Source organism: Komagataeibacter saccharivorans (assembly GCF_004348195.1).
GTDB lineage: Bacteria > Pseudomonadota > Alphaproteobacteria > Acetobacterales > Acetobacteraceae > Komagataeibacter > Komagataeibacter saccharivorans.
Genome location: NZ_CP036404.1, coordinates 122672 through 353357 on the forward strand (window position 1 = coordinate 122672; position 230686 = coordinate 353357).

Consider the following 230686-nt stretch of genomic DNA (forward strand, 5'->3'; position numbering starts at 1 on the left):
GGAATCCGCGCTGGCATTTGTCGTGATCTTGCCCGCGGAGATTTTGCCACGATGGTCCGTCTGCTTGGTTGCGGGCTGCTTCTGTGCCGCGTCGGCTGCATGGGCGTTATGGAAGAACAAAGAACTCATGCATGTTGTGAGAAGAAGAAACGTGTTCTTTTTCATGCAGCGTGATCCCTCATGACAAGGCCCCGATTGGTGGTGGTTGAATGACGCGGCACACCCTATGTTTGGGGTTTCATGGTGTCTCGTGATGTTTTTATGAAACTATGATTTCAGTATTATTAAATTTGTATATTAGGAATCTGTGAAAATAAATTAGTACTTGTTATGTTATTTTTACGTGGCCTGTTGATATTTATTGCACTGATTTTATAAATAACTATCGATAATATTTCAAATTATTCATGGTTTATGTAAAAAATAATAGTGGTTTCATTTGTTTATGAAATTTAATTACCTTGATAATACATTTGCGTATAGGGGGTCTATGTTTCTAAAAACGGGCGTTTCATGATGGATATAGACTGTCCACGTATGATGAATTCAGAATGCGGTATCATCCATATATGAAGCATATCTTCATAATTCCCTTAATATATAAGGGAATTATTGAAACGATATAGATATGAATTAACGAGATTCGTCCTGTTTTCAGATATTGATATAAGATGCGGGAACATACCGTTGTTTTTATGACACAGGGACGGATGTTATCGTAATGGCGGCACATACAGACCATATCCGCAGTGACGCTACTGCCGATAGCATCTGTGCATAGCATGCGCGCACTCAGTTTTCTGGTGGTTATGTCCTGACGTAGCACAGTGGTTCTTCCTCCCTGATGTGCTTCATCACCGATTTTGCCGATCAGGCTGATATTCTGCCGGTGGCGCTACGGTTGGCTTTGCCGCAGTTTTCAAAACCGGATTATGGCATGCCGCCGATCCAGCCTGAAACAGCACATGCCGGAGAGAACTTCGCCCCATGAAATGATATGTTCCCCACGTATCGCGCCGCTATCGTGAGACATTGGCGCAGGTCCGGTCATGGCCGCAGCTTCGGCCGCTGTCATACTGCTGAGTTCTGGCTTTTCTGCGCGAAACATGGCGACTGATACCGGGCCGATAGCAGGGATGGAACGGACAAGCCATGCTTTGGCATAGAGTTCTGCTGCCTCTGCGATGACGTCTTCAATTCGTTGTTCAAGCGCGCTGATCTGGCTTTCAGGAAACGCTTTAAGACTGTTGTCCATATCCTTCATCCGCAACCACATCATCATCGACGAGACCGGGTTTGTGGACGGTCATTGTTCCGATAACTCCCATAAGCTTTCCGGGGAAACGGCCCGGTTGGACGCCAGCCAGACGCTATTGTCGTGCAATGTAAGAGATCATTGTCTGTTCCTGTTATCAGCACACCTGCCGCCGGGGATGGTGCCTGAACGTCGTTGCAATACGATACGGTCTCGTCTATGTGGGCCATAACGGCTGCGTTCTGCCGCCGGGTTCCGGAAATGACTGAGGGTGGTCGGTATCCATGCAAACCAGACATACTGGCAGTGAGGGCGTGGGCTATGTGCAGCCGCCATCCTTCCTGACCACCATTTTTCATCCGGTCCCGCACGGTAAAGACAGCGCTCCCTCGGGCCAGCGCTCCACGCCCGCCGTAAAAAAAACAGGTAGCGCTTCGGGCCTGATCCTGCTCTGCCTGCTGCTGTTGCTCTCCGCCTGCCATAAAAAGGCAGCAGTGGAGGAAGTCCGGCCTGTCCGCTCCGTCATTGTCGAACCTGCGCCCGATGCAAATGGGGAGGTTGTAACAGGACAGGTCGCGGCCCACCGCTCCATCAATCTTGCTTTCCGTCTGCCCGGCAAGGTCGTGGAACGCACGGTGTTGGCAGGCAGCGTCGTGCATGCGGGGGATTTGCTGGCACGGCTGGATGATGCAGTGCCACAGCAGACGTTGCGCACCGCGCTGGCCGAAAATGCTACGGCACGGACGGCGCTGGAACAGGCAGCTCCCCTGAAACAGCGCGCTGCAGCCCTGCTGCCGGTGCAGGCCATTTCGCGCAATGATTATGATGATGCGGTTCGTCGATACAAAACCGCGCAGGATCAGGTGCAGGCCACGCAGGCACAGGTACGTGTGGCGCAGGAACAGCTTGGCTATACCCGCCTTGTAACTGCTGAGGACGGCATCGTGACCGACCGGCTGGTAGAAGCGGGGGAGGTGGTCGCTGCGGGCCAGCCGGTGCTGCGCATGGCGGCCAATGACGGGCTGGACGCACAGTTCGACATGCCCGAGGCCCTCGCGCAGTCCCGTCTGACCGTGGGCATGACGATGAAGGTATGTCTGGACGCGGCACCCGTGGTCTGCGCGCCCGCCGCGATCTACGAAATTGCACCCGATACCGATCCACTGACCCGCACCTATCATACAAAAGCGCTGCTGCATGCCACGCGGGACATGATGCCGTTGGGGGCGGTGGTGACGGGGCATCTGTCCGTACCATCAGCGCCAACCGTTCATCTGCCACCTGCCGCCCTGACGACACAGGATGGCAGACCTGCCGTATGGATCATTGCCCCTGACACGCTGCGCGTATCCCAGCGCCCCGTCACCATCGCACGCTACGGCACCGATGACGTGGTGATCGCATCCGGCCTGAATGCCGGGGAGCGGGTGGTGACAGCAGGCGTGCAGGCGCTGTATCCGCAAGAAAAGGTCAGCCTGCTGGATGAAGCCGATGTCCGCCCCTGAGCCACGCGCGCCGGGGGGCATAAACCTGTCTGACTGGTCCATCCGCCACCGTGCGCTGGTCCTGTTCTTCATGATCCTGATCGGTGTTGCGGGCATCCAGTCCTACTTCAGACTGGGCCGGAATGAAGACCCGCCCTTTACCGTCAAGACCATGGTGGTGGAGGCGTTCCTGCCCGGTGCGTCGGTGGAGGAAACCACCCATCAGCTAACCGAACGCATCGAAAAGAAGCTGCAGGAAACGCCCGACCTCGATTACGTCAAGAGCTATACGCTGGCGGGCAAGACCACGATTTTCGTCAACCTGCTGTCGGGCGCGCCCAAGGCCGAAGTGCCCGATATCTGGTATCAGGTGCGCAAGAAGGTGGGTGATATCAGGGCCCAGTTGCCACAGGGCACGGTCGGCCCGTTCTTCGATGACGAGTTCGGCGATACCTACGGCATCATCTACGGCTTTACCGCCGACGGGTTTTCCCATCGTGACCTGCGTGACTATGTCGAGACGGTGCGCGATGAGCTGCTGCATGTGCCTGATGTCGCCAAGATCGACACGCTGGGCGCGCAGGATGAGAAGATCTACGTCGATTTCTCCACCCACCACCTGGCCCGGCTGGGCATAAACGGGGCGACGATCGCAGCCGCCCTGCTGGCGCAGAACGCCACGGTGCCATCCGGCGTCATTGATACCGGGCGCGAGCAGATACAGGTCCAGCCGACCGGGCAGTTCGGGTCGGTGGCGGATATTGCCAACGTTACGGTCTATGCGGGCAACCGCAAGGTCCGGCTGGGCGACATTGCCACCATCACCCGCACCTATTCCGATCCGCCGCAGACCATGTTCCGTGTCGGCGGGCATGATGCGATCGGGCTGGCTCTGTCCATGCGCAGCGGTGGCAACGTGCTGGAACTGGAAAAGAACATCACGGCCAAAATGGCCGAACTGCACGCCCGCATGCCCATTGGCATCGAGGCGCATCTGGTCGCCAACCAGCCCAAGGTCGTGCATGACGCCGTAGGCGATTTTACCGAGGCGCTGTTTGAAGCCATCGTCATCGTGCTGGGCATCAGTTTCCTCAGCCTTGGCGCGCGCGCGGGCACGGTGGTGGCGTTCTGCATACCCTTCGTGCTGGCGGTGGTGTTCGTATGCATGAAGCTGTTCGGCATCGACCTGCAGCGCGTCTCGCTCGGCGCGCTGATCATTGCGCTGGGCCTGCTGGTCGATGACGCCATGATTACGGTGGAAAGCATGGTCAGCAAGCTGGAGGAAGGCTGGACCCTGACGCGGGCTGCGACCTATGCCTATGTCTCGACCGCGTTCCCCATGCTGACCGGAACCCTTGTGACGGTGGCGGGATTCATCCCGGTCGGGTTCGCGAAAAGTGTAGCGGGGGAATACACGTTCTCCCTGTTCGCCGTGGTAGGCATGGCGCTGATCGCATCATGGTTCGTGGCCGTGCTGGTGGCCCCGCTGGTGGGCGTGACCATTCTCAAACAGCGTCCGGCAGCAGCGCCCCATACCCCGCCGGAAGGGCGGCTGCTACGCGTATTCAGCCGGGCACTGCTGTTCACCATGCGCCGGCCGCGTGCGACCGTGCTGGCCAGCCTTGCGGCGCTGGTCGTGGCCATTGCGCTTTCCCCCTTGGTGCCCCGGCAGTTCTTCCCGGCATCCGACCGGCCGGAACTGCTGGTTGACCTTTCGCTGCGGCAGGGTGCATCGATCAGGGCGACTGCGGATGTGTCGCAGCGTCTGGACGCAGTCCTGCGCAATGATCCCGATATCGATCACTGGAGTTCCTATATCGGGCGCGGGGCCGTGCGCTTCTACCTGTCGCTTAATGAGCAGCTTCCCAACGACTTTTTTACCCAGACCGTCATTGTCGCAAAAAGCGCCATGGCGCGTGACCGGCTGCGCAGGCGGCTGGATGTGGCATTGAGCCGCGACATGCCCGATGTGGTGCATGGGCTGTTCCCGCTGGAACTCGGGCCGCCGGTGGGCTGGCCGGTACAGTACCGCGTCACGGGCCGCGACCCGGACCGGGTCTGGCATTACGCGCATGACGTGGCGAAGATCATGGCCGACAGCAACCAGTTGCACATGGTCAATTTCGACTGGGGTGATCCCGCGCGCAAGCTGAAGATCGACGTGCGGCAGGATGAGGCGCGTCGTCTGGGCCTGTCATCCGGCGCGATTGCGCTGGCCATCAATTCGGCAGTGACCGGGCTGACGGCGACACAGGTGCGCGACAGCATCTATCTGGTCGATGTCGTGCTGCGCGCCAACCATGCCCAGCGCCTGTCGATCGAGGACCTGCGCAACCTCGACATCCGCCTGCCCAATGACCAGACGGTGCCCTTGTCCACCGTGGCCAGCGTCTCCTACATCGAGGACTATCCCCTGATCTGGCGCCGTGACCGGCTGCCGACCCTGACCATACAGGCGCAACTCCGTGACGGGGTGCAGGCGGATACGGCCGTGGCAACGCTGGTCCCGAAAATCGCGGCCTTCAACGCGGGCCTGCCATCGGGCTACCATGTCGCGGTGGGCGGCACGGTGGAGGAAAGCGCCAGATCACAGAAATCCGTCATTGCCGTCGTGCCACTCATGGTCCTGGTCATGCTGGGCGTGCTGATGATCCAGTTGCAGGACTTCAGGCGTCTTGCGCTGGTCATCAGTGTTGCCCCCTTCGGCCTGATCGGGGTGGTGGGTGCCCTGTTCCTGACCCAGAACCCGATAGGGTTCATTGCCATGCTGGGGCTGGTGGCGCTGATTGGCATGATCATCCGTAATTCGGTCATTCTGGTGCACCAGATCCAGATCGAGAAGGATCTGGGGCAGTCCGAATGGGATGCGGTGATGAATGCCGCCAGGATACGCTTCCGCCCCATCATGCTGACTGCTGTGGCGGCCATCCTTGGCATGCTGCCCATTGCGTCCAGCGTGTTCTGGGGGCCGATGGCCGATGTCATCATGGGCGGCCTTGCCGTCGCCACGGTGCTGACGCTGATTTTCCTGCCTTCGCTGTATGTGCTGTGGTTCAGGGTAAAGGAAACGCCATCGCCGCAGGTTGAGGGAACCGCCCGATGAAATGCACCCCGATCCTTCTGCTCCCCGTGCTGCTGGCAGGCTGCGCGTGGCTGGCGCCGACCTATTACCGACCGCAGATGCCCATGCCCGATAAATGGGGGACGCAGCAGACTGCTACCGTACCTGATGGCGGCGAATGGTGGCGCAGCTATGGTGACCCGGTTCTGGACGCGCTGGTGGCGGAAGCGCTGAAGAACAATGACGACCTTGCGCTGGCGGGTGCGAAACTTCAGCAGGCGCGGGCACAGTATAAATATGCCTTCGCCAACCAGTTGCCCTCCATTTCGGTTGCAGGGTCAGATGCCTATGGCCGCCTGCACCTGCACGATGACCTGCCTGTCGCGCACAAGATGAGCAATCTTGGCTTCGTCGGCGGCATGCTGAATTATGAAGCGGATTTCTGGGGCAAAAATGCCAGCCTGAGCAAGGCGGCAAAGGCGGGGGTGAAGGCGGCAGGTTATGGTCACGCGGCGGCCCGACTGTCCATCGCCGCAGCTACCGTAAAGCTGTATTTCAGCCTGCGCGCGCTGGATCGGCAACGCGAGATCCTGCAACAGACCATCGAGACCCAGACGGCGCTCCTGGCGCTTGTGCAGCGCCAGCATGAAGTGGGCGCGGTGGATGCGCTGGTGGTGCAGAATGTAACCGAGCAGCGTGACGCCGCACAGGCCGCCCTGCCGGATGTGGAAGACCAGCGTGGCAAGGCGGAAAGCGCCCTGGCCGTCATGCTGGGCCGCTCGCCCCAGCAGATCATCGGGCAGATAATGGAGCGGGGCAGGGATATAGACGCGTTGGCAATCCCCATCCCCACACCGCCGGAAATCCCATCCACCCTGCTCGAACGCAGGCCGGACATCGCCATGCATGAACAGACGCTGATCGCCAGCAACTTCAATATCGGCTTTGCGCGCGCGGCCTATTTCCCCACCATCTCGCTGGCCAGTCTGGCGGGGGTGAACAACATCGACATCGACAACCTGTATCGCGCCACCACGCGGTCATGGACGCTGGCGGCCTCCATGGCGGCGCCTGTGATGGATTTTGGCCGCACGTCCAGTGGCGTCAAACTGGCAAAAGCCGAGAAGAATGAGCAGGTCATCCTGTATAAGCAGAGCATCCGCACCGCCTTCAGGGAGGTGCATGACGCCCTGCTGGAACAGAACAATGCCCATGAGCGCGAACAGGGCGATGGCGACAAGGAAACAGCCGCCGAAAAAACCGTTGAACTGACACAGTTGCGGCTGGAACACGGCTATTCCAGCAGGCTGGATGTGCTTTCTGCACAGGTACTCGCGCAGCAGGCGGAACTGGCGCATACGACAGCACTCCTGTCCAGCCTTGATGCGTCGGTTGACATGTACAGGGCAATAGGGGGTGGATTTGATACCAGGGCCCCGCAGGACAGGAAACAGAAATAACAGCGGGTAGGAGCCTGCCCGCCAACCTGTAATAGATCAGGCGGCCCGGCTACGGATACGTGCCGGGAAAAACCAGCCCCTTCTTTTACTGGCTCCGTCTGTCGCGCGGGCCGGAAGCGGGGGCCGCCAGTATGCCCGTCATGAATGCATGCCAGGCCAGGTTGAGATAATTATCCCGCTCCTCTGCCGTCGTCAGGATCCTGCGCCCGAACAGCATCTGCTGGTGGGGACCGCCAAGGCAGAGCGTGGCAAGCATCTGGCTGGTTTCTTCAAGGTCACAATCCGCCTTCAGAAGGCCCGCCCTGGAGACAGCGGTCAGGAGCTTGCAGGTCAGCTTTTCAAGTGGATCAAAGATATGGGCACCGGCATGGTTCACCAGATCCGGAAAACGCCATCCTTCCGCGATGAAGGTGCGGCTCAGTGAGAGCGTTTCAGGGCTGAGGACCAGGTCAAGCAGCATCCGCATGGTTTTGTACAGCGCCTGTAGCGGATCGCTGGAAACCATTTCATCTGACGGGGAGGCGGCAAGCAGAAAACTGTTTCCCAGTTCGGAAATGACTGTCTTGAAAAGATTTTCCTTAGAAGGATGTCGCCGATAGATGGTCTGCTTGCCGACCTTGGCCACGGCCGCGATCTGTTCGACCGATGTGGCCGCGTAACCCTGTTCTCCAAACAGTCGGGTGGCGGTTTTCAGGATGAGGGCATCCAGTTCTTCCGACATGCGATTGTCGGGCCGACCTGCAAATTTCCTCCTTCTGTCCTGATCCGCCATTCGACCTCCTGTCTGCGATCCCTTCCGATTATAGGGGACGAACCCCTCTCGCAAGGGCTTTTGACAGGATCGACATCCCGTTCAGAGCAGAAAGAAGGCATCATCCTTTTCGCCTGAATTCCATGAATAACGGATCCAAACGACGGTCATGGGTGTTGGTTTTCACTAAGCAGGCTGTCGGGTTGGGCTCTGCCGCAGGATCACGCGACTGAAGGCCGCATAAACGCCATCGCCTCCGTCACTCATCACTACGGCAGAGCTCAACCCGACAGCCTGATAGGTTCAGCCCCTCGCTTTCGAAGCAAGGGGGAGCATAATCACTTCCTGACCGGCACAAAACCGTTACAAGTCCAGTTGTGCCGGTGCGCTGCCTCGCGTGGTTTTTCGGGCTCTTGTACGTGGCGGCGGAGTATCTGATCCTTTACCGTCAGGTGGTGCGACCTGACAAATCGACGATGCCAGTTGCATGATGGTGTGGGTGCCTGCCTCGAAATCCTGGGTATCCAACCGGGGTTTTCCCAGCACGGCGGCCATCTGTGTCTGCATGTCGGCATAGGCCTGTGTCATCGCCCATAGACAGAACAGGAAATGAACCGGGTCGACCGTCCCGATCAATCCCTGTTTATGCCACTGTTCGAACACGGCGATGCGTGTCTCCACATGCTTGCGCAGGGTATCCACCAGGAAATCGTGTACATAGGAACCACCCGCCAGTAATTCATGCGCGAAAAGGCGCGAGCCTTCGGGCCGAAGGCGTGAGAATTCCATCTTGGCGCGAATGAAGCCCGACAGCCCTTCCTGTGGTGTCCAGTGGGTCGAAAGCCAGCAGTTTGCATCATTCAGCCAGTCTTCGAGCAACTGTTGCAGGGTTGCTCTGTACAGATCCTCTTTCGTGCGGAAATAATAATGAATATTGGCCTTGGGCAGGTTGCTGGCTTCGGCAATGTCGCTGACCCGGGTGCCAGACAGGCCGTGAGCCGCGAAAACCTTTTCCGCCGCGTCCAGAATCTGGCGGGTATTGTTCTGCCGGGGTACACTGGTGCGTTTGCCGCGTGTTGAACGGGTCGATGTGGGAAGAGACATGAGCAGGCCAGCATTACCGTAAAAAAGGGAACAGACGACGTGAACTCCAACTTCTCAAGCCGGGCATTTCACGTCAATCTATTCCATTCTCCGTGCGGTGTTTTTTATGAAGGCGAACAGGCGTCTGTCATCGGCGTGGGCAACATTGAACCGGAACCATTGCGAGGGCTGGCTATCCGGCCGGAACAGGTGGCCCGGTGCCAGCATGATGTCATGTTGGCACGCCCGCTCCGCCAGGGCGCGCACATCCATGTCATGTCCAAAGCGCGCCCATGCGAACATGCCACCCAATGGATGAAAATAAAGGCGCATGCCCGCCTGTTCCAGACGTGCACATACCTGTGTCTGCGCGCGTGTCAGGTTTTCTCGCAGGTTGGCGAGATGCGGGCGGTACAATCCGCTGCTGACAATGGTGTGTACGATTTCTTCATTCAGGGGGGCAGTGGTCAGGTTACTGGCCATTTTCTGGCGCAGGATACGCTGGGCTGTGGGTGCCGCACAGGCTACGTAACCCACCCGCAGTCCCGGCCCGATGGTTTTGGAGAAACTGCCGATATGAATGACCTGCTCCAGTCCGCCCAGTTGTGACAGGGTCTGCTGTCCCTGCGGAGCAAGGTCCAGAAAGATGTCGTCTTCAATGATGGTGAGGTCATGCTGGCGTGCGATGCGCAGGATCTGGCGCATGTTCTGGGTTGTACTGCATGTGCCGGTCGGATTGTGCAGGATGGAGGTGGTAATGAACAGGCGCGGGCGGTGCTGGCGCAGCATGCGCTCGAGTTCATGCGGGCAGGGACCATCGGGCAGGCGCGGAACGCTGGCAATCTGTAGCCCCAGCGCCTGCAGCGCCGGGTAGAGATTGCAGTATCCCGGATCTTCCACCAGTATCGTGTCACCGCGTGTGGACAGGCAGCGCACGGCCAGTTCCAGCGCCTGGCTTGCGCCATGGGTCATGATGATGTTGCTGTCCTCGCATGCAACATCCCGACGGGCCAGCATCTGTCGTATGTTGTGGCGAAGTCCGGCATGGCCGTAAGGGTTGCCATATTCCAGCATGGCGGTCAGGCGTGCGGCCGGTATGGCGGCAAGGGCGCGCCGTGTGGCGGATGCAAACAGCATGTCTGGTGGTAACCAGCCGCATCCTGCCTTTATGACCGGAGCTTCGTCCTCATAGGCGTGCTGAAGCAGCCACATCGAATCTATGGAACGCTGGATAAGGGGGGCAGTGCGTGGGGGCGTGGTTACAAAATAACCGCGCGTACCCCGGCTTTCCACCAGTCCTGCCGCCGCAAGCCGTAAGTAGGTATTGGCGATGGTCAGTGTGCTGACACCGCAGTCCTGTGCCATGCGGCGGATGGAAGGCAGGCGTTCGCCCCGTCGGATTACGCCAGTACGTATGCGCTGGGCAATGTCTTCGCCGATCTGCCCTACAAGCGGGATCGGACTGGCGCGGTCTGTCTGGACAGGAGGAAGATGGGCCATGGGCAGATACTTCAGGTCAGTACAGTTTCAGATAAAATAGGCTGGTTGTACATATACACACAACGAGACCAGTATTACGATCCTGAAATGAACCGCCCCGGCATGGGACCGACGGCGTATGCCCGTATGGACAGGATTGCATCATGGCTCTGGATTCAGGACAGACTGCCCTTCTTCGCAACGAGCGCGAGGGAACTTACTGGCAGCCTTTTACAGCCAACCGCATGTTGCGTGCCAATATGGAACCGCGCACCATGGTCAGCGCACAGGGGGCCTATTACACCAGTAGTGAGGGTGTAAGGCTGTTCGATACCCTGTCCGGTCTGTGGTGTACGCCACTGGGCCATGCCCATCCCCGTATTGTGGAGGCGGTGCGCAGGCAGGCGGAAACGCTCGACTTTGCCCCATCTTTCCAGTTGACCCACCCCGGCGCCATTTCCCTGGCCGAGCGTATTGCCGATATGGCGCCTGAGGGCATGAATCACGTTTTCTTCGCCAATTCGGGATCGGAAGCGGTTGATACGGCGCTGAAGGTGGCGCTGGGCTACCATCGCATCAAGGGCGCGGGTAACCGCTTCCGCATGATCGGGCGTGAGCGCGGTTATCATGGCGTAGGTTTTGGCGGCATGTCGGTTGGGGGCATCGTGTCTAACCGCAAGATGTTCGCAGCCGGCATGATGTCAGGTGTGGATCATCTGCGTCATACCTACGAACCCGAACACATGGCCTTTACCCGGGGGCAGCCCACATGGGGCAAACACCGGGCGGAAGACCTGGTCCGGCTGGTTACGCTGCATGACGCCTCGACCATTGCAGCCGTGATCGTGGAGCCCGTACAGGGTTCAACCGGCGTGATCGTGCCGCCTGTCGGCTATCTGCAGCGCCTGCGAGAGATCTGCACCGCCAACGGCATCCTGTTGATCTTTGATGAGGTCATTACCGGCTTTGGCCGCATGGGCGAGAATTTTGGTGCCCAGCGTTTTGGCGTCACACCCGATATCATTACCTTCGCCAAGGCCGTCACCAATGGCATCGTGCCGATGGGTGGCGTGATCGTGACTGATGAGATTTACAACACCTTCATGACCGGGCCGGAAAACGCCATCGAATTCTGTCACGGCTATACCTATTCCGGACATCCGATGGCAGCGGCGGTAGGGCATGTCGTGCTGGATGTGATGCGCGAGGAAGGGCTGGTGGCCCGGGTGCGGGAACTCGAGCCCGTTCTGGAAGAAGCCATTCACGGCCTGAAGGATATGGATGTCATTGCCGATATCCGTAATATCGGTCTGACGGCGGCCATCGACCTCAAACCCGCGGCGGACAAACCGGGAGCGCGGGGGGCGGCGTTGTTCGAGGCCGGGCTGCGCGGCGGCCTGCTGCTGCGCTGTACGGGGGATACGGTGTCCTTCGGGCCTCCGTTCATTTCCACGGCGCAGGAACTGCGTGACATGGTCAGTACGCTGCGCAGGCTGATTATCGAAGTGTGCTGCTGAGACAGAAACCGTAATCAAGGACAAGGAGACTACCATGCCGTTAATGCATTTTCATGTCATGAAGGGCGAACGTTCCCCCGCCGAACTGCGTGCGCTGCTTGATGCCGCGCATGATGCCATGCTCGAAGCCTTCAAGGTGCCTGCACGGGACCGCTACCAGCTCGTATCGGAACATGAACCGACCCATATGATTCTTGAGGATACGGGGCTGGACATTCCCCGTACGTCCAGGGTAGTGCTGCTGCAGGTTGTCTCGCGCCCACGTGGTAAGGAGCAGATCGCGGCTTTTTACAGGTTGCTGGCGGAAACCCTGCATGCCCGTGTTGGGCTGCTGCCATCCGACCTTATGGTATCGGTTGTTGAAAATCAGGATGAACACTGGAGTTTCGGCCTTGGACGCGCCCAGTTTCTGACGGGTGAGTTGCCGTTGCCGGGGGCGAAAGCCTGAATAACAGGCAGATTTTCCGGATTTCCTGCGCGAAAATCCGGAACTGTCCGGTCATGTGCGTGAAGGTGCGGACTGTTTGTACTAGTGCCTGTGCCTATCCGTGCAGGGTCAGGCGCAGGTTTTCGATCGCTTTGCCGAAAGCTGTCAGCAGGTCGGGATCGACTGCCACGTTTCCCCCTGACAGACGAATGAAGCCTTCGGTCATGGCGTTCTGAACCATGCCTTCGGAATGCACGATAAGGCCATCGGCATCTTCCATGCCGCCGCTTCCACCGCGGCCATTACGCGTGCGCAGCGTGTCGCCCCATGCGGCGGCGCGATAAGCTGCGACTTTTTGCGGATAGGAACGGCCATCCACAGTATAACCTGCCAACTTCTTGCCCTGTGCCGCCATGTAACCGATCTCGACGGCGGTACCGGGGTCCATGTCGGCGCTCCGGCGAAAGGGGTCGAGACAGAAGACACCCGCATCGCACCCATCCATCAGGTCACGGTCAAGGCGGGCGATCAGCAGGCTGGTCTGCGCACCCGGTGCCAGCGCATCTATGTCCGCCTGTCCATCAAACGGGCAGACGCCCTCAAGACCGGCATCTGCACATATCGCCTTCATCGCGCGGAACAGATCCTGCGCATCAGGGCGAAAAACCGTGTCACCCGCCAGATAGATACGATGTGAGCGCGTCATTTGCGTAGGCATGGTCATGTAAGTTCCTGTCCGTTCGTTCTAAAGAAAAAAGTACGAAATTGTCCTCTGCCCGTCCCGTATTATTGTTACGTGCCTGATCCCGTTATCGGGACGCCCCGTGTATGGGCCGGAGTTGCCTCCATGGAGTATGCATGAAGATTATTATTGATACTGATCCTGGACAGGACGATGCCCTTACCATTCTTCTCGCCCTTGCCAGTCCCGAGATTGATCTGCTGGGTATCACCACGGTAGCGGGCAATGTGCCCCTGACCCGGACGACGGAAAACGCGCTCAAGACCCTTGATCTTGCCGGACGGCCCGACATACCGGTCCACGCAGGGGCTGACCGTCCGTTGCTGCGTCCTGGCGTAACCGCGACCCATGTGCATGGCCGCACGGGTTTTGAAGGGGTAGACCTTCCGCTACCCAGTCGTCCGCCTACGCCAGGACATGCGGTGGATTTCATTATCCGGTCGGTCATGGAGAACCCGCCGGGCACCGTGACACTGTGTACCATCGGTCCCCTGACGAATATTGCCCTTGCACTGGGGCGTGAACCCCGCCTGCGTGAGCGGATCGGGCAGATCGTGATGATGGGCTGCGCCTTTTCTGAAGTGGGTAATATTACAGCTGCGGCTGAATTCAATGTCTATGTTGATCCCCACGCGGCGGAAATGGTGTTTGCGTCGGGCGTGCCGCTGGTGGTGTTTCCGCTGGATGTGACGCATCAGTTGCATACCAGCGCCGCCCGACTGGCCCGCATCGCGGCCATACCAAACCGGATCGGCCCGGTCGTTGCGGCATGGCTGCGATTTGAAAAGCGCTTCGAGGCGACGAAATACGGTACGGATGGCGGCCCCCTGCATGATCCCAACACGGTTATATGGCTGCTGAAACCGGACCTGTATCGCGGGCGGCAGGTTAACGTACAGATTGAAACGGGCAGTCCGCTGACAATGGGCATGAGTGTGGTGGACTGGTGGGGCATAAGCAGTGCGAACAGAAATGCGCTGTTCATGCGTGAGGTGGATGTGGACGGTGTCTACGACCTGCTGATCGAACGCCTTGCCCGGTTCTAGGGCATGATACGGGTGGCGGCATCCTGCCTGCCACCCGGTCGGAAGGTTAGCGGCGCGGCAGGGCAGGGCGTTCAATATAACGGCCCGCGCCGCGCGTGGCCCGGAGATCACCCTCATCCCATACAACGCGCCCCGCGCTGATGGTACGACGGGCGACGCCGGTTACGGTCATGCCCTCGTAAATATTGTAATCCACGTTCTGGTGGTGGGTGCGCGCAGAGATGGTGCGCGTACCCTGTGCATCCCATAGTACCAGGTCAGCATCCGCTCCCTCGACAATACAGCCCTTGCGCGGCAGCATATTGAAGATACGTGCCGTGTTGGTGGATGTAATGGCGACGAATTCCTGCGGGCTGAGTCGTCCAGTGGTGACACCATGATGCCAGAGAATACTCATCCGGTCTTCAATGCCGGGGGTGCCGTTGGGAATGTGGGTAAAATTGGTGCGGCCGTTTTCCTTCTGCCCCGCGCAGAAACAGCAGTGATCGGTCGCCGTGGTCTGTAGCTGTCCCGATGTCAGGCCCGCCCATAGCGCATGCTGATGGTGTCTGGGGCGAAAGGGCGGACTCATGACATAGCGCGCGGCGGTCAGCCAGTCAGGGCTGGAGTAGACGCTTTCATCAAATACCAGATGTTGCGGCAGCACTTCGCCATATACGCGCTGGCCACGCATGCGGGCATCGGCAATGGCGTGCGCAGCCTCGGCAGTGGAGACATGGACGATATAGACTGGCGCATCCAGAAGTCCCGCCAGGGCAATGACACGCTGGGCGGCTTCGCCTTCCACCGTTGGGGGGCGGGAGGCGGGATGGGCATCGGGACCGGTACGGCCTTCAGCCAGCAGCCTGGCCTGCATGTAGGCTACAGCATCGCCATTTTCCGCATGGACGGTGCATAGCGCACCCAGTTCTCCCGCACGGCGGATGGAATGCAGCAGTACATCATCATCCACCATCAGGGCATTTTTATAGGCCATGAAGTGCTTGAAGGAGTTGACCCCGCATTCATTCACCAGCGTGGCCATGTCCTGATGGACCTGATCATCCCAATGGGTGACCGCCACGTGGAATGAATAGTCGGCAGCCGCTTTTTCGGCCTTTATTCGCCATGCTTTCCATGCTTCCAGCAATGAACTGCCGGAATCGGGAATGACAAAGTCAATGATACTGGTCGTACCACCTGCCAGCCCGGCAGCCGTTCCGGTGTAGAAATCATCACTGGCGATTGATCCCATAAAGGGCATTTCCATGTGGGTGTGCGGATCAATGCCGCCCGGCATCACCAGCAGGCCATGGGCATCCACGATTTCACAACCGGTGGGCGTATCGATTTCCGGTGCGATGGTGGCGATACGCCCATTGTCGTCACACAGGATATCGGCCCTGAACGTTCGTTCGGCTGTGACAATCGTGCCGCCTTTTACATGAAGCATGATCGTCTTCCTTCTGATCTGGTATTGCGTGTTCGAAAGCGGGTTGTCATTCCATATCGGAACCGTATTGTTATTCTGACCTAATGGTCAAGATTATATCTTTGCCGCATACAGACCAAAAAGGAATTACCATGCTGGACAGCACGGATCGCATGGACAGCCATCTGGTGAACGAGGATCTCGCGCCCGTGCGGACCAGAAGCTGGGGATGGTTTGATTATGTCTCGCTATGGATGTCCAACGTGCACAGTGTGGGTGGCTATGTGACGGCAGGTAGCCTGTTTGCGGTCGGGTTGCCTGCAGGCGACGTGTTCATTGCCCTGGTGGCGGGCATCATGATCATACAGGTGGTCTGCAATATGGTCGCGCGGCCCAGTTTTGAATCCGGCACGCCCTATCCGGTCATGGCGCGCATGGCCTTTGGCGTGCGGGGGGCGGTGGTGCCTGCACTGGTGCGTGGCGTAATCGCGGTGGGGTGGTACGGTATCCAGACATGGCTGGCCTCGAACGCGGTGCTGATCCTGCTGCTACGGCAGTGGCCAGCACTCGCACCATGGGCTGACCTGCGGCAGCATGGAATGCTGGGCCTGTCCACGTTGGGGTGGGCAGCATTTCTGCTGTTATGGGGGATGCAGGCTGCGGTTTTCTGGCGCGGGATGGAAACGATCCGCCGCTTCATCGACTGGGCCGGTCCCGTGATCTATGTTGTCATGATCGCGCTGGATGGTTGGCTCCTGTGGAAAGCGGGGGGGCACATATCGCTGGATGTATTTGACGTCGTGCCGCAAAGTACCGGATGGCGAATACTGGGCATTGTCAACGCAATGGCGCTCATTGTGGCCTATTTTTCACCCATTGCGCTGAATTTTGGCGATTTCGCCCGCTACGGCATCAGCCTGCGTGATATCCGCCGTGGCAATTTCTGGGGGCTGCCGGTTAATTTTATCTGCTTTTCCGTGTTGACGCTGGTTACGATCGTACTGACGCGTCCGGTCTTTGGCCGCATCATTCTCGACCCGGTGGAAACCGTGTCCCAGATCGACAGCCCGACCGCCGTGGCCATAGGCGTATTGACCTTTGTCACCGCCACGGCGGGGATCAATATCGTGGCCAATTTCGTCTCGGCCGCATTCGATTTCTCCAATCTCGCGCCACACACCATCAACTGGCGCAGAGGCGGATTGATTGCAGCGGTCGGGGCGCTGGTGGTTACCCCGTGGAACCTGTATGCCCGGCCTGAACTGATTCATCTGACGCTGGACATTCTGGGCACGTTCATTGGCCCGCTGACGGGTGTGTTACTGGCGGATTACTACGGTGTGCGCAAAGGACGGATGGAAACCGCAGCCCTGTATATAGCCAGCCCGCAGGCCGCGTACTGGTATCGCAACGGTATCAACTTCACGGCAATGGCCAGCCTGCTGTTTTCTGTCCTGTGCGGACTGGGGCTGGTATTTGTTCCGGTTTTCGCGCCAGTACGCAACCTGTCATGGTTTGTCGGGTTTTCCTGCGCGATCGCAAGTTATCTTGCCCTGTTCCATATCAGGATTCGTGCAGTCGGTGAGAATCGGCAGACAAGATGAAAGACCTGCGGGCGGACGGGATGATCTGTCCGCCCGCAGGTCATATGGGCTCAGGGCAGGGTGGCCAGTCGCGTGGTCAGGAGTTCAAAGAAAGCGTCGGCCTTCACGTCACGTATGAACAGGGCATTGGGCTTGCGGTCTGTCACCTTCCACCAGTCCACAACCGTCATGCCTACCGACAGGCTGCTTTCCGTCTCGATACTGACATTGACGTGGCGACCGCCAAAAATGTCGGGCTTCAGTAGCCACGCAATGGTGCAGGGATCATGCAGGGGTGCACCTTTCCAGCCATATTTAGCCAGGTCGAAACGTTCGGAAAATGAAAGCATATCCACGGCCGCATCGGAACAGCGATTGCCATTTGCCCGTAGCGCTGCCAGCCGCTCAGGCAGGGTCAGGCACTGATGTGTGACATCCAGTGGTAGCACTACAAGCGGGATACCGGCGCTGAACACGATATCGGCGGCATGCGGGTCGGCATAGATATTGAATTCAGCCGCAGGCGTGATATTGCCCAGTTCCGACCATGCCCCGCCCATCAGCACCACCTCGCATATGCGTTCTGCAATATCCGGTGCAAGGGTCAGGGCAAGGGCCAGATCCGTAAGCGGCCCCAGCATGACAAGCGTCAGTTCGCCCGGTTCCGCGTTGCGGACAGCCTCGATCAGGTACACGACCCCGTTGCGCGTCTGAAGGGGCATGGCGGGTGGAACAGACAGGTCAATCCCATCCAGCCCCGTGGGGCCATGTACATGTTCAGCCGTGGTCTGGATGGTCTGTAAGGGACGTGGCGCGCCGCAGAAAACGGGAATATGGGGGAAACCAGCCATTTCCAGGATGCGGCGGGCATTTTCACCTGTCCGTGCCAGCGGCACATTTCCTGCGACGGCGATAACGGCCTGCACTTCTATTTCGGGTGAAGCCAGCGCCAGGAAAAGGGCGACCGCGTCGTCCTGGCCCGGGTCGGTATCAATGATGATTTTCCGTTTCAAAAGAATATCTCCCTCGTGATGGCGTCCAGACCGTTTCCTGCCGTGCAGGCGGGTCTGCAATGCGTAACCGGTTTTTAGGGACAGAAGCAGCGTCTGGTCTCATCTCACTTCACTGGACCATAGCGGACAGATTGGAAATCCGTTCTGCCGCACGTGGCGCTGCAATGGTTAAATCCCATGTAAGCAATTGGAAAAAACAGTTTTTTCCATGGCAGCTCATTCATGACAAAATGTGCCATTTCTGCAACGATCTTAAAAACCTGATCATATGGTTAGAATCTTATTGCGTTCTAGAAAAGATATATATTATCGTTTTTATATCCTTAGATATTCAGAAATACTTCGTCTTTTGTGTAAAATGAAAATAATAACAACGATATATAACATTAAAGACGATAAAGCCATATTTTATTTGTGTGCCGCCGCCGAGAGGTAAGAATAAATGAATCAGGTTTATTTACATTCGTTTGTCAGTGCAGTCGTGCTGACAGCGGTTTTCTCTGGTCATAATGCCCGTACCCAGACCGTGCAGCAGGCGGCGGTGCACAGACCCCCAAACCGTTCACCGACCCATGGCGTGTCCCACCACACGGCACCTGCGCATCAGATGGCTTCCAGCCAGCCGGAGACGCTGGCAGTGCATGTTTCGCGTCACGCTCGTGACGGAGGTGGCGGGATGATGAGGATTGAAACCGAACCTCATGCAGTGCAGAGCGTAGGCAAGCAGTATATCGACATGCGCAGCCCCACCTCCACCGGTCTGGACCTAATTCAGAACCTGCCCAGCGTAAGTATAGCCATGCCGGATACTTCAGGCATCAAGGGTGGTTCGATTTTTATCCGTGGCTTTACGGATGCTGATATGGGGCTGATGCTGGATGGTGCGCCTGCTTCGCTTGCGGCGTACCTGCAGCAGAATGTCGATTCAGAGAATATTGAAAGCGTTAATGTCACCCCCGGCAGTTCGCAGGTGGACATGCCGACTGCCAATGCCTCGGCCGGTGCGCTGGATGAACGCACAATCACACCTAGCGCCAAGCGTGGTGGGGCGATGGATTTTTCGTATGGCACCAATAATATGTCACGCGAATTCATTCGCCTGCAGTCAGGCTATATCGGGCATTCGGGTGTGCGCACCTATGCGTCCTTTTCCAACACACATTCACGGCAGTGGATGGGCGGCGGCATAAACCAGCGCGAACATGTGGATTTCGGGCTGCAGAAGGATTTCAATAACGGATCATACATCAAACTGTTCACCTCGTGGAACAACTCGATGTTTACCATCGATAATTACGCGACGGCGGCCCAGTTCTATAATTACAAACATACCGGCGAAGGCTTCAACCGGACAGCCAGTTGGAACCCGACGGCTGCGAATGCCGGAGATTACTGGAAAAGCAACCTGGATTCCTGGAACCAGTTTTTTGTCAGTGCTCCAGTGCATGTGGTCATAAACCGCAGGCTTGATTTGGATGTAACATCTTACCTCAGCACCGGTTTTGGCTGGGATGGATCGTCAGCGGGAACCGTTGGTACGACAGGCGCGTGCGCGAATGGGTGCAAATATGGCAATGGCACACCTGCGGCCAGCGGGCAGCAACTCAGCACCTATTACGCGCAGGGTTGGTCACCTGATGTCGGTGTCGTGGCCAAGCTGAGTTACAAGCTTGACCGCCATAACCGCCTGACCTTTGGTTACTGGTATGAAAACAACGCCGTATCCGAATTCTCGCCAACCATGGCGACCATGGCATCCGGGCGGAACCCCAAAACCGATAATGCCGAGCAGATGCTGTACAACATGCAGGGACAGAAACTGGTCAGCACGGACCATGCCGGTTATGAACTGAATTCGTTCTTCATTCAGGACAGCGCGAAATACCTGCATGACCGGCTGACGGTCAATGCCGGGTTCAAGTACGTCATGTCCAATTACTGGGATCGCTCAAGTGGTCTGCTGGGCAGCGGCACAAGGCTGGGGGAAAATACGACCGCCCCCCTGCCACATCTGGCGGTTGCTTACCGCTTCAACCAGCATCACCAGATTTACATGAACGCGGAAGGCGATTTCCGCCAGCCCCTGCCATCGGCGCTGCCCGCAGGTATGGCGACACTGCCCAAGGACCAGTATTCCATTACCGAACAGCTTGGCTATCGCTTTAACAACAAGTGGCTGATTGCTGACGTTTCGGTATTCAATTCCAACATTACCAACCGCCTGCTGTCCGTCTACCTGCCTACAACGCAGTACGCGACAGTCAATGCCGGGAATGAAACGGTGCGTGGTATTGATGCGATGATCGCCGGTCGCCAGTTCCATCATTTCAGCCCTTATGCATCGGTTGAATACCTGTATGGCCGGATGGATTCCAATATCGCCTATGGCAATTCCTACCTGCCGACCAAGGGCAAGCAGGCGATCGCCACGCCGCGCGTGATGGCGAATTTCGGGCTGACCTATGCCAATGAAGGCTTTTTTGGCAATTTCAGCCTGCACTATACCGGCCCGCAATCCGTTACCATGGTTGGTGATGAACGGATGCCGGGGTTCGTCACCGATACCCTGGCGCTCGGTTATCATTTTCACCCGATTTCGTTCATGAAAACGCCGACTTTTCGCCTGAACTTCACCAACCTGACCGGTTCCATCGTGCGTGTCGGCACGACGGGGGTGGCTTACAACATGCATGATGTCACCCTGCTTAATGGTCAGACCGCAGCAGGCGGTGGTGGGGCGAACTTCTATGTCATGCCACGTTTTTCCATGACGGGAACGATTTCGACCGATTTCTGAAAAAACGTCCTTATGATAGCCGGGATGTCCGGCAAGATGCTTCCTGATCCAGTTCTGCCGCACGATGCCTATCGTGCGGCAGGTTCCGTCTGGTTTGACCGAACCTGATACACCCGTCAGGGTAAGGCGCATCCGTCTGGTGTCGTGTTGTTCGTGCAGGAAGGCTGCCATGGCACTCTGGCTGCCTATGTCAAATCCCGGATTACATCCGCAGCACGCTACCTTCACAAGCCAGCCTGATATCAGCATGAACGGAATGACGGCTGCTTCAGTCTCCTGTTACATTCAGGGATGAAAGGCGGGATTTCATCTGCATACAAATAAATGCGTTCTTATATATCATTTCTTTGAAGATATGATCCGGGTCGATTTAGAATTGGTCAAAAAACCTGACCATATAGTCAGAAAAAACATTGCAGTCTGTTATTGAATGACCTTAAGGTAAATCCAACACACAGTTGTTGGAGCGATCATGCCGCAGGGTCCCGATATCGCGCCTGGACGTCTTTCAGATGTTGAACTGGCGCATAATTTTTCCGATGCACATCCGCCACTTACGCACGCCCAGGCCGTGGTCGAAGCCGAGCGCTGTTTCTACTGCTACGACGCCCCGTGCATAGAAGCCTGTCCTACGGGTATTGATATTCCCCGCTTCATCCGCGCCATTGCCACGGACAACATGGCGGGTTCGGCCCGGACCATCCTTGAATCCAACATTCTGGGTGGCTCCTGCGCACGGGTATGCCCGACCGAGATACTGTGCGAGCAGAAATGCGTGCATAACACGCGTGAGGAAGGCCAGCCCATCCGCATCGGCATGCTCCAGCGTCATGCTACCGACTGGCAGATGGAGCATGGCGGCCAGCCCTTTGCCCGCGCACCGGAAACCGGCCATCGTATCGCCGTTGTCGGTGCGGGACCTGCCGGCCTTGCCTGCGCGCACCGGCTGGCCATGCATGGGCATGATGTGGTGATCCATGACCGTCATGCGTTGCCTGGTGGCCTGAATGAATATGGTGTCGCCGCTTACAAACTTGCGGATGAGTTTGCCCAGCGCGAGGTGGACTTCCTGCTCTCCATTGGTGGCATCTCCTTTGAGGGTGGCAGGACGCTGGGCCGTGACATGACGGTCGCCAGCCTGCGGCGTGCCTATGACGCGGTATTTCTTGCCGTGGGCCTTGCAGGGGTAAGGTCGCTCGGGATCGAGGGGGAAGACCTTGATGGCGTGATGGATGCGGTTGACTTCATTGAAGGGCTGCGTTCAAGCAGCAAGCAGACCGTACCGGTCGGTCGCCGCGTCGTGGTGATCGGTGGGGGCAATACGGCGGTGGATGCGGCCGTGCAGGCCCGCAGGCTTGGGGCGCAGGATGTGACCCTGGTTTATCGTCGTGGCGCGGAGAATATGTCGGCTACGACTGTGGAGCGTGAATGGGCGCAGACGAATGGCGTCACCGTCAGGCTATGGGCGTCTCCCGTCCGGCTCGTGGCGCATGATGGCGCACTGGCTGGCGTCGCATTCGCACGGGGTGGCCTCGGGCCGGATGGCCGGCCCGCCTACGATCCCGACGATACGTTCGTGGTGGAGGCGGACATGGTGCTCAAGGCCGTGGGGCAGACCTTCCTGCCCGACCCGCTGGAGGGGGACAGTATCGCCATTTCTGACGGGCGCATCATGGTTGATGAGACAGGGCAGACCACCATGCAGGGTGTGTACGCAGGTGGCGACTGCACGCCGGGCGAGGACCTGACGGTTGCCGCCGTGCGCGACGGGCGCAACGCGGCGGAAGCAATTCATGCGGCCTGGATGGCGGCAGGCAAGTAAGGAAACGGGACATGGCTGATCTACGTACGAATTTTGCTGGTATCCGCTCGCCCAACCCGTTCTGGCTTGCGTCCGCGCCGCCGACGGACAAGGAGTACAATGTCCGTCGCGCGTTCGAAGCCGGATGGGGCGGGGTGGTATGGAAGACGCTGGGGGAAGATCCGCCAGTGGTCAATGTCAGTTCACGCTACGGGTCGCTGAACTACAACGGCACCCGCATGATCGGGCTGAACAATATCGAACTGATTTCCGACCGCCCGCTGGCCACGAACATTGCCGAAATCAAGTCGGTCAAGCGCGATTATCCCGACCGCGCCGTTGTGGTCAGCCTGATGGTGCCCTGCGTGGAAGAGAGCTGGAAGGCGATCCTGCCCATCGTGGAGGAAACTGGCGCGGACGGCATCGAACTCAACTTCGGCTGCCCCCATGGCATGTCCGAACGGAACATGGGGGCAGCCGTAGGGCAGGTGCCCGAATATGTGGAAATGGTCACGCGCTGGTGCAAGCAGAACACCCGCATGCCCGTTATCGTCAAACTGACCCCCAACATCACCAATATCCTCATGCCCGCGCGTGCAGCCATGGCCGGTGGTGCGGATGCGGTCTCGCTGATCAACACCATCCAGTCCGTCATTGGCGTTGACCTGGACCAGATGGCGCCCATGCCGGTCGTTGGGGGGCAGGGCACGCATGGCGGGTATTGCGGACCTGCCGTCAAGCCCATAGCACTCCGTATGATCGGTGATATCGCACGTGACCCCGAACTGGGCGCCCTGCCCATTTCAGGTATTGGTGGGATCAGTTCATGGCGGGATGCTGCTGAATTCCTTGCCATGGGTGCCAGCACACTGCAGGTCTGTACGGCGGCCATGCATTACGGCTTCCGTATCGTCGAGGACATGAAGGACGGCTTGTCCGCATGGATGGACCAGAAGGGTTACGCCACGATTGATGACGTGACCGGTCGCGCGATTGAACGCTTCGTGCCGTGGAACCGGCTGAACATGAAGTTCAAGACCATCGCGAAAATTGATCAGGACGCCTGCGTCAAATGTGGTCTGTGTCATATTGCGTGCGAGGATACTTCCCATCAGGCCATCGCCCGGACCCGGGTGGACGGGGAACGCCATTACGAAGTGATTGATGAGGAATGCGTGGGTTGCAACCTGTGTGCGCATGTCTGCCCCATTGATGATTGCATTACCATGCAGCCACAGCCGGTAGAGGGTGTGCTGACATGGCCCGAACACCCCAACAACCCGGCGCGTGTGGCCATAGATTCGTAACAGGTCCACAAGGATGCAGTCCGACGAGGAAGGGAGCTTTATGATACAGCATACAAACGCGACACATGGCAGCAATCTTGGCATCGACGCGCAGGCCCTGTGGTCTGACCTCATGCAGACCGCGCGGTTTGGCGGCACGCCCAAGGGTGGTATCCGCCGTCTGACGCTTACGGCGGAAGATAAACTGGTGCGCGACTGGTTCGTGCAGACCTGTGAGGAGTTGGGGTGCACGGTTACGCATGATTCCATGGGTAACCAGTTTGCCCGCCGGGCTGGTCAGGATAACAGCCTGCCGCCTATTACCATCGGCAGCCATCTCGATACGCAGCCCACTGGCGGTAAGTTTGACGGAATTCTGGGTGTGCTGGGCGGGCTTGCCGTACTGCGCGCGCTGCATCGCGCGGGGTATGTTACCCGGCACCCGATCGAACTGATCAACTGGACAAATGAGGAAGGTTCCCGCTTCACCCCGCCCATGATGTGTTCGGGCGTCTTTACCGGCGTGTTTACCGAACAGGAAGTGCTGGACAAGCGTGACCGGGCCGGGCTGCGTTTTGGTGACGAACTGGAGGCCATCGGCTACCGTGGCAGCGAACCGTGCGGTCAGCATCCCGTCACAGCCTATTTTGAGCTGCATATCGAACAGGGACCGATTCTGGAAGCTGAAGGCAAGACCATCGGCATCGTAACAGGCGTACAGGGCGCGCGTTGGTATGAGGTGACAGTAAGGGGCAAGGATGCCCATGCCGGTTCCACCCCCATGCCCATGCGTCATGATGCACTGCTTGCCGCCGCGCGCATGATCGAGGCAGTCAGCACGGTTGCCGTTTCCCATGCGCCCAGTGCCGTCGGTACCGTGGGGCTGATCGAAAATCGTCCTAATAGCAACAACGTGGTGCCGGGTGAGGTCTTTTTCACCATCGACATGCGCGACCCTGATGATGCAGTTGTGGCGCAGATGGAGGAGGAACTGTACAGCCTGCTCCCCGAAATCGCGCAGCGCAGTGGCGTTACACTGGAAATCGTGCGGATATGGGATGCCCCGGCAGTCCATTTCGATCCTGCCTGCGTTGATATGGTTGAGACCGCGGCTGCAGACAGCGGGTACGGGGCCCGACGCATTGTCTCTGGTCCTGGTCACGATGCTGCTTATATGGCACGGATTACGCCCACGGCGATGATTTTTGTCCCCTGCGCCGACGGTCTGAGCCATAATGAAGCCGAAAGCATTACCGAACAGGATGCGGAGGCAGGTGCCGGTATCCTGCTTAAAACCGTTCTCAAAGCGGATACGGTCTTCAACGCCAGATAGTAACCTTCACGCCAGTTGTCTTAATAACGTGCGGGACCGATGACTGTCGGTCCCCGCCTCTGGCGTCCGTTGTGTGCTGATGGGTTCGGTAATGGGATATGATGTTTGCAGGAAATCCGTGCTACTTCTGAAGTATAAGGCGAAGAACAGTCACTGGTAGCCCCCGTATCTGATCCTGTTGCGCAAGGATGCAGAACAACGGCATTATGCATTGGGCGAACGATCCTGTAAATTGCGGTACGCGACCTGCTACGGAATTGTCTGGCGTCTCATGTCCAAATGACCTTTCGGTATGGTCTGCGCTCTTGTTGCTGATGGACGCATGCTGCTTTGAAGCATTGGTGTGTAATCAGCGTAATATGTTGCGCATTGTCTCTGGGCACTGGGGGTACCCACAACAGCCATCCTCGACTGGCAGACATTTCTTGCATTACAAATGGTAACCGCAGAAGCATCGATCTATAACAGGCTACAGTCCAGATTATATTATCTGAATAATTTCTTTTAACCTGACAGCCAGTCACGGAATTACACTCCAGTTGGCGGCTGCATATGCGGTTTGTTGCCGTACGGGATCGAGCGACGCTTGACGGTATCCGATGTGATGTTACGATAACATAACTTAATGGTCAGGAAATTCCAATTTCCGGTTCTGCTGGCTGAAAGTTCGCTCATGCACGTCCGTGGCTTCATTGGCATCATATTCCTGATGTGTATTGGTCTGGTGTTTTCCACAGACCGCAAGCAGATCAGCCTGCGCATTATCGGGGCCTGTCTGCTGTTGCAGGCCGGTATCGGGGTGCTTGTATTGCGTCTACCTGCCGGGCAGGCTGTTCTGCGGGCGATATCGGACATAGTCACACAGATCCTGTCCTATGGGGGGGAGGGGGCAGGCTTCCTGTTCGGTGCGCTTGTCGGGCCGAAGATGCATGAGATCTTTCCTGATGGGTCTTATATTTTTGCGTTTCAAGTATTGCCTTCCCTTGTCTATGTCAGTGCACTGATTGCCATTCTCTATCACTTCGGTATTATGCAGGGTGTCGCTCGACTGCTTGGTCGGGGGCTGCAGTGGCTGGCGGGTACCTCGCCCGTTGAATCTTTTGGCGCTATCATCACGATCTTTGTGGGTCAGAGTGAATTACCGGTTGCCTTGGGGCCTTATCTCACTTCCATGAGCGAGAGCGAACTGGCGAGTACAATGTGCAGTGGCACGGCATCAATTTCCGGGGCGACACTGATCGGTTATTTCGGGCTGGGTATACCAGCCAGTTACCTTGTGGCCGCGTCTTTCATGGCTATTCCCGGCGGCCTGATGTTTGCCAAGATTCTGGAACCCCGTGCATCTGGCGCGCCAGTCAGTTCGATCAATGCGGGACAGGCCGCCTATCATCGCGCGTTTTTTGAAGCGCTGATGGAAGGTGCGCAGAAAGGTGCCCAGACCGCAGTGGCTGTAGCTGCCATGCTGGTTGCCTGTATCGGACTGATTGCGCTGGTCAACGGCGTATTGCAGGGTATCGGGGGGCATATCGGTTTGTCCATGCTGTCGCTGGAATATCTGATGGGCTTAATTTTTGCGCCCATTGCTTGGATGCTAGGCGTTCCCGCGGGCGAATGCGATGCTGTTGGTTCCGTACTTGGTCTGAAAGTCGTACTGAATGAATTTGTAGCCTATTTTCATCTGGGGCCGGATATACAGGCAGGCCGCCTGTCAAAACGGGCAGCGGCCATTGCCTCTTTTGCTCTATGTGGATTTGCCAATCTGAGTTCGCTCGGTCTGCTCGTCGCTGCCTTTGGTAGTCAGTGTTCTGACCGGCGTGAGGAAATCGCCCGAAAAAGCGCGCGTGCTGTGCTGGGCGGCTTGCTATCCAATCTGATGAGTGCTGCTATAGCAGGTATTATTATGCCCTGATCGTATCTAGAGGGTGTTATGTACTTTTTTGTGTAATTGTTGCAGAATATGTGGATGAATACTGCTCGCAAACCGTATCCGTCTGATATCAGTGACGAAGAGTGGTCTCTGATTGTTTCCTATCTCCTTCTGATGAAAGAGGATGCAGAGCAGCGACATCATGATCTGAGAGAGTTGTTCAACGGCCTGCGGTATGTGATCCGTTACGGTATAGCATGGCGCGCGATGCCGAACGATCTGCCACCGTGGACTGCGGTTTATCAGCAATCCCGGCGCTGGATGGACGCAGGATGTTTCGAGGTTGTCGTCCACGATCTCCGGGCCGTGCTGCGTCTGGCTGCAGGAAAGCAGGCCGAGCCGACAACGGCGATTATCGACAGCCGGACACTGCGCTCAACCCCTGAGAGTGGTTCACGCGCCGGGTATGATGGCGCGAAAAGAAAAAAGGGATCGAAGCTGCACATGGCGGTCGACACCCTAGGGCATCTTCTGGCCCTGCACGTCACCCCGGCAGACAGAGATGATCGGGCAGAAGTCGCTCCGCTCGCGCAAGCCATTCAGCAGGCAACAGACGGTAGCGTTGAACTGGCATGGGCTGATCAGGGCTATACCGGATCAAAACCGGCGAAAGCTGCCAGAGAGCAGGATATCACCCTCGAAATCGTCAGGCTGCCTCAGGCAAAGCGGGGTTTTGTGCTGCTGCCCCGACGATGGATCGTGGAGAGATCGTTCGCATGGGCGACACGGTGTAGAAGGCTCGTAAAAGACTACGAGCGCTGCGCCTCAACCCTCGCCGCAATGCACATCATCGCCTTCGCTGGCTTCATGCTCAGAAATGCCGCTCAACTGCTCGCCCAAAGTACATAACACCCTCTAGAGGGTGTTATGTACTTTCGTACCTGATTGGTGCAATAATGAGGACTGATGCCTGCACGTAAACCGTGTCCCTCTGACGTATCAGATGAAGAATGGCCTCTGGTTGTCCTGTGTCTGGTCCGGATGCGCGGGGGTGCGGAACAGCGGCGCCGTGATCTGCGCGAACTGTTCAATGGATTGCGTTATGTGATCCGCTACGGAATTGCCTAGCGCGCCATGCCGAATGACCTGCCACCGTGGTCGGCAGTCTACCAGCAGTCCCGTCGCTGGATGGAGGCAGGCTACTTCGAAGTGCTGGTGTCCGATCTGCGTGCCGTGCTGCGTATCGCCTCTGGTCGCAGGGCTGAGCCAACGACAGCCATCCTCGACAGTCGGACGTTACGTTCGACGCCGGAAAGCGGTCCCCGCGCCGGATACGATGGGGCCAAACGCAAAAAGGGATCAAGGCTGCACATGGATGGCCGTGGACACACTGGGGCACCTGCTGGCCCTGCATGTCACACCAGCCAGTCGTCGGGATGACCACGCTGAGGTGGGACGCCTTGCCGCCGCCATTCAGGATACGACGGACGAGCGCGTTGAACTGGCCTATGTCGATCAGGCCATACGCCGGCGAGAAACCTGCCGGGGCAGCACGGGCCCATGATATCGCCCTTGAGGTTATCAAATTGCCGACGGCTAAACGCGGCTTTGTCCTGCTGCCGCGTCGATGGGTCGTAGAACGATCTTTCGTATGGGCCACGCGATGCCGCAGACGCGTCAAGGAGTAAGAGCGTTAAGCTTCAAGGCCCGCAAGTCTCCATGCCATTGCGTTTTATGCTCAGAAACGCCGCTACAGTCGCTCAAGGTGCATAACACCCTCTAGCCAACTGCCTGCGTGTGAGACCCAAGAATATAATACGAACCGATTGGCATTGCTCTGCGATCAAGCCCTGCTGGCGTTGGGGCAGGCATGTCATTGGCTCGGAATTTTTATCGTTGTTTTAATTGATAGGTATCATAATATGTGATGATCAAATAGTTAAAAAATTGTGAATGATTGTGTATCATGTTTAAAATCTGGTTCGATGGTATATAAATATTAAAAACGGTAGGGAGAACTAATCATGTCGATTGCGCAGATGCATAAACAGATGTCCGAAAGTGCCGGATTCATTGCAGCCCTTGATCAGAGTGGAGGATCCACGCCGGGTGCGCTCAGGCATTATGGCATACCGGACAGCGCCTACAGCAACGACGCAGAGATGTTCACCCTTATGCATGAGATGCGTGTCAGGGTGATCACCGCACCGGCATTTACAGGAAAAAAGGTGATTGCGGCCATTCTGTTCGAGCAGACGATGAATGGACTGGTAAAAGATACGCCTGTTCCCACATTCCTGTGGCAGGACAGAGGCGTTGTTCCCTTCCTGAAGGTAGACAAAGGACTGCAGCCTGAAACCGGTGGCGTCCAGCTGATGAAACCCATCCCGAATCTTGATGCCCTGCTGGATGAAGCGGTAAGCAAAGGTGTTTACGGCACGAAGGCGCGCTCGGTCATTCGTCTGCCTGAACCGGAGGGGGTGGCAGCGATTGTAAGGCAGCAGTTTGAACTTGCACACCGTATTGCTGATCGGGGGCTTGTGCCTATTCTGGAACCGGAAGTCCTGATCAAGAGTCCGGATAAGGCCGGGGCCGAAGCCCTGCTACATGATGGGCTGAAGCGTGAGCTTGAGGAACTTCCGGGCGATTATCAGGTCATGCTTAAGGTTACAATTCCTGAAAAATCCGATCTTTATCTTGATCTGGTCCAGCACCCGCGGGTGCAACGTGTCGTGGCACTTTCCGGCGGCTATCCGCGGGATGAAGCATGTCGTCGGTTATCGACGAACCACGGCATGATTGCCAGTTTCTCCCGTGCGCTGGTGGAGGATCTGCGCTATAGCATGACTGATGTCGCGTTCGATGCGGCACTTGAGAAGTCTATTGATCAGATATACAAGGCTTCTACCCAGAAAAGCTACGGCGTGTCGTCAGTTAAGCTCTGAATATGGCATGTGAGGGTTGTACTTTGTGTCTGCGTGTGCTGACTGTTTTCCCGTTTTGAGGGAGACAGATAGATGCGGCGCTATAGTTTACGCGATGACCAGTGGGAGCGGATAAAGGATCTTCTTCCCGGTCGAGAAGGCTATGTCGGCGGCACTGCGGTGGACAACCGTCTGTTCGTGGAGGCGGTGCTGTATCGCTATCGCGCGGGTATTCCATGGCGCGACCTTCCTGCCCGTTTCGGGGACTGGAAAAACGTGCACCGGCGTCTGCGCCGCTGGTGTGAAAGCGGCGTCATCGAACGGATATTTCGTTATCTGGCCGCTGATCACGACAACGAATACATGATGATCGACAGCACAATTGTCCGGGTGCATCAGCATAGTGCCGGAGCTCTCAAAAAAGGGGCACGGATCAGGCCATCGGACGATCACGAGGCGGGTTGACTACAAAGATCCATGCCATCTGGGACGCTCTGGGTAATCCGGTGGAACTCGGCCTCACACCGGGACAGGATGCCGATATCACCCAGGCGGAACCACTTCTGGAAAACATCGACCCAGATGCTTTCCTTGCTGACAAGGCGTATGACGCGGACAGGTTGATCGATCGGCTGATACAGCGCGAGATTATCCCGGTCATCCCGCCAAAACGCAACAGAACGACACGACGGAAAACCGATTTTTCTCTCTACCGCGAACGGAACCTTGTTGAGTGGTTCTTCAATAAACTCAAGCAGTTTCGCGCTATCGCAACCCGCTACGATAAACTGAAATCGACCTTCCTCGCTGCCGTGCAGTTCGCCTCAATCATCATCCTGCTTAACTGACGACACGCCGTAGGGTTACTTCTCTTTACGGTATAATTTTAATGTGATTCCAGTCCTCTATAGAGGATTGGAATGAGCAGACTGCTTATACCCAGATGAAAATTCTGTAGCCATAAACGCCCTGTGCGCGGCGTTTATGGCAGGTGAAAGCATTAGTGAGATCGTTTATGCGATCCGCAATGGCTTATAGTGGAAAGATCCGCCAGAAGATCGGATCGTACAAAACCCGTTATAACAGGTTTATCTTCTGGCGGGGGGGGGGCGTGATGTATTCGGGAAAGTCTTCACGACTCTAACGTTACATACCGACGTTCGGATTACCTCATGATCGACAGTCCAAATCTCAAGGTGCCCCATGCTGCGGCCTGAATTCGAATTCTTGATGGATGCCTCACTATCTTAATTTCGAATGGCAGGGCGGATGCACGATTGACGTGGTGCCCGTTTCCGCGACGCTGCTGCTATGCACGAGATTTTCGCCTGCATTCTATCAATCAAAATCGAACAGACCATCTCAATAACCGCCATCTTGTGCGCAGTGCTACAGAGTCGGGAAACTTAAGGCCTATGCGGTATCGAAACGCATCATGACTGATGCGCGCCGTAAAGAATTCTGACTCCAAGGGCTATGTGGGGACGCCAATTAACTCTATGCGCAGATTATCGCTCAACAAGCTAACCTGTAACGAAAACAATTTTCACGAATGGCTCGGGCCATCTCGATAGTCGCAGGGGAGGCAGTCTGTCCGGAAAAATGGAGTGTAATGGAAAAAGACGCCAGTTCGGGAAGTCCCGCATCAGTCAGGATAATAAGATCTGACGGAACGGTCGAGACAAGCCAGGCACTGACTGCCATATCGGCCCGAACTGCTGTGAGCGTTGCTTCATTGCTTCCGGTCTCAAAACTACTGCGCCAGGGTAGACCGCTTTTTTCCAGCGCCTCAAAAACGACAGATCGGAAAACGCATACGCGCTCCACCATGGAAACCGGCAAAGGGCGTTGTCGGCAGGCGCGGCCTCCTTTTGCCCCGACCCATACCAACCTGTCTACGGCAAGCGTTTCGCCTGTCTCACTTCCCCTGCGCTCTTCTATTACGGCAAGATCGAGTTCCCCGCTTTCGATTGCAGCTTTCAGATCGGACGAGGATGCGCAAACGAGGGAAAGTTCGACCTGCGGATGATTTTCCGCGAATGCCTTGAGGGCCGGGGCTACGCTCGTACCGATCAGATCGGCAGGGACACCCAGACGCAACCGGCCACGGATGGTCGTGCCGACAATCTCGCGCCAGATCTCATCATTCAGTGCCAGCATGCTGCGCGCCCTGCCGAGCAGGCGTTCACCTAACGACGTCAGTAACAACCCGCCACGCGACCGCTCGAACAGGGCACTTCCCAACTGGTCCTCCAGTCGCCTGACATGCTGACTGACCGCGCCCTGTGTCAGGTTCAGCGCGTTTGCGGCGGCTGTCATGCTGTTACGATCCGCCACCATAACAAAAGTGCGGATCACGACCAGATCGAGCATATGCATCATGAACTGTAATGCCTTCGTAAACAAATCATCGTTTTTCTAATGGATATTCAAATCGTAACGTTAGGTCCATTAGAAAAAGGAAGGATGGGTAGGCATGTCATCATCTGTATTGCAAAGCTCGGAAGAGCCTGGCCTCCCGCTTAATACTCCAGCAGATCCCGCAAGACATGCACCCCCGCCCATATCCCCCTGGACGGGACGCCCGGCTGCAGAACTTGCACTGGCGATGATCCTCTCCGGCACGATCGGCGTGTTCGTGGTCCAGAGCGGGCTCGATCCGGTTGATGTCGTATTCTGGCGCTGTGTCTTTGGCAGCGTGTTCATGGGAGGATGGTGCCTGATCCGGGGTATGTTCCACGAACTGACCTGGCGTGGCAGCCTGTTGGGCGTCCTGTGTGGCGTATTCATCGTAATCAGTTGGATCGGCCTATTTACCGCCTATCGGCTGATCTCGATTGCCACCGCCACCGTCGTCTATCACATCCAGCCATTTTTTGTAGTCCTTAGTGGTGCTGTATTCCTGCACGAACGCATCACACGTAATCAGTGCGTCTGGATGCTGGCAGCGTTTGCCGGTGTCGCAATGGCAAGTGGTGTCTCCGCATCCCATATCTCGTTCGGTTCTTCGTGGATTCTCGGGATGCTGGTGACGCTTGGCTCCGCAATGCTCTATGCTCTGACCACCTTAATCACGAAACATATGCATGGGCAGCGACCGCAGATCACGGTCTTCTGGCAGACCTTGACTGGCATCGTGATGCTTGCGCCCTTCGCCGGTCATGCGCACCTGCCTCCGGATGCTGCATGGGGATGGCTGATCGGGATTGGCGTTATCCATACCGGCCTCTGTTTTGTACTGATGTATGCCGCGTATCCACGTCTGACGATGCCAACAATCGGGTCGTTGACGTTCATCTATCCGCTTGTGGCGATCCTGTGCGACCGACTGGTTTATGGACACAGGCTGACTCCGTTACAACTTTGCGGCGCAGTGCTGATTGCAGTCTCAACTCTGGGGGCACGATTGGGCTGGCGGATTCCTTTGCGGCGTCAGGGAGGGAAAAAGGCACCTCATGTCGTAAGATGTTCCGTCTGGCGGGATCGGTGAAGGCAAGCGGAAGATTTTGCCTCGCAAAATTGCGTACACTGCCCCAGTGGACGGATATGGCAACACGCCCCTGTAAAACCAGTGGTGGCATGATACGTGGCAGGGGTGAGCCGATCCGACCTGCTTCAATTCCATCATGCGCGATAAGGATGATTATGACACCGGCAAGACGGGCTGTTGGTGCCACCTTGCCGTAGATAAGGGTAGACACTTGTTGAGGGGCAATCCATCGGACAATGCAGACGCCCTGATAATCCTGAATGCCAGCAGCATTTGTTCGCCGATGACACCGATGATCGGCTCAAGCTCATGGACAAGGCGGCTTATCTCGCCTTCGTCCTTGAGATTATCCGTCGCCATGGAGACCAATTTCATGCGCAGAAACGCTCAACCGTATTTCCAAAACAGGTTCTCAGCCCTCACCATCACGGAGATACCCTCCGTACCGGGCGTTGACCGAACGAAACATATGATGATTTTATCAATGAATATTTATCTGTTCTGGTAAATTTTCTTTCGGGAATGATGCTGTGGACGGTCCGGTTGCTCCCACAGGGACAGCTTGAGGGAACAGACTTGCATTTCGTCAATCGATCCCGACGCCCGGTTCAGTGATTTTCTTTCGGTCACCTCAGGAAAGGGCCGGGATATCCATCTGTATTGTAATAAATTTTACGTAAATATCAAAACTGATTGTAAGTATTATTCAGCAAAACCACTCTGTCATAGAAATATAAAAAATTTCGACACGATTCCGTCACGTTTTTTATTTTATAAAATGTTATATTTTTCTCTGAACCCATGAAACCTCGCCCGTGCCCGATGGTTTGTCATGCGTCGGTCCAGTGAGAGGCCGCCGCATATCACCAAAAGGAATGGAACAATGGCAAATCAGGGCGGAAGCCATGAACAGCACGTCAAGGCTGGCGAGCAAAGCCACAAGAATGCTGGCACCTCGCAGGGCGAAAAGAATGAAGGAGGACACGGCTCTGGTACCCGTGGCGGCACGCATGAACAGCATGTCAAAGCTGGCGAGCAGAGCCACAAGAACACCGGCTCTTCGCAGGGTGGAAAAAGCGACGACGAACATGGCTCTGGTACCCGTGGTGGCACGCATGAGCAGCATGTCAAAGCAGGCCAGCAGAGCCATAAGAATACCTGATATCATACCGGATGCCAGTGGTATCGGTGCTACCGTTTCTATCCCTGAAAACTGAACAGGCCACCCAGTCTACCGCCTGTCACATGGTGGTCAGGCGGTAGGTGCGCTTTGAAAATGGAGAAAATCAATGGGCTTGTTTTCAAAACCGATAAAGACCCTTGACGATCTGTTTGTGCATACGTTGCAGGATATCTATTACGCCGAAAACCAGATCGTCAAAAACCTCCCGACCATGGCAGAAGAAGCCACGGACCCACAACTGAAGGCCGCGTTCCAGCATCACCTGACGGAAACGGAAGGGCAGGTGCGCAGGCTGGAGCAGGTATTCCAGATGCATGATCAGCCCGTCAAAGGCGTGACCTGTCAGGCCATGGATGGCATTCTGGCCGAGGCGAAGGAAATTATCAGCGACTGCGATGACCCCGAAGTACGTGACGCAGCCATGCTCTCGGCCGCACAGGCCGTCGAGCATTATGAAATAACCCGCTACGGAAGCCTTATCGCGTATGCCCGACAGCTTGGCCGACCCGACTGTGCCAGCCTTCTGCAGCAGACGCTTGAGGAAGAAAAGGCAGCCGACCAGAAGCTGACGCGTATTGCCGGGGCGGGTGTGAACCAGCATGCTGCCTGAGGCTTCGGAATTCTTCCCGACAGGTGGGACGGCATCTCATCAGGGCAGGAAAGCCCCATGATCATGACCGGGTCATACGCGGAAGGAATAGAGGCGCTGGGGCCCCACCCCAGTCGCCTCATGTGATATGCGTCCGGAAAATCAATCCCTTTAAAGTAAAGTCAATCAAGCAGGATACGGCAGACGAAACGCTGTTGATGTATAGAAAAGCAGTTCATTAACATCCTGAAGAAACAGGGATACGGATTGCACTGATTTGACTGGCGCGTAATTTGTTCAGCGATCAGGCTGCGAGATCAAGCCTGTTATGTTTGTACAAAAGTCACGTTTGGGTTAAGCTTCTGTTAGAGTCCTTTTTGGAAATTCGCTGATGAGCGTTTCGGCGTAACAGGAGGTTTCTCTTGGCGATGTGGATCATGGCCTTTGCCACGTCGATACGCTGCTCATAATCCTTCACCGGTTGGCGCCGACGGATCATCCAGCCGAATGTCCGGTCAACGACCCATCGACGCGGCAGGATTTCAAACTCCTTTGCTGTGTCGGACTGGCGGATGATCTCGACCGTGAAGTCGAGAAAGGCGGCCCTGTCCATCAACTGCAGGCGATCATAGGCCCCGTCTGCAAACAGATGCTTCAGCGTTTGCGGATGGCATCCAGGATCATCTGGCGTCCCGCGCTATCCGAAATATCGGGCGGTGCCAGCCTGACCAGAAGCAGGCGGCCATCCGTATCGACGGCAATATGCTGATTAAAACCAACGATCTTCTTGCCAGCGGCATAATCACGTTCCTTTGTATGGAATGCCTGGACGCCATGCACCCAGATGGACTGGCCTCGCGTCCCGCGGCTTCAGGCAGGCATCATGGATGGTTTGGAACAGGAAACGACGCATCAGTCTGCGGAACCGCCAATAGACGGTCTGCCACGGACCAAAATGGGCCGGCAACATTTCCCAGCTATCCCCTGAACGGACAGGATAGCGCAGCGCGTTTATGATCTCGCGAAAATCGGTCGCCAACTTCCAGCCGTGCCGGTTCGCGGGGGGCAGCAGGGGGAGCTATGTACTCCCATTCCTCATCGGTCAGATCAGAGGGATAGTGTTTTTCCTGCGCGTCATGCTGGCCATACGGCCCTGTTGTGCTGGCGTTTACATCCTGCGTATGAATCACGTTCAAACCTTCTTGAAAACCTATCACGTCAATTTTCAAAAAGGATTCTTGGGCCGAGGTTGCAAAGTGTACGTTCATCGGTAGCCCGTTACGAAAGAAGTTGCCCATGTCTATCCGCATTGGCGTCGCTGGTTGGTCGATTCCTTCTTCGATGGCGGAACAGTTCCCATCTGCCGGAACGCACCTGCAACGCTACGGTAAGCGGTTTTCCTGTGTCGAAATCAATAGCAGCTTCTACCGGCCACATCGCCGCACGACATATGAGCGCTGGGCAGCAAGCGTGCCACCTTCTTTTCACTTCGCCCTTAAGCTCCCCAGAGCAATTACGCATGATCGTCGCCTCGTCGATTGTCAGATTCTCATTGAAAAATTCGCCAAGGAAACGAGCGGCCTGGGCGACAGACGAGGCCCTATCCTGGTGCAGCTTCCTCCGAGTTTTTCCTATCGCGGTGACATCGTGGAACATTTTCTTCAAGAGTTGAAAAGCCTGATTGCCGGGCCGATTGTTCTGGAGCCCAGGCATGCGAGTTGGTTTGTCCCAGAGGTCGACCATATGCTGGAGAGGCAGCAGGTCTCACGGGTCGCTGTGGATCCAGCCAAACCAATATCTGTGGCAGCATACCCCGGAGGATGGCGGGGTCTTGCGTATTTCCGCCTTCATGGCTCGCCACGCATTTATGAATCTACCTATGGTAAAGAGACCATTGCAGCGCAGGCAAAAACGGTTGCATCTCTTGCAGCACAGGGCGTCGAAGTCTGGACAATCTATGATAATACAACCTTCGGTGCCGCTACACAGAATGCACTCGATCTGGCTGAATCTCTGGACCAAAGCAAAAGCTGAACAGTTCAACGCTCATCCGTCATTTTCATCAATCAGGCTATACACCCAAACAAAAAACGAGCCTGCTGATATCGTGGGGTTTCACAAACCGAAAGCGGGGGCGGGGACAGGATTTGTTCCCAAATTGCTACAATGGCAGAATGTGTTTTGGGCGGAGCAAAATAGATGGTTCCTGCAGTGCTGGCATTGCCCGGCGGGTTAGTCGCAGCATACGATCAGGAATGGCCTGTCGTATTGTTGGCAGCCTGGGCTGTGGAGGTAGGCCACTGGCTCTTTTCTTCCGTCCTGCCATCATGAGGCATCGGTACCAGAGAAAGACATAAGGCCATCCATGGATAACAGGGCATGCCCGTGCAGACACCCTCCAAGTAATAGAGAACCGGTTGCTCTTTGAGTTACTGATACGCCTGTTCGCAGCGGCCAGTAGCGTAGCCTGAGGGACGTGTCGGCAGGTCGATTGGAAAGGTAGTATTTCGGCTCTCCGGTTCCGCGATGTCAGTTGACCCTGCGCTATCCCGCAGTTTTCAGTATCTTATGGGTAGGAACAGATTGCTGCTCCGGTAATGGATGGGATGCGGGATGGTTTGCGTTTTCTGATTGGAAATACCATTTCCACATTAACTGGATAGACTTCCTGATTACGCGGAATCCCGTGTCCAGCGCGGGTTCTGCGCATTCTTGTGGTCACTGGAGGCGATCAAACCTGCAATGTAATCCGTAATTATCGCTCACTGCACTTTATGATCCAGTGCAACCAGAAATGATCCAGGCCATACTTCTCTATCTGATCGTCAGTCATTGTTCGTTGTCAGTTCCCGCTACAGCAGGTCATCCATGGATCACTGGTCGCATTTGTTGGGAATCTTTATCCCAAATGCCCTGCTCAAGTAGTGCGGAAAGCTCAGGCGGGTGTTCTGGAGCGCCTCATGATTGATAGTACGCATCACGAGGCTGATAGCATGGTGGTATTATTTTTGTACAGGTACGCCTGTAAAGGCAGCAGATAATGGCGGGGGTCAGTCCTCATGCTCGGCGGAAGACAGGCTGTATGGAAAGGCCTCCGGGTTGAAAAGGGCAAGCAGGATGCCGCCGAAGGCGACTGCGATGGCCAGAGGGGTTAAGACCCCAAAGCCGGCATGGGTCAGTATCTGTCCGCCTGCGGCGGAACCCAGCAGGATGCCGGCATTGCTGGCGGAATTGATGGCAGCCCCCGCCACGTCGGGGCGTGTCGCGCGGGCACGGATTGCGCCGGACATGACACAGGGAATAATGGCGGAATAGCCAGTACACCATAGTCCGACCGCACCCACGGCCATCCAGCCGGACAGGATGTGCCCATACATCAATCCCATGCCAACCAGCATGCAAAGACCACCGCCCAGCAGGCCCGCGGCCGGATGCCGGTCAATAATCTGTCCTGCCCCCCAAAGCCCAAGAATACTGACGGCACCCGTAAGCAACAGCGCAATGCTAAGCGCGCCTGTGGTCAGTCCATGGGCGAGCAGCAGGGGCGTGACATAGGTATAAAGCAGGTTATGCGCCACGAAGAATACGGCGTTGACAGCCACCACCACCAGAAAGATCCGCATGACCCGGCGGGAAGCAAGGCTGGGAATTCCGTCCCTGACCTGCACGGGGGACGAGACGGGGGGAAGGAAAAACGCGATGCACAATGTAAGCAGGACAGCAAGGCCCGTCATGATGAACATGGCAACCCGCCATCCTGCCAGATGCCCGACCGCCGCAGCCCCCGGCACGCCCAGAATTGCACCAAGAGAGGTGCCGCCAAAAACGAATGAAATGGCCCGTCCGGTCATGCGCTGTGGTACCAGTCGCGCCGCATAGGCCGAAACAATCGACATCAGCAGGGCATGCGCCAGTCCCCCGATCAGACGCCCTGTGCATAACAGGGCAAAGGTAGGGGCCATGGCGACGACAAGGTTGGACAGCACATAGCCTGACAGCGAGACGAGTACCAGCCTTTTGCGATCAATATGCGCGGTCATGATCGTAAGCGGTACGGCCCCCAATGTGACCATGAGGGCAAAGGCGCTGACGGCCAGTCCCGCCTGTCCTGCCGGGATACCGAAGGTCCGAGCCATATCGATCAGTATGCCAACGGGCGCTACTTCACTGGTCAGGGCTGTGAAGGTACACGCAAACAACGCCCAGAGACCAATAACGGCTCCAGCCGGCAGATTTTTAAAAAGCATGACGACCCGTTTCGAATACTGTCATTCGGACTGATACCGATTTTTCGAAACCCTTCTGGCACTCCCTGTGTAAAAACGGAATAGGTGGTTTTGGAATAGGAGGAAATCAGTATTATTACATAATTTTTCAGCACCATGGCAGCAAACAGGTTTTATCGGGATGTGTGGGGCTGTTTGCCAGATGGAATGGGGAAAGAGATGACAGTCCCGCCGTTTTCGCAAGGCGGACGGAGGGGGAAGGTGGAGCGTTGTAACGGTTTAAAAGCCTGTGTTGCGTCCGCTGTTCTTCATTGGATCTCCGGAAGTTCTCGATGAACGGCGGCATAGCTGCAAGTGGATAGGCGCTGTCGATACTTCATTGCTTCCGCTCACGGCTGCGACAGGGTTCGGCGGGAGACATCCCATCGCCATTCAGGTTTCGCTCCCAGATAGGCGATCAACATTCTGTTCCGATGACGACAGAAACAGAACGTTGCAACACGTTTATAGGTGTGTTGGGGCCAGAAATTGCTCAGATACAATTATTGGGTTGAAAAGTTGGAAGATATAATTCGGGTGGCAAAAGGATCGTATATCCATGGTAGCATTATACATTAAGAAACAATCCTATCGGCGATCGTCAGGATCGATTGATGTGTATAAATTTATAAAATCTTGCAATCATTGATTGATGCGAAATCTGCATAATGAAATCAGCTATTTATGATAATATTATCGCATCTAACCGTCTCGGAATGACGAATGGATAGGCATATAGAAGCATAAAGGAAAATAAACCTATCTTATGCGTATTTGTCATAAAAAATTCATGATGATGAAACGTATTGTTTCGGATGTGTTGCCTGCTTGCACTGTCATTTAAACTTCACGTGAACCGCAAAAGGGCGATCAGTAGATGGTTTCCTGCATTCGATATTGCAGGAGAATACTTGTGCCAACGAAGTTACGGCGTAATGGGCGTGTTGCTCTTGGCTTGTTCTGTTCCGCAATGGCCCTGTCCACGGCCCATGCCCAGACGGTACAGCCTTATGCAAAGGACAGAAAACCTGACCCGTCTGCCCGCAAGACGGCGGGGCCTGTGCATGGTCATAAGGAAGAAGCCTCTTCTTCTGCCAATGTCGAGCAGATCATGGCCACGGCCCGTCGCACGCGATCGGAACAGAGTATCAACCATACCCAGCTTCAGCGTATCCTGCCCGGTATAAACCCGGTCAAGGCCCTTGAGATCCTGCCCGGTGTGGTATTTGAAGATGCTGATCCGTGGGGAAATAACGAACAGAATTCATCACTGTATATCCATGGTTTCAATCAGAACCAGCTTGGCTTTACTCTGGATGGTGTCCCGCTGGGGGATCAGTCCTACGGTAACTTTAACGGCCTTTCTCCCCAGCGCGCGGCCATAAGCGAGAATATTGGTTCCGCTTCGGTTGCAACGGGGTCGGGTGCGCTGGGCACGGCATCGACCAGCAATCTTGGCGGATCGCTGCAGTTTACCACACAGGACCCGCTGCATAAGGCAGGCGGTCAACTGTCCCAGACATTTGGTAGCTGGTCCACGTTCCGCACGTTCGCGCGTGTTGATACCGGTGATTTTGGTAACGGGAATTCCGCCTATGTATCATGGGCGCGACAGGATGCGCGGGCATGGGATTTTGCGGGCCATCAGGGCGGCAATCAGGTCAATGCCAAGTTCGTTCATCAGGGATCAAAGGACAAGATCACTGCTTTCTTCGACTGGTCGGACAAGGTTGAACCCAACGAGGACGGTATTGTCGAACCACAGGGCGGCAACATGTATGTGCGCCCGTTCCTGTATCCCAGCCTGAACGAAGCGGTAAAATATTACAATTCAGCGCAATACCAGAATGCAGGACTGAATTACCGCAATTACTATTCCGATGCGCAGCGCGAGGATTTTCTTGCCTATGTAAAGTGGTCACACGATTTCAGTTCCCACCTGCACTGGGATAACCAGATCTATTATCATCATGATATGGGCGAAGGTGTGGTTGCGGGCCCGATTTCCGCTGCCGGACTGCCGACCCTGTTTGGCGCTTACTTTCCTACGGATTCCTCCAGCCAGCTTTCGGATGTGTTCGGTGGTTCTGGCATGGCGACACGTACTACGGAATACTGGGATAACCGGGGCGGCATCATGTCGACCCTGCATTATGATGTAGGGCATCATCATATTGAACTGGGTGGATGGTACGAGCGTAACAACAATACACAGGCGCGGCGTTGGTACGCTTTTGACATCAATAATCCCACCACACCTTATGACCGGCAGTCGAACCCGCTGATCCATCAATATACCAACTATTTCTATACAAATACATGGACGACCCATCTGCAGGATAACTGGCAGATTACGCAGAATTTCTCCCTTAGCGCGGGGTTCAAGTCCGAACTGGTCTATACCAACGGCACGCTGCCCGTTGCGGCGCTGCCCGGTTCGCTTTCCCCGTCCAATGCGCGGACAATTCCCGGCGGCACGATTGCGGCGGTCAAACCATTCCTGCCTGCGTTCGGGGCCTTGTGGAACTTTACGCCGCATGAGCAGTGGTTCGCCAATATTCAGGAAAACATGCGTTCGTTCCAGGATACGGGTTATGGCAGTGCCAGCCCCTGGGGCATGACCAGTCAGGCCGCGTTTGAAGATTTCAAGAAAAACGGCAAGCCGGAAACTGCCTGGACCTATGAGACGGGTCTGCGTACCAGCAGGCGTGTGCACTTTGGCCCGCTTACCAATTTCAGCGGTCAGCTTGAATATTATCACGTCCATTTCTCCAACCGCCTGCTCGCTGTTTCTTCTTCTCCCTCCCTTGGCTATATTTCAGGTAGTGCCACCATCCTGACCAATGTGGGTTCGGTTTCAACGGACGGTATGGATCTTTCGTTCACGGCGCAGTTCGGCCCGCATTTTTCATTCTATAATGCGCTTTCCTATAACAAATCCGTCTATAACGATAATTACATGAGCGGGACGACAGTGGTGCATACGGCAGGCAAGAATGTTGTCGGCCTGCCGGACTGGACCGAAAAATTCGTAGCATCCACCAACTGGGGTGATTTCTATGCACAGTTCACTGGTGATGTGATCGGCAGGCGTTACGCGACATTTACCAATGACCTGTCTGTCAAATCCTATGCCCTGTTCAGCGTCAATGCGGGATACACCATCCGGGGCATTCCCCATGTGCAGGGGCTTAAGATACAGGGTAATATCACCAACCTGACAGGGGACCGGGGCTGGTCTACCCTTAGCGCCACCAACGCGACCGCTCAGTACACGGCTTACCCGATCGCACCGCGCATGTTCTTCCTGACTGTCGGCGCGAGCTTCTAGGAACAGATGGATGCTGACACGTAGACAGGCCATGACAGGTACCCTGACGGGTCTGGGCATGTTGATGACGCGACAGGTTCTTGCGGCGCCCTCCCTGGCGCCGCAGCCTCTCCTTATGGCGCACAGGGGGGCTTCGGCCCTACGGCCTGAACATACGCTGGCTTCTTATGCCAAGGCCATAAGTGACGGGGCCGACTATATCGAGCCTGATCTGGTGCCAACAAAGGATGGCGTGCTGGTAGCACGCCATGAAAGTAACATCGCAGGCACGACCGATGTCGCACTGCGACCCGAATTCGCATCCCGCCGCCGCACGCTTACAATCGACGGCACGACGGAGACGGGGTGGTTTACGACAGATTTCACGCTGGCGGAACTCAAGACCCTGCGCGCCAAGGAGCGTCTGCCCGGCGTGCGGGCGCATAATACCCGTTATGATGGGTATTTCGATGTTCCCACATTTGAGGAAGTCATAGATTTCGTAGCTGCCGAATCAGCAGCGCGGGGACGTGTAATCGGACTGATACCTGAAATCAAGAACTCGACACATTTTCATAAACTGGGCCATACGCCAGAAGAAACATTCCTCCATGTTCTGGCCGCGCACGAATATACACGGTACTGCCCGCTGGAGGTCCAGTCGTTCGAGACAGCAAACCTGCGCCAGCTTCACGGCCGGGTACAGGCCATCAACCCGCAGGCACGGCTTATGTTCCTGATGGGCGAACGCAACCAGCATATTCCCGATACACTGGGATCAGCAAACCCTGTTACCTTTGGTGATCTCATGACGGTTGAGGGGCTGCGCAGCGTAAGGCAATACGCCGACGTGATCGGTCCATCCAATACAGATATCATTCCGCGCGATGCTTCGGGTGCATGGCTTGAGCCGACCAGCCTTATTGATGATGCCCATGGCGTCGGGCTGCTGGTGCATTCCTATACTTTCCGGCCCGAAAACTGCTTCCTGCCTGCGCAGTTACGTAATGGGGAAGGGGACAATGCGCGTAATCCCCAAGGGTCCATTGCCGAAATACGACGGTCCCTCGACCTCGGGCTGGATGGTTTCTTTACCGATGATCCTGCAATCGGTCGTATGGCATTGGGCAGCTAGAGACCGGTAGCCGCCGGGACTTTTCCGGGGAAGGCGCCGGACCGGTCAGGAAGCATGGCGCATTGCCATCAGATGCCCATGCTTCTGGCCATGATGGGCCGCCCCGCTGTAGCGGAAACCCTGCTGCCGACAAATTCATTTTGTGGGGTCGTAACGGTCCCTATAAAGACAGGCTGATGAAGCGGGGGCCGCCCCATCCGTCAGGTAACGCTCCATCGCCCGGTCAATGCGGTATTCCGTGCCGCCGTAGAGTTTCACGAGAGAAGTCAGCAGTTGGACCATACAGAAATCGTCAAGGCGCTCGGCACTTTTCTGGCGATTATGAATCCCTTCCTCAGCCTGCCGGTATTCCTGGCGATGACATCAGGATTCACGGTTGCCCAGCAGCGCGTTCTGGCGGCGAAGGTTACATTATTTTCAGCCATCATGTGTCTGGTAATACTGTTTGCCGGGCAGAAAATTATCGGTTTCTTTGGCATTACCATTGACCAGTTCCGGATTGCTGGTGGTATTGTTCTGGCCCAGATTTCCTGGTCGATGCTCAACGGCAGCAATATCGCCTCCCATCAGGGCAGCCATCAGGAGCAGGCGCAGATCCAGAACCTGTCCGGACTGGCTTTCTATCCCCTGACTTTTCCCATGCTGATTGGTCCCGGCACGATCGCGACCATCATCATCTATACGGGCCATGGCGGGTCACTGAGCGCTACGCTGGAAGTGGGCGGCATCATTGCCGGAATTCTTCTGATATTATTTGGCGTGCTGTTCTTTTCATCGGAAATTGGCCGGGTCATGAGCGAGACGATGCGGACCATCACCACCCGTCTTATGGGCATGATTCTTCTGGCCATTTCCGTGGGTATGGTTGTAGCGGGTCTTAAGGCGGTGTTTCCGGGGCTGTCATAGCAGGCCCCACGTATCGAAATGCATGCAAAGAAATGGCGCATGTGATTGCAGTCTGCCTGTTTATACGTCGGACGGGCAGGGGGCTTATGTCCGGTCCTTGCGTATTCCGGACAGGAAGACTTCCCACGCGCGTTCGAAAAACCCGTTGCGTATCTGCGGGTCGCGCATCTTGTTCTGGCCTAGCATGGTATTCTGTAATGGCCAGCCCAGCACCAGACTCATCAGAACCCTGGTCGTTTCCTCATGATCAGTGGATTCAATGTAGCCTCGGTCAGCCGCAGTTTTCAGAAGCCGGCCGAGCGTCGCCACAAAAGGGTCCACGATCGTCTCCCGCATTTCCTCCGCTACGGAGGGGATGCGATGTCCGTCGGCAATAATGATCCTGTAGGCTTCAAGGGTTTCGGGCCTGAGCATGAAATCAAGGAAGAACAGCGCTATTTCCCGTGTGGCCGCCAGTGGATCGGTGGATGAAGCCTCGACCGCGCTGGCTTCTTCCAGCAGGAGTTTTCCACGCGCGGCGACCACGGCCCTGAACAGGGCTTCCTTTGAGGGATAGCGGCGATAGAGACTGGCCTTGCTGCACCCCGCCACGCGGGCGATCCGTTCCAGCGAGGTGGCGGCATAACCCTGTTTAACAAAAAGCGCGGTCGCCACATCAAGGACATGCCGGTCAAGCTGCGCCGAACCTTCCGGGGTTGGGCGCCCACCTGTGCGGGGTGGTCTTGATGGGGTGTCAGCCATGCTTCATCCTTGAATTTATAGCCTGTCGGCCACGATATGGCATGAAACATAACATGATATGTCCGTTTTACGCCAACACGCCCCGACGTATCCGACAGACGGGACACGCATGTCAGCAGCGTTTCTTCGTGTCCAGATCGCCGGAGGTTTTTCACAGGCGGAGACCGTAACCTGCATTCAGGAGATCGGGGACGTTGCAGGGAGGGCGGGGACGATCCCGAATTACCCTTCCTTGCCGGGGGAACCCCGGACTGAATGCCGGGCCGCCTGTTTTTGGAAAAAATCCGGTCCAGATGCGCGGGAATTGCTGACCCGGAAAGATAATTGATGACTTTACATGATCCAGTCGGCACGGCCTACGTTCGGGATTGTATCATGCAGGGTTCAGGATGGGAGAAGCACGATGAACGCAACGCAACGGGGTTATCTGGCGGGGGCGGCAGCCATCGCCCTGATGTTGGGGGTGGGAGCGTGGAAAGTGACCATGCGCCCTGAACAGGCGACGCTGCAGGTGGCGCAGGGAACCGGGCCGCATCCTGTATTGCCCGCACCGAACAGGACGCTCATGCCAACGGTGAACGTAGCGACACCCAGCGTCTGGCATGATGGGGAACACCCGATTACCGCGCCCGGACTGTCTGTCAGTGCGTATGCCACGCATCTCGATCATCCCCGCTGGCTCTATACGCTTCCGAATGGAGATGTTCTGGTTGCCGAGAGCAATTCCCCCGGAACGGATAAGCAGACGCTCAAGAATCGGATCGCCCGTTTCATTATGGGGCAGGTGGGGGCAGGCGGAGAAAGCCCGAACCGCATCATCCTGCTGCGGGATACAAAAGGAAATGGCGTGGCGGATGTGCAGACTGTCCTGCTCGACCATCTCTATTCTCCCTTTGGCATGGCGCTGGTGGGTGATGATCTTTATGTGGCGGATGCGAATGCGATCCTTCGCTTCCCATATCATGAGGGCGACACGCATATTACCGGGCCGGGCGTAAAGGTCACGGATCTGCCCGCGGGTTATAACCACCACTGGACCAAGAATATTCTGGCCAGCCCTGACAACAGGACCCTGTATGTCACCATCGGTTCCAACAGTAACATTGCCGATAATGGCATGGCGGTGGAAGAAGGGCGGGCCCGGATCGACCGGCTGGATATCGCGACGGGAGAACTGACACCTTTTGCTACGGGCATGCGCAACCCGAATGGTCTGGCATGGGAACCCCATACGGGTGCGCTGTGGGCGGTTGTCAATGAGCGTGACGAGATCGGCAGTGATCTGGTGCCTGATTACATAACCGCCGTGCAGGAAGGGGCGTTCTATGGTTGGCCCTACAGTTATTATGGACAGCATGTCGATACGCGGGCGCAGCCACAGCAGCCCGACATGGTGGCGCGGGCGATTGCGCCGGATTACGCGGTCGGGCCGCATACCGCATCCCTCGGCATCGCATTTTCCGACAATGCAGCCCTTCTGCCCGATGACTGGCGGCACGGATTATTCGTCGCCCAGCACGGTTCATGGAACCGACGGCCCAAAAGTGGCTATAAGGTCGTTTATGTACCGTTTGTCGATGGCCATCCGGTGGGAACGCCCAAAGATGTGCTGACGGGATTTCTGACGCCTGACGAAGCGCATGTACACGGTCGCCCGGTGGGCATGGCGCTGGATCATGACGGTGCCCTGTTGGTGGCGGATGATGTAGGCGGTGTTATCTGGCGCGTTACCGGAAACGGGCAGGGCGCGACGGCAGCGGGACACGAATAAACAGGGAGCGCCAGATGTGGCGCTCAACCTGATTTGCCGATCCGGGCGTGGCGGTAGCATTGACCGGGGCATCGGATGGGGAATGTTGCCCATTCCGGTCGGGCCGTGTCGCCTGTGGCACAAGAGGGCCTTCTCCGGGGCCCGATGCACTACTTCGTATTTTATATACTGCCCATACAGGAGAGAAGGCCTGTTCTCTCTCCTGTATGGAGCTGATCTCCTCACTACAATGACAAGCGGAGGAGAATTTTCCACCGCCAGAAGGTCGTGAGGCCCCCGAAGCATAAGGCAGCGCTTCTGTTCAGGATTCCCGCAAAAAAGAAGGAAACTGACGTGTCTCCTGATCCTTCTCCGGAAAGCACGACGTCAGTTAAGAATGCGAAACTGTTGCATTTCTGAGACACCCTGCAATGATCTGCAATAGAGGATATTGAGAATAATTATCAAAGTGTTTATGGCAACAGTCTGCAATTAAGAGGCTGTCGCAATAATGAGAAACAAGACCATACGCCAGAAACTCAGGCCTTTTTCCCTGCTTACCGCCAGCATGGCTCTTGCCTGCGCGGCATCGGGTGCGCAGGCGGCGTCGGACCCGGCATCTCCCGCCGCGCAGGATTCCAGCTCGACCACGACGGGTTCGTCCACCAGGACTGACACCAGTGTTCAGGATGCCTACACACATGATTCGGACCATAGCCATGATCTGACCCACGTCACGGCATCCCCGATGAATGTGCTGCATGAATCCATCGGTCTGAGCCGCATGCCGCAGGACGCCATGCACACGCCGCAGAACGTGAACGTTGTGCCGCAGATACTCATGCAGCAGCAGAATGTTAAATCCCTTGATGAGGCCCTGAAAAACGTGCCGGGCATCACCGCTTCGGTGGGCGAGGGCGAAGGCGGCATGGCCGGGGACCAGTTCCTGATCCGTGGTTTCGCGGCACAGAACGATATTTATGAAAACGGCCTGCGTGACTTTGGCGTCTACACGCGCGACAGCTTCTATTATGACCACGTTTCGGTCATCAAGGGACCGTCATCGGAAGTGTTTGGCAATGGCACGACCGGGGGCGCGATCAACATCGTGACCAAGACCCCCCATCTGGGCAACAGCTATCAGGCCAGTTTTTCAGGCGGCAGCGGGTCCTATTATCGCGGCACGCTGGATGTGAACTATCAGCTTAACAGCACGACCGCCTTCCGCCTGACCGGTATGGGTAATGAGAACAACGTGGTCGGGCGTGATTACATCTATTCCCACCGTTGGGGCATTGCACCGTCGCTTGCGTTCGGTCTGGGCAAGAAAGTGTCCTTCGTTCTGGAATATTTCCACCAGAACGATAACCGCATCCCTGATTACGGCGTGCCGGTCGTCTATTCATCCGCCAACGCCATTGGGCGCCCCGTTACCGAATATGGTGTCAAGCGCACCAACTGGTATGGCACCACCTATGATCAGGATGATTCCAGCACGGACATGATCACCGGTCGCCTGACGGCCAAGGTCAATCCGATCCTGACGTTATATAACGACATGCGTGGCGGTATCTTCCATCGCTACTTCTCCGCATCGCAGGAAGCATGTTCGAACTTCAGCAGCGGCGCCACCCTGACGAACAATACCATCAATGGCGTTGCACCGTCGTCCACCTGCCAGTCCGATTTCTTTTCCTCCAACCCTGCCGCGGCACAGGTGGCGCGTAATGGTGGAGTGGGTGGTCCGGAACCCTACCGGCAGAGCGACTGGTCCATACAGGATGTGTTTTCCGGTGTCGCACACCTGAAGACCGGGCGTATCCGTCATGAAATCATCGGCGGTTTCGACATTGAATACGTGACCGACCATCGCCAGAACTACGCTTATGGCTCCAACCGTCCCGGCACCAGCCTGCTTGATCCCTCGCCTTACGTGCCGGGGCTGACGCTGGGGAACTGTAGCCAGTATCCGAACCGGCTGGTCAATATCGGCAATGGCGTAGGGCGCAAATGCTACAAGGACAGTGACGCGCTGGATGTCGGCTTCTTCCTGTCGGATCAGGTCTGGCTGACGGATTACCTGTCGGTCAAGGCCGGTTTCCGCTGGGATAACTGGAACAGCCATTACAGCGCCACCGGTGGCAGCACGGCTACGCCCGATGTGCATTACGGCCAGAACGAGACGACCATCAACCCGTCCGTCAGCATCATGTACACCCCGCGCAGCAACCTCATGGTGTATTTCAACTGGTCGGAATCCACCACGCCGCTCAGCCTGTATGTCACCAACAGCTCGGAACCCCTGAACGCCAAGAGTGCGAGTGCTGCCCCAGAACGCAGCAGGCTGTATGAAGTCGGCACGAAATACAGCGCCTTCCACGATCGCATCGGCTTTACCGCTGCCCTGTTCCGGCTGGAAAAGAACAATTCGGTCCAGACCGACCCCAGCACGGGCGATATCAGCGCGACCAGCGATCAGGAACGCAATCAGGGGCTTGAACTCAGCGCATCTGGCACGCTCCTGCCCAACTGGATGTTCTACGGCACCTATGCACTGTACGATCCCACCATTACCAAGGCCGGTTCCACGACTTCCAAGCAGGGTGGGCAGATCCAGTACGTGCCACATAATCAGGCAACGGCCTGGACCAGTTATGAGATCGCGCCCCGCAAGCCATGGAACATGACCATCGGCGGCGGTATCACATGGCGGCAGGGCGTATGGCTGGATCAGGCCAATACCGCGCGCGTGCCCGCCACGGTGGAATTCGATGCGATGGTCTCGCACCATTTCGCCGATCACTGGAAGGTGGCGATGAATGCCTATAACCTTGATAACCGGCTGAATTACGGCAGCCTGTTTTCAAACCGGGTTACCCCTTCCATCGGGCGGTCATTTCTGTTCAACATCTCCGCACAGTACTGACCCGCATGTCGCGACAGCGACATGCTAACCGAGGCAATCTTTCATGCTGCTGCATATCCCCGCCCTGCTTACCGCCGACGAACTGTCCCATTGCCGCGCCACGCTGAAAAATGCGCAATGGACCGATGGCCGCGAGACGGCGGGGATACAGTCAGCCAAAAGCAAGAACAACCTGCAACTGCCGCGGGATAGTGAAGCCTGCCGGGAACTGGGTGAAGTGGTCCTGCGGGCATTGGGGCGCAATGCCCTGTTCAACAGCGCGGTGCTGCCCTACCGGGTCAGCCCGCCGCTGTTCAACCGCTATGACAGCGGCATGAGCTTTGGCGCGCATGTGGATAATGCCATCCGGGGCATTCTGGCCGCTGGCATCCATACGCGTATCCGCACGGATGTGTCATCCACCCTGTTTCTGGCGGATCCGGATGAATATGATGGTGGTGAGCTAACCATCCATACAAACGGCAATGAACAGGCCATCAAACTGCCAGCGGGCGATATGGTGCTGTACCCCACCACCGCCCTGCATAGCGTGACGCCGGTGACACGCGGCAGCCGGGTTGCCGCTTTTTTCTGGTCCCAGTCGATGATTGCGGAAGAAAGCCGCAGGCAGATCATGTTCGATCTGGACATGCAGGTCACATTGCTGCGGGAGCGGCTGGGTGATTCCGACCCAGCCGTCCTGTCGCTGACCAACATCTATCACAACATGATGCGGCAATGGTGCATCCTGTAAGACAGGCTGGAAATACAGGCATTTGGCCCATGTTCCGGATTGTCTTTTCGTGCGTCTCATCCATGAAAACACGGCATGCGCAGGGTGATCGGTAAAGACGGGCGCGCGCCCGTGCCGGTTGCGTCATCGTTTATGCCCTGCAAGACTGTGTTTCATGGATCGCTCAGGCATGCCTGCGGGTACATGTCGTGTCCGCCATTCAAGCAACAGGTTTTTACATGAAGTCACGTGAACTCGGTCGTACAGGCATTCTGGTAAGTGAAATCTGCCTTGGTACAATGACATTTGGCCAGCAGAATACGGAAGTGGAGGGACATGCCCAGCTTGATATGGCCCTTGCGCACGGTATCAATTTTATCGACACCGCCGAACTGTATTCCATTCCCCCGCGTGCCGAGACCCAGGGCGCTACGGAAGCGATTATCGGTAGCTGGCTAAAAGCGCGTGGCGGGCGGGACAGGCTGATCATTGCCAGCAAGGCGGTGGGGCGCGGTAATTCCCCATGGTTCCGGCCCAATGGTGAAGAAACCCGCCTGTCTCCCGGCCAGATCCGTTATGCGCTGGAAGGATCGCTGCGGCGGCTGGGCACGGATTACATAGACCTGTACCAGTTGCACTGGCCAGATCGCAAGATTGGACTGTTCGGGGAGGGGGGGAACACCTTTACGACCGTTCCGGATGCAGATGAAATTCCCATTGCGGAAACGCTGGGCGTGCTGGGGGATCTGGTAAATGAAGGCAAGATTCGCCATGTCGGCCTGTCCAACGAAACGGCATGGGGGGTCTCGCAATATCTGGCCGAGGCAAAAAACGGTGCGCCACGGGTGGTTTCGATCCAGAACGCCTACAACCTGATCAATCGCACGTTTGAAATCGGTCTGGCCGAAATGGCACTGCGTGAAAGCGTGGGGCTTCTGGCCTATTCGCCGCTGGCCCAAGGATACCTGACCGGGAAATATCTTAATGGCGCACGGCCTGCGGGTGCGCGTACCACCCTGTTCAACCGTGGCCAGCGCTACCAGAAACCGGGTGTGGATGAAGCCATTACCGCCTACCTGCAACTGGCGCGGGAGGAGGGCATGGACCCTGTCCAGATGGCCGTCGCCTTCGTAACATCACGCCCCTTTGTTACATCCAACATCATCGGGGCGACCAGCACGGAACAGCTTGAAACCATTCTGGGTTCGGTGAATGTAACCATTACGCCAGAACTGGAGGACAGGATCAACGCCATCCATCAGGTGCATTCCAACCCGGCCCCCTGATCATGTCCTGACTGCCCTGTTCATATGCATGAACGGGGCAGGGAGAGAGGTTCTTATTTGTTGGAAAAGGGCTGTCCATCCCAGGTCACGACCTTTCCCGGCCCACAGACTGCCCCCTGCGTTCCCCCAAAGCCATAAAGGGTCGCCGGGATCTTGATGTTGTTGTAAGGCAGGGTGCTCTGGACGAAGCAGGGCTGTTTGGGGTGCTTGGGGTCCCATCCATCGACCGTAATGCTTGAACCCGCACTCATGTAAAGCGATCCGGCGGGCACGCCAACCAGGGCACCCAGCACGATTTCCGGTTTGCCCGTATCGGCATTTTCAATATGACCGGTGAAGGATGTGCCACCGCGCAGGATCATCTGCTGACCATTGAAATCAAAACTCGTACCTTCAAAATCAAATTCCCAGCATGATTCCTCATCTATCCCGGCAAAGGTATTGTTATAAATGGTTCCACCGGAAAAGGTGGAACGTTCCCCTGCATTATGCGTGCCGGGCTGTGTATAAATGCCAATATTTCCATTGCCGATCATGACATTGAACATATCAACGCCCCAGACATTATTGCCCAGAGAGAGACCGTGATTGAACCCCTGAATTGAAACACTGAAAAGTGCCATGGCGGCATTGACGTTATAGTTGTTATTTCCGGTATAATTCATTGTTATGCCGTCAATGGACTTGTTGCCCCGTAATGTAATGCCTTCCAGCCGGTTTGTCGTTGCCCAGTCATGATGGGGAAACCCGTCCTGCGACACATAAAGACAGGTGCCCGATGTCATGCGGCATTCCAGTATTGCGTTGCGTATCGTCACCAGTTCAGGATTGACCCGTAATGTTCTGGTCAGAACTTTTGTTGCGCCCTGCAGATCAACAATACAGCTTCGTGTGCCTGCGTAACAGCCATTCAGCATGGCCTGCAGGGCCGTACTATCATCGGCCCGGGCCAATGCTGCTGGAATGACGCCCCCCAGCAGCGCAAGAAAAACTGGATACTTCATCTGGCCTTTACTCCCCGTTTCAGGTGATGCGTATATGGCTGGCATCGGATATTTCCGTCTGACGCCCATCTTCCATCTCAGCCTTATCCCGCTGAACGGGGCCAGCGCATGCTCTGCCGCCCTGTTATCCACGCCCGGACAACCGCGTTGCGGGCATAGGCTCTTTCGCTTTCCGCAAGGCCATGCATCCACAGCACCATATAAAACCCGATCAGTCCTGCCGCGCCAATCAGGCAACTGGTCAGATGACCGGTCTGGGGAAGGGCCAGCAGCATGGTTCCCAGCCCGATTGCAGCCGTTGGCACCAGATGTCGTACGACCTGCGCCAGCCATTGATACAGACGGATGCCCAGGGCTATGCGCACCACGCAGTCCATGATGCTACGGCTTGCCCATGCAAAGGCGGCGCCATTCACCCCGAACCAGTGCAGGAACACCAGCAGCAGGGGAATATAGATCATGACCTCCATGACCGACAGGATGGCATTCAGATCCGCGCGTCCGATCCCGTCCAGAAAACCGGCGGCAACGGCGTCGATACCAAAAAAGAATACACCGATGCTCAGACATTTCATGATCAGGGTGCTGTGTCGCGCGAAATCCGACCCGACCCACAGGGATAAGATGTCATGGCTGAACAATGCACCCAGCAGGCAGAACGGGAATAGCAGCCCCACCACGGTCTGGATACTGTTGCGATAGAGTGCTGTCGTGGCCGATGTGTCGTTACGCCATGATGCCGCCATTGCGGGATAGGCGGTGCTGGTGACTGCCATGGTAATCATGGACAGGCGCGCGACAACGTCAAACGCTGTCGTATAATACCCCGTGACCGCAGCGGACAGTACGGTCGCGATCATGAAACGGTCCATATAGGACAGGATCGGGAACATAAGGTTGGACAGGGTCATCCAGCCGCCAATGCGGAACAGGGGCCGCAGCAGGCTGAAAGCGGGCCGGGCCGTAAACAGGGTGGGCATGATGCGCAGGCATACCCAGCCATATCCCACCGTCATCGCCACCCGACACAGTGCCAGCATGAGCATGACACCCACCAGACTGTTCCACACCTGCACGATAAGCAGGGGGCCGAGATAGTACATGATGGAAATGGGAATATTGATCAGATTGGCGGTGCGGAACGCCTGATAGGCGGACATGACCCCCCACATGGCAGCATTTATCATGACTAGGGGAGCCGTGGCGCAGAGAATCCACATGGCAACCACCGTCTGGTGCCGCAGGTCCGCTGCGATTTTCAGCCCATGATAAACCCATAGATGAACCCCGAACGCCGCGATACCGCCCCCGACCAGCCCGAACAGGCCCAGCGCCAGCATGCCGGTCAGGACCAGCGTTGCGGATTCCTTTTCCCGGCCTTCCGCGATGCGCTCGGCTATGGCGCGTGTCAGGGCGCGCCCCAGTCCAAAATCGAATATGCCAAACGTGCCGATCAGGCTTAGCGCTATGGTCAGTACGCCCCAACGGGCAAGCCCCAGTCGGGTGATCAGCGGGGGAGTAACCAGCAGGGCTACGGCAACCGGCCCGATGCGGCCCAGCATATTCCATCCCGCATTGAATAAAACGGTCTGCATACGGGTCAGGCGCGTCAGGTCCGGTGATGTCATGGAAGCAAGATCCTGCCCGTTTTTTCAACAGCATGCGTCGGCTGTCATGTTTTACTGCAAGGGGAAAGAAACAGGCGAATACATCCAGTAATTAAGGGGATGTAGCCGATCCATGGGAATCAGGGTGGGGTGGGCCTGTATGGTGTCTCAATGACCGGGAGAACAGGGAATGGCGAAACGGGAACGGGTGTTTCACAATCCTCCTGACTGTAAACGGGTGAATCATATCCATCCGGATGGGTCAGGCGCCAGCGATAGGCGCTCTCCACAATGTCATCAAGGGATGCGATACGGGGAACCCACCCGGTTTCCCGGCGCAGCCGTTCCGATCCGGCGATCAGGACAGCCGGATCACCCGCGCGCCGTGCATCCCAGCGCCAGTCGACATGCTGGCCGGTGACACGTTCGACAGACCGGATGACATCGAGGTTGGAAAAACCGGTTGTATTGCCAACGTTGTAGGTGACGCTACAGGTCTCGATCTGTTCCAGCGCCGCCAGATGGGCGTTGGCAAGGTCGGTGACATGGATGTAATCGCGTACGCATGTACCGTCCACTGTAGGATAATCGGACCCAAAAATGGCAAGCTGACCCCTTCGACCCAGTGCTGTATCAATCGCCAGCGGAATCAGGTGGGTTTCGGGGCGATGATCTTCTCCCGCACGCCCTGCGGGATCTGATCCGGCGGCATTGAAATAGCGCAGGCAGGCGCTGCGCATGCCGTGGATACGGTCGGCCCAGTGCAGGACGCGTTCGATCAGGAATTTGCTCTCGCCATAAGGCGAACCCGGATTGATGGTGGCACTTTCCATGATTGGCTGCTGTTCCGGCGTGCCAAACAGGGCGGCGGTGGAAGAAAATACGAACCGTCTGATCCCATGCTGCACGCATAGTTCGATAAGGTTCAGGCTGTTCAGGTAATTCTGCCGTAAATATGTAAAGGGGACACGCATGCTGTCGCCCACAAGCGAAAGGGCGGCAAAATGCAGCACGGCATCAAAGCTGTATTTTTCCAGAACGGAGGCCAGCAGGACCCGGTCCGAAAGATCGCCCACGATCAATGGTACATCATGTGGCACGGCAGCGCGATGTCCCGTGCTGAGATTGTCGAATACGACCACGCAATGACCGGCATCGCGCAGCGCGAGTACTACGTGGCTACCGACAAAGCCGGCACCTCCAGTCACCAGGTAATGCACCGTTTTTTTCCTGTCTGTTGAAAGGCGATAGGCACATGCCGCCATCATTTCGACTTGGCTGTTATTTGCGAACGGCGCAGGGTGGGTGGGGTTGCAGATTGCCGGGACGATTGGGGAATTTTAATCCGCGCTACACACTTGTTCTTTTCAGTAAAAAGCAATTTTACGAAAGTATTTTTAGTCCAGTGTAACAAAAATATTTTCCCTGCATGGAAAACCTTTCATCGCTCCGGCCTGTTTCATGCACGGCATCATGGCATACGTGATCCATAAAAGGAGCGGAAGATGGAGGGTCCACGACACCATTATGCGGCCCTGGATGGCGTGCGTGGTTTTGCGGCCCTGTCCGTCATGATCTACCATCTCGGGCACTGGCTGGGTGTGCCCGGCCTTGCTGTCAATAGTGGCCTTGCGGTCGATCTGTTTTTCTGTCTGAGCGGATATGTGCTTTCGCTTTCATACGGACAGCGGATGAAAGGTCCCAAGGCCCTTTCAACGGGACAGTTTTTCTATCGGCGGCTTGTCCGTCTCATGCCTGTGATTATCGTGGCAACAGCTATTGGCGCAATATATGTCATGGCCCGTGGGTACCTGAACGGTGCGCTCATCCCGCATGGGGCGCTGTTTCTGGCAGTCATTCTGGCATTGACAAACCTGCCATACCTTGATGCCCCGCACGCCATTGGTGGTCCGCAGGTTTTTCCGCTGAACGGACCGCAATATTCCCTTTTCCTTGAACTGTTCATCAATCTGTTCTGGTGGCTGACACGGCGCATGGATCAGCGTTACCTTGCGCCTGTCCTGATCGTTCTATGTATCCCGGCCCTTTATATGTACGGGCTTGGGGGGGATATACCCGGTACCTTCTGGATTGGCCTGCCACGGGTGGGGGCATCTTTTTTCATTGGGGTGGCCCTGTACCGTTTCGCGCCGGTGGTCCCCCCATTCCTGACGCGCCCTTATATGTTTGTACTGTGCATGGGAGGGATGGTTTTTCTGTTCTTCTGGCCAGCCGAAATCCCGCGTGGGGTGGTCATGATATGGATCGTTTTATTTTCACCCCTGCTGGTCATATCCGGCGCGCGGGTGCGTCTATCACCCGGTCTTGCGCGGCTTTCCCTGTGGGGTGGGGAAATATCCTATCCGTTATATGCCCTGCATTATCCGGTATTCTGCTGGGTAAACGGACTGTTTCAGGCCATGACGCATAAACGCATGCCGGGGGTGGAGATGCCGCTGATCGGTATTCTGGCGGTGCTGGTGTCGTTTGCCGTGCTCAAGGGGATAGATGAACCGGTACGTGCTTTCCTGTCGCGCAGGCGCGGTCATGACGGCAAACCCATGGTAGGACCGTCCTATCCTGTAACAGGGGCTGCTGTCAGCACGCCCCTACGTACCGAACGATAACCGTTGAGACGGCCCAGAAAGGTCAGGAAATAGTAGCGTGACAGCGGAAATTTTCCCTTGAGCAGATAGACAAGGCTTCCCCCGATGGAGCGGAGGAGGAAGGTGCCTACAGTCCGTATATCCAGATGGTTCCTGCGCATGACATACCCCATCCCGGCCCCGTAGCTGTAGGCACGGGCAATGTTTAGGGTAACCGGCTTATCTGGATGCATGATCTTCAGCATTGGGACATAGAGTCCTGTAAATCCCTTTTTCAGCAGCCGCAGGGCCAGATCCTGTCCTTCCGCTGATCCAAAAGGTGTTCCCGGTCCAACGCTTTCGTCAAATCCCCCTGCGGAAGTAAAAGCAGAACGGCGCATAAAAAAATTGAACTCGATCAGGCATGTCCAGACATTGTGGCTGTCGATGGTGGTTTCATACGGATGCCAGCGTCCGGCCCTGCCTGCCTGTCCTTCCAGCGTTACCACGGAACCGGTAATGAAATCAGGATTGCGGTCACCGTGGAAAAGGTCATCGACCGTTTTCAGCACATTGTCCATATAAACACAGTCATCATCGGGAAAGGTCAGAATATCCCCGATCGCCCTGCTGGCGCCAAGGTTACGGGCATGGTTGCACCGGCGCACCGGACTGCGCAGGTGGGTAATGTTCAGTCTGTCCGTGAAATCGCCCAGAACAGGTAACAGGCGGTCATCACCGTTCTGGTCGACAATGATGACTTCGAATGTGGTTACGGACTGGCGCGTGAGCGATAGAAGAAGTGCGCGTAATTCCTCAACCCGGCCTAGTGTTGGTACAATCAGGGAAAAAAACATGGCAGTGACCTTTACGGGCTACAGGGTCAGGATGTTTTCGGGGCTGATGCGTCCGCGCACGGCATCGCGCAATGCCAGCCAGTTGCCTACGATCCGCCCCCGCCGGTCGATATAGGGTTCAGACCACAGGCTGCGCACGGCGTTCATGGCGATGTTGCGCCCGATACTGCGCAGGGCATGATCGAGTGGAAAGGTTCCCTTGCGCGACAGGTAGAGGGGATTGGCGACCTGGGAATAACCCAGCCGCCTGCCGGGGGTCCGTCCCAGTTTACTGCCCAGATGGACGCCCTTGGCCCCGTTGACACGCACAATCCGGCCCAGTCGCCCCATCTGGCGGGAAAAATCGATATCTTCGTACCATGCGTAAAGCGGCAGTCGCTCATCAAAGCGTAAGCCCGCCTGCCGGATGGTCGACAGGCGATAGGCCATGTTGCACCCATATCCATTCCATGCCGGCTGCAGCGCAGGCAGGGCTGCGGTATTGTTGATGTGCGGGTCAGCCAGCATGGCGCGCGCGGCCTCCACCGTCAGCCCCGGACCTTTCGCACCGTCCGCCAGCACGCGCCCCGTGGTGACCACAATATCGGGGGCGGTGGCGAAAGCCATGGCGCACTGGGCCAGATAGTCGCGGTCCGGCAGAAAATCATCGTCAAAAAACATGACGATATCGGTCTCTGTCACAAGATCCAGAATGACATTGCGCTGATGCGCCAGCCCGCGTGGTGCCTGCATGATAAGGGTCAGGTCAGGGGCGGCCTCCAATCCGGCCACATCCTGGGGCGTAGGGGCACAGATGATGATGTGTTGGGGCGGGTGGCTCTGGGCACGGAGTTCTGCGATGGTTTCACGCAGGACTGTCGGGCGTCCGCTGGTTGCGATCCCAATGGTAATCTTCAGTTCCTGCGCTGCGCGGCTCTTATTGGCTGCAAATGTCGCGCGGATCGGCCCCTGTTGCCCCATCAGTTCGCGTGAAAACGCGACATGGCGCAGCGTATGGGCGTAGGAAGCGGGAAAAGTGCGGATGCGCGCGCGGATATGCGCAAGCATCGCGCGGCACCGTTCCACATCACTGGCCAACGCGGTAATTGCCCGTGCCAGTGCGGCAGGATCGTCAGGCGGGACATATAACACGCAGTGGTCATCAAAGTAGTGGCGAAGGCTTTCCGTATCGGTGGCGATGACAGGCACACCGTATCGGGCGGCGTCCTCAATCACGGCCATATCATCAGGATGCAGGTTTTCAGTCAGGGAGAGGACGAGGATATCCACATGCTCATGGAACGTGGAACCGGCATGGGGAGCGACAGTCCGCCCGGTTGCGGCCGTTCCCGTAATGCGCCGGATCGTACCAACCGCCGCGTTGCACGGCAGTTCGCGCGACAGATGGGCCACCGCGTCCAGCAGGCTGATCCAGTCCCGCTGCGGGTCCGTTCCCAATGACAGGACCCGTAAGGGCTGTCCCACTATGGGGCAGGTGGAGCGCTCTGGTGGCGTTTCCTCGAAAGGTGGCGGAAATCCGACCCATTCCATGCGTTGACCGGGAAAAAGGGTGCGGGCGTATTTCATGTTTTCCGCCGAGACGAACGTCAGCAGGTCCACTCGCGACAGCAGGGAGCGCATGAATAGCCTGCGCCATAGGGGTTCATGGGACCAGCGGTCCATAAGCCAGACGCTCTGGGCAATCAGGGGGGGATGTACTGTCAGGGGCGTGAGACGATAGAGCAGCAATACGGCCAGTGCCTGTGCCTCCGTCAGGGTCCAGACGACATCGGCCGACAGAATGCCACCCCGATTACGCCATGCCTGCATGAAATCAAAACCGGTCAGGGAGCGTATGCCATAGCGGAACAGGCGGGAGAGAACGTTTTCCTCCCCATATTCGGATTGTTCAATAAAAACATCCGGGCCTGCCATATGGTTATGGGGCGGGGTATGGAACCCGTCACCCGCGGGAAGGGCATCCTGTCGCCATGGGGCATGATGGTTACGGACCCCGTATCCGTGGTTGAGCTGAATAAAAATGCGCAAGGGCGTGGATATCTGCGCGGGCATGAACGCATCTCCGTAGCGGAAAATCAGAAAATACCGACTGTAACGATCTGGAAATTCCGGTCCGCCATGCGGGCGATCAGGTCCGCATGCGCTATGGCTGCCCGACGGGGGGAAGGAAAGGCGAAGCAGTAATTCCCCTCCAGCGCATAATGCACGCCGTAACGCATGTTGACGGTGCGTGCGAACCTGCCGCCGTAGGCAAACACCCTCATGCGCGATGCCTGTGGCAGGCGCATGGGATCGCTTATGAACAGCTGGCCGCTATTGCCGTCGGTAATACTGCACCACACTGACTGTGCCGCCTGCTCTTCCTGAGCGCGGGCAGGAGAGGGATGACCCATAAGGATGCCGCCGATGATGCAGGCCATCATCATGGTTACTGTCCATCGGTCGGGATGCAGGGGGATCATGGCGTCGTACCCCGTGCAATATCCAGCAGAGTCCGCGCAGCGCGATCCCATGTATGGCTGGCGGCCCGTGCCCGACCTGCTGCACGCATTTCCTGCGCGATTGCGGGGGCATCGAGTATTTCCGTCACACGGCGGGTAATGGCTTCCGGATCAAGGGGATCGGCATAAAGGGCGGCATCACCACATATTTCGTGCAGCACGGGAATATCGGCGGCAACAACCGGGCAGCCACAACTCATGGCTTCCAGCGGCGGCAGGCCGAAACCTTCATACAGGGATGGAAATACGAAACACGCGGCGGATTCATACAGCGCACGCAGTTCGGGATCGCTGACGCGCCCGACATAAATGGCCGGTTCCGGCAGGTTCCGTGCACCGCTTGCGTTAAATACCGCCGAATTCACGCTGCCGCTGATAACCAGTTCAACACCGCGCAGCGTCAGCATGCGCGCCAGCATACCCAGCCGGGCCAGATTTTTGTGCGGCGCCAGATTGCCTACCGCGAGCACGAAGCCGTTGGGGCGGAGATCATGACGGATAAGGATGGACGGATCGGCTGTAACCCGCGCGATATGGTCTGCACCTTCGCCCATGACCGCGATGCGGCGGGGGGCAATATGCAGATATCTGGATAATTCCGCGCGGGAGAATTCGGATACCGTAACCAGTCTGGCGCGGCTATGGCGCAGCAGGGTATGCAGAAACCGGTACCACAACCGGAATTTCCATGAATAGGAACCGGGCTGGCTGAAAATACCGGCATCATGAATAATCACGACCCGCGCGCCGCCCCACAGGGGGGCGGTATTGCCAAGGTTGAGCAGGATGCCGCCTCGCGCGGCCCATGGCAGTTCAAGCTGTTCCCATATCTGTCCATGCCATCTGCCTGTCGTACGCCGGGGCAGGGCGGGTGCATCGTTTTCGGCAATCGCAGCGGTGGGGGTCAGCATGACCGGGGGCGGTTCCCCATCTTCATGGCTGACGCGGGCCAGCGCGCGGCTGATTTCAATGGCGAAGCGCTGCACGCCGCTTAGTGGCTGGGTCATGAAGCGTCCGTTGATATGGATGACTGGTCTCACCAAAGCGCTCCACCTCTGCCCGACGGTTCAGCCCGGCGGCAGCAATCCGTAGTGATTGTAAATACGGAACGGATGTTTTTCCGCTTCGCCCAAACTGTTCGGCGGGGCCTGTGTCAGCACGGCCCCCAGCGTCCGGGCGTCATAGGTGCGTAACGCCCGCATCGCCTGCACCAGCGTGGATGCGGGGGTACGGCCCCATTTGACCACCATGACCACCCCATCCGTCTGCCGCGACAGGACGGCCGCATCGGGAAAGGCCAGCGCCGGTGGCGTGTCGAGCAGGATCATGTCGTATTGCGAATTGACCTGTGACAGGATCTGCCCCAGTTCCTCGGGCCGTAGCATCGCCCCCCCGCCACGGTGCATCATGCCTTCCGGGGTCAGGATATCGACCCCGGGGAGTACGTCGCGTTCCAGCCCGACCAGAAGCGGGTCCACAGGCATATGGCTGTTATGCAGCACGCTGACGCCCCCCATCACCCGCATGGCGGACGGGTTGCGCAGATCACAGTCGATGACCAGCGCCCGCTGTCCGCATCGGGCCGTATTGGCCGCGAGCGACAGGGCGAAAGTGGTCTTGCCCTCATCCTGTTCGGCGGAGGTGACGAGCACCACCTTGGCGCGGAAACGGCTATGGCCGAAGGACAGGACGCTGCGGATGGATTCCACGGTTTCCAGATAGGCCGAACGTTCCCGGCTGACATACTGGCGGCGCAGCGGACCGGCGAAGGTGGGTACCAGCCCCAGCGCGAACAGTCCGGGAATGGCATCGAGTTCCGCCGTGCTGCGTACTCCCTTGTGCATCTTGTCGATAACAAGGGCGGAGCCCGCGCCAATCAGCAGGGAAAACAGCACTGCGATGGCCATATACTGCTTGCGCGGCGGCCCATATGGGCTGAGCGGGGTCTCCGCACGTGAAATCAGGTCCGCTTCGGCAACCTGCAGCTCCGCCTGGGTGGATGTCTGGGCAAAGCGGCCAAGATAGTCCTGATAGACGGTACGGGCGGCTGTGGCCTCGCTCTGTAACTGGCGCAGGGTCACATCCGCCTCGTTTTCGGCTGTGACCTGACCTTGCAGCCTGTCGACCGTGGCGGTCAGCGCCGCGACCTGCGCTTCGGAACTGGCCAGTTCCTTCGCGGCGGAACTGGCGATGCGGTTGACTTCGGCCGCGATGTGGCGGCGGACCTGTGCAGCGGCGGCGCGTGCGGCCTGAAGGTCGGGATTGCCGTCCATGAAAGTCTGGCTCAGGCTGGCGGCGCGGCTGCTGAGCTGGGCTTCCTGTGCCTGCAACTGCTGGATCAGGGGGGAGGAGACGGCATCGGGAATGCTGTCCACACTGCCATTGCGGATGGCATTACGGACCTCGGCATAGCGGGCGCGGCGTGATTCCAGATCGGCACGCGCGGTGATGAGCTGATGGTTCATCTGCGTCAACTGCTGGTCGGTTACCGTCGTGCCGCCATTATCGTTGTTATTGGCATTGGCGCCCGGCGCACGTTCCAGTTCGGCGGCGATCAGGCCGTTTTTCTCCCGAAAGGCCTGAACGGCCTGCTCGGCCTTGCGCAGGCGCTCACGCAGGGGGACAATCTGTTCATCCAGCATGGCGTTGGCCTGCCATGTGGCGGCTATTTTCATATGCCGTTTGAAGTCGAGATAGACATCGGCATAGGCATTGGCGATCCGCGCGCTGGTCTGCGCGTTGCCCGTGCTGGCGGTAACGGTGATGACATAGGAACGGCCATCGTTCAGGATCGTAACCCAGCGGTCCAGCAGGATGCTGGTCGCCTGCACACGTTCATCATGCGTCATGGGCACCGGTGGCGGACGGGTTACGAAAAGACCCGTTACAAGATCCATGATGCGTTTGGTAATGGGCGTGGAATCTAGTGCCTCCCGCACTTCGGGGTCATTGAGCAGATCGAGCTTCTGCACCACGGCGCGCGCTATGGCCGGGCTGCGCAGGATGCTGACTTCGCTGTTGACCGCCACGGTATCGACCTCGGGCGAGGCTACGGTGGCCTGAAGGTCGCGGAATGGCGCCTGTCGCGTGCCGACAATCAGGATCGAGGCCGCGTTGTAATAAGGTTTGAGGGAAAAGATACCCACCCCTGCCGGAACGGCGACAGCCAGCGTCACGATGGCAATGGCAAGACGGTGCCGGTTCATGACGCTGAAGGCATGCAAGGGTGAAATCTGTTGTATCGCCTCCGGTTCCGGCGAGGAGCCGTTGTAGGATGACGGTATCTGGAGTGTATTCATCGCTTGCGTCCTCTCGGAAAGGGAGGGGCGGATACCGGCACCGTGCCGTGGGCTGGCAGGTGCCGCTATTCCTTTATCTGGCACCTTTTTGCGCCAGAACAGCCGGGATGGTTTTCACCAGGATCACCACATCGTGCCAAAGGCTCCAGTTGCGGACGTACCAGTTATCAAGCTGGACACGGCGGGTATAGGACGTGTCGCTACGGCCACTGACCTGCCACAGACCGGTAATGCCGGGGCGTGTGGCGGTGTAATATGCCATGTCCTTGCCGTAATGGACTTCTTCGGCCCCTACGATCGGGCGTGGTCCCACCAGGCTCATCTCCAGGCGTAATACGTTCAGGATCTGCGGAAGTTCATCCAGACTGGTCTTTCGCAGCAGTCGTCCGACAGATGTAATCCGTGGATCGTCGGTCAGCTTGCGTGTCGCCTCCCATTCCGCCGCTGCCTGCGGGTCACGGCTCAGCAGATCGGCAAGGATGGCATCGGCGTTGACCGCCATGGTACGGAATTTCAGGCACCGGAAGGAACGCCCGTTGCGCCCAATACGGGTATGTCCGAATATGGCCGGGCCACCATCCAGCCGGACCAGCATGTAAACCCCGATCAGAACCGGCAGGACGGCCAGCAGCACAAGGGAGGCCACGAACAGGTCCAGCGCCACCTTTCCCGCGCGATGCAGCGGGCTGTCCAGATTGTTGCGGAATGTCATCATCATGCCGTCATGACTGAAATAGGACCGGCAGCCGTAATCCAGCGGCAGTCCCCCCAGCGCGGGCATCAGGGAAAAGGGCAGGCGTGTGCGGGTAATATGTTCAACCACGGCCTGTCCGTTCTGATCGTGCACATCCATGACCAGAAGCAGCCGCACGGCACCATGCCGGGCCAGCAGCATGCGATGCAGATGGCCGCCGGACATGCCCAGCAGGCGCGAGGACGATACGCACCCGACAGAACGCAGGCCGGGGAACCGTTCGCTGGAAAAAATTTCTATGGCGCGGGCGCAGGCTTCGGGTTCACCCGCCACAAGAACGGGAATGCGCCATAACCCCAGCCAGTGAAGCGGCCTTTTTACGACCTGTCGCAGTATGAGGTCCGCCACAGGAAAGACAATGAAAGGCAGCGCGGCCACGAATATCGGCATGATGGACCATAACAGGGCCATGGCAGTGCATGCCGCCATAAGGGCCGCACCGACAATTTGCGCCGATTCCTGCCAGAATGGCAGCCGGTCAGTGTAGTGGCGCTGATATGCGAAGTAACCAAGCATAATGAAAAACAGGGGGCAGAAAATGAAGAATCCATCATCGACGTAATAAATGTTCTTTGAAAAAAACATTTCCTGCGCGATCAGCGATACGGCAAAGGCGGCGCAATCCGCAGCAATCAGTGTGGTCGCGCATGCAAGATGGATATGCCGCAGCCGCGTGCCGGGCAGGGCAATATCCGGGATATCGCGCGACGGATCGCCATCGAGACTGAATGCCGTAGCACCGGACCCTATCGCCGCGGGGGAAACATGAGCATCCATGATGTACTCCGCATAAATACAGAACATGTAGAGCCAGAATATTTGATGCTTTTATTTTTGGTTTTTCTGGTTCAGCCATGTCAGGTGGAGTTGGGTCACGATTGCCCGTCTGGCCGTACCACGCCCTATACGTGGCAGCGGGGATCCAAGTTTCATGGAAACGTTAAAAAAGAATATTTCTCTAATGACACAAATGTGACGACCGTCACGGCCCGGAAACATGCGAATGATACCGAGGCTGGAAGTTTTTTGTCTTCATGGGAGACTGGATGCGTAGCATGTTATCTGTGTATAAATGAAATAGTGTACCGGCGGGGATCATTTGAAGGTTGGCCGCTTTTTTCGTCTGTCCTGTAATGAAAGATCAATAGGGTATCTGGTGCGCAAAATAATGGTCCTCCGGCTGAGCCTGACTGCTACCGCCCCTTTTCTGCTGGCCGATAGCGCATTTGCTCAGGTCATCGACAACTATTTCCCCGCCATCGGAGCAGAGGCAGGCGAACTGGCGCGTGAACCCGCGCAGGTGCAGGCGCGGGCGGCCTACGCCCCGCTGGGCAAGCGCTATGGCCCCCTGCGTATCGACGCGGATGGCAGCGAATCAGAAGGTTACGACAGCAACGTTGACTGCATCGTGGGTGGCCGCAGCAGCGCGGTCGTATCGACGCAGGGGCACCTGGCGGCGGTATCGCGATGGGGACAGCACGATCAGGTCCATGGCAATATTAGCGTCAACGACATCCGCTATCCTTCCCGCACGATCCAGAACCGTACGAACTGGAATGCCGAACTGGGTGGGGTCCACAATTTCGCCCATGATTCGATCGGGCTGACCTATACGCATCTTTCCCTTGTCCAGATGCCAACGGATCTGGGTGCGCTGATCCTTGATCGCCCCGTACCGTATCATGTGGATGACGTAAGGCTGAGTTATACCGCGACCACGCGCGGACGGCTGAGCTTTATCCCGCAGGGGGAAATCCAGCGATACAGTTTTGGTTATACGCCACCGACTGAGCAGACGCCCAATCAGAATTATCGTGACCGCGTACTGATTAGCGAAGGGGTTACCGCGCAATATGAAATGCGGCAGGACAGTCATATCCTGCTGGTGTTGCAGGGAACGGAAATCCGTTACCAGAACAAGCTGGAAAACGCACCTTCCCGCGATTCCAATGGTGCTTCCGTCATGGCCGGTTATGACTTCGGGCTGCGCGGTCCCATCCGTTTCCGCGCGCTGGTCGGGTACCAGACCCGGCGTTACAAGGGGAACGGATACGGCACGATCAATTCCCCCATGGCGGAAGGGCAACTGACATGGTCGCCTACGCGCCTGACCATTGTCACCGCCAGCGTCCGGCACGGGATCGAGGACAGTGCGTTTGAAAACGTGGTCGGATATACTTTTACCGGCGCGCGTATCGGCGTAACACACACCTATCAGCGCAATATAGTTTTTTCTGCATATGCACAGATACAGAAAGCGAACTATCCGGCCGCTCCCGCTTTTCTACAGAACACAGTTCTTTATCAGGAACGTAATAACCAGACATTATACGGGGTGGGAGCCAGTGCTGAATGGCTCATCAACCGGCATATGCGCCTGACGGCCAATTATGATTTTACCAGCCAGAACACGGTAGGAACCGGACCTTTCCCGATTCATAACTTTCTGGTGGGATTTCATGTAGCACTTTAAAGCCATGCACCGTTGATGCCGGGTCTGCGTTACTGGACAGAGATTATGACAGGAGCATACGACGCATGCCGACGACCTGTTCCAGAACCCGCCGGGCAGCCAACTGGTTGCCTGCCTTTACGGGCGTGATAGGGGGGCTGCTTGCAGGCTGCTCCCCGGGTTGGGATCTCCATCATATGCCCCCTTATGATCCCGGGCAGTACCGTCTTGGCGTTGATGATGAAATTCGTGTCATGACGTATGAACAGGACCAGTTCACTTCAGATTTCCGGGTAGACAGCAGCGGCAAGGTCGCTTTCCCCGTCGCGGGCAGTCTTCAGGCGGAAGGGCTTACGACCGACGAATTCGCAGCGGAAGTGACCAAGGCCCTGCAATCGGCGCGGATGCTGCGGGACCCCAATATTTCCGTCGAGGTTACAGCCTACCGTCTTGTCGCCGTACTGGGTGAAGTGGCAAAGCCGGGACAATACCCGTACCAGCCGGGCATGACGTTACTGACGGCGATTGCCGCTGGTGGTGGCTTTACCTATCGCGCGCTGGAAACAAGGGCCTATGTCGCCCGGCAGGAGAATGGCCATACGGTCGTGGGGTATCTCAAGCCTTATGATTATGTAAAGCCGGGCGACGTTATCAAGATTTACGAACGGCATTTCTAGAACGCGTCTATCGGATCAGGAAGAACGCTGCGATAACGGCGGCCCATATCACCAGTCCGGTCAGGACGCCGATCACAACGCCCCGTGCCGGGCGCAGGCGATCGGGGGGCGTGGGACGTGACTTTGCAACAGGGGAAACTGTGGACGGTTTGTGACGGGATTCCAGAGTCAAAGATGATCTCCTGCACAGGGTTCACCGATTCAGGTGTGCGTTCTGCCACTACTGAAATGCTGATGCCTGAAGATATGGATAACGTCCAGTCCCTTGACCTGTAAATGAAACATATGGGTTCACGCGCGGTGGGGACGGGTCGCCGCACAGCGAACCAGAGGGGTCGACCATGAATGTTGTCCATCCGCCACGTCCTGCGCATCAGGCGATGCGTGTCGCCATTGTTCATGAATGGCTGGAACATTATGCTGGGTCGGAGCGTGTGATCGAGCAGCTACTCATCATGTACCCGCAGGCTGAGATTTTTGCCATTGTTGACTTCATGCCACAGGCCGAACGCAGCATGCTGGGCGGGCGGCCCGTGCATACGACTTTCATCCAGAAACTGCCCTTTGCCCGACGCTGCTTCCGCTATTATCTGGGGCTTATGCCTGTTGCGATCGAACAGCTGGATCTGTCCGGCTTCGATCTTGTGATTTCCAGTAACCATGCGGTTGCGAAAGGCATCATCACTGGTCCCGATCAGGTCCATGTGTGTTACGTACATTCCCCCATGCGGTATGCTTGGGACATGCAGGCCGCCTATCTGCGGCAGGGGGGGATTGAACGGGGCCTGCGCGGGTTATATGCGCGCTGGCTGCTGCACCGCCTGCGTAACTGGGATGTACGTTCGGCCGCCGGTGTGGATGTGTTTGTAGCCAATTCCAGTTATATCGCCCGCAGGATCAGAAAGGTCTATCGCCGGAACGCAACGGTGGTCTTTCCGCCGGTGGATGTTGACCGTTTTGAAATGTCTACAGCCCCCCGGCAGGACTACGTGGTGGTATCGCGTTTGGTGCCCTACAAGCGGATCGATCTGGTGGTGGAAGCATTTCGCCGCATGCCGGAACGGGTGCTGCATGTAGCGGGTGACGGACCGGAACGCGAACGGATTGCGGCACTGGCTGATAACGCGCCCAATATCATTCTCCATGGCCGTGTGAGTGATGTGGAAGTGCTGCGTATGATGCGTCAGGCACGGGCTTTTGTGTTCGCTGCGGAGGAGGATTTCGGCATCGCGATGGTGGAAGCGCAGGCCTGTGGCACGCCGCTGATTGTATTCGGTCGGGGCGGGGCCTGCGATATCGTGCGCGATATGGGCGATGCCGGGGGGGCAACCGGCGTGTTTTTTGATGAACAGGGCGCGGATGCCATCATCACCGCGGTAGAGCGGTTTGAAAGCATACAGGACCGCATCACGCCACAGGCCTGTCACGCCAATGCACAGCGGTTTTCACAGAGTGCTTTTCGTCAGTCCATGTCCCGCGTTGTAGAACAGGCGCTGCATGAAATGCGCCCCGGCACAATAGAGGCCACATAGCACAATACAGGGGAAAATAACCCAATCACACGGGATGACGCATAATGACAGTTCCTATGTTTGGGATCGTTCTGTTCCCCATCTGCCTCCTGTTCTGGGCACGTCCTTTCCTGATGCTTCAGCTTCTGCTGCTTGTAGGGATATTTCCGGCGGCGGCCGCCCTCGTGCTCGGTGGTCTGGGGGTGCAGCCTACCATGGTGCCCGCACTGGCGTTCATGAGCTTTGTGCTGCTGCAATGGATACTGGGCGTGCATTATCCCGGCGACAGGACTGTCATGAGCCTGTGTTTTCCATTCATTCTGGTTGTGACATGGACGTTGCTGGCATCGCTGATCATGCCGCGACTGTTCATGAATCAGGTCATGGTCTGGCCACAGAAAACCGATGCCGTGGGCGGGCGTGTATTGCTGGGGCCCAGTTTTGGCAATATTTCACAGGATATGTATCTGGTTATCAATGCCACATTCCTGGTATTGGCCGCCCGTTTCCTCACCCGCAGCGATATACGGATTGACCGGTTGTATCGGACTTTCCTTCTATCGGGATGGTGTGTGGTGGCTATCTGCATATGGCAGTTTGCCCATCGGGTTGCTGGCGTTCCGTTTGCCGATAAATTCTTTTATTCTAATCCGGGTTGGGCTGTCCTTGATACACAGATGGCGGGTCCGGTGCCGCGTATCAATGCTTCATTTTCGGAGCCGGCAGCCTGTGCTTCCTTTTTGAGCGAGATCCTGTTTTCGTGCGTATGGATTGTGTTGCAGGGGTATTCAATTGCATTCGCCAGATGGCTGATTCCTGCGTCGGCACTGGCTTTGGCCTGTACCACATCTACTACCGGATTTATTACCGTGGGAGCGGAAATATGTCTTTTACCTGTCGCAGCCATTGCAACGGGTGCGCATAAAGTACTGGGAAATATCACACGACTCATGCTGCTGGGTGCTGCTATTTCCGGTTGCGCCATTCTGGTGGTGGTCACCGTTGCTCCGCAGGTCGTTCCTGCGGCCAAATTTGTGTATCAATCCACGACAGATAAGAAAGACAGCCAGTCCTATCAGGATCGGTCACAGGTTGATCATGATTCCATGTCGCTGGTTGGGGAAACTTATGGACTTGGGGTGGGGTGGGGCAGTAACCGTGCGTCCAGCCTGTTGCCGGGCCTGCTATCAACCATCGGTCTTGTTGGCGTAATTGGCCTGCTGGTATTTGACTGGAAACTGCTGCGCGCGGCCATGCAGGCACGTCAGTCCACGCCACCGGGGCCAGAACGACTGGTAATCGAGGGAGTAATCCCTGCCATAGTCGGGCGTCTGATCGCTGCCTGTCTTTCCGCCCCTACAGTAGGTTTTCTTGATTTCTACCTGCTTGTTGCCATGCTGATTGCAGCCATCGCGCGGGTCGGACTGTTAAGGACTGCCGCAGCGCCTCAGCCACAACAGCTTATGCTATCGAATATCTATGCGACGGCATCAGAACACTATGCCATGGCGGAACGGAATAACCGACAGATCTCCGCATAAAGAGGGGTTTATTAATATTTATAATATATTTCGTTTTTTAGTAATATATTAAAAATAAAGATATATTTTTCGTATGAGGATGCGGATATTATTAATAACGGATGATCTGGTATAGGTAAACCATAGAACCTGATATGTTATATGAAAGCATACAGTAACAGAGGTTTGGTCCCGGAAACGGCTTCTGGTTCGCTCCGTTGCGGGCGTACCCGTGTGTAATGTGCCGGGGAGTGTCGGCGTCAAAGTCAATGAAAGCTGTATCGGTGGATATCGCAAGGGCAGAAGGGGCTGGGGCGCTGCAGGAAAGTCGCAGTCTGGGACTGCTCAAGCGCGGCGGTCGCATTCATGCGATGATGGTCCCTGACGCCGGAAGCGCATTCGAAAGGAAATACATTCGGGCTCAATGCTTTATTCAGATTTAAGGCAGCCTTGCAGGCGACTGGGCAACTCCGAGTTTCGCCACGTAAGGATCAACCACGCCCACCGATTCAGCGAGGGCTTAAACCATATCTATGGCATCGAAAACTTCTGGAGCCACGCCACGTGATATCTGCGGTAGTACAATGGAATTCCTCGGCCGGATTTCTGTCTCTTCCTTGCCGGATATGAATGATTCTTCCATCACTGCTCGCGTAGGGAATGCCTGCAAACCATCGCTCCATGGGCTAACATTCCCCCGTGGGCGTAATGATTGGGAATAAGCCAGTTTATTTTAAACAGCTTCTGAAAACTTTTTTGTTGGGCCTAACGGGCACGTGCCATCAAGATGACGCCAGAGACGATCACGACCAGCCCGATAATTCGCATGGGGTGTATCTGTTCGCCCAGAAAGACAATACCCGCAACAACGGTCAGGACAATCCCCAGCGCCACGCAGGGATAGGCCTGAGACACGTCGATCCGGGCCAGAACCAGTAGCCATACGACAGCACTAAGCCCGAAGGCGATAAGACCCGCGACCACTGAAGGATTAAGTGCGATTGCCCAGATGATATGCCGCACATCTTCCCGCCCACTAAGGGCATTTTGCACGCGGGGTGCGGACATACCCGTTTTGAGCAGGATCTGCGCGGATGAGGAAAGTAATACACTGACCATAACAAGTACCACTGTCCCGAACTTCATGTTTCTGTTCCTTTGAATGTCCTGAATACACACAGGCGACCAAATCGTGCTATCGCATGCTCCGGATCGGTCGAAGCACAACGGTCAACGACATAGGCTATTCCATGCTGTGCCGCATAATATGAGCGCTCGGACAGGTTCCTCAGGTGAGTGACGTCCTGCAACCTGTCATGCCATGTATGGTAATAGGAGGGCGCCCACATGACGGCTGAACCATCAGCCCGCAATATCCATGCCTGACGGTGTGAAAAGTAGTTGAATACAACTGCACCCTGAAACAGTTGTTCCTGCTCCATATCGGTTGTGAAGCCGGTCCGGGTTCCCCTTGATGTGCCGGGGGGAAGCAGAAAGATCGCCTGGGCAGGGGTCTGCGTCCGCGCCCACATGGCGAGGTCCTGCCATTCATCGCGTTGCTGGATGATCTGGCGTTCAGCGGCATAGGTGTGAACCGTATGTATTGTGATAAAAAAGACAACAGGAAGCAGTAATACTATCGTTACGAAATAACGTCGTCGGAACGCGAGATCAGGTCTTGCCCGTCGCATCAGCAATAGCAGGATAATTAAGGGCAACATCCTGTCTGTCGTGCAACTGCACAGGATCAGGGCCGGTGCCCAGACATGGCGGTCTGTTTCATTTCGTGAGAATAGCCACCGGGTAGCAAGCCCTGCGATTGCCATGGCCGTCAGAAGATGCACTGTAGTACCGGAACGCAGCAGATGCAGGTTCAGCAGCAACCGTGCATGTGTGAGATAGGGCAGCACGACACCGATAATCCACACCGTAGCCGCACCCGATAACGCGACCGCAAGCAAGGCCCCACTTGCCGATAACGCCATTGCTCCCGCCGCGCCACAGCACAGGATGACAAGAAAAGACCATGTTTCCTGTGACGGTATTGTCCATATCAGGAAATGATAGGGAAAAAACTCTTCCAGGAAAGTAATGTAGTCAAACGGCGGAATTGAAATATTATAAGGATTTGCCAGAATGTTACGCAAGACAGGAATAGCCAGCAGCGTAAAGACGGCAAGCCCGATCGCCGCATGGGCAAAAAGGGGACGTATACGCCATTTCCCTTCGCGCCATTGAAACCATAGAATGAATGCGAGAGGCACAGCCGTCCATACGGCAATGAAGGCATTGATAAAAAACGTAATCCCATTCATGGCGAAGGCGGCGGCTAAGCGCCGTCGTACCATCCACGCAAGGGAAAGTAGCGTTGTTCCGTTAGCCAGTTCCGATTGCGTGAAATAATCGATCAGCAGACCGCCGTCACCCGCTTTCGAATATCCCCGTAGTATGGACGAAAGTGACACCAGTATGACAAATACGAACTGTGCACGAATATCCGCTACCCCAACCAGTCGCGCCCAGACCACCAATCCGCTGAATAATACGATCCGCGAGACAATCTGGCACAGGAACAGAACTGTATAGACATCCTGCTCCGGCACATGGCCAGCAAGCAACATCCAGAACCCGGACGCATAAAAACGCAGGCTCTGGATAAACATGTCATTTGCGAATTGAGGTTCATCGTACAGCCGGGCCAGAACGGGCAGGTGATAGAGATTGTTTTCCTGCCCCCCCGCATAGCCCGATACGCCAATGGAAAATAAGGCGCCGAATACAACCAGTGCCGCATGCACGCACCAGTCTGGAATACGATGCACAAATGTCTGCGCCATTGCTGGCTGCGCGATGGATGATGCCATATCAGATGGCCGTCAGAACGATAAGGGCGGAAATTCCCACGGCAATCAGGCTGGTACGATCCCGCAAAGCCCATATGACCGGGTCGTCATTCATCTGTCGCCGATGCGCTACCATCAGGGATCGTGCAAGCAGGAACAGCAGGATCGGGGGCAGGAGCCATAGAACATAAGGGCGCGTATATATTTCCCGCACAGCGGAAGAGGAAATATAAAGCGAAAAAACAGTTACAGCATTGGTTCCGCATGCCGCAGCCACTGCGGCCAGAATGAAAAGATCATCCTTGCGATAGGCCCGACTGCTGGATTCCGGCAGGTTGCCGTCCAGTCGGACGAGCAGTTCGGTATACCGCTTGATGAGGGCAAGGGAGGTAAACACGAATAATGAAAACGCCAGTAGCCATTCTGACAGTACTATTCCAGTCGCGGCTGCCCCGCCCAGAAGTCTAGCGGTATATAAAAGAGCCAGCCCCACCACATCCCCCAGCATCTTGCGCTTGAGCCAGAAAGAGTATCCGGTCGTCAGGGCGACGTAGCCCGCAAGGGTGAGCGAAAACATCCATGGCAGGAACAGGCAGGCGATCAGGGCAAACAGCGCCAGAAGCGGAATAGCCATGAGTGCGGCATGGACTGACAGTGCGCCACTGGCTAACGGCCGTTTTTTCTTGGAAGGATGCTGTCTGTCATCTCCCAGATCAGCCAGATCATTCAGAAGGTAGATCGCTGATGCCGCGGCACAGAAGGCTGCAAAGGCGATGGAAGTCTGCACAAACGTATGGATACTGAAATCATGTGCGGCCAGCGCAGGCATGAAGACCAGTACGTTTTTGGCATACTGATGAACCCGAAGGGCTTTGCGCCATATTTTTATTGTTTGTCGAGGTTTTTCTATTATGTCCACATCGCTGAATGTATTGAGCGTGCGGGAGGACCGGGCATCCAGCCCGATTGCATGACAGCGGTTGGCATGTCGCCAGATGGCCAGATCGTCGCGATGGTTTCCGACATAATCGAAGCCCTTGTCGCCAAAAACTTCAAGCAGGACCTTAGCCTTGTTGGAGGCGGCCAGGTTGTGGCGCGTATTGCTGGCAAACAGTCCGTCGAACAGGCCCAGATGCGCGGAAATGGCATGGGCGAAACGCTCGTTGGAGGCCGTGGCAAGATATACTGGCCGCCCCTGCGCCCGTGCTTCGTCAATCAGGGCCAGTACGGACTGGTGGTAAGGCAGCGTGGCGGCATCGACCTGCGTGCGCGATGCCAGAACGTCTTTCAGGTAAGCGCGTCCCCGGAAAAGTGATAGCGCCAGAAAGGGAAGTCCGGCCGGGCTACGTCCCAGATAGCTGAAAAAGGACTCTATCAGAAGATCCGTTGCAATCAGCGTGCCATCCAGATCAACCACGAGCGGGTATGAGGGCTCTTTACCCGACAATGCTGTCAGTGTCATTTTAGCCTCAATACGGGTTACGTTTTAGGAGAAACGTAGAAAGATTGGGGGAGGGCGCGTGTTTTTCTACGCGCCCGCCAGTCACGTCGTAATAAAACACCTGCCGTTGAACGGGAAAACCACAGGGCGGTTGCTAGTGGGTGTTACATATTTTTAGGCAGAAATAAGGCGGTCCATCATGTGCGATCAGACCAGCCCAGTTCATGACGGAGCATGAATACCAGAACAAGAACCCCCAACACCCCGATAAACAGGTAGGATTGCAGAAAATTCAGTGCTGTATCGGCCAGAAAATTGACGGGTGCCCATGAATTGGCAATCAGGACAAAGGTGGTGCCCAGCAATGTCCATAACAGTTTTTGCCGGACGGGCTCATAACGGTTTCCCAGCACGGCCAGAAACGCCAGAGAGAAGAGCGGAAGTATGATTCCGTAATGATGTTCCCATGCAACCGGCGATGCGGCTGTAAAACACACGGCAGAGACCATAAGGGATGTTGTTGCAGCCAGATGGCTTGCCGCCATGCGGGCGATCCACAGTGCGCCGATAATAAAGGCAAGCGTGAAAAACAGCGTTATCCAGCGGATAAATTCGTTATAGGGAGCAAAGTGCCCGCCATCCCATAACAGATTGGGACCATTACCAATCATTCGGTTAAGTAAACCGTTAAACGACTGGTTGGCATAAAAACTTTCGCCATGCTGTCCAATGTAACCCAGGACCCGCAAATAGCTGACCGGCCAGTTCCAGCCGTAAAGCAGACCCGAAAAAACGTAGCCTGCGATACAGCACGCTCCCACCCCGGCAACGAAAGCCCGGTCGCGCCTTACGGCACCCCATAACAGGAACAGGGCCATCTGTGGTTTTACAAGTGCGGATAACCCGATCAGCGCGCCTGCCCATCCTGATTGACCGCGTACAAAGAAATAGCAGGCAAAAACGAATAAAACATCGAGGAAAATCTGGATCTGGCCCAGATAGACAGCCCGCATGAGTGGGTAGAAACATACAGTAGCCGTTACAGCGGTAACGCATATCCATAAACGGAAACCGCGCTGATCAGACTGATCGGACAACCCTAGTAATCGTACCAGTTGAAGATCCAGAAGCATCATTCCGCCTGCCATGAACAGCCATGCCAGAGTGGCCATGACATTCAGAAAACGAACAGCGGCAAAACCGGAAAATGGTAGCCACTGGACCGTCAGCAGGGAAGTAAGGGGATACTGAAACTTTGTCCCGAGGCCGAAAAAGAAGTGTTCATAGGCATCTGCGTCCGGATTGAGCCGGAGCCAGTCCCGAACCGAAAGCATGGGGGACCATGAATCCGTTCCGTCCAGTCGCTCCATGGCGTGTAGTGTCACAAGGTTGTTTACGAAGTAGGGGCTTTCCATAGGAATGTTGCCCCCGTCACGGGTCATGTACCAATGTATTACTGTAATGGAAGTCCCGATTATCAACATCGAGAGGAAGATGAACAGGCTGGCAACGCGCAGTTTCTGGACCATCGCTGTTGCGGGACGCATGCCCGGCGTGGCAGTCAGACGTCCCGGTGCAACCGGATTAACAAAATAGGGCATGTTTCACGCTCCTGCCTGCCAATAGTATTCGACAGGCTGAACCCGCCGGATCATCGCAAGTTTCCCTTATGAATACTGTATGATTCATTATTCGTGTTATCGCGGCGCCACTGGCTGACAGATCACCACATGACATCAGATATCGATGCAACGCCGCACGGAACCGTGCATCTTTTCCTGTGACACTGCGTTACACGGCAGTAATAAAAATTGAGTGCCAAATGCAGCGACTTACCCTCTTTGCGAAAGGCAATGTCGATATCCATGACTCGCTGCATTCATGCCGGATTGGCGGTGTATTGCGCTGGAATGGAATCAGCGATGTCATCCGTAAAAACTATTCCGGCCTGACCGCACGCGTCCGGCATGAAACCTGGACACGTTCCGATGCCCTGTTGGCTGCAACCGGTGTGGTTCCCGCATCCGTGGCGGAACGGGACCTGCCTCTGGGCAGCTATCCGGCGGCCAGCCAGTTCAGCGATACACTGTTCACTACCCCGTCCGATGCGGTCATCTTGTCGATCCAGGCTGATGTGACATGCAGCATATTACGACACCGCACCGAAGGGTACTATCTTTATGCACCCGATATTACCGACTGGCGGGAGGAAGACAGGGCCTGGCTACGGCGGGAGTTCGAGCCGCTTGGCCTGCTGACGCCGGAACAGTCCATGGCCAATCTGGCCGCCATTGTGTCCCGCCTGCAGGTCGTGCGCGATGTGCCGGTAATGATCTATAACCTGTCTTTTATTATGCCGGGCGATGGTGTTCACTGCTATCTGGGGCTGGATGAAACATATCCTACACGAATTCGTCGTTTTAATTTGGCGCTCGTGGAACTTTCACAGGAAATTGGCATCTCTATTATTGACGTGGACGCCATCGTCGCGCGCCATGGTTCCGACAGACTGAAACTGGATACCGTTCACCTCACGCCGGAAGGGTATGAGGAAGTAACGAAAGAAACCGTCCGCGTAATGGATGACATTGGCGTATTCGACAATGTGGGGAACAGGAACTCATGAAAGCAAGTGTCATTATCCGGTCACGCAACGAAGCTGATCGCCTTCGCCTGACCCTGACATCACTGGTTGCACAGAGTACGCCCGCGCAGGTGGTGGTTGTCAATGACGGTTCTACGGATCACACCGCCGATGTCATTGCGGCGGCGGCGCAGGATCTCGATCTTGTCGCCGTGCATCATACGCGTGCGACAGGTCGGTCGGCTGCTGCCAATGCGGGTGCGGCGCAGGCTACGGGTGATATCCTGATTTTTCTGGATGGTGACACCCTTGCGGGTCCCGACCTTGTGGCCGAACACCTGATATCCCATTCCGGCCCTGCGGAAGTGGTGGCGCGGGGCGAAAATTACCATCTGCGCTGCACCCGCGCGTTTCGAGACCCGGAAACCGGCACGCCCCAGCCGGGGGAAGAAAGTCGTGTGGGCCGCATGACGGCGGGTGAACTGGCGCGTGCCGTGGTGACACGCCAGCAGATCCTGACGGATTTCGCGGCAGTGGACCGGCGTGCGCAACCCGGTGTCTATCCCGGTTATGGCCCACGCAGGCTATACGAACTGGAAATGGATGCGCTGCGGCAGGACGGCGCGTGTGACGTTCTGTGGGCCGCTGCAGCGGGTGCAAACCAGTCGGTGCCGCGTCAGGCATTTGTGGAATCTGGCGGCTTCCATCCTGATATTTCAATCAACGAACATCGGGAACTTGCCCTGCGCCTGTGTCAGGCGGGGCTGAAAATGGTGGCCTGCGTCGCGCGCAGTTACCACATGATCCATCGCAGCGGCTGGCGCGACCCGCTGGATGACAGGGACTGGGAAGCTGTTTTCTATCAGGCGCACCCGCGCACGGATGTCGCCCTGCTGCCGATCCTGTGGCAGAGCCTGAGCGATACGCATAGCGTACATGAGCGCGCGCGTATCTTTTCCCTTCCGCAACTATCAGCAATTGCAGCGCGTTACCCCACGCTCGATACCCCCGACGCCGTGCGTGACGCGTATATGGCGGCGATGAATATCCCGTCATCCCCCACCCTGGATGGAGAACTGCCGCGATGACGCAGATCCATATTGCAACCTTCGTCACTGAAAACGAACAGCCGACCATTTCCCGCACGATGTCCCTGCTGCGCAAGGGGCTGGAAGCGGAGGGGGCGAGCGTGTCGCACATGGTGGCGACGGATTATGACAGCCTGCTGGCGATGCCTGCCGGTAGCCTGCGTGTCATGTCGATGGCCCATGAACTGACGAATACGCATGTACCATGGGTGCAGGTGGCCCATACGCTGGACCAGCGTTGCGCGCTGCTGTGTGAACGCGGTGATCCGGTCATGATTACAACCGTATTCCGCCATGTCGATATACCTGACGAAGATGATGGCGGATACAGCCATGCGCTACGCATCCGCATACGTCGACTTAACTTTCTGGCGGCGGAACTGTCACGACGGCACGGGGTATTCGTGGCGGATCTGGATCGCATGCTGGCTGATACCGGGGGCACGACCCTGAATACGGATTACAGGTTGCGTAGCGACACCGCCGCCATGATCGCGGCACAGGGGCTGGCGCTGGTTGTGGTCAATAACGCACTTGATGCCTTCATGCCATTCGAAGCGCAGGAACGCGCGAAGGCGATCCTCATGGCCGAATGCCCGGTGCAGCGCAACGCCGCCAGTGTCATGCCGCAGGAAGTCATCGCCATGGGGCGTGGGCGGCGCAGGCAGGTTGTCACCACCATTACCGATACGGTTGAAGAAAACCACATGGCCACGCTGATCCGGCGTGTGCTGACCGGGCAGGTCCCGCCGGGGCAGGCTTTTGAAAAACTGGTCAGCGCGGTGCGGAAACGGGGCCTGCGGGACAGTTTTGACGCGATCTCATCGGGCATGTTCCGCCTGTTGCGCCCGAGTGCCTCATGACGCCGGTTGAGATGTTGCGCACCATGATGCTGATCCGCGCGTTTGAGGATGCGCTGGCACGACGGAGGGATCATGGTTTCCAGCTCCTGTCCACGGGAGAGGAAGCGGTGGCGGTCGGTCTGGCCACGGCACTGCGCGATGGCGACCAGCTTCTGACCGGCGGGCGCTCCATTGGCCCCGCGCTGGCGCGGGGTGTGGCCCCTGAACGGCTGATGGCGGAGCTGCTGGGGCGGACGGCCGGAATGAACCGGGGGCGCGCGGGGCGTGGGCATCTGTCGGACCCGGCGGCAGGCTTTTTTGGTGCGCACGCCGTGGTGGGCGGGAATATCAGCATCGCAGCCGGGGTCGCGCTGGCGCGGCAGATGGACCATGACAGCGGCATCGTCGCCGTTCTGTTTGGGGATGGAGCATGCGGTGAAGGGGCCTTGCATGAAACCCTGAACATGGCGGCATTATGGAAACTGCCATTGGTGTTCATATGCAACAATAACCAGCTTTCGGTTTCCACCGCGCGATCGGATGCGCTGGCGGTTGGGCAACTGTCTGATCTGGGGGCTACATTCGGTATGTGGGCACGTACGGTGGACGGGCTGGATGTCTGTGCCGTGGCCGATGCCGCCACACAGGCAGTGCAGCATGCCCGTTCCGGTCAGGGGCCTGCCTTTCTGGAATGTGTCTCCATCCGGATGCGGTCGCATTCGACAACGGCCCGGGAAACGCGCAGCCGCGCCGAACTGGCGGAACTACACACACGTTGCCCCATCCGCCGTTATGCCGCGGCCCTGATGGAGCGTGGCGATCTGGACGCGCAGCAGCACGAAAGGCTGTCGCTGGAGGCTACGATACGCGCGGATGGTGCGCTTGGTATTGCCGATGCTTCACCCTATCCGGACGTGGAAGAGGTCATGCTGCATGTTGGATAAACCAGAGGTCGCTACCCAGCGCCTGTTCTTTCGTGAGGCCGTGACCCGTGCGGTGCGCGAGGAAATGACGCTTGACCGTCACGTCATGGTCATGGGACAGGACGTGGGGGCATTTGGCGGCTCTTACCGCGAATTTGACGGACTGTACAAACTGTTCGGTCCCGCGCGCGTGCGTGATACCCCGGTTGCGGAAGGGGCCAGCATAGGGATCGCGGCGGGCGTGGCGGCGGCAGGCTATCGGCCGATAATCAGCATCACCTATATGGACTTCCTGATGCTGGGCTTCGATGCGCTGATAAATTATGCCGCCAAGCTGCGGTATAAAACAGCGGGTCGCCTGAATGCGCCGATGGTCGTCAAGACCACGGCAGGTGCGCAGGGGCAGGGGGTTGCACATTCCCAATGTATTGAGTCGTGGCTGATGAGCGTGCCGGGGTTGAAAATTGTCGCCCCCTCCACGCCCGCTGACGCATACGGGCTGATGAAGTCGGCGCTGCGCGAGGATGGACCCGTGGTCTATATCGACCACAAGCGGCTTTTTCCCACACCGGGCGAAGTCTCGCTGGCGGAAGAATTCGTCCCCTTTGGCAAGGCCTGTATCCGGCGCGACGGGACGGATGTGACGTTGGTGACCCATGGCTACATGACCCGTGTGGTCATGCAGGCGGCGCAATCCCTTGAAGGCGAGGGGATATCCTGTGAAGTGATTGACCTGCGCACCCTGTCGCCGCTGGATATCGCCACCGTTGCAGGTTCGGTCAGCCGAACGGGGCGACTTGTGACCGTGGAAGAAGGCCAGAGTACCTGCGGCGTCGGAACGGAAGTCGCCTGCCAGACATTCGAGCGGATCGGTCCCCGCCCATGGAAACGCCTGGGGGCGCTTCGTGCCCCGGTTTCCTCAAATCCCGTTCTGGAAGCGGCCTGCATTCCCGATGCGGCCCGGGTGATGGCCATGGCGCGCGCCGTTCTGGACCTGTGAACATAATTGCATTTGAGTGGAGAAAGACATGATCTATCAGTTGTCGGTTCCTGCTGCCGTGCCCGGCGTTGAGGAAATCCGCATTCTGGAATGGCACGGCGAGCCGGGCACGATATTCGAAACGGGCGACCTGATCGTCGAACTGGAAACGCATAAGGCGGTTGTGGAGGTGCGGGCAGGCCAGCCCGGCATCCTGCGTGAGATCGACGCCCGGCCCGGAGACTGGCTGGGCGTGGGCCTGCGTCTGGCGGTATTCAGCGACACGGCGGATGAGGCCCTGCCCGAAAGCAAGGCCCCCGCCACCGATATCCTGGTTGACTTTTCGGTAATCTGACCGGCTTCAGCCGGCGGCCCGGGCTGGCGTCCGGGCCGTCTGCCGTAAGCCGCGCATATCCGACAGGACATGCACGATTTCCTGACGCAGTTCCATCTGCATGCGGCCGCTCTGGTGAATGCCATCAGGCAGGTGCATCCCCCCGCCCAGTTCCGCCGCCAGCGCATCAACATCAATGACGGCAAGGTTACGGGTTTCGCTGATATCGTGCAGCATCAGGTTCTGTTCCTTGGCCGCAATATTCGACAGCGTAGCACTCATCGGCGCGTCAAAGGCGGAATAGTTCGATATGTCCTCATAACCGGATGTGGACATCCGGTTGAGGATGAGGATACGTCCCCCCGTTGTCCGTGCCAGTGTGTCGATCAGCGTTTCATAATCGCGGCGGATAACGTCCAGCGATCGTTTTACAGGCTCGAACGCGCTGGTAAGCCATGCGCGGATTGCCGGGCCCGCACCGGCAAGATGGTGGCGCATGATATGGACATGGTACCCAAGCTGCCGGTGGCGCAGGATTGATTGCGGCTCCACATTCAGTGACATCAGCACCGCATTGGCCGGAGCCAGCTTACGGGTGCCGGTGTCGGAAAAAATATCCAGCCGGTCCTTCAGCGGTGTATTGCGCAGGACAGACAGCAACGTGCCTGCGAATATCCAGTCTTCCGGTGTGGGGTGAATATTGGGGCGGGAGAAAAACTGGCGCAGGTCTTCGGCAATCGCGTCGGACTGCGCCGGTGTGCGCTCAATCTGTTCGATCAGGATTGGCGCGCAGGGGGCCAGTGGATGGTCAGGCACGAATACGCATTGGGTGGGCGCGCGCGTGGCCTCGAACATATCCAGAAAGCTGCATTTTTCGCCCAGTATGACCCCGGTGGCGTCACACACGCCCATGCTAAGCAGAGTGATGGGCGGTTCATTGCCTTCACACCACCAGCCCCGGCTGCGGCTGTACCAGCCGGACAGGAGGCCGGAATGAATATCGGCCAGCCGTGTCATCCGCCGTCCCGCAACCCCCATCAGGCGCAGTCTGCCGGGATCGCCCGTGTCTGTCGGGCCGTCTGGCGTGATCTGTGCCACTACGGTATCCGGGTCCCACGCATCAATGGCGCGGGTGCTGAGATACCCGCCGCGCGCCATATCGGACCGGATGGCCAGCCGACCGCTTACGCGCGGGGCGAAAACGATCTGGATATCCTGTTCTTCCGTAAAGGTGGGTGCGGATTTCAGGCGGGCGCTGGTAGGTTCCAGACTGATGTTGCAATACCCGATCGGCTGGCCCGCACGACAGGGCTGGCCATCTTCCACCAGCCAGCGCACACCGGAACGCACGATAGTGTAGCTGTCGGCTTTCAGGGGGCCGAACCGCAGGGCAATGGTGTTCATGCCACGCACCCCCCGCTCCACATGGCTTCATGGTGAATGATGCCCGCCACGGTGCAGCGTACGGGGCGGCCTATCGGTCCGTTCAGTGTCTCGGTCGCATCGGTGCTGAACAGGGCGACCTGTTCGCCCAGTGCATAATGTTTGCCCGGTACCGCGTCGAACCGCCGCAGGAATACGGCCTCACGCAGTACCAGCCGGTAATAGGAAACGGGGGGACATTCCTGCGCGAAGGCGCTGCTCAGATCCACGCTCAGGTCCAGCAGCTTGGCGCCCATGGGGAGTCTGTCACCAATAGCGGCATAGATACATTCAATTGTCGCACCTGACATCTGTGGCACGATTTCGGAAAGGCGGAATTCGTACAGCATCGTATTTCACCTTTATTGATGAAAGGGATTTGTGAATACTGGAAACGCAAGCTGTGAACGAATGTTGCAGGCAGTAACACTATTTGCCATCATTTTGCCATAGAATAGACAGGTGTTTCTTTTTTCGCATTTTCTGTCGTTTCGACAGTGATGTGATCAGTGTGCAGCGAACATCCATCGCCTGCCACCAGATCTATCTTGACGCCGCCTTCCTCCGCCGTCTGGATGACGCGCCAGTCGGGCGGGATGGATATACCGACCGGTCCGGTACAGGATCTCGGCAGGCACTGGCTGATGATGCGGGCATCGACCCGACCAAAAAAATACTGCCGCCAGTCGTTTTCCTGCCCGCCGCATGACAGGTCCCAGCTCATGAAATCAAAGGGGCGCCAGCCGCTATCATCCATCCGGACTTCGGCCCAGTAATGCATTGTGGGTGAGTGGGGATAAAGGAAGTTGCCACTGACCAGCCGCGCCGGAATCCCCCGCGCGCGACATAGAGCGACAAGAAAGGACGATGCCAGATGACAGTCGCAGCAACCATTGTCCAGTACCCAGTCCAGCGGCGTGTCAGCAGGAATCTGGTCATAATGTACCGGGCCGGACAGGAAAGTATCGAGAATGAAATTCCAGAAGGCAAGAACGGCCAGGCGTGGGGACTGATTACCCGCCAGCCGTCGGGACAGGGATGAGATCCGGTTCGTAATCCGGATCAGTCCCTCACCGGATTTCAGGTATAATGCAGGATCGGTTACGCTATCATCCGATGCGGCTTCGGTAGGGACGAAACTGATCCGTGCGCCCAGCCACGCATGATCGGTGTCGCCTGCGCGGATATGTCGTTCCATCCGGCCGTCTGTTACGATACAGGTTCCGCCGTCATGCGTGGTAAAGGGCTGAATATCCAGATCATGACAGCGTTCAGCCAGCGGCAGGGGCATGCGCAGCCGCAACGTTCGGCCCGGCGTCACGGCGCGTAAGGAAAAACGGCGCTTCATGCTTACCGTTATCCTGCCAGGCGGGTGCGTGGGTAACTCCTGCACCAGTCGTCGACTGGTCGTGACGTAATGTCTGGACCAGAAATCATCGTGTCCAAGCCGCCCGGCATTTTTCAGGTGGAATACAACCTCAACCGGGTCGAACAGGCACTGGCCACCCTGGGTGATGCGCACGCTCAACCCCTGTTGTATCCACCTGTCTAGCGCCTGACGGGCGGCCAGCCGGATGGTGTCCGACGGTTCGGAGAAGGCCCAGCCAAGAAGCATGATGGCTTCCAGTATCCGGCCTTCGTCAATCGTACGGTAACGGTCTTCAAATTGCGGGCCAGTTGGCATTTTCATGCTCCGTCATATGCGCCTTCTTGTTTTTATGACCGATTGATTTGTAGTAATAATTCAATTCCATGAATTATTATTTTCATAAGTTTTATTAAATTCTATAAAATCGCCTTGGGAATTGATATAATACTTATATAATTTCCTTAAACACAATTAAAATAAGTTATTAATTCTGTTATTTTACAGAAATATAATTTATTTAGTAATGATATTGCGGTAATCACGAGCCTGATAACCGCATCATTTTTCATCATATACCATTGGACGCGAGCATACTGTCTGTCGATAGGCCCCTTAGGGATGCAGTCCATGCCGACGGAATAGGGGAGGTGGTGCGTATCGCATCAGGGCAACGTATAAAACAGGAGCGGGATGCGTGTTCAGGATGAAAAATGGCTTTCAGTCGTAACGCGACCGCATGGGGGAAATTACTATATCGGGCCAGTGCCTGTTATGTTCGTTGGTGGAGACCACGCGAATACGCACAAGCTCCGGCAGTTGATCCTGTACCCACGATGGATGCCATTGGCCCATGCCAAAATAACTGATTTCCAGATCTGACACCGCCGTCATCAAGATGGCGTGCTGTGGCGGTGGGAGCGGGGTCAATGCGATGGCATGCCGGTGGGGCAGCCATGTCAGGACCAGTTGATTGCCCTCCAGCGACAGGCGGAGGTCGGACAGCCGGTTCAGCGGCGATGTGGCGATGCCGGTGGGAATACGGCTGCGCAGCGCAATGCCGTGAGGTGTGCCTGTAAGCGTGCGCGGATCATCCTGACTGCCCGGCTCCGCCTCTTCAATAAGACGACGCATCAGATGATCGATTTCGGACAGGTTACCCGTGCTGGAAACCACGGCCTGCTGGCGCTGGAACAGGGTCAGGCCAAATCGGGTGCCCTGCGTAAGGCTGGCCAGCAGGATGCCGAATATTACCAGCGCCACCAGTAATTCCAGCAGGGTAAATCCGCCTTGATGCTTCCGGTCGCCAGTCGGGCGTGCGCTCATGGTGTCGGTCCGGCGGTTGGGCCAATCCGCGCGGTGCGCAGGGTGATCGCGCGACGGTTTACGGTATCATCGTTGTGCGTATCTGTTGCTGCATCGGACCAGGATTCCGTAATTTCCACGGTGTAGAGCGTCATCCGGCCGCTGGTCTGTGATGGTGTGATCCGTAACTGCCAGTAAAAGCCACTGCCGTCTTCGCCGTGTTCGGAAAGCGGCCTTACGGCAAGGCCATGGCCGACGACCGCCAGATGGGACTGCGCACGGGACAGGGCCTCCATCGATCGTTCGGTTATTCGTGCGGCGCGCCATCCGCCAATCCCGCTTTCCCACAGCACCCCAAGCGCAAGGACGCCGATGATGAATGCCACCATCACCTCAAGCAGGGTGAAGCCGGATTCAGGGTGTCGTGCGTTCATGAGGTGATCTTTCGCATGGCGACATGGCCGGTCAGGCGGTCAACGGTAATCGCAATCCTGCCAGCAGGGGAGGCGAGAACGATTGTTCCGGCAGAAGTGCTGCCATCAGGGAAAAAGACGATCCGGGCCGGAACCTGCAGGGTCATGCCCACGGGCAACGTCCGTTGTGTGTGGCCACTCAGTCCATAGTTCCCTCCGGGCGTGGCGAGGAATACCACAGCCTGCTGCGTGGCGGTTGCGATTGCCCGTCCTTCGCGCAGTTCCGCGGCCAGCGTTTCCGCCGCGACGCGCAGTTCCAGTGCTGGAGCGTGCATTGGTCCCCGCGCAAGCAGGAGCGACGCCGCCAGCCCCGCCACCACAAGGACGATGATCATTTCCAGCAGCGTGAAACCGCCGGTTCGTATCGCCTTACTGCTGTGCAAGGTCGTTCAGTCCCAGCATGGCCAGCAGAAGGGACGAGACGATCCCCGCGATCATCGCGCCCATGACGATGGTGATGAGCGGGACCAGAACCGCGACCATGCGTTGCAGGCGCACGCGCACCTGCTCCTCATGAATTGCGGCGGCCCGCAGGGCCAGGGGGCCAAGCTGGGCCGTATCTTCCCCCAGGCGCAGGAGATGGACCGCGCGTGGGGGAAAGATGCCGCTATCGGCCAGTGTGCGTGACAGCGGACCGCCGCTGCGTGCGGTGTCGGCGGCGTGGTCTACCGACTGCCGCGCCGCGCGATTGCCGATCACGTCATGCACGATGGCCAGCGCAGACAGAAGCGGCACCCCGTTCATCAGCAACGTGCCCAGCGTGCGGGTGAAATGGGCGGCCATGATCTCGCGCGCCAGCGTCCCGATCAGGGGCACCCGCAGCCACAGCCGGTCCGCCCAAAGGCGGGGTCCCGGCCGCTGTAGAACGAACCGCACCACCAGCCCCGCCATCACCACGCCAGTCAGCAGAAACGGACCGTCATGTTCCAGCCAGTCACCCATGGCGATCAGCAGGCGTGTGGATGGGGGCAGTGCTGCATTGTTTTCCGCAAACAGGGGAACGAACTGGGGCAGAACCTGTGTCAGCAGAAGAATGACGGAACCGATCGCCGCCAGCATCAGCATGGCGGGATAGATCATGGCCGACTGGATGGTCGTGACCAGTGTGCGCTCGCGTTCCATCATGCCAGCCAGATGTTCCAGTGTGGATGGCAGGCTGCCGCCCGCTTCCGCCGCTCGCACCAGTCCTGCATAAAGCGGCGGGAAACTGCCCGGATGGCGCAGTAGGGCGGCATGGAAACTGCGCCCGTCGCGTAAGGCCGCCCGCACGCTGTCCGCGACGGCTCTGACCCGGCGGTTTGGCGCGGTCTCGACCAGAAAGCGCATGGCCCGGTCCAGATCCTGCCCTGCCGCCAGCATGACGGAGAGTTCGCGCGTAAGATATGCGGCCTCCGTGCGTCGCAGTTCACGGCGGCGGAAGGGCAGGCCGCGTGTCAGCGCGGAAAAGATGGATCGCCACCGGTCATGTCCCGCACCGGATTGCGCCCGCACCGGCATGTTGCCCTGACGGCGTATCCACGCAATGGCTTCGCTCTCACTCCCGGCATTGACGGCGCCATGTATGGTCTGCCCCGTCGGGGTTATGGCCGTGAAGTAAAAGACCGAAGGGGGGGGGCTGTCCGCCATTACATGCCGTCCGATGCGATGCTGCGGGTGACTTCCTCAATCGTTGTCTGGCCTGCCAGTGCGGCTTCAAGCCCGGCATCGAACATTGTGACCATTCCGGCAGCCGTGGCCGCGCGCTCAATGGTGGCATGATCGGCATGGGCGAAGATCAGCCGGGCAATGGTTTCGTCCGGCACGAGGAATTCGGCAATGGCCAGTCGCCCGGCATAGCCTGTTGCGTGGCAATGGGCACAGCCGACCGGATGATGCAGCATGATGGGTCTTACGGCTGTTCGTTCTTCCAGCCGGAAACGGGCAATCAGTTCCGGGGGGGCAGGATGGGCCACCCGGCAGTGCAGGCACAGCCGACGTACCAGACGCTGCGCCATCACGCCACGCAGCACGGCTGTCAGCAGGTAGTCTTCCACCCCCATGTCACGCAGGCGTACAATGGCCGCGGCAGCCGAATTGGTATGTAGCGTTGACAGGACAAGATGCCCGGTCAGTGCCGCCTGCACCGCAATCTGGGTGGTTTCCAGATCGCGGATTTCGCCCACCATCACAATATCGGGGTCCTGCCGCAGGATGGCGCGCAGCAGGGTGGCGAAATTCAGACCGATCTGCGGCTTGACCTGCACCTGACTGATCCCGGCCAACTGGAATTCAATGGGGTCCTCAACCGTCACCACGTTGCGATCAACGGTATTGAGCGTCAGCAGGGCGGAATAAAGCGTGGTGGTCTTGCCCGATCCTGTCGGCCCGGTCACAAGTACGATCCCATTGGGAAGCTGGAGGGTTTTCGTCAGCAGTCCGATTACGCCGGGGGCCAGCCCCAGCGCGCCGTAGTCGAATGTCACGGCGGAGCGGTCCAGAACGCGCAGCACCACCGTTTCCCCATGCAGGGAAGGAATGGTGGAAACACGGAAATCCACTTCCTGCCCCCGCACCGGCAGGCGGATGCGGCCGTCCTGTGGCAGCCGTCGTTCGGCAATATCCAGTCGTGCCATGATCTTGATGCGGGAGATGACTGCCGCCGTCAGTTGCACCGCCGGGCTTTCCGCTTCCTGCAGGATACCATCATGACGGTAGCGGATGCGCAGCCGGTCCTCGAAGGGTTCGATATGAATATCGGATGCACGGTTTTCCACCGCCCGGAAAATGATCTGGTTAACAAGGCGGATAACCGGCGCTTCGGACGCCATATCGCGCAGGCGCTCCGCATCATCTTCCAGCGGGGCGTCATGCTCGACCTTTTCCGTCTCTCCGGTGCCGGGATAAAGGCGTTCGAACGCGGCTTCGATCTCAACCGGGACGGCGACCACCATGCTGACCGCAAGGCCCGTGGCCGCTGTAATGGCGGTATGGATAAAAGGGTCCAGCGGATCGGCAAGGGCGAGTGTGATGGTGGTATCCGTGCAGGTCAGCGGCAGGGCGTGGCTGTCGCGCAGAAACCGCATGGACAACCGATCCGCCAGAACGGGCACCATCGGAAACTGCTCAGGCGTTACGAGGGGAAGATCGAGCAATGTCGCATAGGTTTCCGCCAGCGCGCGTTCTGATACGAGACCAAGGCGGAGCAGCGCGATATCCACCCGCCCCCCCATGTCTTCCGCAGCGCGGCGTCCGCGTTCGAGCGTGCGCGCATCACACCGTCCCGTTTCCACAAGGAGATGCAACAGGCGTTCCTCGGCTGAGGGAGGGGGGGCGGCGCTTTCGGTCATGCCGCCGGAATCCCGTGGCATCATGACGTTCCCCATGGGGCGGGGCCGAACAGGAACAGAACCCATAATGCCAGCGCCAGCCCCGGCCCGAACGGGATGCGTGCGGGCCACGCATCATCCGGCATATGTGTAACGGGTCGCGTCAGTTGCAAGATGCCTATGGCCAGCAGGGTCACGATGCTTCCCCCGGCGACGACCAGCGGCAACTGTTCGTATCCGATCCATGCGCCGGCGGCGGCAAGCAGCTTCGCATCTCCCTGCCCCAGACCCTCCCGCCCCCGGATGTAACGATAGGCCCCTGCGATCAGCCGGAAAGCGGCATAACCGATACCGGCCCCTATGGCATGGTCCCCAAGTGCCGCCGGGTTTATGATATCGCATTCGACAAGGCCCGCCAGTACCAGCGGCAGTGTCAACGCATCAGGCAGGCGCAGGGTGCGCAGGTCGATCCAGCCCAGCGCCAGCAGCGCCCACCCCAGAACGCACCCGCCCCATAGCCGCGCCATGTCAGGCACCCCGGAGAGTGCGCCTGTGGCGACAAGGGCAATGGCCGCCACCGTGATGGCGGCCAGTTCCACCGCAGGATGGAAAAAGCCGATTGGCGCGCGACAGGTGCGGCACCGGCCGTGCAGGCAGGCGTAACTGAACAGGGGAAGGAGTTCATGGGCTGAAAGTCCGCTTCCGCAGCTATCGCAGGCTGAACGTGCGTAAATGACGGGGCGGCCATGGGGCAGGCGCGTTATCAGGACCCCGGCAAATGATCCCATGAAGGGGGCCGCCAGCAAGGGCAGCAGTGTCATCTCATCCATCACGTCCGCCGTCCTAGGGATTGCAGATCTGGTGTGCGGTCTCATCGTTCCGGCCCGTGGGACCTGCGGAACACAGGTCGTAATCATGTCCGGCCCTTTCCGATGGGTTGTGATAGAGATAGGGGTGGTTCCACGGGTCAAGCGGCGCGCGGCCATCTTTTACATAGGGACCATTCCAGTTTTCCGTATCCGCCGGTCTGGTTACCAGCGCCTGTAATCCGTCCTCGGTCGAGGGATAGGAGCCGACATCAAGTTTATACAGGTCCAGCACCTGTCCGATCCGCTCGATGGACTGGCGGGCAATGGATGTCCGCGCACCGCCAAGCTGGCGTAGTGCCGCAGGCGCGACCAGTCCGATCAGAAGGCCAAGGATGGCGATGACCACCAGCAGTTCGATCAGGGTGAAACCGGCATCACGTAAAGGGTGCGGGGACGGTGCCGATACACGTTTTCGACAGGATGCGGAAATAAAATATCGACTTTTACTTATTTGGTGAAGAATATGTCGCAACGGATGGCGACCTGCATTGTCGGGGGTATCATGGGCGTTCCCTATCTGGGCTGCATGGCGCTGGTCGCAGCACTGTATCATCTGCCGCCGCGTGTCCTGCCCGCCATTCAGGCTGTAGAAGGGGGATATCCCGGTCTTGAACATCCCAATGGAAATGGCAGTCGTGACCTCGGCGTAATGCAGGTCAATACCGTGTGGCTGGAACCGCTTGCCCGTTATACCCGGATGCCTGTGGCTACCGTCTACCGCCGCCTGCGGGACGAAGCCTGCTATAATATCGCCGCCGCCGGGGCGATCATGCGGACGCATCTGGACAGGACGCATGGAATACTGCTTGAGGCGATCGGCGACTATCATTCCCATACTCCAACCCTGAACCGGACATACCAGTTACAGGTTCAGCAATCCGCAGCCCGGCTGTTCGCAACCCTTGGTCCCGCACCGTAACGGATGGGGCCTGTCTTTTCCTGTGCCTTGCATGTGTTTTGTAATATTTCAGGATAATTACGGGTGGAACTGGAACTCATTCATTCCCTGCGAGTTCCCGCATCATGAACGCGCGTGACATTTTAGGCTGGTGGATGCGGCAGATGCGCGATCTTCTGCCCATCCACTTCCACCGCGCGGAACGTTTATCAGGTGCCTGTCAGGTCAGGTATTATTCTGACCAGGTTATAATTCGGAAAAATAACGAAGAAGAGATTTACCGGACTTTCATTTCACACGGCAGCCCGGCAGAGCCGGATGGAGATGATGCCTTCATGGGGGCTGTATCGGGTCTTCATGATGCCATGAAGGGCATGGTTGCCGCCCATGGCGTGAACGAGGCCATCCTATATCCGGGCGAGGGGGCATTATTGGAGCGGGACGTGGCGTTTCCTATGGTGGCCGAAAAAGCGTTGGATCGCATCCTGTCCTATGAAATGGATCGACTGACCCCTTTTGCCGCAGCTGACGTGGTGTTCGGCTGGGCGGTGCGGCGGCGGGATACGTCCGGGGGGCGTATTCATATACGTCTTTCGGTTGTGCCGCTGGCGGCCTTGCGTGGTCTGCCCGCCATCCTGCGCGCGGCAGGTGTCATTCCCGTAGCACTGGAGGTCTCCCGTCCTGACAGTACGGTTCTACGCCTGCCGCTGACCCGCGATCAGGTGGCGGGGGGACGTGTGCGAACGGGCATGCTGTCAGCCTGCATGGTAATGGCGGTAATTGCGTTGATACTTCCTTTTGTCCGGCAACAGCACGATAACGCAGGGCTGGACCGCCAGATGGCGGCGCTGGGGCCGGATGCGCGTGCCGCCGAACAGATACGCCAGAAATTTCTGGATGGTGCCGCAGGGCAGGTCATGGTCCATTCGGAACGCCAGCGGCTGGGTGATCCCCTTGCCATACTGGCGGCACTGACCAACGCCCTGCCCGATGGAACCTATCTGACCGATATGACGCTGCAGCAGGGTCAACTGCTGGTCAGCGGTCGTTCGCCCGTCAGCACGCGCGTCATTCAGGCGATGAGTGCGAACCCGGTTTTCGCCGCCCCTGCATTCGCTGCCCCGGTAACGCGCACGGAAGGCAGCGAAAGCAGCCAGTTTTCCATCCGGGCCGGAATACCCGTGCGATGATGGCCTCCGGCTCATCGGAGCAGACGGGACAGACCGTTCTGCCGGAAGGACGCAAGGGGCAGGCTCTGGCGGTCGGCATCGGACTGGTCGTGCTGCTTGTGCTGTGGAATATGGTCGCCATGCCGTTATGGGGCTGGTACCACAGCCGGGCGGAGGCGCTGGATACAAGGCGCGCGGTTGTTGCGCGCATGGCGGTGCTGGCTGCGGCGTTGCCCGCCCTGCGCAGGCAGGAAGCCAGTGTACCCGCAGGGCCCTCATTCCTGCTGGAAGGCGGGAACGATACCGTTGCAGCGGCGGCATTGCAGGAAAGGGTGCAGCAGATGGCGACGGAACAGGGCATGGCCCTGTCCAGCGTGGAGACCCTTGCCGCTGTTTCCGTGGGCCGGTACCGGCGTATCGGGGTCAGCATCGCAACGCTCACGTCATTTCCCGCCGTAATTCATTTTCTGGACGCCGTGGAACGCGCATCGCCCGTTCTGCTGGTTGATGGCCTGCAACTGCATGTCACGGGTGAGAATGTGGGCGGCGCGCCCTCCCTTCAGGCAGCAATGACGGTTCTGGCATTCCGCCGGGGTGATCCGCAGGATGGCGCGCGTCCGCAGGTGGCGCCTTGATCCCGCCTGTTTCCATACTGCGGCGCAGGATGCCGGTGGGCATCACGCCGATGATCCTGTGCGGGGTGGCCTTGGCGGGTGTTATCGGGACGGAGATTTATGGGGGTAGAGACAGGCATACTGTCCCTCCGCGCCTTGCCGCATTGTCTGTCCCGATACGAAGGGAAAATGGACGGGGGGAGCAGGCCGGTTGGGCCGACGCCATCCTCGCGCGGCCACTTTTCAACCCTTCCCGTCGCCCTGTTGCGTCCGTTACAGCCGGAGCACAGAGCCTGCGACTGGCGGGGATCATCATCAGTCCGACAGGCCGCAAGGCAATCTTTGTCGTAAGCGGCGTGCCGGAAAAAGCGGGTGCGGACAAAACGTCCCTCCGCGGCATGCCTGTAGGTGAAGGTGAACAGGCCGGGCCATGGCATGTGCGCCATATCGGCGCGCAGACAGTTGAAGTGGACGGGGCAGGGGGTGTCCAGACCCTGCGGCCTGCACGTGCCTCCGGTCACGGGCCGACACATCTGGCGGGGAAGGAAGACGATGTTCCGCCTTCCTCTGCCGAGGATGAGATCCTCATACCCGCATCCCGCTTTCCCGCCCCACCTTCCCGTCCGGACCAGCCCCATCCATGAAGCATGCCCGCATTCTGAAAACAGGACATTCCCGATCGATGGGCAATGGCGTTCATTATGTCGTATTTCTATGCTGCCTGCTGGTCGGCTGTGATTACAGCGACCATCCCAAAATCCAGCCTTTGTCCGAACCGCTCCTTCTGGGGGATGGCAGCGCCCCGCGCGTCAATGGCAAGGTTGGTTCCACGGACCAGATCACACCCGCGCAGGTCAGCTATGGCCGCGACATGACACCGCGCCTGACCCCCAATGTGCGTAGCGGGCAGGCTGGTACCATAATGCTGGATTTCGCTGAAACGGATATCCGCGATGTCGTCGCCCAGATTCTGGGCGGTGTGCTGCATGTCAATTACACGATTGATCCGGCTGTTACCGGGGCGGTCACGTTGCATACGGCAACCCCCCTTCTGCCTGCGGAAGTGCTGCCAACCCTGCAGATGCTGCTGGGGGAAGTGGGGGCAAGCCTGGGGAAGACCGGCGGCCTGTATCGCGTGCTGCCCGTGGGCGGGAAGGCGGGTAGTGGCGGCGGGGCGGGTGGAAGTGTCAGCATGGCTGAAGATGCCGGACTGGCGGGCAGCACCATGGTTGCCCTGCATTACGCCGGGGCGGAGGATCTGGCCAAGGCGCTCCAGCCTTTTGTGCAGGCGGGCAGCCGGGTTACACCGATGGCGGGCACCAACGCGCTGCTGGTTAGTGGTGATCCCGTTACGCGCGATACGATCGTCAGTCTGGTGCATGCGTTCGATATCGATCTTCTGGCCGGGCAGTCATATGCCCTTCTGCCTGTGCCTTCAGGCAGTGCGAAAGACGCCGCCACGGCATTGCAGGAAGCATTGCATGGGCGTGGGGGCGCCCTGACGCAGGAAGTGCGGGTCATCCCGATGACGCGTGTCGATGCGGTGCTGGTGGTGGCGGCGTCCAGCCATTACATCGACGATGCCCGGCGTCTGTTCGATCTGCTCGAACGGACACGCCGGACAACGATGCGGAACTGGCATGTCTATTACCTGCAGAATACCAATGCGAATGATGCAGCCTACGTCCTTCAGCAGGCTTTCACGCCGGACGACGTTACGGCCCAGCCCACCCAGCCGCCCCAGCCCAATATTCCTGGTGCAAGCAATCAGCAGATGGGGCAGGGCACGGGGGGGCTGACTGGTGGCGGTGGGCTTGGGACAGGACAGGCCATGACGGGCGGCGGCCTGATGGGGGGAGCGGGCGGGGCCGCCTCCCTTCTGGGCCAGCCTGCGCAGGCGGCGGGGACCGGGACGGGGCAGGCAGCCAATCAGAATCCGTTACTGGGGGGGCTGGATAATAGTGGCGGCGGCAATGGCGGGCGGCAGCGCGGTATGCGGATTATCCCCAGCCCGCAGCATAACGCCCTGCTGATCTATGGTACCGATCAGGAAAACGATACGGTGGAGGACATGCTGCGCAGGATCGACATCCTGCCCATGCAGGTCCGTATCGATGCCGTGATCGCCGAGGTGCAACTGAATGATGCCCTGCGTTACGGCACGCAGTTCTTCTTCAAATCAGGTGGGATCAACGGCGTACTGAGCGCCAACAGCCAGACCATCACCACCGGCAGGCTGGCTACCGCCGCGTTCAGCCATACCCTGCCGGGATTTATCATAGGGGGGGCAACGGGTGGCGGTGCGCCCTTCGCCATTGATGCGTTGCAGAACGTGACCAAGGTACATGTCCTGTCATCGCCACAGATCATGGTTCTTGATAATCAGCCTGCGCGGTTGCAGGTCGGGCAACTGGTGCCGATCCAGACCGGATCGCAGTCCAGCACGATTGGTACATCCATATACAATCAGTTTACCTACCAGCCGACCGGCGTCATCATGCAGGTTACGCCACGGGTCAATAATGGCGGGCTGGTCACGCTTGATATCTCGCAGGAAGTCAGTTCCGTCAACGATACGTCATCCAGCACCGTCAATCCTACATTCAACGATCGTTCCGTCACATCCCGCGTGGTCATACAGGATGGGCAGACAGTCGGTCTGGCGGGGCTGATTACCGATACGTCGTCACGTAACAATAGCGGTGTGCCATGGTTCAAGGATATCCCGGTTCTGGGGTTTCTCGCCGGGAACCAGAGCAATAATCACCAGCGTACGGAACTGCTGGTGCTGATCACCCCGCATGTCCTTCATGACCAGCGTGATGCGCAGGCCCTGACCGAGGATATGCGCGAAAGCCTGACCAGTGCCGCCGCCGTGCCAGACGAACTGGCGCGGATGCATTCCAGTGGCAGCGCCGACCCGCAGGCGCGCATAAGACGCGGCGTGGGCCTTGGGCCATGAAGGCGCGACGGCTGGCAGGCAAAGATAACGGTTTTGCCCTGCTGGTGGTGCTGTGGACGATGGTGATGCTGTCCTTCCTTGCCTTCGCCATTATTGCCACGGGCAGGCGGCAGGTGCGCATGGCGGCGCTGGAACGCCTGCACGCGCAGTTGCAGGCACAGGCGGATGGTGGCGTATGGGAAGCCGCGTTCCATCTTCTGGACCCCGCGCGTGGGCACTGGAGCGCGGATGGCGTGATTCATCAGGTCCGGCATGATCGCATCGTTATCCAATATCGCATTGTCAGCGAGGGCGGAAAGGTCAATCCCAATCTGGCGTCCCCCGATCTGCTGGCCGCATTGCTGCGGGTTATCGGCGCACAGGATCGTATCGCGCAGATGGTCGCTGCGAATATTCGCGCATGGCGCTTTCCGTTGCAGCAGGGGGCCACGCCCCCGGCGGGGAGTGCGGCTGCCTACGTAGCAGCCGGGCTGACCTATGGACCACCGGGCGCTCCCTTCCAGACGCCCGAGGAAACCGGTCTGGTTCTGGGTATGACACCCGGCCTGACGCGGCAGTTACTCCCCTATCTCAGCCTGTACTGGGATGCCGACCCGATCCTGTCCTTGGCATCGCCCGTTGTCCGGCAGGCTCTGGTCATGACAGGCCGTAATCCGGCACCCGACGATGAAGCGCGTGCGCAGACCATTGTGGGAATAGACGTAACCGTCACTGACACGTCTGGTGCGCGTGCCCTGCGGCATGCGGTCATCACGACGCAACCGGGGGGAAATGCCGCCTTTCCCGTGCGGATCGTGCAATGGGATATGCCGCAGAATTACTGATCTCCGCATTTTATATCGATATAATTTCGAAAATTATTTTAACAATAAAGCAACTTGCCGGACAGTCGCCTCGTTCGAGGAGCGTGCGTCACCGGATGTATAGGTTATTGTAAGGAAGGGAACTTCTTCCTGAAAAACCGCATCGGGCGCAATAAAAGCCCATATTTTATAGAGGTCTAATGAAACCACAGAAATATGGCGTGATTGGAACAGTACCGTCGAGTCCATAACCTGCTCTTCGGCGGATGGTCCGAAGGCAGGGTGTACCTGATGCCGGAGGACATAACATGCAAAATACAAATAAAACAGAAAATACAGAGCAGGAACATCCGTTCCATTACAGTATGTTTTTCCAGCGGGCGCGATGGCTCCTGCTGGGGGCGGGCATGCTGGCAGCCAGCATGTCGGGCGAGCCGATAGCGGCCGGGGCGCAGACCGTTGGCGTGTCAGGCTATGCCCTGCCCACGATACATACCCAGCAGGCCTATGATCCCTTTGATACATATACGTCCCGCTGGACGCGCGCGGATGCCCGCCAGATCAGGGCGCGATCCAGCCTTACCAATCCCACGGGGGGCAATTCCCTGCCAGCCCGCCTGACCATGCCCGATATTCCCGCCAATTTCCCGCAGACCAATCCCGATGTATGGGTATGGGATACATGGACACTGATTGACGCACAGGCTAATCAGTTCAGTTATAACGGCTGGGAAGTCATCTTCTCACTTACGGCCGATCCCAACGCCGGCTATACTTTTGATGACCGGCATGTCCATGCCAGAATTGGCTTTTTTTACCGGCGGGCGGGTATTCCCGCATCCCGTCGCCCGCGTAACGGGGGCTGGATATATGGCGGGCATCTGTTCCCCGATGGTGCCAGCGCGAAGGTATTCGGATCGACGACCCTTACGCAGAACGCGGAATGGTCGGGGTCTACCCGGCTGGTTAAAGTGGGCGATAACCGGGTAAGCGTGTTCTATACCGCGCTGGGGTTCAACCGTACGGATGCAGGTGCTAATATTGCGCCACCGATTGCGATTATTTCAAAAACAGATGGTCGAATTCATGCGGATCTTACGCATGTATGGTTTACCGGGTTCAACAATCATGAAGGACTGCTGCAGCCTGATGGCGTCTATTACCAGACCGGCCAGCAGAACGAGTTCTATTCCTTCCGCGACCCGTTTACGTTTGAAGACCCGGCCCATCCCGGCTACACCTTCATGGTGTTCGAAGGCAATACGGCGGGTGAGCGCGGGGCTGCGGACTGCACGGCAGCGGATCTGGGTTATCGTTCGGGTGATCCCTATGCGGAAAATCTCAATGATGTTCTCAATTCCGGCGCCACTTACCAGAAAGCCAACATCGGTCTGGCCGTAGCCCTGAACCGATCATTGACCAAATGGCGTTTCCTGCCGCCGATCATTTCGGCAAACTGCGTCAATGACCAGACGGAACGGCCCCAGATCTATATTAAGGACAACAAATATTACCTGTTCACCATAAGCCATCGGACAACATTTGCCGCCGGAATGGATGGTCCCGATGGGGTCTATGGATTTGTGGGGAACGGAATTCGCAGCGATTTCAAGCCTATGAACTGGGGCAGTGGTCTTGTTCTTGGCAATCCGACCGACCTGAACCAGGCGGCAGGTTCCGACTTTGATCCAAATCCCCTGCAGAATCCGCGCGCATTCCAGTCGTATTCGCATTACGTGATGCCCGGCGGACTGGTGGAATCGTTTATCGATACGGTTGAAAACCGTCGCGGTGGTGCGCTGGCGCCAACAGTCCAGATCAATATCAGTGGCCAGAATACGGCAATCAACCTGGGCTATGGACAGAATGGTCTGGGCGGATATGGTGATATTCCTGCAAACAGATATAATATTGATGTCGTGGCTTTCCTGCAGGATCTGACATCGGGCAACGGTTCAACGCCTACCAACCCACTCGTCGCCCTTGCATCGCTGGGGCAGTGATGATCTTCTAAGGGTAACGGATACGGTTCTTGATGAAGAAAAAGGTGATATTGATGACGCTTTTCTGCGCTGCGATGACAGGTTCCGATATGGCAGCGCAGAAGGCCGATGCCACACCCCCTGCGGTACAACCGGGCGAGACATCGCAGTGGCGGCCAATGTTGCATTACGCGCCCCGCCAGTACTGGATGAACGACCCAAATGGCCCCGTTTTCTACAAGGGGGTGTATCACCTTTTCTACCAATATAACCCCATGGCGGCTGAATGGGGGAATATGTCCTGGGGGCATGCCACCAGTACGGACCTGCTGCACTGGCAGGAACACAAGGTCGCCATGATATCCAATGCGGAGCGGGATGTTTTTTCCGGCTCCGTCGTGGTTGACCGGGATAATACGTCCGGACTGGGTACAGTGGAAAACCCGGCCATGGTGGCGCTTTACACCAGCGTGTTCAAGGCGGGGACCGGCCATGAACCCGGTGTGCAGGCGCAGTCACTGGCTTACAGCCGTGACGGCGGCTACACATGGCAGGCATATAAAAAGGACCCGGTCCTGACGCTTGCCCCGGCTTCCAAGAATTTCCGTGATCCTTCGGTAACGTGGTATGCGCCGGGAAAATACTGGGTCATGACAGCCGTCGTAGCGGACGCGCCGGTTATCAAGCTTTACAAATCGGATAACCTGATCGACTGGACCTTCCTCAGTGATTTCGGGCCTGCCGGTTTCGTGCGTCCGGGCATGCTGTGGGAAATGCCGTCCCTGTTTGCGCTGCCACTGGATGGCGATACGGCACGGCAGAAATGGGTCATGATGATTGGCGTGAACCCGTCGAGCATCGCAGGGGGATCGGGGACCGCCTATTTCGTCGGGTCCTTTGACGGGACAACCTTTCAGGCGGAAAACCTGCCACCGGCGGGGTCCGACCCTTCGGCCTATAACTGGGGGGATCATGGCGCGGACCGCTATGCTGTCATGCTGTTTTCAGGCCGCCCGACCGGCGTTCCGCTTACGATTGGCTGGATGAATAACTGGGACTACGCGACAGCGGTTCCAACTGCCCCATGGAAAGGTCAGATGACCCTGCCCATGACGGCCAGCCTCAAAACGGTCAGTGGTCGCCCTCAACTGTGCTTCGCACCGGATGAGCATTACACTGCACTGGTGGCAAAGCATCCTTCGCATTCCTTCAGCGCCCTGAAACTGGACGCGGAACAGCGGGTTCTGCCTGATGCCGCCCGTGGCGATGTGCTGGACATCCAACTGGAAGTTCAGGCAAAAGGTGCCAAAAAGGCCGGGGTCGTGGTGCGTGCTTCGGCGGACGGTACAACGGGCACGCGGATCGTTTATGATTTTGAACACCATACCGTGTCTCTTGACAGGTCAAGATCTGGAAAAACGGATTTCTCTCCCCATTTCAGTCCGGTGCATATCGTTAACATGCCTGCGGATCAGGCCATGTCAGCGCATATCATCGTGGACCGCAGTTCTGTGGAGGTGCTGGCTCTGGACGGATCAGTCGTTATGACGGACCTTATTTTTCCACCGGCTGGCGCGGATCATGTCATTGCATTCGCAGAAGGCGGGGGCGCTGAATTCAAGCAGTTGCGCATCACTCCTCTCAGTGACGGTATAGCGTCGGAATAACCGGGAATATCGTCTCTCTTTCTGTCCATGTTATCCATGGAATGATGATTATGCACCGACCGTTCAACATAAAAGGGAAAGCCGGTGAGCGATAATCTGCCTATCATTGAACAGCGGCGCATCGAAGCGGGCATTCTCAAGCACGTCTATAACACGCTGGTCCAGAGCCATGGGGAAGCCGTCGCCATCGAAACCATCCGTACCGCTGTAGCCCGCTCGGCCATTGAGCAGGGCGAGGCGATGCGTGCGCGGTTCGATCATATGCCCGACCTGCTGGACCTTGCGGAAATCCTGAAGTTCTGGACGGCGGAAGATGCGCTCGAGATCGAGGTTGTGGAGGCATCACCCTCCCGGCTGGATTTCAACGTCAGGCGGTGTCGTTATGCCGAACTCTATCGCGCGATGGGGCTGGGCGCGATTGGCGGCCTGCTGTCGTGCAATCGTGACGGTACGTTCTGTGAGGGATTCAATCCCGATATCGTGTTCGAGCGGGGACAGACCATTATGGAGGGCGCAACCCATTGCGATTTCCACTATACCCTGCCGCAGACTGAGACGGTGGACCCGGCCTGAATGGCCACCCGGCGCAGGGTTCTAATATGGTAGTATAGAAGATGGGAAGGCTTCAGATGGACCGTAGCTGGCCTGTTCCGTAATTTTTCGGGCAGCTTCATAGGCTGCGGACATTCATAACGTTCTGGTTGAGGTATGACCGTTATGATATCGTATCCTTTCGGTTGGGTTCAGTTCAGATGTAAGTCGGATTGGTGAGTGATGGGTGTTCTTGAAAAAATCAGCGGGTATCGCAAGGAACTGACAACCATCCGTCAGGATTTTCATGAACATCCTGAACTCGGCATGGAAGAGTACAGGACATCCGACATCGTTGCCGACCTGCTGGAAAAATGGGGTATCAGCGTTCACCGGGGCATCGGGGGGACAGGGATCGTCGGTGTGTTGAAAAACGGGACGTCCGGTAAGTCCGTGGGCCTGCGCGCGGACATGGATGCCCTGCCGATGGATGAACTGGGCAGCGTTCCCTATAAAAGCCGCAATACCGGGCGCATGCATGCCTGCGGGCATGATGGTCATACCACCATGCTGCTGGGGGCGGCGCGTTATCTGTCGGAAACGCGCCGGTTTGACGGAACGGTCAATTTCATTTTCCAGCCCGCGGAAGAAGGCAGTACTGGCGCGGTCGCCATGATCCGCGACGGACTTTTTGAGGAATTTCCCTGTGACTATATTTTCGGCATGCATAACTGGCCGGGACTTGCCGTAGGCAACTGTGCGATCAACAGCGGGCCGGTCATGGCGGGCGGTGGATTTTTCGAGATTACCGTAAAAGGTGTGGGGTCCCATGCGGCCCGGCCAGATCGCTCCATCGATCCGATGCTGACAGCCTGCCATATCGTTACGGCGCTACAATCCGTTGTTTCGCGCAATATCCCCACGGGAAAGGAAGCCGTGGTCAGCGTAACCAGAATTGAAGGTGGCCATGCCTATAACATCATACCGGAAGCCGTGACCATCGCCGGTACGTTCCGTTGCCTTGATACCGCCGTGCTGCATGAAATGCGCGCACGTATGAAAACCATCGTCACAGGTGTTGCTGCCGCTTTCGGCGCTACGGCGGAAATCCGGTATCCCGTCGAATTCCTGCCGACCGTGAATAACCCGACCTGCGCGGACATGATGGCGAATGCGGCGGCTGACATATGTGGCGATGGCCATGTCGACCGGCATATGAAACCGGTCATGGCATCGGAAGATTTCAGCTACATGCTGGATCGGGTGCCGGGGGCCTATATGTGTCTGGGTAACGGCAATTCGGAAATGCTTCATCACCCGGAGTACAATTTTAATGATGAGGCGTTGGTATATGGGGCATCCATTCTGGCAAAGGTCAGTGAGGATGCGTTGTCGGTATAATTTGATAAGAGTATTAATAGGTATAAATATTCATAATACAATGCAATTAATTTATAAATAATAATAAATTATTGAGTTGTATGAAATATATATCGTGTGTGGAAATAATACATCCACATTAAGCGATGGTATGCTTCAAGCATTTATTTTTCACAATAAGTCATTGATGAGCGTTCACCATTGAATGGGTATCTGTTGATGCGATTTCTGCACAGGGAATGACCATGCAGGCGTCTTTCGTTCATAGGGTGTCCACGATCCAGTGGACGTTGAACGTTGTGTTGGCAAGAAATGCCCTGTATCCGACTGTTCAGAAAAAGAAACAAACTCGATCGGATCGTAATACTGACCGGGGATGAGCGTGAGATGGCGCTGACCCCGGTTGACCACTCATGCTCCCCTGCGTTCTCTGTCTCTGTGATTTGCCAGAATGGCTCTCAGGGCGTGAAATCAATACAGCATGGGGCAGGAAAAAGGGACGGGAGGCAGGAAGCCGCCTGCCATTTTATGCAGAGGGCCGTACTCCCTCCTGAATAAAGGGAGAAAATACGCTCGCTCCCTCGTGGCCGGAATCCCTTCTGTATGAATTCATGGATGTCCTGCTCAAGACCTGTGTCGGTCTCGCCCATCCCGGAGGTTTCCATCCCGGACTGTCTCACTATTGCGACAGTTTGGGTATCCTTAAACAAACCTGTGTGAATACGCATGACTCTGCCATGGCGTTTTTCTGTTCATTCATGCTGAACAGATGCCATGGCCGCCAGAAGCAGATGCGCTGCGCGGTTATGAAAAATTATAGAAAGAAACGCAGCATGCGGGAAAATAATAAGAGGTTATTGTCCATCATAACCCTGATCTTGCTCGCCCTGATGGGCCTGTTCCTGTTTCTTGGTGGCGCCTGGCTGCTCTTTCTGGGTGGCTCCTGGTTTTATGTTCTTGCAGGCGGCGTCATGCTCGGCGCTGCATTCATCAGTTTGCGCAAGCCTGCGCTGGCTACCGGCCTTTATGCCGCGCTGTTGCTGGTCGCAACCGTATGGGCCCTGTTTGAAGTGGGCTTCCATATATGGGGGCTGGAAGTCCGGCTGTTTACGCTGATGGGCGTTGGCCTGTGGCTGCTGCTGCCTGCCGTATGGCGGAGTACTGATGACTGGTTTGACGACAAGCGCCCCATTCTCGCAGCCCTTGCCATTTCCTGTGTCGCACTGGTTATCAGCGGCTTCATCCCATATTCCATAAACGGTACCGTTCCTGCCGACCGGATGGCGGCACAGGGGCAGCCTGATACGGCAGGTACGGGAATACCGGATGGTGACTGGACCGCCTATGGCCGCACGGTCGGTGGTGATCGCTATTCCCCCCTTGCGCAGATTACACCCGCCAATATCGGCAAACTCCGGCGCGCATGGCTGACGCGTACGGGGGATGTGCGGCAGGGCGGCGAAGGAACGGCCGCCGGCCCCGATCAGGGGCATGAGTTCAATCTGGAGGTTACGCCCATCAAGGTTGGCGATACGCTTTATATGTGCACGCCCCATAGCTGGGTCGTGGCGATGGATGCGGCGACTGGCAAGATCAAATGGAAATTCGACCCACATCCCGATGCGGCGGATCTGGCGAAGAATGTCTATGTCGCCTGCCGTGGCGTATCCTATTATCGCATTCCTGATGAAATACAGACTTCCTGCCGCACCCGTATCTATTCCCCGGTGGCGGATGTCCGTATTGTCGCGCTGGATGCCCAGACCGGCAGGCCATGCGATGATTTCGGGGATCACGGATTCATCTCCCTGCGCGAATATCTCGGCCATGTTCCCCATGGTTTCCATTTTGTGACATCACCGCCACTGGTTGCCAAAAACCGGCTGATTACCGGGGGCTGGATATTCGATAACCAGGCCAATTTCGAACCGTCCGGCGCGGTACGCGGGTTTGACGCCACTACGGGTGAAATCGCATGGGCATGGGATGCCGGTCACCAGCCCGAGACATGGAAACCCGGCCCCAATGATGAACTGACGCGCGATACGCCCAATGCGTGGGGCGTCTATACAGCCGACCCTGATCTTGGGCTGGTCTATATTCCCACCGGCAATGCGCCGCCGGATAACTGGGGCGGCACGCGGCGACCGTTTGACGATGCCACGTCATCTGCCACGATTGCCCTTGATATCGTCACGGGGGAACGGCGGTGGACATACCAGACCGTGCATCATGACCTGTGGGATATGGATATCCCCTCCGGCCCGTCAATGGTTGACCTGCCGGGGCCTGACGGCACGGTCATTCCCGCACTGGTACAAAGCACGAAGCGTGGTGAATTCTTCGTCCTTGACCGCCGGACGGGCGAAACCGTGCCCGGCTATCCTGTAGAGGAACGCCGTGTGCCGACAGCGGGGGCCGCGCCGGATGATCACGTCTCCCCCACGCAGCCTTTCCCTGTCGCCATGCCCACCCTTACACCGCCCGACCTGAACGAACGGGATATGTGGGGGGCAACGCTGCTGGATCAGATGATCTGTCGCATCCAGTACCGCCAGTCCGCCTATGAGGGCCAGTTCACGCCCCCGCATGTGGGCCAGACGACCATCGTTTATCCCGCCTTCTACGGCATAGTGGACTGGCAGGGCATTACAATTGATCCTCAGCGCAAGATCATGCTGGCCAATGCCAGCTATCTGCCATTCCGTATTCGGCTTGAGCGACGGCAGAAGCTGGAGGAACCCGGCACCCTGCCGAAATGGAACGGGCAGGGGGAAGAACCGGCGGCCAAGGGCGATGCCCTGTCGGTCTCGCCTGATTACGGCACGCCCTATGTTGCCTTTACCGATGCCTGGCTCAACCCGCTTCAGATCCCCTGCAAGGGACCGATCTGGGGCACGCTTACTGCGATTGACCTGATAACGCACCGGATTGTCTGGCAGCATCCCGTCGGCACCACGCGCGATACGGGACCGTTCAGAACCCATAACAACCTGCCATTGCCAACTGGCATGTACAATATCGGCGGCAATATCGTAACAAAGGGCGGCGTCGTGTTCATGGCTGCGACGGCGGATGATTATCTGCGCGCCTTTGATCTGGCAACTGGCAAGGTCCTGTGGCGTGACCGGCTGCCCGCAGGTGGGCAGGCCACGCCGATGACTTACGAAATCGGCGGCAGGCAGTATGTCCTGATCGCCGCAGGCGGCCATGGCGGACTGGATACCAGAAGTGGCGACTACATAATCGCCTATACGCTTGATGGCACCCAGAACGGCGGCACGGCGCAATAAGAACAATAAACCGGAGGTATCCGGCTTCGGCTGGATACCCCCGCCTTTTCATGGAAGTATCCCATGCGTCTGTCAAAACGGTCGGTATGGCTTTGCGCCATGCCCTGTCTTACCCTTGCGTTGGTCATTACCTGCGGCACGATGGGGGCACGTGCCGCGGATATTACGCTGGGTATCATCGGTCCCCACGAATACGATCTGCCCGTCGATTTCAAACCCTTCAACGTGCTGGTGCAGTATGGTGATGGCAATGCGGCGGGAAATACCTACAACAGCCTTGGCCAGCGCAATCCCGGTGGGGGCAGCCATACATGGTCGGGGCTGACAAAATATGTGCATTTCCGCAGTTTTGACGCCATTCCGCATGTGGGATTTGCCTTCGAACTGATCCAGTCCGAAAGTTATACGCTGGCAAATGGTACGGATTTTGGTGGTCTAGGTCCGACGATCGTGGGGCCAGCCGCGTGGTTCAAACCCAACCGGCACAGTACCTTCGGTTTCCAGACCTTCATGCAGACTCCGCTGGGCACGCGTACGGCGACATCGACCAACTACTGGTCCAATATATCAAGCTTCATTTTTGATTATGAATGGAAGCATTTCAGCTTTGATGGCGATGCCGGAACGGTGGTCGGCTCTACCCTGCATGTAAAGGGGGCACACAGCTATTCTCCCGGCGTGGTATTTTACAGCAACCTGCGTTTTAGCTGGAAGGCCACCCGGCTGATTGAACCCTTTTTTGCGCTGGACTGGCAGAATGTAAAAGGCACGTATGACCGGACGGCATCCCGATATCTGGATGATTCAAGCAGCCGGGAAATAGCCCTTGGTCTGGGTATGATGTTCAATATTTCACAGCATCTGTCGTTTACGACCCGCTACACGCATTCCGTTGACGGGCGCAACATACCTGAAAGCAACGCCTATTACGTGAAATTTGTCTATCTGTGGTGACAGGGATCAAGGCAGTGAGGGGCATTGGCGGGAAGGGGCAGCAGACCCTGTCTGTAGAACATATTATGGGGCAGGTGGCCTGACAGCTAAAAAACACTCCGGGCGTATCCCCCGCAGGGAAAACGGGCCGCCCTATATTGTCATCTGCCCCGGCAGCTTCCCTCCGGGCTATCGGGAGATGATGCCGGGTATGGCCTGCGGTTGATCCCCGCGGTTCTTTATGGACTGTTATGCTGCATTCATAAGGGCCAGCCCTTCGGCGACCGATACAAATTCGCCGCCCATATCGACCCGTTCCCGGCCAAAACGCCGGATGAACAGGTCGCGTACGGCAGGCACGAAAGACGTGCCACCCGTCAGGAACACGCGATCAATAGCCGTGGCGGGCAGGCTGGCGCGCTCCAGCGCGGTTTCGACCGCATTGTCAAAACGGATCAGGTCGGGCGCGATCCAGCTTTCAAATTCGGCGCGGGTGATGTCTCGGCTGATATGGATATCGCGGTGGTCATATGTCAACGTGGTGCGGTCAGCCATGGACAGTTCCCGTTTCGCCGCCCCTACGGCGCGGTACAGCGCCTGTCCCTGCTGGTCTTCGATCAGGTTCATCAGGGCATGCAGCTTTTCAGGTTCTGCGGCAGTTCGGGCGACATCGGCAATGTTGCGCAGGGTCTGGGGGGTGCGCATCAGTGCAAGCCGGTGCCAGTGCCCGAGGCTTGCATACCATTCCGCCGGAACAGGCAGGGGCTGTCCGCCCATAACGCGATATGTGGTTGACCGGCCCAGTTCGGGTGCGATCACCCGGTCTATGATGCGATAGTCAAACTGGTCGCCCGCAATGCCTACGCCAGCATAGCCCAATGGTATGGCGCGGTGGGGGGCATCGGGGTCAAAGCGCAGGATGGAAAAATCGCTGGTGCCGCCGCCAAAATCCGCCACCAGAACCGTTGCGGGTTCTGTCAGCCTCTGGGCAAAGCGCCACCCGGCGGCTTCGGGTTCCAGTGCGATATTGACATGCTGGAAACCCGCAGCACGGAAACTGTCGCGCAGGCGCTGTTCGCCAAAATCATTATCCGCTATTTCCCCGGCGAACTGCACGGGGCGTCCCACCGTTGCGGTAACGTGGGCCGGATCAACCTGTATCGTGCGCATGAGACAGGTCAGGAAGCGGGCAATCATCATCTCCAGCGTCATGATCCGGCCAAGCAGGCGTGTCTGACGGAATGAAGCCTGCGCCAGATAGGATTTCATGGACATGATAAGTCGGCTTTCCGCCGGATCTTCCAGATAGGCGTCAATAGCCGCCGGACCGATCGCTTCGTGCAGGGCTGGCTGGCCGGGCCGCGCTTCCTCCTGCCACAGGCACAACAGGGTGCGGCAGGTTTCATCGGGCGGATGGTGGGGGAAGGTGAAGCGCGTGGGCTGCGGTTGCCCGTCGGCGTCAAGCAGGACAACAACCGTGTTGGTCGTGCCAAAATCTATGCCAAGCCGCACGTTTCGGGAAGATGTTATGGAAGACATGGCGCCTGAATAAGCATCCCTCCGGCATGTGTCCATCCATCGGCGGAAAAAATTGCATGTTCCGTCATAACATCATGATACTATGATATTTTAATGTCCTGTCCTATCGACGGCGCGGAGCAAATATCCTCCGTTACCCCATGAACGGCTACGGTCTGTCCCTGCGCAGTCCCGCAACACAGACGGCAACGATCACCCCGGCAACCGGAAATGTCATGCACCACTCCACCATTCCGATGATGGTGCCGTCCCGCAAGGTGATCACCAGCGCCATGAGGGACGTAATCAGGCGGACTGCCCACATGCCAGTCCGATATGGCGCAGAGGAAAGGGGTAACCCGTAACGCACCGGTTGCAGGCCCGCATGACAGGACAGGCACACAACCCACAATAGCAGGGATGCAAGAATGGTCATGCGGTGCGCGCCTGTAAACAGCGGGCCGCATGAAGGGCGACAAGCCCGGCCACCAGCCCCATGCCATCCACTCCCATATGGATGGCTGCGTCACGTATCAGAGCCTGCGGTGCGCTGACCATATCCAGTAGCGGCAATCCACATCCCATGATTGCCGCGGCAGCAAGTTGTTCCTGCCAGCCGGACAGGGGGCTGCCGAAAAAAGAGCGGGACAGCGCATGCAATGCGCCCAGCCCCCCGACGGCAAAGAATATGTCAATTTCCATCCCGTCCCGATCGGGCAGCGTGGAGGGCAGCAGCCGATTGCTCCATAAAAAGGCCAATATGGCCGTCAGCAGGCTGGTCATGCTGGCTACTGTCAGTCCTTCCGCCACGCGGAAGATGGCCAGATGGCCGGATTTGCGCCGCCGCTTCATAAAAAACAGCACCAGTCCGCTTGCGATGACAGCGGTGCCGAACAGGCCGGAGATAAAATAAAGCCATCGCAAGCCGGGGCCTGCAAAACGTGCATAATGCAATCCGTGCATCAGCTGCATGGTCGTGGCGATCTGACCCGTATTGAGCGTAACCCCAAGCAGATGCCCATCAGGCAGGCTGAAATCCACATGGTCGCGGGTCAGGTAGGGAGCGGCGGCATCACTGGCAAAAATGCTCATCCGGTCAGGTCCGAACAGGATGAAACCATACGGCCGCCCCCCAAGTTCCTGCTGCGCGATGGACAGAAGGGGGGATAGGGGCGGCACAGCTTGCAGGGGCGGCTTAGGTAGAGCGGACGGAGAAGATATCCTCCCTTTTTTCGTCCCATGCAGCAGGCTATGGGCGGGCATGATTGTATCGGCATGAACAAGGATGCCGGTGTAGGCAATCATGACCATGAAGGGCAGGGCCAGTACGCCCGCCAGAAGATGAACGTCCAGCCACGACCGGATGCGTGATGTGGACAGGCGCAGCAGGACCACATCAGGCACCAGTGCGTGCAGGTGGATGACGATGCCCGCCCCTACCACGACCAGCAGGCCCATCGCCAGCATATTGACCACACGGATGCCTGTCTCGTGCCCCCCGCGCAACGTATAATGGAAGTTATAGAAGAACTTCCCGCCCGCTGTCCTTCGCGTCGGAATCACCACGCCGGTAGCGGGGTCGAGAACGTCTCCCACGAATTCATGACCGTTGTAATGGAGGACTTCCAGCACGGGAGACCGGGCGGAGGGCAGGACAAGAAAGGCGGCAATACCCCGTGCCTGCTGGAGGCGTAATAGGGTCGTAGCATCCGACAGGGCCATATCGGTGGGATGAGTGGAAAAATGCCCTTCGGTTTCAGGCTGCATCCACCGGGTGATTTCAGTATCGAAAACCGCCAGTGTGCCGGTTGCAAAAACGCATAGCAGGCACAGTCCCGATACCAGACCGACCCAACCATGCAGCCAGCCCATCCGTGTCCGCAGGGTTTCGCGCATCAGGATACGACAAGACGGGAAAGGGCGGCAACGCCACCTGCCGTAATCACCACCATTGCACCCCGATAGCGGGTGTATAGCCCAAACCATGTCAGGATCAGGACCGGCAGGCATGCAAGGGCGATCATGTGACCTGCCGCCGCAGCATCGGTCGGGGTGGGGCGTGCCCGCTGGACAAGATCCATCAGCAGCATATGGGCGACCAGATATGAAAAAAGACAGCCCCCAGCCGCATTGACAAGCCTGTTGAGCATAAGCCGGGATTTCGGGGAGACCGTAACGCGGGACATGGAACTCTTCTGTTACCAAACGACATATTAATGCGAATTATTCGCATGTCATATCTATGCCACAAAGCGACGAGGTTTGCGAAGGGTGTCATTTTGGGGGGCGGGCTTCATCGCGTGAGATAGAAGATGAAGGCGTATGCTATGTGAGTGGTAGCCCTGAACATATGAGAGCCGTTGCTGTCATGGAGCCGGCCGCCTTCTGTTCGTCAGATAGGGCAGGGGAAGTCCTCTTTTTAGTGGGGGAGGCTGGTGCCCGGTGAACTTTCAGAAGCATCGTATCAATCATCAGGCGCTTCAAATGACCGGTCCGTTCAGTCAGGGCAGCGAAACATGTTACTCGCAGGCCAATCCTCGACCCGCGCCTTGATATATCTTTTGCTGTTACGGAATGTATATTTTTTACACATAGGGAAGCCCTAGGATAAATCCGAAATTTGGATTAACTGTATCGTCATGTGCTAGAAAAAGCTGCCGCAGGATAGAAAAATCTAAGAGAGTCATATGAATGTTGCAAACCGAGATATGAAAATACAGTAAAGATTGTATTAGGGATTTAAAGATGATATCAAAAAAAACTCGGATGATGCTATATTTATTATTATCTGCGGTAGCGTCCTGTGTATGCTTCATATTTGGTCAGCATCTTTATATTGATTCTGATGAGGCTAATTATGCACTCGCTGTGCAGGACATGGCGCGAGGGAACTTTTTTTTAAAAAATTGGGTATTCTCTCCCGATAATTTTTGGACAATTGATGTCGCGGGCATGTATGCCCTCAGCAGTATATTCGGTAACAAACCGTTTATACCGCACCTTATGGCGGCCCTGTGGTGGGGAGGTATAACTTTTCTTAGTTTAATATTATGCAATATATCGAAAAAAGATTACTCATGGCAGAGATGTCTGCCCGTTATATTATTTCTGGCGTTAATGCCGCTTTATGATCATGGTCCCGAAAGTTTCATCTCTTACATACCTTATCATGTAGGTACCGTTTTTTTTGGCCTATGTATTTTTGTATCCATACAGTCAGTGATTAGTGGAAAAAATGTTCCATTTGCATTGATGATGATATTTTTATTCACAACGTTAATATCAACATCAGACTTCTTTGGTGTTGTTGTCGCCATTGTCCCGGCAATCATGGCGTTAATTATGAATGCCAGGTCATATGAAGAAAAAAGTTTTGTTCCAAAAATATCAGCATCAATTATATGTGGACTTGTTGCGTCAAAAATAATTCATATCATAATTGTTAAAAATGGCGGATTTTATTCCCGCGAAATCCATGCGCGCTTTCTGCCATTTGATGAATTGCCCCAACGCGCCATTTACACCATACAGTCTGTTCTGGATTTTTTTGGTGTCGATTTCCTGGGGAAACGGGTTGGGAATTCCTTGATCTGTATGCTTCGTGCGATACCCTTCGTAGGAATGGTTTGCGGAATTTTCCTATTATCGAAAAGGTTCACCATAAAAGAAATTAATAATTACGATTATTTATCTCGAGTATTCATTTTTGGTTTTTGTATAGATTTTTCTGCTGCGTTCTTTTCTGATTTCTATCTGACGAAGGAAGATATAATAAGATACTTTCTTCCATCTTTCATATATTTTGTATTGTTCTTTTCACGTAATTTTTCCATAAAACCAATAGCGTTTTATGTTCCCATATTTGTAACTGTTATAATCTATCCTTTTTCGTACTATAACCTGTCAGATCATAAATCTGATCCTTTCCATATCGACCATCAGATTAATACAAAGTACATTATTCAGGCTTTGAATGAAAATAATGTACACCATGGATATGCCGGTTATTGGGAAGGTTCTCTGGTGACATATGAGAGTGGGGAAAAAGTTATCTCCCGGGCGATATATGATGAACATGATCCTGACCACCAGAAAGCATGCAATCTATATCCGCATCAATGGTTATCTAGGCTGGACTGGTACGCCAGAGACAATGTGGAGCAGGAAAAATATTTGTTTTTCATAACGCATGACTTTGTTTCAAAGAATAATGATGGCCTGCTCCGGCGCGATGTTTTCAATACATTTGGAAATCCGGTAAAATCCATACATATCGGTGAAAACACTAATATCGACATATATGAAAAACGGACAGTCGAGACATGCCCTAACCTGTTTATCACCTACCTGTTCGATAAGGATGCTCCCCCACAGGCAATCAGTAAGCGGTAATCTGGAACATCATGAATGCCCACCATTCATTTCCAGCGTCATTCAGGGTGCGAACAGAAACCATCGCGGGCTGGACCGGGGCTTGATCCAACCTGCTGCGACCGTAATAGGGTGATGACAGGCATAAGTAAGGATTGTCCATATCGCGGTATGACAGCATATCATTCCTTAATGTGCTCCCCGTTTTTAATGAGACATGGGCACGATAGGCTCATTAGGATGGGCGGGAGGAGCCCGGTGTTTTTCGCGTTTCAGGCTCCAGATATGCCTCAAAACGCATATGGGCGTATTCCTGATCGCATGTCGTCGTAGGGGGCATCGGAAAGGTTGCTGAGCATGATGGCAGTCAAGAGCAGGTCATCCGCCTGTCTGCGGGCGAAAGAAAAACCGGAAGTTTCCCTTGTCCGCGCGGGATTACGCAGACCCTGCTCCATAGTCGTCGCAAGGAGGGCTGCTTCGCGCCTTCGTTCTATTCTCGTGATGCCGGGATATTGCTGAATATTGTGCGTGGGAGATTTTCCATGGCAATATCTTGCCCATAGGGATGCACTGCCGTAATCAGAAGGCTCCACTCCGCCTATGGTTTCGTTCGTGGAAGTGCTGATCTCGCCTGTAGATATGCAGGTTGATTTCCGGGGGCTGGCGACTTCAATGGCGCACGGGACAGAATGCAGGTATATGCGCACCATGTCAGGAGATCAGCATTACACGCCCTGTAACATCAACTGATGTCGCAAGACAGGCCGGTGTGTCGCAATCAGCCGTGTCGCGCGCCTTTTCGCCGGGGGCGAGCATTGCACCCGCAACGAGGCGCAAGGTTCTGGAGGCTGCGGCGGCGCTGAACTACCGGCCCAACCGTATCCCCGCCATCATGCTGTCGGGGCGTTCGCGCATGGTGGGCGTTGTGGTTGGGGGGCTGTCCAATCCATTCTACGCATCCGCTCTGGAGCGTCTGGCCATATCGTTGCGTGCCGAAGGGTTGCAGATCCTGCTGGTGCATGTGGATGATGCACTGACACTGGATAGTGCGCTGGATCACCTGCTGAGCTATCGCGTCGATGCAGTCGTTACAGCCTTGGCCGTAGGCACGCGCAGTGCAGCGCGCGCGCTGTCGGATATGAAAATTCCCGTAATCTGCTTCAATTCCCGCCTGACCGGACCATGGATATCGACCGTCGTGTCCAACAACCGCGCAGCGGGGAATATGGCCGCGCGTGTGCTGCTGGAATGCGGCGTGAAACGTCCGGCCTGGCTGGCCGGTCCCGTGCGTAACACAGCATCGCGTGCGCGCGGACAGGGATTTATCGAGGGGTTACGGACGGATTCCAGCGTATCGGGCGATCTGATCGAACTGCACGGGGATGACAGCTACGAAAGTGGCTACGACGCGATCTGCAAAATGCTTGCGGGTGGTGCGCGGCCGGATGGCCTGTTCAGCAGCAATGATCTCATGGCCTGTGGGGCAATGGACGCGCTGCGGCAACGTGGTGGCCTGCGTTGCCCGGAAGATGTCGTCATGATGGGATATGACAATATTCCCCAGGCTGGCTGGTACGCCTACGATCTGACAAGTTTTGATCAGCAGGCGGAAAGGCTGGTTGCCGTGGCGACGGAACTGCTTGAAACCGCGCTGCAACCCGAAAGCGGGCCGGTATCACGTACCTGCGTGATCGAGGCAAAGCTGGTCGTCCGACGCAGCACCACGCCCCAGTTCATTTAAACGTTACCGATTTTGCGATTGTTTGGCGGCGGCATACCTGTGCATAGCTATGCAATACCTATGCAGCCGCCTGACATTGGGGAGTGAGATTATGGCAGACAGGAATTTCCGCAGCATTCTTACCGGCTCGTTCTCGACGCCCTGCGGTGACAATCCAACGGTGGCAATGATCGAGGCCGCATACCGGCATGCCGGTATCGACGCCCGCTACATCAACTGCGACGTGAAGGCCGAAAACCTGGCCGCCGCCGTGGCGGGGGCAGTGGCGATGGAATGGGTCGGTTTCAACTGTTCCCTGCCGCACAAGGTGGCGGTGATCGAGCATCTGGATGAACTGGCGCAATCCGCGCGCATCATTGGCGCAGTGAACTGTGTCTCCATCCGCGATGGTCGGCTGATCGGCAACAATACTGATGGCAAGGGTTTCCTTGCCTCGCTGCAAAGCGTGACGGACCCGGCGGGAAAGCGCGTGCTTGTGCTGGGGGCAGGCGGGGCCGCACGTGCCATCGCAGTCGAACTGGGGCTGGCCGGGGCAAAGCATCTGACCGTGACGAACCGTGATCCTGACAAGGCACGGACGATCGCAGCCCTTGTCGCTGACAACACGCCGTGCGGGGCGGAGGTCATGGCATGGGATGGAGAAATCTCAGTGCCCGAGGGCACCGATATTGTCATCAATGCAACATCAATCGGTCTGGGCGATGCACAGGCCCTGCCGCCGATCGGGCTGGAAACGCTGCGGCGCGGCATGGTCGTGGCGGATGTCATTCCCAATCCACCCATGACACACCTGCTGCGCAAGGCGCGCGCACAGGGCTGTACGGTGCTGGACGGGCTGGGAATGCTTGTCAATCAGGGTGTCATCGGGGTGGAGCTATGGCTGGGGCGCAAGCTGGATTCCGGCGTGATGCAGCGCACCTTGCAGGAAATATTCGGCGTATCGGACTGAAAGGGAAGCGTCACCTGACCACGGGGGCAGAACCGGGGCGAAAAGAAAGGAAAGGCCGCATGACAACCGTTTCCAGCGCCAGCACTGAACATCCGTCGCCCCGGCACAGGCTGCGCCAGCGCGCGCTTGATGTCCTGCCGCACTTCGCCCATCTGGGCGACAGCAGGCCGCAGGCCCGGCGTTATGTCGGCATTGCCGCCGCCGTGGCGGCAGTGGGTGGCCTGCTGTTCGGCTATGATACGGGCATCATCGCATCGGCGCTGATTTACGTCAGCCAGAGCTTTTCGCTTTCCACCGCCGGGCAGGAATGGGTTGCGGCGGCCCTTAATCTGGGGGCGGTTGTCGGTGCGGTGCTCAGCGGCCCGGTTTCAGATCGCTATGGCCGTCGCCCGGGAATCATGCTGGCTTCGGCGGTGTTCATCCTTGCCTCCTTCGGGTGTGGTCTGGCGCCGGATACGACGATCCTCATCATCGCGCGGCTGTTCCTTGGCGTGGCGATAGGGGCCACCACGCAGATCGTGCCGGTCTATGTTGCCGAACTGGCCCCGGCGGAACGACGTGGCGGTCTTGTATCCCTGTTCCAGATGGTGTTTTCGCTCGGCCTGTTACTGGCCTTTTTCGTGGGTTACGAAATGGCGGGGCCACCCGACTGCTGGCGGCCCATGTTCATGCTGGGGGCGGTGCCCGCGATATTGCTGGCGCTGGGCATGCTGTTTCTGCCGGAAAGTCCGCGCTGGCTGCTGCATCATGAACAGGAACGGCGCGCTATTGCGATTTTATACCGTCTGCGCGGGCATCATGATCCCGTCCGGATGGAACTGGACGCCGTCCTGTCCATTGACGAGGACGGGCGTGATGAGGACGCAGGCTGGGGCGCGTTGCGACAGGCATGGCTACGGCCCGCACTGATCGCCGCATTGGGTATTGCGGCACTTTCCCAGCTTTCGGGACCGAATGTGATTGTCTACTACGCGCCAATCATCCTGTCACAGACGGGGCTGGGTCATTCCACGGCGCTGCTGACATCGGTTCTGGTGGGTGTGACGTCCACTATCACAACAGGCATGGGCATTGCGCTGATCGACCGTGTGGGACGCCGCCGGATGCTCCTGCTGATGCTGCCGTTTGCAGCCCTTTCCCTGTTCGTGCTGGGGGCGGTCTTTCTCAGTCCGGCACCTATTGCGGGCATGCGCATGGTGATGATGGTTGCGTCGCTGCTGGGCTATATTTTCTTCAATTTCGGGTCGTTATCAGTGGCGGTGTGGCTGATTGCGGCGGAGGTGTTTCCCCTGCATGTCCGCAGCAAGGCCATGGGGCTGGCCAGCGCCACCGTCTGGCTTTCTGACACCCTTGTCTCTCTCGTCACGCTGTCGCTGGTCAATGGGCTGGGTACGACTGGCACGTTCTGGCTGTTTGGCCTTATCAACGTCATCTCGTTCGTTTTTGTCTGGGCTTTCGTGCCCGAAACGGCGGGAACGACGCTGGAAGGTATCGAGAAGCGGTTGCGGTCGGGAACCTTTCTCGCACGCGACTGACGGGGAGCAGGGAAACGGATGTGCGGGCTGTGAAGGACCAGCCACGTGTATCGCGGTTTTGCCGGGAGTAGGGAAGGGCCTGTCTTGATGGCTGTGTTATTATCACCCCTTAATCATAAAATACCGGCATAATGGATCAGGTCATGCCCTATGCCCGCTGACTTCCTGCCCGAGGGTGCGTGGCATGCGGATGCAGCCAAGGGCCGCCACCAGCGCGATAATGGCTGCCGCAAAGAAGGTTGCATGCAGTTCAGCCAGTCCCACGCCGTGGCTGTGGTCGATGGTCTGGAAAAGGGAGAGGCCGAACGCAGCCCCCGCGACGCCTGCGGCCGACGCAGCCTGTTGCAGGATGGACAGCAGTCCGGATGCCGCACGCCGCTCCTCGGTGGAAATATCGGCAAATGCTACGGTGGAAAGGCTGGTCAACTGCATGGATCGCGTGGCGCCCGCGAAAACCAGCATCAATACCAGCAGGCCCCTGTTCGTATCCGGCGCTGCGAAACCGCATGCAACAAGCGAAAGGGCAACCATCAATCCGTTGAACAGCAATATGTTCCGAAAACCGAACCGCCGTATAATCGTGCTGGTAAAGGGTTTCAGGCCCAGATTGCTACAGAAATAGACCAGAACCCATCCCCCCGCCGCAGCCGGACGTAACCCGAAACCAAGCTGGAACAGCAGTGGCAGCAGGAATGGCATGGCGGAGAACAGGGTGCGAAACAGCACACCTGGATACAGCACGACATAGCGCAGGCTGGGGCGGTTTAGCGGAGCAAGTGAGAGGATGGGCGTGGGGTGCCGCCTGAGGTGCCGTATGGCGGCCCATCCGGTTGCAATGCCGCCAATGATCAGGCCAAGGGCGATTTCGCGGGTACGGCCACTTTCCGCCGAACGCTGGAAACCCGCAAGCAGCGTGGTCAGCCCGATGGCGCACAGGGAAAAGCCCACGAAATCCATGGGGGGCGGTTCGGATTTTTCTTCCTGCGGGACGAAGCGCAGGATGGCGATGGCCCCTGCCAGCCCGATGGGCAGGTTGAGCCAGAAATTCCAACGCCAGTCCAGTGTCTGGGTAATGAAGCCGCCCAGAACCGGGCCAATGATGGGGGCCATGAGGCCAGGCCAGACGGTTACTGCCTGTGCGCGCATCCATTCGGATTTCGGGGTATGACGCAACACCACGGACATGCCGACGGGCATCATCATGGCCCCGGCCAGTCCCTGCGCGATACGGGCCAGCACGAACATTGTCAGGTCAGGCGCGATCCCACACCAGACGGATGCAAGGGTAAAGGCAATGACGGAGACGAGCAGCAGCGTGCGCTCACCAATTTTTTGCGACAGCCAGCCGGACAGGGGCGACAGGGCAGCTGATGCCAGCATGTAGGCCGTAATCCCCATGGACAGGTCAATGGTTGTTACGCCAAAGCTGTGCGCCATCTGCGGCAGGGATGTATTGATGATCGCGCCATCAAGGTTCTGCATGAATGACGTCGCCGCCATTATCAGGGCGATCATGGGGGAATAATTCTGGCGTGCGGCGGGCGTGCCTGTCTGTCGGGTCATGTGGATCGGGCCGGGTTGGGATCTGGACAATACGCGCGGCATTCTTCGCGGGCAGCAGGGACCGCCCGGTCGGGTTGAGATACCGCCATATCCAGTCCAGATACGCCAGATTCTGCCGCCCGACCAGTTCACGATCCTGTAGCGGCCTTCTGTGTGTGGCCGCTACAGCGCGTTTACTCCGACTGGATTATGAACAGGGGGGCATGATACCCAATGGTATCCCCGTCCTGCGCCAGAATAGTATGAACCACCCCGTTTGCGGGTGCTATGACAGGCAGGCGGACAGGCCCGACTTCAACAAAGGCAAGGATGTCGTCTGTTGCGACTGTGCTGCCGGGCCTGATCGCACCCATGCGGAAAACGCCCATTTCGGGACTGGGCACGGTGTTCTGTCGGACGGACGGGGCTATGGTCTGCGCGACCGGGGCCGCTACGGCGGGTGATAGCGTAAGGGTCAGGACCGCATCATTTTCGGCAAGGGTCAGGTGAGAGACCTCGTGGCGTCGCATTGCGGGCGCCAGCCTGTCCAGCATTTCCAGAAGGGTCATGATGCGGCTGTGCCCATTATGGTTTCCAGATAATGTACATTGATCTCGCCTGCCGCGAATGCGGGTTCGTCCATCAGGCGGCGATGCAGTGGGGCCGTTGTCGCAATGCCCGTAATCTGCATTTCATCCAGCGCGGCCTTCATGCGATTGATGGCATCCGCGCGATCAGTGCCGTGAACGATCAGTTTCGCCACAAGCGAATCATAGTGGGGTGGTACGGCATAGCCATCATATAAATGCGTATCGACCCGTACGCCGGGACCACCGGGGGCGCGCCATTTGGTAACCAGACCAGGGCTGGGGCGTAATGTCACCGCATCTTCGGCGTTGATGCGACATTCCAGCGCGTGCCCGGTGGTATGAATGTCGTGCTGGCAAATGGACAGGGGATGGCCCATGGCGATACGAAGCTGTTCGTGTACAATATCGATACCCGTGGTCATCTCCGTTACCGGATGTTCGACCTGCAGGCGGGTATTCATTTCAATAAATGCAAAATCGCCGCCTTCGTACAGGAATTCGAAGGTGCCCGCCCCTACATATCCCATCCGGATGCAGGCATGCGCGCATAATGCGCCCAGAGCCGCGATCCGTTCCGGGGCGATGCCGCAGGCGGGCGCTTCCTCCACCAGTTTCTGATGGCGACGCTGGACCGAACAGTCGCGCGCGCCCAGCCATACGGCATGGCCGTGGGTATCGGCCAGAACCTGAATTTCGATATGGCGTGGTTTCTGCAAAAAGCGTTCGGCGTAGACGACAGGATTGCCAAAGGCACGTCCCGCTTCCTCGCGCGCGGTGGCAATGGCTGTGTCCAGTTCCGTCTCATGGTGGACAATCCGCATGCCGCGTCCACCGCCCCCGCCACTTGCCTTGACAATAAGCGGGTAGCCGATCGCCGCGCATATTGTCCGGGCCATGGCGGGGTCGGCAGGCAGCGCGCCGTCCGAATCAGGCAGGCAGGGCACGCCAGCAAGCCGCATCTGCTGCTTGGCGCTGATCTTGTCGCCCATAAGTCGCATGACGGCGGCGGACGGACCAACGAGAACCAGCCCTGCCTGTTCTACGGCCTGTGCGAAATCCGGATTTTCGGACAGGAAACCATAACCGGGATGGATGGCGTCCGCTTCCGTCAGGCTGGCGGCACGCATGATGCGCGGGATGTCCAGATAGCTGCGTGCGGCGGTGGCGGGGCCGATGCATATGCTGTGGTCTACAAGGCGCAGATGAGCCAGACTGCTATCGGCCTCCGAATAAACGCCAATGGTTTCCAGCCCAAGAATGTTGCAGGCACGGACAATGCGCAGGGCAATTTCGCCCCGGTTGGCGATGAGAACCCGGCGGATCTTACGCATTTAGCCGCTCCACGCGGAAGAGCGGCGTCTCCGGTTCGACAGGCTGGCCGTTCGTCACCAGTATTTCCACGATGCGGCATGGATATTCCGCTTCCATGCGCGACAGGGTTTTCATGACTTCCAGAATATACAGCGTCTGCCCTTCCGATACGGTATCCCCCACCTGCACGAAAGGCGGCGCATCGGGTGCCGCTGCGGCGTAAAACTGGCCGTGCATTGGGGCTGCGATAATCGTCTGGGCGGAGGCAGCGGGCACTGATGGCATGGGAAGGGCGGGTGGCGCATCTGTATCCGCCGTGGGGGCTGCGGGTTGTGTCGCCGTGCGCACAAGATGGATGCGTTCGTCACCCTGCCTGTAATCCAGTTCCGCAATGCCAAGCTGCGCCATGCGGGCCATCAGAGTCTCAAGATGCGTAAGGTCGATATTCATGTCCGCTCGATCCGCTTTCAGCACAGGGGTTTTACGATAACGCCCGCATCTTCCAGTCCGGTCCGCACGGCGCGGGCGACCGCCACGGCCTGCGGGTTGTCGCCATGGACGCATATCGTATCGATCCGCGTGGGCAGGAACCTGCCCGATACCGTCTCGATCCCGCCAGCGCGCACCATGCGCACCATCCGCTCCGCCACGAAACCCGCATCATGCAGGACCGCGCCGGGCTGCGTGCGTGAGACCAGATGGCCATGTTCGTCATAGGCGCGATCGGCAAACACTTCCGAGAAGACCGGAGCATCCTGTTCATGACCAAGGCGTTCAAGATGGCTCAGCGCAATGGCGATGATCGGCAGGCCGGGTGCCGCGCGGCGGACCGCATTCAGGACGGCCTGGGCTACGGCGGGGTCTTTTTCCGTCAGGTTGCCAAGTGCGCCATGCGCCTTCACATGCGTGATCTCATGCCCCGCATAACGGGCCAGAGCGATTGCGGCACCGATCTGGTAGGCGACGATATGTTCGATTTCCGCAGGCGACAGCGGCAGCGCCCGCCGCCCGAAACCCCACAGGTCGGGAAAGCCCGGATGCGCGCCTACGCCTACCCCTTTTTCCTGCGCGATGTGGAATGTGTGGGCCATGACCTGCGGGTCGCCCGCGTGAAAACCGCAGGCAACATTGGCCGAGGTCACGATGTCCAGCATGGCGGCATCATCGCCGATTGTGTAATGGCCAAAACTTTCACCCAGATCGGCGTTCAGATCGACGGTGCTGACAGGCATGGTGTCGTGCTCCATAAGGGCAGGGGTCAGGATGTTACGGAAATGGCGGGGGCGAGATCAGGGCGCAGGGTGTCAATCCCGCATGCCAGTGCGTGCAGGTGACGGGCATCAAGGCGCATGGCCTCGACCGCTTCGTGTCGCGTGATCTGGATGAAGCGGACGGACTGGCCGATGGCTGTCTGCGCCAGTACCCGCAGGTCGGGTTCGATAACGGTTGCGATCTTGGGGTAGCCGCCGCAGGTATTGGCGTCCGCCATCTGCACGATGGGCTGTCCCGCTGGGGGAACCTGCACCGTGCCGGGCAGGATGCCGTGGGAAAACAGGTTGACCGGGCTGTCCAGTGTCAGGGTTTCTGTCCCTTCCATCCGGTAGCCCATGCGGTTGGCGCTGGGCGTCAGTTTCCATGGCTGTCCCCAGAAACGATCCTGTGAACCGGCGGTGAAAAGGGCGTATTCGGCGGCAGGCAGCGCGCGTACGACAACATCGCCGCCATCGGGAAGCGGGGTAGGGCATGTCAGTCCGTAACCCGTAGCAGGGAAGGGTAGCGGCGGGACCGGGAGTGTTTGCAGCCGGTCCCCCCTGCGCAGCGCACGGGCGGCCAGACCGCCAAAGCCACCCTTGAGGTCCGTTGAGCGTGACCCCAGAACCTGAGGAACATCTACCCCGCCCCGCAGGGTGACGTAGCAGCGCGCGCCTGCCGTGGGGGCGGGAATGGTCAGGATCTGACCGGGACGCGCCTGCATGGCCCAGTCCGGTGGAAGGGGCGTGCCATCCAGTGTGGCGGCAGTGCGTGCGCCGGTCAGGGCAAAGCTGGTGGCATGGTCAAAGCGTATGCGGAAGGGAAAAAAGACAACTTCGATGCCAGCGGCGTCCGGATCATTTCCCAGCAGGATATTGCCATACGCCAGCGCCAGACGGTCCATTGCTCCTCCACGGGAGACACCAAGCGATATGGCGTCCGGTCGCCCGAAATCCTGTATGGTGTTCAGTGTCGAACTGGTCAGGATTTCGATCATCATGCCCTCACGAAGCGGATGGTATCGCCCAGCCTGAACAGGCAGGGTTCGGCACGGAAGGGATCAAACAGCGAAAGGGACGTGTGCCCGAGGATATGCCAGCCGGAAGGCGCGGTGCAGGGCATGATGCCCGCATGCCCGCCCCCGATAATGACCGAACCCTGTTCCACCTTCAGCCGGGGGGAGGCACGGCGCGGCATGGCCAGGCGGGGATCAAGACCGGTCAGGTAGACAAATCCCGGCATCGCACCGATCGCGGCAACGCTGTAGGTGGCCTGAACGTGGGCTGCGACCGTCTCTGCTTCCGTCAGGCCGGCAAATTGCGCCACCGCCGCCAGATCTTCCCCTGCCGTGCCGCCATATGTGACGGGAACCGTGATTTCCCGTGACGGGACGGGATCATCCGGCGCCTGTGCCCATGTTTCGCGCAGCAGGTCTTCCACCGCGACGGGATCGGTAACGGTGACATCGAACATGACCAGCAGGTTGTTGACGCCGGGGACAGCGTGGGTAATGCAGGGATGTTTTGCGATATGGCGGGCCGCTGCCCATATCCGGCGCTGGGTCTGGTCGCTGAAGGCCCCGTCGGCGGCATCCAGCAGCAATCCGCCCGCTCCCGCCATGCTGATACGTGTCATGCCGGGGTCTCCTGCTGTATCAGGTGCATGGTCCCCCGGTTTTCGGTGCGGGATGCCAGGGACGGAATGGTAACGGAAAGAAACGTTATCACCACGCGATTCAGCATGAGCTGACAGTCACTGGCAACGGGTTTCTTTTTTATCCGTAACGTTTTCATGCTGGCAGCCTAATTGTTCAACAATCCCTTGACCAGAAAAAAATGTTTCGTATAGGGTTCGTTATGGGATGAATATGATCTGACCCGTTCGGTATCTGGCGGAATGTCACCGTAACTGATTATTTTTAGTAAATATTCCCTATATGACAATAATATAGGCGTTATGTTCTGTATATTTCTTTAATTCTGGCCCCGTCATGGCCATCGGTTTTGCGGATGAAACAGGGATAAAAATGCCGGACCATCTCGTTATCAAAAATCATTGTTGAACAATGTGATAATGAATTCCCGTACCGACGCTGGATTGCGCCATCCGGCGCGTGGCATGCGATTTATGTATCAGGATGACTGCCTGATTATGGGTCCGGTCAATAAAAATGGATCATGATGAAGAAAATGTATGATGTACCCTTATTCAGATGCCGGCATATTTTCAGCCTCCCGACTTCCGCAACGGGTATGGAGGCCGCAGCCTGCCCGACAGTATCCATTCGTGATCTGCCCACAGGAATATTACGGCTGAAATGGGCACGGGCCGGAAAATGATGGTACGTTCTTCCCATCAGTCCCTGCCTGCCAGTGTTGCCCAGCGTCTGCGTGAGGATATTCTGGATGGCGATCTGGTCAGCGGACAGCCTCTGGTCGAAGCGCAGATGGTGGAACGGTTCGGCGTATCCCGAAACACGGTGCGCGAAGCCATGCACTCACTCGCGCAGTCCGGGTTGGTGACCGTTATCAGCCACAAGGGCAGTTTTGTCCGGCAACTGACCGCTTCCGACATTCGGGAGATTTACGAAATCCGCCGTATTGTGGAAACGGGTTGCTGCATCCGGGTCGAAACCGGTCGGTGGACCCAGCTTGCCCCCGTATTTACCGCAGCCTTTACGCAGGCGCGTTCCGCCATGCGCGATGGTGAGTGGCGGATGGCCGGAACAGCCAGCCTGCTTTTTCACCGCCTTCTGGTTGGGGCGTGCGGCAGCGATCAACTGACCGCCTTTTTTGACAATATATGCGCCCAGATGCGGCTGGCATTTCAGATGGTGCAACCGCAGGACGCCATACAGCGGCCATGGCTGGAAAAGGATGTCGCCATTTTTGAAACCCTCAGGGAAGGAAAGACAGGACAGGCCATCACCCTGATCGAGGATTACCTGAAGTATTCGGAAGACCTTCTCTTCACCCTCATTCCCGGAATAGACGAATGAAAAACTATCCTGCCGCCTACCAGATTCCCCCCGACTTCAAATACGCGGTCGATAGGGAGTTCTATAATACCGTCTCGAAATCGGCGCTGTCCCGCCCGCCCGTCCTATCGGAAGTTGTTCCAATCCGTACCGGCTACGCATGGGAAGTAAAACAGGGGCAGGTTTTCCGTATTGTCGCCCCGGAGGGGCCGCAGGTTGGCGATCTTAACATCTGGTACCGTCACGACCCGCGTGAACGGCTGTGGGCATCGCGCACCCGCCAGCTTGAAGGGGCGCATGTCTCCACCTTCAACCGCCTGTGGTCAACGCTGCCGTTCATGCGTCCGCTCGTGACCATTACAGGGGATTCTCTGAACGATTATGGCGTGGATGCGTATGGTGGCCGTATTCACGACCTGCTGGGCACGCGGTGCGATCCCTACATCAACAAACTGCTGAGCGGGGAGGAGTTCGACCATCACTGCCATTCCAACCTGACCCGCGCCGTCCTGCCTTATGGCCTGACGGAATTTGATGTGCATGACGTGCTGAATGTGTTTCAGGTAACGGGTCTTAATCACGAAGACCGTTATTTCATGGAAGCGTCCCCCGCGCGGCCGGGTGACTATCTGGAATTCTTTGCGGAGGTGGATCTCCTCTGCGCCATTTCCACCTGTCCCGGCGGCGATCTGTCGCTGCCCATGTGGGGGGATGAGGCTGGCAGCACGCTGTCCGTATGCCGGCCGCTCAAGGTGGAAATCTACGATACCGATCCCGCCTGCCTGAAGGGATGGACGCCGCCGGTCCGTTCGGATTATCGCGGGCAGCATGGTCTGCGTGAAGACCGCTCCGGCGTTAACCGATAACCATGGCGGATAAACTCGCCCCCCGGCATCTGACGATGATCGCCTTTGGCGGCCTGATCGGGATGGGGCTGCTGGTCGGGTGTGGCAGCGCCATACATAGGGCCGGTCCCGCCATTGTGCTGAGCATCCTGTATGCGGGCATGCTGACATACTGCGCCATGCGGACCCTGTCGGATTATATGGCGCTTGACCCGGACCGGGGTTCGTTCCTTGCCTATCTGGGCACATCGCGCCGTTCGGGGGAGGAGTTTGTCTGTGGCTGGCTTTACTGTGCGTACTGGACCTGCGTCATCGCGGCGGAAGGACTGGGTGGGGGGATGCTATTGCATCAGTATCTTCCGCTGCCCGTCCTTCCGACGGCACTGGCGCTGATTGCGGCGGCATGTGCGCTGAACCTGCAGTCGGTCAGGCTTTTCGGGCAGGTCGAGTTCTATCTGACCATGGTCAAGCTGGTTGCCATCATGGCGTTCTGTGCGGTTTGCCTGGGGGCGGTCACGGTGGACCTGTATCACCATGGCCGTCAGATCCTGCATGATCTGAATGGGATTGATCTGGCCCCGTTCGGGATCGGCGCGGCGTTCTATACCGTGCCAACCATCATGTTCACCATGGCCGGGGCTGAAATCATCACCATAGCCCATCGGGAAACGGAAACATCCAGCCAGACCCTTTCCGGTCTGGCCCGTCTCGTCACGGTGCGGATGGTCGCCTTTTATCTCGTTCCCGTGCTGCTTATCCTGCTGATCCTGCCGTTATCATCTGTCCGGCCCGGATTTTCTCCCTTTGCCGATACGCTGGCTTTCCTGCATGTGCCGCATGGCAAAGCCGTATTCGATGGTGTCATTCTGGTTACGTTACTGTCCTGTATCAATTCCAGCACCTATATCGCGTCCCGCGTCATGAATGAACTGCGGACACATGACCGGGACGGAACGGGCATGGCGCCCGTGTCGTTCGCATCATGCATCATGGGGGTGTCGGCGGCGGGTGGCATGCTCTGCGTGGGGGCGACGCTGTTCAGCGCGGCTGCCTTTTCATTGCTGCTGGATGTCAGTGGCTACATCACCATTGTCGTTTACGGTGTCATCAGCCTGTCCTTCATCCGCTTTGCAACGGGCAGGGCATTATCGCCAATGACAAGGATGCGGGCCTTTATGGCACTGTTGCTCAGTGCCGGTGTGATGTCCGCCGTTATTGGCGGTGATGAGCGACGCAGCGGCCTGGAATGCTTTTTTGTCCTTGTCCTGCTTTTATCTGTCTGTCGTGTCGGGATGGGTCGTCTTGGCCGTTAGGGCTGGATATCCTGCGTGCGTGTTTTCGCCGCCGGTTCGAGTATCCATACGACTTCCGTTGCCGGACAGGTCCCTTTCAGTCCGCCCGGTACGTCATGCCGCCTGACGCAGGTGAGATGGAATGGCCCACCATAATACTGTCGGACTTCAGTTTCGTTTACGCTGAAGGGTGGTCCGGGCCTGAATGACTGATCGTATTCAAGGCAGATGAGCAGTTCCGGGGCAGCATCCGTGATTGCGATCACATGCGGAGCATAGGCAGTGCGTACGGGTTCAGGCAGGGCGATCAGGGATGCGCGATCATACACGGCATCGACAGGGCCGAGTGTCGTGCGGGTAAGATCGAAAATATTGCCAACGAAAATGCGGATATTCCCGGCTTCCAGACAGCGCAGGCCACCGAATTGCGAAATACGTGGCGTCAGTTCCAGTTCCGCAAATAACTGGTCCACCGCAATCTGGCTCAGCTCGATCCCGACGACCCTGTATCCCTGTTCAAGCAGCCAGTGGATATCAAGGCTCTTTCCGCACAAGGGAACAAACACGCAGGCCCCCGGCGGCAGGCCAAGCGCGGGGAAATGACGCAGAAGCAGCGGGTTGGGCTGTAGTTCATGAAAGCCGGTTTCATTGCGCTGCCATTTTCCGTGCCAGAATGCTTCATCCACTGTTGCGTTCATTGGTCATGGTCCTCCCCGCTGTATCGGGGCAGGTTGTATCAGGTGTCGCGCAGGCATCACAATACAGGCTGCCGGTCCGCCCGAAGTCAGGCAAACGGGTGGTTACAGTATCACGATCTTACGCAACACGTTTTCCGAAATGTTCACCAGATGGGTTCGTACATATTCAACCGCCAGAAGCGGGCTTTTCATCTCGATCATCTGGATGATGCCCCAGTGTTCGCATGATCCCGAGTGGTCTACACCTTCGTATTCATTTACGATTTTTCTGGCCCGCGCGATGTGGGACATGGCGACCGCGTGCATGTCAGCCAGCGCGGTGTTTCCGCATTCCTGCACAAGCGTGACATGGAAATCATCATTCAGGCGGTAGTATCCCGTTATGTCCTGGTTCTTTATGCACTCGTCCATCCGTTCCTGCAGACGCGACAGTTTCTCGACTGCCGTTTTAGAACCATCCTGCGCCAGCAGTTCGGCGGCAAACTGTTCAATGCTGCGCAGTACCTGAAAACGGTCCTCCAGATCGGTGCCGCGGACCGGTGTGACCGTCGCCCCCGAAAAGGGAGTGATCATGACCAGTCCCTCGCGTTCGAGTTCCTTCAGCGCATCGCGCAGGGGGGTGCGTGATACGTTATATTCGCGGCACAGTTCCTGCTCCGGCAGGCGCTTGCCCGGTTCCCACACCCCATTGATGATTTCCGCGCGAAGCTGACGCAGCAGCCCTTTCATAAGGACTTCCCGGTTGGCTGTGCCTTCGCGACTCTTTTTTTCGTCTACGGATATATTCATGGCGTCATGTCCATAGCCTGTTTCCCGGCAGGCGGACAGGGCATGGCGCGGGGTCAGAGGTCAAGTTCAAGAATGCTGGCATCGGCTGGCTCCGAACAGCATATCATCATCACGTCCCGGTCGGTTCCCGGCTGGTGCAGGGCATCGCGATGATTGACGCGCCCCTTCAGCACCCGTATTTCACACGCCCCGCAAACGCCCTGTTCGCAGGAATAGGCAACATCCAGATTATTGCGCAGGCAGGCGGCCAGTATCGTCTCGCCGGGCAGGACATGCAGGTCGTGCCCGCTTCTGGCCAGACGCACCGTATATCCATTGTCCTGAACGGACGGGACCGCCCCCAGCGGGGCGAAACGTTCGATCAGTAACTGCTGGCTGTTTCCGAGTGCCTGTTCAGCTTCGTGTATCATGCGCTCCGGGCCGCAGGCATAAAACAGGTGGGAGCCGGGATGGGCGCGGATGATATCAGATACGCGCGGCTGGTCCATGCCGTGCGCGGTCTCAATCAGGGTTACATCGTCCTGCCCGGCCAGTTCATCGTAAAAGGCCATGCGCCCGCGCTCCGGCCCCCAGTAATACAGGTGCGGCTTCAGCCCCGCGCGCCTGCGTGCCCGCCAGATCGACAGCATGGGTGTGATGCCGATTCCGCCCGCCAGCAGGATTTCGCGCATGCCGGGCGGTGGAGAAACAGGGAAAATGCAGCGCGGGGCGGAGATCGTGTAGGTCTCGCCCACAATGCTTTCCCGGTGCCACCTGTCGGACCCGCCCCGCCCGTCGGGCATGCGCCGGACGGCGATCTGGTAGGTATCGGGGGCTTCACCCTCGTTCACCAGTGAGTACTGCCGGGTTGTCGTGGCATCGACATGCAGGTCGATATGCGACCCACCCGGCGCGGGGGGTAATGCCGTGCCATCGGGTGCGCGGAACATATATACGTTCACGTCCGGGGCTGCGTAATGAATGCTGACAAGCCTGACCGTAAGCACGGCATCGTCCCCCTAAATTGTTCCGTAGGTAATGCCGAGCGAGCGCAGCCAGGTGCGGTATTTCTGCCCCATAAGGTCCGTCCGGTGGTGCAGTTCGTAGCGCAGATGGGTGGGAATGCGTTCTGGGCGCTGGGTTTCGACAATGACCCGGTCCTGATTGAATACGACATCCGCGCGTTCGCGCACGGTCTCCGCTGTGGGGGCGGGCTGGAGATCGGTGGCGGAACAGATGCGCACGATGCATTCCGTCGCGCTGAGCGGCTGAACGGTAAACAGGGTTGCGAAATATTCGCTGTTATTGTCGACCGGCGTGCCATTTTCATCGGCCTTCAGGACGCGTTTTGAAAAACGCGCCAGCAGGGGCCGGAGGCATTTATAGGTATAGAAACCGACAACCGGTATGCCGCGCGCATCGCCCCATGGCTGGAATACGCGCACTTCGGATGAAACCACGCCTTCGTCCCCGATTTCAACGGTATAGGGCGCGATCTCGTCCGGGTTTTCCATAACGCCATTCAGCCCCGCATGCACAAAGGGGAAATGCGTGGCATCGACAAAGTTTTCCACGGCGCGATAACCGTTGGCGTTGTAAGGGTAGGGGCCGCAAAGCACCTTCTGGAAGTGTTCATCATCCCATTCGGGGAAGGGGGCGATTTCCCCCGGATTATCGCCCAGACAGGTCCATACAAATCCGTACCGTTCCGCCACATGATGGGAAAAGGCACGGGCCTTGCGCATGGGCGTTTCACGCGGGGCGGCGGGGATCAGCGTGCATTCGCCACGGCTGTTGTAGCGCCAGCCGTGATAGGGGCAGACAACCTGATTGTCGCGGATACACCCCTTGGACAGTCGCGCCCCGCGATGGATGCACAGATCCTCCCACACATGGATTTCGCCTGCATCATCACGCCAGGCGATCAGGTCACGATCCAGCAGGCGGACAGGTGCGATTTTGCCTTTTTCAAAATCGGATGAATAGCCAACCGGAAACCAGTCGTTCAGCAGCACCTCGTCTTCGCAGACGGTGGGCAATGTTTCAGGGAACGCAGGCATCATTGACTCCTGACAGGAGGGGAAGGGATGCACTTATGGTATACAATAATAACGGATTCGCAATGTATTTTTCATGGGGAATCATGTCGGGGGTATGCAGGCATAAGCATCATGACGCGCGAGGCGGGATATGGTGGTGGAAGATTTTATAAAATAAAAACAATAAATAACATTGGTATAGCCTGTTTTTTCATATGGTGAGGCAGGGGTATCATGCGTGGAATTCCTGCCATCGTAACGGATAAGAAATATTTTCCTTGAATGGGTTCGTCTTTGTGCATATCCATTGATTGTATACGAACACGCGGGTCAACGACCCGTCTGTCTCAGATATGAAACGAGGAGTACCGGGCATGTCATCTGATTGTCACGTGGCCATTGTCGGTGGGGGGATTGGTGGTCTCGCCCTTGCCGCGGCGCTGGAGCAGCGGGGCGTGGACTACCGTCTGTTTGAACGTTCGGCGCAACTGGGGGAAATTGGCGCGGGCGTGCAGATGACGCCCAACGCGGTCAAGGTCATCCGGGCGCTGGGGCTTCTGGATGGGCTGAAGGATGTCGGATTCCTGCCGGAATCACTGACCGGCCGGAACTGGAAATCAGGCAAGACCCTGTTCCGCATGCCGCTGCGTGGGGAGTGTGAGCGGCTTTACGGCGCCAGCTTCTTCCACGTCCATCGCGCCGACCTGCATGAACTGCTGCTGTCGGGCGTGCGGCGTGATCGCATCGCGCTGGGCAAGGCATGTGCGCGTGTTACCTCGGAATCTGACGGGGGTGTCGTTCACTTTGCCGATGGTGACAGCTTCCGCGCGGATCTGGTCGTTGGTGCGGATGGTATCCATTCCGCCGTGCGTAAAAGCCTGTTCGGTGCGCAGCAGGCGCGGTTTACCGGGCATATGTGCTGGCGTGCCGTGGTCCCGTTTGACGCGATGCCGGATTTTGTAACGCCGGACTCCTCCTTCTGGATGGGGCCGAACGGGCATGTGGTCACGTATTACGTAAAGGGTGGCCGGGCGGTTAATATCGTCGCCGTTCTGGAAAGTCGTGACTGGGTGGAGGAATCATGGAACCTGCCCAGCACGCGTGAGGAACTTCTGACCGCATTCAGGGGATGGCACCCCAATATCCAGAAACTGTTCCAGCGCGTGGACACCACGTTCAAATGGGGGCTGTTCGACCGTGACCCGATGGAAAACTGGTCCGCAGGCCCTGTAACGCTTCTGGGCGATGCGGCGCATCCCATGCTGCCCTTTCTGTCGCAGGGGGCGGCTATGGCGATTGAAGATGGCTACGAACTGGCCCGTGCGCTGGACCAGAATGCCGATATTGCCTCTGCGCTGCGGATATATGAGGAATCGCGCAGGCCCCGTACCAGACGTGTGCAGCTTGAATCGCGTGAACGTGGGCGCACCTATCACCTTGCTTCGCCGCTGGAACAGTTCATGCGCGATTTCAGCTACAGGGTCCGCAATCTCATCAATCCCCACAAGGGCGGCATCAAGGCCAACTGGGTCTATGAATATGATGCCACGGCGACGCCCGCGGCCCTTGCGGCCTGATGGAACGTGACCGTAATGTTTCCATCAGATCCGGAACCGTAATAATTTTTTCTTGACATGGCGTCCAAACTGCCGAAACCTGCATATATCGTGTATACGCTATTAATGTGGACCGCACGGTGAATGGTGGTCCGGAATCAGGCAGGACAAGGAGTTTGAACGTGGCGAACGGAGTACGTGTAGGCATAGCAGGGGCCGGTCTGGGGGGCGTTGCCGCTGCGGGCCTGCTTCAGCGCGCGGGATTTGATGTCATCCTGTTCGATCAGGCTCCCGGTTTTGCCCGTCTGGGCGCGGGCATCCAGTTTGGTCCCAATGTTCTCAAGATTCTCAGCCATCTTGACGGGCTGGACAAGAAGCTGGAGGAAATTTCCTGTCTGCCGGATTACTGGGTCAGCCGCCAGTGGGACACGGGCGAGATCATGGCCAAGATCCCCCTGAACGCCGAACGTTCCCGCTACGGGGCACCTTACATTACCATCCATCGTGGCGACCTGCATCAGCTCATGCTGGACTGCGTGCAGCCCGAACGTGTGCGCTGGGGCCACAAGCTGGTCGATTTTCAGGATAATGGCCGTGACGTCACGCTGAATTTTGAAAATGGCGCGCGCGAGACGGTCGATATCCTTGTCGGGGCCGATGGCATAAACTCGCGTGTACGCGAAAAAATCTTCGGCAGGGAAGAGGCGGTTTATACCGGCTGGCTTGCCCACCGGGCCATCATTCCCGGTTCCGTGGCGCGTGGCCTCGGGGCGGATGTGAATGCGAAATGGTGGTCGGATGACCGGCATATCGTGTGCTACTACCTTGATCGTAACGAGGACGAATTCTACCTGGTCACAGGTGAGCCGGGTGAGTGGACAAGTGCCTCGGGCCAGCTACCGAGCACGCGCGCCGAATTCAAGGCGGCGTTCAAGGGTTTCCACCCGCTGGTTCAGGGGTATATCGACGCAACGGATGTCGTGAACAAATGGCCGCTCAAGACGCGCCAGCCGCTGCCGCAGTGGTATGAGGGGCGTGTCGTTCTGCTGGGCGATTCCTGCCATCCGATGAAGCCGCATATGGCGCAGGGTGCTGCAATGGCGGTGGAAGACGCGGCGGTGCTGACCCGGTGCATGAGCCTTCTGGGCACGCAGGATCTGGACGGCACGTTCCGGGCCTATTGTGATGCGCGCAGGGAGCGTGCGACGAAGGTCCAGACGATTTCCAACGCCAATACATGGCTGCGCCAGCCCGAAGATCCTTACTGGTGCTATGGCGACAATGTCTACGATCTGAAAATCGGTGCCTGATTGAACCAAAGGGGGACTGCATGGCGGTCAGCTTCTTTCTGACAGTCAACGGCCACCGCCACGAAGTGACGGCGGCGGCCGATACGCCACTGCTTACGGTGCTGCGTAACGATCTGGGGCTGAATGGTCCCAAATATGGTTGCGGGCTGGGGGAGTGTGGCGCCTGTACGGTCCTGCTGGATGGCAGGGCCGCAAGAAGCTGCGTCATGCGTGTCGATACGGCATCGCGTTACGCCATCACAACACTTGAGGGACTGGCGCAGGACGGGCCTGATCCCGTCCAGCAGGCCTTCGTTACCGCGCAGGCCGCCCAGTGTGGCTACTGCCTCAATGGCATGGTCATGACGCTACGCGCCTTTCTCAACACCACGCCCAATCCGGATGAACGCGCACTGAAGGAAGCGTTGCGTTACAATTTGTGCCGCTGCGGCACGCATGTCGAAATCATGCGGGCCGCCCGGATCGCCGCCGGGCTGGAAGGCGAGGGGACTGCATGACCCGCGCAACGGCACAGGATACGGGTTCCCTGCGCGTCTATCGCGCGGCCCTGCCCCCCAAAGGTCTGGCGGCGCGTGGCGAGTTTATTGCCCGCGATGAAACGCTGGTGCAGGTGGATGCCGACAACACGGTCCGGGCATTCTGTGGCCATGTCGATCTGGGGACCGGCATTGCGACCTCGCTTGCCCAGATCATTGCGGAGGAACTCGACGCCCGGCCAGCGCAGGTCCGTATGGTGCTGGGCCATACCGATGAGACCCCTGATCAGGGGGCGACCATCGCCAGTGAGACCATTCAGGTCACATCCATCCCCCTGCGCCGGGCCGCGGCACAGGCGCGACTTGTGCTATTGCAGCGCGCGGCGCAACTGACCCAGCGCCCGGTGGAGGATCTTTCGATCCGTGATGGCGTGGTGATGTGCGAGCCGTCGCTCGCCCGAGGGCCGCTCACGCTGGGGGACCTTGTGGCGGGCGTGGATATCCGCGCATTGCTGGATGAGACGGTTACGGTCAAGAAACCGTCCGAATATCGCATTGTCGGCTCTGAAATGCCGCGCGTGGATATCCCCGACAAGGTCACGGGCCGCGCGGTTTATGTACACGATGTGCGCGTGGACGGCATGCTGCATGCGCGCGTGATACGCCCACCCTATAACGGCTACGACCATGGCCCGTATGTGGCCCGCTCGCTGCTGTCGGTGGACCGGGTTTCGGTGGCGGACGTGCCGGGACTGGTGGATGTTGTCGTTATCGGGGATTTCGTGGGTGTCGTTGCCGAGCGCGAGGAACAGGCGATCGAGGCCGCCCGGCGGCTGAAAGTCGAATGGGCGCCGCTTTCGCTGCCCGACCTGTCCGACCCGGCGGAAGCCATCGGGGACAATCCCTTCACCCCCCGCGTGGTGCTGGACCGGGGGGCGGTGGACGACAGGCTTGAAAACCTCGCCCACCGTCTGGACCGCGAATATTACTGGCCGTACCAGATGCATGGCTCGATCGGGCCGTCATGCTCGGTCGCGGATTGGCAGGACGGCCAGCTGACAGTCTGGTCGGGCACGCAGAACCCCCACATGCTGCGCGCCGATCTTGCGCTGCTCATGGGCATGTCCATTGCCGATATCCGCGTCATCCGTCACGAAGCCGCAGGCTGCTACGGTCGAAACTGCGCCGATGACGTGGGTGGTGACGCAGCCCTGCTTGCCCGCGCGGTGGGGCGGCCCGTGCGCGTGCAGCTATCGCGCGAACAGGAACATGTGTGGGAACCCAAGGGGGCGGCCCAGCTTATCCGGGTGCGTGGTGGCCTTGATACGCAGGGCAGTCCGGTCGCGTATGATCTGGATACCAGCTACCCGTCCAATGTCTCGCCGCTTCTGGCGCTGGTCCTGACGGGCGTGGTCCCGGCGGAAATCCCCGCCGTGGCGCAGATGGGGGACCGGACATCCATCCCGCCATATGACTATCCGAACGCGCGTGTAACCGTAAAGGATATGCCACCCATCGCGCGGGCATCGTGGTTCCGTGGCGTATCGGCCATGCCCAACAGCTTCGCCCATGACAGCTATATAGATGAGCTGGCGGCTCAGGCCGGTGTCGATCCGGTTGAATACCGCCTGCGTCACCTGCCTGATACACGGGCGGCGGAACTGCTGAAGGCAACAGCGGACAGGGCGGGATGGACGCCGCGCACCAGCCCGGTTTCCCCCGACCTGTCGGCGCGCGTCCTGCGCGGGCGTGGCGCGGCCTATGCCCAGTACGTGCATGGCACATTCCCCGGCATGCCCGCCGCATGGTCGGCATGGATCGCGGATGTGGAAGTGGACCGCCAGACGGGCGTGGTCAGCGTCACCCGGGCCGTGGTGGGGCAGGATGCGGGGCTTATGGTCAATCCTGCCGGTGTGCGCCACCAGCTTCATGGCAATGTGATCCAGTCTACCAGCCGCACCCTGACCGAGGAAGTGCGTTTTGACGCACAGGGCGTGGAAAGTCGGGAATGGGGCGGTTACCCGCTGATAACCTTCCCCGAACTGCCGGATATCGAGCCGGTGCTGATGAAGCGTGATGACCAGCCGCCCATGGGGGCAGGTGAATCCAGCTCCGTGCCCAGTGCGGCGGCAATCGCCAACGCGCTGTATGATGCAACCGGCGTCCGCTTTCGTGATGTGCCCTTCACCCCGGAAAAGGTGAAGGCCCGGCTGGATGAGGCACTGGGACCATTCGATCCCGCGCCCGTGGCCCCGTACGTTCCATTGGCTGTTAGCGGGGCTGCGCCCCAGCCCGCCATGGCGCGCAACACATGGCGCAACCGGCTGCGCGTGGGCGGCTTCGCCCTTGCATTCGCAACCGTGGGCGGGGCGCTTGCCACGCTATCGCCGTGGCGGGCGGCCATCGCGCCGGTTGAGCCACCCGATCCCGGCCTGTTTTCCGCGTCCGCCATCGCCCGTGGTGCGCAGGTTGCGGCGGCTGGCGACTGCGCTGTATGCCATACCGCGCCGGGCGGGGTGACCAATGCAGGCGGTTTCGCGCTCGATACCCCGTTTGGTGTCATTTATACCACCAACCTGACCCCGGACCCGGAAACGGGCATCGGGCGATGGTCGTATGAAGCCTTCGCCCGCGCGATGCGCCACGGCATAAGTCGTGACGGGCGCCATCTCTACCCTGCCTTTCCCTATACCGCCTTCGCAAAGACCAGCGAGAGTGACATGCAGGCGCTGTATGCCTACCTCATGGCACAGAAGCCGGTCCGCAATGCGCCGCCGGAAACCCGGCTGAAGTTCCCGTATAACCAGCGCTTTACGCTGGCGGGGTGGAACGCCATGTTCCACGATCCGGCTCCGTTCACCCCGGACCCGGCCCGTTCCGTGCAATGGAACAGGGGCGCCTATCTGGTCGAAGGGCTGGGACACTGTTCGGCCTGCCATACTCCACGCAATGCCATGGGGGCGGAAAGCTGGCGGAAAAGCTACCTTGCAGGCGGTGAGGCGGAAGGGTGGAGCGCGCCCCCCCTGTCGGCCCTGTCATCTTCCCCCCTGCCGTGGAGCGAGGATGACCTGTACGCCTATCTGCGCACGGGCTACAGCCGCAATCATGGCCCCGCCGGTGGGCCGATGGCTCCCGTCGTACATGCGATGTCCGCCCTGCCGGACGAGGATGTGCGGGCCATGGCCCATTATGTGGCGTCGTTTGACACCCGCACGGCGGCGGAGCCTGTCAGCCAGCGGCGTGAGGATGTGATACAGGGCGCGCGCGAACGCCAGACGCTGGTGCGTGGTGAAGGCAGCCGCATATATCAGGGGGCCTGTGCCGCCTGTCATGAAGGCGAAGCGGCCCATCTGTTTGGCGCGCGCCCGCAACTGGCGCTGAACAGCAATATCTGGGCTGACAGTCCCGACAACCTGATCCGCATCCTGATGGATGGCGTATCCGCCCCGGTCCATCAGGCTGAAACCGTCATGCCCGCCTATCGCAACCTGCTGTCTGACCGGCAGATGGCGGAACTGATCACCTATCTGCGGGATACGATTGCGGCGGGCAGTCCGGCATGGGAAGGGCTGGAAGCAAAGATCGCCCATATCCGCGCCGAAACCGCCGGGGCGCGCTAATGGCGGGCTGGTTTCCTGCATGGCGTCGCGCGGCGCATCACGATCGGGTCGGACCGGACGAACATCCCGGCGCGTTCCAGACCGTCCTGCTTGGCGGGCAGCATGTGCTGGCCATGACCGGATCAACCGTTATCGGGCCGCTGCTTATGGGGTTTGACCCGAATGTGGCCGTTCTGTTTTCCGGTATTGGCACGCTGCTGTTCTTCGTGGTTACGGCAGGCCGCGTGCCTTCCTACCTTGGGTCCAGTTTTTCGTTCATCGCGCTGGTCGTGGCACTGACCGGTTATTCCGGCCACGGCCCCAACCCAGATGTGGCACTTGCCTGTGGTGGCATCTTTGCAGCCGGGGCCACCTATGCCGCCATTGGCGTGCTGGTCGGCCTGACGGGTACGGGCTGGGTCGAACGGCTTATGCCACCTTCCGTGACCGGGGCGATCGGGGCGGCGATCGGGCTTAACCTTGCCCCCGTTGCGGTGCGTGGGGTCGGCCATGGCGGGGCAGGGACGGCATGCGGCATGTTTGCGCTGCTCTGTGTCGTTCTGATGGCAGGGTATGGCACGGTCTTCGTGCGGCGTATCTCGATCCTGCTGTCCCTTGTCTGTGCCACCTTGGTCTATGCCGTCGTGGCGAACGGACTGCATCTGGCCACCCCGCTAGATTTTTCCGTGTTGCGGGATGCGCCGTTCCTTGGCCTGCCCCACGTCATCGCGCCACGCTTTTCCGCGCATGCGGCCACATTGCTGGCCCCGGTGGCGCTGGTGCTGGTTGCGGAAAACCTTGGCCACCTGAAGGCGATCGGGGCGATTACCGGCCACTCGCTGGACACCATGACGGGCCGTGCCTTTGTGGGGGACGGGCTGGCGACCATGCTGGCTGCCTCCTTCGGTGGAACAGGGGTCACCACCTATGTTGAAAATATCGGGGTGATGACGCTGTCACGGGTCTATTCCACCCTGACATTCGCCGTGGCGGGGTGTTTTGCGATCCTGCTTGGTTTTTCGCCATTTTTCGGCGCGCTGCTACGTATGATACCGGATGCGGTGCTGAGTGGTCTCGCCTTGGGTCTGCTGGGTCTGATCGCCGCGACCATGGTGCGTATCTGGATCGAAAACCGGGTCGATTTTACCGATCCCGCCACACTTTTTCCCGTTGGCGTCTGTCTGGTCGCCGGGGCGGGGGACCTGACCGTTACCGTGGGCGGCGTGACCCTTGGCGGCATTGCCACGGCAACCATTGCGGCGGTTGGTCTTAACCAGATTCTTTCATTCAGAACAGGAGCGAGGGAGGACCCCCATGCCCGTAAGTGACTTTGAACTCATCCAGTCCTGGCGACAGGTTCTTGAACTCTCCGGCCTGCAGGCGGGGCAGTCCGTCGCGCTGCTGACCGCGCAGGGCACGAATGAACAGACCCTGCGCTGCGCCATCATCGCCGTGCAGGAGAAGGGGGCCATCGCCAACCGGCTTGACCTGCAGCCGGTCAATGGCGGCACGTCGCTGTCGCGTGATCCGCTGGCCTTCGTGGGGACCACGCCGCTTACGAACAACCGCGCGGCGGTCGAAATGCTCAAGGCCAGCGATCTGGTGCTTGACCTCATGACGCTGCTGTTTTCGGCTGAACAGCATGAAATCCTTGCCGCAGGCGGTCGTATCCTTCTGGCGGTCGAGCCGCCCGAAGTGCTGGTCCGCATGACGCCAACGGCGCAGGACCGTGAACAGGTTCTGGCCGCATCGAAAAAGCTTCAGGCCGCAAAACAGATGCGCGTCACGTCGCAGGCCGGGACGGACGCCACCTTCGCGCTGGGTGATTACCCGATGCTGGAAGAATACGGCTTCGTGGACAGGCCGGGCCGGTGGGACCACTGGCCCAGCGGTTTTCTGGCCACATGGTCCAATGAAGGATCGGCGGAAGGGCGGATCGTGCTCGCGCCCGGTGACATCCTGCTGCCGCAGAAAAGCTACCTGACCGCACCGATCACCTGTCACCTTGAAAAGGGGTTTGTCCGCGCGATCGAAGGCGGGTTCGAGGCCGATCACCTGCGCGATTACATGGACAGCTTCAACGATCCCGAAGTCTACGCCGTGTCCCATATCGGCTGGGGCCTGCAGAAACGCGCACATTGGGCCGTCATGGGTTTTTATGACCGGGAGGCCAGCATTGGCATGGACCCGCGTGCCTGCGCGGGCAATTTCCTGTGGTCTACCGGGCCAAATAATGAAGCCGGCGGCACGCGCGACACCGCCTGCCATATCGACATTCCCATGCGTGGCTGCACGGTCATGCTGGATGGCGTGCCGGTCGTGAAGGACGGAAAACTTGTGGAGGACGCGCAATGACCCCTGACACCAGCCGCGACGAGGACCGTTATCGCAAGCAGGGTTTCGGAAACGAAATGGGCATGGTGGGCCGCATCGGCCTGCTGATCATCGATTTCGTCAACGGTTTTGCCGACCCGGAAGCCTTCGGCGGTGGCAACATACCTCAGGCGATCGATCGCACCCGCATCCTTCTGGCCCATGCGCGGCGTCTGGGGTGGAAGGTGGCCCATACCCGCATCGTGTTTGCTGATGACGGGTCAGATGCGAATATCTTCTCGCTCAAGGTGCCGACCATGCTGGGGCTGACGGAAACCAGCCCGGCCTCCGCCATTGTGCCGGAACTGGCGCCGGTGCAGGGGGAATATGTGGTCCGCAAGACTTCACCTTCGGCCTTTGCCGGGACACCACTTGCCGCGTGGCTGGTGTCGCACGGAATACAGACGCTGGTGGTGGCTGGGTGTGTCACGTCGGGCTGTGTACGCGCCAGCGTGCTGGATGCCATGCAGAACGGCTTCCGGCCCATCATCATTTCGGATTGCGTGGGGGATCGTGCGATTGGCCCGCATGAGGCCAACCTGTTCGACATGGCGCAGAAATGCGGGGACGTGATCGACCTCGACACGCTTCTGTCCCGCCTGCCCAACGCATAGCATTCAAAAGGGAGTTTTCATGACTGATACACGCCTGCTTTACGGTGCTAACGTCCACGCCAACGGCATCCGCCAGCACTACCTGCGTTATGGTGGCAAAGGCACGCCGCTGGTTCTGGTTCCCGGCATCACCAGCCCCGCCATTACATGGGGTTTCGTGGCTGAAAGCCTTGCGGAAAAATACGATGTCCATGTGCTGGACGTGCGCGGTCGTGGCCTTTCGGCGACCGGTCCGGACCTTGATTATGATCTGGACAGCTATGCCGCCGATGTCCGGGGACTGATTGACGCGCTTGGCCTGTCCGATGTGACCCTGCTGGGGCATTCGATGGGCGCGCGCATCGCCATTCGTGCCGCGCGGCATAATGATACGTCTCTTGCACGGCTTGTGCTGGTTGATCCGCCGGTCAGCGGGCCGGGCCGCCGTGCCTACCCCGCCAGACTGGAATGGTATACGGACTCGATCCGCCTGTCCCGGCTGGGTATGAGTGCGCAGGACATGCGCCGTTTCTGCCCGACATGGACGGATGAACAGCTTGAACTGCGCGCGGAATGGCTTCACACCTGTGATGAACTGGCCACGCGCATCACGTTCGAGAAATTCCATACCGAGGACATCCATCAGGATATTCCCCACCTGAAGGTGCCGACGCGCCTTGTTGTCGCAACCCGTGGTGGCGTCATTCAGGCCGAGGACGAGGCGGAAATCAAAACCCTTAATCCCGCCATGGAAATCGTTCACGTAGCGGATGCGGGTCACATGATCCCGTGGGATAACCTTCCGGGCTTTATCGAAGCCGTTATCTGATGCAGGCGATGCCGGGACATGCGACTGCATGTTCCGGCGTGGTCGCAGGAAGCTGTCATTCCGATAAAAGCGGAAAATGACAGGCCGCTTCATGGCCCTGTCGGACCGGTCGCAGGCGGGGTTCCTCACTCCGGCAGCGATCGCGCGCATGGGGGCAGCGGGTATGAAAGCGGCAGCCATCGGGGCGCGAGATCGGGCTTGGCACATCCCCGCGCAGGGGGATCGCCCTGTCCCCGCCCACAACGGGGCGCGGGATCGCGGCGGTCAGGGCGGCGGTATAGGGATGGGCCGGATGGTGCAGGACACTGTCGGTTTCCCCCAGTTCCACAACCGCGCCCAGATACATGACCGCCACGCGATCTGAAATCTGACGCACTACAGCCAGGTCATGCGCCACGAACACATAGGTCAGCCCCAGTTGAGCCTGCAGGTCGGCAAACAGGTTGACGATCTGCGCCTGCACCGACACATCCAGCGCCGAAACCGGTTCATCCGCCACGATCAGCCGTGGCGAAAGGGCAAGTGCGCGGGCGATATTGATGCGCTGGCGCTGGCCCCCTGAAAATTCATGGGCATACCGGTCCAGTGCCGCAGGTGGCAGCCCGACAAGATTCATGAGCTCATGCAGCCTGTCCACTATGACCGTGGCGGAGCGCCTGCGTCCATCGGCGTCCCGATGTACGCGCAGGGGTTCGGCCAGCAGATCGCCAATACGACGACGCGGGTTGAGCGATGCGTTGGAATCCTGAAATACCATCTGCATACGTGGGCGTAACGGGCGCAGGCTGCGTTCGCCCATCGTGGTTATATCGCGCCCTTCAAACAGGATCTGGCCCGATGACACGTCCGTAAGACGCAGCATGCAGCGCCCCAGCGTGGATTTTCCACATCCTGATTCCCCCACCAGACCCAGCATTTCCCCCGGCATGACCGACAGGGAAACGCCATCAACCGCCTTCAGGCTCTCACCATGCGCCAGCCGGTAGGTCTTGTGCAGGTCGCGTACCGCCAGCAGGGGGGGAACGGGCAGCGTCATGGACCTCTCCCCATCATTTCTCCGGTGGTCAGGGTGGATGGCATCCGTGGTGGCAGGGGATGACCTTCGGCGGGCAGAACGCAGGCGGCCTCCTGCCCCGGAAAAACGGCAACCAGCGGTGGCGGCGCGATCCGGCAGCTTTCATGCACATAGTTACAGCGCGGGCCAAAGGCGCAGCCCGGCGGACGGTCCTGTGGGGCAGGCGGCACACCGGCAATGGCGGGCAGGCGGTGCGGGCGGGGGCCATACAGGGGCGGGATGGAAGCCAGAAGGGCCGCTGTATAGGGGTGGCCGGGGGCACTGAATACGTCGGTAGTCGGCCCGGTTTCCGCAACGCGACCGGAATAGAGGACAAGCGTGGTGTCGCAGGTCTGGGCCACCACGCCCATGTCGTGTGTAATCAGCAATACGGACGATCCATGCGTGGCGCGCAGCGAGCGGATCAGGTCAAGGATCTGGGCCTGCACGGTCACATCCAGCGCGGTGGTCGGCTCATCGGCGATCAGCAGCGTGGGATTGCATGACAGCGCCATGGCGATCATCGCGCGCTGACGCAGGCCGCCCGAAAGCTGGTGGGGATAACGCTGGGCCGTCCGCTTCGGGTCGGGCACGCCCATGTCACCCAGCAGGCGGATGGTGCGCGCCCGTGCCTGTCGGCGGGAAACCCGTTCATGCGCACGGATCTGTTCATCAATCTGCCAGCCGATGGTGTAGACCGGTGTAAAGGCTGTCATCGGGTCCTGAAAGATCATGGCAATGTCGCGCCCACGTAACTGGCGGAGGTGTTTTTGCGGCATGCCCACCAGTTCACGTCCCCGGAAGCATGCCGACCCGCTGACCTGCACGCCGGGCATGTCGATCAGACCCATAAGCGCCATGACGGTAACCGATTTGCCCGACCCTGATTCCCCTACCAGCCCCAGTATTTCCGCTTCATGCAGGGTAAAGCTGACATGTTCCACAATCGGGATCATGCGCCCGCGTGCGGGAAAGCTTACGCACAGGTCGCGGACCACCAGCAGCGGATGGGCGTTACCGGTCATTGCGCACCTTTGGGTCCAGGAACAGGTAGAGCATGTCCACCATCATATTGGCCAGCACCACGAAAATAGCGGAATACATGACGGTGGCCATAATGACCGGCAGGTCCAGCGTGGTCAGGGCGCGATAGGTCAGCCTGCCTACGCCTGGCAGGCCGAACACCACTTCCGTCAGCAGCGCGCCGCCACCCGCAAGCTGTGCGAAATCCAGCCCGAACAGGGAAACGAAGGTAATCATTGCGGTACGCAGTCCATGGCGCAGGAATATGCGCGCAGGTGACAGGCCCTTGGCGCGGGCGGTGCGCATGAAATCCTCGCCTTCCAGCGCGACCAGATCGGAACGCAGCACGCGGCTGTAAATCCCGATGAACATGACCGCCAGTACGATCCACGGAATGACCAGCCCACGGAACCATTCCCACGGGTTTTGCGAAAAAGGCGTATAGCCAAGCCCCGGCACCCACGAAAACAGCCATGTATCATGATAGCGGGCCTGCGTTATCAGGTTGGCGACCTGTCCCAGCCAGAATACGGGTATGGAAATGCCGATCATCCCCAGCATCATAAGCCCGCGGTCCACCGCGGTATTTTTCATGGCGGCGGCCAGTGTGCCCATCACGATCGAAACCGTAACCCAGATGAAAGCCGCCCCGCAGACCAGACAGGCCGTGACCGGAGCCGCCTGCATGATTTCGGGCACCACCAGTTCACCCCGATCAGTGTAGGAAGCCAGATCACGCGTAACGAACAGCTTTTTCATCATGGTCACGTATTGTACGGGCAGCGGGCGGTCAAAGCCGTATTCCGCGCGGACTTTTTCCATGATCTGGGGCGATGCGTTGCGCCCGGCGATGCGCGCGGTGGGATCGACCCCCGGCGTTGCAAAAAAGACCATGAATACCAGAACCGATACGCCAAACAGCACAAAAGCCGTCTGTCCCGCGCGGCGCAGCAGGGCCATGGTCATCAGGCGCGCCCCGTCATGCCGACCGCCGCGCGGCGTCGCGCACGTCCAGCGCATCACGCAGTCCGTCGCCAAGGATATTGAGCGCCAGCACCACGCCTGCAATGGCCACACCGGGCGCAACGCAAACCATGGGGCGGGTATAGATCAGTCCTTCCCCATCCTGAATGATGGTGCCCCATGATGCGGCGGGCGCCTGCACCCCCAGCGACAGAAAGGACAGCGCGCTTTCCGCCAGCAGGGCCAGCGCCATGAGCAGCGGCCCCATCATGACCAGCGTGGAGGTCAGGTTGGGCAGGATGTCGCGTAGCATGATACGCCATCCCGGCACGCCCAGACAGCGCGCCGCCATCACGAATTCGGCCTGTCGCAAAGCCAGGACCCGCCCGCGTATGGGGCGCGCGGCATAAGGCACGTAAACCAGCGCTATGATGACGATGGGAACAAGCAGGTTGTCCGCCCCGATTTCAAACGGGCCGAGACGTATGTGCTGACTGACCATGACGATGGATAGCGATATGGCGAACAGATAGACCGGCACGGCCCACATGATGTCCAGCACGCGCGATATGACCATGTCGACAACGCCGCCACAGAAACCGGCGGCAATACCCGCCGTCCCCGCCAGCAGCAGACACAGCAGCGCCGCCGAGGCCGAAATCAGCAGCGAATTGCGCCCCCCGTACAGCAGTCGCGCCGCAAGGTCGCGCCCCTGACTGTCCGCCCCCAGCAGGTAGGTCGTCCGCCATGTCGGGCCGATGGGGCTGAGGCCGAGGTGAAGCGGATTGTCATTGGGCTGCATGATATCAACCGGCTGGCCGTCAAACGAAATGCTGCCCGCAACGTTGGAAGTGAACGGGTCTGTCCGGGCCACGACATGGGCGTAAAGCGGGGCCAGAAGGCAGCCCAGCGTAATGAGCACCAGCACCGCCAGCGCCATCATGGCCGACCGGTTGCGCGTCAGTATCCGTATGGCCTGCTTCCATGGGCCGGGAGACGTGGGACGGGAAGGGGAGGTCATGATCTGCTGGTACCCGGACACGTGGAAACACGGCGGAACCCGCCACGCGGGTATGCCATGGCTGGATTATATCACTGTTGGATCAAGGATAAGAGACGCCGCGACCATTTTTAACGCAGTCGCCCGATGCAACCGTCAGGGGAATGTTAACACTGTTTCCGGCAAGGTACAGGGCCCCGTCTGCCGGAATGCCCTGCAGGTCCGTAACGGTCGGTGCTTCAGGCGACAGGTGCCGCGATCATGCCTGTTGCGTGCTCAGGGTATGGTTCTGAAACAGTTATGTGACAATCCGCCATTGTTTTGTCGTGGTGTGGCATGAGACTACCTTAACATGATGAGTAGGACGATGAAGCACATGAAATCGTTGACAACAGCCCTGATGGCTCTGGCTCTCGCGGCGTCCCCCGTGACCGTCCTGTCATGCGCGCATGCGCAGGGACATGGTGGCGGCGGGGGACCGGGCGGCGGTGGCCATGGTGGTGGCGGACCCGGTGGCGGTGGACCTGGCGGCGGTGGGTTTGGCCATGGTGGCGGTCCGGGCGGCGGTGGTCCCGGTGGCGGTGGATGGCATGGCGGGGGGCGGCGACGGATACCGTGGCGGCTGGGGCGGTCGCGGCGGCGGATACTGGGGCGGCGGCTGGGGTGGTGCCTATCCTTACCCCTATTATGGTTACGGCTATCCCGGCTACGGCTACTACGGATATGGCTATCCCGGATATTACGGGTATCCGTATGGCGGGTATGTTGGCGGATGGGGCTGGGGCGGCTGGTAAACCCCTGATTTTCAGGGGCGGGAGACGGATGGCCGTCTCCCGCTACCGGCTGCTTTCGACCATCGTGGCGACAGCATGCGACAGGGGGCTATCTGCGCCCTGTCACCGCAGGCAGTTCATGCCGCAGGTCATCGTGCGTTTCCTGTATATGATCGCGCACCAGTTTCAGCAGCATCTTGTGCTCGCCTGTCAGCCATGCTTCCAGAATTTCCTCATGCTGGCAGTTCGCCCGTTCCGGGCGGCCCTGCGGACCGAGATGGAAGCGGACATACCGGTCGGCAATGACGTTCAGCCGTTCAATCATGGTATAGGTCAGGTTGCCGGCACCCGGGCGGATCAGCGCCATGTGGAAGGCGCGGTTGCATTCCCCCCAGTCCGCATTGTCCGAAACGCCGCAATCGCGCAGCGCCTCGAACGCCCTGCGTGCCGTGGCATGGTCGGCTGGCCCGGCTTCGCGGCTGCCCGCTACGGTCGCGGTGGGTTCAAGCTGACGACGCAGGTGGAAGACCTCGTCCGCTTCCTCGGCACTCAGCGTATTGACCATGAAGCCGCGATTGGCCTGTGAGCGGACAAGCCCGTCCTGCTCCAGCCGGGCAAGCGCCTCCCGCAGGGGGATCTTGCTGATTCCCAGTTCGGTCGCGATCGTATCCTGACGGATCGGTTCGCCTTCTTCCAGCACCCCTTGCAGGATACGGTCCCGGATCAGGTAATAGAGCTGATCCGCAATGGTCCGTATGTTGAGGGATGGTCTGTTATGTAAGCTGCCCATGGTGATGGGGCCTTTATAACAAGAGACAGAACGGGGCAATCACTATCACACGACCTGAAAACCGGCATGGAAGACATCTTCCCTGTCGATCCAGATTGTATTGAACCCGGTTGAAATGGCTGACCCGGTAATCAGCGGAATGATGGCGGGCTGGTCGCCTGCCATGGTCTCACGTTCGATGCGGCCCGTAAACCGGCTGTGGATGTAACTTTCGTGGATGAAGGGCTGGTCGGGCCTGACAATACCCTTGTGCCACAGATGCGCCAGCCGCGCCGATGTGCCGGTGCCGCAGGGGCTGCGGTCGATCGCCTTGTCGCCATAGAATACGGCGTTACGACCCTGTACCGCAGGATTTTCGCCCGGTTCCGCCCACAGGACGTGGCTTACCCCCGCTATGCGCGGGTCCAGCGGATGGACGGGCGTATATGCCTTGCGCACAAGATCGCGGATGATGGGGCTGAGTTCAAGGATACGTCGCGCGCCCAGATCATCAAGGCTGCGGTAATTCCCCTGCGGTTCGACAATGGCGTAGAAATTGCCACCATAGGCAACATCGACCGTAAGCGGGCCAAAACCCGGCACGTCGATGGAAATGCCGGTCTTTGCCACCCATGCCGGAACATTGCGGATGGTGACGGAGGTCACGCGGCTGCCTTCGGTGGTATAGGCGATTTCGATTATGCCAGCCGGGACTTCCAGCCGCAGCCGCCCGTCTTCACGGGGCTGGAGCAGGCCGTTTTCCAGCGCGAATGTCACCATGCCGATCGTGCCATGACCGCACATGGGCAGGCAGCCACTGGTTTCGATGAACAGGATGCCACCATCCGTATCGGGCTGGGTGGGGGGATACAGGAACCCGCCGGACATCATGTCATGCCCGCGTGGTTCAAAACACAGCCCCGTGCGTATCCAGTCAAAACGGGTCAGGAAATCCTGACGCCGTTCGCTCATGCTGGCACCACGCAGCAGGGGCGCGCCACCGGCGATAAGGCGTACGGGATTGCCCGCCGTATGACCATCGATACAGAAAAACGTATGACGCATCGTTATTCCCCTGCTGCACGGACCCAGATGGCGTGATCAGTAGGATTCAGTTCCCTATGCCACTGCGTGCCTGCGACTGACGCAAGGGGCGGGCACGCAGCAGCCGTGTCGGTACGAACGCTGTTTTCAGCGGGCGCAGGGGCGGGTTGCGGCGGCTTTTTCCACCATGGCCGTCACTTCCGCGCGGCGCGCGCCTTCCAGCGGCAGGCGGGGCATGCGTACGCGTTCATTGCCACGGCCCATGATCTGTTCGGACAGCTTGATCGACTGCACCAGATCATGTTCCGCATCCAGATGCAGCAGCGGCATGAACCAGCGATAGATTTCGCGCGCGCGCTCGATATTGCCCTTCTGCAGGGATTCGACCAGTTCGACCGATTCCTGCGGGAAGGCGCTGGTCAGGCCCGAAATCCAGCCTGCCGCACCCAGCAGAAGCCCTTCGAATGCAACGTCGTCCAGACCGGCCATCATGATGAAGCGGTCACCGAATTCATTGACCACATCCGTATAACGGCGCGTATCGGCGGAGCTTTCCTTCAGTGCGACAACGCTTTCCACGTCCGTCAGCTCACGCAGCACATCCATGCTGATGTTCACGCGATAGGCGGTGGGGTTGTTGTACAGCATGATCGGCAGGTCAGACGCGGTGGCTACGGCCTTCAGATGCGTGACCAGTTCACGTTCCTTGGGCACATATACCATGGCGGGCAGAACCATCAGGGCATCCGCCCCGATGCGGGCGGCATCGGCTGCAAATTTTACGGCGCGTGGCGTGGTCAGCTCGGACACGCCAACAATGACCGGCACGCGGCCTTTCGCCGTTTCGCATGCGGCTTCGAGTACCTTCAGCTTCTCATCGGGTTCTAGTGAGTTGTTCTCGCCACAGGTTCCCATGATCGTCAGGCCGTGAACGCCGTCCTCGATCAGGTTGTCCAGCACCTTCTGTGTCGCGGCGAAGTCGATCGACAGATCCTCGGCGAACTGTGTGGTCGCCGCAGGAAAAACACCCGTCCACTGCATGGGAAACTCTCCTATTGATTCCGCTATCGTTTCGTCTATCGTATACTAAATGATTTGAAAAGGACGAAAACGGCCCATGATCCCGAAATCCGGTCACGCTCCGTCCGCCGTGGTGGTCGGGGGTGGTGTTGTCGGCCTGGCCTGCGCCCTGCGCCTGCGCGACCGTGGATTTACGGTGCGTGTCCTGAATGACGGTACGCCTCGTGATGCGGCTTCGTGGGGCAATGCGGGACATATCGCCACGGAACAGGTCATGCCGCTGGCCACCCCCCATATGCTGCTGTCCGCGCCTCGGCGCATGTTCGCACTGACCGGCGGGACGCTGGATATCGGATGGCGCTATCCGGGAACATGGCTGCCGTGGTGCGCGCGCTACCTGCGCGCCAGCATGCCCGCAACGGCACGGCGGGGGCAGGCGGCGCTGCGGGCCGTGCTGGCGCGTTCCCTGCCGGCGTGGCGTCGGATGGTGGCCGATATTCATGCAGACGACCTGCTGCTTGAACATGGCCACCTCATGCTGTGGCGCGGCCCGGCGGACCCTGCGCCTGCCATGCGTAGTGTCCTGCGTGCGGATATGGGCAGCGCCACGGCCCGCCCGATGGATGCTGCGGAACTGGATGCGCTGGTCCCGCTGCTGGGTCATGCGCCACGCGGCGGGCTGGTTTTTTCGGGCACCGCGCAGGTCAGTTCGCCTGGTATGGTGCTGGAAACCCTGCGTCAGCGTCTGTCCGCCGATGAAGGATGCGAACTGCTGGATCGCCGCGTGGCCGAAGTCGTATCGACCCCATCTGGCCCCGTGACCCGTCTGGCGGACGGGACATGTCTTGCATCTGATGTGGTGGTGATGGCCGCAGGTGTGGGCACGCGCGGTCTGGTGCGCGGATGGACGCTGCCCCTGATCGCAGAGCGCGGGTATTCCATTGAATGGGATCACGGCGGGGCGGCCACGGTACCGCCGATGGTTTTTGCCGATCACTCCTTCATCGTTTCGCGTTTTGGCGACCGTATGCGGGCGTCCACATTCGTCGAATTCACGCGGGCCGATGCGCCGCCAGACCCACGGAAATGGCGGTATCTGGAAGAACGGGTGCGCGGGGCCGGGCTGCCGGTCCATTCCGCGTTTTCACGCTGGGTCGGCTGCAGGCCCACACTGCCCGATTATCTGCCCGCCATCGGTCCCATACCGGGCATGCCGGGGGTGATTGCCGCGTGCGGGCACCAGCATCTGGGGCTGACGCTGGCGCCCCTTACGGGGGAACTGGTGGCGGGCGTGGCGGTGGGCGCACCGGTTGCCGACCTGCTTGCCCCGTTCCGGCCCGATCGCTTCCATCCGTGGATGCGGGCGGCAATCACCAGAAACATAAACGGAGAAAACAGACCATGACATTGACAGGCACATTGCTGATTGGTGCGCGTGACGTTCCGGCGGGGACGCATTTTCTGGCGGTCAACCCCGCAACGGGCGAACAGATGGAACCGGCTTTCGCCTGCGCAACACAGGCGGACGTGGATGCCGCCTGCCGTCTGGCGCAACAGGCATTCGATCCGTATCGCGCCCTGTCCTTTGCCGACCGTGCCGCCTTTCTGGAAAAAATCGCCCTCTGCCTGATCGAGGATACGGATGCGATCGTCGCGCGCGCCGGACTGGAAACGGCGCTGCCCGAAGGGCGGCTGAAAGGGGAAATGGGGCGCACTGTCGGACAACTGCGCCTGTTTGCGACGCTGGTGCGGCAGGGTGAATGGTCGGAGCCACGTATCGACCCCGCCATGCCGCAGCGTACGCCCATGCCGCGCGCCGACCTGCGCCAGCGCCATATTGGCGTGGGGCCGGTTGCCGTATTCGGGGCCAGCAACTTCCCGCTCGCCTTCTCGGTTGCCGGGGGGGATACCGTGTCCGCGCTGGCGGCGGGATGTCCGGTCGTATGCCGTGCCCATCCCGCCCATCCGGGCACAGGGGAACTGGTGGGGCGGGCCATCCGCCGCGCGGTTGCGGCCTGTGGCCTGCCCGAAGGCGTGTTTTCGCTGCTTGGCGGGTCAGGGCACGAAGTGGGTGGATGGCTGGTGCAGCATCCGGCCATCATGGCAGTCGGGTTCACCGGGTCATATGCCGGGGGCATGGCCATTTCCGCACTGGCGGCGAAGCGGGCCGTGCCCATCCCGGTCTTTGCGGAAATGGGGAGCATCAACCCCGTTTATCTGTGCCCGCAGGCGTTTGCTGCCCGGACGGATACGCTGGCGTCCGCTTTTGTGAATTCTCTGACCATGGGGGTGGGGCAGTTCTGCACCAATCCCGGCATCGTCATTGCACCGGCAGGGGACGTGTTTGAGGAGTTCGTGCGCCTTGCCGCGATTGCCATCGCCATGCGGGATGCCGGCACCATGCTGACCGGCGGTATCTGCACCGCCTATGGGCAGGGCGTTTCGACCCTGAGTGCGTGCGACGGTGTGACGCTGGTGGGACAGGGGCAGGAAGCGGCCCGGCCCAACTGCGCCCGTGCGGCCCTGTTCCGCACCACGGCGGCGGATTTCATGCGCGATCCGGCCATGCGGCATGAAATCTTCGGTCCGGTCTCGCTTCTTGTTTCCTATTCCAGCGAAGCTGAACTGCATGCCCTGACGGAAAGCCTGGAAGGCCAGCTTACCATCACGTTGCAGATGGATGATGATGACATGGCCCACGCCCGCGCGCTGCTGCCAATATTCGAGCGCAAGGCGGGCCGTATTCTGGTCAATGCGTGGCCAACGGGGGTGGAGGTCTGTCATGCCATGGTTCATGGCGGCCCGTTCCCCGCTACAACGGATGCACGGACCACATCGGTCGGCACCGGCGCGATCAGCCGCTTCCTGCGCCCCGTCTGTTATCAGGACCTGCCTGATGCGCTGCTGCCGCCCGAACTGGCTTACGACAATCCACTGGGTCTGAGCCGTCTGGTTGATGGAACCATGCAGACCCGCTGATCTCCGCTAACCCACCGGCATGGCGCGGATGACAGGACGCGCCATGCGACGACCCTTATTCATCAAGGAGGCACGTCATGGCCCAGTCGCCACCGGCATTCAATCGTTCGCTTTCCCTCCTTGACCTCACGATGCTGGGGTTCGGGGCGGTTTTCGGTTCCGGCTGGCTGTTCGCGGCCTCGCACGTGGCGGCCATCGCGGGGCCTGCCAGCATCCTGTCATGGTTCGCGGGCGGGTTTGCGGTCCTGCTTCTGGGGCTGGTTTATTGTGAACTGGCCGCCGCCCTGCCCGAAGCGGGGGGCATGATCCGCTATCCCGCCTATGCCCACGGGCCGCTGCTGGGGGCGCTGCTGGGGTTCATTACCGTCATTGCCTATTCCAGCCTTATTTCCATCGAAATCATTGCCGCACGCCAGTATGCGGGATCATGGATTCCGGGGCTTACGGCCAATAGTGCGGGGGATGCGACCCTGCTGGGCTGGGGTGTGCAGTTCCTGGTGCTTGTGGGGATGCTGCGGCTTAATATTTCCGGCGTCAAAACCTTTGCCCTGTTCAACAATATCATTACGGTTTTCAAATTCATCGTGCCGGTGATGGTGACGGTCATGCTGCTTGTGCACATGCATCCGGGCAATTTCACTGCATGGGGGTTCGCGCCATTCGGTCGGCAGAGCGTGGAAGCCGCCGTGTCGGTTGGCGGCATCATTTTCGCCTATCTGGGCCTTACCCCCATCATCGCGGTAGCGAGCGAGGTCCGTAACCCCCAGCGCACCATTCCCATCGCCCTGACCCTGTCGATCTTTCTGGCCACGCTGGTCTATGTGCTGCTGCAGGTGGCCTTTATCGGCTGTGTTCCCGCCGACATGCTGACGGCAAAGGGATGGGCAGGCATTGATCGCGTGCTGCCGCTACCCTTTCACGACATAGCCATCGCGCTGGGGCTGGGGTGGCTGGCCACCGCCGTTGTGATCGACGCGGTTGTCTCGCCCAGCGGGACGGGAAACATCTACATGGGTTCGACGGCGCGCATCATCTATGCCTGGTCGCGTTCGGGAACGTTCCTGCCGTGGTTTGGAAAGCTCGATACCCGTCATGGCGTGCCCCGTCGCGCCACTTTCCTGACATTCGGGCTGTGCATTTTCTGGATGCTGCCCTTTCCATCGTGGGAGGCGCTGATCGGGGTGGTCTCCTCCGCCCTTATCATGAGCTACGCCTTCGCCCCGGTGGCGGCCGCCGCGCTGCGTCGCTCGGCCCCGGATCTGACACGTCCCTTCCGCGTATCGTATATGCGCGTGCTAGGCCCGGTTTCATTCATGATTGCGAGCCTGATCGTATTCTGGTCCGGATGGCATACGCTTTCATGGCTGCTGGCCGTGCAGCTTGCGTTCGGGGTCATCTTTCTGGCCGTGCAGGGCGCGCGTGATATGGACGCCATGCGTGAAAACCTGCGTAGCAGCGCATGGGTGCTGGCCTACTTCGCGGGCATGCTGGTGCTGTCGGCCTGTGGGTCGCTGGGGGGATACAGCCTGCTGGCGCACCCATTGGACGATGTGGTGGTGGCTGTTTTCTCCGGCCTGATTTTCGTATGGGGCGAACGCGCCGCGTATCGGGACATGCAGCTTCCTGCATCCAGCCTGCCGCCGGTGGGAACGGTGATGGACCCGGATGTGGTTATCGCAAACGAGCCTGTCATTTCCACCTAGCCGGGGTGGAAAAGGGCAAGATGGTTCATTCCTTGTAATGGGGCCGGGAATGACGGCATCCCGCGTATGGTACGGCGCGCAGGTGATCCGTCCTTATGTGCGTGTGTAATGAGCTATGGACATTACACCGCGGCAGACAGCGGTTCACCATGGAATGGCAGTCCAGGTCATTCCATATTGGAATGACCGCAGTTGCGATTATCGCTTGCACCTGACGCAGGCTGACTGAAAATGACAGTAACGGATGCAGAACGGGTTTTGCCCCGATGCGTCGGGACAGGTTCCGCCGCAAGGCTGTTCACCGAGTGAGAGAAGACGCGTATGAAAAATGATCCGCGTAGCCATGGCCTGTGGGAAAAGTCAGCCCCACCGGCCCCGCCCACTACCCCCCTGCGGGGGCATGTTGATGTTGATGTCGCCATTGTGGGTGCTGGTTATACCGGCCTGTCGGCGGCGCTGCATCTGGCTGAACAGGGGCGTGATGTCGCCGTGCTGGAAGCCGAGGAAATCGGTTTTGGCGGATCGGGCCGCAATGTCGGCCTGGTCAATGCGGGACTTTGGGTCATGCCCAACTACCTGCTGACCACGCTGGGCCACGAGATGGGTCATCGCGTGCTGGACCTGCTGGGCAATGGTCCCAGCCTGGTGTTCGACCTGATCGCCAGACATAATATCGAGTGCGAAGCCGAGCAGACGGGCACCCTGCACTGTGCGGTTGGCAAAAGCGGGCTGGAAGCCCTGCGTGAACGCGAATGCCAGTGGCAGGCCGTGGGCGCGCCGGTTCACCTGCTGGAACGCGACGAAGCCATCGCCCATATCGGCAGCACGGCATTCAGCGGCGCGCTGGTGGATGATCGCGCGGGTACGGTCCAGCCGCTTGCCTATGCACGCGGACTTGCCGCCGCCGCCATCAGGGCGGGTGCCGCCGTTCATACCGGCACCGCCGTCAACGCGGCGCAGCGGGCAGGGGAATGGTGGCATCTGGGCACGGCAGGTGGTGGTTCGGTCCGGGCACGCTGGGTTATCGTGGCCACCAATGCCTACACCACCACCATGTGGCCGGAACTGCGTTCGGAAATCGTCAATCTGCCCTATTTCAATTTCGCGACCCGACCGCTTTCGCCTGATCTGCTCAAAACCATCCTGCCATACAGGCAGGGAGCCTGGGATACGCAGAAGATCCTGACATCCTTCCGTCTGGATCAGGCGGGGCGCATGATTGTCGGCAGCATCGGCGCGCTGGACAAGGTGGGGGAGCCGGTCCATCACGCATGGGCACGCCGGGCGCTGGGGCGGATCTATCCGCAACTGAAGGATGCGGTTTTCGAGACCGAATGGTATGGCAATATCGGCATGACCACCGATGCGCTGCCCCGTTTTCATAAGCTTGCGCCCAACGTGCTGTCCATCAGCGGGTATAACGGGCGCGGGATTTCGCCGGGCACGGTGTTTGGCAGGACACTGGCGCAACTGATCTGTGGCCAGATCGGGATTGCGGATATGCCGCTGCCCCTGACCCGGCCCCATGCCGTGTCCGCCACCGCCGCGCGGGAGGCGTTCTACAGCTTTGGTTCAATTGCCAGCCACGCCGCTGGCGCCCGGTTCTAGAGCGTATATATCCCCTTAATAACTCGTAGATCATCCCTGGAGACAAAAGACATATGAGCATCGCATCGGACGTACACAGCCTTCTGGAAAAGATGGGCGTATCGCGCGATAAATATACCGGTGGCACGCTGAGCGTCCGCACGCCCGTTACGGGTGCGGTTCTGGCCGATGTCCCGACCGTTACCCCCGAACAGGTTGAAGCCGCCATCGCGCAGGCCGTGACCGCGTTCGGACAGTGGCGGCAGGTTCCGGCCCCGCGCCGTGGCGAACTGGTCCGCCTGCTGGGTAATGTGCTGCGGGAAAACAAGGAAGAACTGGGCCGCCTCGTGTCCTACGAAGCGGGCAAGGTCATTTCCGAAGGGCTGGGCGAAGTCCAGGAAATGATCGACATCTGCGATTTCGCCGTTGGTCTGTCCCGCCAGCTTTATGGCCTGACGATCCAGTCCGAACGCCCTGAACACCGTCTGGTCGAACAGTGGCACCCCGCTGGCGTGGTCGGCATCATTTCGGCCTTCAATTTCCCGGTGGCCGTGTGGTCGTGGAACGCGGCGCTGGCGCTGGTGTGCGGTGACCCGATCATCTGGAAACCGTCGGAAAAGACCCCGCTGACCGCCCTTGCCACGCAGGCCCTGTTTGAACAGGCAGCCGCCCGCTTTGGTGAAGTGCCTGCTGGCCTGTCCACGCTGCTGATCGGTGATGCGCGGACGGGTGAACTGCTGGTGGAAGACCGTCGCGTGCCGATCATCTCCGCTACCGGTTCCACCCGCATGGGCCGTATCGTGGGTGAGCGCGTGGCGAAGCGTTTCGGCCGTTCGATCCTTGAACTGGGTGGCAATAATGCTTCCATCGTTACGCCATCAGCCGATCTGGACCTGACACTGCGTGCGGTGGCCTTTGGTGCGATGGGAACGGCGGGGCAGCGTTGCACGTCCCTGCGCCGCCTGATCGTGCATGAAAGCGTCTATGACTCGCTGGTCGGTCGCCTGAAGCAGGTTTATGCGAACATCTCTGTCGGTTGCCCGATCGAAGGGAATGCGCTGGTCGGTCCGCTGATCGACAAGGCATCGTTCGAGGCGATGCAGGCCAGCCTGCAGGCTGCGAAGGCGGCGGGCGGCATCGTACACGGTGGGGAGCGGGTGGACGTTCATGGCCCCGAGGCTTTCTACGCCCGTCCAGCCCTGGTGGAAATGTCCGCCCAGACCGGTCCTGTGCTGGAAGAAACCTTTGCCCCGATCCTGTATGTACTGAAATACAGTGAACTGGAGGATGCGATTGCCCTGCAGAATGACGTGGCGCAGGGCCTGTCTTCCTCCATCTTCAGCACCGACCTGCGGGATGTGGAACTGTTCCTGTCGGCGGCAGGGTCGGATTGCGGTATCGCCAATGTCAATATCGGACCGTCCGGCGCTGAAATCGGTGGCGCTTTCGGTGGGGAGAAGGAAACCGGCGGTGGCCGCGAAGCCGGTTCGGACGCATGGCGTGGCTACATGCGCCGTCAGACCAACACCATCAATTATGGCCGTACGCTGCCGCTGGCGCAGGGCGTCAAGTTCGACGTGGGCTGATTGATATCATCCAGCAGGTTCATGGTCCCTAAAGGGGCCATGAACCTGCCGAACTTATAAAGAAGTTTTTGGTGAAGCTCTTTTTAAAAGCTTCAGGTGACGCCGGAACAGCTCTGGCGTTCCCCCATCATACGATCCGGTTTGTCATTTCGGTGCCGTTTTCCAGTGCCGTGATGTTCTTCATCAGGATATCGACAACATTGCGTTCATAGAACTGCGTCTCGCCCGCGGTATGTCCTGTCATGACCAGATTGGGCAGCGACCATAGGGGGGAGAAGGACGGCAATGGTTCCTCGGCATAGGTGTCCAGTGCTGCACCCGCAATCCGGTCTGTGGTCAGTGCCTCGATCAGGGCTGCTTCTTCTACAACGCGCCCACGGGCGACGTTGATCAGGCAGGCATCGGGTTTCATCGCGGCAAATGCCCTGCGGTCGATCAGGTGTTCCGTCTGCGCGGTAAGCGGGCAGGTCAGGATAACGTAATCCGCTTCATGCAGCGCATCGTGCAGATCGGCCATGTTCACCTGCGTCACACCGGGTACATCCAGCGGACGTGCGCTGTGTCGTGCGCCGCTGACCTGCATGCCCAGTGCCAGACACAGGCGCGCAATGCGATCCCCGATCGTACCCATGCCAACGATCAGCGCCTTTTTTTCCGAAAGTTCCTGCAGGCGGGGGCGTTCATCCGTGCCGGTCGTGCTCCAGCGCGCGATTTTCTGGTTATCGCGTGCTTCATACAGGCGGCGTGCCAGATTGAGCATCAGGGCAAGCGCATGCTCGGCTACGGCATTGGCGTTCACGCCGCGCGCATTGCACAGCCGGATGCCGCGTTCCTTCAGGCGGTCAAGGTCGAACTGCTCCACCCCGGAACTGATCGACTGGATCAGCCGCAGGCGGGGGGCGATATCCAGCAGTTCGTTACGCCACAACATGGAAACGACCAGTACTTCGGCCTGCGGGATGATCGCCTTCAGGCCATCGAAAGTATCAACCTGTGTGCAGGGGGGGGCGGATGGCCGTTTTTCCAGTTCCGCGCGGATGTCGTAATATACATGGGCCGCGTATATGCGCTGTAATTCATGGTGCGACATGCCGGGAACCTGTCCTTGAAGTGGAATATGTTAAGATAGCGGGAAATGGGCCTGTTCAACCGTGGTACGCAGGCGCAGGCCCAGGTGGGGTGGTTATCCGGCCCCATGCATGCGTGCGACCCGGCAGGCGGCCAGATCCCATGCGGAGCAGCCCACGGATTTGAATACGATGGGGCGACCGGATTCCCTTGCCCGGCCATCTGCTGCCGCCGCAATGGAGCGAACACGGTTCCAGTCCACATTCGCGCGATACAGGTCCCCCGCTTCGGACGGGGCGCCGATCAGGTCATCGACATACAGGTCGCTGTCATTGATGGTCCGTGCGCCAATCTCCGCCATATCGGTACGATAGGCGCCCACGCCGATGACAAGGCAGGACGGATTGGCAGGTTCATCGTAAATGACGGACACGCTGCTGGTAACCGTGATGACGACATCGAAGGGGGCTTCATCCGTGCCTTCGGGACGCAGGGTCAGCATCGGCGTCGCATGCTCCGCGCAGAACGTGGCCGCACGGTCATGTGACCGCCCGCGGATGGCCACGGTAATGCCCGGATACAGCGCAGATAGCGCCTGAACATGGGCCACGGCCTGCGTGCCGGTGCCGATAATCAGCACGCGCCCGATCTTGTGGTGGGCCAGCAGGCGGATGCCCAGCATGCTCATGGCCGATGTGCGGCGCATGGTCACGGTCGGACCATCGAGTGAAAACAGGAAGCGCCCGCTACGTGCTTCCGCGCAGACGACCTGCCCCTGAATTGTAGGCAGATGCAGCGCCGGATTGTGACCGAAGATGGTCAGCAGTTTTGTCACCATAAGGTCACTGCCGACCGACGGCATGGTCAGCAGGACACCCGTGCCATCCGTGGCCGGTACGGTCATGCGTTCGGGGCATACGATCTGCCCGGACACCGTTTCCCCAACCGCGGTGGCAAGCGCGTCAACCAGCGGAGAAAAGGGCAGGAAATCACAGGTTTCCTGTGCTGAATACTGTTTCATCTGATCTGGCGGTCCGATTGGAATGTTAGGGAATGCAGGGGCTGAAAACCGTATCCCTGTCTGCGGAAATCCATGTGGTTTGCGGATCGTAACATATAAGCCGCACCTGAAAAGCCGTAACAGGCGGTTAGGGCTGGCGTCAGGCGCGCAGGGATGTTTCGCCCGGTAGGGGGCGCGTATCAGTCACGAATTTTGACCTCCAGCAGCTTGCGGTAGCGGTTCAGGCTGCCTTCAAGGTGACGGCGCATGAGTTTCTGCGCCTGTTCGGCGTTTCCGCGCGAAATGGCTTCCAGTATGGCCTGATGTTCTTTTTTGGTATTGTCCAGATAGGCGGGGAGCGAACGCGATATCTTGGCGTATTTCAGGAACAGGTCGCGCGAAATATCGGAAACCAGATGCCCCAGGAACGCCGGAAAACGCGGATTGCCCGCAGCCCGCGCAATGGCCAGATGGAAATCCAGGTCGGCCCTTACTTCCATTTCCGGGTCGCGCGTATCCACGGCCACGAACTGCGCATGCATCTGGTACAGATGCGCAAGGCTCTGTGCGGTCTTGCGCTGGGCTGCAAGGAATGCCGCCTGTGTTTCCACCCCGATGCGCAGTTCCAGTATTTCCAGCGCCGCCCGCACATCGTCAATCGGCGTGGCGAGGAAATGGGGTACCCACCTGTCTTCCGTCGTAACGAACGTGCCCGCACCCTGTCGCGTCACGATACGTCCGCCCAGCTTCAGGGATGCAATGGCTTCCCTTATGACTGTGCGACTGACATCGAATTCCGTGCACAGCACGGCGGTTGATGGCAGTTTTTCGCCCGGCATGTAGGTTTTGGCCTGAATACGGCGCAGAAGTTCATCGGCAACGTTTTCAGACAGATTTCCACTGGCATTAATGGCGCGGTACTCCCTTCATCGGTTTCATTTTACACCGGGGCGCGTAACCTGATCCGACTGGTGCATGGTTCGTATTATCCGGTTCCGTGGCTTTAGGCGGTCGTGCCGTCCGGGTCAAAGCGGACCATGGTTCCGCCCCCACTGGCCTGATCGGTGGGCAGGACTTCCATGCGCGTGACATCGACATGCAGCGGCATGTCAATGACGGTGCGGACAAGGCCCGCTACATCTTCGGGCTGGACGGGACGGTAGCCCTCATACAGTGCTGCGCGCGCCCTGTCCGGTCCCAGCGTATCCCGATACAGCGCCGTCTCGACCCGACCGGGTACGATTTCCGTCACCCGCACGCCCGTTCCCAGCAGGTCGCAGCGCAGGGCGTCGCAGAACAGGCGGATACCCGCCTTGGACGCCCCATAGACACATGACCCCGGATAGGGGGAGTGTCCCGCAATGGACCCCACAAACAGCACATGCCCCCGCCGCCGCGCGATCATGGGCGGCAGAAGCTGGTGTGTCAGGCGTAGCGGGGCCTTCAGATTGATGTCGATCATCGCGTCGATCTGGCTGATATCCGTATTCGCAAAGGGGCCGCTGGTTGACAGGATACCGGCATTGTTGATCACGATATCAATTTCATGGCTGGCGACGGCGGCGCAGATGGCATCCGTATCGCATATATCGGCCTGAACCGTTATCGCCCCGTATTCGCGCGCCAGCGCCGCCAGGGCGTCCGGATTGCGCCCGGTTGCGATGACGTTCAGTCCCGCCGTGCGCAGCGCGGCGACGATGGCCCGGCCGATGCCGCTGGTCGCACCCGTTACCAGTGCGGTGCGCAGCGGGTGTGATACGGTGTCACGCATAGATGTAGCCCCCGCTTACGATAACTGTCTCGCCCGTGGCGTATGTGTTGCGCGGTCCGCCCATCATGACGATCCATTCGGCCATTTCCTCGGGTTCGGCGGCGCGGTCCAGCGGACTGGCCCTGGCCAGTTCGGGCAGGAAGCCCAGTTCCTTCGCCCGGTCGGTGGCGAAACCGGCCGGGGCGACGCCATTGACCAGTATGCCCCACTGCGCACATTCCTGACCGAAGGATCGGGTCAGACTGACGACCGCCGCCTTTGTCGCCGCGTAATGCGCGTTCTGCGGGTGGGCCTTGAAGGCATCGACGGAGGATATGTTCACGATCCTGCCCGTAACGGCGCCGGGCTGTGCGAATTCGCGCATGTGCCGCACGGCGGCGACCATCATGTGATAGGTGCCCTTGATGTTGATCGCGTTTTCAAGGTCCCATTCCTCATCCGTGATGTCGAGGATGGGGCGGCGCGGGTAGATCGCAGCGCTGTTGACCAGCGTATCAATGCGGCCCATTTCGCCAGCCAGCGTGGCGAAGGCGGCGTGGGCGCTGCTCTGGCGCGCAATATCGCCGGTCGCGACATGCACCGATACACCGGGGGCGGACAGTTCGGCGCTCGCGGCTTCCAGCCGTTCGGCGTTGATGTCCACCAGGCCGATACGGGTTGCGCCATCACGGATCATGAGGCGTGCTGTCGCCAGACCAAGGCCCGAAGCCCCGCCGACGATAATGGCTGTAAGATTTTTCATGACGGATCGTCCCGCTTAATGAACAGAGGGTGAAGTGAAGGCAAAGGTTTCGGCATGTTCGTGCGATGCGGGCCTGCGGCCGCTGCTGACCCCCCATGCGTAGATGCCCCACAGAAACAGCAGGAAGGCCACCAGAAGGGGGATGTTGCGCAGCGTTTCCATGGACAGGTCACGATCAAGCCATGAAAAGCCGATCATGCCGATGTAATAGGCAAATATCCAAAGGGAGCGCCCGTGGTCGCCCGCCATCGTCCGCCGCCCCGCCTGCGTGGCCAGCACATACACGATGCCAATCACGATCTGGGCGGAAAGCAGCCATGCCACCGTGGTCCATCCAGCCCACAGGATGATGAAGGATGACAGCACGAAGGTCAGTGGACCAAGCACGGCAAGGTAGCGCAGGCGGAACGGGCGCCGCAGTTCGGGAATGGTCTGGCGGAAGGACGCCAGGATGACCGGCGCGAAGGCGTAGCTCATGACAATGGTGGTGGATACGATGCCGACAAGGCTGCTCCACGAAGGAAAGGGCAGCGTCCAGAATACGCACAGCCCGAATGAAAGGCGCAGCGCCACCTTCTGGCAGGTCGTATCGCGCTTCAGCCCCGTTTCAAGCAGCCATGCCTGCATGACCCGGCATGTGGAACTGAGATAGACATTCGCCGTCCCCATGGGGGAAAGGCACGCATCGAACAGCACCAGACGCGCCAGCCATATTGCCCCGGCCAGTACCGTAATGTCGTGAAAGGGCAGGGGGAACCGCTCGCGGACCCCAAGCCAGCCATCCTGCAGCAATGTATGCGGCAGGTTCCCCATGAAGATGGCCTGAAGGGCGATATAGACCAGCGTGACGAAACCCACCGACAGGCACAGTGCCGCGGGCACGTTTTTCTGCGGATTACGCACTTCCCCCGCCGCCGACACGATGGATGTCAGCCCCAGAAAGGAAAACATGATGCCACCGGTGGAAAGGGCTGCCATGATGCCGTCCGCCATATGTCCGTTTGCAAGCGGCACATGAAACGGTGCGAGCGAAAAACTGCGTGACAGCACGATTATGACAAGTGCGGGCACCAGAAACTTCAGAACTGTAACAATATTGTTAACCCATGCGAAGGACTTCGCATTGGATGTATTGAGCCAGTAAATCGCGCACAGCACCAAAAACTGTACAAGCCACCCCACTGCGGACGGCCCCCCGCCCGGCGCCCCCAGAAAGGGGAACCATGTGCAGGCATACTGTCGCGCCGCGACCAGCTCAATCGAAACGATGCTGGAAAACGCGATGATGGTGACAGTCCCCACCATAAAGCCCAGAAAACTGCCATGCGACAGGTAGGGATAGCGCGCGACCCCGCCGGTAAGTGGAAGGGCTGCGGCCAGTTCGCTGTAGATCAGCCCCAGCAGCAGGGCGATGATACCGCCGCACAGCCATCCGATCATCGCCCCCGGCCCGGCCATGGTGGCGACGGGAGAAGCCGCGAACAGCCAGCCGGAACCGAATGTTGCCCCGCAACCGATCAGGATCAGGTCGAACAGGGAAAGCGTGCGCCCGGATATGTGTGTCGCGTTGCTGTCTGGTGAACTCAACTGCGTAACCTCACTGCTGCCTGCGTGGCGGGCGGTGGCGCCGGCCCGGTGGAATGATCCATGCCCGGAACATTACGATATGACATTGACATTTGTATTACAAGTTCCCTAAACCTGTCATGTCACTTTATGGCGCACGGGTGCGCAGTCACCGTGGCTTTCAAAAAAAGGATTGGCGTGGAATGGGCGGAGCCAGAACCTGTCAGGTCGGTGTCGATATCGGCGGTACCTTTACCGATATCGCCCTTGAGGTGGACGGGCGGTTGGAATCAACCAAGGTCCTGACGGATTACGAAGCACCGGAACGCGCCATCCTGAAGGGATTGCGCGAGGTCTGTGCCACGGCGGGTATTGGCCTGTCGGATATCGGCGTTGTCATTCATGGTACCACGCTGGCCACCAACGCGCTGATCGAACGGCGTGGCGCGCGCACGGCGTTCATCACGACCGAAGGCTTCCGCGATGTGCTGGAAATGCGGACCGAAAACCGCTTTGAACAGTATGACCTCAATATCGTCCTGCCGCCGCCGCTGATCGAACGCGCGGACAGGTTCGTGGTGCGTGAACGCCTTGATGCAGGCGGTAACGTGCTGCTGCCGCTGGACGAGGCGCAGCTTGCGGGTGTGGTCGATGCCATCGCGGCGGGCGGGTATGAAAGTGTCGCCATCGGTTTCCTGCATGCCTACGCAAACGGGGCGCATGAACGCCGGGTGCGTGAAGCGCTGCTGGAGCGTATGCCCGCGCTGTCGGTTTCCATTTCATCCGAAGTCTCGCCCCAGTTCCGGGAATTCGAGCGGTTCAACACCGTCTGCGCCAATGCGTATGTCAAACCGGCCATCAAATCCTATCTGGATCGTCTGGTGGCGTCGCTGAAGGTGCTGGGGATCGGGTGCCCGGTTTACATGATCCACTCGGGCGGGGGCATCATCTCGGTCGATCACGCGGCGGAATTTCCGGTGCGTCTGGTCGAATCCGGTCCGGCCGGTGGCGTCATCTTTGCGGAATATGTGGCCCGGCGGCATGGGCGCGACCAGGTGGTTTCCTTCGATATGGGGGGGACGACGGCGAAAATCTGTCTTGTGGAGGATTTCGCCCCCCGCACGGCCAAGACGTTCGAGGTCGCGCGGACCTGGCGCTTCCGCAAGGGCAGCGGCATGCCGATTTCCATTCCCGTGGTGGAAATGGTGGAAATCGGGGCCGGGGGCGGGTCCATCGCCAGCGTCGACAACATGCGCCAGATCCGGGTGGGTCCGCGCAGCGCCGCATCCGAACCCGGTCCCGCCTGCTATGGGCGCGGCGGGGTGGAGCCGACCGTAACCGATGCCAACCTGCTGCTGGGCAAGCTGGACCCGGACAATTTCGCCGGCGGGTCGCTGACCCTGTCACGCGAAGGGGCGATCAGCGCCGTGGATGCAAGGATCGCCAGCCTGCTCGCACTGGACACGCAGGCCAGCGCCTATGGCATCTGCGAGGTCGTGGACGAAAACATGTCCAACGCCGCCCGCGTGCATGCCGTGGAAAATGGCAAGGACATTTCCGGCTTCACCATGATTACCTTTGGCGGCGGCGGCCCGCTGCATGCGGCGCGGCTGTGCGAAAAGCTAGGCATTTCCTCTTTCATCGTGCCGCCCGGCGCGGGGGTGGGATCGGCCATCGGCTTTCTGCGCGCGCCGTTCGGTTACGAATCCGTGCGTAGCGCCGTGGTGGCGCTTGCGGATTACGACACGCAGCGCGTTGCCGCCCTGCTGGATGCCATGCGCACGGAAGCTACGGGTTTCCTCAACGCCATTGATCCCGCCATCGTGCCGGTCATCGAATGCACCGCGTTCATGCGGTATGAAGGGCAGGGGTGGGATATTCCCGTCCGCCTTCCGCTGGAAACATTCAGCACCGGCCGCACGCAGGAGATACTGGCTGCGTTCGGAAGCGAATACCGTCGCTACTTCGGCCAGACGATTGATGGCGCGCGCAGCGAGATCATAAGCTGGGCGCTGCGTGTCAGCTCACCCCCCGTCCGTGTCGATGTCGCCCGGGCGGTCAGCCACACGCAGCCCGTGCAGCCAAAAGCGCATCGCCCCCTGTTCGATGCCGCCAGCCGGGGCTTTGTCGATGCGGGCATCATCGACCGCCGCACCCTTTCGGTCGGGGATGTGGTGCGGGGCCCCGCCATCATTGTCGAACCCGAAACCACGACCATCCTGACAACCTGTTTCACGGCAACGGTGCAGAGCGACGGCTGTCTGCTCGCCACCCGCCATTGAGGAGCGATACATGAGCGACGCTCTCGCAGATATCCACATGCAGGTCATGTGGAACCGCCTGATCTCGGTTGTGGAGGAACAGGCGCAGACCCTCATCCGCACGGCGTTTTCCACCAGTGTCCGTGAAGCGGGCGACCTGTCCGCCGGTGCGTTCGATCTGGAAGGCCGCATGCTGGTGCAGGCCGTGACCGGCACGCCGGGGCATGTCAACGCCATGGCGGAATCGGTCGGGCATTTCATTACCGATATCGGGCGCGAAAATATCCGCGAAGGGGATGTCTACATCACCAACGACCCGTGGAAGGGCACCGGCCACCTGCATGACATCACCATCGTCACCCCGTCCTTCCATGGCGGGCGTCTGGTGGGGTATTTCGCATCTACCGCCCATGTGGTGGACGTAGGTGGCCGTGGCTTTGGCCCCGATGCGAACGAGGTGTATGAAGAAGGGCTCTTCATCCCCATCATGAAGCTGTTCGATGCGGGCCGGGTCAACGATACCCTGGTGCTGATGATCCGCAACAACGTGCGCGAGGCGGACAAGGTGGTGGGCGATATTTTCGCCCTGACCGCCTGTAACGCGGCAGGCCACCAGCGGCTGGTGGACATGATGCGGGAATTCGCGCTGGATGATCTGGAGCGTCTGGGTGGTTTCATTCTCAGTCATAGCGAGCGCGCGACGCGTGAAAGTCTGGCCAGCCTGCCGCACGGCACATGGACCAACAGCCTGCTGCTGGATGGATATGACGAACCTGTGGCCCTGCATGCGGCCCTGACCATCGGGCCGGAGGGTGTGCATGTCGATTTTGCCGGGACATCCGGCCCAAGCCGCTTTGGCATCAATGTGCCTCTGGTTTACGCCAAGGCTTATGCCTGTTACGGCATAAAATGTATCGTAGCCCCGGAAATCCCCAATAATTCTGCCTCCCTCGCGCCATTTTCCGTCTCGGCGCCGGATCACTGCATCCTCAATGCGCAGCGGCCCGCCCCGGTATCGGTGCGGCATGTGCTGGGGCATTTCGTGCCTGATCTGGTGCTGGGGGCGCTGCATAAGGCCCTGCCTGACCGTGTTCCGGCGGAAGGGGCGGGTTCGCTTTGGAACCTGCATATGAGCCTGCGCCCGCTGCCCGGCATGGAAGGAACGGGCAGGGGGGCGGAAATCCTCATGTTCAACAGTGGCGGCACGGGTGCGCGGCCCACGCTGGACGGGCTGAGCGCTACGGCGTTTCCCAGCGGCGTTCACACCATGCCGGTCGAGGCGACCGAAAGTGTCGGCCCGGTCATCGTCTGGCGCAAGGAACTGCGCGAAGGCTCTGGCGGCGCGGGTGAGTTCCGTGGCGGCCTTGGCCAGTCCATGGAAATCGAGGCGGCGGAAGGCTACTCCCTGCGGTTTTCGGCCATGTTCGACCGTATCAGCCACCCGGCGCGCGGTCTGGCTGGCGGGCAGGACGGCGCGCCGGGGGCTGTCACGCTTGATGATGGCACCATCATGCGCGGCAAGGGTCAGCAGCAGGTGCCACCGGGGCGCAGGCTCCGGCTCGATCTGCCCGGCGGCGGTGGTTATGGTGACCCCGCGAACCGTGCCCCCGCTGCGGTCGAACGTGACCGTCACAACGGTTATCTGGGGGCGACCCCTTCGGGCAATGTTTAACGACAGGGGCATAGGGCACGACCATGCGTTTTGAAAATCGACGGGCATCGTCGATCCAGCTTTCGGCCTCCATGGTGGTTTCCATGGCCGCGCGTGCGCTGCGGGCGCAGGGGCGGCAGATTGTTGACCTCTCGCTGGGGGAACCGGATTTCAATACCCCGGATAATGTGATCGAAGCCGCAATCCGCGCAATGCGCGACGGGGTCACGCATTATACCGGCCCCAGCGGCCTGCCGCAGTTGCGTGAGGCCATCGTGGCCAAACTGGCGCGTGAAAACGGGCTGGATTACACGCCCGAACAGATCTCCATCGGCGTGGGCGCCAAGCAGATCCTGTTCAACCTGTTCATGGGGGTGCTGGAAAGCGGGGACGAGGTCATCATTCCAGCACCCTTCTGGGTATCCTATCGGGACATGGTGGAATTTAACGGCGGCAGGGCGGTCGTGCTGCCCTGCGGGCTGGAAAGCGGGTTCAGGCTGACACCCTCGCAACTGGCGGCGGCGATCACGCCCGCCACGCGCTGGGTCATGCTCAATACCCCGTCCAACCCGTCCGGGGCGGTCTATGGTCGCGCGGAACTGCAGGCGCTGGGGCAGGTGCTGGCGGCACATCCCCAAATCGGCATCATATCGGATGAGATATATGAGCATATCCTGTTCGGGGATACGCCGTTTGTCTCCTTCGCTGCCGCCTGCCCGGAACTGAAGGACCGGACCATCCTGATCAATGGCGTATCCAAGGCCTACGCCATGACCGGCTGGCGGCTGGGCTATGCCGCCGCCCCGCCGGGTTTTGCCCGCATGCTCAACAAGATGGAATCACAGGTTTCGACCTGTCCGTCCTCCATCTCGCAGGTGGCGGCGGCTGAAGCGATGAATGGTCCGCAGGACTTCCTGCACATGGCAGGGGCCGCCTATGCGCGCCGTCTTGCCATCGTGATGGAAGGACTGGCGGGGATCGAGGGGCTGCAGGTCTGCAAGCCTGCGGGGGCTTTCTATGTCTTTCCCGAATGTTCGGCCTTCATCGGGCGCAGGACGCCCGATGGCCGCCGGATCGAAAACGATGTCATGCTGGCGGAATACCTGCTGCATGAAGGTGGGGTTGCGACCGTGCCGGGTGCCGCGTTCGGGCTTGAACCCTATATCCGCCTGTCCTTCGCCACGTCGGAAGAACAGTTGCGGATCGCCATGGCAGCCATGACGCGAACCCTTGGTTTGCTGGAACAGGAATAAGCGCATCATGTCCAAATATAATCGTGTCCTCATTACCGGGGCCGCAGGCGCCCTTGGGCGGCAGCTTCGCGTATCGGGCCTGAAACTGGCCCCCCATATCCGGCTGACGGACCGTTTTCCCTCTGCCGATCTGGCGGCGCATGAGGAAGACCGCGTGGCTGAACTGGCCGATTTTGGCGCGGTGCTGGATGCCGTACGCGGCTGTGACGCGATCGTGCATCTGGGTGGGCAGGCGATTGAGGGGACATGGGATTCCGTGCTCAATTCCTCCATCGTCGGGACCTATAACGTGTATGAGGCCGCCCGGCAGTGCGGCGTAAAGCGTATCGTCTATGCCAGTTCGATCCATGCGGTCGGGTATTACGAACGCACCCAGACAATCGACGCCAGCGCACCGACACGGCCCGACAGCCTGTATGGGGTATCAAAGGCATATGCCGAAAACCTGTCGCGCTATTATTTCGATAAATTCGGGATCGAGACGGTATGCCTGCGTATCGGGTCGTGCTTTCCCGAACCGACCGACCGGCGGCACCTGATTACGTGGCTGTCGTACCGGGATTTTCGCCATCTGGTGGAAGTCTGCCTTGACGCGCCGCGTGTGGGGCACATGATTTCCTTTGCCACATCGGCAAACAGCCAGTCGTTCTGGGATAACCGGCTGGCGTCCGTTCTGGGTTACGCCCCGCAGGACAATGCCGATACCTACCGCGATGCCGTTTTTGCCCGCACGGAACAGGGCGATCCCGATGATCCGGCAGTCCGCTTTCAGGGCGGCAGTTTCTGCGCGGCCGGTCATTTTGAAGATCCGGCATAGGGGGCATGGCCATGTCCGATCTCCGGTCTTCCTATGATGTCGTTATTGTCGGCGGCGGCGTAGTCGGAAGTGCTACGGCCTATTTTCTGGCCAGCAACCCCGACTTTACCGGCTCCGTCCTCGTTGTGGAAAAGGACTGGACGTATGCGCGCGCGGCAACGTCCCTGTCATCCAGTTCGATCCGCCATCAGTTTTCCAATCCGCTGAATGTGCGCATGTCCATGTTCGGGACGGAATTCATCCGCCAGTTTCCCGAACTGACCGCCGTTGACGGTAAGGGCGATGATCTGGCGCTGCATGAAAATGGCTACCTGTTTCTGGCGAATGACCAGCGCGGCAGCGACATCCTGTCGCGTAACCGCGCCACACAGGCCGCATGTGGCGCGCAGGGCGTGCTGCTGACGCCGCGGGAAGTGGCAGCACGTTTCCCATGGCTCAATACCGATGACCTGACCCTTGCCAGCCTTGGTCTGGCGGGCGAGGGATGGTTCGACAATACCGGCTTCCTGTACGGGCTGCGTGTAAAGGCCCGTGCGCTGGGTGTCACCTATATTGAAGACGAAGTGACAGGCGTGACGGGGCAGGGCGGCAGGGTTGCGTCCGTCACCCTGAAAAGTGGCGCGCAGGTGGGCTGTGGCACGCTGGTCAACGCCGCCGGCACGCGCGGCAGGCGCATTGCGGAAATGGCGGGGCTGTACCTGCCGGTCGAACCCCGCCGCCGCAGCCTGTTTGTGGTGGACTGTCGTACCTCGCTACCGGGCAGGGTTCCCCTTACGATTGATCCCACGGGTGTCTTTTTCCGCCCGGAGGGGCGCTATTACCTGATGGGTACCGTACCAGACCCTGACCCGGCAGTGGACCCGGATGATTTTGCCGTGGCGCACGATGAGTTCGAGGAGCAGATCTGGCCCGTTCTGGCTGAACGTATTCCCGCGTTCGAGGCCCTGAAAGTCGTGAACTCATGGGCCGGGCATTACGATTACTGCACGCTGGACCATAACGTTATTGTCGGTCCGCATCCGGAAGTTTCCAATTTCCTGTTTGCCAACGGCTTCAGCGGTCATGGCCTGCAACAGTCCCCGGCGATAGGCCGCGGCCTGTCCGAATGGATCACCTATGGCGGGTTCCGTTCCCTTGACCTGTCTCCGCTGGGTTATGCGCGTGTGGTAAGCAATACGCCGTTCCTTGAGGAAGCCATTATCTGAATACCGTGCGGGGCAGTCGTGACCGGCTGCCCCCCGGATATGCTGGCAAACCGTTATGTACCGGCAATCTGTTCCAGCAGCCATTTATGGAACATGCCCAGTGGCGCCGACATCGCGCGCGACAGGGGGCGGACGAAATAATACGCATCTTCCGTCGGGATGGCATTGGCGACCAGTTCGATCAGCGTGCCATTTTCAAGTTCGTCCTCAATAAGAAAACGCGGAATAAGCGCGCATCCCGCCCCGGCGGAGGCTGCGCTGACGATAAAGCTGAACTGGTCGAATAACGGGCCATGCAGGGTCGTTGCATCGACTTCCTGTGCGATGAACCAGCGTTCCCACGCATCGGGACGCGATACAAGGTGAAGCAGCGGCGCATTAAGCAGATCCTGCGCTTTTCTGAAATTGAGCTGCGCCAGCAATCTGGGGCTGCATACTGGCACGACCTGTTCGCGCATCAGGAAGGACAGGTCCGCCCCCGGCCACTCCGATGGCCCGAAATGGATGGCCGCATCCAGCGTGTCGCCCGCGAATTCAAAGGGTGACAGGCGCGTATACAGATTGACCGTGATACTGGGATGCCGCGTCATGAAATGACCCAGCCGGGGCGTAAGCCACTGGGTGCCGAAGGTGGGCAGCACCCCCAGATTGATGGTGCCCCCGGTTGGATTGGCGCGGAAGGCGAGTGTCGCGGTGGAAATATGCCGCAGCGCATCGCGGATTTCGCGCGCATAGACTTCCCCCGCCTGCGTCAGTCGTACCATCTGCCGGTCACGGATGAACAGTTCCGCGCCCAGATGGTCCTCCAGTGCGCGGATATGTCGGCTGACCGCGCTCTGGGTCAGGTTGAGTTCATCTGCCGCGGCGGTGAAGCTCTCATGCCGTGCGGCGGCCTCAAAGGAATAAAGCAGGGATGTGGAAGGAAGAAAACGCCGCGCAATGGCCATGGAGTCAGTTTCCGCTGGGCTGAAGGATGATCCCTGCAAGCCCCCTGTCTGGTGGCAGGGGCTTACCGGATGCCGGGACCGCCGACAGGGAACATCATCGACCCCTTCCCGAAGGGCAACCATTTTATGGATCTGTCGCACGCCGCCTGACGACCTGACATGCTTGAAATTATGGTGCCGTTACTTCACCTGTCAGGGCAGGAACCGGATATGGACTTCCATATTACAGCGCAGCAGGGTGCTGTTTCAGACACTTGAAGCAACTTTCCAAATAGTGGAAAAACTTTCCTGTTTGCGTCATCGTGTGGGGGCAGAAACTTCTTGACCATCCTGTGCGTTACCACACGATGGCCCCCAGGGCGCAGGGTCGCCATCTGCCATATGGATTGTTTTTGTACGACTATGACGTTCGTATACTTATAAACTTAGCTGATATAATAGGCGATGTTTCGTTATTACGGAACGATAACAACATGTGTCGCTTTTACAACATGATGCCCTGCATGCGTACGGACCCATAAACATTTCGGTTGGCGACCAAACAAAAACTGTTAAACAGTTTTTTAGATAAGGCGACACGTGGGGACGACCATGAAGAAAATGGGCATGAGACGGGCATTACTGCGGTCCGGTGTTGGGTTTGCAGCCGCCCTGACGGTGGGTCTGGTGTTCGATTTACCCACCGCCCATGCCCAGGTTTCGGTATTCAAAAGTATGGAAAAAAGTGATTCCGACATGGCCCGCTGGCTGTCTGGAATTACGCTGACCGGCCAGATCGAAGGGGGCATCATGGCGAACCCCGCGCGTCCCCAGCCGGGTTACAACTTTGGTGACTTCTTTGCCGATCACGCCAATCAGGTGCAGCTCAACCAGGCGGAATTCACGCTTCAGAAAGCCATCGACCCGTCAAAGGGCGGCTACCAGATCGGTTTCACGCTGGAAGGCATGTATGGCTCGGACGCGCGGTACTATCAGCTTCTGGGCGTCAGCGCGCATGAATGGAATGCCCGTTACCAGTTGATCCCGGCGCAGGCCCATGCCGATGTCCACCTGCCATGGGCAACCAAGGGCGGGCTGGACATGCATGCTGGTATCCTTCAGGCCCCGATGGGGGTGGAAACACTCGATCCCACAACGCGTCCGTTCTATACCATTGCCTATACATCGGAATATTCCGTGCCGTTCCAGCATATCGGCGCCATGTTCAACTGGCATGTAACCGATATGGTGGATGTAACGTTCGGTATCGATACCGGCAACCAGACATCCTTTGGCCGGTCCGACAATAACAACGCGCCGGCGGGCTATTTCGGCTTCAACCTGAACGGGCTTGCGCATGGCAAGCTCAACATCATCGAACTGAGCCGCGTCGGGCCGGAAAACTCCCGTTATTCATCCGCAGGCGGGCGCTATGAAGCCGATCATGCCGAACGGTTCTGGAATGACATCAATGCGACCTACGCCGTCAATGACCGCCTGACCCTGACGGGGGAGTTCAACTATATCCACGATGAAGGGCTGAACGGCATCCGCAGCAATGGCGATTTCAAGGCCGCCGATGCCGAAAGCTTCGTCAGCTTCCTGAGCTATAGGATCAACAAGGTACTGACCTTCAATTACCGTGGTGAAATCTACCGCGACAACAATAACCTGATGGTGTCCACCTTCATCGGCAACAACGCCTATATGGACGGGATTTCCGGTCGTTCCAGCCCCGGCGATGCGCTGATGCCCGGCCCGACCGGCCATGGCACGACCTATGGCGAAATGACACTGGGCGTGACCTACAAGCCGGATCTGGGCCACCATGTGCGTGTGTTCATGCTGCGGCCTGAAATCCGCTTTGACCGTTCGCTCAACGACACCACGCCCTTTAATGGCGGGCGTAATAACGGCATGTTCACCTTCGGTGGCGATGCGGTAATCGGTTTCTGAGTCCCGAAGACCGGGAAGGTCATATGCGCCTTCGGTTCACCTGCTGCCGGACGACCGCCTTTTGAGTGGGTGCGCTGCTGAAATTCATATATTTGCGCGTGGTCGTGTGGGGGGTGTTCCCGCAGGGGGGGGCATATTCCGGGCGCAACGTTTTGTGCCGGGCGATCCGTCCGGTCTTCATGTGTGTATGCGTCGTGATTCCCCCATGTCTCTGCGACACGTGCTGTTTCCACCGAATTTGAATTCGCCGCTTAAAAGCCGTTTTCAGGATACCGCGCGCCAGCCGCAACCGATGCGCGTCGTATAATGAGCGAAACCTTACTTGCCGGATAAAGGCCCGCGCGCTGACTGAGGCATGCGCGTATGAACCGCATGCTGATTTGCCGGACTGCGTGTTCCGGTTTGGTTTTTTTGTATAAATCTGCGGATTATCTCTACCGTGGTTATGAAACCCGGTGCGGATGTACCAGCAAATCTTTTCCATCATTCGGTTATGGGCCGGGCACTGTCTGTCCGGATCGCTGCCGTGATTCCAGTTGGCCCGGACAGGGAATGATGTCCGCTGGCCGGGATGCCTGTGCGATTTTGGAAAACCAGCTATTGCATATACTTGCGATTTCGTAATGATACGAATCAGGTTCAAAACCATCTGGTCCCACCCGACAGGAAGCACCGGATGGCTGCGTGGGTGCTTTTCATCATACGGCTGGAGCGCGCCGGGGCGCTTCCTGCGATTATGGAGGACGAATTGGCTTTATATGTAGCCGTCCCGCCATCATGCCGATCTCTTTCTGCCGGTTCTCGCCCGAACGGACACGGGGCAGGGTGGGGGGAGGATACGGCCTCTGCCCATTTTCCTGCATCGGGGATGATACGGATGCCACCTTTTGGGTACAACGGATGGCAGCGGCCATGATGGCGGGACGGCCTGTGCGCATCGTCGTCATCGGGGCAGGTATCGTGGGGCGTGTCTGCGCGCTGCGCCTGCGTCAGACCGGGGCGGATGTCACGTTGCTGGATTCAGGAGAACATAGGCCCGCATCATGGGGCAACGCGGGTCATATCGCAGCAGAATACGTCACGCCCTTTGCGGACGCGCGCATCCTGCCCGGCGTGCCGCGCACGCTGTTCCCGCGTGGTCCGATTGTGCTGGACTGGCGTCATCCCGTCATGCTGGGAACATGGTTCGCCCGTTACCTGTATGCGTGCCGACCCAGCCAGTTCCGTGCCGCATCGGTCGTTCTGCGCGATCTTATGGCCCGCGCCCTACCGGAATGGCAGGATCTGGCAGCGGAACTGGGGCGGCCTGACCTGCTGGATACCACCGGCACATACAAGCTGTGGGAACGACCCGGTCCGGGCATGGCGACCTGCCTGCGCGGCGATTACGGCAGCGTGGTGACACAGGCCGTGCCGGATGCCGAACGTGCCCGCTTTGCCAGCCAGCTAAGCGTGCCGGTTGCCGGTGCGGTGCATTTTCAGGGCACGGCACAGATGCGCGACCTGCGACAGGTGCTGGACACAGTGATGGAAGGCTTCGTACGCGCAGGCGGACAGGTCATGCGTGGCCGCGCCCGGTCCATCGCCCATCAGGGCGGCCGTCCCACGGTCTGGACCGATGACGGCCCGCTGGAAGCCGATCAGGTGCTGGTGGCCTGTGGCATCGGTTCCGCCGCCGTGCTGCGCAGGCAGAAACTGCGTGTCCCGCTCATGGCGGAACGCGGCTATCATCTGGAATGGGATCATGGCGGACGGTGGACCCTGCCCAATATCGTATTTGAAAATCGCAATGTTGTCGTAACCCGCTTTGGCGCAAGGCTGCGCGCCACATCCATTGCCGAATTCACCCGCGCGGATGCGCCGCTTCAGCCGCGCCGCTGGGAATGGCTGGAACGCCATGTGTCCGAACTGGGGCTGCCCGTGGCATCGCCCTTCAGCCGCTGGGCGGGATCGCGGCCATCGCTGCCCGATTACATGCCCGCGCTGGGGCCGGTGCCCGATGCGCCGGGCGTTTTCGCGGCCTACGGACACCAGCATCTGGGCCTGACGCTTGCGGCTGTAACGGCGCGCATCCTGACAGCGCAGATGGTTACACCGGCGCAGGCGGGTGAGGTGTCCCCCGCCGCCCTGCGTCCCGGTCGTTTTGGCGGTTGAGCGCAACTGTCTGTATTCCATTCCCCGCAACGGAGAACACGGCTTGACCCCTGACCCCCATTGCCCGGCTGTCCAACCTGATGACCGCGTGCGACTGGATGCCATGCCGCTGCGCCGGTTCCATTTCCTCACCCTGTTTGCGACATCGGGGGGACAGTTCTGTGATGGCTATGTGCTGGGAACGATCGGCGCGGCCCTGCCGGGCGTGGAACACGCCATGCGCTGTAGCGATGTGTGGATCGGCGCGATCGGCAGCGCGTCGCTTGCCGGGCTGTTCCTTGGCTGCCTTCTGGTCGGTCCGCTGACCGACAGGCTGGGGCGGCGCAGGCTGCTGCGGGTCAACATGCCGCTGTTCCTGATCCTGTCCATCGTGCAGGCGCTGACGACATCGCCGCTGCAACTGGTTCTGGCCCGGATATGTCTGGGGGCCTGTCTGGCGGCGGATTATGTGGCGGGGGCGGCGTATCTGTCGGAATTCGCGCCCCGGCGATTGCGGGGCCGTTTTCTTGCCTTCATGATCATCGGGTGGTCGGCGGGGTACAGCATGGCCAATATCTTTGGCATGTTTTTCACGCTGCATGGGGCGAATGGTTGGCGGCTATGCCTGTTCAGCAGCGCCATTCCTGCTTTCGTGGTCATGATCCTGCGACTGTTCCTGCCGGAATCCCCGCGCTGGCTCATGGCGTGCAATCGCCCGGACGAGGCGCAGGCCGTGCTGGATGGCTGTTTCCCCAAGGATCGCGTTTTTGTGGTGCAGGCGGTCACAAAACCGGATGAAAACTGGCGCGCCGTGTTTTCTCCGCCCTGGCGTGTAAGGCTGGGTGTGGGCATCGGGTTCTTTGTGGCTCAGGTCGTGCCCTATTTCTGTATCGGGACATTCCTGCCCGCCCTGTTCACAGCGCTGGGTGTGCGGGATATCTATACCGGCGGTATTGTCTTCAACCTGTTCCTGCTGATCGGGTCTTCCAGCGCATTGTGGCTGGTTGACCGCCTGACGCGGCGTACTTTCCTGATCGGCAGTTTCACCATTGCCGCGGCACTGCTGACGGGGGTGGCCTTTGCATCGTACCTGCCGGTGCTGATGACGCTGGTGCTGTTCGGGCTGTTCGCGCTTACCCTTTCGGCGGCGACCTCGCTGGAAATGGTGTATCTGCCGGAACTGTTTCCGGTGAACCTGCGTGGGGTAGGCGTAGGCATCGCCACGGCTTGCAGCCGTTTTGGCTCGGTGATCGGGACCTTCGTTCTGCCTGTGCTCATGCGGGTGATCGGCACGCCCCTTACGTTGGGCATATGCGTGCTGTTTCTGGTTGCGGGTGCGGGGCTCTGTGCATTATGGGCACCTGAAACGCAGCATGAAGTTCTGTAGGTAGGCTTGCCTGACAGGGTCAGGGCACATCAGGTTCCTAACGCGGGCGGCAGAATGCAGGCGGAAGTGATGCGCCCGGTCATTTTTCTGTGGGTGTGCAGATGACTGGGGGGCGACCCAAGGGGTAGCGACCAGTCAGCTACATCCCATTTCCCGATTTTTTTCTTGATGTTTATTGCGCAGAAAAACCGTTGCCGCTGTGGGATTTCTTACCCTCAGCGGCAGGTTTCTGCCTTGCCATAAACACTGAGCAAACCCGCTCCGGGCCGATCTTTTTCTACTTTGGCCCGGTGTCGAGATGCCGGATCAGTCCTTCATGAATGCACGATGGCCCCTTCGGTTTCAGACCGGTGGATCGATATGTGGTCATGGGGACCCGAGGGCAGCAAATTCATTTATCCGGCCCCGTGGTGCGCCCCTGCGAGGGCGGATCGCTTGCGGGGAAGCTTTCATCCAGCGCTTCATCACGACCTTCGTCCTCGTGCTGTTCTTCGGGTGTAGGGGGCTTTTCCCGGTCGGGCTTCGTTGTGTCGGGCATGGTCTGGATTCCTTGCTGAACATATTCACCATCCGGCTTCATGACGCTGCCGGTCCGGTAATGAAGTGGCGGCGGGGGAGGTGCTGGTGTATCAAAGGGAAACGGCTCATTCGGAATACCGGGCGGATATTCCCACGGAAAGGGCGGGCTGGGCGGTGGTAAGGGCGGCTGGCCCGATACTTGGGTGAAGGGTGTCAACATTGCGGTTCTCACTCGGGTTGTTCATGGAAAACAGGAAGCTGTAGCCTGTCTGCCCACCGATCGAGCCTGCCTGTGTCATGGGCCTTGCGGTGGTCGCCGTTGGCGGAAGCGGTCTATGCCGACCTGACGTTCCGCTCCGTCTATCCGCCCTTGCCCAGCGGCAGCGGGGCGGGTTTTACCCGGTCGGGCCGACCGTATGTCCGGGTCATGGCTTTCCCGTCTTGCCAAAGAAAACACACTGGCCCTTAAAGCCTTCAGGGGGCGAAAGGTTGCATCTGCCTGCATGGGACGGTGAACCGGGTTGTGGGGTGCGGGAGCGGTGTCAGATTCTCCGTCATGCCGTCCCTGTTACGGGGCCAACCCGGCGCGTTCTGCCACGTTGATATTCCGGGCCGGTACCGGGTGCTGGTTACGTGGCGGGTATGGTGCGCATGTCTAATGTAGAGCGTTTCGAGTTTATCCTGCTCCTCATCGTGCTGATCGTTGGGCTGGATCTGGCGGCGCGCAAGCTGCGCCTGCCGCCCGCCACGGCACTCGTTCTGGGTGGGATTGCCATCGCCCTTATGCCGGGGCTGCCTGTCATCGGGATTGATCCTGATCTGGTGCTGATCGTGTTCCTGCCGCCGCTGCTGCTGGGCGGGGCCTATTTTTCGGTATGGCATGCGTTCCGGGCCAATCTGGCGGGTATTCTGCAACTGGCGATAGGCGGGGTTGCGTTCACGACCTTCGTGGTGGGGGTGACCACGCGCTGGCTTATTCCGTCCATGCCGTGGGCAGGCTGTTTCGCGCTGGGGGCGATCGTGGCCCCGCCGGATGCGGTGGCGGCCAAGGCCGTGCTACGGCGCGTGTCCCTGCCTGAACGCATCACCACATTGCTGGAAGGTGAAAGCCTGCTGGATGATGCCTCAAGCCTTGTCCTGTACCGTTTCGCCACCATTGCGGCGCTGACGGGGGCGTTCAGCCTTGTAAATGCCGGGGTCACATTCGGGTTGCTGGCTGCGGGCGGGCTGGTTCTGGGCTGCGTGCTGGGGTGGGTATGGATCAGGCTGCTGCACAGGGTGCGTGACCGTATCCTCAGCATCACCATGACCCTGCTGCTGCCGTGGGTGGCTTATATCGGGGGGGAGCGGATCGGGGTTTCGGGTGTCATCACTACGGTGGTGGCGGGGCTGGTGCTGGGCTGGCGGCAGCATGACGTGTTCAGTGCGGATGAGCGCCTGCGCTGGGCGGCCGTGTGGGAAGTGTTGGTGTTCCTGCTGGAATCGCTTGTGTTCGTGCTGATCGGCACATCGCTGCATGCGATCGCGTTGCGGCATATGGGCACCGGCTGGGTCGTGCAGGACGTGTTCGGCCCGGTGGCGGGTATTGTTGCCGCAGTCCTGATCTCCCGCTTTCTGTGGATGTTTGTGACCGAAGGGCTGCGCGTTGTCTGGCTGCCGCGTGAAATGCGACCCGACTGGCACATGTTTTCCAGCTTTGTCGTCATCATGGGGTGGTGTGGCATGCGCGGCGTGGTCAGTCTTGCCATTGCGCTCGCCCTGCCAGAAGAAATGCCCAACCGCGACATCATGGAGATCGCAACCTTCGTGGTCATTCTTGTAACCGTGCTGGGGCAGGGCACGACCATCGGCTGGGTTATCCGCATGATGGGGGAAGAACGGGCACAGCAGCCCAAAGGGCTGTGGCATTACCTGTCCGTGTCGCAGGCGCGCGCGCTGGTCGCCCGATCACAGGAAAGCGCGATACGTGAACTGGCCTATGGCGCGGATGGGGAACTGATCCACGGACATCTGCTGGAACAGTACAGCTATCGCGCGGAACTGGCCGAGCGTTTCAGCCATGAACCCGAGGCATTGCAGGGCCATCAGGACACGCAGCACCGGGTGGTGCTGGCCATCATCACGGCGGGACGGAAGGAACTGCTACGCCTGCACCGTACCGGTGCGATCCATGATGCGGTCCTGCATCAGCTTGAACATGAACTGGACCTGCAGCAGATGATGGCGGAAGGCGGTCTGATCTGACCCTATGCCATTTCCCGTGCCAGCAATGTCTCAAGCCAGTCCGCAAAAAGCTGGAGCCTGCGCGAAAGATGCTTGCGATGCGGGTAAAGCAGCGCCATGGGCATTGGTTCCGCCTGCCATTCCGGCATGACCGTCACCAGTTCGCCCGCCGCGATATGGTGGCGGATGTCATAGGGCGGCACCTGCACAAGCCCCAGCCCGGCAAGGGCGCAGGCTACCAGGGCTTCGGCATTGTTTACGGTCACGCGGCCCGGCAGGGTCAGGCTGCGGGCCGTGCCGTTTTCCATCCATTCCCATGCTTCCACCCGTCCGGTGGTGGGGGAGGCATAGCGCACGGTTTCATGCCCGTCCGTCAGGTCCGCCGGTGTCCGGGGTATGCCATGCCGGGCGAGATAGGCGGGACTGGCCACGTTGACCAGCGCCAGTTCGCCCATCCTGCGGGCAATCAGGCCGGAATCAGATAACGGTCCGATACGCAGCACGCAGTCCACCCCATCGCCGATCAGGTTGATGGCCCGGTCGGTTACGCCCAGTTCGATATCGATTTCAGGATAACGCTGCAAAAAGGACGGCAGGTTGGGGGCAACCAGCAGGCGCCCGATCCGGCCCGGCATGTCCACGCGCAGCAGGCCCCGGACGCCTGCGCCATCACGGCGGAACAGGCCCTCCGCTTCCTCCACATCGGCTATCAGCCGCACGCAGTGGTCGTAAAAGGCGCTTCCGTCCGGCGTGGGGGCGACGGAACGGGTGGTGCGGGCCAGCAGGCGTGTGCCCAGCCGGGTCTCCAGCTCCTGTATGGCGGTGGAGACGGAGGAGCGGGGCATTTTCAGGGTCTCGGCCGCATGGGTGAAACTGGATGTTTCCACCACGCGGGTAAAGATACGGAACAGGTCGATACGATCCACGATAACCCCGGGGCAGGCTTATGGTTTGTTCGTAATTTCTGACATGTGTTGTCAGGAATGCACGCTTTATACCGTTAATCTAACTGATAACCTGCCCACCTGAAAAGCATAACGGAGGGAAGACGGACATGACGGATCATGGCATCAAGGGCAAGACGGTCCTTATTGCAGGCGGGGCGAAAAATCTGGGCGGTCTGATCGCGCGTGATCTGGCCGCGCACGGGGCGGGGGCCATCGCCATTCACTATAACAGCGAGGCGACGCGACCCGAGGCCGAAAGGACGCTCGCGGACCTGAAGGCCGCAGGCGTGCATGCCGTGGCCCTGCAGGCCGATCTTACGCGCGATGGCGCGGTCGCCCGCCTGTTTGCCGATACGGTTGCGGCAATCGGGCAGCCGGACATTGCAATCAATACCGTGGGCAAGGTGCTGAAAAAGCCGATTGTCGAAACGTCCGAAGCTGAATTCGACGCGATGTTCGCTATCAACACCCGTGTCGCCTATTTTTTCATCAAGGAAGCGGGCGTACACCTGAAGGATAACGGCAAGCTGCTGAGCATCGTCACATCGCTTCTGGGGGCCTATACGCCATTCTATTCCACCTATGCCGGGTCCAAGGCTGCGGTTGAACATTTCACGCGCGCTGCATCGAAGGAATACGGAGCACGCGGCATATCGGTCAACGCCATCGGCCCCGGCCCGATGGACACGCCCTTCTTCTACGGTCAGGAAGCGCCCGATGCGGTGGCCTACCACAAATCCGCTGCCGCCCTGTCCGCCTTCAGCAAAACGGGGCTGACGGAGATCGAGGATATCGTCCCTTATGTGCGCTTCATCGTGTCGGAGGGATGGTGGATGACCGGCCAGACCATTCTGGTCAATGGCGGCTATACCACCAAATAGGGTATTTTCATCCCACGCGCCGTGCATGCAGGCGGGACTGTCGGAGCGGTGGCGGGCAGTGGCAATATATTACGATGTTGCATTGACCGTCCGCGCGCGGGCAGGGTAGGCTGGATGCCTCCTGTCCGTTCGTAGGGGTGGTCATGCATCTGATCCTGCCTTCCCCCGGTCAATTAATGGATGCGCGCATGCGCCCCGGATATGTCCTTCTGGATGCGGGACGCGCACTGGCGCAGACCTGCCGCCTTGGGGAAAGCGCGTTCATGCGCGCCAGCGGCCTTGCATCGGAAGCGGCCTATAAACGCGCAACCGGCGCGACAGGGCGCATCATGCAGCACGCCCATATTGGCTTTCGTGATGTAGGCCGCACGGTCGAAGGCATGCGCAGCGTACGCGATACATGCGCCGCGCGGGGCGTTACGGTGGATCGTTTCGGCATTACGCTTGACTGGTCGATGGGATATCCGCTGGAAATGCGTGCCCGGGCCGGACGGGGCACGGGTATCGTGATGAATGACACCAGTGACTTCGCCCGCATCGTCAATGCCTGTTCCGCCGCTACGCATTTCGGGGATTTCATGCTCGGCCTGCCCGGTGCGCTGGACAATACGCGGGCGGCCATTGCGGCTGGCGTGACCTCAATCGGTAATCTGGGCCAGTATTTTACCTTTCGTCTGCCCCATTGGGATGATGATGTCGCCACCACGGAAGCAACGGTGACGGCGCTGGGTCTGATCGCGGCGCAGGATGCCGAAATTCTGGTGCATTCCAATCTGGATGACGGCTTTGCCGGGCTGTTTGTGGATATGGGCTGTAGCCTCGGCATGGCGATCATAGAAAAATATATTATCGAGGATCTGACCGGCGCGCCCCTGTCACACTGTTATGGCCATCATTTTTCAGATCCGGTGTCGCGCATGGCCTTTCATGCGGCGTTACGGCAGGTCAACGATACACCCGGCACGATGATTTTTGGCAATACGGTGGCGTATCGCGCGGCGGATGCCGCCAATTACGCCAGCCTTGCCAATTACCTGCTGGCCGATATCGCGGCGTTGCGGCGCTGGCCCACGGGCCATGCCATCAATCCGGTGCCGGTAACGGAAAACAGCCGCATCCCTGATGTGGACGAAATTATCGACGCCCAGTGCTTTGCCACGCGCCTTGTGCAGCATGCAGGTTTTTATCAGGATCTGTTCGACTGGCCACGGGTGGAGGCCATGGCCACCCGGCTGGTGGATGCGGGAAAACGCTTCGCGCAGGATGTGCTGGCGGGCATGGCGGCGGCAGGGGTGGATATTCGTGATCCCGCGCAGCTCATGCTGGCCATACGCCGGACGGGGCCGCGCACGCTGGAAGCGTTATACGGCCCCGGTGCGATCGCGCCGGATACCGGCAGCCGGATGCCGGTTGTGGTCGCCCAGTGGGCACGCGAACTGGATGAGATGGCGGAAGAATGGCTGACGACCCAGGGGGCGCTTATTGCCCGCATCCGCGCGGCGGGCGACACGGTTCCGTGTGTATGCGTTGGCACGTCTGATGTGCATGAGCATGGCAAGTATCTGGTCGAGCGCGCGCTATCGGGACTGGGCGTGCGGATTGTCGATGGCGGGGTATCTGTTGATCCCGAAAATCTGGTGGCGCGCGCGGTGGCGGGCAGGGCGGATATTATCGCCGTCAGCACCTATAATGGCGTCGCCCTGCGCTACTGCCGCGAAGTGCAGGCAGCTATGGACGCATGCGGCCTGAAGGCCGGATTGCTGATGGGCGGACGACTGAACGAAATTCCCTCTGATTCCAATTCCGGCCTGCCGGTGGACGTAACTGGCGAGATCACCGCTACGGGGGCCGTAGCCTGCGTGGGGCTTGATGACATGACTGCTGCCATCATGGATGTGCTGCCAGTATCCGCCTGACAGGCCCGCAAGGGCAGGGCGGCATCGCCCTGACAGGTGTCTGAATACAGCTTCAGCCCCGACATTATAAAATGTGCGGGGCCGGGATGGTCGTTTGCATGATCTGTCATGCTGATAGGCAGCAGGGAAAGTCGATGGGTGCGGGACCTGCCCGCACCCCGCCATCCGTCAGGACTGACCGAGGATTTCTGCCGTGGCGCGTTCCAGAATGGTGGCGATGCGGCGGGCTTCTTCCGGCCCGCAGCCACGTTTGCTGCGCAGGGCATTCCTGATTCCATGCCGCGCCTGATTCAGCACTTCGTTATCGGGTCCATCCGTGCCGTCGGGACCGGCGAAGGCTTCGCGCACCTCCGCCATGCGTCCGCCAATACGGGCCAGTGTTTCCAGAATGGTCGCCGCCTGTTCGCGCCGGGTATCCAGATAGGCACGGCCTGTATCGGTCAGGGTATACAGCTTACGGTTGCCGTCCTTGCTGGATGCCGTGTGGCCGATTTCATCCAGATAGGTCAGCGCGGGATAGATCATGCCCGGACTGGGAGTGTAGAAGCCGCCGGAATGTTCTTCCAGTTGACGGATCAGTTCATAGCCATGCGCCGGGCGCTCGCCCAGCAGGCTGAGCAGGACAAGCTGCAGTTCATCGGAACTGAGCTTGCGTCCGGCGGGGAAGTCGCCCCGGCCAAAACCGCGACCGAAGCCGCGCCCCATCCGGTGGCCAAAGCCATGGCGTCGTCCGCCACGTCCCTTGCCGGATTCATGAGAATGGGAGGAATGGTGTGTGTTATGCTCTTTAATCATGTTTTACGATATAGAATATCTTACGATAGGGTTCAAGCGGATTACCCATTAAAATATCGTAAGATATAATTTTCGTAACTTAAGCCTTGGCGAACGCTGTTCAGCTAACAGGATCTGCGCCCAGATGCTGCGTGCCCTTGCGGCTGGCAAGCTGCATCTGGCGCTCACGTTCCGCGTAACGCCTGCGCTGGGCTTCGGTCCGTTCCGCATGGCAGTGCGGGCAACTGATGCCGGCTTCATATTCGGGGGCTTTGCGGTCGGCCTCGCTCAACGGCGTGCGACAGGCATGGCATATGTCGAACGAACCGGGTTTCAGCCCGTGGCCCACGCTTACGCGCTGGTCGAACACAAAGCATTCCCCGTCCCACAGGCTTTCAGGCTCCGGCACGGTTTCCAGATATTTCAGGATGCCTCCCTGCAGGTGGAATACATCCTCTATCCCCTCCGCACGGACGAAGGCGGTGGCTTTTTCGCACCGGATGCCGCCGGTGCAGAACATGGCGATCCTGGGTGCCCGGCCTTCATTTTTCAGTTCCTGCTGGCGTTCGCGGAACCATTGCGGGAATTCACGGAAGCTGCGGGTGCCCGGATCAATCGCGCCGCGAAAGGTTCCGATCGCCACTTCATAATCGTTGCGCGTGTCGATCACGATGGTGTCGGGATCGGAAATCAGCGCGTTCCAGTCCTCTGGCGCAACGTAGTGGCCAACATCACGCCTTGGGTCCAGTCCCTCGACACCCATGGTTACGATCTCACGCTTGATGCGGACCTTCATGCGGTGGAAGGGCAGGGCAGGCGCACGGGAAAACTTAACTTCCAGATCCGCGCAACCGGGCAGGGCGCGTATGACCGCCAGAATATCCGCAATCGCGCTGTCGGTTCCCGCAATCGTGCCGTTTATCCCTTCCTGCGCCAGCAGCAGGATGCCCCGTATGCCCAGCTTCCGGCATGCTTCAAGCAACTGCGCACGCAGCGTCGTGCAGTCCGCAAACGACGTGAAGTGATAAAGGGCCGCGACACGGATGGGCAGCGCGCCCTCATGCTCGGTCGGGACAACGGGGGAAGTCATATCCATTACACTGCAACCATGGGCTGAAAATTGCCACGTGCAATGGCACGGCACGATGCCGCACCCTGCATGCGGGCAGGAAAGCCCGGCGTCCGGGCATAAGGCAGGGTCAGTCATAACGGAGTTTGCGCCCGATTGCACCATGGCTGACATCAGGCGGATGGATGGTACTGCACGTCCCGGCGGAACATGCTTATATCGCGCCAGTTTTCCAGCCAGACCTTACGGGACGCCATTGTCATGACTGTAACCCTCTATCACAACCCTGCCTGCGGAACCTCGCGCAATGTGCTGGCCATGCTGCGTGCGGCGGGGATCGAGCCGGTCGTGGTCAATTACCTTAAAAATCCGCCAGCCCGTGCTGAACTGGACGTGCTGGCCAGCCGGCTGGTCGTGCCGGTGCGTGAACTGCTGCGGCAGCGGGGCACGCCCTATGCGGAACTGGGGCTGGATAATCCTGCCCTGACGGATGGGCAGATACTTGACGCGATTGCCGCCCATCCGGTTCTGCTCAATCGTCCGGTGGTGATGACCGAACAGGCCGCGCGTCCGTGCAGGCCCAGGGAAGTTCTGTACGAACTCCTGCCCCAAACGCGCCCCGCCGATCCCGCGTCCTGAATTACGCTGCTTTCCGCACCCGGCAGCGTATGAGGTGAATCAGGACAAAGAATATCGATGTGCCCAGACTGGCGATGGCGATCATGCGCTGGTGTGGGTCGAAGGCCATCGCTGCGAAAATGAGAATGACCGCACCAAGCGTTGCGATATTGATGGCCGGGAAAAACGGCAGTTGGAAAGCAGCCCGCTGCCCGGCGGTGCGGGCCTGCCTGCGCGTGACCAGATAGGCTGTCACGATCAGCGAATAGACCAGCAGGATCACCCCGCCGCTACAGCTAAGCAGGAACGCAAACACCGTGCCGGGTGCGAGGATGGATGAAAACGCCACGATCCCGCCTGCGATGGAATTGGCGATGATGGCGTTGACGGGTGTGTGCTGGCGGCCATAACGCTGTAGCAGGGCCGGGGCATCGTTATGCCGCGCCAGTTCAGCCAGCACGCGCGATGTGATGTACAGGCTGGAGTTCATGCACGATACAACCGCCGTCAGCACCACGATCTGCATGAACAGGGCAGCCCCCGGAATACCCATGATCTCAAGGGCCGCGATAAAGGGCGAATGACCCGGCACCACATCGCTCCAGGGCACGATCATCAGGATCATGGCGATGGACAGGCTGTTGAACAGCGTAAGCCGCAGGCCGATGGTTCGGGTCACGCGCGCGGCGTTCCGTGCCGGATCGGCTGATTCACCTGCGGCAACCGTCGCGATTTCAGATCCGATCATGGTGAACAGGACAGAGGGGATGATGGAAACCATCGCCACCATACCGTGCGGGAATATGCCACCATGCCCCAGCACGTTGCGCGTGACCGGCACGCCGGGGCCGAACAGATGCGCGACATACAGGCCGCCTGCCGCCACAAACAGCACGATACTGATCACCTTGACCAGTGACAGCCAGAACTCGCATTCCCCGAATATATGCACGGCCGCAAGGTTGATGAGCTTCAGCGCCACGATCAGCGCCGTGGCCAGCACCCACACCGGCAGGTTGATCCAGTCATGCAGCAGGATGGCCCCGGCAATGGCTTCGCTGCCCAGTGCCACCAGCCAGAAGAACCAGTAAAGCCAGCCTGCGGTAAAGGCCGCGCCATTCCCATGCGCCAGACGGATATATTCGATAAACGATCCCTTGCCCGGATTGGCCGTGACCATTTCGCCCAGCATGCGCATGATCAGCATGACCAGCATGCCCACGGCGACGAAGGCCAGCAGGACCGCAGGCCCTGCGGCGGCAATGGCCGCGCTGCTGCCGACAAACAGTCCCGCCCCGATCCCGCCACCCAGCGCGATCATGATGATGTGGCGGTTCCGCAGCCGTGACACCGGTCGGGCGGGATGCTGGGGGGCTGTCGTATCGCTCATGCCGGATGCTCATTCCACAAAAGACAGGGACGCGAAGTGAAAGGCGCTGGCCCCGGTTCCGACATCATCGGGTGGGGACGCCGACTGTCCGTATCAGCCCGCAGGCCGGATCGGGCAGATGAGGATGCAGGACGCATTTCAGGGATGAAAACCGGCGTCGTATGCCGGAAGCCAGACAGGATCATGCCGGTTTCGGGCTGGTCACGCGCGGGCAGACGGGCCTGTGCGGTGCTTTTTGTTTCGGTTTCATGCCGAACATAGGACAGGAAGCAGGGCAGTCTGTAAAGGGGCAGGTGTGCCACATTATAACAAATTGAAGTTTTTATAATATCGTGAATGAAGGCTGCACCGGGTTGACGGGTGGACGGCAATTCGCTGCGGCAGGGGATCAGACGGCGCCGTTTTCCACCACGGGGCGGGTCGCATATACCGGGGGCAGTTCCACAAGATTGACCGGCGCGCCCTGTTCATGCAGGCGACGGGTCATGTCACGGATGCTGTCATGGTGGGTGAACAGCAGGACCTGCGTGGTGCGGGCGAAATCCACCAGTGCGCTTAGCGTGCTGCGGCTGCGGGCATCGTCAAACTGCACCAGCAGGTCATCGGCAATGAAGGGCAGAGGCTCGGCAGACCGGCAGTAGGTCTCCACACTGGCCAGCCGGAACGCAAGGAAAAGCTGGTCGCGCGTGCCCGCGCTCATCTTCTTTACCGGTACGATGCTGCCGTCATGGCGCAGGCCCTGCACCACCGGTTCGTTTGTCGTATCCAGTTCGGTGCGGATGCCCTCGAACGCGCCCCGTGTCGCAAGGGACATGAACTGGCCCGCGCGTGTGACCAGCGGGTCCTGCTCCTGTGCCCGGACACGGTCGATCGCATTGGCGATCAGGGTGCGGGCAAGGGTCAGTTCGGCATATTCTTCCACAATCCGGTGCAGGCGGCTGATTGCGGCTTCGCGCCGGGCGGCGGCCTGCGGGGCTTCGGTATTGTGCTCAAACGCACCCAGAGCCGTTATTTCATGCTGTTCGGCGCGGACGGCATCGTCACGTAACTGCTCCTGTTCCTTCAGTTGGTCCTCGATCCGGGCGGTTTCCGCCAGCAGTTCGGACAAGGTCCGTCCGTCAATCGCCTGTTTCAGATCGGCGGGGGACTGGCCATCGGTCATGCGGGACAGGGTATGCAGGGCGTGCTCAAGCTTCTGGTGTACCTGATCGCGGCGGGTCAGACGCTCCGCCAGAAGCTGAAGGCCCTCGGGAGCTTCGGTATGCGTGCGGACCTGAAGGGCCTGAATATCCGCCATGGCTGCGGACAGGGTCGTCTCGCTCTCGGTAACAGCCTGCGCGGCCCGTTTCATTTCCGCGTGCAGGGCCTCGCGCTGGACGCGGGCTTTTTCTGCGGCTTTCCAGTGGTCGCTCAGGGCCAGAGCCGCATCCATGCTATCGGATGGCAGGGCAAGCGGAATACGCGGGCGCAGATCGTCCATCACCTGCGTCAGTTCGGTCAGTGCCTGCCGTGCGTGCGCACGCGCGTCGTCCAGTTCGGCCAGTTGTTCTATATAGGCCGGGGCCGCCGCCCATTCCCCGGCAAGATCACGTGCCGTGACGGGCGCGGCATCGGCGGGCAGGCCGATCACCTGCATGGCCGTCGCCCATTTTTCCTGCCACGCCTGCCGCTCCATACGCAGGCTTTCCGCCTGCTGGGCCTGCTGCGCCAGAACGGGCCGCAGTTCATCGCATTCGCGTTTCAGCCTGTTGTATTCATCATGTTCGGCCACATGCAGGCGCATGGCGGCGGTGACAGATTCGACGCAGGCTGCAAGGCTGGTGCCGGGATCAATGCCGAAGCGTTTCGCCAGCCGTTCCAGATGATCCTGCTGGGTATCGGGCTTTATGCGTTCATGCGCCAGTATCTCCCGTTCGCGGGTGATCTGTTCGGCCCCGGTCAGGATGTCAGTGCGCTGGCGTATGAATGTAGCCAGAGCTTCCGGCGTGACGGCATGGGTGTGCAGGGCCGGGAAGGGCGCGATGAAACCCTGCCAGTGCGCGGCGATCCGTTCATCGGCATCTTTATGGCTGCGATCATAAAGGGTCACCCGGTCGGTGCAGTCCGCAATGCGGCGGCGCAGGTTCTCGATTTCCGCAATGCGGCTGGCTTCGGCCAACAACTGGGTGGACAGGGCATCAACCCTGCTTATGGCGTGATCCAGCGCGGTGGCGTTGACCTGTCGGACAGCATCGGCGGCCACGTGTTGTGGGTCCAGATAGGCAGCGCGCACCATATGCCACACGGCGTCGCGCTGGGTCCGGGCGGTAGCAAGCATTTCTGGTGTTGCGGGACTGCCAGTCTGTTCAAGCTGTGTGAGCTGCGGCTGAAGCGTGGTCAGGTGTTCGCGCTCGCCCGCCAGTTTGCTGGCCAGCCTGTCGCGTTCGGTGCGCAACATGTGCTGGTGTTCAGCGGCCATGCGTACGCCATCCGCGTCGGGGCAGGGCAGGTGACGCAGCAGGTCGATACTGCTGAACCCCATGGCGCCCAGCCGCGCATCAAGATCGGCCTGCTGTTTTTCAAGCGCCTGAGCGCGAAGGTCCAGCCGCTTCATTTCCGCAGGCAGGGCGGTGAAGGGGGCCGCATCTTCCGGCAGGGGCAGATCACGCCCGGCCGCGTGCAGGGTGGACAGGCGCTCCTGCCTGCGGGCGATCTCCAGTTCCGTCTGACCGATTTTCTGCTGCACGCTGTCGTGCTGGCCCTGCCATTGTGCCTGTGCATCGGCTAGCTGGCGGATGGTGTCCAGCACCGCACGCGGCGGCATGCATTGCCGCAGGTCAGCGTCCGGTCCGGCGTTCAGACGCCGGCGCAGGCTGGAAAGGCTTTCGTCAATACTGCGTCGCCTGCTGTCATGTTCGGCTTCAGGCCCGCGATGGGTGCTGACGGCCTGCCCAAGTGAAATGGCGCGCATTACGGGGCCGTGCAGGGCAGCGAGTATGGCGTCCACCTGTGGCACGGCGGTTTTGTGTCTGAGTTCCGTCGCGTGTTCCACTGCCCTGGCGTGGCGGGTGCGGGTGGCGTTGTATGTTTCCAGCGCGGCTGCGATGCTGGCCCCCATGCCCGCAGGCAGGGGGGCCAGATCAGCCTGCCCCGCCAGTTCGGTCTCCAGCAGGGTAATATCATGCAGTTGCGGCACTGCCTTAACCAGCCGTTCGTAATGGGTGTGCTGGCGGCGCAGTTCGGTCTGTCTGGTGCTTATGTCCGCTTTTTTCTGACGGGCTTCTTCAAGGCTGCGGCAATGCCGTTCATACGCATCATGTCCCAGCGAAGCATCGCGAAGGGTTTTCTGCGCAGCGCCAAAGGCATCAAGGGCCTGATAGAATTCCCGGTCGGCTGACCGCCGGGCGGCGAAAAGCCGTGTCCGGCGTGCGTCTATTTCATCCAGACGCACCATAAGGGCGCGCAGGCCCCCGCCCGCTTCCACAATCAGGCGGCCAATATCGCCATTGGCCCTGAGCAGGTCCATCCCGCCCGTACGGAGTGTCTCATCATTCAGGCCGAACAGCGCGGCGAAGCGTTCGCGCGTCATGCCCCCCAGTACGGCTGCCAGCCGGTCATCGCCCACGGTCTGTCCGTCGAAGGTGGACAGGGTGCGCGTGCGGCCCTTGCGGCGGCGCAGGTCCAGTTCCTGCCCGTCCGACAGCATAAGCCGGGCATCCAGCCTGATCTGGTCATTGCCGAAAACCGCGCCATAGGGGGAGCCATGCCCGATCCCGAACAGGAAGTCCGATATGGCGGACAGGCATGTGCTCTTTCCTGCCTCGTTGGGGCCGTGGATGACATGCAGGCCGCAGCCGTCGCCAAAATTCAGGTCCAGTTCGCCAATGGCCCCGTATTTGAAAATCGTGAACCGCTTAATGCGCATCGTCGCCGCCTTCCGGATTTTCAACGACGGCCAGTGCGAGGTCCAGCGCACGGGCGGGAATGTCCTTCAGGATGCTGTCGCGCATTTCCTCCGTCCGGCTGTGGGCAGGCATGCGGTCAAGCACCCCGGTCAGAAGCTGTTCCAGTTCCGCACGCAGCGCATCGGGTGTTGCCGCCGCCCGTATATCTGCCGCGATCCGGCCGCCGGTGGACGGATCAAGCACGGCGGGCCGTTCAGGCAGGTGTGTATGCACCTTCAGCCGTTCGAGCCATATTTCATCCGACAGGCTGGCAAGGACCGTCTCGACTTCCAGTTGCAGGTCATGCGGCGCGCGGATCAGGCCGGGGTGCAGCGGCGTCGTGCCGGTCAGTTCCAGACGCAGCGCCAGTGGCCGCCCCTGCGCCTGTTCCACAAGGGCGCTGACGATATCACGGATCAGGGCGGTCATGTCCGCATGCGTGGCGGCGGTGGACAGGTCCACCGTGGCGCTGGCCCAGCGCACGGCGTCCAGTACCTGATGGGCAACGCCCGCCACTTCTCCATCACGGACGGTAACGAGTGACGCACCCTTTGGCCCCGCCTCGCGTGCGTGGCGCCCCTGCAGGTTGCCTGCATAGACTACATACGGGTCTTCATGCAGGATTTCACGGTTATGGACGTGGCCCAGCGCCCAGTAATCGTAGCCGTGGTTGACCAACTGCTCCACCGTGCAGGGCGCGTAGGTTTCATGGCCTTCACGCCCTTCGCAGGCGGTGTGCAGGATGCCGATATTGAACAGGCCGGGAACCGGGGGCGGGTAGTGACGGGCTATGTTGTCCTCGACCTTGCGGTTGCCAAAGCTGCGTCCATGCACGGCAACGCCCAGATCATTCATGGTTCGCGTTTCCGCGCGGGTGGAGGAAAACAGGTACACATTATCGGTCACATGCAGGTGCCGGGCGAAACGGTTTTCCGCATCGTGATTGCCAAGGATCATGAAAACGCGGATGCCCGCCGCCTTCAACCGGGCCATTCCGTTGACGAAAAACAGGCCGCACTGCGTATCACGCAGGTCGCCATCGAACACGTCGCCCGCCAGCACCACGAAGCGGCAGTCGGTTTCAATGGCAAGGCTGATCATGTCGTCAAAGGCGCGGCGCGAGGCATCGGCCACAAGGCGCGCGTAATCGCCTGATTTTTCCGTAAGCCCCAGCAGCGGGCTGTCCAGATGCAGGTCGGCGGCATGAAGGAAGCGGAATTCATTCATGCCGCCATCGTAATCCATTGAAAGCGGAAGTAAATGCACCCTGCCCACAGGCGCACGGGCAGGGCGTCACGTAACCCGGCCGGTCTGGTCAGGTATCCGGGTCGGTTATGTCGGTGCAGATGTATTTCATCTCCATATATTCATCCATGCCGTAGCGCGAACCCTCGCGTCCCATGCCGGACTGCTTGATGCCGCCAAATGGCGCGACCTCGTTGGAAATCAGGCCCGTATTGTGGCCCACCATCCCGTATTCCAGCGCTTCGGCCACGCGATGGACGCGGGCATGGTCGCGGGTGAAAAAATAGGCGGCAAGTCCGTATTCGGTGTCATTGGCCATGGCGATCGCCTCGGCTTCCGTGCGGAAGCGGAACAGCGGGGCCACGGGACCGAATGTTTCTTCATGGGCGATCCGCATGGCGGGTGTCGTGTCCCGCAGCACGGTGGGGCGATAGAACAGGTCGCCCGCGCTATCACGCGCGCCGCCACACAGCACGGTCGCCCCGTGTTCCACCGCATCGCGCACATGGGCTTCCACCTTGTCGCGCGCCTGTGCGCTGATCAGCGGGCCGATAACGGATTCCGGGTCGCTGCCGGGACCTACGCGCAGTTCGCTTACGGCTGTGGCAAAGCGGGTGGCGAAGGCGTCGTAAATGCCGTCCTGCACCAGAAAACGGTTGGCGCAGACGCAGGTCTGGCCTGCATTGCGGTATTTGGCGGCAATGGCGCTTTTGACGGCCTGATCGATATGCGCGTCATCAAACACGATGAACGGCGCGTTCCCGCCCAGTTCCAGCGACAGGCGCTTGAGCGTGGGCGCGGACTGCGCCATCAGGATACGCCCGACCTGGGTCGAGCCGGTAAAGGACAGCTTGCGGATATCGGAACTGGCGCACAGCGCCTTGCCCAGCCTGATCCCGTCACCGGGCAGCACCTGCAGCAGCCCCGACGGCACGCCCGCCTGCACCGCCAGTTCCGCCAGCGCCAGCGCGGTCAGCGGTGTCTGTTCGGATGGCTTGACGATCATGGCGCAGCCCGCCGCCAGTGCGGGACCGGCCTTGCGGGTAATCATGGCGGCAGGGAAATTCCACGGGGTGATCGCCGCGCATACGCCCACGGGCTGGCGGATCACGCTCAGCCGCGTTGCCGGGTTGGTGGGGGGAATGACATCACCATAGGCGCGCATGGCTTCGCCCGCGAACCAAAGCAGGAAACTGGCGGCATAGCGGATTTCGCCCGCCGCTTCGGCGCGGGGCTTGCCCTGTTCGGTCACGATCAGGGTGGCGAGGTCATCCAGATTGTCCATCACCAGATCATGCCAGCGCGTCAGCACGCCGTGGCGCTGCGCGCCGGTGCGGTTGCGCCACTGGGCCTGTGCCTTCACTGCGGCGGCAATGGCGCGTTCGGCGTCGTCCGGCCCGCATTCGGCCACTTCCGCCACCAGCGCACCCGTGGCGGGATTATGGACGGGGCGGCGTGCGCCATCCGCCGCCGGGCGCCATGCGCCGTCAATCAGCGCATCCTTGCGGAACAGGGATGTATTAGCGAGATACACGGTCATATTCTCTTGGTCTCCCGGCCCGATGGGCTGGTTTGCAGGGACGGACATGGGATCATTCAGCCCCGACCTGCGCCAGGACCTGTTCGATGATGGCCATGCCTTCATCAATGATTGCATCAGGGGCGGTCAAGGGCACAAGAATGCGAACGGTGGCCCCTTCCGTTCCACAGGACAGTACGATCAGCCCTTTTTCACAGGCGCGCGCACAGATATCCGCCGCAGCCCCAGCGCGGACATCCGTGCCGCCATGGGACTGAAGGATGTCAAAGGCGATCATGGCGCCCAGCCCGCGCGCCCGGCTGATGGGCAGCAGGGCGGTATTGGCGTGCATGCGGTCGATATGGGTGCGCAGCTTCGTGCCGATGACACGGGCGCGGTCGATCAGCTTTTCGTCCTCGATGATGTCAAGTACGGCCAGCCCGGCGGCACAGGCCAGCGGCGCGCCGCCATAGGTACCCCCAAGGCCACCGGGCCCAACTTCATCCATAAGTCCGGCACGCCCGATCACGCCCGATAGCGGCAGCCCGCCGCCCATGGATTTGGCAACCGATACAAGGTCCGGCTGCACGCCGGAATGTTCGATGGCGAACATGCGGCCCGTGCGGGCGAAACCGGTCTGCACCTCATCCGCCACCAGCTTGATGCCATGTTCGTCACAGATGCGGCGCAGCGCCTGAAGCAGTTCGACCGGGGCGACACGGAAACCGCCTTCGCCTTGCACGGGTTCGATGATGATGGCGGCGATGCTGCTCGGCGGCAGGTCGGCGGCGAACAGGAAGTCCAGCATGCGCAGGGTGTCCGCCACGCTGACCGCGCCATCGGGGAAGGGCAGGTGATAGACTTCGCCCGGCAGGGTGCCGAACGGGGCCTTGTATGGCCTGACCTTGCCCGTCATGGCCGAAGCCAGCAGCGTGCGGCCATGAAACCCGCCGGTAAATGCGATGATGCCGTTGCGCCCCGTGGCCGCGCGCGCGATCTTGACCGCGTTTTCGGTGGCTTCGCCGCCGGTGGTGAAGAATATGGTCTTGGCCGGTCCATCGAACGGGGCCAGCGCGTTCAGCTTTTCCGCCAGCGCGATATATGGCTCATAAGCTGAAACCTGAAAGGCGGAGTGGGTGAAGCGGTCAAGCTGGGCCCGCACGGCCTCGACCACGCGCGGGTGACGGTGGCCGACATTCAGCACGGCGATACCGCCCGCGAAATCCACGTAGCGGCGGCCCTCCACATCCCATAATTCGGCATTTTCCGCCCGGTCGGCAAAAACGGGCGTGGCAGTGGCGACCCCACGCGGCACGGCGCGTTCACGGCGGGCGAGGAGGGCCTGGTTCGTTGCGGTCATGGCCTGCTTCATTATCCTGTCGGGTTGGCGGTATGGCCGGATTTTCAGCCTGTCATCCCGGCGTAACGGGTTCACGGCATGATGGGGAGGCGCTTTTTCGGTGGGGCATGGTGATCTTTCGTCACCAACGTTTCGGAACCGGTATGGAACTGCGCCTCAAGCCATGTGCGCAGCAGCGCGAAGGCACGCGCCTGCCACGCCTGATCCGTGCTGCGCAGGACATAGCTGCCCAGTGTCACGTCGCGCAGCGGCACATCCGTTGTCGTAACCCGGACAAGCCGCCCGGCCTTCAGGTCGTCTTCCAGCAGATAGGTATTGGCAAGGGCGATGCCTTCCCCCGCGCGGGCGGCGGCCAGCGCCAGATGGGCCTGCCACAACCGGCTGTGGCCGCTGACCTGCGCCACATTGACCGACTGCGCTGCAAACCACACGCGCCATTCCGTATCATTGTCCTCGATCAGCAGGGGGGCATGCAGCAGATCGGCGGCGGTGCGTGGGGGATGGGCCAGACGGCGCAGGCATTCGGGGCTGGCGACCGGGAACACCAGTGGCCGCGCCAGTTCAAGGGCCTGTATGCGCGGTGGATCGCGCAGCGGGTGTTGGTCATTGATGTAGCGGATATCGGCATGCAGGACCGTGTCGATCCGTTCGGGATCGAACCGGCAGTCTGAATCGACAGGCCGCAGCAGCACGTCCACACCGGGATGGAGCTGTCGGAACGCAGGCAGGCGCGGCAGCAGCCAGTGATAGGCAATGCCATGGGAACAGGTCAGCGTAAGCTGGGGCATCTGTCCGCGCATGTCAGCCGTCGCGCGGGCCAGACCATCCAGCAGCGGGGCGATGCGGGCATAGTATTCATGCCCCTGTGGGCTGAGGCCGCCTTCGGTCCGGTTGCGCAGTCCGACGCCCAGTGCGGTTTCCAGATCGCGCAGGTGACGGCTGACCACGGCATGATCCACCCCCAGCGCCACGGCGGCACGGCGGATACCCCCGGTCCGTGCATAGGCCACGAACGCATTGAGGGCAGCAAGCGGGGGGATATGGTATCGCCATTTCATGCAGGCCCGATGCTAGCATGAACGCAGCCGATCAAGAACAGGACAGGGCGCGCAAGACGGGAAATGGCGGCTTTTACCGCGCGGGGCGAACCGGGACGATGATGTAACGTTCCCACAGGGGCCGCAGGTGCAACTTTTACGTGAAAGTGATCCCATGTCCCGTATCGCGATCGTCTATTTCAGTGGCTATGGGCATACGGCCAGACTGGCCGATGCCGTGGCGCTTGGCGTGGCGGAAATACCCGGCACCGAAGCCGTATCCCTGCGCATAGACCCCGATGGCAACCTGCCCGAAGGCGGGCTGGACCAGTTGGCGGCGGCCGATGCCATCATTTACGGCAGCCCGACCTACATGGGCGGCCCCGCATGGCAATTCAAGAAATTTGCGGAATCCACCGCGCGCATCTGGCTGGCCGAAGGGTGGAAGGACAAGATCGCGGCGGGCTTCACCAATTCCGCCACGGTCAATGGCGACAAGGCCATTACCCTTATCTATTTCTGGACCCTGTCGCAGCAGCATGGCCAGATATGGGTAGGTACGGGCCTGCTGCCTGCCAACACCAAGGCCAACGGACCGGGGGACGTGAACTGGTCAGGCGGGTCGGTAGGGATCATGGCCATCTCCCCCTCCGATGCCTCGACCGAGGAAGCGCCGCGTACTGGCGATCTGGAAACGGGGCGGCTGGTGGGCCAGCGTGTCGCCCTCATCACATCACGCCTGCGGCCTGCCGGATAACCCTCTCAGCCATGCCGGGGGCGGTCTGGTGATGGGGGCGCTTGTCCGATATGAAAAGGGGATATTCATATCAGGACAGGTGTGGCGTGTTTCTGCGGCAGTTGACATATCTCATGGCGCTCGACCGTTATCGGCATTTTTCCCGCGCGGCGGAAAGCTGTGGTGTTTCGCAGCCCGCCCTGTCAGCGGCGCTGCGGCAACTGGAAACGGAACTGGGCATCACCATCATCCGCCGCACCCGTCGTTTCAATGGTCTGACGGATGAAGGCAGGCGCGTTCTGGACTGGGCGCGACAGACGCTTGCGGCCCTTGACGGATTGCGGCAGGAAGCCGCCTTCGCGCAGGAAGTAGCGGGCGGCAATCTGGCCATCGGACTGATGCCGCCTGCCATACAGGGCATCCCGCTGCTGCTGGAAAGTTTCCGTACCGCAGTGCCTGGACTGCACCTGCAGGTGCGTATGGGTTCCAGTACGGACACCATTCATGGCCTGCGCGAGCAGCAGCTTGATCTGGGGCTGGTCTATCTTGACCAGATTCCGCCGGATGGACCTTTTGAAACATTGCCTCTTTACACCGAACAGCACGTTCTGGTTGCGGTGGAACCGCTGATCCTGCCAGCGGGACGGCGGGACTGGAATACGCTGGCCGACCTGCCGCTATGCCTGCTGGGGCCGGAAATGCGTTCGCGCCAGATCGTGGACGCGGCCTTCCGGTGTGCGGGGGTCACGCCCGATGTCGTGCTGGAAACGAATTCGCTTGAAGTGCTGTACGGCGAACTGCTGGCCGGGCGCCTGGCCAGCATCCTGCCGGTTGCGGCCCTGCCGACCCATACCGGCCATGCCCGGTTGCAGGTGCGCCCGCTTGGTCCATGCACCGCGCCGGAGGTCGGGCTGGTCCGTCTTGCACCATCCCTGCCCACCGCCCTGACGGCGCGTGTATGGAATGTGGCCAGCAACATGAACATGCGCGACATTTTTACGATCGGGTAGGATCGATACGCCGCAACGCCCATCAGGCTCCGCAGGGCGCAATCCGGCAGTCCCGGCATCCCGTATTCAAGGGATCGCTATAGCGAAAGCGGCGGAACCGGATGAAGGGGGATTGGTGATCTGAATGGGCCAGCACCGAGGACGTGTGATTCGTATCGCAGAAATATGCCCGGTCCCGTCGGGAGCCGGTCTGCGGATAAGGATTCAGGTCTGTCTGGCGGAATGTTGGCTGCCGTGGCCTTGGTCTGGCCGGTATCGGACATGGCGCGCTGGCAATGGGAACAGTCAGTGCGTGCCCGATAGGGCCGCTACCATTTCAGCTAGTGGGGATGTCCTGTCCATGCCGTGAAGCTGGCGGACGGACCCTGATAAGGGCAGGAAACCGGATCGTGCCGGTCAGATATGCCAGTTATCGGTCGCAGGTAGGAATGGGGGGGTAGTAGATATAAAAACGGCAGGAACCGAAGTTCCTGCCGAAATTATCAGCCAATCTTCAGATTGACTGCAGAAGACTTGCCGTTACGGCCTCTTTCGAGATCATACGTCACGGCCTGTCCTTCGGACAGGGTCTGCTGGCCAGCCTGCTCAACGGCAGAGATGTGAACGAAAGCATCGGCGCTCCCGTCTTCCGGCTGGATAAATCCAAAGCCCTTCTGGGCGTTGAACCATTTAACTGTTCCTGCGGCCATATCTGGCCTCCTTAAGTAACCGGCACCCCACACGAACATGCGCGGGATCAAGACTTTTCGTTTTATCGGGGATGCCAGACGGCCGCGTAGCGAGCTGCTTTGAAATCTTGTCCGTAGCTGAAAAGTCCAGCCGTGCGATCCTTGTTATAGGGATTGGACGCAGATAGCACGTAAAATATTCAGGAATTGCCAAATTATTTCCGTTACGGCATCGCAAAATCTGCCACATTGGCGGGAAACGGGGACCTGTGGCACGGTAAGAAATTACGGTGCGCGTGCTGTGTTCCACCCGACAGAAGCTTGATGCGGGCCGATCAGTCGGGGGCGGACTGGATTTCGCCCGCCCCCACAGGCCGGGCAGGATTACAGGTTGGCGATCAGCTTCAGTCCCACCAGCGCGGCATTGGGTATGCGGTTCGTCTCCCCGGGGCGGATCATGTATTCAAATTCCGGCTGCACCAGTATGCCGGGGGCCGCGTCGATCGCGTAATAGGCTTCTATTATATGGGAATCCGTCTGTGGCGCGCGTACGGCGGTTCCCAGCGAATACCCGGCTTCATAACGCAGGATCTGCCCCGCCTCCTTGCGGCCGCTGACATGGTACCACGAATACATGATGCCCAGCCGGTCCGTCAGGCGGGAAGGGATCAGTCCGGCGAAGGACAGGCCGCCATAGGCTTCATCCGAAATCGAGGTCACATGCGGCGTATTATGGATGTAGCCTGCCATCAGGTAGCCGCCAGCCATCTGGTTACGCCCGCCACGGCGGTAGATCATCTGGTCCCCTTCAAACCAGAACATGTCCATCGGGGCCGAACGCTGGTGCCCCGCCGCCTGTGTCAGGGCAGCAGGCAGGCCGACCCCGATCTGGTCGGGGTAACGGGTGGTGTCGTGTGCGTAGCCCAGCACGTAATGGCCGGGCATGCGGTTGCGGGTCAGATACGGCTGCCACGTGAATTCGACCGGCAGCATGAGTCCGGTTGCATTCTCGCTACCCCATGCCCAGCCACTGGGATTGTCAGACAGCGCGCTGACCGAATACGCGCCAAGCTGGATGGCGGTATCGCGCGTGGGCCGCAGGCGGATGCGGCTGCCCCATGTCGCCTTGGGGTAGACGCTGAATCCGGGGTCCAGCTTCAGCGCCACGGGGGCCGAGCATGTCACCATGAACGAACACAGCAGCGGGGATGTGGCGAATACATGCGTCAGCGCCATGCGCCCGAACGATACGTCCAGATGGTTGTTCAGCAGCTTCTTTTCGGCATAGAAATCCACCAGATGCGCCACCACGTTGCCCGACAGGCCATAGACTTCCTGCAGGTTGACGTAATATTCGCCCACCCGGTCATGGCTGACCGCATGGCCCGCACGTTCCATCACCAGTGTATGGACAGACCAGCCCTTTATGCCCGCCATTTTTTCAAGGTCGAAGTTCACCTGCAATGTCAGTTCATGCACGTAGCTCATGCCACGTTCGACACCGCCATTGATCACGCCCATGGCTTCGCCCTTATAGGTAAAGGCAAAGCTGACGCCGTGGTTGAGCAGGGTTTTGCGCAGCGGCGCAAGCTGGGGCACCAGGTGCCCGCTACCTGCGGTGGGAACGTAGTACGGGTCCTCAAGATCCTGATCGTGCTGGGCATCAAGCCATGCGGGCAGCATGGCGGACGGTCCTTCGTGGCGCAGCAGGGCGTCGAGTTCGATCTTGTGGAACGATTTGTTATCACCGGGGCTGCTGACGGGCGCCACGCTCATGGTGGCAAGACCGGCGGATGGATAGTTGGGCACCCCGCTGGGCGGAATCGGGGTATTGGGCGGCCTGCGGATAGCCTGCGGCGTGGGGCCGAGGCTCTGGGCATCAAGCCGGGCGCTGATCTGGGCTTCCTGTGTCATGCCGTTCGATGGCATGGCCGAAACCGCGCTGCTTGAGACAAGCGAGGGCACAATAGCATTGGATACCTGCGCATGGGCTGTCGCTGCGGGCAGGGCGGTGGCCACCGTGCCCATGGCAAGCAGCCATCTGCATGCGTAGGGAAACGGATGGCGTGCGCGCCCCGTGCGGGCGCACCGTATCTGTCTTTTCATATCTGTCGATTTTCTCGTGGCCCGGTCATGACCGACCGGAGCATGAAGACGCGGCTGCAGGGCCGGAAAGCGGACGACCGTTCAGCCCGGAAGCTGACGGACGGCGGCGGCAGGGACAGCGACAGGCGCCACGGCGCGATACGGGAAAAGGATCATGATTTAACCACCATTGTTTTTATTTTATGGTTATTGTCATTTAATTTAAAATTATTGAAACGTCAAATAATTCATAATTATATTAATTTTGCACTGCACAAATAATAACTTTATTTCAGTAATGCCGGGCTTTGCGTTGCCACGCCTTCATGGTATCGCCCATGCGTGCCATGGGGCATGCCCGTGATGGGGAGTATGATGTGACGACGCTGGTCGGGTTGGTTGCTGGGTTGGTGATGGGTGCGCTGGGAACCTATGGCGTCATGCGCCGGTACCACGCGGCGGGGCGGCTGCCCTATTATGCTGCCCGCTTGCAGGCCGATCCTGCATCCGGCACGGAAACGGACACGCTGGCAGTAGATGACCTGCCCGTGGCCCTGCTGGTTCTCGCACGCAGCGGGCGGCTGCTTCATGCCGGGGCGACCGCACAGGCCGAGTTTGCGGAAGGGCTGGGCACCATGATCCGCCATCCCGTGCTGCAACGCGCCATAAGTGAACTTCAGCCCGGCACTATCAGCCGGGTGCGGATCGAGACGGACGTACCCGTACGCCGCATTGTGGAAGCCTTCATCAAGGCGGGTCAGTGGCAGGGACAGCCCGCCTGTACCGTCGCGCTGCTGGACGCCACCGCGCGGGAAGCGCTGGATCGCGCGCGCAGCGATTTCGTCGCCCATGCCAGCCATGAACTGCGCACCCCGCTGGCGGCCCTGCTCGGCTTTATCGAAACCCTGCAGGGGCCCGCGGCGAATGATACCGCGGCACGACAGAAGTTCCTTCCCATCATGGCGCGGCAGGCCGCGCGCATGCAGCGCCTGATTGACAGGCTGCTGTATCTTTCGCGCGTGCAGATGCTCGAACACCAGCGCCCGCAGGGACAGATTTCCGTGCCGGAACTGTTTGCCCGCCTTAATGATGAACTGCAGGGCAGGCCGGCGGCGGACCGGGCCGATATCGTCATCCAGCCCGCGCCGGATGGCACGGTGCGCGGGGATGCGGACCAGATCGTGCAGGTGCTGCTCAACCTGTGTGAAAATGCCTGTCGCTATGGCCGCCCGCTTCCGCCCGCCGTGGCGCGCATTGAAATCGGCGCGCGCTGGCACGAAGGGGGCGGCCTTGACCTGTATGTGCGCGATAACGGGCCGGGGATCGAACCCCAGCACCTGCCCCGCCTGACCGAACGCTTCTACCGCGTGCCACCCTCGGGCACGCGCAACGGCAACGATCAGGGCACGGGGCTGGGTCTGGCCATCGTTCGCCATATCGTGGACCGTCACGGCGGCAGGCTGGACATCTCCAGCACGCCGGGGCAGGGCACATGCTGCACGGTCTGGCTGCCGTAACCGTATTCCGCCGATGGTGTTCATTACGTTTTTGGCTTGACCATCCACGCCCATCCATGATGTTCTTGGTGGGCGAGTAGAAGCGGTCTGGACCTGATCCTGGGCATTGCTCCACACAAATCTGTTTCTGATTGGTGGACCGCTGACATGTACGACATTCCCTGAAAAACAGACTTCTGTTTCCAGGCCCTGAACCCGTCCGTGTTCAGGCTGCCGTGTCCTGTCCGCCATGCCATTCGGAAAATCTTCTGACCGGAGAACAAGCATGTCTCGCCCCGATATATCCACGCCATCCGCCTACGGGCTGGAAGAACTCAACCGTGAAGCCACGATCGGTGGGCAGGGAACCTGCGTCGATCGCGCCATTCCCCAGATCGACATGTCGGATTACGAAAACCGCAAGGCCGAGATTACCGACGCGCTGTGGGATGCGGCGACGCAGGTTGGCTTCTTTCAGGTACTGAACCACGGCATTGCCGAAGCGGATGTGGATGCAGCCTTCAGCGCCGCATGGAATTTTTTCGACCTGCCGATGGCGCAGAAGGAACACTACCTGCGCAAGGTCGGCTCCAATGCCGGGTGGGAATACCGTGCGCAGGTCCGCCCGTCCACCGGCACGCCGGATAACAAGGAATCCTACCAGATCACCATGTCTGGCATGGACAATATCTGGCCGGATGAAGCCATCCTGCCGGGATTTCAGGAACGCATGTGCCGGTTCGAGCGCCAGAACTGGGAACTGGGCATGAAAATCCTGTCCTGTTTTGCGGTCAGACTGGGGTTCGATGCGGATTTCTTTACCCACAACCATGATCCCGCTTCCGCGCATTACCAGAGTACGCTGCGGCTGATCCATTACATGAGCATGGAAAACGCCACGGACGCGGATTTCGAATTCTGGCGTGCGGGCGCGCATTCCGATTTCGACTGCCTGACCCTGCTGCACCAGCGACCGGGGCAGGGCGGCCTGCAGGTCTGTCCCGGCAAGGATGCGGACAATCCGGCATGGACCGACGTGCCCCCCGTGCGTGGCGCGGTGACATGCAATATTGGTGACATGCTGATGCGCTGGAGTGACGACCGCCTCAAATCCACCCTGCACCGCGTGCGCATGCCACGGCGGGACGAATATCTCGGCCCGCGCCTGTCGCTGCCTTTCTTCTGTCAGGCAAACCGGGATGCGATCATTCAGGGGCCGGAAAAGAAATACGAACCCATTACCGCACAGGCCTATCTGGATGAGCGGATCAGGGCCAATTACACGCCGCGTGCGTGAAAGCGGGATACAGCCTCTGGCGTAATGGATCAGGACCCAGCCAATAATGAACCAGACCAATATCGTCATCCGCAACGCATCGGGCATTCTGACGGGACAGCGTGGCGCGCTGGCCCGCCGTACGGGCGATGTGCATATACGCGACGGACTTATCGCCACAATCGGTGCGATTGCACCCCAGCCAGATGAAATTACGGTGGATGCCCGTGGCGGTGTGATTACGCCGGGGCTGGTCTGCACGCATCACCATCTGTTCCAGACCATGCTCAAGGGGATTCCCTCGGCCATTGATGCCCCGCTGGAAACATGGCTCCGGCTTGTACCGTCAACTTACTGGAGCCGTATCGACGAAACCGCGCTGGCTACGGCGGCAACAGTCGGCATGGCGGAACTGCTGCTGTCGGGCTGTACCACGGTGGCGGATCATCACTACCTGTTTGCCGATACCTACCGTTATGACCCAGCCCACGTCCTGTTTGATACTGCCACCCGGATGGGCCTGCGTTTCGTGCTGGCGCGTGGCGGCACCACCCATAGCCGCAAGCTCGATACGGACGACATCATCCCCAGCCCGAACGAGGATCTGGACACGATGCTGCGGCGTGTATCGGATCTTGCCGCCCGGTATAACGATCCAGCACCCGATGCCATGCGGCGTGTCGCGCTGGCCCCTAACACCCCCACATGGGGCATGACGCCGGATGAGCTGCGGGTATCGTCGCAGGCGGCGCGTGACATGGGGATCGGCATGCATTCCCACCTGTCGGAAACCACCAATTACGTCACCTTCTGCCGGGAACGATACGGCATGAGCCCCGTGCAGTTCGTGGCCGAACATGGCTGGACCGGCCCCGATGTGTGGTATGCGCATCTGGTCCATATGGACGAGGCGGAAATCGCCCTGCTGGCCCGGACCGGCACCGGCATGGCGCACTGTCCGCAAAGCAACTGCCGTCTGGGTTCGGGCATCGCCCCGGCCCCTGCGATGATGCGCGCCGGTGGGCGCGTATCGCTTGCGGTCGATGGCGCTGCTTCCAACGAGGCCTGTGACATGGGTGCTGAAATGCATGCGGCGTGGATGGTCCATCGCGCGGTCCATGGCCCTGCGGCCGTGACGTGCGAGGATGTGATCCACTGGGCCACGGCAGGCGGGGCGCAGGTGCTGGGGCTGGATGGAACCGGTACCGTGCGCGAAGGCATGGCGGCCGATCTGGTGGTGCATGGGCTGGACCGGCCCCGCCATGCGGGGCTGCATGATCCGCTGATTGCCCCTGTGGCATCAGGGGCTGCGGATGTGCGTCATGTCTTTACTGCCGGGCGGCATGTGGTGGTGGATGGCCACATTCCCGGTCTGGATATGCCTGCCCTCATGGCGCGGGCCGCCGATGTCGTGCGCGGGCTGGATGTGATGGGCTGAATTACGGACGTTCAGGTGCCAAAATAGCTCTGACGCAGTTCGCGCCGCACGAAGTCCAGAAAAAAGCGCGTGCGTGAGGGCAGATGCGCGCGGGATGGATAGACCGCATACAGGGTCACGTCCTCCCACGCGTAATTGCTCAGGCATTCGATCAGCCGTCCGCATTTCAGGTCATCGGCAATATCCCACAACACCTTCAGCGCGATGCCCCGGCCATTGACCGCCCAGTCATGCACCACCTCGCTGCTGGATGTGGCAAGGCGGGGGGTCACATGGATTTCCTTGCGGGCCTTGGCGTCGGAATATACCCATTCACTGAATATGCGCTGGCGGCGGATCAGGCAGATGCAGTCATGCTTGAGCAGGTCATGCGGCGTGGCGGGCAGGCCCTTGCGCGCGATGTAATCGGGTGATGCGCAGACCACGCGGCGGCTGTTGATGAGGCTGGTGGTCATGACCTCCTGATCCGATGGCATGCCGGGGCGGATGGCGATGTCCAGCCCGTCATCAATTACATCCAGTCCCGCATCCGACAGGGTCAGGTGAACGGTCACATCCGGGTACTGCCCCACGAAGGCGGCCACGATGCCCGCCAGCATCTTGCGCCCGATTTCCGATGGCACGCCCACGCGCAGAAGTCCGTGCGGGATGCCGGCGCGCGCCGTCAGTTCGGCCTCCACCTCCTCGATTTCGCCGATGATGCGTACGGCATGTTCATGCAGGCGGTGCCCTTCCGCCGTCAGCGCGAAATGGCGCGATGTGCGTGTGACCAGACGGGTGCCCAGACGGAATTCCATCGCGCTGAGGCGTCGGCTCATCGCGGCGGGTGACATGCCCATGGCGCGCGCGCATCCCGCGATGCTTCCGGCGGCGGCAAGGATGCAGAAAAACTTCAGGTCACTGATCTCATCGGGCATAAGGCGTTCCATGATTGCGTCTGACGCACGGTTGGCGTGCAGCCACGTGCTCTACACGAAGATGTGCAGATCCGTATCCTGCGCTTCCTTCAACTATTATCGCAATATCGGGTTCTTATGTCGGATACAGTACAGTCCACAGGTAACGTTTCCCTCCATACGGCGCTGTCGGGCAGGGAACTTCTGGACTGCCCTGTTCTGAACAAGGGGAATGCGTTCGACGGGCGCGAACGTGACCTGTTCGGGCTGCATGGCCTTCTGCCCGCGCGTGTCGCGACACTGGCGGAACAGGTCGATCTGGCCCGTGCGCGGCTTGCCGCCCTGCCGGACAACTTTTCGCGACATGTTGCGCTGCGCGAAATCCAGGATCGCAATGAAACGCTTTTCTACGCCATTGTAGATCAGGCGCTGGAAGCATGGCTGCCCGTCATCTACACGCCCGCCATCGGTCAGGCCTGTATCCGCTTCAGCCATATCTGGACCCGCCCGCGCGGCCTGTTCCTCAGTTTCGAGGACCGGGGCCGGATCGCGGAAATCCTGTCCGCGCCGCAATGGGACAATGTGCGCGTGATCGTTGCAAGCGACGGCGGCAGCATCCTTGGCATTGGCGATCAGGGCGCCAACGGTATGGGCATTCCCATTGGTAAGCTGTCGCTTTACACCGCATGTGGCGGGCTGGACCCGGCCTGCGCGCTGCCCATCCTGCTTGATGTCGGCACCGATAACACGACCCTGCTGGAAGACCCGGAATATATCGGCTGGCGGCACAGACGTGTGCGCGGGGCCGATTACGATGCGTTCATAGCTGAATTTGTTACCGCCGTTCACGCGCGCTGGCCCAATGTCGCCCTGCATTGGGAAGACCTGTCGGGCGCCGACGCGCTGCGCATCCTGCGCCGTTACCGTGACCGGATGTGTACCTATAACGACGATATTCAGGGCACTGCCGCCGTAACTGCGGGCGCATTGCTGGCGGCGATCCGGGCCGGGGGCGCGCCGCTGGCGCAGCAGCGGATTGTCGTTTTCGGCGCGGGCGGCGCAGGCTGTGGCATTGCCGACCTGCTGGTGCAGATGATGGTGGCCGAAGGCATGGCGGCGGATGAAGCGAACCGGCGCTTCTTCATGGTCGATATCAACGGCCTTGTGTGCGAAGGCATGGCAGACGTGACCGAAGGCCAGCAGCCTTTTGCCCAGCCTGCTGACATCGCATCGGGCTGGACGGTCGCCGATCCCGCCCATATCACCCTGGCGGAGGTGATGGAGAATGTCCGTCCCACCATGCTGATCGGCACTTCAGGGCAGGGTGGCGCCTTTACCCGCGATATCGTGGCCCCGATGGCGCAGCAATCCGCACGGCCCGTCATTTTCGCGCTTTCCAACCCCACGGCCAATATCGAAGCCATGCCCGGCGACCTGCTGGAATGGACCGAAGGCCGCGCCATTATCGGTACGGGCGGCCCATTCGCGCCGGTCAGCTATGACGGGCGCAGCCGTCCGGTGGATCAGATCAACAATTCATACGTGTTTCCCGGCGTGGGGCTGGCGGTGGTGGCAGGTGGCATCACGCGCATGACCGATGGCATGCTGCTGGCGGCGGCCCATGCGCTGGCTGGCCTGTCGCCTGCTGCGGACAGCGATGATCCGACCACGATCCCGCTGCTGCCCCCGGTTTCCGAACTGCGTACCGTCGCCATGGCCGTGGCACGCGCCGTCATCCGGCAGGGGCGGGCCGAAGGCGTCGCCCCGCCCGCATCGGACGACGCAACGGAAGCTGCACTGAAAGCAGCCGTATGGACCGCGCAGTACCGCCCCTATGAAAAGGCGGTGGGCGAAGTATCCCGCTAACCGGGCGGCGACTGGCCTGAAGGGCGGGATATTCCCGCCCGGCAGGAACGGTAACATGCCCGCCCACGCAAGACGGGCAGGAATATATGCATATTTCGCGCTTCGGCGGTGCGGCGATGGCGCGCGTGTACTGGCCCCTTAACCTGCGCGCGTTGCACTGGCTGTTCTGCCCTGCACCGCAGGCAGTGGCTTTTGCGCTGCGCAATACGATTGCATCGCTTGTCGCGCTGGCCATCGCATTGTGGATGGAACTGGACAGCCCGCAATGGTCGGTTGCGACCGTATGGTCCGTGGCCCAGCTTGGCCGTGGGGAAAGCATGTCCAAGGCGCGGTGGCGCATTGTCGGTACGCTGGTGGGGGCTGTGGCCGCCGTGGTGTTCATCGCGGCCTTTCCGCAGCAGGCATGGCTGTTTTTCCCGGCGGTGGCGATCTGGATCGGGCTGTGCAGTTTTCTGGCCACGTTCAGCCTGAATTTCCGCTCCTACGCATTCGTGCTGTCGGGTTATACGTGTTCCATTATCGCGGTGGCGGCGGCATCCCAGCCCGATAACGTCTTTTTCATCGGGATTTCGCGCGCGACCTATATCGTGCTGGGCGTGGTGTGCGAGGCGGTGATGGGTATGCTGTTCACGCTCAACCTCGCCACCCGTGCCCGCGGCATCATGGTTGCGCGGGTGGAGGACGTGCTGCACCGCCTGGGCGGGCTGCTGCGTGAAATCGTGCTGCATGAGCGCGACACGCTGCTCCATGCCGGTGAGTTTTCGGACATGCTGGTTTCGGTCCATCAGGGGCTTGAATTTCCCGCCATTGAAATGGGCCGTCACCTGCATGCGGGCGACCATGCGCGCGCGGTGCTGGCGGAAGTATCAATTCTGGTCACCCGCCTTGTCGGCCTGTCAGGCGGGGCGGAACGCGCGGTACTGGCGGGGGATGACGCCTTTGCCGATACGCGCGGGCAACTCCTGCATCTGTGCGACCGGCTTTCAACCTGTCGGCTGAAGGGTGGAATGCTGGACGAACTGCGTGAACAGGTATCCCACCTGCATGCCCTGTTCAACCGGCGTGCGACGGATGGCACGCAGGAAATGGCCCGCATCACCCATGGGGTTCTGGGGGCCAGCATGGCGGATCTGGGGATCGCGCTTGACCACTGTCACGCCATTTTCAGCCCGCCGGCCCATGACCGTTTCCGCTTCCGTCTGGCGGGGCATCGGGACGTGCGGCTGGCTTTCTACAATGGCCTGCGCGGGGCTGCGGCCATCATGCTGGCGGCACTGGTATACGAACTGACCGCATGGCCCGGCGGCATGGGGTTCATTGCCATTACCACGCTGGTCTGTGGCCTGTTCGCCACGCGTGAAAACCCGGTGGTCGGTACGACCCGTTTCCTGTCAGGTGCTGTGTGGTCCGCCGTGGCGGCGGGCTGCCTTGATCTGGGGATACTGCCGTACCTGAGTGACTATGAGGAATTTGCCTTTGTGCTGGGCATTTTCCTGTTTGTAGGCGGACTGGCGAAGTGCAACCGGGGCACGGCGGGGGCTGCCGCCGCCTACGGGCTGCTCATGCCCAACCTGCTCATGCCCGGTAACCAGAGCCGGGTGGATGAGGTCGCCTTCCTCAACAGTGCGCTGCATACGGTACTGGCGGTCGGGCTGAGCGTTCTGGTGTTCCGGCTGGTCCTGCCATTTCGTGCCCGCGACGAGCGGTTGCGTTTCGGTGCGCATATCCGTGGGGAACTGCGGCGACTGTGCCTTGTGCCGCTTTCTCCCACGCCGCAATGGTGGATCGGCACCAGTCTGGACCGGATCGGGCGCATGGTGCGGCATGCGGCGCAGGAACATGACAGGACGGCAGGGGGGGGCATACGCCTTATGCTGATGTTTTCTGCCGCGGGGCTGAATATCCTGCTGCTGCGCCAGCTCAAGCGGCAGCAGCGCGACGGCGCATCGGATGTGATAACCGTGCTGCTGCGCGCCCTTGTCCGCTACCGGCCCGTAAGCCCGCGCGGTATTGCCGTGGTGCGGGCGGCGCGCATGCGCATCGCCCGGATGGAACGTGCCGACCCCGGTAACGGAAGGCTGCTGGAAGTGCTGGCCTGTCTGGACGGGATTGGCCGGACCGCCACGGCGTGCATCGCCGCGATCGAAGCCGGGGTGGAGTAAATCGCGCCTGACCGTGTCATGAATGGCGCAACAGGGCGGGAGGGAAGGGGCCGTATTTCACGGTGCAGTCCCTCCCGCCCGGATCACGATACCGGGCAGCGGGAATTATCCGTTGATCGGGCGGGTCGATACCTTCATTTTGCGGATTGGTGAAATCCGGTTCTTTATGAATAGTCAGGCCGTTCCGGTCTGGTCCGCAAAACACAGAAGGCGCGCCGCATGAGAAAACGCTACGATCTCGATCTGTTGCGCAGCCTTCAGGTCCTGATTGAAGAAGAAGGCGTCTCCCACGCGGCACGCAGGCTGAAGATGAGTGAGGCCGCCATGAGCCGCAGCCTCGCCAAACTGCGCGTGATTTTTGGCGATCCGATCCTTGTGGCATCGGGACGGCGGATGGTGGCCACAACCTTCGCGCTGGGCATACGTGACCGGGTGCGTGCCTTGGTCGACGGGGCGGACTCGCTGCTTGAAGAACAGGAAACGCCCGACCTTGCCGGTCTGTCGCCCCACTTCACGCTGCGGGCCAATGATCTGATCGTGGGTGCGTTCGCCGCGGCTGTTCTTGCCGCCCTTAGGCAGGACTGCCCGGGCTGCACCCTGACTTTCGCGCCCGAGACCGATGATGAACCCAGCGATGACCTGCGCGAAGGCCGCGTTGACCTCTATCTGGGCGCATCGGATGACATGCGGCCCGAAATCCGCCGACAGAGCCTGTTTCCCACTAGTTTCCGCGCCCTGGTGCGTGCGGACCATCCCATCCTGTCCGAAGGGATCACACCGCAATCCATTGCACGCTACGAACATATAAGCGTATCGCGGCGGGGGCGGCTGCACGGGCCGATTGATGCGGTGCTGCGCGAGCAGTTCGGCCTGCGGCGGCGTGTGGTGATGGTGGTGCCCACTTATTACGCCATGGTCGAAACCCTGCGCATGACGGATATGATCCTGCCCCTGCCGGGTATCGCCATCGATTACCTGCCCATCCGGTCTATGCATCTGGCGGAGTTCGAATTTCCCTTCGACCTGCCTGTCGTACACTCGTTTCAGGCATGGCATCCGCGCCGGGACAGCGACCCGGTCCACCGCTGGCTACGCGGGACGGTCTATCGTGTCGTGCGCCAGCGCGGGGAAGGACTACCCGAAGGCTTTACCCCCGCCGCCGCCAGCGCGGCAGGGGAAGGGGCCGTGGTCTGGCCTTACTGACCGTAGCGCACGATCCCCAGATCCTCATGCGGGATTTCGGGCATGCGACCGGACATGATGTCGGCCAGCACGCGGCCCGAACCGCAGGCCATGGTCCAGCCCAGCGTGCCGTGACCGGTATTGAGGAACAGGTTGTCATAGCGCGTGCGGCCAATGATGGGCGTGCCGTCCGGTGTCATGGGACGCAGGCCGGTCCAGAATTTCGCGCCGCCAATGTTGCCGCCGCCGGGGAACAGGTCCGTTACGGAATGTTCCAGCGTTTCGCGCCGGGGCGCGCGCAGGCTGGTGCTGAAGCCCGCCAGTTCCGCAGTACCCCCCACGCGGATACGGTCGCCAAGGCGGGTGATGCCGATCTTGAAGGTTTCGTCCATGATGGTGGAAACCGGGGCCTGCCTCTCGTTCACGATGTCGGCGGTGATGGAATAGCCCTTGACCGGATAGATCGGCAGGTCCAGCCCCAGACGGCGCACCAGCGCGGGTGAATAGCTGCCCAGCGACACGACATAGGAATCAGCCACCATCCGGCCCCGGCTGGTCTCGATACCGGTGATGCGGCCGCCTTCCTCCGTCATGGTGCGGATGGCGGTATCATAATGGAAGGTGACGCCAGCTTCGGCCGCCATGGCGGCCAGACGCTGGGTGAACAGGAAGGCGTCGCCCGTTTCATCGCCGGGCAGGCGCAGGCCGCCAATGAATTTATGCGCGGTGGAAGCCAGACCCGGCTCGGCCCGGACGCAGCCTTCGCGCGTCAGGATCTCGTAAGGGACGTTGTACTGTTCCAGCACGCGGATATCGCCCGCGATGGCATCCATCTGCTTCTGGGTGCGGAAAAGCTGAAGCGTGCCCAACTGCCGGTCATCATACGCAATGCCCGTGCTGGCGCGCAGGTCGCGCATCATGTCGCGGCTGTATTCCGCAATACGGACCATGCGGCCCTTGTTGCGATCATAGGCCGGGGTGGTGCAGTTTTCCAGCATCTGGACCAGCCATTTCCACAGATGCGGATCAGGCATCGGCCAGAAAACGAAAGGCCGGTATTTCATCATCAGCCACTTCATGGCCTTGAACGGCACGCCCGGCCCAGCCCATGGGGAGGAATATCCCGGCGAGACCTGCCCCGCATTGGCGAAGCTGGTTTCAAGTCCGGCTTCGGGCTGGCGGTCGACTACCGTCACCTCATGGCCGGCCTGCGCAAGATACCAAGCCGATGTCACACCGACGACACCGCTACCCAGAACGATGATTTTCATTACTCAGATGCCTTTTCTGGCGTGGGAAAACACATCACGCGGCCTGTGTCAGGTAAGCGCGATGGAAACGGGAACCGAGTGCTGTCAGCACTTCGTAGCCAATGGTGCCGGCGGAATGCGCCACATCATCCACGCTGCGGCGGGGGCCGATCATGTCCACATGGGTTGCGGCATCAAGCATGGTTTCGGGCACGTCGCTTACGTCTACCGTGGTGGAATCCATGGAAATGCGGCCAAGGATGGGCAGCCGGTAATCGCCCAGCCAGGCGCAGCCACCGCCATCCGCGCCATGGCGCAGGAAGCCGTCGGCATAGCCAATGCCCAGTGTTGCAATCCGCCGTGGCCCGCTGGCCCGCCATGTCAGGCCATAGCCCACGGCGTCCCCCGCCGCGATGGTGCGGACCTGCACGATACGGGCGCACAGGCGCACGGTCGGGTGCAGCGGGTTGGGCATGTCCGCATTGGGGGCCAGTCCATACAGCGCGGCACCGGGACGCACGAGGTCAAAATGATAATCCGGCCCAAGGAAAATCCCCGATGAGGCCGAAAGGGCCAGATCGGCATCCGGCAGCCGGGCCGCCATGGCGCGCAGCCTGTCGCGCTGCATCGCATTGGCCGGGTTGGCGGGCGTATCGGCACAGGCGAGGTGGCTCATGACCAGCCGCGTATCAATACCGTCCAGCAGTGCGGGATTGCCCGATACAAGTGCCACGTCCGCTTCCGACAGGCCAAAGCGCGACATGCCGGTATCCACCTGAATGGCGGCGGGCAGGGGTGTTCCAACTGCAACTGCGTGAGCGCGCCAGCCTGCCATCTGTTCCAGACTGTTCAGCACGGGCAGCAGGTTATAGGCGGTGAATTCTCCTTCCGTCCCCGGCATGGGACCGTGCAGGACGAATATCCGGCAGGTGGGGGAGACATGGACGCGCAGCCGGATGCCTTCTTCCAGATGCGCGACAAAAAAGACTTTCGCCCCGGCCTGTTCCAGTACGGGTGCTACCCGGTCCGCGCCAAGTCCGTATGCATCGGCCTTGACCACGGCGGCGCAGGTGGCGGTTCCCGTACGGGCATTGAGCAGGCCGAAATTCGCTGCGATCGCGCCCAGACTGATTTCCAGTATCGCACCCGCGCCGGGTGCGGACCAGCCAGCCGTGGGCGTGGGGGAAGGCAGGTCAGGCATGCGGAAGATACTCCGGTAACGGTGTGGGGCAGGTTTGATCGTATGCATGTGACAACAGAATGTCCTGTCGTTTGACGCAATTTCATGCCATTGTAAGAAACGTCACGCAATTATATGCGAAAATAAGTGGAAAATTCACCATGCCATTCGATCGCCTGACCGAGGCCATCCTGCGTAACCTGCGTCATGACGGAAGGATGAGTAACGCGGATCTGGCGCAGCGGGTGGGGCTGTCGCCATCGGCGTGTCTACGGCGTGTGCGCATGCTGGAAAAAGAAGGGGTCATCCGCGGCTATCGCGCGCTGGTGGATGAACGCTCGGTCCATGGCATGACCACGGTGATCGTGCAGATCACGCTTGAACGGCAGACGGAGGAATGCCTGCGTCGCTTCGAGGCCCGCGTACGTGAATGTCCCGATGTGCGTGAATGTTACCTGATGACCGGCGATGCGGACTATCTGGTGCGCGTGGAAGCCCGCGACGCCGCCGATTACGAACGCATCCACAAGGAAGAACTGTCGCGCATGCCGGGCGTGGCCCGGATACAGAGCAATTTTGCCATTCGCACCGTAGTCCAGCGTTAGACGCGCCGCCCGATCCCGGACCGCGCGGAACTGGCGACCAGCAGGACCGGAGGGAAACTGCCCCCGGTCCGGCATTGCCCGTGACCAGTTTACGGTGTGGGTGGTGTCGGCAGGGTTGTCTGGCGCGGGATGAATGGCCGGATCAGGAACTGGTAACCCCCGGCCCCCAACACGCCGCCACATACAGGCCCCGCGATTGGCACCCACCAGAAACTGCCCGGCGCGGGCAGGGCCGAACTGCCCCAGCCCATAAGGTAGCAGAACAGGCGCGGGCCGAAATCGCGCGCGGGATTGATCGCCCACGCTTCCAGATAGCCCGAACACGCGCCGATGCTGGCGACAAGCAGCCCGATGATCAGTGCGCTGGAATTGGCCTGCGGGGCGACGGTATTGTATTCGCATGTAATCGCGAAGATGCCGAACAGAAGCAGGCCGGTCAGGATCGTTTCATCCATGAAGGCATGCAGCGGGGTGATGAAATCACCCGCATGGGTAAAGAATACCCCTGCCGCCCCGCCATCGGCACGCGCCACGCCCTGGATCTGGTTATAATGGTCGATGACCGGCTGGTACAATGCGTAGACAAGTGCCGCCCCGATAAAACCGCCCAGCACCTGCGCTGCGCAGTAGGCGGGCACCTTGCGCCACGGAAAGTCCCGGTAAAGGGCAAGGGCGATGGACACGGCGGGATTGGCATGCGTGCCCGATACGCTGCCGGTTATGTAAATGGCGATGGTGACGCCCAGTCCCCACACGATACAGACGCCCCAGTAGGAGAATTTGTACGGGCTGGGGTCATATAGCGTATACATGGCGGCCACGCTGTCGCCGACCATCACGATGATGATGACGGCAATGCATTCGGATATCAGTTCGCCAAGAAATTGTCGGTTCTTCAGCATTTCAACCCACTCTGATTATTTTTATCGTTTGATGGGAACAGCCATCCGGCCTGTGCCGGTGTTGAGCTAGTGTATGTTCTTAAACGAACATGGGCGCTCAGGGAATAGAAAGAATGGTCCCGGGCGGCCTCTATTCTACGTTTTCACCGGTTTTCTGCTAATAAAAACGATCTGACAAAATAGAGAGGTCAGGCAACCCGTCTCGGGTCAGCACGTTGTCCGAGTGTGATGATTGGCGGTTCTGTGCGTTTTCGCACATGAACAAAAATCATCCGGTCCTGTAATTTCTGTTCTGTGGCGAATTTATGGTGTGTTTCTGTAATATTAATGTAAAATTTATTTCCTGTGACAGTCCTGACCAATGTGCGGTTCCCCTATTGAAATGCCCATAATGTTCGTTTACGAACATCGGCATCAGGAGGAACATCTACATGGCGTCCATGGACGAAACATTCCGCTCCCCCCCGGCGCAGGGTGGCCCGGTCGACCTGCTGGTCGTGGGCGGGGGGATCAATGGCACCGGCATCGCGCGTGACGCCGCGGGCCGTGGCGCATCCGTGGTTCTGGTGGAACAGGATGATCTGGCCAGCCATACCTCGTCCGCCAGCACCAAGCTGATCCATGGCGGCCTGCGTTATCTGGAATATTATGAATTCCGCCTTGTGCGCGAAGCGTTGATCGAACGTGAAAAGCTGCTGCGCATCGCACCGCATATCATCTGGCCGATGCGTTTCGTCCTGCCCTACACGCCGCAGGCCCGTCCGGCATGGATGCTGCGCCTGGGCCTGTTCCTTTACGATCACCTTGCCCCCAACATGACGCTGCCCAGGTGCAAGTCACTTGATTTCCGCACCAATTCGGCGGGCAGGCCGCTTAACGGCACGCTTGCGCGCGGTTTTGCCTATTCCGATGGATGGGTGCAGGACAGTCGTCTTGTTGTCCTCAACGCCATGGACGCGCAGGCGCGTGGTGCTGACATCCGCACACGTACCCGGCTGGTGAAGGCCCGTCGCGTGGACGGCGTGTGGGAAGCCGAAATCGAGGACACGCGCGATGGCAGCCGCACGACCCTGCGGGCCAGGGCGCTGGTCAATGCCGGTGGACCGTGGGTCAGCGAAGTGCTGCGTGAGCGCGCGCAGGTCAGTTCGACCAAGCAGGTGCGTCTGGTCAAGGGCAGCCATATCGTGGTGCCGCGCCTGTTTGACGGGCCGCAGGCCTACATATTGCAGAACCCGGACAAGCGGATCGTTTTCGCCATTCCTTACGAGCAGGAATTCACCCTTATCGGCACGACCGACGTGCCGTGGACGCAGGCCCCCGGCCATGTGGAAATCTCGCCCGAGGAAATCACCTATCTGTGCGAAAGCGTCAGCCGGTATTTCACCAGATCCGTCTCGCCGGATGATGTGGTATGGAGCTACGCTGGCGTGCGCCCGCTTTATGATGATGCGGCAAAGAACGCTTCGGCAGTGACGCGCGATTACGTGCTGGATGTGGATACGCAGGGCGATCAGGCGCCGATGCTGTCCATTTTTGGCGGCAAGATCACCACGTACCGTCGTCTGGCGGAACATGCAATCGAAAAGCTCCAGCCCTTCCTGCCGGTGCTGTCCGCGCCCGGCTGGACGGCGGACCGTGTGCTGCCCGGCGGCGATCTGGGGGAGGGCGGGTTCGACGCCGCTGTTGCCCGCCTGTCGGCGCGCGCACCGTTCCTTGATGCGAAGTCATGCTGGCGGCTGGTCCGCAATTACGGTTCCCGCGCCCATGACATCGTGGGCGACGCGCGCAGTCTGGCGGATATGGGCGAACAGTTCGGCGCGGGGCTGAGCGCGCGTGAGGTGGAATACCTGATTGCCAGTGAATGGGCGCAGACGACACAGGACATCCTGTGGCGGCGGTCCCGGCTGGGGCTGCATGTAACGGACGAGGACGCAGCCCGGCTTGACGCCTATCTGCGCGCCCGCCAGCCAAGGGCGGCGACAGCGGCTTCGTAAAACACGGGTCGCGTGTGTAAAAGACGCCTGCGGCCAGAACCCAGCATCCGCCCGCAGAGGCAGGAGACGATAATGAACAAGAAGAACAGAATTCTCGCCATCGATCAGGGAACGACCTCGACCCGCAGCATCGTGTTCGATCGTGACATCACCGCCCTGTCTGTCGCCCGCAGCGAATTCGCGCAGCATTACCCCAATCAGGGCTGGGTCGAACACGACCCGGAGGAAATCTGGTCCAATGTCCTGTCCACCGCGCGTGAGGCCATGGAAAAGGCGGGTGGCCCCGGTACGATTGCGGGTATCGGGATCACCAACCAGCGCGAAACCATTGTCATGTGGGATCGCAAGACGGGCAGGCCGGTCCATCGCGCCATCGTGTGGCAGGACCGCCGGACGGCGGCGGTATGCGCGCGCATGCGTGAACAGGGGCATGAAGACCTTGTGCGCGAACGCACGGGGCTGCTGCTGGACCCCTATTTTTCCGCAACCAAGATCGCGTGGATACTTGATAACGTGGAAGGCGCCCGCGCCCGCGCGGAGAAGGGCGAACTGGCCTGCGGCACGATCGACAGCTTCCTGCTGTGGCGGCTGACGGGTGGCCGTGTCCATGCGACCGACACCACCAACGCGTCGCGCACGCTGCTGTTCAACATCCATGCCTGCCAATGGGATGACGAGATGCTGGCGCTGTTCAACGTGCCCCGCGCCATCCTGCCCGACGTGCGCACCAACAGCGAGATATTTGGCGAGACCGATCCCGACCTGTTCGGCGAACCGCTGAAGGTGGCGGGCATGGCGGGCGACCAGAACGCGGCCATGGTGGGACAGGCCTGCTTCAAGCCCGGCACGGCGAAGGCGACCTACGGCACGGGCTGCTTCGCGCTGCTCAATACCGGATCGAAGCCCGTCCGTTCGGAAAACCGCATGCTCACCACGATTGCATACCGTATCGGGGATGAGACGACCTATGCCCTGGAAGGGTCGATTTTCGTGGCGGGTGCGGCCATACGCTGGCTGCGCGACGGGCTGAACCTGATTACCCATGCCTCCCAGACCGATGACATGGCCACCCGCGTTCCCCATAGCCACGGCGTGTATATGGTGCCGGGTTTTGTAGGACTTGGCGCCCCCCACTGGGACCCCGATGCCCGCGGCCTTATCTGCGGGCTGACGCTGGATGCGACGGCGGCGCATATTGCCCGCGCCGCGCTGGAATCGGTTGCCTACCAGACGCTGGATCTGATGGACGCGATGCGGGAAGATGGGGGCGGCACGCTGAACGCACTGCGTGTTGATGGCGGAATGTCAGTCAATGACTGGTTCTGTCAGTTTCTTGCCGATATGCTGCTGACGCCGGTAGAACGCCCCCGGCAGGTTGAGACCACGGCGCTGGGCGCTGCCTTTCTGGCAGGGCTTGCAACAGGGGTATGGAGCAGCATACCCGAGCTGGAAGGGACATGGACCCGTGGGCATCTGTTCCGCCCGGCGATGGACAAGGCCCAGCGCGACACTATGGTAGCAGGGTGGCATGCGGCGGTGCGGCGTACGCTCAGTTCCACCGTAGCGGCGTAACCTTCGTATTCAGAAGACAGGAAAAGAGTGCTTCATGACTTCCTCACGGTATAATCCCTATCAGGTTACGGATCGCAATCTCGCTCTGGAACTGGTGCGCGTAACGGAAGCCGCGGCTGTTGCGGCGTCGGCATGGACGGGGCGCGGCCTCAAGAACGAAGCGGATGGCGCGGCGGTGGAAGCCATGCGGCGCGCCTTCGATACGGTCGCGATCGACGGCATGGTGGTGATTGGTGAGGGGGAAATGGACGAAGCCCCGATGCTGTTCATCGGGGAAAAGGTGGGCGCGGGCGGTCCCGGCATGGATATTGCCGTTGACCCGCTGGAAGGCACGAACCTGTGCGCCAAGAACCTGCCCAATGCACTGACTGTCGTGGCCCTGGCCGAAAGCGGCAACTTCCTGCATGCGCCTGACATCTACATGGAAAAGATCGTGGTTGGTCCCGCCCTGCCCGAAGGGGTGGTCGATCTGGACAACAGCATCGAGGCGAACCTGAAGGCACTGGCGCAGGCCAAGAAATGCGATGTGTCCGACCTGATGCTGTGTACCCTTGACCGTGAGCGTCATGCGGAACTGATCGCCCGCACGCGCGAAGCCGGCGCCCGTGTGACGCTGCTGAGCGACGGGGACGTGGCCGCCGCCATCGCAGCCTGCCTTGATGACAGCGGGATCGACATCTATGCCGGTTCCGGTGGCGCGCCGGAAGGCGTGCTGGCCGCGGCCGCCGTGCGCTGCGTGCAGGGGCAGATGCAGGGTCGCCTTCTGTTCGAGGATGACGGGCAGGTTGAACGCGCGCGCAAAATGAACCCCGGCGCCGATCCGTCCCGCAAGCTGGCGCTGGAAGACATGGCGCGGGGTGATGTGCTGTTTTCCGCTACCGGCGTAACCGGGGGCGCGCTGCTGCGTGGCATCCGCCGTTCGGGTGGTCGTACGGTCACGCATTCGCTGGTCATGCGGTCCAAGTCCGGCACGCTGCGGTTTGTCGAAGGCCATCACGACTACCATACCAAAACGTGGTAACAATCATTTCATCCGTTGCATAACAACAATAAAAGGCAATAGGGAAACGACATGACCGACAAAGCAAGCCCGGCTTCCGCCCGCCTTGGTCTCCGGCCCGGTGTCGTGACCGGGGCGGATTATCGCCGCCTGGTTGAAACCTGCCGGGACGAGGGCTATGCCCTGCCTGCCATCAACGTGGTTGGAACCGACAGCATCAACGCGGTGCTGGAAGCCGCCGCGCGCAACCGGGCGGATGTGATCATCCAGCTTTCCAACGGTGGTGCGCGTTTCTACGCGGGCGAGGGCATGAAGGACGCGCAGCAGGCCCGCGTGCTGGGGGCCGTGGCTGCGGCGCGTCATGTTCATACCGTTGCGGCGGCTTACGGCGTGTGTGTGATCCTGCATACCGATCATGCGGACCGTAAGCTGCTGCCATGGATTTCCGGCCTGATCGACGCGAGCGCTACAGCGGTGGAGGAGACGGGCAGCCCGCTGTTTTCCTCCCACATGATCGACCTGTCGGCTGAACCGCTGGACGATAATATTGCGGAATGCGCCAGCTTCCTGCGCCGCATGGCCCCGCTGGGTATCGGCCTTGAAATCGAACTGGGCGTCACCGGCGGGGAGGAGGACGGGGTCGGGCACGACCTCGACGATGGCGCGGATAACGCCCATCTCTATACCCAGCCCGAGGATGTCCTCAAAGCTTATGAGGCGCTTTCCCCGCTGGGTTTCGTGACGATTGCCGCGTCCTTTGGCAATGTGCATGGCGTCTATGCGCCCGGTAATGTCAAATTACGTCCCGAAATCCTGCGCAACTCGCAGGAAGCGGTGGCGCGGGCGACCGGTGCGGGCGAAAAACCGCTGGCGCTGGTGTTCCATGGCGGTTCGGGATCGGAGCAGGCGAAGATTACCGAAGCCGTATCTTACGGTGTGTTCAAGATGAACATTGATACCGATATCCAGTTTGCATTCGCCAGCAGCATTGGCCGCTATGTTCAGGACCATGTGGAGGCATTCAGCCACCAGATCGCCCCATCAACGGGCAAGCCGACCAAGAAGCTGTATGACCCGCGCAAATGGCTACGTGTTGGGGAAACGGGTATCGTTGCACGGCTGGAGCAGGCTTTTGCGGATCTGGGTGCCACGGGACGCAGCGTGGCGCGTGCCGTATAGGATGCGCATGGCAGGAGTGGAGTAACACGCGTCGTGTCAGCAGAAGAACGCCACCGGGAAATTACGGCACTGGTGCGTACACAGGGTTACGTATCGAATGAGGAACTGGCCCAGCGGCTTGATGTCGCGGTCCAGACCATCCGGCGCGATGTCAACATGCTGGCCCGGCGCGGGCTGGTGGCCCGGCATCACGGCGGGGCCGGTCTTGCGTCCTCGGTCGAGAATATCGCCTATTCCGAACGTCAGGTCCTCAATCGCCGTGCGAAAGAAGCCATCGGGCATCTGGCCGCGCGGCATATTCCTGATAACTCATCGCTGTTCGTCAGTATCGGCACGACAACGGAAGCCTTTGCCAAGGCATTGCGACGGCATAAGGCGCTGCGGGTCATTACCAACAACCTGCATGTGGCCAGTCCATTATCCGCCCAGACCGATTTTCAGGTGATCGTGACGGGGGGGCTGGTGCGTTTTTACGATGGCGGCATTACCGGCTCCACTGCCAGCACCTTTATCGAACAGTACCGCACCGATTTTGCCGTGATCGGCATAAGCGGCATTGAGGAGGATGGCACGCTGCTGGATTTCGATGCAGACGAAATCAGCGTAACGCAGGCCATGATGCGCAATGCCAGACGTGTCTATCTTCTGGCCGACCAGACCAAATTCGGGCGCAGGCCCATGGGGCGGCTGGGGCATCTTTCGCATGTCCATGGTTTCTTCACGGACCGTCAGCCGTCGGAAAACATTACCGCCATGCTGAGGGAACACGGCGTGGAACTGCATGTAGCGTAAAGCGCGGATGGGCAGGCGATAGAGTAATCAGGTAGAAAATAGGAAAAGTTTCTGGGTGTCGCCTTTTTGAAAAAAGCTTCACCAGAAACTTCCTTATGATCTCAAACAGGTTGATATGAAGGGCATCCGTAATGGAATACCCTTCATTCCATATCGTATTATATCCGAAATTATCGGGAAACCTGCTCAATCCAGTCAGTCAGGTTATAGTAATTGGAAATACGCGATACTTTATTGTCTGTTACGGTAAAAAACGCGCCCGCTGGCAGCACGTAGGTCTGGCCCGCAGCCTGCGGCAGGCCGTCATCCGTGCTGAGATATTCGCCATGCACCATGAATTCAGCCGCTGCCCGACTGCCATCCGGGTTCACCATGATGACGATATCCTTGATGGTTTCCTTGTAATGCGCATCCATCTTTTTCAGGAAGGTGCGGAATTTCTCCACACCAGTCTCCCGACCACCCTGATTGATGTCGTGTTCAACCTGATCACTCAGCAGGGCGAGGAACGCATCATGGTCACCGTCATTGAAAGCCTGATAGTAGGACGCGATCAGTGCGCGTGTAGCTTCAGCGGACATGGGATTCTCCAGTATCGGGAATATGTATCAGACAAAGGGAAGGGTGGTTGCGGTCGCTACGGATCGTGGCCAGTCGCGGCAGTTCCTTACCGCCCCGTTGGTACGGACTTCTTCCAGTGCATCGGGCGACAGCGTGGCAAACGCCCAGTCGTCCATGTCGGGCCTGCCTTCCGCAATGATGCCATCGGCGGGGAAACCACGGTCCATGGGGCCATAAATGCCGGCAATACCCCGGTTTTCGTCCAGCGTGGCAAGCCATGGCGCCATGCCTACGGTCGGTGATACGGCGGTAAAGCACTGGTTTTCCAGCGCACGGGCGCGGGCGGAAATCCTTACGCGATTGAACCCGTGCATCGTGTCGGTGCAGGTGGGAACCAGAAGCAGCCAGACACCCGCCTCAATCTGGCTGCGGGCCAGGGCGGGGAATTCGGAATCATAGCATATGCTGGTGCCGATCCGGCCCCATGGCGTTTCGAAAAAACCGGGCGAACGGCCACTTTTTACATCCCAGCTTTCCGTTTCAAAGCGCGTCATGACATGCTTGTCCTGAAACGCATGGCGTCCGTCCGGGGCAATCAGGGGCGCGCGGTTATGAATGTGCCCCGATGCGTCAGCACACGGCAGGGTGCCGGGCATGAGCCAGACATTGTGCCTGCGCGCGGCCTGACACATGATATGCAGGATTTCGGCGCTGTGGTCGCATACGGCGTGCAGTTCCGTTGTGGCGTCGGCCTGCGTGGTTGCAAACGCGGCGGCGACTTCCATGCAACTGTATTCGGGCAGTAAAAGCAGGTCGGCCTGTGCCGCACCCGCGGCGGTAACACGGTCCAGATGGGCCGCATAATCATCAAGGCTGCGGCACTGTTCCACCTGCCATGAATGCGTGCCCAGACGCAGGGGAGATGTCATGCGGGTATTCCAGTCAACAAAGTATCGGGGATGGCGGTATCGCGTAGCGGCCTGATCCAGAAATCCAGTTGATGCGGGCTTTCTTCCGTGGCCCCCACATCGCGCCAGTCCAGCGCACATGAAACGGCGGGCAGGGGGATGAAGCCCCGATCAGTCCAGAACTTATGCAGCGGACGGAACGATGCCGGGCGGGCAGGGTGATCTTCCGGCCTGCGGACCGCGCAGAAAACGGCAAACTCCGCCTTCATGCGGCGGGCCTGCCGTTCCCGTTCGGCAAAGAAGCGCTTGCCCAGCCCATGTCCCCGCCATTGTGGCAGCACCACGGATTCCCCAAAATAGAAAAACCGTTCCAGATCCAGTCCCCGTTGTGCAAACGGGGCGCGGATTTCTGCCACTTCATCCTTCAGCGGCAGGCAGGTCGATGCCCCCACAATCTGTGATTCATGGCGTGCGACGATAATGGCGGTGCCCGAACTGCCCACATAGGGGGCCAGATAGGCTTCCTCATACACCGGGTCATCCCCAGCGTAGAGGTAAGGCCATTCACGGAACACCGCGATACGCAGGCGGGCGAGAGCGGGAATGATCCCGGCTATCGCCGCCCCGGTTATGGTTTCAACACTCAGCGACATCGGACCCTGTGGTGCGTTTTTGCTCAGTAGATCGGGAACCGCGCACACAGCGCCTTGACGCGCGCATGGACGGCCTGTTCCGTGGCGGGGCAGCCTTCGCCGCCTTCATGGGCAAGGGCGGTGAGGACCTCGTCAATCATGAGGCCGACTTCCCGGAACTCCGCCGCTCCAAAGCCGCGCGCGGTGGCCGCCGGGCTGCCAAGGCGGATGCCAGAGGTGATGGCGGGTTTCTCGGGATCGAAGGGAATGGCGTTCTTGTTGGCGGTGATGCCCGCGCGTTCAAGGCTGCGTTCCGCCGCACGGCCCGTCACACCCTTGGGCCGCAGGTCAACGAGCAGCAGGTGGCAGTCGGTGCCCCCAGTCACGATGTCGAAGCCGCTGGCGACCAGCGTTTCCGCCAGCACGCGGGCGTTATTGGCCACGGCTTCCTGATAGGCGCGGAAGTCGGGGCGCAACGCCTCGCCGAAGGCGACGGCCTTGGCGGCGATGACATGCATGAGCGGACCGCCCTGCAGACCGGGGAACACGGCGGAATTGATCTTCTTTGCCAGATCCGCGTCATTGGTCAGGATCAGTCCGCCACGCGGCCCGCGCAGGGTCTTGTGGGTGGTGGACGTGACCACATGGGCATGCGGCAGGGGCGACGGATACAGACCGGCCGCCACCAGCCCGGCGAAATGGGCCATGTCGACCATGAGATACGCACCGACTTCATCGGCAATGGCGCGGAAGCGGGCAAAGTCGATGATGCGGGGATAGGCGGAGCCACCGGCGACGATCAGCTTCGGCTTTTCGGCGCGGGCCAGACGTTCCATTTCCTCGTAGTCCAGCAGGCCGTCCTCGCGGCGGACACCATACTGCACGGCGTTGAACCACTTGCCGGAATAGTTCGGGGCCGCGCCATGCGTCAGGTGGCCACCGGCGGCAAGGCTCATGCCCATGACGGTATCGCCCGGCCTGACCATCGCCATGAAGGCCGCCTGATTGGCGTTGGCGCCGGAATGGGGCTGCACGTTGGCGAATTCCGCGCCGAACATCTTCTTCACGCGCTCGATGGCCAGCGTCTCGACCTTGTCGACCTCGACGCAGCCACCGTAATAGCGGCGGCCGGGATAGCCTTCGGCGTATTTGTTGGTCAGCACGCTGCCCTGCGCCGCCATCACCGCGGCCGACACCATGTTCTCGCTCGCAATCAGTTCAATACCGTCGCGCTGGCGTTCCAGTTCCGCGCCAATGATCGCAGCAACATCCGGGTCCGCTTCCGTCAGCGGGGCGCGGAAGTACTGGCGCAGACCTGCCTGATCAATAGTGTCCAACATGATCGAATCTCCAGAAAATGCAGAACCGCCATAAATAGTGTAAAACAGGATGAGGGCGGACGGCTCCGCGTTATAAGGTGCTTATACAGGGGAAGGGGTATCCCCGGACAGTGCTTTTGGAAAGTGGCGTCATTTTATTTTCAGATTACGACAGATACCTGCGTAATATAAAATAAAACATGCCTTGCATTCTTTTCTTACGCTTGTACGTGCGTTCTGTCAGCCACCCATTATTTGCGTCATGCCCCGAATGATATCGCCATGGTCGCACAGGCCGACAACTTCGCCTTCCCGGTGGATCAGGACCGGCATGTTGCTGCGCTGGCGCAACAGGGCAACGGCATGCAGTGATGTTCCCGTGGGTACGCACTGCACCAGACCCGGCCCGATTTCACAGGTATGGGTATCGGGCACGGTCATGTGGCGCTGGATGGCGTGCACCCTGCCACCGATATGCCTGACCTGATCAGCGACAAAATCGAACCTGTACAGGCCCGCTTCGTCAATGGGGGTAAACCCATCATCCGTTTTGCCCGGCAGCTCAAGCCCGCGCATGACCGATGCCGCGTCCAGAACCGGCAGCGGATTCATATGGCGTACGAATTCGCCCACGTAATCATTGACCGGACGGAACAGGATGTCATGCGGCGTGCCGGTCTGGATAATGCGGCCTTCGCGCATGATCGTAATCTGGTTGCCGATCTTCAGCGCCTCGTCGATGTCGTGGCTGACGAAGATGATGGTTTTCTTCAACTGCTTCTGGATGTGAAGCAGTTCATCCTGAAGCTTGCGCCGGATGAGGGGATCAAGCGCGGAAAAAGGTTCATCCATAAGCAGGATGTCGGCATCCGTGGCGAAGGCGCGGGCCAGACCGACGCGCTGCTGCATGCCGCCCGACAGTTCGCTTATGCGCGAATTGGCCCAGCGGGAAAGCCCGACCAGTTCCAGCTTTTCGTCCACCATCTTGCGGCGCATGGACGGGGTGATGCCACGCAGTTCCAGTCCTAACCCGGCATTGTCACGCACGGTGCGCCATGGCAGCAGGCCAAAATTCTGGAATACCATGGCAATGCGGGTCTTGCGGATTTCACGCAGCGTATCGTCATCGCAGTTGGACAGATCGACATAGGCCACGCCATTACCGATCTGCACTTCCCCCCGCACCGCTTTGTTCAGACCATTCGCGGCCCGCAGCAACGTGGATTTTCCGGAGCCGGACAGCCCCATCAGTATGCTGATCTCGCCACGTTCAATGGCAAGGTTCGCATCGGCTACGCCCACGGTAACCTGTGTCGTGCGGGCGATTTCTTCGCGCGTTCCACCTTCATCCAGCATGGCCAGCGCGCGGTTGATGGCGGCCTTGCTGTTCTGGCGGTGGAAGAGGATGTCAACGTGGCTGAAGGCAAGGGCGGTAGTCATCAGGACGTTCCTTTTGCGCGACACAGGCGATCGAGCATGATGGCGAGCAGAACAATCGCAAAGCCGGATTCAAAGCCCGTATCGACCTGCACGGTATTGAGCGCGCGCACAACCGGCACCCCCAGCCCCCCGGCACCGACCAGTGCGGCGATCACGACCATGGACAGGCTGAGCATGATGCACTGCGTAAGCCCCGCGCGGATCATGGGCAGTGCGGCGGGAATCTCGATCTTCCACAGAAGCTGCCGTGGCGTGCTGCCAAAGGATTCTCCCGCTTCCAGCAGGGTGCGCGGGACCGAGGCAATGCCCATTTCCGTCATCCGGATCGGGGCGGGAATGGCGAAAACGATGGTGGAGATCATGCCCGGAACCGTACCCAGACCGAACAGGATAAGGGTGGGGATCAGATAGACGAAGGTGGGTAGCGTCTGCATGAGATCGAGCACGGGATGCAGCAGGCGGCCCAGCCAGGGGCGATGGGCTGCGGCAATACCCAGCGGAACGCCGACCAGCAGGCAGATAATGGTGGAAAAGAGCACAAGCGACAGCGTGCCCATCGTTTCCTGCCAGTAGCCCTGATTGATGATGAACAGCAGCCCCAGCCCGACCAGTGCCGTAAGCCATCCCGACCGCCGGGCGACGTACGATCCCACCGTAAAGACGACCAGCAGCAGCAGGGGCGGGAAGCCAAGCAGGAAATCCGTCAGCCCATCGGCAAGGGAACCGACCACGTCGCTTACGCCGTTAAAGAAAAACATGAAGTGCTTGCGCACGAAATCGACAAGCTGCGCCATGACGGCGCCCACCGGCAGCTTGTGCGATGTGATCCAGGTTTCCATATGTTTCATGATGACAGGTCGTCCTTAATGAATGCCCAGATAGGTGCGGGCCGCGGCCAGTCCCGGCTGTCCGTCAAAAGTGGTCACATCTGTCAGCCATGTGGCCAGAACATCCGGATTGGCGCGCAGCCACTGCCGGGCTTCCTCCCGCGGGGGGACGTGATCGTCCTGGATCGCCTTCATCATGATGTTTTCACCCGGCACCGAAAACCGGATCTGTTTCAGCAGCCGGTAGGCATTGGGGCATGCGGCCTCATAGCCGGTGCGGACAACGGTGTTGACATGGGCACCCGCGCCAAAGACCTTTTCCCCACCGGTCAGGTAGGTAATCCTGAAGTCCATGTTCATCGGGTGCGGTTCCCATGCCAGAAAGACGATGGGGCGATGGCTTTCGACCGATCGCGCAACCTGGCTGAGCATGCCCTGTTCGCTGCTTTCAACCAGCCGGAAATGCTGTAGTCCGAACATGTTTTCATTGATCATGCGCAGGACATGATCATTCGTGTCATTGCCTGATTCCAGCCCGTAGATGACATGGTGTAGCCTGGCGCCCCATGCCGCGATGTCCTTGAAGTCCCGCAACCCTTCGGCCGCGACATAATCGGGCACCGCAAGGCCCAGATGGCCATTGGGCAGGTTGACCGCGATCTGCTGCACGCTGCCGTTTTTCAGGTATGGCGCGATCACGGATACGCCCGTGGGGTCCCAGTTGCTCAGAAACCCGTCGATATGACCGTCCTGCATGCTGAGATAGGCGAGGCTGAGCGTAACCATGGGGGTGGATGCAGTGTAACCGAGCGCATCGAATACCTCCGCCCCCACGGCGGTAACGGCGGATGCATCGGTCCAGCCGACATCGGCCAGCCTGACCGCGTGGCACGAAGCGGGGTCCGCCGCATGGGCAAGGGCGGGCGCTCCCAATGCAAGGAATAGAAAAGGAGACAGGCGATGCATGACGGGCGGAATATCCTTTGTGGAAAAACCGGACGGTAATTCATTCTGCATAAGAACCGATTGCAGATGCAAGGCCGAAAAACGGACTGAAATCATATAATTCAAAATATTGAATATGTGACCTGTTTTAGAACTACATGGCTTTAACATGCATGAAAATGTCGGAAACGAACAAACGGGCGTAACGGTTTTGGTGTCAGATAGCTGGTTTCCTGAAAAAACAGTTTAATCAGCCGTCCATTGTCATGAAGAAACGACATGCGATGTTGCATGGAGGCAGTCGAGGCGGGCGGAACTTTACGCGGTTTTGACTGCGCATCTTCCTGTTGCGATGGTAACGGATACGTCTGCCGGACAGGATGCTGATTTTCCCTGGCTGACAATCTTTAGAAAACAACCCGCCGTAACGCCTGATCCATAACGCGCCGCAGGGTTTGTATGGATGCGGCGTGGCTGAAAATTTATGCACAGGATCATTTAGGTCGATACGACATGCGTGATGGTGCGCCGTGTCGTAAGGGCTACAGCCGTGCATTGCGGGTTATTTCATAACCAACTGAATTAAATAAAAATTATGCGCAGTCGTGCATGCTATGACGGGTTTTCAGATTCGTTTCGATAAAAAAACCAGCATGTCGCTATTATTCAAGTTTTCCGTCTTATCCATACCAGCGGGAAACAGGCGGCGGGTGCATGCTCGGCGTCATATCGTCTCGCAGCATGTAGGATGAACATGCAGAAATTTTCGGCACTTTCACTAGCGCGCCAGGCAATTGGCGGTCATCTTGGCTGGAAGCCCCAGTGGCGGTCGGTTGCGCCCAAACCGGCCTACGATATCGTTATCGTAGGCGGTGGCGGCCACGGTCTGGGCACGGCCTATTACCTGGCCAGGCAGCACGGACTGCGTAATATCGCCGTGATCGAACGGGGATGGCTCGCGGGGGGGAACACCGCACGTAATACGACCATCATCCGGTCGAATTACCTGTTTGATGAAAGTTCTTCCTATTACGAACATTCGCTTAAACTGTGGGAAAACCTCTCGCAGGAGCTTAATTACAACGTCATGTTCAGTCAGCGCGGCTGTCTTATGGTCGCGCATACGGTCCATGATGTGCAGAGCTTCAAGCGCCATGTTCATGCCAATCGCCTGAACGGGATCGACAATGAATGGCTGACGGCGGAAGAAGCCAAGGAATTCTGCCCGCCGCTGAATATTTCCCCCAATATCCGCTACCCTGTCCTTGGCGCGTCATTGCAGCGCCGCGCAGGTACCGCGCGTCATGACGCGGTAGCGTGGGGCTTTGCCCGCGCGGCAAGCGACCTTGGTGTCGATATCATCGAAAACTGTGAGGTGACGGGCATCATGCGCGCACCCACGGGTGAAGTGACCGGCATAAACACCACGCGCGGCGATATCCGCACGGGCAAGATCGGCGTATCGGTTGCGGGTCACAGCTCGGTCGTGCTGGGCATGGCGGGAATACGCCTGCCATTGCAGAGCAACCCGCTGCAGGCGCTGGTGTCCGAACCGGTCAAGCCCGCGTTTCCCACCATCGTAATGTCCAACACCATCCATGCCTATATCAGCCAGTCGGACAAGGGTGAGATGGTGATCGGGGCAGGGACGGATTCCTACGTATCCTATACCCAGCGCGGCGGGCTGCACATTCCCGCCCATACGCTGGAAGCCATCTGCGAACTGTTCCCCATGTTCCGCCGCCTGCGCATGCTGCGGTCATGGGGCGGCATTACCGATAATACGCCCGACCGTTCGCCCATTACGGCCAAGACGTCGATCCCGGGCCTGTATGTCAATTGCGGCTGGGGTACGGGCGGGTTCAAGGCCACGCCGGGGGCCGCCAACCTGTTTGCTTGGACAATTGCCAAGAATGAACCGCACCCGATCAATGCGCCTTTCACGATAGAGCGTTTCCGTGACGGGGTCATGATCGACGAGGCCGCGGCAGCGGCCGTCGCCCACTAAGGAGGTCAGCATGCTTCTGATCCGTTGTCCCTATTGCGGTGATCGTGCCGAAATCGAATATGCCAATGCTGGCGAAGCCCACATCGTCCGCCCTGCCGACCCGATGGCGGTCAGTGATGAGGAATGGGCCCAGTACCTCTACATGCGTGACAATCCCAAGGGACTGATTGCCGAACGGTGGCGTCATTCCCATGGATGCGGACGGTTTTTCAATGCCATCCGTGATACCCGAACGGATCGTTTTGTGATGACTTACGAAATGGGCCAGCCACGCCCCACCATCGACAGCGAAGCGGCGGCGGAGGCGGCACGATGACAAAGCAGTACCGTATTCCCGGCCGTGGCCGCGTCAATACTGCGCGGCGCGTGACCTTTACTTTCGACGGCCGTGAATTCCAGGGTTACGAAGGTGATACGCTGGCATCGGCGCTGCTGGCCAACGGGCAGCACCTGATGGGGCGTTCGTTCAAGTACCATCGCCCGCGCGGCGTGATTTCCGCCGGGTCGGATGAACCCAATGCGCTGGTCGCGGTAGGCTCCGGCCCTGCGC

Annotated in this window: 189 protein-coding genes and 3 pseudogenes (2 of these 192 cut by a window edge); 102 read left to right on the forward strand and 90 right to left on the reverse strand. The window is 59.3% G+C overall.

All coding sequences use genetic code 11. The annotated features are described in order from the left end of the window. Nucleotides 1–129 carry the beginning of a TonB-dependent receptor gene (locus KSAC_RS00530; RefSeq protein WP_408884567.1) on the reverse strand. Its footprint begins 2217 nt before the window's first position, so only the first 129 of its 2346 coding nucleotides appear in the window; it begins with the start codon at nt 127–129; its stop codon lies off the left edge, out of view. 790 nt (nt 130–919) lie between these two features. Then, nucleotides 920–1264, reverse strand: a complete 345-nt coding sequence (locus tag KSAC_RS00535) for a transposase (RefSeq protein WP_243705239.1) — start codon at nt 1262–1264, stop codon at nt 920–922. Nucleotides 1265–1539: 275 nt separating this feature from the next. On the opposite strand from KSAC_RS00535, the gene KSAC_RS00540 reads away from it, so the two are divergent. The 3 genes from KSAC_RS00540 to KSAC_RS00550 are packed head-to-tail and all read left to right on the forward strand — an operon-like array spanning nt 1540 to nt 7260. Further along, nucleotides 1540–2760 (forward strand): efflux RND transporter periplasmic adaptor subunit, encoded by a 1221-nt coding sequence (locus KSAC_RS00540; RefSeq protein WP_132303528.1) that lies wholly within the window; start codon nt 1540–1542, stop codon nt 2758–2760. Further along, nucleotides 2738–5842 (forward strand): efflux RND transporter permease subunit, encoded by a 3105-nt coding sequence (locus KSAC_RS00545; RefSeq protein WP_132303530.1) that lies wholly within the window; start codon nt 2738–2740, stop codon nt 5840–5842. Before KSAC_RS00540 ends, KSAC_RS00545 begins: the two co-directional genes overlap by 23 nt. Next, nucleotides 5839–7260 carry an efflux transporter outer membrane subunit gene (locus KSAC_RS00550; RefSeq protein WP_132303532.1) on the forward strand — a complete coding sequence of 474 codons (1422 nt, stop codon included), beginning with the start codon at nt 5839–5841 and terminating at the stop codon, nt 7258–7260. The genes KSAC_RS00545 and KSAC_RS00550 overlap by 4 nt, the downstream gene beginning before the upstream one ends. Before the next feature lie 85 nt (nt 7261–7345). Here the strand turns inward: KSAC_RS00550 and KSAC_RS00555 are convergent, their stop codons facing one another. The 3 genes from KSAC_RS00555 to KSAC_RS00565 form a co-directional block, all read right to left on the reverse strand. After that, nucleotides 7346–7981 (reverse strand): TetR/AcrR family transcriptional regulator, encoded by a 636-nt coding sequence (locus KSAC_RS00555; protein ID WP_243705240.1) that lies wholly within the window; start codon nt 7979–7981, stop codon nt 7346–7348. Nucleotides 7982–8374: 393 nt separating this feature from the next. After that, nucleotides 8375–9115, reverse strand: a complete 741-nt coding sequence (locus KSAC_RS00560) for a TetR/AcrR family transcriptional regulator (RefSeq protein WP_132303538.1) — start codon at nt 9113–9115, stop codon at nt 8375–8377. A 78-nt stretch (nt 9116–9193) separates the two neighbouring features. After that, nucleotides 9194–10594: an aminotransferase-like domain-containing protein gene (locus tag KSAC_RS00565; protein WP_132303540.1), complete on the reverse strand. Its 1401-nt coding sequence runs from the start codon at nt 10592–10594 to the stop codon at nt 9194–9196. 143 nt (nt 10595–10737) lie between these two features. On the opposite strand from KSAC_RS00565, the gene KSAC_RS00570 reads away from it, so the two are divergent. Together KSAC_RS00570 and KSAC_RS00575 are read left to right on the forward strand one after the other, a co-directional pair. Further along, nucleotides 10738–12090: an aspartate aminotransferase family protein gene (locus KSAC_RS00570; protein ID WP_132303542.1), complete on the forward strand. Its 1353-nt coding sequence runs from the start codon at nt 10738–10740 to the stop codon at nt 12088–12090. 34 nt (nt 12091–12124) lie between these two features. Next, nucleotides 12125–12538 (forward strand): tautomerase family protein, encoded by a 414-nt coding sequence (locus KSAC_RS00575; protein ID WP_102324090.1) that lies wholly within the window; start codon nt 12125–12127, stop codon nt 12536–12538. A 94-nt stretch (nt 12539–12632) separates the two neighbouring features. On the opposite strand, the gene KSAC_RS00580 is transcribed toward KSAC_RS00575, so the two are convergent. Then, nucleotides 12633–13235, reverse strand: coding sequence for a nucleoside 2-deoxyribosyltransferase (locus tag KSAC_RS00580; protein ID WP_243705241.1), 603 nt, complete (start codon nt 13233–13235; stop codon nt 12633–12635). Nucleotides 13236–13375: 140 nt separating this feature from the next. Between KSAC_RS00580 and KSAC_RS00585 the strand changes: the two genes are divergently transcribed. Then, a complete protein-coding gene (locus KSAC_RS00585) occupies nt 13376–14305 on the forward strand; it encodes a nucleoside hydrolase (RefSeq protein ID WP_132303544.1) in 930 nt (309 codons plus the stop codon). A gap of 46 nt (nt 14306–14351) precedes the next feature. Here KSAC_RS00585 and hydA read toward each other — a convergent pair whose 3' ends face one another. Then, a complete protein-coding gene (gene hydA, locus KSAC_RS00590) occupies nt 14352–15737 on the reverse strand; it encodes a dihydropyrimidinase (protein ID WP_118963508.1) in 1386 nt (461 codons plus the stop codon). Between the two features lie 131 nt (nt 15738–15868). Between hydA and KSAC_RS00595 the strand changes: the two genes are divergently transcribed. Next, the gene (locus KSAC_RS00595) at nt 15869–17320 is read left to right on the forward strand and encodes an NCS1 family nucleobase:cation symporter-1 (RefSeq protein ID WP_132303546.1); all 1452 of its coding nucleotides are present in this window, start codon (nt 15869–15871) and stop codon (nt 17318–17320) included. Nucleotides 17321–17370: 50 nt separating this feature from the next. On the opposite strand, the gene KSAC_RS00600 is transcribed toward KSAC_RS00595, so the two are convergent. Continuing rightward, a complete protein-coding gene (locus KSAC_RS00600) occupies nt 17371–18312 on the reverse strand; it encodes a nucleoside hydrolase (protein WP_132303548.1) in 942 nt (313 codons plus the stop codon). Nucleotides 18313–18988: 676 nt separating this feature from the next. Between KSAC_RS00600 and KSAC_RS00605 the strand changes: the two genes are divergently transcribed. From KSAC_RS00605 to KSAC_RS00645, 9 genes and pseudogenes are all read left to right on the forward strand, one after another. Then, nucleotides 18989–21109 (forward strand): TonB-dependent receptor, encoded by a 2121-nt coding sequence (locus tag KSAC_RS00605; protein WP_102324084.1) that lies wholly within the window; start codon nt 18989–18991, stop codon nt 21107–21109. A 472-nt stretch (nt 21110–21581) separates the two neighbouring features. Further along, nucleotides 21582–22931, forward strand: a complete 1350-nt coding sequence (locus KSAC_RS00610) for an NAD(P)-dependent oxidoreductase (protein WP_132303550.1) — start codon at nt 21582–21584, stop codon at nt 22929–22931. Nucleotides 22932–22942: 11 nt separating this feature from the next. Further along, nucleotides 22943–24217 carry an NAD-dependent dihydropyrimidine dehydrogenase subunit PreA gene (gene preA / locus KSAC_RS00615; protein ID WP_118963504.1) on the forward strand — a complete coding sequence of 425 codons (1275 nt, stop codon included), beginning with the start codon at nt 22943–22945 and terminating at the stop codon, nt 24215–24217. A gap of 40 nt (nt 24218–24257) precedes the next feature. After that, complete coding sequence (locus KSAC_RS00620) at nt 24258–25529, forward strand: Zn-dependent hydrolase (RefSeq protein WP_132303552.1); 1272 nt, start codon at nt 24258–24260, stop codon at nt 25527–25529. Between the two features lie 673 nt (nt 25530–26202). Continuing rightward, entirely contained in the window at nt 26203–27438 is a 1236-nt protein-coding gene (locus KSAC_RS00625) for a NupC/NupG family nucleoside CNT transporter (RefSeq protein WP_132305998.1), read from the forward strand. 54 nt (nt 27439–27492) lie between these two features. Further along, nucleotides 27493–28305 carry an IS5 family transposase gene (locus KSAC_RS00630; protein WP_132303554.1) on the forward strand — a complete coding sequence of 271 codons (813 nt, stop codon included), beginning with the start codon at nt 27493–27495 and terminating at the stop codon, nt 28303–28305. Between the two features lie 57 nt (nt 28306–28362). Beyond that, nucleotides 28363–29081: pseudogene (locus tag KSAC_RS00635) on the forward strand (IS5 family transposase); the annotation flags it as partial. 339 nt (nt 29082–29420) lie between these two features. Next, complete coding sequence (locus KSAC_RS00640; RefSeq protein WP_132303556.1) at nt 29421–30341, forward strand: fructose bisphosphate aldolase; 921 nt, start codon at nt 29421–29423, stop codon at nt 30339–30341. 72 nt (nt 30342–30413) lie between these two features. Beyond that, nucleotides 30414–31168, forward strand: a protein-coding gene (locus KSAC_RS00645) for an IS5 family transposase (protein ID WP_132303558.1) whose coding sequence is annotated in 2 segments (ribosomal slippage) — nt 30414–30753 and nt 30753–31168 — 756 coding nt in all. Because the reading frame shifts where the segments join, the coding sequence is not laid out codon by codon here. Nucleotides 31169–31835: 667 nt separating this feature from the next. On the opposite strand, the gene KSAC_RS00650 is transcribed toward KSAC_RS00645, so the two are convergent. Next, nucleotides 31836–32702 carry a LysR family transcriptional regulator gene (locus tag KSAC_RS00650; RefSeq protein WP_132303560.1) on the reverse strand — a complete coding sequence of 289 codons (867 nt, stop codon included), beginning with the start codon at nt 32700–32702 and terminating at the stop codon, nt 31836–31838. 94 nt (nt 32703–32796) lie between these two features. On the opposite strand from KSAC_RS00650, the gene KSAC_RS00655 reads away from it, so the two are divergent. The 3 genes from KSAC_RS00655 (at nt 32797) to KSAC_RS00670 (ending at nt 35603) form a co-directional block, all read left to right on the forward strand. Then, nucleotides 32797–33810: a DMT family transporter gene (locus tag KSAC_RS00655; RefSeq protein ID WP_132303562.1), complete on the forward strand. Its 1014-nt coding sequence runs from the start codon at nt 32797–32799 to the stop codon at nt 33808–33810. Between the two features lie 883 nt (nt 33811–34693). Beyond that, nucleotides 34694–34972 carry a hypothetical protein gene (locus tag KSAC_RS00665; RefSeq protein ID WP_132303564.1) on the forward strand — a complete coding sequence of 93 codons (279 nt, stop codon included), beginning with the start codon at nt 34694–34696 and terminating at the stop codon, nt 34970–34972. 127 nt (nt 34973–35099) lie between these two features. Beyond that, nucleotides 35100–35603 (forward strand): YciE/YciF ferroxidase family protein, encoded by a 504-nt coding sequence (locus tag KSAC_RS00670; protein ID WP_102324076.1) that lies wholly within the window; start codon nt 35100–35102, stop codon nt 35601–35603. A 322-nt stretch (nt 35604–35925) separates the two neighbouring features. Here KSAC_RS00670 and KSAC_RS00675 read toward each other — a convergent pair. Further along, a pseudogene (locus KSAC_RS00675) lies at nt 35926–36729 on the reverse strand (IS5 family transposase). A gap of 149 nt (nt 36730–36878) precedes the next feature. On the opposite strand from KSAC_RS00675, the gene KSAC_RS00680 reads away from it, so the two are divergent. Beyond that, the gene (locus KSAC_RS00680; protein WP_132303566.1) at nt 36879–37616 is read left to right on the forward strand and encodes a DUF72 domain-containing protein; all 738 of its coding nucleotides are present in this window, start codon (nt 36879–36881) and stop codon (nt 37614–37616) included. Between the two features lie 1016 nt (nt 37617–38632). Here KSAC_RS00680 and KSAC_RS00685 read toward each other — a convergent pair. After that, nucleotides 38633–39829 carry an MFS transporter gene (locus tag KSAC_RS00685; RefSeq protein ID WP_132303568.1) on the reverse strand — a complete coding sequence of 399 codons (1197 nt, stop codon included), beginning with the start codon at nt 39827–39829 and terminating at the stop codon, nt 38633–38635. Nucleotides 39830–40817: 988 nt separating this feature from the next. Here KSAC_RS00685 and KSAC_RS00690 point away from each other — a divergent pair. Further along, entirely contained in the window at nt 40818–43178 is a 2361-nt protein-coding gene (locus KSAC_RS00690; protein ID WP_243705243.1) for a TonB-dependent receptor, read from the forward strand. Nucleotides 43179–43188: 10 nt separating this feature from the next. Beyond that, nucleotides 43189–44292, forward strand: a complete 1104-nt coding sequence (locus tag KSAC_RS00695; RefSeq protein WP_132303572.1) for a glycerophosphodiester phosphodiesterase family protein — start codon at nt 43189–43191, stop codon at nt 44290–44292. Nucleotides 44293–44427: 135 nt separating this feature from the next. Here KSAC_RS00695 and KSAC_RS17160 read toward each other — a convergent pair whose 3' ends face one another. After that, nucleotides 44428–44574: a hypothetical protein gene (locus tag KSAC_RS17160; protein WP_165927256.1), complete on the reverse strand. Its 147-nt coding sequence runs from the start codon at nt 44572–44574 to the stop codon at nt 44428–44430. On the opposite strand from KSAC_RS17160, the gene KSAC_RS00700 reads away from it, so the two are divergent. Further along, on the forward strand, nt 44566–45198 hold the full coding sequence (locus KSAC_RS00700; protein WP_132303574.1) for a MarC family protein: 633 nt from the start codon (nt 44566–44568) through the stop codon (nt 45196–45198). The two genes, KSAC_RS17160 and KSAC_RS00700, sit on opposite strands and share 9 nt — an antisense overlap. Before the next feature lie 84 nt (nt 45199–45282). On the opposite strand, the gene KSAC_RS00705 is transcribed toward KSAC_RS00700, so the two are convergent. Beyond that, nucleotides 45283–45939 (reverse strand): TetR/AcrR family transcriptional regulator, encoded by a 657-nt coding sequence (locus KSAC_RS00705; RefSeq protein WP_132303576.1) that lies wholly within the window; start codon nt 45937–45939, stop codon nt 45283–45285. Between the two features lie 403 nt (nt 45940–46342). Between KSAC_RS00705 and KSAC_RS00710 the strand changes: the two genes are divergently transcribed. The 4 genes from KSAC_RS00710 to KSAC_RS00725 all read left to right on the forward strand — a co-directional run bounded on the left by KSAC_RS00710 (nt 46343) and on the right by KSAC_RS00725 (nt 52613). Continuing rightward, entirely contained in the window at nt 46343–47710 is a 1368-nt protein-coding gene (locus KSAC_RS00710) for a PQQ-dependent sugar dehydrogenase (protein ID WP_132303578.1), read from the forward strand. 490 nt (nt 47711–48200) lie between these two features. After that, nucleotides 48201–50615 (forward strand): TonB-dependent receptor, encoded by a 2415-nt coding sequence (locus KSAC_RS00715; protein ID WP_102324068.1) that lies wholly within the window; start codon nt 48201–48203, stop codon nt 50613–50615. 43 nt (nt 50616–50658) lie between these two features. After that, the gene (locus KSAC_RS00720; RefSeq protein WP_102324067.1) at nt 50659–51348 is read left to right on the forward strand and encodes a Fe2+-dependent dioxygenase; all 690 of its coding nucleotides are present in this window, start codon (nt 50659–50661) and stop codon (nt 51346–51348) included. Between the two features lie 218 nt (nt 51349–51566). Further along, nucleotides 51567–52613: an aldo/keto reductase gene (locus KSAC_RS00725; protein ID WP_132303580.1), complete on the forward strand. Its 1047-nt coding sequence runs from the start codon at nt 51567–51569 to the stop codon at nt 52611–52613. A 53-nt stretch (nt 52614–52666) separates the two neighbouring features. Here the strand turns inward: KSAC_RS00725 and KSAC_RS00730 are convergent, their stop codons facing one another. The 3 genes from KSAC_RS00730 to galE form a co-directional block, all read right to left on the reverse strand. After that, the gene (locus KSAC_RS00730; RefSeq protein WP_132303582.1) at nt 52667–53617 is read right to left on the reverse strand and encodes a hypothetical protein; all 951 of its coding nucleotides are present in this window, start codon (nt 53615–53617) and stop codon (nt 52667–52669) included. Nucleotides 53618–53700: 83 nt separating this feature from the next. Continuing rightward, the gene (locus KSAC_RS00735; RefSeq protein WP_132303584.1) at nt 53701–55245 is read right to left on the reverse strand and encodes a flippase; all 1545 of its coding nucleotides are present in this window, start codon (nt 55243–55245) and stop codon (nt 53701–53703) included. Nucleotides 55246–55364: 119 nt separating this feature from the next. Continuing rightward, complete coding sequence (galE, locus tag KSAC_RS00740; RefSeq protein ID WP_132306000.1) at nt 55365–56489, reverse strand: UDP-glucose 4-epimerase GalE; 1125 nt, start codon at nt 56487–56489, stop codon at nt 55365–55367. Between the two features lie 240 nt (nt 56490–56729). Here galE and KSAC_RS00745 point away from each other — a divergent pair, with 240 nt between their 5' ends. Continuing rightward, a complete protein-coding gene (locus KSAC_RS00745) occupies nt 56730–57851 on the forward strand; it encodes an acyltransferase family protein (RefSeq protein WP_132303586.1) in 1122 nt (373 codons plus the stop codon). On the opposite strand, the gene KSAC_RS00750 is transcribed toward KSAC_RS00745, so the two are convergent. The 6 genes from KSAC_RS00750 to KSAC_RS00775 form a co-directional block, all read right to left on the reverse strand. Beyond that, nucleotides 57800–58666 (reverse strand): glycosyltransferase family 2 protein, encoded by an 867-nt coding sequence (locus KSAC_RS00750; RefSeq protein ID WP_132303588.1) that lies wholly within the window; start codon nt 58664–58666, stop codon nt 57800–57802. The two genes, KSAC_RS00745 and KSAC_RS00750, sit on opposite strands and share 52 nt — an antisense overlap. An 18-nt stretch (nt 58667–58684) precedes the next feature. Further along, on the reverse strand, nt 58685–60718 hold the full coding sequence (locus KSAC_RS00755) for a glycosyltransferase (protein ID WP_132303590.1): 2034 nt from the start codon (nt 60716–60718) through the stop codon (nt 58685–58687). A 23-nt stretch (nt 60719–60741) separates the two neighbouring features. Next, a complete protein-coding gene (locus KSAC_RS00760; protein ID WP_132303592.1) occupies nt 60742–61128 on the reverse strand; it encodes a hypothetical protein in 387 nt (128 codons plus the stop codon). Next, nucleotides 61125–62174, reverse strand: a complete 1050-nt coding sequence (locus tag KSAC_RS00765; protein WP_207918725.1) for a glycosyltransferase family 4 protein — start codon at nt 62172–62174, stop codon at nt 61125–61127. The genes KSAC_RS00760 and KSAC_RS00765 overlap by 4 nt, the downstream gene beginning before the upstream one ends. A gap of 60 nt (nt 62175–62234) precedes the next feature. After that, nucleotides 62235–64466 (reverse strand): GumC family protein, encoded by a 2232-nt coding sequence (locus KSAC_RS00770; protein ID WP_132303596.1) that lies wholly within the window; start codon nt 64464–64466, stop codon nt 62235–62237. A 73-nt stretch (nt 64467–64539) separates the two neighbouring features. Continuing rightward, nucleotides 64540–65997: an exopolysaccharide biosynthesis polyprenyl glycosylphosphotransferase gene (locus tag KSAC_RS00775; protein WP_132303598.1), complete on the reverse strand. Its 1458-nt coding sequence runs from the start codon at nt 65995–65997 to the stop codon at nt 64540–64542. Nucleotides 65998–66388: 391 nt separating this feature from the next. On the opposite strand from KSAC_RS00775, the gene KSAC_RS00780 reads away from it, so the two are divergent. Then, on the forward strand, nt 66389–67693 hold the full coding sequence (locus tag KSAC_RS00780; protein WP_102324056.1) for an outer membrane beta-barrel protein: 1305 nt from the start codon (nt 66389–66391) through the stop codon (nt 67691–67693). Between the two features lie 176 nt (nt 67694–67869). After that, nucleotides 67870–68349 (forward strand): polysaccharide biosynthesis/export family protein, encoded by a 480-nt coding sequence (locus tag KSAC_RS00785; RefSeq protein ID WP_243705244.1) that lies wholly within the window; start codon nt 67870–67872, stop codon nt 68347–68349. Nucleotides 68350–68356: 7 nt separating this feature from the next. Here the strand turns inward: KSAC_RS00785 and KSAC_RS17165 are convergent, their stop codons facing one another. After that, nucleotides 68357–68521, reverse strand: a complete 165-nt coding sequence (locus KSAC_RS17165) for a hypothetical protein (protein ID WP_165927250.1) — start codon at nt 68519–68521, stop codon at nt 68357–68359. Between the two features lie 169 nt (nt 68522–68690). Here KSAC_RS17165 and KSAC_RS00790 point away from each other — a divergent pair, with 169 nt between their 5' ends. The 3 genes and pseudogenes from KSAC_RS00790 to KSAC_RS17780 all read left to right on the forward strand — a co-directional run. Continuing rightward, the gene (locus KSAC_RS00790; RefSeq protein WP_132303600.1) at nt 68691–69881 is read left to right on the forward strand and encodes a glycosyltransferase; all 1191 of its coding nucleotides are present in this window, start codon (nt 68691–68693) and stop codon (nt 69879–69881) included. Nucleotides 69882–70198: 317 nt separating this feature from the next. After that, the gene (locus KSAC_RS00795) at nt 70199–71401 is read left to right on the forward strand and encodes a hypothetical protein (protein WP_243705245.1); all 1203 of its coding nucleotides are present in this window, start codon (nt 70199–70201) and stop codon (nt 71399–71401) included. Between the two features lie 439 nt (nt 71402–71840). Then, nucleotides 71841–71942: pseudogene (locus KSAC_RS17780) on the forward strand (IS1595 family transposase); the annotation flags it as partial. A gap of 203 nt (nt 71943–72145) precedes the next feature. On the opposite strand, the gene KSAC_RS00800 reads toward KSAC_RS17780, so the two are convergent. The 4 genes from KSAC_RS00800 to KSAC_RS00815 all read right to left on the reverse strand — a co-directional run bounded on the left by KSAC_RS00800 (nt 72146) and on the right by KSAC_RS00815 (nt 77193). Next, nucleotides 72146–72526 (reverse strand): DMT family transporter, encoded by a 381-nt coding sequence (locus KSAC_RS00800; RefSeq protein ID WP_102324053.1) that lies wholly within the window; start codon nt 72524–72526, stop codon nt 72146–72148. Then, nucleotides 72523–74244: a hypothetical protein gene (locus KSAC_RS00805; protein WP_132303602.1), complete on the reverse strand. Its 1722-nt coding sequence runs from the start codon at nt 74242–74244 to the stop codon at nt 72523–72525. The genes KSAC_RS00800 and KSAC_RS00805 overlap by 4 nt, the downstream gene beginning before the upstream one ends. 1 nt (nt 74245) lies before the next feature. Next, a complete protein-coding gene (locus KSAC_RS00810) occupies nt 74246–75685 on the reverse strand; it encodes a UbiA family prenyltransferase (RefSeq protein WP_132303604.1) in 1440 nt (479 codons plus the stop codon). A gap of 176 nt (nt 75686–75861) precedes the next feature. Beyond that, entirely contained in the window at nt 75862–77193 is a 1332-nt protein-coding gene (locus KSAC_RS00815) for a glycosyltransferase family 87 protein (protein ID WP_165927258.1), read from the reverse strand. Nucleotides 77194–77486: 293 nt separating this feature from the next. Between KSAC_RS00815 and KSAC_RS00820 the strand changes: the two genes are divergently transcribed. The 6 genes from KSAC_RS00820 to KSAC_RS00845 are packed head-to-tail and all read left to right on the forward strand — an operon-like array spanning nt 77487 to nt 82435. Continuing rightward, nucleotides 77487–78290, forward strand: a complete 804-nt coding sequence (locus KSAC_RS00820) for an SGNH/GDSL hydrolase family protein (protein WP_132303608.1) — start codon at nt 77487–77489, stop codon at nt 78288–78290. Continuing rightward, nucleotides 78287–79336 carry a glycosyltransferase family 2 protein gene (locus KSAC_RS00825; protein ID WP_132303610.1) on the forward strand — a complete coding sequence of 350 codons (1050 nt, stop codon included), beginning with the start codon at nt 78287–78289 and terminating at the stop codon, nt 79334–79336. The genes KSAC_RS00820 and KSAC_RS00825 overlap by 4 nt, the downstream gene beginning before the upstream one ends. After that, nucleotides 79333–80199, forward strand: coding sequence for an SGNH/GDSL hydrolase family protein (locus KSAC_RS00830; protein ID WP_132303612.1), 867 nt, complete (start codon nt 79333–79335; stop codon nt 80197–80199). Before KSAC_RS00825 ends, KSAC_RS00830 begins: the two co-directional genes overlap by 4 nt. Continuing rightward, nucleotides 80196–81122, forward strand: coding sequence for a thiamine pyrophosphate-dependent dehydrogenase E1 component subunit alpha (locus KSAC_RS00835; protein ID WP_132303614.1), 927 nt, complete (start codon nt 80196–80198; stop codon nt 81120–81122). The genes KSAC_RS00830 and KSAC_RS00835 overlap by 4 nt, the downstream gene beginning before the upstream one ends. Then, the gene (locus KSAC_RS00840; RefSeq protein WP_132303616.1) at nt 81112–82101 is read left to right on the forward strand and encodes an alpha-ketoacid dehydrogenase subunit beta; all 990 of its coding nucleotides are present in this window, start codon (nt 81112–81114) and stop codon (nt 82099–82101) included. Before KSAC_RS00835 ends, KSAC_RS00840 begins: the two co-directional genes overlap by 11 nt. Before the next feature lie 28 nt (nt 82102–82129). Then, nucleotides 82130–82435 carry a lipoyl domain-containing protein gene (locus KSAC_RS00845; protein WP_102324044.1) on the forward strand — a complete coding sequence of 102 codons (306 nt, stop codon included), beginning with the start codon at nt 82130–82132 and terminating at the stop codon, nt 82433–82435. A gap of 6 nt (nt 82436–82441) precedes the next feature. Here KSAC_RS00845 and KSAC_RS00850 read toward each other — a convergent pair whose 3' ends face one another. From KSAC_RS00850 to gspG, 10 genes are all read right to left on the reverse strand, one after another. Next, nucleotides 82442–83818 carry a hypothetical protein gene (locus KSAC_RS00850; RefSeq protein WP_132303618.1) on the reverse strand — a complete coding sequence of 459 codons (1377 nt, stop codon included), beginning with the start codon at nt 83816–83818 and terminating at the stop codon, nt 82442–82444. Continuing rightward, nucleotides 83815–84186 (reverse strand): hypothetical protein, encoded by a 372-nt coding sequence (locus KSAC_RS00855; RefSeq protein WP_132303620.1) that lies wholly within the window; start codon nt 84184–84186, stop codon nt 83815–83817. The genes KSAC_RS00850 and KSAC_RS00855 overlap by 4 nt, the downstream gene beginning before the upstream one ends. 89 nt (nt 84187–84275) lie before the next feature. Beyond that, a complete protein-coding gene (locus KSAC_RS00860; protein WP_243705246.1) occupies nt 84276–85526 on the reverse strand; it encodes a transglutaminase-like domain-containing protein in 1251 nt (416 codons plus the stop codon). A gap of 396 nt (nt 85527–85922) precedes the next feature. Beyond that, nucleotides 85923–86528, reverse strand: coding sequence for a prepilin-type N-terminal cleavage/methylation domain-containing protein (locus tag KSAC_RS00865; RefSeq protein WP_132303622.1), 606 nt, complete (start codon nt 86526–86528; stop codon nt 85923–85925). Next, complete coding sequence (locus KSAC_RS00870) at nt 86525–86941, reverse strand: PulJ/GspJ family protein (protein WP_132303624.1); 417 nt, start codon at nt 86939–86941, stop codon at nt 86525–86527. The genes KSAC_RS00865 and KSAC_RS00870 overlap by 4 nt, the downstream gene beginning before the upstream one ends. Next, entirely contained in the window at nt 86938–87363 is a 426-nt protein-coding gene (locus tag KSAC_RS00875) for a prepilin-type N-terminal cleavage/methylation domain-containing protein (protein WP_132303626.1), read from the reverse strand. Before KSAC_RS00875 ends, KSAC_RS00870 begins: the two co-directional genes overlap by 4 nt. Further along, a complete protein-coding gene (locus KSAC_RS00880; protein WP_132303628.1) occupies nt 87350–88606 on the reverse strand; it encodes a type II secretion system F family protein in 1257 nt (418 codons plus the stop codon). The genes KSAC_RS00875 and KSAC_RS00880 overlap by 14 nt, the downstream gene beginning before the upstream one ends. Beyond that, on the reverse strand, nt 88606–90330 hold the full coding sequence (locus KSAC_RS00885; protein ID WP_243705247.1) for a GspE/PulE family protein: 1725 nt from the start codon (nt 90328–90330) through the stop codon (nt 88606–88608). The genes KSAC_RS00880 and KSAC_RS00885 overlap by 1 nt, the downstream gene beginning before the upstream one ends. Continuing rightward, the gene (locus KSAC_RS00890) at nt 90327–91115 is read right to left on the reverse strand and encodes a prepilin peptidase (RefSeq protein WP_165927259.1); all 789 of its coding nucleotides are present in this window, start codon (nt 91113–91115) and stop codon (nt 90327–90329) included. The genes KSAC_RS00885 and KSAC_RS00890 overlap by 4 nt, the downstream gene beginning before the upstream one ends. Before the next feature lie 13 nt (nt 91116–91128). Then, the gene (gene gspG, locus KSAC_RS00895; protein ID WP_408884736.1) at nt 91129–91626 is read right to left on the reverse strand and encodes a type II secretion system major pseudopilin GspG; all 498 of its coding nucleotides are present in this window, start codon (nt 91624–91626) and stop codon (nt 91129–91131) included. Here gspG and KSAC_RS00900 point away from each other — a divergent pair. From KSAC_RS00900 to KSAC_RS00955, 12 genes are all read left to right on the forward strand, one after another. Continuing rightward, on the forward strand, nt 91618–92073 hold the full coding sequence (locus tag KSAC_RS00900) for a lytic transglycosylase domain-containing protein (RefSeq protein ID WP_308410025.1): 456 nt from the start codon (nt 91618–91620) through the stop codon (nt 92071–92073). The genes gspG and KSAC_RS00900 overlap by 9 nt on opposite strands. A 314-nt stretch (nt 92074–92387) precedes the next feature. Continuing rightward, a complete protein-coding gene (locus KSAC_RS00905; RefSeq protein WP_165927260.1) occupies nt 92388–93242 on the forward strand; it encodes a PilN domain-containing protein in 855 nt (284 codons plus the stop codon). Further along, nucleotides 93239–93856, forward strand: coding sequence for a type II secretion system protein GspM (gspM, locus tag KSAC_RS00910; RefSeq protein ID WP_132303634.1), 618 nt, complete (start codon nt 93239–93241; stop codon nt 93854–93856). Before KSAC_RS00905 ends, gspM begins: the two co-directional genes overlap by 4 nt. Continuing rightward, nucleotides 93853–94479, forward strand: a complete 627-nt coding sequence (locus tag KSAC_RS00915) for a hypothetical protein (protein WP_132303636.1) — start codon at nt 93853–93855, stop codon at nt 94477–94479. The genes gspM and KSAC_RS00915 overlap by 4 nt, the downstream gene beginning before the upstream one ends. A 38-nt stretch (nt 94480–94517) precedes the next feature. Then, on the forward strand, nt 94518–96797 hold the full coding sequence (gene gspD, locus KSAC_RS00920; RefSeq protein ID WP_243705248.1) for a type II secretion system secretin GspD: 2280 nt from the start codon (nt 94518–94520) through the stop codon (nt 96795–96797). Next, nucleotides 96794–97621 (forward strand): type II secretion system minor pseudopilin, encoded by an 828-nt coding sequence (locus KSAC_RS00925; RefSeq protein WP_132303639.1) that lies wholly within the window; start codon nt 96794–96796, stop codon nt 97619–97621. The genes gspD and KSAC_RS00925 overlap by 4 nt, the downstream gene beginning before the upstream one ends. 287 nt (nt 97622–97908) lie before the next feature. Beyond that, a complete protein-coding gene (locus KSAC_RS00930; RefSeq protein WP_132303641.1) occupies nt 97909–99603 on the forward strand; it encodes a glycoside hydrolase family 68 protein in 1695 nt (564 codons plus the stop codon). An 89-nt stretch (nt 99604–99692) separates the two neighbouring features. Further along, entirely contained in the window at nt 99693–101249 is a 1557-nt protein-coding gene (locus KSAC_RS00935; RefSeq protein WP_132303643.1) for a glycoside hydrolase family 32 protein, read from the forward strand. An 84-nt stretch (nt 101250–101333) separates the two neighbouring features. Then, nucleotides 101334–101822, forward strand: a complete 489-nt coding sequence (locus KSAC_RS00940; protein ID WP_132303645.1) for an L-2-amino-thiazoline-4-carboxylic acid hydrolase — start codon at nt 101334–101336, stop codon at nt 101820–101822. A gap of 201 nt (nt 101823–102023) precedes the next feature. Further along, nucleotides 102024–103181, forward strand: coding sequence for a M20 aminoacylase family protein (locus KSAC_RS00945; RefSeq protein ID WP_132303647.1), 1158 nt, complete (start codon nt 102024–102026; stop codon nt 103179–103181). 812 nt (nt 103182–103993) lie between these two features. After that, nucleotides 103994–106453 (forward strand): membrane-bound PQQ-dependent dehydrogenase, glucose/quinate/shikimate family, encoded by a 2460-nt coding sequence (locus KSAC_RS00950; protein WP_132303650.1) that lies wholly within the window; start codon nt 103994–103996, stop codon nt 106451–106453. A gap of 99 nt (nt 106454–106552) precedes the next feature. Then, nucleotides 106553–107407 (forward strand): transporter, encoded by an 855-nt coding sequence (locus tag KSAC_RS00955; RefSeq protein WP_243705334.1) that lies wholly within the window; start codon nt 106553–106555, stop codon nt 107405–107407. Nucleotides 107408–107635: 228 nt separating this feature from the next. Here KSAC_RS00955 and KSAC_RS00960 read toward each other — a convergent pair whose 3' ends face one another. The 4 genes from KSAC_RS00960 to KSAC_RS00975 form a co-directional block, all read right to left on the reverse strand. Beyond that, nucleotides 107636–108925 (reverse strand): Hsp70 family protein, encoded by a 1290-nt coding sequence (locus KSAC_RS00960; RefSeq protein ID WP_102324025.1) that lies wholly within the window; start codon nt 108923–108925, stop codon nt 107636–107638. A gap of 148 nt (nt 108926–109073) precedes the next feature. Continuing rightward, nucleotides 109074–109340, reverse strand: coding sequence for a hypothetical protein (locus KSAC_RS00965; protein WP_132303652.1), 267 nt, complete (start codon nt 109338–109340; stop codon nt 109074–109076). Then, nucleotides 109337–110800, reverse strand: coding sequence for a PepSY-associated TM helix domain-containing protein (locus KSAC_RS00970; RefSeq protein ID WP_132303655.1), 1464 nt, complete (start codon nt 110798–110800; stop codon nt 109337–109339). The genes KSAC_RS00965 and KSAC_RS00970 overlap by 4 nt, the downstream gene beginning before the upstream one ends. Then, the gene (locus KSAC_RS00975; protein ID WP_132303658.1) at nt 110800–111090 is read right to left on the reverse strand and encodes a hypothetical protein; all 291 of its coding nucleotides are present in this window, start codon (nt 111088–111090) and stop codon (nt 110800–110802) included. The genes KSAC_RS00970 and KSAC_RS00975 overlap by 1 nt, the downstream gene beginning before the upstream one ends. Before the next feature lie 559 nt (nt 111091–111649). Between KSAC_RS00975 and KSAC_RS00980 the strand changes: the two genes are divergently transcribed. The 4 genes from KSAC_RS00980 (at nt 111650) to KSAC_RS00995 (ending at nt 117500) form a co-directional block, all read left to right on the forward strand. Beyond that, entirely contained in the window at nt 111650–113296 is a 1647-nt protein-coding gene (locus tag KSAC_RS00980) for a hypothetical protein (RefSeq protein ID WP_132303660.1), read from the forward strand. A 703-nt stretch (nt 113297–113999) separates the two neighbouring features. Next, nucleotides 114000–115016, forward strand: coding sequence for a LacI family DNA-binding transcriptional regulator (locus KSAC_RS00985; RefSeq protein WP_341812861.1), 1017 nt, complete (start codon nt 114000–114002; stop codon nt 115014–115016). Nucleotides 115017–115107: 91 nt separating this feature from the next. Continuing rightward, entirely contained in the window at nt 115108–115965 is an 858-nt protein-coding gene (gene aroE, locus KSAC_RS00990) for a shikimate dehydrogenase (protein WP_132303662.1), read from the forward strand. Between the two features lie 59 nt (nt 115966–116024). After that, nucleotides 116025–117500, forward strand: a complete 1476-nt coding sequence (locus KSAC_RS00995) for a sugar porter family MFS transporter (RefSeq protein ID WP_132303664.1) — start codon at nt 116025–116027, stop codon at nt 117498–117500. 141 nt (nt 117501–117641) lie between these two features. Here KSAC_RS00995 and KSAC_RS01000 read toward each other — a convergent pair whose 3' ends face one another. The 7 genes from KSAC_RS01000 to pxpB all read right to left on the reverse strand — a co-directional run bounded on the left by KSAC_RS01000 (nt 117642) and on the right by pxpB (nt 123829). Further along, nucleotides 117642–119063 carry an MFS transporter gene (locus KSAC_RS01000; RefSeq protein ID WP_243705250.1) on the reverse strand — a complete coding sequence of 474 codons (1422 nt, stop codon included), beginning with the start codon at nt 119061–119063 and terminating at the stop codon, nt 117642–117644. 173 nt (nt 119064–119236) lie between these two features. Further along, nucleotides 119237–119611, reverse strand: a complete 375-nt coding sequence (locus tag KSAC_RS01005; protein ID WP_132303669.1) for a biotin/lipoyl-containing protein — start codon at nt 119609–119611, stop codon at nt 119237–119239. Then, on the reverse strand, nt 119608–120963 hold the full coding sequence (gene accC / locus KSAC_RS01010; RefSeq protein WP_132303671.1) for an acetyl-CoA carboxylase biotin carboxylase subunit: 1356 nt from the start codon (nt 120961–120963) through the stop codon (nt 119608–119610). Before accC ends, KSAC_RS01005 begins: the two co-directional genes overlap by 4 nt. Continuing rightward, a complete protein-coding gene (locus tag KSAC_RS01015) occupies nt 120956–121393 on the reverse strand; it encodes an acetyl-CoA carboxylase biotin carboxyl carrier protein (RefSeq protein WP_132303673.1) in 438 nt (145 codons plus the stop codon). Before KSAC_RS01015 ends, accC begins: the two co-directional genes overlap by 8 nt. A 17-nt stretch (nt 121394–121410) precedes the next feature. Then, nucleotides 121411–122175 carry a LamB/YcsF family protein gene (locus KSAC_RS01020; RefSeq protein WP_132303676.1) on the reverse strand — a complete coding sequence of 255 codons (765 nt, stop codon included), beginning with the start codon at nt 122173–122175 and terminating at the stop codon, nt 121411–121413. Nucleotides 122176–122201: 26 nt separating this feature from the next. Then, nucleotides 122202–123194: a 5-oxoprolinase subunit C family protein gene (locus tag KSAC_RS01025; protein WP_243705251.1), complete on the reverse strand. Its 993-nt coding sequence runs from the start codon at nt 123192–123194 to the stop codon at nt 122202–122204. Then, nucleotides 123191–123829 (reverse strand): 5-oxoprolinase subunit PxpB, encoded by a 639-nt coding sequence (pxpB, locus tag KSAC_RS01030; protein WP_132303679.1) that lies wholly within the window; start codon nt 123827–123829, stop codon nt 123191–123193. The genes KSAC_RS01025 and pxpB overlap by 4 nt, the downstream gene beginning before the upstream one ends. Before the next feature lie 700 nt (nt 123830–124529). Here pxpB and KSAC_RS01035 point away from each other — a divergent pair. From KSAC_RS01035 to KSAC_RS01045, 3 genes are read left to right on the forward strand one after another with little or no spacing between them, the layout of a single operon-like run. Further along, nucleotides 124530–125192 carry a GntR family transcriptional regulator gene (locus KSAC_RS01035; protein WP_165927261.1) on the forward strand — a complete coding sequence of 221 codons (663 nt, stop codon included), beginning with the start codon at nt 124530–124532 and terminating at the stop codon, nt 125190–125192. After that, on the forward strand, nt 125189–126037 hold the full coding sequence (locus tag KSAC_RS01040) for an urea carboxylase-associated family protein (RefSeq protein WP_102324012.1): 849 nt from the start codon (nt 125189–125191) through the stop codon (nt 126035–126037). Before KSAC_RS01035 ends, KSAC_RS01040 begins: the two co-directional genes overlap by 4 nt. 2 nt (nt 126038–126039) lie before the next feature. After that, nucleotides 126040–127329 carry an amino acid permease gene (locus KSAC_RS01045; RefSeq protein ID WP_132303681.1) on the forward strand — a complete coding sequence of 430 codons (1290 nt, stop codon included), beginning with the start codon at nt 126040–126042 and terminating at the stop codon, nt 127327–127329. Here the strand turns inward: KSAC_RS01045 and tmpT are convergent. From tmpT to KSAC_RS01065, 4 genes are all read right to left on the reverse strand, one after another. Continuing rightward, a complete protein-coding gene (gene tmpT, locus KSAC_RS01050) occupies nt 127326–127994 on the reverse strand; it encodes a thiopurine S-methyltransferase (RefSeq protein ID WP_132306008.1) in 669 nt (222 codons plus the stop codon). The two genes, KSAC_RS01045 and tmpT, sit on opposite strands and share 4 nt — an antisense overlap. A gap of 114 nt (nt 127995–128108) precedes the next feature. Further along, a complete protein-coding gene (locus tag KSAC_RS01055; RefSeq protein ID WP_132303684.1) occupies nt 128109–128795 on the reverse strand; it encodes a GntR family transcriptional regulator in 687 nt (228 codons plus the stop codon). Between the two features lie 53 nt (nt 128796–128848). Beyond that, nucleotides 128849–129781, reverse strand: a complete 933-nt coding sequence (locus tag KSAC_RS01060; protein ID WP_132303686.1) for a PDR/VanB family oxidoreductase — start codon at nt 129779–129781, stop codon at nt 128849–128851. 12 nt (nt 129782–129793) lie between these two features. Beyond that, entirely contained in the window at nt 129794–130837 is a 1044-nt protein-coding gene (locus tag KSAC_RS01065) for an aromatic ring-hydroxylating oxygenase subunit alpha (protein ID WP_132303688.1), read from the reverse strand. Nucleotides 130838–131187: 350 nt separating this feature from the next. Here KSAC_RS01065 and KSAC_RS01070 point away from each other — a divergent pair, with 350 nt between their 5' ends. The 8 genes from KSAC_RS01070 to KSAC_RS01105 all read left to right on the forward strand — a co-directional run bounded on the left by KSAC_RS01070 (nt 131188) and on the right by KSAC_RS01105 (nt 141549). Next, nucleotides 131188–132390 carry an FAD-dependent monooxygenase gene (locus KSAC_RS01070; RefSeq protein WP_132303690.1) on the forward strand — a complete coding sequence of 401 codons (1203 nt, stop codon included), beginning with the start codon at nt 131188–131190 and terminating at the stop codon, nt 132388–132390. A 161-nt stretch (nt 132391–132551) separates the two neighbouring features. Next, nucleotides 132552–133679 (forward strand): FAD-dependent monooxygenase, encoded by a 1128-nt coding sequence (locus KSAC_RS01075; RefSeq protein ID WP_102324272.1) that lies wholly within the window; start codon nt 132552–132554, stop codon nt 133677–133679. A 20-nt stretch (nt 133680–133699) separates the two neighbouring features. After that, nucleotides 133700–134176, forward strand: a complete 477-nt coding sequence (locus tag KSAC_RS01080; RefSeq protein WP_132303693.1) for a (2Fe-2S)-binding protein — start codon at nt 133700–133702, stop codon at nt 134174–134176. Further along, complete coding sequence (locus KSAC_RS01085; RefSeq protein ID WP_132303695.1) at nt 134173–137775, forward strand: molybdopterin cofactor-binding domain-containing protein; 3603 nt, start codon at nt 134173–134175, stop codon at nt 137773–137775. Before KSAC_RS01080 ends, KSAC_RS01085 begins: the two co-directional genes overlap by 4 nt. Then, on the forward strand, nt 137775–139082 hold the full coding sequence (locus KSAC_RS01090; protein ID WP_207918727.1) for a uracil-xanthine permease family protein: 1308 nt from the start codon (nt 137775–137777) through the stop codon (nt 139080–139082). The genes KSAC_RS01085 and KSAC_RS01090 overlap by 1 nt, the downstream gene beginning before the upstream one ends. After that, nucleotides 139069–140109, forward strand: a complete 1041-nt coding sequence (locus KSAC_RS01095; RefSeq protein ID WP_102324003.1) for a 2,5-dihydroxypyridine 5,6-dioxygenase — start codon at nt 139069–139071, stop codon at nt 140107–140109. The genes KSAC_RS01090 and KSAC_RS01095 overlap by 14 nt, the downstream gene beginning before the upstream one ends. Continuing rightward, complete coding sequence (locus KSAC_RS01100; RefSeq protein WP_132303700.1) at nt 140106–140741, forward strand: isochorismatase family protein; 636 nt, start codon at nt 140106–140108, stop codon at nt 140739–140741. Before KSAC_RS01095 ends, KSAC_RS01100 begins: the two co-directional genes overlap by 4 nt. Before the next feature lie 19 nt (nt 140742–140760). After that, nucleotides 140761–141549, forward strand: coding sequence for an alpha/beta fold hydrolase (locus KSAC_RS01105; protein WP_102324001.1), 789 nt, complete (start codon nt 140761–140763; stop codon nt 141547–141549). Nucleotides 141550–141604: 55 nt separating this feature from the next. Here KSAC_RS01105 and KSAC_RS01110 read toward each other — a convergent pair whose 3' ends face one another. From KSAC_RS01110 to KSAC_RS01125, 4 genes are read right to left on the reverse strand one after another with little or no spacing between them, the layout of a single operon-like run. After that, on the reverse strand, nt 141605–142585 hold the full coding sequence (locus tag KSAC_RS01110) for an ABC transporter ATP-binding protein (protein WP_132303702.1): 981 nt from the start codon (nt 142583–142585) through the stop codon (nt 141605–141607). Continuing rightward, nucleotides 142582–143628, reverse strand: a complete 1047-nt coding sequence (locus tag KSAC_RS01115) for an ABC transporter ATP-binding protein (RefSeq protein ID WP_132303705.1) — start codon at nt 143626–143628, stop codon at nt 142582–142584. Before KSAC_RS01115 ends, KSAC_RS01110 begins: the two co-directional genes overlap by 4 nt. Continuing rightward, nucleotides 143618–144592 carry an ABC transporter permease gene (locus tag KSAC_RS01120; RefSeq protein ID WP_132306010.1) on the reverse strand — a complete coding sequence of 325 codons (975 nt, stop codon included), beginning with the start codon at nt 144590–144592 and terminating at the stop codon, nt 143618–143620. The genes KSAC_RS01115 and KSAC_RS01120 overlap by 11 nt, the downstream gene beginning before the upstream one ends. 13 nt (nt 144593–144605) lie before the next feature. Beyond that, the gene (locus tag KSAC_RS01125) at nt 144606–145610 is read right to left on the reverse strand and encodes an ABC transporter permease (protein ID WP_132303708.1); all 1005 of its coding nucleotides are present in this window, start codon (nt 145608–145610) and stop codon (nt 144606–144608) included. A gap of 428 nt (nt 145611–146038) precedes the next feature. Here KSAC_RS01125 and KSAC_RS17420 point away from each other — a divergent pair, with 428 nt between their 5' ends. Next, nucleotides 146039–146383, forward strand: coding sequence for a hypothetical protein (locus KSAC_RS17420; protein ID WP_207918729.1), 345 nt, complete (start codon nt 146039–146041; stop codon nt 146381–146383). Nucleotides 146384–146471: 88 nt separating this feature from the next. On the opposite strand, the gene KSAC_RS01140 is transcribed toward KSAC_RS17420, so the two are convergent. The 3 genes from KSAC_RS01140 to KSAC_RS01150 all read right to left on the reverse strand — a co-directional run bounded on the left by KSAC_RS01140 (nt 146472) and on the right by KSAC_RS01150 (nt 149216). Continuing rightward, nucleotides 146472–147152 carry a GntR family transcriptional regulator gene (locus KSAC_RS01140; protein WP_132303711.1) on the reverse strand — a complete coding sequence of 227 codons (681 nt, stop codon included), beginning with the start codon at nt 147150–147152 and terminating at the stop codon, nt 146472–146474. Between the two features lie 45 nt (nt 147153–147197). Beyond that, nucleotides 147198–148196 carry a 4-hydroxyproline epimerase gene (locus tag KSAC_RS01145; RefSeq protein WP_132303714.1) on the reverse strand — a complete coding sequence of 333 codons (999 nt, stop codon included), beginning with the start codon at nt 148194–148196 and terminating at the stop codon, nt 147198–147200. A 126-nt stretch (nt 148197–148322) separates the two neighbouring features. Next, nucleotides 148323–149216, reverse strand: a complete 894-nt coding sequence (locus tag KSAC_RS01150; protein ID WP_132303717.1) for a dihydrodipicolinate synthase family protein — start codon at nt 149214–149216, stop codon at nt 148323–148325. Between the two features lie 76 nt (nt 149217–149292). Between KSAC_RS01150 and KSAC_RS01155 the strand changes: the two genes are divergently transcribed. The 5 genes from KSAC_RS01155 to amaB all read left to right on the forward strand — a co-directional run bounded on the left by KSAC_RS01155 (nt 149293) and on the right by amaB (nt 157050). Continuing rightward, entirely contained in the window at nt 149293–150600 is a 1308-nt protein-coding gene (locus KSAC_RS01155) for an NAD(P)/FAD-dependent oxidoreductase (RefSeq protein ID WP_132303719.1), read from the forward strand. Further along, nucleotides 150597–152174: an aldehyde dehydrogenase (NADP(+)) gene (locus KSAC_RS01160; RefSeq protein WP_132303722.1), complete on the forward strand. Its 1578-nt coding sequence runs from the start codon at nt 150597–150599 to the stop codon at nt 152172–152174. The genes KSAC_RS01155 and KSAC_RS01160 overlap by 4 nt, the downstream gene beginning before the upstream one ends. 77 nt (nt 152175–152251) lie before the next feature. Next, nucleotides 152252–153877: an APC family permease gene (locus KSAC_RS01165; RefSeq protein WP_132303725.1), complete on the forward strand. Its 1626-nt coding sequence runs from the start codon at nt 152252–152254 to the stop codon at nt 153875–153877. Between the two features lie 321 nt (nt 153878–154198). Further along, nucleotides 154199–155485 (forward strand): NAD(P)/FAD-dependent oxidoreductase, encoded by a 1287-nt coding sequence (locus KSAC_RS01170; RefSeq protein WP_132303728.1) that lies wholly within the window; start codon nt 154199–154201, stop codon nt 155483–155485. 53 nt (nt 155486–155538) lie between these two features. Further along, nucleotides 155539–157050: an L-piperidine-6-carboxylate dehydrogenase gene (gene amaB, locus KSAC_RS01175; protein ID WP_132303731.1), complete on the forward strand. Its 1512-nt coding sequence runs from the start codon at nt 155539–155541 to the stop codon at nt 157048–157050. Between the two features lie 127 nt (nt 157051–157177). On the opposite strand, the gene KSAC_RS01180 is transcribed toward amaB, so the two are convergent. The 6 genes from KSAC_RS01180 to KSAC_RS01205 all read right to left on the reverse strand — a co-directional run bounded on the left by KSAC_RS01180 (nt 157178) and on the right by KSAC_RS01205 (nt 163218). Further along, nucleotides 157178–158140, reverse strand: a complete 963-nt coding sequence (locus tag KSAC_RS01180) for a D-2-hydroxyacid dehydrogenase (protein WP_132303734.1) — start codon at nt 158138–158140, stop codon at nt 157178–157180. A 93-nt stretch (nt 158141–158233) separates the two neighbouring features. After that, nucleotides 158234–159139 (reverse strand): delta(1)-pyrroline-2-carboxylate reductase family protein, encoded by a 906-nt coding sequence (locus KSAC_RS01185; protein ID WP_132303736.1) that lies wholly within the window; start codon nt 159137–159139, stop codon nt 158234–158236. Nucleotides 159140–159318: 179 nt separating this feature from the next. Continuing rightward, on the reverse strand, nt 159319–160029 hold the full coding sequence (locus tag KSAC_RS01190) for a FadR/GntR family transcriptional regulator (RefSeq protein WP_309146575.1): 711 nt from the start codon (nt 160027–160029) through the stop codon (nt 159319–159321). 92 nt (nt 160030–160121) lie between these two features. Next, nucleotides 160122–160889: an SDR family oxidoreductase gene (locus KSAC_RS01195; protein ID WP_132303738.1), complete on the reverse strand. Its 768-nt coding sequence runs from the start codon at nt 160887–160889 to the stop codon at nt 160122–160124. Continuing rightward, nucleotides 160882–161631 carry an SDR family NAD(P)-dependent oxidoreductase gene (locus KSAC_RS01200; protein ID WP_132303740.1) on the reverse strand — a complete coding sequence of 250 codons (750 nt, stop codon included), beginning with the start codon at nt 161629–161631 and terminating at the stop codon, nt 160882–160884. The genes KSAC_RS01195 and KSAC_RS01200 overlap by 8 nt, the downstream gene beginning before the upstream one ends. Before the next feature lie 15 nt (nt 161632–161646). Beyond that, nucleotides 161647–163218, reverse strand: coding sequence for an APC family permease (locus tag KSAC_RS01205; protein ID WP_132303742.1), 1572 nt, complete (start codon nt 163216–163218; stop codon nt 161647–161649). A gap of 182 nt (nt 163219–163400) precedes the next feature. Between KSAC_RS01205 and KSAC_RS01210 the strand changes: the two genes are divergently transcribed. The 5 genes from KSAC_RS01210 to KSAC_RS01230 are packed head-to-tail and all read left to right on the forward strand — an operon-like array spanning nt 163401 to nt 170384. Further along, on the forward strand, nt 163401–165479 hold the full coding sequence (locus KSAC_RS01210; protein ID WP_132303744.1) for a hydantoinase/oxoprolinase family protein: 2079 nt from the start codon (nt 163401–163403) through the stop codon (nt 165477–165479). Between the two features lie 10 nt (nt 165480–165489). Further along, a complete protein-coding gene (locus KSAC_RS01215; protein ID WP_132303746.1) occupies nt 165490–167130 on the forward strand; it encodes a hydantoinase B/oxoprolinase family protein in 1641 nt (546 codons plus the stop codon). Nucleotides 167131–167153: 23 nt separating this feature from the next. Beyond that, on the forward strand, nt 167154–168362 hold the full coding sequence (locus KSAC_RS01220; protein WP_132303748.1) for a pyridoxal phosphate-dependent aminotransferase: 1209 nt from the start codon (nt 167154–167156) through the stop codon (nt 168360–168362). Between the two features lie 7 nt (nt 168363–168369). Beyond that, nucleotides 168370–169179, forward strand: a complete 810-nt coding sequence (locus tag KSAC_RS01225; RefSeq protein ID WP_132303750.1) for an NAD-dependent epimerase/dehydratase family protein — start codon at nt 168370–168372, stop codon at nt 169177–169179. Nucleotides 169180–169190: 11 nt separating this feature from the next. Then, the gene (locus KSAC_RS01230) at nt 169191–170384 is read left to right on the forward strand and encodes an NAD(P)/FAD-dependent oxidoreductase (protein ID WP_132303752.1); all 1194 of its coding nucleotides are present in this window, start codon (nt 169191–169193) and stop codon (nt 170382–170384) included. 53 nt (nt 170385–170437) lie between these two features. On the opposite strand, the gene KSAC_RS01235 is transcribed toward KSAC_RS01230, so the two are convergent. Beyond that, entirely contained in the window at nt 170438–171331 is an 894-nt protein-coding gene (locus KSAC_RS01235; RefSeq protein WP_118963417.1) for a LysR substrate-binding domain-containing protein, read from the reverse strand. 714 nt (nt 171332–172045) lie between these two features. Between KSAC_RS01235 and KSAC_RS01240 the strand changes: the two genes are divergently transcribed. The 3 genes from KSAC_RS01240 (at nt 172046) to KSAC_RS01250 (ending at nt 176786) form a co-directional block, all read left to right on the forward strand. Further along, complete coding sequence (locus KSAC_RS01240) at nt 172046–173266, forward strand: outer membrane beta-barrel protein (RefSeq protein ID WP_243705335.1); 1221 nt, start codon at nt 172046–172048, stop codon at nt 173264–173266. Between the two features lie 900 nt (nt 173267–174166). Then, nucleotides 174167–175420 carry an NAD(P)/FAD-dependent oxidoreductase gene (locus KSAC_RS01245; RefSeq protein WP_243705252.1) on the forward strand — a complete coding sequence of 418 codons (1254 nt, stop codon included), beginning with the start codon at nt 174167–174169 and terminating at the stop codon, nt 175418–175420. 43 nt (nt 175421–175463) lie between these two features. After that, a complete protein-coding gene (locus tag KSAC_RS01250) occupies nt 175464–176786 on the forward strand; it encodes an MFS transporter (RefSeq protein WP_132303754.1) in 1323 nt (440 codons plus the stop codon). Between the two features lie 391 nt (nt 176787–177177). On the opposite strand, the gene KSAC_RS17170 is transcribed toward KSAC_RS01250, so the two are convergent. Beyond that, nucleotides 177178–177324, reverse strand: a complete 147-nt coding sequence (locus KSAC_RS17170; RefSeq protein WP_165927262.1) for a hypothetical protein — start codon at nt 177322–177324, stop codon at nt 177178–177180. A 106-nt stretch (nt 177325–177430) separates the two neighbouring features. Further along, nucleotides 177431–177604, reverse strand: coding sequence for a hypothetical protein (locus KSAC_RS17175; protein ID WP_165927263.1), 174 nt, complete (start codon nt 177602–177604; stop codon nt 177431–177433). 352 nt (nt 177605–177956) lie between these two features. Between KSAC_RS17175 and KSAC_RS01255 the strand changes: the two genes are divergently transcribed. Continuing rightward, a complete protein-coding gene (locus KSAC_RS01255) occupies nt 177957–179549 on the forward strand; it encodes a cation:proton antiporter (protein WP_110547770.1) in 1593 nt (530 codons plus the stop codon). A gap of 2 nt (nt 179550–179551) precedes the next feature. On the opposite strand, the gene KSAC_RS01260 is transcribed toward KSAC_RS01255, so the two are convergent. Then, entirely contained in the window at nt 179552–180454 is a 903-nt protein-coding gene (locus KSAC_RS01260; RefSeq protein WP_165927264.1) for a LysR family transcriptional regulator, read from the reverse strand. 128 nt (nt 180455–180582) lie between these two features. On the opposite strand from KSAC_RS01260, the gene KSAC_RS01265 reads away from it, so the two are divergent. Together KSAC_RS01265 and KSAC_RS01270 are read left to right on the forward strand one after the other, a co-directional pair. Further along, the gene (locus tag KSAC_RS01265) at nt 180583–181356 is read left to right on the forward strand and encodes an SDR family oxidoreductase (RefSeq protein ID WP_132303756.1); all 774 of its coding nucleotides are present in this window, start codon (nt 180583–180585) and stop codon (nt 181354–181356) included. Nucleotides 181357–181499: 143 nt separating this feature from the next. Then, on the forward strand, nt 181500–183272 hold the full coding sequence (locus KSAC_RS01270) for a cobalamin-dependent protein (protein ID WP_132303758.1): 1773 nt from the start codon (nt 181500–181502) through the stop codon (nt 183270–183272). Between the two features lie 168 nt (nt 183273–183440). On the opposite strand, the gene KSAC_RS01275 is transcribed toward KSAC_RS01270, so the two are convergent. Both KSAC_RS01275 and trhO read right to left on the reverse strand, forming a co-directional pair. Then, nucleotides 183441–184067 (reverse strand): PadR family transcriptional regulator, encoded by a 627-nt coding sequence (locus tag KSAC_RS01275; protein WP_132303760.1) that lies wholly within the window; start codon nt 184065–184067, stop codon nt 183441–183443. 100 nt (nt 184068–184167) lie between these two features. After that, a complete protein-coding gene (trhO, locus tag KSAC_RS01280; RefSeq protein ID WP_132303762.1) occupies nt 184168–185142 on the reverse strand; it encodes an oxygen-dependent tRNA uridine(34) hydroxylase TrhO in 975 nt (324 codons plus the stop codon). A gap of 234 nt (nt 185143–185376) precedes the next feature. Here trhO and arsC point away from each other — a divergent pair, with 234 nt between their 5' ends. Continuing rightward, the gene (arsC, locus tag KSAC_RS01285) at nt 185377–185754 is read left to right on the forward strand and encodes an arsenate reductase (glutaredoxin) (RefSeq protein ID WP_110547771.1); all 378 of its coding nucleotides are present in this window, start codon (nt 185377–185379) and stop codon (nt 185752–185754) included. 1 nt (nt 185755) lies between these two features. On the opposite strand, the gene KSAC_RS01290 is transcribed toward arsC, so the two are convergent. The 6 genes from KSAC_RS01290 to KSAC_RS01315 all read right to left on the reverse strand — a co-directional run bounded on the left by KSAC_RS01290 (nt 185756) and on the right by KSAC_RS01315 (nt 196228). Next, nucleotides 185756–187123 carry an amino acid permease gene (locus tag KSAC_RS01290; RefSeq protein ID WP_132303764.1) on the reverse strand — a complete coding sequence of 456 codons (1368 nt, stop codon included), beginning with the start codon at nt 187121–187123 and terminating at the stop codon, nt 185756–185758. A 388-nt stretch (nt 187124–187511) separates the two neighbouring features. Further along, on the reverse strand, nt 187512–191027 hold the full coding sequence (locus KSAC_RS01295) for a YhaN family protein (RefSeq protein WP_132303766.1): 3516 nt from the start codon (nt 191025–191027) through the stop codon (nt 187512–187514). Further along, the gene (locus KSAC_RS01300) at nt 191017–192273 is read right to left on the reverse strand and encodes a metallophosphoesterase family protein (protein ID WP_243705253.1); all 1257 of its coding nucleotides are present in this window, start codon (nt 192271–192273) and stop codon (nt 191017–191019) included. Before KSAC_RS01300 ends, KSAC_RS01295 begins: the two co-directional genes overlap by 11 nt. A gap of 88 nt (nt 192274–192361) precedes the next feature. Further along, nucleotides 192362–193831 carry an NAD-dependent succinate-semialdehyde dehydrogenase gene (locus KSAC_RS01305; RefSeq protein ID WP_132303768.1) on the reverse strand — a complete coding sequence of 490 codons (1470 nt, stop codon included), beginning with the start codon at nt 193829–193831 and terminating at the stop codon, nt 192362–192364. A gap of 52 nt (nt 193832–193883) precedes the next feature. Beyond that, nucleotides 193884–195170: a 4-aminobutyrate--2-oxoglutarate transaminase gene (gene gabT / locus KSAC_RS01310; protein WP_132303770.1), complete on the reverse strand. Its 1287-nt coding sequence runs from the start codon at nt 195168–195170 to the stop codon at nt 193884–193886. 71 nt (nt 195171–195241) lie between these two features. Further along, a complete protein-coding gene (locus KSAC_RS01315; protein ID WP_132303772.1) occupies nt 195242–196228 on the reverse strand; it encodes a LysR substrate-binding domain-containing protein in 987 nt (328 codons plus the stop codon). A gap of 154 nt (nt 196229–196382) precedes the next feature. On the opposite strand from KSAC_RS01315, the gene KSAC_RS01320 reads away from it, so the two are divergent. Together KSAC_RS01320 and KSAC_RS01325 are read left to right on the forward strand one after the other, a co-directional pair. Beyond that, nucleotides 196383–196964 (forward strand): flavodoxin family protein, encoded by a 582-nt coding sequence (locus tag KSAC_RS01320; RefSeq protein ID WP_132303774.1) that lies wholly within the window; start codon nt 196383–196385, stop codon nt 196962–196964. A gap of 86 nt (nt 196965–197050) precedes the next feature. Further along, nucleotides 197051–197953: a LysR family transcriptional regulator gene (locus KSAC_RS01325; protein ID WP_165927265.1), complete on the forward strand. Its 903-nt coding sequence runs from the start codon at nt 197051–197053 to the stop codon at nt 197951–197953. Nucleotides 197954–198435: 482 nt separating this feature from the next. On the opposite strand, the gene KSAC_RS01330 is transcribed toward KSAC_RS01325, so the two are convergent. Both KSAC_RS01330 and KSAC_RS01335 read right to left on the reverse strand, forming a co-directional pair. Next, a complete protein-coding gene (locus tag KSAC_RS01330; protein WP_102323966.1) occupies nt 198436–198642 on the reverse strand; it encodes a cold-shock protein in 207 nt (68 codons plus the stop codon). Between the two features lie 363 nt (nt 198643–199005). Further along, nucleotides 199006–200727, reverse strand: a complete 1722-nt coding sequence (locus KSAC_RS01335) for a carbohydrate porin (RefSeq protein WP_132303776.1) — start codon at nt 200725–200727, stop codon at nt 199006–199008. 42 nt (nt 200728–200769) lie between these two features. Here KSAC_RS01335 and KSAC_RS01340 point away from each other — a divergent pair, with 42 nt between their 5' ends. The 4 genes from KSAC_RS01340 (at nt 200770) to KSAC_RS01355 (ending at nt 204916) form a co-directional block, all read left to right on the forward strand. Beyond that, entirely contained in the window at nt 200770–200988 is a 219-nt protein-coding gene (locus KSAC_RS01340) for a hypothetical protein (RefSeq protein WP_118963404.1), read from the forward strand. Between the two features lie 56 nt (nt 200989–201044). Next, nucleotides 201045–202223, forward strand: a complete 1179-nt coding sequence (locus tag KSAC_RS01345; RefSeq protein ID WP_243705254.1) for a sensor histidine kinase — start codon at nt 201045–201047, stop codon at nt 202221–202223. A 265-nt stretch (nt 202224–202488) separates the two neighbouring features. After that, a complete protein-coding gene (locus KSAC_RS01350; RefSeq protein ID WP_132303779.1) occupies nt 202489–203499 on the forward strand; it encodes an isopenicillin N synthase family dioxygenase in 1011 nt (336 codons plus the stop codon). Between the two features lie 46 nt (nt 203500–203545). After that, nucleotides 203546–204916: an amidohydrolase family protein gene (locus KSAC_RS01355; protein ID WP_132303781.1), complete on the forward strand. Its 1371-nt coding sequence runs from the start codon at nt 203546–203548 to the stop codon at nt 204914–204916. 11 nt (nt 204917–204927) lie between these two features. Here KSAC_RS01355 and KSAC_RS01360 read toward each other — a convergent pair whose 3' ends face one another. Further along, complete coding sequence (locus KSAC_RS01360) at nt 204928–205833, reverse strand: LysR family transcriptional regulator (protein WP_102323960.1); 906 nt, start codon at nt 205831–205833, stop codon at nt 204928–204930. 117 nt (nt 205834–205950) lie between these two features. Between KSAC_RS01360 and KSAC_RS01365 the strand changes: the two genes are divergently transcribed. The 3 genes from KSAC_RS01365 (at nt 205951) to KSAC_RS01375 (ending at nt 211043) form a co-directional block, all read left to right on the forward strand. Further along, complete coding sequence (locus KSAC_RS01365; RefSeq protein WP_132303783.1) at nt 205951–207678, forward strand: NAD-dependent malic enzyme; 1728 nt, start codon at nt 205951–205953, stop codon at nt 207676–207678. An 86-nt stretch (nt 207679–207764) separates the two neighbouring features. Further along, nucleotides 207765–209840 (forward strand): FUSC family protein, encoded by a 2076-nt coding sequence (locus KSAC_RS01370; protein ID WP_132303785.1) that lies wholly within the window; start codon nt 207765–207767, stop codon nt 209838–209840. Nucleotides 209841–210059: 219 nt separating this feature from the next. Next, nucleotides 210060–211043 carry a LysR family transcriptional regulator gene (locus tag KSAC_RS01375; protein WP_110547760.1) on the forward strand — a complete coding sequence of 328 codons (984 nt, stop codon included), beginning with the start codon at nt 210060–210062 and terminating at the stop codon, nt 211041–211043. Here the strand turns inward: KSAC_RS01375 and KSAC_RS01380 are convergent. Together KSAC_RS01380 and alr are read right to left on the reverse strand one after the other, a co-directional pair. Then, on the reverse strand, nt 211037–212293 hold the full coding sequence (locus tag KSAC_RS01380; RefSeq protein ID WP_102323955.1) for a D-amino acid dehydrogenase: 1257 nt from the start codon (nt 212291–212293) through the stop codon (nt 211037–211039). The two genes, KSAC_RS01375 and KSAC_RS01380, sit on opposite strands and share 7 nt — an antisense overlap. Before the next feature lie 34 nt (nt 212294–212327). After that, nucleotides 212328–213473: an alanine racemase gene (gene alr / locus KSAC_RS01385; protein WP_132303787.1), complete on the reverse strand. Its 1146-nt coding sequence runs from the start codon at nt 213471–213473 to the stop codon at nt 212328–212330. 140 nt (nt 213474–213613) lie between these two features. Here alr and KSAC_RS01390 point away from each other — a divergent pair, with 140 nt between their 5' ends. Beyond that, nucleotides 213614–214057 carry an Lrp/AsnC family transcriptional regulator gene (locus tag KSAC_RS01390; RefSeq protein ID WP_102323954.1) on the forward strand — a complete coding sequence of 148 codons (444 nt, stop codon included), beginning with the start codon at nt 213614–213616 and terminating at the stop codon, nt 214055–214057. 89 nt (nt 214058–214146) lie between these two features. On the opposite strand, the gene KSAC_RS01395 is transcribed toward KSAC_RS01390, so the two are convergent. Beyond that, complete coding sequence (locus tag KSAC_RS01395; protein ID WP_102323953.1) at nt 214147–214959, reverse strand: MIP/aquaporin family protein; 813 nt, start codon at nt 214957–214959, stop codon at nt 214147–214149. 431 nt (nt 214960–215390) lie between these two features. Between KSAC_RS01395 and glpD the strand changes: the two genes are divergently transcribed. The 5 genes from glpD (at nt 215391) to KSAC_RS01420 (ending at nt 221496) form a co-directional block, all read left to right on the forward strand. Beyond that, a complete protein-coding gene (gene glpD / locus KSAC_RS01400) occupies nt 215391–216953 on the forward strand; it encodes a glycerol-3-phosphate dehydrogenase (RefSeq protein ID WP_102323952.1) in 1563 nt (520 codons plus the stop codon). Between the two features lie 72 nt (nt 216954–217025). Beyond that, complete coding sequence (gene glpK / locus KSAC_RS01405; protein ID WP_102323951.1) at nt 217026–218525, forward strand: glycerol kinase GlpK; 1500 nt, start codon at nt 217026–217028, stop codon at nt 218523–218525. Nucleotides 218526–218559: 34 nt separating this feature from the next. Then, nucleotides 218560–219546, forward strand: a complete 987-nt coding sequence (glpX, locus tag KSAC_RS01410; protein WP_102323950.1) for a class II fructose-bisphosphatase — start codon at nt 218560–218562, stop codon at nt 219544–219546. Nucleotides 219547–219597: 51 nt separating this feature from the next. Further along, nucleotides 219598–220704, forward strand: coding sequence for a class II fructose-bisphosphate aldolase (gene fbaA / locus KSAC_RS01415; RefSeq protein WP_132303789.1), 1107 nt, complete (start codon nt 219598–219600; stop codon nt 220702–220704). Nucleotides 220705–220737: 33 nt separating this feature from the next. Further along, nucleotides 220738–221496, forward strand: a complete 759-nt coding sequence (locus KSAC_RS01420) for a DeoR/GlpR family DNA-binding transcription regulator (RefSeq protein ID WP_102323948.1) — start codon at nt 220738–220740, stop codon at nt 221494–221496. 170 nt (nt 221497–221666) lie between these two features. Here KSAC_RS01420 and KSAC_RS01425 read toward each other — a convergent pair whose 3' ends face one another. The 7 genes from KSAC_RS01425 to KSAC_RS01455 all read right to left on the reverse strand — a co-directional run bounded on the left by KSAC_RS01425 (nt 221667) and on the right by KSAC_RS01455 (nt 228149). Further along, nucleotides 221667–222077, reverse strand: coding sequence for a ketosteroid isomerase-related protein (locus KSAC_RS01425; RefSeq protein ID WP_110547764.1), 411 nt, complete (start codon nt 222075–222077; stop codon nt 221667–221669). 27 nt (nt 222078–222104) lie between these two features. Continuing rightward, entirely contained in the window at nt 222105–222986 is an 882-nt protein-coding gene (locus KSAC_RS01430) for a carbon-nitrogen hydrolase family protein (RefSeq protein ID WP_132303791.1), read from the reverse strand. Continuing rightward, nucleotides 222983–223618 (reverse strand): GNAT family N-acetyltransferase, encoded by a 636-nt coding sequence (locus KSAC_RS01435; protein ID WP_132303793.1) that lies wholly within the window; start codon nt 223616–223618, stop codon nt 222983–222985. The genes KSAC_RS01430 and KSAC_RS01435 overlap by 4 nt, the downstream gene beginning before the upstream one ends. A 23-nt stretch (nt 223619–223641) precedes the next feature. After that, the gene (glyA, locus tag KSAC_RS01440; protein WP_132303795.1) at nt 223642–224937 is read right to left on the reverse strand and encodes a serine hydroxymethyltransferase; all 1296 of its coding nucleotides are present in this window, start codon (nt 224935–224937) and stop codon (nt 223642–223644) included. Nucleotides 224938–225156: 219 nt separating this feature from the next. Beyond that, the gene (locus KSAC_RS01445; protein WP_132303797.1) at nt 225157–226356 is read right to left on the reverse strand and encodes a quaternary amine ABC transporter ATP-binding protein; all 1200 of its coding nucleotides are present in this window, start codon (nt 226354–226356) and stop codon (nt 225157–225159) included. After that, a complete protein-coding gene (choW, locus tag KSAC_RS01450) occupies nt 226356–227204 on the reverse strand; it encodes a choline ABC transporter permease subunit (protein WP_102323942.1) in 849 nt (282 codons plus the stop codon). The genes KSAC_RS01445 and choW overlap by 1 nt, the downstream gene beginning before the upstream one ends. A gap of 15 nt (nt 227205–227219) precedes the next feature. Then, nucleotides 227220–228149 (reverse strand): glycine betaine ABC transporter substrate-binding protein, encoded by a 930-nt coding sequence (locus KSAC_RS01455; RefSeq protein ID WP_102324262.1) that lies wholly within the window; start codon nt 228147–228149, stop codon nt 227220–227222. A gap of 733 nt (nt 228150–228882) precedes the next feature. On the opposite strand from KSAC_RS01455, the gene KSAC_RS01460 reads away from it, so the two are divergent. The 3 genes in view from KSAC_RS01460 to KSAC_RS01470 are tightly spaced (at most 10 nt apart) and all read left to right on the forward strand, a layout consistent with a single transcriptional unit that may run on beyond the window. Further along, nucleotides 228883–230136, forward strand: coding sequence for a sarcosine oxidase subunit beta family protein (locus tag KSAC_RS01460; protein ID WP_132303799.1), 1254 nt, complete (start codon nt 228883–228885; stop codon nt 230134–230136). Nucleotides 230137–230146: 10 nt separating this feature from the next. Next, complete coding sequence (locus KSAC_RS01465) at nt 230147–230452, forward strand: sarcosine oxidase subunit delta (RefSeq protein WP_102323940.1); 306 nt, start codon at nt 230147–230149, stop codon at nt 230450–230452. Further along, nucleotides 230449–230686, forward strand: the beginning of a protein-coding gene (locus KSAC_RS01470) for a sarcosine oxidase subunit alpha family protein (RefSeq protein ID WP_132303801.1). 2768 nt of this gene lie beyond the right edge of the window; 238 of the gene's 3006 nt are visible here — the first part of the coding sequence; it begins with the start codon at nt 230449–230451; the stop codon falls past the right edge of the window. The genes KSAC_RS01465 and KSAC_RS01470 overlap by 4 nt, the downstream gene beginning before the upstream one ends.

Excerpts from the sequence above, each read along its gene's own strand:
- gspM (WP_132303634.1), top strand. The coding sequence starts at position 93,239 with ATGATGGCCTCCGGCTCATCGGAGCAGACGGGACAGACCGTTCTGCCG.
- KSAC_RS00950 (WP_132303650.1), top strand. The coding sequence starts at position 103,994 with ATGCGGGAAAATAATAAGAGGTTATTGTCCATCATAACCCTGATCTTG.
- KSAC_RS01125 (WP_132303708.1), bottom strand. The coding sequence starts at position 145,610 with ATGACCTCCCCTTCCCGTCCCACGTCTCCCGGCCCATGGAAGCAGGCC.
- KSAC_RS00770 (WP_132303596.1), bottom strand. The coding sequence starts at position 64,466 with ATGAATACACTCCAGATACCGTCATCCTACAACGGCTCCTCGCCGGAA.
- KSAC_RS01330 (WP_102323966.1), bottom strand. The coding sequence starts at position 198,642 with ATGGCCGCAGGAACAGTTAAATGGTTCAACGCCCAGAAGGGCTTTGGA.
- KSAC_RS01335 (WP_132303776.1), bottom strand. The coding sequence starts at position 200,727 with ATGAAAAGACAGATACGGTGCGCCCGCACGGGGCGCGCACGCCATCCG.
- KSAC_RS01150 (WP_132303717.1), bottom strand. The coding sequence starts at position 149,216 with ATGCAGTGGACGGGTGTTTTTCCTGCGGCGACCACACAGTTCGCCGAG.
- KSAC_RS00835 (WP_132303614.1), top strand. The coding sequence starts at position 80,196 with ATGACGCCGGTTGAGATGTTGCGCACCATGATGCTGATCCGCGCGTTT.
- KSAC_RS00900 (WP_308410025.1), top strand. The coding sequence starts at position 91,618 with ATGTCGCAACGGATGGCGACCTGCATTGTCGGGGGTATCATGGGCGTT.
- KSAC_RS00585 (WP_132303544.1), top strand. The coding sequence starts at position 13,376 with ATGAAGATTATTATTGATACTGATCCTGGACAGGACGATGCCCTTACC.
- KSAC_RS00945 (WP_132303647.1), top strand. The coding sequence starts at position 102,024 with ATGGGTGTTCTTGAAAAAATCAGCGGGTATCGCAAGGAACTGACAACC.
- KSAC_RS17420 (WP_207918729.1), top strand. The coding sequence starts at position 146,039 with ATGCGCAGGGACATGGTGGCGGCGGGGGACCGGGCGGCGGTGGCCATG.
- KSAC_RS01355 (WP_132303781.1), top strand. The coding sequence starts at position 203,546 with ATGAACCAGACCAATATCGTCATCCGCAACGCATCGGGCATTCTGACG.
- KSAC_RS01265 (WP_132303756.1), top strand. The coding sequence starts at position 180,583 with ATGACGGATCATGGCATCAAGGGCAAGACGGTCCTTATTGCAGGCGGG.
- KSAC_RS00565 (WP_132303540.1), bottom strand. The coding sequence starts at position 10,594 with ATGGCCCATCTTCCTCCTGTCCAGACAGACCGCGCCAGTCCGATCCCG.
- KSAC_RS00665 (WP_132303564.1), top strand. The coding sequence starts at position 34,694 with ATGGCAAATCAGGGCGGAAGCCATGAACAGCACGTCAAGGCTGGCGAG.
- KSAC_RS01375 (WP_110547760.1), top strand. The coding sequence starts at position 210,060 with ATGAGAAAACGCTACGATCTCGATCTGTTGCGCAGCCTTCAGGTCCTG.
- KSAC_RS01145 (WP_132303714.1), bottom strand. The coding sequence starts at position 148,196 with ATGCGTCATACGTTTTTCTGTATCGATGGTCATACGGCGGGCAATCCC.
- KSAC_RS00965 (WP_132303652.1), bottom strand. The coding sequence starts at position 109,340 with ATGACCATTCTTGCATCCCTGCTATTGTGGGTTGTGTGCCTGTCCTGT.
- KSAC_RS01435 (WP_132303793.1), bottom strand. The coding sequence starts at position 223,618 with ATGTCGCTGAGTGTTGAAACCATAACCGGGGCGGCGATAGCCGGGATC.
- KSAC_RS01020 (WP_132303676.1), bottom strand. The coding sequence starts at position 122,175 with ATGCCTGTCAGCACCGTCGATCTGAACGCCGATCTGGGTGAAAGTTTT.
- KSAC_RS00880 (WP_132303628.1), bottom strand. The coding sequence starts at position 88,606 with ATGGCGGACAGCCCCCCCCCTTCGGTCTTTTACTTCACGGCCATAACC.
- KSAC_RS00930 (WP_132303641.1), top strand. The coding sequence starts at position 97,909 with ATGCAAAATACAAATAAAACAGAAAATACAGAGCAGGAACATCCGTTC.
- KSAC_RS00790 (WP_132303600.1), top strand. The coding sequence starts at position 68,691 with ATGAATGTTGTCCATCCGCCACGTCCTGCGCATCAGGCGATGCGTGTC.
- KSAC_RS00695 (WP_132303572.1), top strand. The coding sequence starts at position 43,189 with ATGCTGACACGTAGACAGGCCATGACAGGTACCCTGACGGGTCTGGGC.
- KSAC_RS01460 (WP_132303799.1), top strand. The coding sequence starts at position 228,883 with ATGCAGAAATTTTCGGCACTTTCACTAGCGCGCCAGGCAATTGGCGGT.
- KSAC_RS01370 (WP_132303785.1), top strand. The coding sequence starts at position 207,765 with ATGCATATTTCGCGCTTCGGCGGTGCGGCGATGGCGCGCGTGTACTGG.
- KSAC_RS00970 (WP_132303655.1), bottom strand. The coding sequence starts at position 110,800 with ATGCGCGAAACCCTGCGGACACGGATGGGCTGGCTGCATGGTTGGGTC.
- KSAC_RS01395 (WP_102323953.1), bottom strand. The coding sequence starts at position 214,959 with ATGCTGAAGAACCGACAATTTCTTGGCGAACTGATATCCGAATGCATT.
- KSAC_RS00850 (WP_132303618.1), bottom strand. The coding sequence starts at position 83,818 with ATGAACACCATTGCCCTGCGGTTCGGCCCCCTGAAAGCCGACAGCTAC.
- KSAC_RS01315 (WP_132303772.1), bottom strand. The coding sequence starts at position 196,228 with ATGAAATGGCGATACCATATCCCCCCGCTTGCTGCCCTCAATGCGTTC.
- KSAC_RS00555 (WP_243705240.1), bottom strand. The coding sequence starts at position 7,981 with ATGTCGGAAGAACTGGATGCCCTCATCCTGAAAACCGCCACCCGACTG.
- KSAC_RS00690 (WP_243705243.1), top strand. The coding sequence starts at position 40,818 with ATGGCCCTGTCCACGGCCCATGCCCAGACGGTACAGCCTTATGCAAAG.
- KSAC_RS01290 (WP_132303764.1), bottom strand. The coding sequence starts at position 187,123 with ATGAGCGATACGACAGCCCCCCAGCATCCCGCCCGACCGGTGTCACGG.
- KSAC_RS01235 (WP_118963417.1), bottom strand. The coding sequence starts at position 171,331 with ATGGCCATTGCGCGGCGTTTTCTTCCTTCCACATCCCTGCTTTATTCC.
- aroE (WP_132303662.1), top strand. The coding sequence starts at position 115,108 with ATGGCAGACAGGAATTTCCGCAGCATTCTTACCGGCTCGTTCTCGACG.
- KSAC_RS01070 (WP_132303690.1), top strand. The coding sequence starts at position 131,188 with ATGTCATCTGATTGTCACGTGGCCATTGTCGGTGGGGGGATTGGTGGT.
- KSAC_RS01455 (WP_102324262.1), bottom strand. The coding sequence starts at position 228,149 with ATGCATCGCCTGTCTCCTTTTCTATTCCTTGCATTGGGAGCGCCCGCC.
- KSAC_RS01200 (WP_132303740.1), bottom strand. The coding sequence starts at position 161,631 with ATGAAAAATCTTACAGCCATTATCGTCGGCGGGGCTTCGGGCCTTGGT.
- KSAC_RS01390 (WP_102323954.1), top strand. The coding sequence starts at position 213,614 with ATGCCATTCGATCGCCTGACCGAGGCCATCCTGCGTAACCTGCGTCAT.
- KSAC_RS01300 (WP_243705253.1), bottom strand. The coding sequence starts at position 192,273 with ATGAATGAATTCCGCTTCCTTCATGCCGCCGACCTGCATCTGGACAGC.
- KSAC_RS00870 (WP_132303624.1), bottom strand. The coding sequence starts at position 86,941 with ATGAACGCACGACACCCTGAATCCGGCTTCACCCTGCTTGAGGTGATG.
- KSAC_RS01170 (WP_132303728.1), top strand. The coding sequence starts at position 154,199 with ATGAAAAATGATCCGCGTAGCCATGGCCTGTGGGAAAAGTCAGCCCCA.
- KSAC_RS00800 (WP_102324053.1), bottom strand. The coding sequence starts at position 72,526 with ATGAAGTTCGGGACAGTGGTACTTGTTATGGTCAGTGTATTACTTTCC.
- KSAC_RS01465 (WP_102323940.1), top strand. The coding sequence starts at position 230,147 with ATGCTTCTGATCCGTTGTCCCTATTGCGGTGATCGTGCCGAAATCGAA.
- KSAC_RS00545 (WP_132303530.1), top strand. The coding sequence starts at position 2,738 with ATGAAGCCGATGTCCGCCCCTGAGCCACGCGCGCCGGGGGGCATAAAC.
- KSAC_RS00580 (WP_243705241.1), bottom strand. The coding sequence starts at position 13,235 with ATGCCTACGCAAATGACGCGCTCACATCGTATCTATCTGGCGGGTGAC.
- glpX (WP_102323950.1), top strand. The coding sequence starts at position 218,560 with ATGACTTCCTCACGGTATAATCCCTATCAGGTTACGGATCGCAATCTC.
- alr (WP_132303787.1), bottom strand. The coding sequence starts at position 213,473 with ATGCCTGACCTGCCTTCCCCCACGCCCACGGCTGGCTGGTCCGCACCC.
- KSAC_RS00810 (WP_132303604.1), bottom strand. The coding sequence starts at position 75,685 with ATGACACTGACAGCATTGTCGGGTAAAGAGCCCTCATACCCGCTCGTG.
- KSAC_RS17160 (WP_165927256.1), bottom strand. The coding sequence starts at position 44,574 with ATGGTCCAACTGCTGACTTCTCTCGTGAAACTCTACGGCGGCACGGAA.
- KSAC_RS01105 (WP_102324001.1), top strand. The coding sequence starts at position 140,761 with ATGACTGATACACGCCTGCTTTACGGTGCTAACGTCCACGCCAACGGC.
- KSAC_RS00730 (WP_132303582.1), bottom strand. The coding sequence starts at position 53,617 with ATGAAGTATCCAGTTTTTCTTGCGCTGCTGGGGGGCGTCATTCCAGCA.
- KSAC_RS00575 (WP_102324090.1), top strand. The coding sequence starts at position 12,125 with ATGCCGTTAATGCATTTTCATGTCATGAAGGGCGAACGTTCCCCCGCC.
- KSAC_RS01230 (WP_132303752.1), top strand. The coding sequence starts at position 169,191 with ATGTCCGATCTCCGGTCTTCCTATGATGTCGTTATTGTCGGCGGCGGC.
- KSAC_RS00680 (WP_132303566.1), top strand. The coding sequence starts at position 36,879 with ATGTCTATCCGCATTGGCGTCGCTGGTTGGTCGATTCCTTCTTCGATG.
- KSAC_RS01195 (WP_132303738.1), bottom strand. The coding sequence starts at position 160,889 with ATGCGTGACACCGTATCACACCCGCTGCGCACCGCACTGGTAACGGGT.
- KSAC_RS00750 (WP_132303588.1), bottom strand. The coding sequence starts at position 58,666 with ATGTTTTTTTCCCTGATTGTACCAACACTAGGCCGGGTTGAGGAATTA.
- KSAC_RS01215 (WP_132303746.1), top strand. The coding sequence starts at position 165,490 with ATGAGCGACGCTCTCGCAGATATCCACATGCAGGTCATGTGGAACCGC.
- preA (WP_118963504.1), top strand. The coding sequence starts at position 22,943 with ATGGCTGATCTACGTACGAATTTTGCTGGTATCCGCTCGCCCAACCCG.
- KSAC_RS01270 (WP_132303758.1), top strand. The coding sequence starts at position 181,500 with ATGCATCTGATCCTGCCTTCCCCCGGTCAATTAATGGATGCGCGCATG.
- KSAC_RS00975 (WP_132303658.1), bottom strand. The coding sequence starts at position 111,090 with ATGTCCCGCGTTACGGTCTCCCCGAAATCCCGGCTTATGCTCAACAGG.
- KSAC_RS01025 (WP_243705251.1), bottom strand. The coding sequence starts at position 123,194 with ATGATGATCGAAATCCTGACCAGTTCGACACTGAACACCATACAGGAT.
- KSAC_RS01445 (WP_132303797.1), bottom strand. The coding sequence starts at position 226,356 with ATGACTACCGCCCTTGCCTTCAGCCACGTTGACATCCTCTTCCACCGC.
- KSAC_RS01225 (WP_132303750.1), top strand. The coding sequence starts at position 168,370 with ATGTCCAAATATAATCGTGTCCTCATTACCGGGGCCGCAGGCGCCCTT.
- KSAC_RS00655 (WP_132303562.1), top strand. The coding sequence starts at position 32,797 with ATGTCATCATCTGTATTGCAAAGCTCGGAAGAGCCTGGCCTCCCGCTT.
- KSAC_RS00630 (WP_132303554.1), top strand. The coding sequence starts at position 27,493 with ATGAATACTGCTCGCAAACCGTATCCGTCTGATATCAGTGACGAAGAG.
- KSAC_RS01245 (WP_243705252.1), top strand. The coding sequence starts at position 174,167 with ATGGCAGCGGCCATGATGGCGGGACGGCCTGTGCGCATCGTCGTCATC.
- KSAC_RS01275 (WP_132303760.1), bottom strand. The coding sequence starts at position 184,067 with ATGATTAAAGAGCATAACACACACCATTCCTCCCATTCTCATGAATCC.
- KSAC_RS00650 (WP_132303560.1), bottom strand. The coding sequence starts at position 32,702 with ATGATGCATATGCTCGATCTGGTCGTGATCCGCACTTTTGTTATGGTG.
- KSAC_RS01120 (WP_132306010.1), bottom strand. The coding sequence starts at position 144,592 with ATGACCATGGCCCTGCTGCGCCGCGCGGGACAGACGGCTTTTGTGCTG.
- KSAC_RS01140 (WP_132303711.1), bottom strand. The coding sequence starts at position 147,152 with ATGGGCAGCTTACATAACAGACCATCCCTCAACATACGGACCATTGCG.
- glpD (WP_102323952.1), top strand. The coding sequence starts at position 215,391 with ATGGCGTCCATGGACGAAACATTCCGCTCCCCCCCGGCGCAGGGTGGC.
- galE (WP_132306000.1), bottom strand. The coding sequence starts at position 56,489 with ATGGCGGCATGTGCCTATCGCCTTTCAACAGACAGGAAAAAAACGGTG.
- KSAC_RS00925 (WP_132303639.1), top strand. The coding sequence starts at position 96,794 with ATGAAGGCGCGACGGCTGGCAGGCAAAGATAACGGTTTTGCCCTGCTG.
- KSAC_RS00860 (WP_243705246.1), bottom strand. The coding sequence starts at position 85,526 with ATGAAAATGCCAACTGGCCCGCAATTTGAAGACCGTTACCGTACGATT.
- glpK (WP_102323951.1), top strand. The coding sequence starts at position 217,026 with ATGAACAAGAAGAACAGAATTCTCGCCATCGATCAGGGAACGACCTCG.
- KSAC_RS00625 (WP_132305998.1), top strand. The coding sequence starts at position 26,203 with ATGCACGTCCGTGGCTTCATTGGCATCATATTCCTGATGTGTATTGGT.
- glyA (WP_132303795.1), bottom strand. The coding sequence starts at position 224,937 with ATGTTGGACACTATTGATCAGGCAGGTCTGCGCCAGTACTTCCGCGCC.
- KSAC_RS00550 (WP_132303532.1), top strand. The coding sequence starts at position 5,839 with ATGAAATGCACCCCGATCCTTCTGCTCCCCGTGCTGCTGGCAGGCTGC.
- KSAC_RS01210 (WP_132303744.1), top strand. The coding sequence starts at position 163,401 with ATGGGCGGAGCCAGAACCTGTCAGGTCGGTGTCGATATCGGCGGTACC.
- choW (WP_102323942.1), bottom strand. The coding sequence starts at position 227,204 with ATGAAACATATGGAAACCTGGATCACATCGCACAAGCTGCCGGTGGGC.
- KSAC_RS00995 (WP_132303664.1), top strand. The coding sequence starts at position 116,025 with ATGACAACCGTTTCCAGCGCCAGCACTGAACATCCGTCGCCCCGGCAC.
- KSAC_RS00820 (WP_132303608.1), top strand. The coding sequence starts at position 77,487 with ATGCAGCGACTTACCCTCTTTGCGAAAGGCAATGTCGATATCCATGAC.
- KSAC_RS00570 (WP_132303542.1), top strand. The coding sequence starts at position 10,738 with ATGGCTCTGGATTCAGGACAGACTGCCCTTCTTCGCAACGAGCGCGAG.
- KSAC_RS01380 (WP_102323955.1), bottom strand. The coding sequence starts at position 212,293 with ATGAAAATCATCGTTCTGGGTAGCGGTGTCGTCGGTGTGACATCGGCT.
- KSAC_RS01015 (WP_132303673.1), bottom strand. The coding sequence starts at position 121,393 with ATGAATATCGACCTTACGCATCTTGAGACTCTGATGGCCCGCATGGCG.
- KSAC_RS17175 (WP_165927263.1), bottom strand. The coding sequence starts at position 177,604 with ATGACACAGGCAGGCTCGATCGGTGGGCAGACAGGCTACAGCTTCCTG.
- KSAC_RS00705 (WP_132303576.1), bottom strand. The coding sequence starts at position 45,939 with ATGGCTGACACCCCATCAAGACCACCCCGCACAGGTGGGCGCCCAACC.
- KSAC_RS01100 (WP_132303700.1), top strand. The coding sequence starts at position 140,106 with ATGACCCCTGACACCAGCCGCGACGAGGACCGTTATCGCAAGCAGGGT.
- KSAC_RS00710 (WP_132303578.1), top strand. The coding sequence starts at position 46,343 with ATGAACGCAACGCAACGGGGTTATCTGGCGGGGGCGGCAGCCATCGCC.
- KSAC_RS00540 (WP_132303528.1), top strand. The coding sequence starts at position 1,540 with ATGCAAACCAGACATACTGGCAGTGAGGGCGTGGGCTATGTGCAGCCG.
- KSAC_RS00775 (WP_132303598.1), bottom strand. The coding sequence starts at position 65,997 with ATGGATGCTCATGTTTCCCCCGCGGCGATAGGGTCCGGTGCTACGGCA.
- accC (WP_132303671.1), bottom strand. The coding sequence starts at position 120,963 with ATGCGTAAGATCCGCCGGGTTCTCATCGCCAACCGGGGCGAAATTGCC.
- KSAC_RS01085 (WP_132303695.1), top strand. The coding sequence starts at position 134,173 with ATGACCCGCGCAACGGCACAGGATACGGGTTCCCTGCGCGTCTATCGC.
- KSAC_RS00785 (WP_243705244.1), top strand. The coding sequence starts at position 67,870 with ATGCCCCCTTATGATCCCGGGCAGTACCGTCTTGGCGTTGATGATGAA.
- KSAC_RS01155 (WP_132303719.1), top strand. The coding sequence starts at position 149,293 with ATGATCCCGAAATCCGGTCACGCTCCGTCCGCCGTGGTGGTCGGGGGT.
- KSAC_RS01160 (WP_132303722.1), top strand. The coding sequence starts at position 150,597 with ATGACATTGACAGGCACATTGCTGATTGGTGCGCGTGACGTTCCGGCG.
- KSAC_RS00640 (WP_132303556.1), top strand. The coding sequence starts at position 29,421 with ATGTCGATTGCGCAGATGCATAAACAGATGTCCGAAAGTGCCGGATTC.
- KSAC_RS01065 (WP_132303688.1), bottom strand. The coding sequence starts at position 130,837 with ATGATGCCTGCGTTCCCTGAAACATTGCCCACCGTCTGCGAAGACGAG.
- KSAC_RS01345 (WP_243705254.1), top strand. The coding sequence starts at position 201,045 with ATGCGTGCCATGGGGCATGCCCGTGATGGGGAGTATGATGTGACGACG.
- arsC (WP_110547771.1), top strand. The coding sequence starts at position 185,377 with ATGACTGTAACCCTCTATCACAACCCTGCCTGCGGAACCTCGCGCAAT.
- KSAC_RS00815 (WP_165927258.1), bottom strand. The coding sequence starts at position 77,193 with ATGGTCCAGAAACTGCGCGTTGCCAGCCTGTTCATCTTCCTCTCGATG.
- KSAC_RS17170 (WP_165927262.1), bottom strand. The coding sequence starts at position 177,324 with ATGCCCGACACAACGAAGCCCGACCGGGAAAAGCCCCCTACACCCGAA.
- KSAC_RS00685 (WP_132303568.1), bottom strand. The coding sequence starts at position 39,829 with ATGCTTTTTAAAAATCTGCCGGCTGGAGCCGTTATTGGTCTCTGGGCG.
- KSAC_RS01305 (WP_132303768.1), bottom strand. The coding sequence starts at position 193,831 with ATGACCGTGTATCTCGCTAATACATCCCTGTTCCGCAAGGATGCGCTG.
- KSAC_RS01035 (WP_165927261.1), top strand. The coding sequence starts at position 124,530 with ATGATGGTACGTTCTTCCCATCAGTCCCTGCCTGCCAGTGTTGCCCAG.
- KSAC_RS00885 (WP_243705247.1), bottom strand. The coding sequence starts at position 90,330 with ATGATGCCACGGGATTCCGGCGGCATGACCGAAAGCGCCGCCCCCCCT.
- KSAC_RS01090 (WP_207918727.1), top strand. The coding sequence starts at position 137,775 with ATGGCGGGCTGGTTTCCTGCATGGCGTCGCGCGGCGCATCACGATCGG.
- KSAC_RS00605 (WP_102324084.1), top strand. The coding sequence starts at position 18,989 with ATGATGAGGATTGAAACCGAACCTCATGCAGTGCAGAGCGTAGGCAAG.
- KSAC_RS00840 (WP_132303616.1), top strand. The coding sequence starts at position 81,112 with ATGTTGGATAAACCAGAGGTCGCTACCCAGCGCCTGTTCTTTCGTGAG.
- trhO (WP_132303762.1), bottom strand. The coding sequence starts at position 185,142 with ATGGATATGACTTCCCCCGTTGTCCCGACCGAGCATGAGGGCGCGCTG.
- KSAC_RS00905 (WP_165927260.1), top strand. The coding sequence starts at position 92,388 with ATGGGGGCTGTATCGGGTCTTCATGATGCCATGAAGGGCATGGTTGCC.
- gabT (WP_132303770.1), bottom strand. The coding sequence starts at position 195,170 with ATGACCGCAACGAACCAGGCCCTCCTCGCCCGCCGTGAACGCGCCGTG.
- KSAC_RS00610 (WP_132303550.1), top strand. The coding sequence starts at position 21,582 with ATGCCGCAGGGTCCCGATATCGCGCCTGGACGTCTTTCAGATGTTGAA.
- KSAC_RS00890 (WP_165927259.1), bottom strand. The coding sequence starts at position 91,115 with ATGGATGAGATGACACTGCTGCCCTTGCTGGCGGCCCCCTTCATGGGA.
- KSAC_RS00620 (WP_132303552.1), top strand. The coding sequence starts at position 24,258 with ATGATACAGCATACAAACGCGACACATGGCAGCAATCTTGGCATCGAC.
- KSAC_RS00825 (WP_132303610.1), top strand. The coding sequence starts at position 78,287 with ATGAAAGCAAGTGTCATTATCCGGTCACGCAACGAAGCTGATCGCCTT.
- KSAC_RS00805 (WP_132303602.1), bottom strand. The coding sequence starts at position 74,244 with ATGGCATCATCCATCGCGCAGCCAGCAATGGCGCAGACATTTGTGCAT.
- fbaA (WP_132303789.1), top strand. The coding sequence starts at position 219,598 with ATGACCGACAAAGCAAGCCCGGCTTCCGCCCGCCTTGGTCTCCGGCCC.
- KSAC_RS01320 (WP_132303774.1), top strand. The coding sequence starts at position 196,383 with ATGTCCCGTATCGCGATCGTCTATTTCAGTGGCTATGGGCATACGGCC.
- KSAC_RS01095 (WP_102324003.1), top strand. The coding sequence starts at position 139,069 with ATGCCCGTAAGTGACTTTGAACTCATCCAGTCCTGGCGACAGGTTCTT.
- KSAC_RS00735 (WP_132303584.1), bottom strand. The coding sequence starts at position 55,245 with ATGACATCACCGGACCTGACGCGCCTGACCCGTATGCAGACCGTTTTA.
- KSAC_RS00720 (WP_102324067.1), top strand. The coding sequence starts at position 50,659 with ATGCTGCTGCATATCCCCGCCCTGCTTACCGCCGACGAACTGTCCCAT.
- KSAC_RS01220 (WP_132303748.1), top strand. The coding sequence starts at position 167,154 with ATGCGTTTTGAAAATCGACGGGCATCGTCGATCCAGCTTTCGGCCTCC.
- KSAC_RS01040 (WP_102324012.1), top strand. The coding sequence starts at position 125,189 with ATGAAAAACTATCCTGCCGCCTACCAGATTCCCCCCGACTTCAAATAC.
- KSAC_RS01240 (WP_243705335.1), top strand. The coding sequence starts at position 172,046 with ATGGAAAAAAGTGATTCCGACATGGCCCGCTGGCTGTCTGGAATTACG.
- KSAC_RS01180 (WP_132303734.1), bottom strand. The coding sequence starts at position 158,140 with ATGTCGCACCATGAATTACAGCGCATATACGCGGCCCATGTATATTAC.
- KSAC_RS01055 (WP_132303684.1), bottom strand. The coding sequence starts at position 128,795 with ATGAATATATCCGTAGACGAAAAAAAGAGTCGCGAAGGCACAGCCAAC.
- hydA (WP_118963508.1), bottom strand. The coding sequence starts at position 15,737 with ATGCTTCATGTAAAAGGCGGCACGATTGTCACAGCCGAACGAACGTTC.
- KSAC_RS00845 (WP_102324044.1), top strand. The coding sequence starts at position 82,130 with ATGATCTATCAGTTGTCGGTTCCTGCTGCCGTGCCCGGCGTTGAGGAA.
- KSAC_RS00765 (WP_207918725.1), bottom strand. The coding sequence starts at position 62,174 with ATGACCCAGCCACTAAGCGGCGTGCAGCGCTTCGCCATTGAAATCAGC.
- KSAC_RS00955 (WP_243705334.1), top strand. The coding sequence starts at position 106,553 with ATGCCCTGTCTTACCCTTGCGTTGGTCATTACCTGCGGCACGATGGGG.
- KSAC_RS01360 (WP_102323960.1), bottom strand. The coding sequence starts at position 205,833 with ATGCCCGATGAGATCAGTGACCTGAAGTTTTTCTGCATCCTTGCCGCC.
- KSAC_RS01185 (WP_132303736.1), bottom strand. The coding sequence starts at position 159,139 with ATGAAACAGTATTCAGCACAGGAAACCTGTGATTTCCTGCCCTTTTCT.
- KSAC_RS00670 (WP_102324076.1), top strand. The coding sequence starts at position 35,100 with ATGGGCTTGTTTTCAAAACCGATAAAGACCCTTGACGATCTGTTTGTG.
- KSAC_RS01045 (WP_132303681.1), top strand. The coding sequence starts at position 126,040 with ATGGCGGATAAACTCGCCCCCCGGCATCTGACGATGATCGCCTTTGGC.
- KSAC_RS00960 (WP_102324025.1), bottom strand. The coding sequence starts at position 108,925 with ATGTCTTCCATAACATCTTCCCGAAACGTGCGGCTTGGCATAGATTTT.
- KSAC_RS00745 (WP_132303586.1), top strand. The coding sequence starts at position 56,730 with ATGGAGGGTCCACGACACCATTATGCGGCCCTGGATGGCGTGCGTGGT.
- amaB (WP_132303731.1), top strand. The coding sequence starts at position 155,539 with ATGAGCATCGCATCGGACGTACACAGCCTTCTGGAAAAGATGGGCGTA.
- KSAC_RS00560 (WP_132303538.1), bottom strand. The coding sequence starts at position 9,115 with ATGTCTCTTCCCACATCGACCCGTTCAACACGCGGCAAACGCACCAGT.
- KSAC_RS00855 (WP_132303620.1), bottom strand. The coding sequence starts at position 84,186 with ATGCTGTACGAATTCCGCCTTTCCGAAATCGTGCCACAGATGTCAGGT.
- KSAC_RS00780 (WP_102324056.1), top strand. The coding sequence starts at position 66,389 with ATGGTCCTCCGGCTGAGCCTGACTGCTACCGCCCCTTTTCTGCTGGCC.
- KSAC_RS01000 (WP_243705250.1), bottom strand. The coding sequence starts at position 119,063 with ATGACCCGACAGACAGGCACGCCCGCCGCACGCCAGAATTATTCCCCC.
- KSAC_RS00755 (WP_132303590.1), bottom strand. The coding sequence starts at position 60,718 with ATGCCCGCGCAGATATCCACGCCCTTGCGCATTTTTATTCAGCTCAAC.
- KSAC_RS01350 (WP_132303779.1), top strand. The coding sequence starts at position 202,489 with ATGTCTCGCCCCGATATATCCACGCCATCCGCCTACGGGCTGGAAGAA.
- KSAC_RS01080 (WP_132303693.1), top strand. The coding sequence starts at position 133,700 with ATGGCGGTCAGCTTCTTTCTGACAGTCAACGGCCACCGCCACGAAGTG.
- KSAC_RS01110 (WP_132303702.1), bottom strand. The coding sequence starts at position 142,585 with ATGACGCTGCCCGTTCCCCCCCTGCTGGCGGTACGCGACCTGCACAAG.
- KSAC_RS01340 (WP_118963404.1), top strand. The coding sequence starts at position 200,770 with ATGAAGACGCGGCTGCAGGGCCGGAAAGCGGACGACCGTTCAGCCCGG.
- gspD (WP_243705248.1), top strand. The coding sequence starts at position 94,518 with ATGGGCAATGGCGTTCATTATGTCGTATTTCTATGCTGCCTGCTGGTC.
- KSAC_RS00980 (WP_132303660.1), top strand. The coding sequence starts at position 111,650 with ATGATATCAAAAAAAACTCGGATGATGCTATATTTATTATTATCTGCG.
- KSAC_RS01005 (WP_132303669.1), bottom strand. The coding sequence starts at position 119,611 with ATGACCCTTCTGGAAATGCTGGACAGGCTGGCGCCCGCAATGCGACGC.
- KSAC_RS00725 (WP_132303580.1), top strand. The coding sequence starts at position 51,567 with ATGAAGTCACGTGAACTCGGTCGTACAGGCATTCTGGTAAGTGAAATC.
- KSAC_RS01255 (WP_110547770.1), top strand. The coding sequence starts at position 177,957 with ATGTCTAATGTAGAGCGTTTCGAGTTTATCCTGCTCCTCATCGTGCTG.
- KSAC_RS01115 (WP_132303705.1), bottom strand. The coding sequence starts at position 143,628 with ATGACCGGTAACGCCCATCCGCTGCTGGTGGTCCGCGACCTGTGCGTA.
- KSAC_RS00935 (WP_132303643.1), top strand. The coding sequence starts at position 99,693 with ATGGCAGCGCAGAAGGCCGATGCCACACCCCCTGCGGTACAACCGGGC.
- KSAC_RS01165 (WP_132303725.1), top strand. The coding sequence starts at position 152,252 with ATGGCCCAGTCGCCACCGGCATTCAATCGTTCGCTTTCCCTCCTTGAC.
- KSAC_RS01430 (WP_132303791.1), bottom strand. The coding sequence starts at position 222,986 with ATGACATCTCCCCTGCGTCTGGGCACGCATTCATGGCAGGTGGAACAG.
- KSAC_RS00715 (WP_102324068.1), top strand. The coding sequence starts at position 48,201 with ATGAGAAACAAGACCATACGCCAGAAACTCAGGCCTTTTTCCCTGCTT.
- KSAC_RS00595 (WP_132303546.1), top strand. The coding sequence starts at position 15,869 with ATGCTGGACAGCACGGATCGCATGGACAGCCATCTGGTGAACGAGGAT.
- KSAC_RS01295 (WP_132303766.1), bottom strand. The coding sequence starts at position 191,027 with ATGCGCATTAAGCGGTTCACGATTTTCAAATACGGGGCCATTGGCGAA.
- KSAC_RS01425 (WP_110547764.1), bottom strand. The coding sequence starts at position 222,077 with ATGTCCGCTGAAGCTACACGCGCACTGATCGCGTCCTACTATCAGGCT.
- KSAC_RS00830 (WP_132303612.1), top strand. The coding sequence starts at position 79,333 with ATGACGCAGATCCATATTGCAACCTTCGTCACTGAAAACGAACAGCCG.
- KSAC_RS00760 (WP_132303592.1), bottom strand. The coding sequence starts at position 61,128 with ATGATCCCCCTGCATCCCGACCGATGGACAGTAACCATGATGATGGCC.
- KSAC_RS01365 (WP_132303783.1), top strand. The coding sequence starts at position 205,951 with ATGTCGGATACAGTACAGTCCACAGGTAACGTTTCCCTCCATACGGCG.
- KSAC_RS00535 (WP_243705239.1), bottom strand. The coding sequence starts at position 1,264 with ATGAAGGATATGGACAACAGTCTTAAAGCGTTTCCTGAAAGCCAGATC.
- pxpB (WP_132303679.1), bottom strand. The coding sequence starts at position 123,829 with ATGACACGTATCAGCATGGCGGGAGCGGGCGGATTGCTGCTGGATGCC.
- KSAC_RS00865 (WP_132303622.1), bottom strand. The coding sequence starts at position 86,528 with ATGAGCGCACGCCCGACTGGCGACCGGAAGCATCAAGGCGGATTTACC.